This window comes from Erythrobacter sp. AP23 (genome assembly GCF_001542855.1).
Classification (GTDB): domain Bacteria; phylum Pseudomonadota; class Alphaproteobacteria; order Sphingomonadales; family Sphingomonadaceae; genus Qipengyuania.
The window spans coordinates 1-209,287 of the sequence record NZ_LNBY01000020.1 but is presented as its reverse complement, the minus strand read 5'-3'; the positions used below and the strand labels follow the sequence as shown (position 1 = coordinate 209,287).

The following is a 209,287-nucleotide window of genomic DNA, read 5'->3' as shown; positions in this document are numbered from 1 at the left end:
AATAGGGGACGTTGTCCTCCGAATATTCGGCAGACGAGCCGTCGGGTGCGACATAGGCGCGGTAGAAGGCGAAATCGCCCGTGTGGCGCGGCCACATCCAGTTATCGATATCGCCGCCGTATTTCCCGATGGCGTCGGCGGGCGCATAGACCAGCCGCACGTCCTTGACCTCGAGCCGCTTGATGAGCGTGTATTCCTTGCCGCCGTAGAAGCTCGCGACGAGGCAACGGAATCCCGCATCCTGCTCGCATTCGGCGGTGATGTCCTTCACCCGCTGGTCGACCGTATCGTAACGCTCGGTGGGCGAGAGCGCATCGATCCCGTCGCGCACACGCGCGGTGACGTCGGTGATCTCGGTCGTCACATAGACGCGCGATCCGGGTGCGGCGGGCAGTTCCTCGCCCTTGGTTTCGGCGAGGAAACCGTTGACGAGGTAATTGTTCTCGGCGGTCGAATTGAACTGCACCGATCCGCGTGCGCAGTGGTGGTTGGTGACCACCAGGCCTTCATCCGAAACGAAGCTGCCCGAGCAACCCTGGAGTTGCACGATCGCGCCCATCGGGAAGCCGGTGAGATCGGAGAGCGCTTCGGGCGACACTTCGAGACCCGTTTCGCGCAAGTCTTCGGCGATTTCGGGAAGCTGGCCGGGGGTGAACATCCCCTCCTTGGCGGCGAGCGGTGCGGATGCGGCGCAGGCCATAAGCGCTGCGACAACGGCGGTTTTCTTCATTGGAATTCAGACCCCTTCCATCTGCGCAAAACGCGCAAGAATGGCTGCGAAGCTACCCCGCGCACACGCGCGCGGCAAGCATCTGCTCGGCCAGCGACATGACGGGTCGACTAGGGAAGCCGAGGTGGCCCTTATCGGGCGCCAATGGCGTCAGCCCAGCTTGTCCTTCAGGATCTGATTGACCACCGCCGGATTGGCCTTGCCCTGCATCGCCTTCATCGTCTGGCCGACGAAGAAGCCGAACAGCTTGTCCTTGCCGCCCTTATACTGCTCGACCTTGTCCTCGTTATTGGCGAGGATTTCGTCGATCGCAGCCTCGATCGCGCCGGTGTCGGAAACCTGCTTGAGGCCCTCGGTCTCGGCGATTTCCTCGGGATCGCGACCGGTCTTGAGCACGATCTCGAAAATTTCCTTGGCCTGCCCGCCGGAAATTTCACCCTTGGCCTGCATGTCGAGGATGCTGGCCTGCGCTTCTGCCGTGGCGTGGGCGGGATTGGCTTCCTCGCCCAGCGACTTGATCACGCCCGGCGCGACCGACAGCGCCCAGTTGGCGACCTGCGTCGCGACAGCCTTTTCGGGCTTGCCGATGCCGTTCGCGGTGGCCGCCAGCAGCGTTTCGAAACGAGCGAAGGTCTCGACCTCGGCGGTCAGCTCGCGGGCATTGTAGGGCGTGAGGCCCAGCTCTTCCTCGTACCGCTTGCGCTTGGCGTCGGGCAGTTCGGGCAGCGAGGCGCGGCATTCCTCGAGGAAGTCGTCCTCCAGCTCGAGCGGCAGCAGGTCGGGATCGGGGAAATAGCGATAATCGTGCGCGTCTTCCTTAGAACGCATGGTCCGCGTGGTTCCGGTGTTCGGGTCGAACAGGCGCGTTTCCTGATCGACCGTGCCGCCATTCTCCAGCACATCGACCTGGCGATTGGCTTCGTATTCGATGACCTGCATCACGAAGCGCACCGAATTGACGTTCTTCGTCTCGGTCCGCGTGCCGAATTCCTCGCCCGGCTTGCGCACCGAAACGTTGACGTCGGCGCGCATGGAGCCTTCTTCCATATTCCCATCGCACGATCCGACATAGCGTAGGATCGAGCGCAGCTTACGCACATATGCCCCGGCTTCCGCAGGCGAGCGCATGTCGGGCTTGGAGACGATCTCCATCAGCGCGACGCCGCTGCGGTTTAGGTCGACATAAGACATGGTCGGATGCTGGTCGTGCATCAGCTTGCCCGCATCCTGCTCGACATGGATGCGCTCGATGCCGATCACCTTGTCTTGCGGGATACCCGCCTTTTCATCGGCCTCGATATGCAGCGCCCCCTCGCCCACCAGCGGGTGGTAGAGCTGCGAAATCTGGTAGCCCTGCGGCAGGTCGGCATAGAAGTAGTTCTTGCGGTCGAACCGGCTCCACGCGTTGATCTCGGCCTCGATCGCCATGCCGGTGCGCACCGCCTGACGGATGCATTCGCGATTGGGCACGGGCAGCATGCCGGGCATGGCCGCATCGACGAGGGAGACCTGCGTATTCGGCTCCGCGCCGAATGCGGTGGAGGCGCCGGAAAACAACTTGGCGTTGGAGGTGACCTGCGCGTGGACTTCGAGGCCGATCACGACCTCCCACTCGCCGGTTGCGCCCTGGATGCGATAGGTACTCATTCGCTTGTGTCGTCCTGCTTGATCGTCACTTTCCGGTCCGCCTTGTCCTTGGCCTCCGGATCATACGGTGGCAGCTGGCCATCGGGCCCGAAGCGGGCCTCGCCATGATCGACATTGCGCGCCACGAACAGGGCGAAGAGCCCGGTCAGCAGCATCGCGCCGACGATGATCAGCATCATAGCCATTACCACCACTTCTCCGGCTGTGCTTCGAACCCGGCGCGTTGCTGGATCGCGAGGCCTGCATTGAGCACGCCCTGCTCGTCGAAGGGCTTGCCGACGATCTGCAGGCCCAGCGGTAGACCCTCGCCATTGAGCATGGCGGGCACGCTCATGGCGGGCAGGCCGGCAAGCGATGCGGGAACGGCGTAGACGTCGTTCAGATACATCGTCAGCGGGTCTTTATCGAGACTGCCCAAGGGGAAGCTCGCGGTCGGCGTGGTCGGCGCGAGGATCGCGTCGCACTCGCCCCAGGCCTGCTCGTAGTCCTGCGCCACCAGCGTGCGGATCTTCTGCGCCTGCGTGTAATAGGCGTCGTAGAAGCCCGCGGAAAGCACATAGGTGCCGATCAGGATGCGGCGCTTGACCTCGTCGCCGAAACCGGCGGCGCGGGTGGCAGCATACATGTCTTGCAGGCCCGCCCCGTCGGGCAGGTCGCGCAGGCCGTAACGCACGCCGTCATAGCGCGCGAGATTGCTTGAGGCTTCGGCGGGCGCGACGATGTAATAGGCGGGCAGCGCATATTTTGTGTGCGGCAGCGAGATATCGACGATCTCGGCGCCCGCATCGCGCAGCCATTCCTTGCCCTGCTCCCAGCTCTTGAGGATTTCCTCGTCGGTGCCGTCCATCCGGTATTCCTTCGGGATACCGATTGTCTTGCCCTTGAGGTCTGCCGAAAGGCCCGCTTCCCATGCGGGAACCTCCATCTTCAGGCTGGTCGCGTCCTTGGGATCGAACCCGGCCATGGCCTCGAGCATGATCGCACAATCCTCGACGCTGCGCGCCATCGGACCGGCCTGGTCGAGACTGGAGGCGAAGGCGACGACGCCCCAGCGGCTGCAACGGCCATAGGTCGGCTTGATCCCACAGATGCCGGTAAAGGCGGCGGGCTGGCGGATCGAGCCGCCGGTGTCGGTGCCGGTGGCAGCAGGCGCGATACGCGCGGCAACCGCGCTGGACGAACCGCCCGAAGAACCGCCCGGGCTCATCGCGGCATTGGTGCCCTGCTTCTTCCACGGCGAGGCGACATTGCCGAAATAGCTGGTCTCGTTGGAGGACCCCATCGCGAACTGGTCGAGATTGAGCTTGCCCAGCATCCCCGCGCCCGCATCCCACAGGTTCTGCGAGACGGTGCTTTCGTACTCGGGCGTGAAGCCTTCGAGGATGTGGCTTGCAGCGGTGGTCTGCACACCCCTGGTGGCGAAGAGGTCCTTCATGCCGATGGGCACGCCGCCCATTGTGCCGAGGTCCTCGCCCTTCGCGCGCTTCGCATCGGTCGCGTCGGCCGCGGCGAGCGCATGGTCGGGAGTGGTGACGATGAAGGCGTTGAGTTCGGCGGCTTCGGCAACGGCCGCGTTGAAGGCTTCGGCCACTTCGCGCGCGGTGAAGTCGCCGCCGGCCACGCCGTCGCGGATGGCCTTGACGCCGAGGTTGGTGAGTTCGGTCATATTACTGATCCCCTGCAAAGGCAGGGGCCTCGGGCCGCCCGCGCTCCGCCGGATTGATGGAGATCCCCGCCTGCGCGGGGATGATCGAATGCTTTCCCGCGAAAATCATTCGATCACCTTGGGCACGCCGAAGAAGCCGTGTTCGGCGGCGGGGGCATTGGCGAGCACATCCTCGCGCCGACCGCCACCCGTTTCGGGGATGGCATCGACCACATCGTCGCGCAGGCGCAGGCTGTTGGGGATGACCGCGGTCATCGGTTCGACGCCGCTGCAATCGACCTCGCCGAGCTGCTCGACCCATTCGAGGATATTGTTGAGTTCGGGGACCATCGTGTCGAGCTCGGCATCGCCCATCTTGATGCGGGCGAGCGAGGCGATCTTGGCCACTTCTTCGCGTGTGACTGACATGGGGAGCGCACTAGCCGCGAGGGGGCTGCGCTTCAAGCGGGATAGCGGGCCGAATTGCTATTCGAAGGGCTGGCCTACTGGCTTGCCATCGACAAAAACCTGATAGCCGGTGAAAGGGCGTAGTTCGACCTCGCCAGCCTTGTTCATCGGCTCACCTAACCCCTCATACTCGTGGATCAGTCTTCCGTTTACTACACGCTGAGAAATCGCCTTTGCTGTACCGGCTTCGACAAGTAACAGATGGGGGTTCTGACCATAGTCGGAGTTGGTCATGAGTCCGATAAGCTTCCCCCTTCCTGTTTCGCGAAGAAGTTGAACTCGGCACCCTTCCCTGCACAGGATAATTTCGTCGCGCAGATAGGCGCGCACCGCCTGCGCGGTTGCGTCATCTAACTGAGAAAGCTCGGCTTTCTCGGAGATTTCTCGACGGTCCGCCACGGACGTTGCGCCATAGGGGCGTACCTCCAATGCAGAGGCGTCGGCGGCGAGTTGAGCAATGCGCGGATTTTCACTGTCCTTCAAACGCGCCAGCGCCTCCCTCCCCGCATCGCCGAAATCCCAGCGCAGCGCGGCGAAGTCGAACTCGTCGACTGCGACCTTGCCGCTTTCCAGCCGCGCGATCTGGTTGCGCGCCGAGATTGCGCCGAAATCGAACAGCGGCAGTGCGAGGATGAAAGCGAGCACGCAGATCCCGGCGGCGAAATGCATGTTTGCGCGGCGCACGCGCTCCATCCAGCCGGTCAAACGCCCGCGGATCGGGGCGAGAAAATAGGCGAGGCCATAGGCGACTGCCACCGCCACCGCGATTACGCCCCAGATCCGTTCGGGACTGAGGCCGTATTGGGCGATCCGCGTGCCGGTCGACACTGCGGCGAGGAGCGCCAGCGGGAAGATCGCCAACGCTAGTACCAGAGCCGCCCAGCGCAGCACGCGGTTGCCGCTCGCCTCCTCGTCGTCGTTGCGGACGACGGCGTTGACCAGCACGAAGCTGGCGACCGCGACCGAGAGCAACAGCGGCGTCGGGCTTTCGGTAGCGTTCCACAGCACCGAAATGCCGCTCGCCAGCACGGCCAGCAGGAAGATTGCCAGCGCGATGGCCAGCGGGACCGCGATGATCGAGAAGACCAGCATCACCACCGATTGCAGCGTGCCGATAATCTTGAGCTGGTTGCGCAGCATCCCCAGCGCTGCGCCGAAGGCAACGCCCGAGAAGCTCCAGCCGAACCAGCCCCGCTCGATCAGAACCTCCAGCAGGTCGATGTCGATGGCTGAGAACAGCGCCGCGAGCAAGAACAGCAGCAGCCAGGAGACGCCGAGGAAGGCCAGCGCGCCCGCCACGCTGATCGAATCGGTCCAGACTTGGAAATGCGTCTCGTCGTAAGGCGTAGCCCAGCGACGCTTGTGGAAGCCCGCCTGGAACAAAGGCAGGGCGAGGGCGATCGAAACCACTCCCGCCGCAAACCAGAACGGTGCGTCCGCATAGCTTTCGCCCGCATTGGCCACCCGCCAGGCGATGCCCGCCATGACCAGCGCGACGATCGCGGCGAAGGCCAGCGGCGCTTGCCAGCGGTCGCGATCGAGCGTGAACGCGAAGGCCAGTGGGCCGAACGCCAGCGCGGCGGTCAGCGCCGCGCGCCACGGTGCCCACTCGTCCGAATTCCACTCGGCGGCGAAATGCACCCCGAGGCCCGCAAGGCCCAGCAGGACCGCAAGCAGCCAGGGCCGCAGCGGCCAGTCGCTATGGGGGTCGGGCGCGTGTGTCGTCGAAACTTCGCTCATGCGCCCTCCCCCGTGGCGTTTATTCGACCGGCGGTGCCCCTGCCTCGCCTTCGCCCTGCTGGCCCATCATCTGCTGGAGCGCGGCGGCGCGCGCCTGGAAGTCGTCGCGGCTCATGAAGTCGACAACATCGACCTCGAACACCAGATCGGCATTGGGCGGGATCGGCGAGCCCGGCGGCGGTTCGGCGCCATAGGCCTGTTCGGCGGGGATGGTCAGGACGTAGCTGCCGCCCTTCTGCATCTGCGTGAGGCCTTCGATAAAGCCATCGATGATCGCGCCTTCTTCCAGCAGCAGCGGATTGCCTTCGGGGAACAGGCCCGGCGGGACCGGCAGCGGCTGCGAACGGTCGAATTCGGTCCCGTCGGTCAGCTTGCCGACATATTGGACGAAGACCACGTCGCCGAGCTTGGGCGAATCGCCCGTGCCCGCGGTTACCGTCTCGACATCGAGGCCCTTGGGCACGGCTGCCCAGGCAAGGCCCGCGCCGAGCAACACGGCCACGACGACACCGAGCCACAGCTTGGTGAGCGAGCCTTTCTTGATCGGCTGGAGTGGAACGCGGGTAATCTCGGTCATGTGAATGTCTTCCCGAAAGGCATGGGCCGATACGCTAAGGGCGCGGATTTCTCCGCGCCCTCATGGCTTAGCTCAATTTGCGAGGCAAGGTGATTTGCTGCACCGGATCCCCGCCTGCGCGGGGATCGGGGATGACGCAGAGCCTGGGGCGCGGCGAGCCGCGCCGAGGGCTCCGTCACTTGACGCCGTCGCGCTCCATGCGCTTGCGCTCGAGCTTGCGGGCGCGGCGAACGGCGGCGGCCTTTTCACGGGCGCGCTTTTCGCTGGGTTTTTCATAGTGGCGGCGCAGCTTCATTTCGCGATACACGCCTTCACGCTGCAGCTTCTTCTTGAGCGCGCGCAGGGCCTGGTCGACATTGTTATCGCGAACGATGATCTGCATAAATTCAAACACCTCACTAAGCGGGCCAGAGCCCGCTGCGCGGGTTTGCCTCCTTGAAAACAGTTTCGCCAAGAGAACGAAAAACGCGCCGAATCCGTTCCGGACCGGCTCGAACGGGGGCGCACATACGGATTCTCCTGCCCAATGGCAAGCCCTTGCGGCAATCTCCAGCATCATGATGACGAACGGACATTTGACGGCTAAGGGCAGCGGCGATGTCCTCCTCTTTTCCTTTGATTGCCGCACTGCACGTCTTCATTGGCGGCGGTGCCGGCGCGGTGCTGCGCTGGCAGCTGGGCCGGGCGATGACCGGCTGGCTCGGTGCGCCCATGGTCACCGCTTTTCCCTTCGCCACGCTCGCCGCCAATGCCATCGGCAGCCTCGCGATGGGGTTCCTCGCCGGATGGTTCGCGCGCAGCGGCAGCGGCGACACCGAGCAATTGCGGCTGCTGCTGGGGGTCGGCCTGCTTGGCGGTTTCACCACCTTCAGCGCCTTCAGCCTCGAAATGGTGATGCTGTTGCAGCGCGGGCAGTATCTCTTCGCCCTGCTCTATGCGATCCTGTCGATCGCGCTGGGCATCAGCGGGTTGATGGTCGGGCTCAGCGTGATGAGGATGGTGGGATGAAGACTTCCGACGAAGTCCGCAGCTTTACCGTGGCGTCCGACGACGATGGGATTCGCGTCGACCGCTGGTTCAAGCGCCACCTGCCGCAGGTCGGCTTCGGCACGGTGAGCAAATGGACGCGCACCGGGCAGGTTCGGGTCGATGGCAAGCGGGTGAAGCCCGACGACCGGCTCGAGCAAGGCCAGCAGATCCGCGTTCCGCCGGGCGGCGATGCGCCGCACAGGAAAGCCAAGCCCAAGCGCGAGCTGAGCAAGGCCGAAATCGAACAGGCCGAGGCCATGGTCATCGAGCAGACCAAGGGGGCGCTAGTGCTGAACAAGCCGCCAGGTCTCGCGACGCAGGGCGGCACTAACACTTTCAACCACGTCGACGGATTGCTCGACGCCTTTGCTCCGGGCGAGGAGGACGTGCGCCCGCGCCTCGTCCACCGGCTCGACAAGGATACGTCGGGCGTTTTGCTCGTCGCCCGCACGCCGGGCAGCGCCGCCTTTTTCTCCAAGCGCTTTTCCGGCCGCAGCGCCAAGAAGATCTACTGGGCGCTGGTGATCGGCGTGCCCGACATCAAGGAGGGCGTGATCGAGGCCCCGCTCGCCAAGCAGCCGGGTTCGGGCGGCGAGAAGATGCATGTCGATCACGAGGGCGGCCAGCCTGCCAAGACCAAGTACCGCGTCGTCGATAGCGCGGGCAAGAAAGCCGCCTGGCTCGAACTCCAGCCGCTCACCGGGCGCACGCACCAGTTGCGCGTCCATTGCGCGGCCATGGGCCATCCGATCGTCGGCGATGGGAAATATGGCGGCAAGGATGCCTTCCTGACCGGCACGATCAGCCGCAAGATGCACCTTCACGCACGGCGCCTGATCATCGACAGTCCGGATGGCGGCAAGCTCGATGTGACGGCCGACCTGCCCGAACATTTCGCCGGTTCGATGGAGCAACTCGGCTTCGAAGAGACCCTCTCCGACGCGACTCCCATGCGCGACGATCCCCCGCCGAAGACGCGCGAGGAAAAGAAGCAGCAGGCGCGCCAGCACGCCAAGAATTTCCGCAAGTCGCAGCGTTCTCCGCGCCGCGCCCGGGGCGGTGCGGGCGGCAAGAGCAAGCCCAAGGGGCGCCGCAAGTGAGCCGCCTTGTCGTATTCGATTGCGACGGCACTCTGGTCGACGGGCAGGCGGCGATCTGCGAAACCATGGAGCAGGCCTTCGCCAGCGTCGGAATGGTCGCGCCCGACCGGCACCTCGTACGGCGGATGGTCGGACTGAGCCTGCCCTACGCCATGCGCGAGTTAGCCCCCGATGCCAGCGACGACGAGCGCCATGCGGTGGTCGAGGCTTATAAGATCGGTTTTCGCGACCTGCGCCTGTCGGGCGGCTTGCGCGAACCGCTGTTCGAGGGGATCGGTGCGCTGATCGACGAGCTCGACAAGGAAGGCTGGCTGCTGGCGGTCGCCACCGGCAAGAGCGATCGCGGGCTCCATGCCTGTCTCGACACGCACGGGATCAAACACCGCTTCGTCTCGCTGCAAACTGCGGACCGCCACCCGTCGAAGCCGCATCCCGCCATGCTCGAAGCGGCGCTGATCGATGCCGGCGTCGCGCCCGCCGAGGCAGTGATGATCGGCGACACCAGCTTCGACATCGAAATGGCGAAATCCGCAGGAGTTCGCGCGATTGGCGTGTCATGGGGCTATCACGAGCCGCAGGAACTGTTCGACGCCGGAGCCAGCGCGGTCGCCGATACTGCAGGACAATTGGGAGACATGATCCGTGGACCAGCGTGATCCCGCCCCTCACGATCCGACCCCTCACGATCCGGCCCCTCACGATCCGGCAAAGGCGCGGTTCTTCATGCTGCAGGCGGTCCGCCTGTCGGGCGTGGCGCTGGGCGGGCTGGGTGCGCTGATCCTGGGCGGCATTCTGCCCCTGCCCGAGCTCATCGGCTATCTCCTGCTGGCGTTCGGCGCATTCGACGTCTTCATCCTGCCGATCATCCTGGCCAAGCGCTGGAGCAGCAGCGAGTGAAGCGCTTCTACAAGGATGTGACCATCGAGAAGACGGAATTGGGGTATCACGTCGCGCTCGATGGCCGGCCGCTCAAGACGCAGGGCGGCAAGCCGCAAGTCGTCGAGTCGCAGAACCTCGCCGAGGCGCTCGCTGCCGAATGGGCCGAACAGGGAGAGACACTCGACGCAGCACGCTTCGCCTTGCGCGATATGGCGGATTACGCGCTCGACGTCGTTCCTGCCACGCGCGCCGAAATCGTCGCCAAGATGCTGCGCTACGTCGAAACCGATACGCTGTGTTACCGCGCCGGTCCCGACGAACCGTTCTGGCACCGCCAACGCGATGTCTGGGACCCGCTGGTCGAAGCGATGGAAACGCGCGAAGGCATCAAGCTGGAACGTGTGAGCGGCATCGTAGCCCGGCCGCATTCGCCCAAAATCATGAAGCGGCTCCGGGCGCGCCTCGAAGACCTGGATGATTTCGCTCTCGCCGCACTGGAACAGCTCGCCTCGCTCGCGGCATCGCTGTGCGTGGGGCTCGCCGCGCTCGAGGATGATGCCGATGGCGAAGCGCTGTGGGCAGCCGCCAATCTGGAAGAAGACTGGCAGGTCGAGCAGTGGGGGCAGGACGAGGAAGCCAATGCGCGCCGCGCAAGGCGGCTCGGCGAATTCCTCAAGGCAATGGAATTCGCGCGACTGGCGCGGGGCTGACCGCGATCAGCCTATCCAGTCGGCGATTTGCCCGGCGACATCGTTGGCGGCTTCGTTGAGCGCCGGACCGACAAAGGCGGTCTCCGCCGCGGCCACCGGCACGCGCGCCTCGAACCGGCGAGTGGTCACGTCCGAAGCGCTGCCATTGCGTACGGCATCGAAAGTTACCACCGCCTCGCGCGTGCGGGCATCGTAACCGAAGGCGCGCAGCGAGCCATGCAGCCGGTCGCTTGCCCCCACGCCAGGATCATCGCCATCGATGACCACGCGGTTCGACCGCGTGCGGATCGTTTCCGCCACCAGCCGCCGGAACAGGCGCGCGGGGCGTTCCACCCAGAAGGCGTCCTGCAAATAGGCAATCTGCGTATCGCTCATTTGCACCGGCACGCGCGTGACGTCGAGCGCCTTGGGCACCTCGAATTCGGCAATCGCCAGCGCGGTTTCCTGCGCGCCGCTGCCACCGGTTCCCGCCGGGGCCGAGGTGGTCGGCGTCAGCGTCAGCAGGCTGTCGGGGGCTTCGCCGCCGAAGCTCAGGCAGCCGCCCAGCAGCAGGACCGGGGCCAGTGCGGCAATCTTGATGGTGCTTCTCATGGCTATGCCCCTCACGGCTTGTAGTCGGGCAGCGGCTGACTGGAGAGCAGCGCGCCCGCGCCCTGCTCGTCGATCTTCTCGGTCACCGAGCGCAGCGCCTGGCTGGTTGCGCGCAGGTCCTTCAGCGTCGCCTCGGCGGCGGGCAGCGTGCTTTCGGTCAGTTGCCTGGTCGCGGGCCGCGCCTCGTTGAGCGTGTCCTCCAGCGCCTTGGCCGCACCGCTGGCCGAGGTCAGCGTCTGGCGCAATTGCACCGCCAGTTCCGCACCCTCTTCATTGATCAGCTTATCGGTCGACTGGGTGACCTTTTCGAAGGCGTCGAGCGCCTCGCTCGATTCGCGCAGCGTTACCTGAAGCTCGGCGAGCACCCGTTCGACCTGCGGTGTGGCCGCGGCAAGGTCGGCCGTCATCTTCTCGCTATTGGCAAGGATGCCCTCGAGCGATTCCTGGTTCTTGTCCGACAGCAGCATGGTCAGCCGCTCGGTCAGCGTTGCCAGCCGTTCGAGCAGCAGCGGGGCGTTGGCGAGCACCGCACCGAATCCGCCCCCGGCGGTCGGCGGAATGATCGGCACGCCTTCGGTGCACGCGGTCGTCTCGCAGGAAATCGGCGGGGCGCCGCTGCGCGCCCCGTCGAGCGTGATGGTCGAGACGCCGGTGAAGCTGCCCTGGATCGTGGCCGTGGTGCCGACCAGAATGGGCACGCTTTCTTTCACCTTGATCCGCACGCGGACGAATTCGGGGTCCTTGTCCCACAGCACGATCTCGTTCACCTGCCCCACCGGAACGCCGGCGAAATCGACCGAGCTGCCATTGGCGAGCCCGGCGACCGACTGCTTGAAGAAGATGTCGTATTCGTTCTGCGCCCCGCCGCCGAGCCGCGCGAGCCAGACGATGAACAGCGCGAGCGCGCCGAGAATCAGCAGCGTGATCGCCCCCACCCAAACGTGATTTGCCCGCGTTTCCATTGGTTTCGCCCTATGCCTTGCCCGCAGGCGGTTTGTCCAACGCTTTGACCGCATGCGCGGCGACCGGCTCGTCCATGTGCTTGCGCAGCTCGTCGAGCGCCTGCGCGGTCAGCGCGGCGCGCCCGCGCGGGCCGTTGAAATATTCCTGTATCCAGGGGTGATCGAGTTCCATCAGGTTCGGCACGGTATCGACCGCGATCACCTTCTTGTCGGCGATCACCGCCACCCGGTCGCAGATCTCGTGCAGCGTATCGAGATCGTGGGTGATCAGGAACACGGTCAGCCCCAGCGTTTCCTTGAGTTCCAGCGTCAGGTGATCGAACGCCGCCGCGCCGATCGGGTCGAGCCCGGCGGTGGGCTCGTCGAGAAACAGCAGTTCGGGATCGAGCGCCAGCGCGCGGGCGAGGCCGGCGCGTTTCTTCATCCCGCCCGACAATTCGGAGGGGTATTTGCTCACCGCCTCTTCGGGCAGGCCCGACAGCACCACCTTGTAGCGCGCGATCTCGTGCCGCAGCTCGGGTTCGATATCGGGATAGAACTGCTTGAGCGGGACCTCGACATTCTCGCCCACGGTCAGCGTCGAAAACAGCGCGCCGCCCTGGAATAGCACGCCCCAGCGGTTGCGGATGCCGATATCCTGCTGCGGGTCGCTCCCGGCGATCGAGCGCCCGAAAACGCACACCTCGCCTTCGGCAGGCGTCTGCAGACCGATGATCGCACGCATCAATACCGATTTGCCGGTTCCCGAACCGCCGACCACGCCGAGGATTTCGCCGCGCCTGACCTTGAGGTCGAGATCCTGGTGGACGACCTGCGGACCGAAAGCCGTCTTCAGCCCCTCGACCACGATCGGATATTCGCCGCGATAGCGTTCGTGGCGCCCCAGATCGCGCCCGGTTTCGTCCTGCGCCATCAGCCCCATCCGATTTCGGTGAAGAACACGGCGAAGAAGGCGTCGATCACGATCACCGCGAAGATGCCGGTGACCACCGCCATGGTGGTGCGCAGGCCGACCTCTTCCGAATTACCCTTGACCTTCATCCCGTGATAGCACCCCGCCAGCGCCACGATCAGGCCGAAGACGGGTGCCTTTATCAACCCGACCCACAGATCGTAGAGCGGGACGACGTCCTGGATGCGGGTGAGGAAGGTCCAGAACGGTATGCCGAGCATGAACTGGCCGACCACCGCGCCGCCGATAATCGCGACCCCGGCGGAATAGAAGCCCAGCAGCGGCATCATCAGCACCGCGGCGAGAATGCGCGGCACGACCAGCGCTTCCATCGGCGAAATGCCGATGGTCTGCATCGCATCGACCTCTTCGGTCAGCCGCATCGTCCCGATCTGCGCGGCAAAGGCGCTGCCCGATCGGCCCGCGACCATGATTGCGGTCATCAACACGCCCAGCTCGCGCAAGGTTATCCTCCCGACGAGGTTCACGGTCAGTGTTTCCGCGCCGAATTGCGCCAGCTGCACCGCGCCCTGCTGCGCGATGACGATCCCGATCAGGAAGCTCATCAGCCCGATGATGGGCAGGGCCGATACCCCGACCAGTTCGAGTTGCCGGACGAGTGCGAGCCAGCGGAAGCGCCGGGGATGGCGGATCAGGCTGGCGCAGGCGATCAGCAGGGCGCCGAGGAATCCGACCACGCCATAGACCCCGTGCCGCGCACCGAGCACCTTGTCTCCCATGGCCTGCGGCACGCGTTTCCACACGGGCAGGCGCGGCGCGGCGATCTCCTCCTCCGCGCGCGTCCCCTCGAGCGCGTCGATCAGCCGCTCGGCCCGATCGCTGGCGCCGGTTATCTCGGCTTGATGTTCATTAGACAGGCTGGTCGCGATCCATGCACCGACCGTGTCGATCTCGCTGACAGCGGAAAGGTCGATCCGGCTTATCGGACCTTCTAGCGCGCGCAAATCCTGGTCGATCGCGCCGATTGTGGACACGAGATAAGGGCCCGACAGGGTGAGCACATTGCCCCCGTCGTCCCCCTCGACCAGCTCGAATTCGGCGAAACCACCCATTGCGGCGCGGTATGCGGACAAATCAGGCGCTTGCCAAGCGGCTATCGCCCGCCGTCACCTGCGGCGTTGCATCGCAGCATGGGCGCTGGCATGGGATTTCGATCCAATCCTTCCGCGCCGGCCCTCTCCCCCGCCCGGCCACCCATAAATTACCGTGCCGTGGGTGGCCGGGCGGGGGAGAGGGCTGGCGCCGCACACGAGCGTCAGCACAAGATACATGACCACCGAGCTACCGAAGACTTTCGATCCCGCCGACATCGAGGCGCGCTGGTACAGGCATTGGGAAGAGAACGGCCTGTTCCGGCCCGAACGCCCGGACGCCGAGCCCTACACGATCGTCAACCCGCCGCCCAATGTGACGGGCAGCCTGCATATCGGCCACGCGCTCGACAACACGCTGCAGGACGTGATGATCCGCTACGAGCGGCTGCGCGGCAAGGATGCGCTGTGGGTGGTCGGCACCGACCATGCGGGCATCGCGACGCAGATGGTGGTCGAACGCCAGCTTGAGGCGAAACAGGACAAGCGCACCAATTACAGCCGCGAGGATTTCGTCGACAAGGTCTGGGAATGGAAAGAGGAAAGCGGCGGCACGATCACGCGCCAGCTGCGCCGCCTCGGCTGTTCAATGGACTGGCCGCGCGAACAGTTCACCATGGACGAGCATTTCTCGAGCGCCGTGCTCAAGACCTTCGTCGATCTCTACAATGACGGGCTGATCTACCGCGACAAGCGGCTGGTCAACTGGGACCCCAAGCTCAAGACCGCGATTTCCGACCTCGAAGTCGAGACGACCGATGTGAAGGGCCATTTCTGGCACTTCAAGTACCCGCTCGAAGAGGGCGTCACGCTCGACGACGGGCGCGACCATATCGTCGTCGCGACCACGCGCCCCGAAACCATGCTCGCCGATATGGCGGTGGCGGTGCACCCCGATGACGAACGCTACACATCGGTGATCGGCAAGCATGTCGTGCTGCCGATCACCGGTCGCCGCGTGCCGATCGTCGCCGACGAGCACGCCGATCCCGAACTGGGCAGCGGCGCGGTGAAGATCACACCCGGCCACGACTTCAACGATTTCGACGTGGGCAAACGCGCTGGCTTCGCTCCCGCCGACATGCTCAACATGCTCGATGCCGAAGCCAATGTCTGCCAGACCGCCGACGCTCTGGTGCCGGAGGAATTCCTCGGCCTGCACCGCTTCAAGCGCGACGGGGTCGATGGCGCGCGCGAACTGGTGGTGCAGCGGCTCAAGGAACAGGGCTATCTCATCCCGCACATCGCCAAGACCAAGAAGGGCGAGGAGCAGGAACTCGACGCCGAGCCGCGCACTATCGCAACGCCCTTCGGCGACCGTGGCGGCGTGGTGATCGAACCCTGGCTGACCGACCAGTGGTATGTCGACGCGGAAAAGCTCGCGGTGAAGCCGATCGAGGCGGTGAAGAGCGGCGCAATCGAGATCGTCCCGAAAAGCTGGGAGAAGACCTTCTTCAACTGGATGGAAAACATCCAGCCATGGTGCGTCAGCCGCCAGCTATGGTGGGGCCACCGAATTCCGGCGTGGTATGGGCCTGCTATAGGAGAAGGCCAAGTGGTTGGGATTGACCTGCCACACGCTCCGAAGCGCTTGAACGCATCGCTTGAAAAAGACGAGTGCTTTGTCGCCCTAGACAGTGCTGACGCAAAACAAAGGGCGTCGGCCTTTCTCGAGAAAGGCGGATTGGAACTAGAGATCCGTGAGTTCGTGGGGCGTCACGAAGTTATTGAAGCGATCTTCCGAAACCAACTCGATCTGACAAAGCACTACCCGATCTGGCGCGACGAAGACGTGCTCGACACTTGGTTCTCCTCCGCGCTGTGGCCCTTCGCCACGCTCGGCTGGCCGGACAAGACCGACCTCGTCGAAAAGCACTATCCCAACAATCTGCTCATCTCGGGCTTCGACATCCTGTTCTTCTGGGATGCGCGGATGATGATGATGGGGCAGTACAACACCGGCCAGAACCCCTGGCCCAAGCTCTATCTTCACGGCCTAGTGCGCGCGGCGGACGGGCAGAAGATGTCCAAGTCCAAGGGCAATGTCGTCGATCCGCTCGGCCTGATCGACCAGTACGGTGCCGATGCGCTGCGCTTCTTCATGGCGGCGATGGAAAGCCAGGGCCGCGACATCAAGATGGATGACAAGCGCATCGAGGGCTATCGCAACTTCGCGACCAAGCTGTGGAATGCGACGCGTTTCTGCCAGGCGAACGGGATCGGCGCGAGCACGAGCATCGCGGCGCCCAAGGCGAGCCATGCGGTCAATCGCTGGATCATCGGCGAGGTGGTCGAGACCAAGCAGGCGCTCGACGCCGCGCTGGCGGACCTGCGCTTCGATGCCGCCGCGAACACGATCTACCACTTCGTATGGGACCGCTTCTGCGACTGGTATATCGAATTGGTCAAAGGCAATTTCGATGCGGAAACCAAGGCGGTCGCCGGTTGGGCGCTCGACCAGATCCTCGTCATGCTGCACCCCTTCATGCCCTTCATTACCGAAGAGCTGTGGTCGAAGCAGGGGGATCGCGCGGACTATCCGCTGATCACCGCCCAATGGCCCGACCCGCAGGCGGACGTGGACGCGGAGGCCAAGGCGGAGATCGATTGGCTGATCGCGCTCACCAGCGCCACGCGTACGGCGAAGAACGAACTCGGCATTGCGCCGGGTGCGAAGCTGCAAGCCTATTGCGCATCGCCCAGCCCGCTGGCGAAATCGGTGGTCGAGGCGAATGCCGGGGCGATCGAACGGCTGGCGCGTCTCACCCCGGTGACGTTCGGCGAAGCGCCCTCGGGTGCGGCGATGCAGATCGCGGCAGGCGAGGACGAGTTCGTCATCCCGCTGGAAGGCGTGATCGATATCGAAGCCGAGAAGGCCCGCCTCGAAAAAGCGCTCGCGGCCAGTGCGAAGGAAGCCAAATCGCTCGAAGGCCGCCTGTCGAATGCGAACTTCGTCGAACGCGCCAAGCCCGAAGCGGTCGAAAAGGCCCGCGCCGACCATGCGCATCACGTGGCCGAAGTGGCCCGGCTCGAAGCCGCCCTGGCGCGGTTGGGCTGATAGTGCGCCTTTTTCCCTCCCCGTCACCTCGGACTTGACCCGGGGGGTGCTCCATTGCAACTCGAAGCAGCGAGTGGCTAGCTTACCCCTATGGTTCCGGCAACGGGGCAATCTTTGGAGCTGCAAGCGTTGGATCAAGAGCAATATCGAAAAGAGCTTGCTGACTTCGCAGAGCTGTTGAATTCGAATGATGTCGGACTTTTGCCTTAGCCAAGCTCAACTCCTCGATAAGGGGCATGCGCGGGGCATAACGCTTCCTCTGAACGCAACCCTGATAGGGGATGGATATGGTGCGCCGACCTTCACGAGCCGTTGAGCTTGAAGATATCATTTCATCCGAGATCATTGGTGACGATCCAGAGATTGTAAGCGCCGTATTGAACACTCACCTTGCACTAGAGGCAATTCTGATCGAGATGCTTGGCCTACTACAAGCAGGTGAAAAGAGGTTTGGTTCACCGTTCCCTGCAAAAACCAAATGGCTTCTAGAGCACGGCATTCTGTTGGATAGTGACAAAGTCGCGTTTGATAGATTCAACGAATTTAGAAATGATCTTGCCCACATTTTCGGACATAAGACCGAGCTTTTGGATGTGCTTAAGCTTGCCCGTGAGCTTGAATCGAACGGTATCGATTTTTCTGATTCTGTTGGCCATTGCAGCGAAATTGAAGCAACCAAATTCTATGGTGGAACTATTGGCGTTCTAGCCGAAATTGGTTGGTGCATCCTCTTTCATGCAGCCTACATTTTGCAGGACGCAGGTGGCCGGGATATCTTTTCCGCTGATGCCGCTACATGATGGTGCAACGAGCCACTCAAGCCACTAGACAAAATCGAGTGTGGTGAAATTCCCCTTGTTTCGCAGCTATCACTATACCCCCTCGGACTTGATCCGGGGTCCCGCTTTTCTTTGGGAACGGCACTACACCAAATAGGACGTGGGACCTCGGCTCTGGGGCCGGGGTGAGGGGAAGCGGGCCTCGCAGACTGGCCGATTTCCTACACGACCCATTTGTGTCATGAGCGCGGCAATGGCCCGGAACTACCTCCCTTCTGGCGGCACGCGCTTCCAATCATTCGGTTCGCTCGAACCGTGCGTCGCTAGGCGATCGGATTTTCGCCTCCGCCACCCTGTCCGTCCGGTCGACATTGGGACGGATATGCACTTGGTTCCAATAGAGAAATTGCTCATGAGCGAAGGTTACACCGTGTCACCTTCGTCACCCGCGGAGCGCAATCGATGCCGCTAGTCCTTGCCACCGACGATGACGGCGGGCCCGAGATCTTCGCCTCGGTACAGGGCGAAGGGCCGAGTGCGGGGATGCCCTGCACCTTCGTGCGCCTGTCGCGCTGCAACCTCGCCTGTGTGTGGTGCGACACGGCCTACACCTGGCATTTCGAGGGCGACGACCGTCCGCATCGCGACGGGATCGAATTCGAGCGCAAGGCCAACCAGGTGACGCTCGACGAGGACGAGGTCGCCGCGCGGATCACCGCGCTGGGCCAGAAACGGCTGGTCATAACCGGGGGCGAGCCGCTGCTGCAGGCGCCCGCGCTGGCCAAACTGCTCGACCTGCTGCCCGACGTCACGGTCGAGATCGAGACCAACGGCACCACCAAGGCTTCGGCCCCTCTCGACATCCGGATCGACCAGTTCAACGTCAGCCCCAAGCTGGCGCATAGCGGCAATCGGGCCGAACTCGCGCTGCTGCCCGAACGGCTCGACGCATATGCCACCGATCCGCGCGCCTGGTTCAAATTCGTGGTCGCCGAGCCGTCCGACATCGACGAGGTGCTCGCCCTGCGCGATCGCTATCGCTTCAGGCGGGACCATGTCTTCCTGATGCCCGAAGGCACCGACAGCGAAACGCTGCGGGGGCGCGAGAAATGGCTCGCGCCGCTATGCGTCGAACACGGCTTTAGGATGAGCGACCGGCTGCATATCCATCTGTTCGGGGATACCAGAGGAACCTGATCCCCCGCGAAGGCGGGGGTCTCAGGCGGATTGGCGCAAGATTGCCTGAGGTCTCCGCCTTCACGGGGACTCAATCAACCCTGGCTACGCCAGCGCTGGACGGTGCTCGAGACGATATCCTCTTCGCCGCCGGTCTTGTTCCACAGCTCGATGAAGCTCGGGTCCTCGGATGCGGGCCGCTTGGCTTCCTCCAGAGTGTCGAAACTGACGCGGATCGGGATCGCCACGCCCTCGCCGCAGATGATGCACTCGCGATTGCGCAGCGCGGGGATCGCGTCGAGGAATCCGCGCGCGCCCTCGGGCATCGCCGCGCGGACGAATTCCTGGTCGCGGTCGTTGTTGAGGCGCATCGAGATGATCGTGCCGCATTGCGACAGCACGCCCTCGGCGAGGTCGGAGGGGCGCTGGGTGATGAGGCCGAGGCTGATGCCGTACTTACGGCCTTCCTTGGCGATCCGGCTGAGGATCGTGCCGACCGAATTGCCATCGGCGTGTTTCTCGCTCGGGACATAGCGATGCGCCTCCTCGCACACCAGCAGGATCGGAGAAGTGCGCTCCTCGCGGCCCCAGATGGCGAAGTCGAACACCAGCCTGCTGAGAACGGCGACAACGGTCGCGGTAATGTCGGACGGGACGCCCGATACATCGATGATCGAGATCGGCTTGCCGTTCGAGGGCATCCGGAAGATCTTCGAGATGAAGTCGCTCATCGTGTCGGCGACCAGCATTCCCGAAAACAGGAACTGATAGCGCGGATCGCTCTTCATCTCGTCGAGCTTGTTCTTGAGCCGCATGTAAGGCGCGGAGTTCGTCGCCTTATCGAGCTTGCCCATCGCATCCTGAATCTCGTTCGAGAGATCCGACAACAAATAAGGGATCGGCGAATCGACCGTGATCTTGCCCATGGACTCGGCCAACCGGCTCTTCTGCCGCGCCTTGAGCAGGCACTTGGCAAGGATATCGGCATCGACCTGCCGTTCGTTGCCATTGCTGGTGAGCAGCACCTCGCAATGTTCCTCGAAGTTCATGATCCAGTACGGCATCTGCAGGTTCGAGACGTCGAGGATCACGCCGGTATTGCGGAAGGCCGCCGAATATTCGCCATGCGGGTCGATCATGACGATATGGCCTTCGGGCGCCGCTTCGCAAATCCGATGGAGGATCAGCGCGGCGCCGGTCGATTTGCCGGTACCGGTCGAACCGAGCAGCGCGAAATGCTTGCCCAGCATGGCATCGACATAGAGCCCGGCGCGGATGTCCCTGGTCGGGTAGACTTTGCCGATGGCGACCGAGCTGCGGCCGTCGCTGGCATAGACCTGGCGCAGGTCCTGCGTGGTCGCGGGATAGACCATTGCGCCCGGGACCGGATAACGCGTCACGCCCCGGCGGAAGCCGTGGAGCTTGCCGGTGAGCTTTTCCTCCATCCCTTCGCCGAGGAAATCGATATTGGCGAGGATCGAGCCTGCCTTGCGATCCTGGCGCTGGTTGCGGACGCTGGCGAGCAGCCAGCTGTTGCCGACCCGGATCTTGATTTGCGAGCCGACCTGGCCGGCCATGGCGATCGAAGGGTCGGCATCATCGGCGCATTCGCTCAGGCGCTGAAGGTCGATCGCGACCTGCGAACCGGAACCGGCGATTTCGAGAACCACGCCGATCGGCTGCATGGCGTTCTCGCACGTTTCCGCGGATTGGATGTCGTCGGAGGGCCTTGCATGCGGCGGCGCATCCTCCGTTTGCGGCTCGACTTGTGAGACTTGCGCCTTCGCGGAGGGCGGCTCGGAAGCCGGCGTTTCGGTCCGATCGATTTCCAATGGGGGATCGATTTCCGCCGAAGGTTGCTGGGCTTTGTGGACATAGCCGGAGCGCGACGCAGCGGGCGGCTCCTGTTCCCCGCTGCGCCGAATCCGGTCCCGCAACGAGTTGCTGCGCGGCTGCGGCGGCTCGGCGCCGTCTTCCTTGGCCGGATCGAATGTGCGGGAAATCGGATTACCCATGTCGTTCATTGGATTGGCTTTGCCCCAGGTTGGCCGCGCTAAGAGCGCACCCGACCTGCCTGCCCGAAAGTGCTTAAGATGTGGTCAACGCGCGCGGCTGCAATACGCTAGATGAGCGCGAAGAGGCGTCCGGCCGCCCAGCCCATCCCGACCGACAGGAACACGGCCAGCAATCCGTAGAGCAGGGCCAGATCCTGCGAATACTCCTCGACCTTGCGCTCGAAACCGACTTTCTGCACTTCGACTTCGGTCATAGCGGAAGCAATGACCCGCCCTCCCCGCACCGCGAACGTCTCGGCGGTATAGGTTCCGGTGGTCACGTTGGAAGGCAGCGTTATGCGTGCCTGGTACAGAACCTGTTCACTGATCTGCACACCGCCGAAATCCTGTTTGTAGAGCTGCTGGCGCGTCTTCAGATCGACCAGCCCATCCTTGAACCTCGCCTGTTCATCTGGATCGATCGCGCCGCTGGGCGAAAGCTGGATGTAATCGGTCCCGAATTCGTAAATCGCAGCGGTTTTTTCGTCGACGATTTCCGAAATGGGGCGTGAGGAGGCGACGGCGAAATAGGAGGGGACCGAGCGGAAATCGCTGCTTGCGGCATTGATCCAGACGCCGGCGAACCGCTCTTTCTCTCGCAGGCGGACCGGTTGCGAAGGGCCCTTGAGTACCACCACGATATCGTAATCGCTGCCCGCCGCCCGGCCCTGCGGATCGAGCACCGCGCCGAACAGCAGCAGTTCCGTGCCCGTGAAGCCCTGGCGCACCTGCACCTCGTGCTGGCTGACCTCGGGCACGAGGATGGGATCACGCTGGCCCATCAGCGCGAAGGCGAAGAGGAGGAGCAGGAGCACCCTCACAGCGGATACAGCGTGTAGATTTCCTCGGGCTGGTAAAACAATCCGAGGAACATGCGAAAGGCCACCAGCAGAACGGTCACAGCCAGGATCAGGCGCAGCAGTTCCGGCTTCGCCTTGACTGCTATCTGCGAACCGAGCTGCGCGCCGGTGACCGAGCCCAACAACAGGAGGAAGACCAACACGATATCGACTGCCTTGGTGGTCAGCGAGTGCATGATCGTGGTCGCCATCGTGACGAACAGGATATTGTAGAGCGAGGTCCCGACCACCACATTCGCGCTCATGCCGAGGATGTAGAGCATGGCGGGGACCAGGATGAAGCCACCGCCCACCCCCATCAGCATCGTCAGCACGCCCACCGCGATCCCCACGACAAGCGGGGCGAGCGGCGAGATGTAAAGACCCGAGCGATAGAAACGCCAGCGCATCGGTAGACTGGCGACCAGCGGATGGTGGCGCCGCCGCGCGGCCTGCACGCTACCCGTCCCGCGGATCGTCTGTACCGCCTCGCGCGCCATCAGCGTGCCGATCGTCCCAAGCAGGACAACGTAAAGCGCGCTGATGACCACGTCGATCTGGCCGATCGCTCGAAAGAAACGGAACAATAGAGCGCCGAAGCCCGAGCCGATCACCCCGCCCGCGACCATGACCATACCCATGCGGTAGTCGACGCCGCCACGCCCGCCATGCGCGAGCACGCCGGTTACGCTGGCTCCGGTGACCTGCGTCGACGCCGAAGCGGCAGCCACGGTTGGCGGGATACCGTAGAAGATCAGCAGCGGCGTGGTCAGGAACCCCCCGCCCACGCCGAACAAGCCCGAAAGCACGCCGGTCAGCGCCCCCAGCGCGACGATCCACAGCCCGTTCACGGACAGGTTCGCGATGGGGAGATAGACGTCCATGAAAGCGCCCTATCGCAGGGGCGTTACGGATAAAAGCTGAACAATGTCAGAAGCCGGTCGAAAGCGTCAAAACACCGCCATCGCCCGGCTCGGCATCGCCGGCCACGCGCCAGCGATAGTCGGCCTCGATCCGTGCGGGCGTGGTCCCCAGCCGCACATCCAGGGTCACGCTCGGGCCGAGATCGAGCCGTGCCGCGCCCTGCTGGGCGCCACCCCAGACGCCGCCGCCCAGCGAGACCCGGCCAAGGTCGAAGCTGGCGAGCTCTTTTTCGGCGACCATCGAGCCATCCGCGAAAGCAGTCGCGAAATCGCCGCCGACATAGCCCGCCTGGCCATAGCCGCGCGCTTCGAAGCCCGCTGGAAGGCGTAACCGGTCGAATCCTCCCGCTACGAATATCGAGGGCCGGATTTGCGCAGGACGACCAGGTCGTTCGGTTACGCGCGCCTCGGCATGAATGGCGAGCGGCGCACTGGCCACTGGCCGCAGCCGAAGGCCCAGGGCGCCCTCGGTTTCGCCACCCTCAATCAACGCATGGCTTGCGCGAGCATAGATCGAGGGTGCCGCCGTTGAGGTCGGCGCGAGCCGATAGGAGATCACAGCTCCGAGCTGGCTCGCGCCATAGCTGGCAGGACGAGCCCCTCCGTCGGAGAGGCGATTGCCTCCCTCACGCAAAACCACCCAGGCGTCGAACCGCCATGGGGAGATCGACCATGCGGGCGGGGAGGCCGCGCCCGTCGGCATCTTGCGGCTCTGGCGATCCAACATTTCGGCTACGCTGCGCGGCATCGGCAGGCTGGCCATCCCTGCCATGAACAGCAGATTGTGCCCGACCGCGCGCTGGTGCGTATCGAAGTGCTCGGAATAGGCCTGCGGCGTCGGAACGGCCGATAGGGGCACATCCACCGGTTCGAACGACAGCGGCACCTTCTCCCATGCGGAAAGGGAGGGTACCGGCCCTCCCCCTTTCGCCGCCGGACCGGTCGTGGGCGATACTTCCTCAATCCTCGATCCGCTCTTCGTCTGGCGAAATTCGGCGGTCGCAAGGCGAAGGCTTTCGGACAACGGTAGCGAGGAAGGCCAAGGGTTTTGCCACGTCACGATCCGGACCAGACACCAGCCGACCAGCAGCAGCCCCAGAAACAGGACGGGCTGCCCCTGGCGGCGAACGACCGGATCGCTCATGCCCTGCCTTTGCTTGGCAATAGGAGCGCCGGATGGTCGCGATGCTCGGTCTTGTCCCAGATAACCGGTGCGCCACGAAGCGTGCCGACATAGTTCAAGAGCGCGCGCCGCCCCGCCATGATCGCAATGACGTTCGAAACGATCGTGCGCGGGATGGCGAGCAGGCCCTGCCGCCAGCCATATTCCCGGGCCGTGAACGCCGCGCGCACCAGGAAGCGCAGCGACAGGCCTGCGAAATTGATCCACAGGAGTGCGGTCAGAAGCGGTGTCGCCATTGGCAGCTCGACCAACCCCAATTGCTGGAGAACCAGCCCAACGGCCCCGAATCCGAAGAGCAAATAGGCAATCACAAGCAGGATCGCGGCGAGCGGGCCGCGCCGGTCGCGCAATTGCATCCACAGCTCGACCGGCTCCGACCCCCAGCCGAGACGGTCCCAGCCCTGCAAGGCAATGCCGTGCATCCAGCGCGTTTTCTGCCGTACCGATTGGTTAAGACGCGAAGGGAAGAAGGCCCGTGTCGCGATAAGCCTCCCATCGGCTACGCGAACCCGCAGAAAACGTCCCCGACCGCCCGCCGCAGCGATCTTGAGGCCCAGCTCGTAATCCTCCGTGAGGGATTCTGCGGCAAAAGGCAGGCCGCCCTGCTTCTCGGCCAGCTGCTTCAGCGAACCTCGAGCGACTGCGCATCCGACTCCCGCCCCCGGGATCGCCGCTCCGAGGGCATCGCGCACAACCAGCGCTTTGCCATGGCTTTCCGCGAACTCGTCCGAGTAATGCGAGCCGATCCATGGCGAATGGCGTTGCGGTAGGGCGAGCACCGGCAGTTGGACGAAATGTGCGTGCCACAGCGCCCGGTCGAGTAGGTCCAGCGCCATCGGGTCGACCATGTCTTCGGCGTCGTGGAGTACGACCATACGCGTCTCGATACCCGAACGTCGCTCGTCCTCCGTCAGAGCGGCATGGAGACGGTTCAGGCAATCGGCCTTGGATGTCGGCCCATCCCTCTCGTGGACGATCAGTCGCACGCGGGGGTCGCCCCGTACGGCGGCTATGACCGAGGCCATGGTTGCAGCATCGTTGCGATAACAGCCGACATAAACTGTCAATTCGTCCTGCGGCCATGCATCGAGCATATGCACCAGAGTCGGCCCGAGGACGTTGGCCTCCTGCCATGCAGGTATGAAAACCGCCGCCCGCCCCGCCAGACCATCTATGTCATCGAAAATCGCTTCATCGACACGCTCGGTCTGGATCCGCCCCGTGACCCGGCACCAAAGGTAGGTGCAATCGAGCGCGAATTCATCGATCATGCCAAGCGCGAAGAAGGCCGCTGCGAACAGCAGCAACTCGTGCTGAACGAGCACGAACCATTCCGCGATCGTGAACGACCCTAGTACCAAGCGGCACCCCCCTGCCTTTCTGGATAACCGCGAGTTTCAAGACTTGCAACGTGGGCCGCTTTGCGAAAGAGAGCGTCGCCAAGATGACCGAACGTCCTTCAGCCTTCCGCCTCGTCTTTGCCCCCGTACGCGCACTCTTCGTCAGCGACGCTTCGGCCGGCATCCTCCTCATCCTAGTCGCGGCAGCAGCAATGCTGGCGGCCAATTCGCCGCTCGCGACCGAATACGAGCAATTGTTCTATGGCGAATTGCCGTGGACCCCGATCCCCAAGCTCTACGATCTGCACCTGTGGATCAACGACGGCCTGATGGCGATATTCTTCTTCGTTGTGGGCCTCGAAGTGAAACGCGAGTGGATCGAGGGACAGCTCTCGACTGCGCAATCGCGCCGCTTGCCGATTCTCGCGGCGGTGGCGGGGATGGCGATTCCCGCCCTGGTCTATGTCGGCGTGGTCGGCGGCGATGCCGAATTGCTGCGCGGCTGGGCCATTCCCGCCGCAACCGACATTGCCTTCGCAATGGGCGTGCTGGGCTTGCTCGGCAATCGCTGTCCGGCCTCGCTGCGGCTGTTCCTGCTGACCGTGGCGATCGTCGACGATATCGGCGCGGTGATGGTGATTGCGCTGTTCTATACCGCGAACATCAAACTGGGATGGCTGGCCGCAGCGGGCGGTGTCGTGGTGCTGATGATGGTGCTCAACCGGATGCGCGTCGCGTCCTATTGGCCGTTCGTCCTGCTGGCGCTGGTGCTGTGGTACTTCGTGCTCAACACCGGCATCCATGCGACAATCGCCGGTGTCGTGGCCGCGCTGTGTATCCCGATGGTAGGACCCGACGACCAGACCATGGTCGAACGCATGGAGCACGGCCTCGCTCCCTGGAGCGCCTATCTCGTGGTCCCGGTCTTCGGTTTCGCGAATGCCGGCGTGCCGCTAGCCGGGATGGGTCTCGAACAGCTGCTTGCGCCGCTGCCGCTGGGGATTGCCGCGGGCCTGTTCCTCGGCAAGCAGGTCGGCATTTTCGCCGCCATTTACGCTGCCGACAAGCTCGGTTTCGCCCCCCGCCCGGACCAGGCGAGCTGGCCCGAGATCTGGGGAATTTCCATTCTGTGCGGAATCGGCTTCACCATGTCGCTGTTCATCAGTGGGCTGGCATTCAGCGGCCAGCAATTGCTGATCAACGAGGCGAAGATCGGAATCCTGCTCGGGTCGCTGATCTCGGCAGTCGCCGGCTATGCGATCCTGCGCATGTCGGCGCCGCACCCCGAGGATGCGAAGTCGCCCTATATCGACTGACCCGGCTTACCAGCTGCCGGTATTCTCCATGCTCGCCCAGGGCTCCTGCGGGTCGAGATAGCCTTCCTGCAGCAACTCGATCGAGATGCCGTCGGGCGTCTTGACGAAGGCCATGTGTCCATCGCGCGGGGGCCGGTTGATCGTGTGCCCTGCATCCATGATCGCCTGGCAGGTGTCGTAGATGTTCTCGACCCGATAAGCGAGATGGCCGAAGTTTCGGCCACCGCCATATTCCTCGGGCGCGCTGCCATCTTCGGGCGGCCAGTTGTAGGTCAGCTCGACCTCGGCCACGCCTTCCTGGCCGGGTGCGGCGAGGAAGATGAGCGTGAAGCGGCCCTTCTCGTTGTCGAACCGGCGTGTCTCTTCGAGTCCGATTAGCTTGAAGAAAGCAACGGTCGCTTCGGGATCGGTGACCCGGATCATGCTGTGCAGGTATTTGGGCACGAGTAACTCCATTCATCGAGATTAAAGCACGGTTCATCGTCAAAATAGTATCGCGATCCTCGGGAGGCACAGGCCAGAGAGGACGAGATCATGAGCGACGAAACCGAAATCGACGACACTAGTGCCACGCCGCGGCAGGGCGATGCAACGCTCAAACGCTGGCTGGCGAGCGCGGGGATCGTGGCGATCGGACTGGTGCTCGGCGGATTTGTCCTGGGCGACGGCCTCGTGCGCATGAAGGCTGCCGAACGCAGCGTGACTGTGCGCGGCCTGGCCGAACGCGAAGTCACCGCCGACCTTGCGACATGGACGTTGTCCTTCGCTTCCACCGCCACCAGCCTCCAGACCGCGCAGGCCAGCACCGATCGCGACGCAACGGCGGTGCGCGAATTCTTCGAAGGCCTGGGCTTTCCCGAGAACGAGCTGACGCCGGCGGGCGTGAACGTCTCCAACTATACCGACGACGGCATTGTGTTCTACACCGTGCGCCAGCGAATCGTGCTGCGCACCAAGGACATCGAACGCGCCCAACGCGCGGTCCGCAGCCAGGCCGAACTCGTGCGTAGGGGTGTAGTGCTCGAGGACGGATCAGGCATCAGCTACACGTTCACCGGACTCAATGCGATCAAGCCCGAAATGGTCGCCGAAGCCACGAGGGATGCGCGCGCCGCAGCGGAGCAATTCGCCCTAGATAGCGGCGCGGATGTCGGCAGCATCCGCAAGGCGACGCAGGGCTATTTCTCGATCGGCGCGCGCGATGGTGAGGCCGGCGGCTGGGGCATCGGCGATACGCCGTTCAAGAAGGTGCGCGTGGTCACGACGGTCGATTTCGCTCTCGACTGACGAAAAGGGCGCACGCTCGATCGGCGCGCGCCCCTTTGCATTGACTGCCAGCGAAGAGTCAGAAACTGGCAGAAATCGTACCAACGATCGCATCGTCGGTGAACCCGTCGATCGACGGACCTTCGACCCCGATATAGGCGACGCCGACTTCGAAATTGCCTTGAGCCACGCTGGCGCCAATCGACCAGTCGAGGCCGGTATCGTCGGTCGTCCCGGCCAGCAGCGGCGGAGCGAGCGCGCCATCGGTATAGCCGAGGTGGCCGGTCAGGGTGAATGGCGTATCGGGAATGCCGACCCCGAGATCGGTATAGAGATACAGGTTGTCGTCGCCACCGAGCGAATCCTGCTCGGGTGCATAGGCCACCCCGAAGGTCGCTTCAGCCGGACCGAAGCTGGTGCTGATCGACGCGTAGGGTTCGATATAATCGGTATCGAGACCAAGCTCTTCGGTTGGATAGATATAGTAGAGCACGCCGATATCGACGCTGACCGCGTCGGTCAGATTGCCGCTCCATCCGGCATAGATGTCGAACTCGAGTTCGCCGAAGGAGGGGCCGCCATCGATCGAAGAGGCCCAGGTGCCGATGTAGAAGCCGCTGTCGTGGGCAACATCGAAGCCACCCTGCACAGCCGGGTCGCCGCCCGAGAGCGAGACGCCGCGAAAGCGGTAATCGGTCGTCAGGGCCGCATTGGCCGAGACGGAAAAGCCGCTGTCGTCTTCGGATTGGGCCATGGCCGGGGTTGCGATGGAAAGGCCCGCTGCAGCGAGCGAAACGGCCATGAGGCCGCGAAAGGACGTGAGCATTACAAACTCCTGTACGAGTGTCGCTTCGTCCCACCTGCGAATCCGCCGGGGCCAGTTTGTTAGGCTCCTCGTCCGGATACGGTCATAAACCTGCACAATCTGGCGCCTACACGCAAGATAGCTGTGGCAAGTTTTCGCTTATGCAGCAAAAGATGTGCCTTTTTCGCAACTGCACAAACCGCATTCCACGCGCGTTTATTGCCCCCGCGGCGGCTTCCGCCTATCTGGTCCGCAATCCTACCGAACCACAAGCAGGGCCGCACTTTCGCTCCATGATCAAGCTCGCGAAACTCTTCAAGAAAGGCGCCTGGGCTACGCATCGGCCAAGAGTGCCGGATGGGGAACGGTTTTATGTGATCGGGGATATCCACGGTCGCTGCGACCTGTTCGACGAACTGATCCTCGCTATCGAGCAGGACGACGCGAAGTCTGGCGATGCGCAAAGTACGGTGGTGCTGCTCGGCGACCTCGTCGACCGCGGCCCTGAAAGCGCACGGGTGATCGAAACCGCGCGCCAGTGGGGCAAGCGGCGCAAGGTCCGCTATATCGCCGGAAATCACGAGGAAATGTTCCTCGAGAGCTTCGAAGACAAGGAAATGCTGCGCCATTTTCTCAAGCATGGCGGCAAGGAAACCGTGCTCAGCTACGGGATCAAGAAGAAGCGCTACAACGAGCTGACCATGAAGGAACTGCAGGGCGAGCTGCACGAACTCGTGCCGAACAAGCACCGCAAGTTTATCGAGAAAATGGAAGATATCATCGTCGCGGGCGACTATGTTTTCGTCCACGCCGGGATCAATCCGAAGCGCACCCTCGAAGAGCAGAAGGCATCCGATTTGCGCTGGATCCGCGACCGATTCCTCAAGCATCGCGAGCCGACGAGCCATGTCGTGGTGCATGGCCATACGATTTTCGAGAAGATCGAACACACGCCCTACCGCATCGGGATCGATACGGGCGCCTTCCGCACCGGCAATCTGACCGCGCTTGTACTAGAGAGCGATCAGCGGCGCTTGATCCAGGCGCAGGAAAAAGACGGTACGATCAGCGTCGCTCACACCGATTTCGCCTGATCGCGAGCCACCGGCGACGGCGTGAATTGCCAGGGGGCCTGTAAGCCGGGTTCTGTCCTGCACGCGGTATGTTCGCACACCAGCCGCGCAGGGGCAGTCATTCGTCTAAGCCGCGGATCGCTCCGCGACTCCAGCAGCCAACCCGGACGGTCGATGCGAAACGCACCTGCCCGCTCGCGCGGGCGCGCCGCCCCTATTCGGCCTTGCTCCGGGTGGGGTTTGCCATGCGGGCCGCGTTGCCGAAGCCCCGGTGCGCTCTTACCGCACCCTTTCACCCTTGCCTGAACCTGCATGCAGGCCATCGGCGGTGTGCTCTCTGTGGCACTTTCCCTGAGCTTGCGCCCGGCGGGCGTTACCCGCCACCCTTGTTTCGTGGAGCCCGGACTTTCCTCGGTTTCCCGCGACTGCCCGGCCCCCTGGCCCGAACGCAGATAGCGATCAAGGCCCGGGTCGCCAAGTGGCCCGGGTACAACGGGTCAAAACAATTGCATTCCAAAAAGTCCCGACGGCAACGAAACGATCATGGCGTGGGTTGACTCGGTGTCGGTGCACTGTCTCTACGGCGAAGGGAGATGGATTTTTTGGAAACGTTACCACCCATCCCGTGGCGCGATAGGCTGGACGAGTTCCTGACGCGTTGCGAAGACATGCCGGTCCCGGCCCGCGAGGATGCGCACGCCATGGCGCAAAGCTTGTGTACGCTGCTCCGCCAAGCCCCGGATACGGTGAAGAAGCGTTTCCCCCTGCCCGAGGACGATACGCTTCGCGCCCTGGTGAAAAGCGGTTCGATCGAGCAAATACTTCTGATGATCACCAAGCCTGTGGGTATCATGACCTCCCGCGCACCGTCGGGATACGCGATTGCGACAATCGCGGTCCCGGAGCTCGAAATCGAAAACAGCTTTTCCAGCAGCAACTCTCTGGCTCACGCCATGACCGGCGCCATCGCGGGAGCCGCCATCGGGATCATTGCGGCCGAGGGCGAGCGGGGATCGACCGAAGGCTGAACCACCTCCCCTATCAAGTTAGCTGCGCCTGCCCGCCATGTTGGCTCGATGCAATTCGATCGAACGCAGGCTGATGCTCATTTCTTGGGCGATCCGATTGTTGGTGATCGTATGGGCGATCGACCGGCGAGCCGAGTCGAGGCTTCCCCCGATCGGGACCCGATGAAATTCTGCATCGCTTTCTCGACAAGCTGCCGCCCGCGTTTCGAAAGACACACGGGACGCGCACCGCCATCCTCTTGTTCTCCCTCCACAACAGTGATTCCTTCTTCGGCCATAGCATCGATGAAGCGTGAACCCGCGGCACGAGAGACCCCCCCGGCCCGGCATGAACTCGCGATGCTGGCAGTCCTGCCATTGGCATGCATGACGAACAGGCTGATGAGCATGTCCCATCCCGCGCCGCAGGGAAAGTCGGCTAGCATCAAAGACTGGCTTTCCCCGCTCTGCCCCATCTCATATTGCGCATCGCGGCAGCAACGATCCGCCTCGCATGGGTCATCCCAGGAATTGCGCCAGTCCGCGAAGGAAATCAGCTTCTCCTCTATGCCGCGCAATATGGCTTCCTCGGTGGGTGTCACATCAGCCCCCTTTCGCGCATGCTGACCACCTCGCGTCGACCCACGACAAGATGATCGTCGACCAGCACGCCCAGTCGCTCGGCCTGCGACACGAGATCCCTGGTTTGGGAAATGTCGGAAGCGCTGGGCTCGGCACTGCCCGACGGATGGTTGTGCGCGATCAGCATGCGGCGTGCGTCGAGCGAGAGCGCCCGCCCGAACAGAGCCCGCGGCGAGACCTGGATTTCACCCTCGCCGCCCTCTGCGACGATCTCTTCGGAGATGACGAAGCCTGCCCGATCGGCCATGATCGCGATCATGCGCTCGCGCCGCAGGCAACCCATCGTTTCCAGCAGGTAGCGCTCCATCCCCTTGCGGTCCTTGCCAAGCGGCGTGCGCAACACCTGTTCACGTATGCCGTCGCGAAGAAGCTGGCGAATCGCGAGGAAGACATCGACCCAACGCTCCCCAGGATGCGCGCATTGGCGCAACTCCGCTTCGCTGACGTCGATCAGCGCGCCGATCGATCCGAAACGCTCGAGCAGCCGTTCGGCAAGGTCTAATGGTTCGGCCGAGAGCGGAGCAAGCAATCCGGTCAGGTGGTGGAGCCGGTTCCCGACCGTCGATAGTGCACCAGCGTGCCGAGCCCGGTAATGACCAGAGCCAGCCAGACCGGCCACCGTTCCATTACGGCATAGACTATTGGCTCGAGAGGCATGCTGGCCGCGCGCAACAGGTGCGACACGACTGCGATCAATTGCGCCGAGCCTACCCAAAGCACCCACCAGCGATCATAGGCGAGTGCAACCGCGGTAACGCCAAGGAAGGCGCAGAGATCGACCGCGAAGCGGAAGGTCTGCAGCGAGGCGTAACCGGCCTCGCTCCAATGCCCGGTGACCAGCCAGCGGGCGATCCCCGAAAAGACCACCGCGAAATAGATTGTTGCGACATAGCGTTCAGGCTTTCCGCCTCTGCTCCAGGCAAAGGCGAGAACCGCAAGCGTCAGTGCCACCTGGATCAGGAACCGGGTCATCGCACACGCCCTTGGGCCCTCGCCGTTGCTAAGGCAAGTCAGGCTGCGATGGTGGTTACATGCTCGGCGGAGGTGAAGCCGTCGTCGGGGCAGGTCGGTTCCTCGCCCGCGCCGGTTTCGATAGCGATCTTCCGCAATTGGCCGTGGGCGCGGCTGGCTTCGCCGCGAACATCGATGAGGCCGCCTACGATTTTCTGAAGCCGCATGAGCGCGCGCTGGCTTTCGAGATCGGGAGCTCCTGCGACGTCGCGGCTGGCAAGCGCAGCGCTGTGCAGCAGTGCGGTGCTCTTCGCCAATGCGTCGGCGATGGCGAATTCGGAATCGCTCAATTCGCGAGCGATGCGGGCGGTTGCGGTAGGCAGATCAAGCGACATTCACATTCTCCTCTGGCGAGTGGGCCGAGGAGTAGCTTGAACCCTACAGCATCGTGGCCAACGCGTTCGCAAAAGCCATCGAAAGCACGGCAACGGCCATGATAGCCACCGCGCCCAGCGCGATCAGCAGCAATTTGCCGCTAATTCCCAGGTCCGAAGGTCTGATCCTCGGCTGCAACCAGTCAGAGGACCTGTCCCAGGGAGCCCTTGCATCGAATGCGAGGGAATCTTCGAAGACATAGGGTCGCTCTTGCGGCTGCGCGGTCGTAGATGCAGCGGAGGATAGAGGAGGGGTTAGTATGGTCGGATCATCTATGGTCCGATCATATGCTTCGGCCCAGGCGCGATAGTGCCGCAAGACCTCGACCCGCGGCATGTGGCCCAGCTTGGCGCGCACCGCATCGATGCGCTTGTCGATCGTGACCGGCGCAACACCCAGTTCCTGCGCAATTTGCTTCGAGGTCAGGTGCTGACAGGCCAGGCGCAAGGCCTCCTCCTGCTTCTCGGTAAGCGATGCGAATACGGAATGGATAGCGCCGTGATCCATCGGTCCTGTTTAAGCCATCGGGGCTGTGGGGGCAAACCGCGCGAACGGGCGGCGCGCCCGGGATGATACCGGCCTGACTTGGCAGGCAGGTTTCTCACATCCCTGCAAAGGCTTGGCAGCCCGCAGGGCTCGACCGCTCCGCATTCAGGCCATGCGAATCTCGGCATCGATTAGCTGTTTCAGCGCTGATTCGCGGCGATATGCGTGCCTAACGCGCGTTGCCCCGGTCACGGTCGAGCAAGAGCTGGAACAGGATCGCGCGCACCTCGCCGTCGATCTCGCCATTGATCTTTTCCGGGCGCCAGCGGCGCTGGAAGGCTTCGACCGCCTTGTGCCCGTCGGTGATATCGTAGCCGAATCGCTCCAGCGCGAGATAGAAACTCGCATCATTGTCGAATGGGTCGCCCCGCTCGAGCTTCTGGGGGCGTGGGAGGCAGAGGCCATACTCGGCCAGCCGGTCCCAGGGGAAAAGCTCGCCCGGGTCGATCTTTCGTGCCGGCGCGACGTCGGAATGGCCCACGACATTGGTTCGCGGGATATCGTAGCGTTTCACTATTCGCGCCAGCAGCGGCACGAGCGCCTCGAACTGCGCATCGTTGAACTCGCGATAACCATATTTATGGCCCGGGTGGTCGAGCTCGATCCCGATGCTCGCCGAATTCACGTCCTTGTGCCCGCGCCAATAGGACACGCCGGCATGCCAGGCACGCTTTTCCTCCGGTACCAGCCGCACGACCTCTCCTTGTTCGCCGATCAGATAATGCGCCGAAACCTTGGCCTCCGGATCGCACAGCCTTTCGATGGCGAAGCCTTTGTCCTCCATCTCGGTATAGTGGATCACCACCATTTCGATGGGCATCGAACGTTCGTCGTGATTGGGTGAGAGGACCTCGCGGTCGACGAGTTCGTCCTCGCTTACGGGCAGGCCTTGGCCAAGCTTGCCGAAATCCGAGCTCAACCGATCAGCCCTTCGCCTTGCGGCAAGACCGCGCCCAGCACCAGCGCATCCGCCCCCTTGTGGAACTGCAGCCCGCCGCCGCTCTCGGTGGCAAGCAGGTTGATCATATGCGCCGCCGCCGTGCGACTGGTCAGGTCGCTGCGATCGAGCGTGCCGTCGAGTGCCTTGCCGATGGTCTCGTCGAAGGCGATTTTCGGCCCCGCCGCACGGACCACGATTTCGCAGGACCCGTCGCGCACTTCCGCCCCGATATCGAGCGTGCCGCCGCGCACCAGCGCGTCGATGGCGATCTGCGCGAAGTTGAGCAGTACCTTGACCGCAGGCTTGCCGAGCGTCGGCTCGGCCAGTGCCCAGTTTATCGAGATGTTCGGCTTGTCGGCGACAAGCGCCTCGATCAATGCCTGCGGTTCGGCCACCTCGACACGTTCGCCGAAACCGCCCGCCGCACCGAAGGCGAGCCGGAAGAACTTGAGCTTATTGGTGCTGATATGCGCGCTCTGCTCGAGCAGTTGCATCACATTCGTGCGCATTTCCGGATCGGTTTCCACCGCCAGCAGCTCGAGCCCATTGGACAGCGCACCGACGGGGCTGAGCATGTCATGGCACAGGCGCGAGCACAGCATCGCGGCAAGATCGATCGATTGGCGGTCGTCCATTGGGGTCCCGAGTGGTGAATTATGCGGTAAGCGTCTTAGCGAGGGCGCGTTACATAGGGAAGCGCCTCGAACCCTGCATCCCCCGAACGCCAAAAGGTGATTCGCCCTGCCGCGATAATCGCCCAGATCGCCCCGTCGGGTGCCGCCATCGCGCGATCGGTGACCGATGGCTCGGCGAGGCCGTTGGGGTGCGAGTGGTAATAGCCGAGCACCTGAGCGCCACCGTTGCGAGCGGAGCGATGCGCGTCGATCAGCACTTGCGGGTCGATCTCGAAATGGCGGGACGGTTCGGGATGGACATTGCGCGCTGGCTGGATGGCGGTGATGGTCGAGCCCTCGCCCAGCAGCATGCCGCAGCACTCACGCGGGAACGCTTGCTCGGCTGCGGTCAAGAGCGCCGCTTCCAATTCTAAATCCAAGCCAACCACCCGTTCGCCCTGAGCTTGTCGAAGGGCCGCACTTCACTTAGGCGCGACCGATGCCGTTCTGGGCCTATATGTTACATTGTCGTGGCGGTGCCTACTACACCGGGCATACTGACGATCTCGAATTCCGGCTGGCGCAACATCAAGTTGGTACGTTGCCAGGTTTCACAAGTCAGCGCTTACCGGTGGAATTGGTCTGGTCGGAGGAGTTTCCGACCCGTGATGAAGCCTTGGAAGCGGAACGACGGATCAAGGGCTGGTCGCGCGCCAAAAAGATGGCTCTCATCCGCGGAGATTGGGAAAGGATTTCGAGCTTGGCGAAAAAGAAGGACGGCCCTTCGACAAGCTCAGGGCAAACGAAAGTCTTGGAAGGAACGCTCCTCAGCTCGGGTCGCCTCGACAAGGCATTGGCCGAGGCGAGCGGGCTCTCGCGCGAGCGGGTGAAGGGGCTGATCGCGGAAGGTGCAGTCGAGATCGGTGGGACCTCAGCCATAAGCGGGTCGGCGAAGGTCGAGACCGGAACCGCCTTCTCCATTGCCCTGCCTGCTCCCGAGCCGCTTGCCGCCGAGCCGCAGGATATCCCGCTCGACGTCGTGTTCGAAGACGAGCACCTGATCGTGGTCGACAAGCCCGCCGGAATGGTGGTGCACCCGGCTGCGGGCAATCCCGACGGTACGCTCGTCAATGCGCTGCTCCATCACTGCAAGGGACAGCTCTCGGGCATCAACGGCGTGGCGCGTCCGGGGATCGTCCACCGGATCGACAAGGACACCTCCGGCCTGCTGGTCGTCGCCAAGTCGGATGCCGCGCACGAAGGCTTGGCGAGGCAGTTTGCCGATCACTCGATCATTCGTCGTTACCTCGCAGTGTGTGCAGGACACCCCAACCCGCCTTCAGGCACGATTTCGAGCCGCATCGGGCGGTCGGACCGCGACCGCAAGAAGATGGCGGTGCTGCCCGACGATTCGTCGCGCGGGAAGCATGCGGTAACGCATTACGAAACCGTGCGCCGCCTGAATCATGCCGCGCTGGTCGAATGCCGGCTCGAAACCGGGCGCACGCATCAGGTCCGCGTTCACTGTGCGTCAATCGGTCATGCGCTATTGGGAGACCCTGTCTATGGACGCACTCCCAAGGCCCTCAGGGCCCTTCTCGACGAGCTCGATTTCCGGCGTCAGGCGCTCCACGCCGCACGTCTCGGATTTAGTCATCCTATCAGCGGTGAAAGCCTGGATTTCCGCGCCGAACTGCCTGCCGATATGCGGGAACTCATCGACCAAACCGCTCGTTGAAATCGACGAAACGCGTGTGCAATTTGGGCTGCGTTCGCTATAAGTAACCATGGTGGCCCGAAAGACGGATGCCCAGCAGGGGTCCGCCAACCGAGGTCGACGCAAGAAAGGTCAGGGTACAAGTGAGCAATACCAAAACTTTGAGCGTTCCGGCGCTCGGCGGTGAGCAGAGCCTCAACCGCTATCTTTCCGAAATCAAGAAATTCCCCGTGCTGACGCAAGAGCAGGAATATATGCTCGCCAAGCGCTACGAGGAACATGACGATCCTGAAGCTGCCGCGCAGCTCGTCACCTCGCACCTGCGGTTGGTGGCCAAGATCGCCATGGGATACCGCGGCTACGGCCTGCCGGTGTCCGACCTCATTTCCGAAGGCAATGTCGGCCTGATGCAGGGCGTTAAGAAGTTCGAGGCCGATCGCGGCTTCCGCCTCGCCACTTATGCGATGTGGTGGATCAAGGCGAGCATTCAGGAATATATCCTGCGTTCGTGGAGCCTCGTGAAGATGGGCACCACCGCTGCGCAGAAGAAGCTGTTCTTCAACCTGCGCCGGATGAAGAAGAACCTCGACGCCTACGAGGATACCGATCTCCATCCCGACGATGTGAACAAGATCGCAACCGACCTCGGCGTGCCCGAGCAGGAAGTGGTCAATATGAACCGCCGGATGATGATGGGTGGCGACGGTTCCCTGAACGTGCCGATGCGCAATGGCGAGGAAGGCTCGGGCGAATGGATGGACTGGCTCAAGGACGATGGTCCGCTGCAGGACGAGCTGGTCGCCGATGCGCAGGAATCCGAAGTGCGCCACGACATGCTGGTCGAGGCGATGGACAGCCTCAACGACCGCGAAAAGCACATTCTCACCGAGCGTCGCCTGACGGAGAATCCGCAGACGCTGGAGGAGCTGAGCCAGGTCTATGACGTCAGCCGCGAACGCATCCGCCAGATCGAGGTGCGCGCGTTCGAGAAGCTGCAGAAGGCGATGAAGGCGATCGCCGGCGAAAGGCTGCTGCCGGGCGTCGCCTGACCAGTCAGTTCTTTGGATTATCGATAGGGTCGGGAGCTTCGGTTTCCGGCCCTTCTTCTACGCCTTCTATCAGTTCCAAAGTCCCATAGTCAGGTTCGCGCAGCATTCGGCGGGCAAAGCGTAAGAGCTGGCGACGGTCGTTGATCTTGCAAGACCTCGTTTGCCAGACATCCGAATTGCGCGCTTTCAGCAGATTGGACTTCGGACAACGCGATTGGAGCACTCTGAAGGACCGGATAAGGTCGTCCTTACCTCCATTCCGGGCAAGAAGGGTGTATTCGCTTCCCGGGATCATGCCCTGCTGGAGGACCCAGATTTCGAACGTCCGGCCGTCCCGTCGACCTTCTCCGATCCGGGCGAAGAATCCCCGGGAGAAGGGACCCTCGTCAAGTTCGTCGCGTTTGGGAGCAGTTCGAATGTTGGTCGCACAATGGATGGCGCCGTAGTTCGACAGGCGATACCAGACAGGATCGTGGGGAAATTGATCTGCCGGATTTGGAGTGAATTGCCAGTCGCCAAAGGCGACGCGCGTTTCGCATCCAGCGATGATATCCTCGCCGACCATGCCCCTAGGCCAAAAGTCCTCACACTCGAAATCATACAAGGGCAGGTCCGAGTGGATGAGAGTGTACTCCCACTCGTATACCTTCTCATCCTCGCCACCCACGGCCGGAACTGCGGATAGCAAGAGCAGAGCCGCCAGCCCGAATACGATCTTGCGCATAGTCCCACCCTCGCGGCCACTCTTGGCCCAAGTCAATGGTAGGCATGCCCAGCCATGCGCGGCAAGCTGGCAGATTGCGCGGAGGCCATGGCACCGCTAGACGCGCTGGCATGCGCTGGCTGGTCCGCTTTCTGTTCAAGGCCCTGATCGGCTTCGTCGGCCTCAGCCTCCTGCTGGTGCTGCTGTTTCGATTCGTTCCCGTACCGGTCACTGCGACCATGCTGATGGACGCCAACGGCATCACCAAGGACTGGACCAGCCTCAACAATATCGACCGCAATATGGTCCGTGCCGTGATCGCGGCGGAGGACGGAAAGTTCTGCCTGCATGACGGGTTCGACCGCGAGGCAATCAACGGGGGCGATCGAGAGCAACGCCCGCGGTGGGCGCATTCGCGGCGGCTCGACGATCAGCCAGCAGACCGCGAAGAATGTCTTCCTGTGGCAGGGCGGCGGTTATGTCCGCAAAGGCTTCGAAGCCTGGTTCACCGTGCTGATCGAACAGATCTGGGGCAAGCGCCGGATCATGGAAGTCTATCTCAACGTGGCCGAGACGGGCATCGGCACCTATGGCGTGGAAGCCGGGGCGCGGCGCTATTTCGGTTCCTCCGCTGCTTCGCTCACTCCGCTGCAGGCAGCCCGGATGGCGGCGGCGCTGCCTTTGCCGAAAGAACGCTCGGTCAAGAACCCGCGCGGCTGGCTCGCGCGCCACGGCAACACCATTTCGGCGCGGATCGGCTCGGTTGCCCGTGACGGGCTCGATTCCTGCGTATATCAGTAGCTTTTATGGGATCGGGTCACAGCCATTCGCACGATCACGGGCACGGCCATGGCCATGCCCCGGCGGACTTCGGCAACGCATTCCTGATCGGGATCGTCCTCAATACAGGCTTCGTGATCGTCGAGGCGGTCTACGGCTGGATTTCGGGTTCCATGGCGCTGATCGCCGATGCCGGTCACAACCTGTCCGACGTCCTCGCGCTGCTGTTGGCATGGGCCGCAAGCGTCGCCGCCAGACGGCCACCGTCAGAGCGGTTCACCTATGGCTACAAGAGTTCGACCATACTGGCAGCGCTCGCCAATGCCGGCCTGCTGCTGGTCGCGATCGGCGCGATCCTCTTCGAAACGCTTCATCGGATCGCCGAACCCGCCCCCGTTCAGGGCGAAACGATGGTCGTGGTCGCCGGGATCGGTATACTAATCAATGCCGGCACCGCAGCGCTGTTCATGCGCGGCCAGCACGATATCAATATTCGCGGCGCCTTCCTGCATATGGCAGCCGATGCGCTGGTCAGTCTCGGCGTGGTCTTGGCCGGCCTCGCGATCATCTGGAGCGGCGAGCAGTGGATCGACCCTGCAGTCAGCCTGGCCATCGTGCTGGTGATCGCCTGGGGCACTTGGGGCCTGCTCAAGGACAGCGTGGCGATGAGTATGCTCGGCGTGCCCAAGGGCGTTTCGGAAGCCAGGGTGCGGGCCTATCTGGCGGGGCTGCCGGGCGTCGAGGCGGTTCACGACCTGCATATCTGGCCGATGAGCACCACCGAAACCGCGCTGACGGCGCATCTGGTGATGCCGGGCGGGCATCCCGGAGATGCCTTCCTGCGGGAACTTGCCGAAGGGCTTGAGCGGCACCACCGCATCGGCCATCCCACCGTGCAGATCGAAACCAGCCGCGCGGCCTGCGCAGCGGGGTGCTGATGCAACCGGCAAGCAAGCAAGCACGCGAAAAACTCAAGGCAGCCATGGTCCGGCTGGCGGGCGGCGATCGCGACGCTCTGGAAGAGGTTTACCGCGCCACCTCGGCGAAACTATTCGGCATCTGCTACCGTATCTTGGGCGACGAAAAAGAAGCCGAGGACGCATTGCAGGACGTCTATCTCACCCTCTGGCGCCGCGCCGACCGCTATGACGCGGACCGCGCGAGCCCGATATCGTGGCTGGCGACGTTCGCGCGCAACCGCGCGATCGACAGGCTGCGCACGGGCAAGGTGCGCCGCGGGGCAGTGCCCGAGGACGAGGCTGCACCGATAGCCGACGAAACGCCGCTCGCGGACACCATGATGATCGACGCAGAGCGCGAGGCGCGCGTCCACACCTGCCTCGAAACGCTCGACGAAACCCCGCGCGGCGCGATCCGCACGGCCTTTTTCGAAGGCCGGACCTATGCCGAACTTGCCGAGCGCATGGACGTCCCGCTGGGCACGATGAAAAGCTGGATCCGCCGCGGCCTCGCCAAGCTCAAGACCTGCATGGAGGCGGGCGAATGACGTCGGACGAAACCCTCGCTGCAGAATATGCGCTCGGCCTGCTCGAGGGCGAGGACCTGCTGGCCGCGCGCGCACGCGAGGTCCGCGATCCTGCATTCGCCGAGGAGGTCGCACGCTGGCAGGAACGCCTCGCCCCGCTCGCCGATGCCATCCACCCGCGCATGCCGCGCGAGGAAGTGTGGCAGCGCATCGAGGCAGAACTGGCCAGCGACGATGGCAGCGCAGACGTCGTATCGCTCCGCCGTAGCCTGCGCCGCTGGCAATGGGCGGGCGGACTGAGCGCCGCGGCGGCAGTTGCGTTGGCCTTCCTTGCCCTGCCGCAGCTCACGGGGCCGGGCGAGCCTGCCCCTGACATCGCGACGGCACCGGGCAGCGATGCCCCGCTCCTTGCAGCCAATATGCCGATCGAAGGCACGCCGCTCAGCCTCGATTTCACTTATCTGCCCGAGAAAGACAGCCTGCTGGTCGGAGCGGTCGGGCTGACTGCCGATGGCGTCCACGACCACGAAATCTGGTTCGTGCCCGAGGAAGGCGATCTCGTCTCGCTCGGCATCGTGACCCCGGGCAAGGTCGTCGCGCACACCGTGCCCGAAGACGTCGCGCGCGCGCTGGAGAACGGTTCGCAGCTGGTACTGACCCGCGAGCCGCTCGGCGGAAAGCCGGAAGGCGTGGATGCTGGACCGGTCGTAGCTGAGGCACGCTTCACCACTATTTGACGTTTTTTCGCGGCCGCTCTGCATCCGGCGGACAGGAGCCCTCGTAACTCGATGCACAGGCAGGACGGGGCCTTGTGCAAAGGAGAGTTACGAATGACGTTTTCCAGCAAGCTCAAAGCCGCGGCCCTCGCTTCGGCCGCCACTCTCGGGACTTTCGCGCTCGCCGCCGGTGCCCCCGCCTTGGCGCATGATCATGGCAAGAAGGCCGAGAAGAGCCAGCCCAATATCGTGGAAGCCGCGATGGGTACCGGCGTGCACGAGACGCTGGTCGCCGCAGTCAAGGCCGCCGGTCTTGTCGACACGCTGGCCTCGCCCGGCCCCTTTACCGTATTCGCGCCCACCGACGACGCCTTCGGAAAACTGCCGGCCGGGACGGTCGACACCCTGCTGCAACCGGACAACCGCGACGCTTTGCGCAATATCCTGACCTATCACGTCGTCCCGGGCAGCGTGACCGCAGCCGATCTGGTCGGGCTGATCGAACGGCATGGCGGGGCCGTGACGATTGAAACCGTCGCGGGCGAGGACCTGACCGCTTCGCGTTTCGGCGACACGATTGCAGTTACCGACGCGGCTGGCCGCACGACAGTCGTGGCGACTGCCGACGTCAAGGTGTCGAACGGCATCATCCATGTGACGGATGGCGTGTTTCTTCCGGGATAGATTGTTCCCCGCGGGTGCCGACCGGGCCACCCCATCGCGGCTCGGCACTCGTACCGTCCCCGCCCGGCGCTCACCAGAGGCCGGGCGGGGATTTCGCTTGGTCCGGATTCGAAACGCGCCGCGTGACCGATAATCACGCGGCGCGCTTGAGTGCTTATCTTGCGTTGCGGCGCAGTGTCAGGCCGCCTCTTCCTTGTCCTCGGCCTTTTTGCCACCATGGACCTGGATCGGCTCCTTCTTGCCGTCGACCACATCCTTGTCGATCACGATCTCGGATACGCCCTCCATATCGGGCAGGTCGAACATCGTATCGAGCAGGATCGCCTCGACGATCGAACGCAGGCCACGGGCCCCGGTCTTGCGCTTGATGGCCTTCTCGGCGATTTCCTTCAGCGCGTCGTCAGTGAAAGTCAGCTCGACATCCTCAAGCTCGAACAATTTGTGATACTGCTTGACGATCGCATTTTTCGGTTCCTGGAGGATAGTCACCAGCGCATCGACGTCGAGATCGTGAAGCGTGGCGATGACCGGCAGGCGGCCGACGAATTCGGGGATCAGGCCGAACTTGAGCAGGTCTTCCGGCTCGCTCTTTTCAAGCAGTTCGCCCACGCGGCGCTTGTCCGGGTCGGCAACATGCGCGCCGAAGCCGATCGAGCGCTTCTGCAGGCGATCGGCGATGATCTTGTCGAGGCCGGCAAAGGCACCGCCGCAGATGAACAGGATATTGGTCGTGTCGACCTGCAGGAATTCCTGCTGCGGATGCTTGCGTCCGCCCTGCGGCGGAACGGAAGCTGTCGTGCCTTCCATCAGCTTCAAGAGCGCTTGCTGCACGCCCTCGCCCGACACGTCGCGGGTGATCGATGGGTTTTCGGCCTTGCGGGTGATCTTGTCGATCTCGTCGATATAGACGATCCCGTGCTGCGCCTTCTCGACATTGTAGTCCGACGACTGAAGCAGTTTGAGGATGATGTTCTCGACATCTTCACCGACATAGCCCGCTTCAGTCAGCGTGGTGGCATCGGCCATTGTGAAGGGCACGTCGAATGTGCGCGCCAGCGTCTGGGCGAGCAGCGTCTTGCCCGAACCGGTCGGGCCGACGAGCAGGATGTTCGACTTGGCCAGTTCGACGTCGCCAGCCTTCGCGCCATGCTTGAGCCGCTTGTAATGGTTGTGCACCGCAACCGAGAGGACGCGCTTGGCGCGATCCTGTCCGATCACATAATCGGCCAGCGTGGCACAGATTTCGGCGGGCGAGGGTACGTCGCCTTCCTTCTTGCCGGTCAGCCCCGCCTTGGTCTCCTCGCGGATGATGTCGTTGCACAGCTCGACGCATTCATCGCAGATGAACACGGTCGGGCCCGCGATGAGCTTCCTCACCTCGTGCTGCGACTTGCCGCAGAAGCTGCAATACAGGGTCGATTTGCTGTCGGTACCGCTCAACTTGGTCATATCCTAACGTCTTTCCCGCGTCGCCGTCGGCAGATTACCAACTGTAGGGGCCACGGGGTATGGGTCAATATCCTAGATAACACGGGCTCCTTGCAACAAGCTGAAGCGGCAAGGTTGCCCAATTCCTACGACATTCTTGCAACAGTCCCGCTGGGGAACAGCTCCCGAGGCGGAACCCTGTGCCGATCTATTCCGGCGCGCCGCCCGATCCGTCGGCCTCGCCGCCTTCGGATTCGGGACGGGTCTCGAAGACTTTGTCGACGATGCCGAACTTCATGGCCTCGTCGGCCTCGAGGAAGGTGTCGCGATCCATCGCCTTCTCGATCTCTTCCAGGTTCTGGCCGGTGTATTTCACGTAGAGATCGTTCATGCGCTTCTTGATCCGCAGGATCTCGCGCGCCTGAATTTCGATGTCCGAAGCCATGCCGCGCGCACCGCCCGATGGCTGGTGGACCATTATGCGCGCGTTGGGCAATGCGATGCGCATACCTGGTTCACCCGCCGCGAGCAGGAACGAGCCCATCGAAGCCGCCTGCCCCATGCACACGGTCGAGACGCGCGGCTTGATGTATTGCATCGTATCGTGGATCGCCATGCCGGCCGTCACCACGCCGCCAGGCGAATTGATGTACATGCTGATCGGCTTGGAGGGGTTCTCGCTCTCGAGGAAGAGCAGCTGCGCCGTGATGAGCGACGCCATACCGTCTTCCACCTGGCCGGTGACGAACACGATGCGTTCGCGCAGCAGGCGGCTGAATATGTCGAAGCTGCGTTCGCCGCGGCTGGTCTGTTCCACGACGACCGGGACGAGCGCGCCGGTTTCGGGGTCGGTGGTGAACTGGCCCTGGGCGCCGTGGGCGTCGCTGCCGAACAGGTCGATCATGAATAGTCCTCTTGTCGGGTCAATTGGCCGCCTATGTCGCCATGCATTCCCGGATGTTCAAGGGGCTTAACCTTGGAAAGCGGAGGATATGTCGCAAGCACCCGGGATCGGACCGAATTCGCGTTCTATCGGGACCAGCACGTCGTCCGTCCCGACCCGGAATCCGTTTGTCGGATGACAAACGTCATCGGTCGAAGCAGGATTGGCCTTATCGGCTACAACCGTAAACGGAATGGCACGAAAACAACGAAAGATATAAATAACATGAACTTACGCTCTCTTGCCTATGCCGCTTCGTGTGTGGCACTTGTTGCGGGCGCGGTAGCTCCCGCCCATGCGCAGGGCGACGAGAGTGGGTCAAGTGCGAGCCAGCTCTCCGCAGCGACCGAGGGCGCACAGGTGTTCGAACCCGCCTACTTCGCCCAGTTCGCGCCGCGCAACGCGTTCGACATGGTTAGTCGCATTCCCGGCTTTTCGATCAGCGGCGGGAACGACCAGGGTCAGCGCGGCCTTGGCCAGGCGACGCAGAACGTGATCGTCAATGGCGAGCGGCTGTCGAGCAAATCGGAAAGCGTGCGCGATCAGCTACGTCGCATTCCCGCTGCGGACATCATTCGCGTCGAGATCCTCGACGGCAATGCCACCGGCATTCCCGGCCTCACCGGTCAGGTCGCCAATGTGGTCTATACCAGCAACGGTCCGTCGGGGCAGTTTCGCTGGACCACCGGGTTTCGTCCGCACAACACCGAGGCCCAGCTTTATGGTGGCGAAATCTCGCTCACCGGAAGCAGCGGCGCGCTCGACTACACGGTCTCGCTGACCAACAGGAACAACCGCTTCGGCGCCGATGGTCCCGTCATCATCACCGATGCCGACGGAGCTCTGATCGAATCGCAGGACACCAAGTTTTCGGGCAAGTTCGACGATCCCAAGCTCGCCACCATCTTTGCCTACGACTTTGGCGGCGGCGTGCTCGCAAACCTCAACCTCAGCTATCGCGAGGACTACTTCGTGCGCCGTGAACCCGAGATCGCGACGCCGGTCAGCGGGCCCATCCGCACCCGCGATGCGCGTCGAGAGGAAGACGGCCCCGAATACGAGATCGGCGCCGATATCCAGTTCCCCTTCGGTCCGGGCACTCTCAAGCTCATCGGCCTCGAACGGTTCGAACGCGACAATTTCGTGTCCAGCGTGGTCGACAGCTTCTCCGACGGCAGCCAGTCGAAAGGCTTCCGCTTCGAACAGGTCAATGAAGCGGGTGAGAGGATCGGACGGCTGGAGTACAATTGGAACCTGTGGGATGCCGATTGGCAACTGTCGGGCGAAGCGGCCTTCAACCGCCTCAACCGCGCCTCGAAGCTGTTCGAACTGGCTCCCGGCGGCGACTTCGTGGAGCTAGCCTTCCCGCAAGGCACCGGCGGCGTGACCGAGGATCGCTACGAAACCAGCCTCAGCTTCTCGCGCGGGCTTTCGAACACGCTTTCGGTCCAACTGATCGGGGCAATGGAGTTCTCCAAGATCGAGCAGACCGGTGCGGCCGCCAATACCCGCAGCTTCAAGCGGCCCAAGGGGTCGTTCGCGGCGACCTGGAAGCCCTCGGATGATTTCGATGTCTCGGTCACTGTGGCCCGCCGCGTTAGCCAGCTGTCCTTCGGCGACTTTCTCGCCAGCGTGAACCTCAACAATGAGAACGCGAATGGCGGCAACAACGAGCTCGTCCCCTACCAGAGCTGGAATGTCGAAATCGAAGCCAACAAGACACTGGGCCCCTGGGGTTCGATTCAGTTGCAGGCGCGCCAGGCCTGGTTCGAGGATTTCATCGACTGGTTCCCCCTCGCCAGCGGCGGCGAAGCACGCGGCAATATCGGCGATGCCGACCGTCTTCACCTGCAAGCCAATGCCACGATCAATCTCGACCCGATCGGGTTTGGAGGCGCCCGACTCGACATCGAAACGGTCAAGCGCTGGATGAGCGTGACCGACCCCTTTACCGGTCTCGACCGACCGTTCTCCTTCGATCAGGAGGGCAGCTTCGAAATCGACTTCCGGCACGATATTCCGTCGACCGACTGGGCATGGGGTGGCAGCCTCGAGCACTTCGACAACGCCCCCTACTCGCGCCGATTCGAGGAAGGTCGCGATTGGGAGGGGCCGGTGTGGGGATCGCTGTTTGTCGAGCACAAGGACGTGTTCGGTTTCACTATTCAGGCACGCGCCAACAACCTGCTCGGCGCACGCAATTTCTTCCGCCGCACCGTCTATGACGGCCCGCGTCCCGACAGCGAAATCCTGTTCCAGGAATACCAGGATCGCCGCATCGGCCCGATCTTCCGGCTCACGATCAGCGGAGATTTCTAGCCCCTTCGGACCTCCCCCGCGTCCTGCGCGTTGAGCGGGGCAAGGGAGAGGTCCTTGGAATTCGATCCACGCATCCTATTGTTCGTCATCTTCGGCATCGGACTGACACTCGCCGTCACGCTCGAACGCTGGCTCGCGCGGTATTGGCTGTCGCTGCCGATCCTCTATGTCGCGGCTGGTTTCGTCACCTGGTCGCTGCCGCTGGGCCTGCCGCATTTCAATCCGACGGTGGACGGTTTCGATGCGATCACGCTCGAATATGCTACCGAGTTCATCGTCATCGCCTCGCTGATGGCCGCAGGCATCGCGATCGACCGGCCGGTGAGCTGGGCCAACTGGCGCCAGATCTGGCCGCTGCTGGTCATCGCCATGCCGCTGACGATCACCGCGGTGGCGCTGCTCGGCTGGTGGGCGCTGGGGCTGGCCCCGGCAAGCGCGATGCTCCTGGGCGCGGCGCTCGCCCCGACCGATCCGGTGCTGGCGCGCAGTGTGCAGGTGGGTCCACCGGGGGAAGACCAGCGGCATGATGTGCGCTTCAGCCTGACGGTCGAGGCCGGGCTCAATGACGGGCTGGCCTTTCCCTTCACCTACCTTGCGATTGCCGCTGTGGGCATGACGGCCCTGGGTGGCTGGACGCTGGAATGGGCTGCCATGGACCTCGGCTGGCGGATCGTCGCGGGTTGCGCGGTTGGCTGGGCAGTGGGCAGGATCGGCGCCTGGTACGTCTTCGAACGCGTTGCCGACCCGCCTATGAAGGATGACGGCGAGGCGAGCGAAGATCACGGCCAACCGATCTATTCGACCAGTGAGGGCCTGATCGTGCTCGGCACGCTGCTTCTCGCCTATGGGCTGGCCGAACTCGTCGAGGGCTACGGATTCCTGGCGGTATTTGTCGGTGCGGTCACCGCTCGCCAGCGCGAGAACCGCAGTCGGTATCACAAGATCAGCCATCATTTCATCGACCAGATCGAGCAGATCGTGCTGGTCGCGGTGCTTTTCGGCTTTGGGGCGATGCTGGCGAGCGGCGTGCTCGCAGCGCTTACCTGGCCTGCCGCTTTGGTCGGTTTGGCGCTGGTTTTCGTGATTCGGCCGATTTCGGGATTGCTTGCGGAGTTGAACTGCGACCTGCCGATGGTCGGCAAGCTGGCGGTTGCTTTCCTCGGCGTGCGCGGAATGGGGTCGATCTACTATCTCGCCTATGGCCAGAACCATGCGGATTTCGCGCAGATCGACCTGCTATGGGCGACCGTCAGCTTCGCGATCCTCGTGTCGATCCTGGTCCATGGCGTGGTGTCCGGCCCCTTCATCCGCCATGTCGAAGACCGCCGCGCGCATGTCCATGCCGGGCAGGATACAAGTATGGCCTCGCTCTCTCCCGACGGCCCTGAGCTCGAGGTGGAACGGCCCGCCAAGCCCGAATAGCCCTGCCCCAACGACAAGGGGCGGCCGACCGCAGTCCGCCGCCCCTCGCGCGTCCTAATCGATAGGATTCACTTCTTGGCGTCGGTCTTCTTGGCCGCTGGCTTCTTGGCAGGAGCCTTTTTCGCAGCAGGCTTCTTGGCCGGAGCCTTGGCGTCGGCCTTTTTAGCCGCCGGTTTCTTGGCGGCAGCCTTCTTGGCCGGGGCCTTCTTCGCGGCCGGCTTGTCGTCCGCCTTCTTCGAATCCGCCTTCTTCTTCGCCGGAGCTTTCTTGGCAGGCGCCTTCTTCTTCGGCTTCTCGTCCGTGCTTTCTTCCGCCTCGATCGCGGCTTCGAGTTCCTCGCGCGTCACTTCGCGGTCGGTGATTTCGGCCTTGTCGAAGAGGAAGTCGACGACCTTGTCTTCATAGAGCGGCGCGCGCAGCTGTGCGGCGGCCATCGGTTCCGACTGGACGTACTGGACGAACCGTTCGCGGTCTTCGGCGCGATATTGCTGGGCCGCCTGCTGGATGAGCATGTTCATCTCGTTGGCATTGACCTCGACGCCGTTCTTCTGGCCGATCTCCGACAGCAGCAGGCCGAGGCGGACGCGACGTTCGGCGATCTTGCGATAGTCGTCCTTCTCGTCTTCCATTTCCTTGAGCATGGCTTCGGCATCGTCGGACTGCGCGGCTTCCTGCTGCAGCTGCGCCCAGATCTGGTCGAATTCGGCATCGACCATGCCCTGCGGGACGGCAAAGTCGTGACCGGCGGCGAGCGTGTCGAGCAGCTGGCGCTTCATCTGCGTGCGGGTGAGACCCGAGGTCTCCTGCTCTAGCTGTCCGCGCAGCAGTTCCTTGAGCTTGTCGAGACTGTCGAGGCCGAGGTTCTTGGCGAACTCGTCGTCGATTTCGGTCTCGGACGGGACCTTCACCTGCTGAACGGTGACATCGAATTCGGCTTCCTTGCCCTTGAGGTTTTCGGCCGGATAATCCTCGGGGAAGGTGACCGTGATGGTCTTCGTGTCGCCAGTCTTCGCGCCGGTGAGCTGTTCCTCGAAGCCGGGAATGAACTGGCCCGAGCCGATTACCAGCGGGGTGTTCTCGGCCTTCCCACCTTCGAACTCGGTGCCGTCGACGCGGCCGACGAAATCGATGATCAGCTGGTCGCCATCGGCCGCTTTCTTCGTCTTCGCGGCGTCCTTGTAGCTCTTGTTGTTCGACGCGATACGCTCGACCGCTTCGGCGACCTGCTCGTCGGTGACCGGAACGGTCAGCCGCTCGAGCTCGAGGCCATCGGTATCGGGCGCTTCGATGTCCGGCAGCACTTCGACTTCGACCGTGAGCGAGGCATCCTTGCCTTCCTCATAGCCTTCGTCGAGCTCGACCTTGGGCTGCATCGCCGGGCGCAGCTTGTTTTCCGCCATCACCTTGTCGACCGATTCGCGGATCATGTCGTTGACCGTCTGCGCGTGCAGCTGCTCGCCATGCATCTTGCGCACGAGATTGGCGGGCACCTTGCCCGGGCGGAAGCCGGGCATCTTCACCTGCGGGGCGATCTTCTTGACTTCGCTGTTGACCCGCTCGTCGATTTCCTTGGCCGGAATCGTGACGGTGTAGGCGCGCTTGAGGCCCTCGTTGGCGGTCTCTTTGATTTGCATGGGTTGAAACTCGTGACTTTCCAAATGCGACATGTGCGATGGGGTATCGCGCTGCGGCGGCACTGGTGCGGGCGAAGGGACTCGAACCCCCACATCTTTCGATACTGGTACCTAAAACCAGCGCGTCTACCAGTTCCGCCACGCCCGCAAACCCGAACGAAGCTGCGCGAAAGGCGCCAAGGTTCTCACCCGACCCTTCGCGTGTAGGCGCGTGCCTCTAGTAGAGAGCGAGGCATTGCGCAAGCGCGGCGGGCGCACCTCTCGTCCAATTGCTCTTGCGAGGCGCCGCGCCGCGGATTAGGGGCGCGCGCCATGAGCGACGAAACGAAGAGCCAGACCCCGCCCGACCGCCTTTCGGTCAATCCGAAGAGCGAGCATTTCCAGATGGAGGTACTCCAGCGCGGCGTGGGCATCCGCTTCAAGGGCAGGCAGCGCACCGACATCGAGGAATATTCGATTTCCGAAGGCTGGGTGCGCGTTCAGGCTGGCAAGACCGTCGATCGCCACGGCAATCCGCTGACGCTCAAGCTCAGCGGCCCGGTCGAGGCCTGGTTCGAGGACCTGGGCGACGATCCGCCCGTCGCCAAGGCGGAATGATTACTCGGCGTAGGCAGCAAAGGCGCTGAGGAAGCGCTTCGATGTCTGCTTGCGGGCGGGAGCCATGGCGTATTGCGCGCGCGACTGCGCATTGCGATCCGAATAGATAAAGCCTTCGACCGGCCAGGCGGTGGTGCCGACCTTGCCCAGGGGGGCATACCAGACCCGCACCTCGCTCCAATCGTTTGCCTGAGACACGTCGATAGCCAGCACATCCTTCTCGATCTGCCCGCGGCGCCCGTTGATCGGCGACCAATTGGCGTGGTCGAGCAGCACGCGGCGCGAATCGAGCACCCGGCTGACCGCGGCGACATGGCCCAGTTGCATGCTGCGATGCGGACGGAAGGCCATCACCGCGCCGGGACGCGGCGTGGTACCGGTTGCATAGCGCCCCTGGGCCTGTTCCCACCACGTGTGTGCATCGCCGTAGATCTGGATTCCCGACACCTCGCGGGCATAGGGTACACATTGCAGATAGGCTTCCAGCTCCGCATTCCGATCGGCAAAACCATCGAAGTCTTCTGCAAGCGCGGGTGAGGCGCAAGCGAGCAGGGCGAAAGCGGCAAGATTCTTCCTCATGGCGGCACGATTATGCCGCTTGTCCTTGCCGCGACCCTGCGGGTTACGGTTAACGCGAATTAACCCTGATGGCGCTGCCGCTTGCAAAGCGGCTCGCAAAGCGCCACTTGCCGCGCCATCATGGTGCCCTCCTCCTCCAAACCCACGGTAATCATCATCGGCCGACCGAACGTCGGAAAGTCGACGCTGTTCAATCGTCTCGTGGGCAAGCGCCTGGCTTTGGTCGACGACCAGCCCGGCGTCACGCGCGACCGCCGCTTCGGCGATGCCGAGATTGCCGGGCTCGAATTTCAGATCGTCGATACCGCGGGCTGGGAAGACGAGGATGCCCAATCCCTCCCGGGGCGCATGCGCAGGCAGACCGAAGTCAGCCTGGAAGACGCGGACGCCGCGCTATTCGTATTCGATTCGCGCGTTGGCCTGACCCCCCTCGACGAGGAAATCGCGCGTTGGTTGCGCGAACAGGAAGTCCCGGTCGTTCTCGTCGCCAACAAGGCCGAGGGCACGCAGGGCGATGCCGGCATACTCGAAAGCTTCTCGCTCGGTTTCGGAGAACCGGCTGCCATCAGCGCCGAACATGGCGAAGGCATCGCCGACCTCTTCCACAATCTGTGGCCGATCATCGGCGCCAAGGCGGAAGCCGCTGAGATCGAGGCCGACATCGACGAGGAGGACGAGGAAGCGCTGTTGGCAGGCCCGCTCAAACTGGCCATCGTCGGCCGGCCCAATGCCGGCAAGTCGACGCTGATCAACCGCCTGGTGGGCGAAGACCGCCTGCTTACGGGACCGGAAGCCGGGATCACGCGCGACTCGATCGCGGTCGACTGGGAATGGAGAGATCCCAAGAGCGGTGAGACGCGCGAGATCAGGCTGATCGACACCGCCGGCATGCGCAAGAAGGCGCAGGTCACCGACAAGCTGGAACGTCTATCGGTCGCCGATGCGCGGCGCGCGGTCGACTTTGCAGAGGTCGTCGTACTGTTGCTCGATGCGACGCGCGGGCTCGAATCGCAGGATCTCAAGATCGCCAATATGGTGCTCGAAGAAGGCCGCGCTTTGATGATCGCGATCAACAAATGGGACGTCGCCGAAGGAGCAAGCGCCTTGTTCAACGGCATCCGCAATGCGTTGAACGAAGGCCTCGCGCAGGTCCGCGGCGTGCCGCTGTTCGCGGTCAGTGCCAAAACCGGCAAAGGCCTCGACCAGATGCTCGGCGCCGCCTTCGAGCTGCGCGAGGCATGGAGCCGCCGCGTGCCCACCGCCGCGCTAAACCGGTGGTTCGACGATGCGCTAGAGGCCAATCCGCCCCCCGCTCCCGGCGGCCGTCGGATCAAGCTGCGGTATATCACCCAAGCCAGCATCCGCCCGCCGCGTTTCGTGGTTTTCGGCACGCGGCTCGATATGCTGCCCAAGAGTTACGAGCGCTATCTGGTCAACGGTATTCGCGACAAGCTGGGCTTTGAAGCGGTGCCCGTTCGCGTGGTGCTCAAGAGCCCGAAAAACCCCTACAATGCCAATAAGGGCGGTGGCGGCAATTACAGCGGGGAACGGTGATGCTGCTCGATATCCTGGCCCCTCTTCCCGGGATCGAGATCATCGAACGCACCAGTTCGACCCTTCGCGTTCAACAAGTCGTCCAGCTCAGCCTTGCTCCAGCCTTCCTGCTCGCGGGCATCGGTGCCGTTATGAACGTAATGACCAATCGGTTGATCTGGGTGGCCAACAAGATCGAACGCATCCTCAATGCCGGCGAGGAGGGCGACGTCGATGCACTGCGCGCCGAACTGCCGGCACTCGAAATGCGCCGCATCCACGCTCAGCGGGCGGTAATGTTCAGCACCGCCTCGGCGCTGGCCATCAGTGTGGTAATCGTCCTGCTGTTCGTCAGTGCCTTCGTGACCACACCGCTCGGGACGCTGGTGGCCGCGACCTGGGTAATCAGCATGGGCTTGCTGGTGGCGGGCCTTGGATCATTCCTGAGGGAAACGCGCACCGCCGCCCGACGCAATCGCGAGCGCATGCGCGAACGCCGCAATGCGGCGAATTCCCAGGGCGACTAGCCCTGCAGCGACACATGAAGTCATTTGCGCGACGAATGCCACGATCGTGTCGGCTGCGGTTCATCTAACTCTGTCATAAGCCGCTTTCGGGGCAAGGAGATGAGAGATGAACAAACTCCGCGTTTCGATTCACAAACAGGCAGGGCAAAATGACAAGCCCTTCGCGCTGGAAGCTCTCGACATCGCCACGGCATTGACCATCGCCGATATAAATGTCGGCAGGGGCGATGCGGAAATCTGGGACGGCGAGCAACGCCTCGCCCGCCTCTCCAAACATGGCGGTGTCCACGCGACATTCTGGCGCGTGAACTGAGAAAGGTCAGCCGTCCTCGCCCTCGCCGGCAGGCTTGCTGTTGAGCTGGACGTAGTTTTCCAGTCCCATGCGCGCGATCATGTCGAATTGCGTTTCGAGGAAGTCGACATGCTCTTCCTCGCTCTCGAGGATGCGTTCGAAGATTTCGCGCGTGGTATAATCGCGCACTTCTTCGCAATAGGCGATGGCGTCCTTGAGCAGCGGGATGGCTTCCATTTCCACCGCGAGGTCGGCCTTGAGGATTTCCTCGACCGTTTCCCCGACCTTGAGCTTGTGGATCGCCTGGAAGTTGGGGAGGCCATTGAGAAACAGGATGCGCTCGGCGAGCACATCGGCATGCTTCATCTCGTCGATCGATTCGTGGCGTTCGTATTCGGCGAGCTTGGTCACGCCCCAATCGGCCAGCACGCGGTAGTGAAGCCAGTACTGGTTGATCGCGGTCAGTTCGTTGGTGAGCGCCTTGTTGAGGAACTCGATGACCTTTTGATCGCCTTTCACGGCCCTGACTCCTTGGCTGCTGAACAGGGCGCCCCTATGCGCCCTCAAGCGGCTGCTTGGCAAGGGTCAAGACGGTAAAAAATGGCGGAAATCCGCCAGTTGCGAGCGATTTGCGTTAGCGACCGCTCAGGCCGCGGCGGGGACGAAACCGAGCTCGCGCTCTTCCTGCAGGATGCCGTCGGCCTCGTCGAGGCAGGTTCCGCAGCAGGCTGGCTTGCCCAGCGCCGCGTAGCACGCCTGCGCGTCGCCCGAAACGTGGCGCGCGGCGCGGCGCAGCTCGGTTTCCCTGATGGCGTTGCAGATACAAACGTACACTCGAAAACTCCTGCGACCGATTCGCAAGTGCAGGTTTAGTGAGAGTCGTTCTCAATAGCAAGCCCCGAATGTCATCGCCTCAGCGCGAAAAGCTTTCTGTAAGTGAGGCAGCGCCAAAGCCACTCCAGCGGGCCGAATCGATAACGTTCCAGCCAGGGCTTGGACCACAGCAGCATCAACACCCAGGTGGCCAGCATGACGAGATACAGCTCGCTACGGCCCAATTCGCCGAACAATCCGCCCGCCCAGCCATGGAATACCAACAACATCACGACCGACGTGCCCAGGTAATTGGTAAAGGCTGCGCGACCTGCGGCGGCGATGCGCTCGGCCAGCCAGCCGCCGGCGCTCTGCCCCCACAGGGCCAGCAGCGCGACGAGGCCGAGGATCACGAGCCCGCGCGGCAGCATCGAATAGCCGACCATGGCCGCCAGCGTGCCGTAATAGGTCAGCCCGCCATCCTTGGCCCACAGGGCCACCGGAACCGTCAGGGCCGTACCGATCACCAGCAGCCCCCAACCCCATCTGCGCTGGCGTCCGGGATCGACGCCGCCATCGAACAGGCCATAGCGATAGGCAGCCATGCCGATCAGCATCAGTGGCAAGGTCTCGAACCAGAAGAGAAAAAGAAAAAACGGCAAATCGCCGGCGTGTGCGGAAAAATTGTGCGATACCCAGCCAGCGTAGTCTCCACTCGAGATCAGCTCCGTTTCCAGTGCCCCATCGGCGAGGTCGGCTTGTTTCTCGGTCTCCAGATCCTCGGCCATTTGCGCATAGCCAGCACGCTCTCCGAGTTCGGTATCCGCAACAGCTGGAAGCAATCCGACGAATCCGCCATAAAGCAAGACACCGCCGAGATAACCGAGCAAGCCGATGACAAGCTGCTTGCGCCGGGACAGCCCGACGAACAGCAGTGCCGCCAGTCCGGCGCACCCATAAAGAAACAGGATATCGCCGCGCCAGATGAAGAAATAGTGCAACAGGCCGAACAGGCCGAGCCAGAACAGGCGCTGCGCCTGAAGCCAGCGGCCCTGCCCGCGCGCCCAGGCTTTCTCGAGGAACAGATACATCCCCGCGCCGAACAACAGTGAGAAGAGCCCCCGCATTTTCCCGTCGATCAGGACGAATTGCGCGACCCACATCCAGTCTTCCGCCTCGCTGTGCGGGACGGTGAAGGCATCGGGATACATGTAAGCCGTCATCGGCTGCCCGAAGGCCACGATATTCGCTGCCAGGATACCCATGACGGCGAGCCCGCGGATAAAATCGAGGCTGCCAATCCGACCGGTGCCCGATGCCGCAATCGGCGCAGCGGGTTTGGTATCCTTCATATCGGGCGTGATCGTGGCTTCAGCGCTCATGCGGACCTCCCTGCGTATCGCCGCACTAGCACAGCCAGTCACATTGCCAAGTGACTTGGCCTAACGAGTCACGATGCATTCCTGGCCACTGCGCTTGAGCGAAGCGCAGGCCGCGCTGGCCTCGTCGCGCGTGGCATAGCCGCCCGCAAGCAGCTTCGTCAGCCTGCCCGCCGGAACCAGCAGGCGCGTACGTCCGGCGATCTCGGCTCGATCCTCCAGCCGGCTCCACAGCCGCTGGGCATTGCCGGCAATACCGAAGGCGCCAAGCTGGACCTTCCACGGTCCCGTCGAAGCAGCAACGCGCGTTGCCGGTGCGGGCGCAGCGCTGACGGCGGGCGGCGAATTCGAAACCGCCACCGCCGCGCGCGAAAGCGCCTCCTCCTCACGCCGCGCTACGACCGTCGGGGCAGGCGTAGGGGTAGGGATGGTGAAGTCCGCCCCCGCAGTGCTCGCAGGCGGTGCATTGCCGGATACACGCGGCGTTCCCGCAGGCCGCGCCACGGGCGGCTGCTGCGGCGCAGTGACCACGGGCCCCGCCGGCGCGTCGGTGCCCAGCGCAAGGTCGACCGCGGCAAGCTGGCGCGCGCGCGCGGCTTCGGCTTCCGATTTGAGCGATGCGGCAAGCGGCTGGGCCGCCTGACGATCCTCGAGGGAAATATATTGGTCCATCTGTGCCAGCGCGCCGCGGGCCTGCGGCAGGCCCGCCGAATTGGCCAGTGTCAGCAAGGCATAGGCCCGTCGCCAGTCCTTCTCCACGAGATCGCCATTGAAATGCGCGATGCCGAGAAGATACTGCGCCCGCGGATCGCCGCGCGTGGCGGCTGCCGCAACATAAGGCATGGCTTCCTCGCGCGCGCCGCGCTGGAACAGCAGCAATCCGTAATTGTCGGCCGCCTTGACGTGCCCCTGTGCCGCTGCCCTGGCATAAAGTGCTTCGGCCTGTTCGAGATCCGTATCGACCCCGCGCCCGAGACGATAGGCCTGCGCCATGTTGAACTGCGCGTCGGGATCGCCTTGCGCGGCAGGCCCTGCCCATTCGCGCACCGCGGTCGCGAAATCGCCGCTTGTCCAGGCATCCACCCCTGCCTTGACGTCGGCCCGCGCCGGCGACGAGACAAGGCACAGTGACGCCATCGCGCCCGCCATCCATGCCGCTTTCGCCCATAGTCGCATTGCCATTCCTTCCCGTGCAGCGGCACGCCGGAGCGCGCCGGATTGGGTGCATCCTATAGTAAATCGGTCGTTAGCAAAGTGTTGCTGCCGTTCCGGCCCGATTCACACCGTCCCGGAGCCGCCGCGGATTAACCCTAAATTAGGGGTAGTCTGCGATTGCCATGGCAAGATCGCTGCATTCGCTTGCGGCGAAGATGAAATCGACTCCGGCGCAAACCAGGGGGACCAAGTCTTGCGTGTACTGGCATTGGCATCGCAGAAGGGTGGATCGGGCAAGACCACGCTCTCGGGACATCTGGCCGTCCAGGCGCAGCGCGCCGGCGCGGGGCCGGTCGTCCTGATCGACATCGATCCGCAGGGCTCGCTCGCCGACTGGTGGAACGAGCGCGAGGACGAGTATCCCGCTTTCGCCCAGACAACCGTCGCTCGCCTCGCCTCCGACCTTGCCATACTGCGCCAGCAAGGATTCAAGCTGGCCGTCATCGATACGCCGCCCGCCATCACGATGGCGATCCAGTCGGTCATCTCGGTTGCCGAGCTAATCGTCGTCCCCACGCGCCCCAGCCCCCATGATTTGCGCGCCGTCGGCGCCACGGTCGATTTGTGCGAGAGGGCCGGAAAGCCGCTGGTGTTCGTCGTCAACGCCGCGACGCCGAAGGCCAAGATCACCTCGGAAGCCGCAGTCGCGCTGTCTCAGCATGGCACGGTCGCCCCGATCACGCTCCACCATCGCACCGATTTCGCCGCCTCGATGATCGATGGCCGCACGGTGATGGAAGTCGACCCCGAAAGCCGAAGCGCCGCCGAAGTCACCGCGCTGTGGAAATATATCGCCGACCGTTTGGAAAAGAATTTCCGTCGCACGGTCTTCGCCGCGCCCCAATCGCAATCCGCGATGCCGGGCGTCCATCGTCCCGCCGGTGGCTTCGGTCGCCGCGTGGCGCAGTAGTAGTGGAAGGGCGGAGACTGCCGAATGTCTGACGCCAATTTCGCCTCGCTTTCCTCGACCCTGCTCGCGCGCAAGGGCGGCGCGAAGCCTGCCATGCGCCCGCAGTCGGGTATCGTCGGCCCGGTCGATGGCAAGGAAGCGGCCGCCAATCTCGAGGACCTCGGCTGGAACGACATGGGCGACGACGAGCAAGGATCGCCGAAGCCGTCCGAGGAGAAAGTCGTGGCGCTCGCGCCATCCGCAGCCAACGAGACCGCTGCACCCAACCAGGTGCGCGAATCTCTGACCAAGATCCAGGCACAACTCGAAAAGCCCGCCCAGTCGAAGCCGGTGGCGCGCAAGCCCGCTGCCGCGCAGGGCAAGCGGGCAGCCTTCACGCTGCGGCTCGATCAGGAACGCCATCTTATGCTGCGCCTCGCCTGTACCGTGCGCGGGCGCAGCGCACAGCAATTGGTGACCGACGCGCTGGACGCGCTGCTCGCCGAAATGCCGGAAATCGCCAGCCTCGCTGCCCAGGTCCAGCGCGGCAAGAACTAGACTTTAACGACGTGGGATCGCCTTCAAGGGGGTAAGAATGAGCACCGAGACGAAAGCAAGGAACAAGCGGTTCGTCCAGCTCGCCGTCACCACGGCGCTGGCGACCACCGCGCTTACCGCGTGCACCGGCAAGGTCGCGCCAAGCCATGCCTATTCGGCCGAGCATGCGGAGAAGGCGCTCGCCAAGGGCAAGGCGTCTAAGGCCGTGCAGCATGCCGAAGCAGCCGTGCTCGCCAACCCGCGGGATGCCTATACGCGCACGCTGCTGGGCAATGCCTATCTGGAGGATGGGCGCTTTGCTTCTGCCGCCACGACCTTCGCCGAAGCGATCGAACTGGGCGATACCGCGCCCCGAACCGTCATCAGCTATGCACTTGCGCAGATCGCGATCGGCGACCAACCCGGCGCTCTGGGCACGCTCGCAGAGTTCGAGACCGCGCTCGATCCGGCCGATTTCGGGCTCGCCATTGCCCTTGCCGGCCACCCCGACCGGGGCGTCCATGTCCTGAGCAATGCTCTTCGCGCAGGCCAGAACACCGCGAAAGTCCGCCAGAATCTCGCTTATGCCTACGCCCTGACGGGTAATTGGCGTGCCGCGCGCGTCATGGCGGCGGAAGACGTTCCGGCCGGCGAAGTCGGAGATCGCATGGCCGAATGGGCGGCGATGATCCGTCCGGAGGCTTTCACCAGACGCGTAGCCAGCCTCCTCGGCGTCATGCCGCAAGTCGATCCGGGCCAGCCGCAGATGCTCGCCCTGTCCAACCATCCCAGCGTCGATATGCTCGCCGCGCAGGAAATCGACGAACTTGCGCCGGTCGCCGAGGCGCGGATGACCGATTTCGCACTGGCGCAGGAGCTCCCGCCCGTGGCCACTGCCCCCGCCGCAGATGACAGCGCGGATGCGGCTCTGGCCGATGCGAGCATCGCCCCGGCCACCGACAGCGTGCGTTTCGTGTCGAACGAAGTGGTCCAGGAAACCCCCGCCAAGGCACGCGAGCCGGTTGCCCCGCGCGTGGTCGGTGCGGCGACGCCAGCCAACCGCGCTCGCGGCGGCGACTACAATGTCCAGTTGGGCTCGTTCTTTTCGATGTCGGACGCCCACGAAGCCTGGAAGACATTCCGGAAGCGGTATCCCGAACTCGGCGATGCCGAGCGCGTGATCACCAAGGCGCGCGTCAACGGCAAGATCTATTACCGTGTGGCCGCAGCCGGCTACGCCAAGTCGGACGCGCAATCGATGTGTCGCTCGGTCAAGGGCAAGGGAGGCGGCTGCATCGCGTATGCCTCGTCGCGCCCGCTGCCGGGCGCCATCGACGTAGTCAGAAACGACGTACGGGTCGCAGCGCGCTAACAGGCGCACCCAACCGTACCATCGAGCGACCCCGTCCGGACGATCCGGGTGGGGTCTTTCGCTTCGCTAGGGGTTGATGCGCATCCCGCCCTTGTAGAGCATCGTAACGCGGCCCTGGGTGGGCTGGCCGTCGAACGGCGTATTGCCGGCAGTCGCTTCCATCCTGGCGCTCTGGATGACCCAGGGCTTGTCGGGATCGACGATGGCGATGTCTGCTTCGAAGCCGCTGGCGATCGCACCCGCCTCGACTCCGAGAATGCGCGCCGGGGCCGTCGCCACCAGTTCGAAGGCGCGCTGCACGTCGATCAGCTCGTCGCGCACCAGCGACAGGACCATGGCAAGCAGCGTTTCCGCTCCTGCCATGCCCGGCTGGGCATCGGAGAACGGCAAGCGCTTGTCCTCCGGCCCGCGCGGATCGTGGCCACTGGCGACGACATCGATCGTCCCATCGGCGATCGCCTCGCGTACTGCCTGCCGGTCAGGCTCGCTGCGCAGCGGCGGAGACAGTCGCGCAAAGGTGCGGAAATCGACGGTAGCGAGATCGGACAGCATGAAATGCGCCGGGGTAATACCGCAGGTCACCTTCACGCCGCGCGCTTTTGCGCTCCGGACGATGTCCAGTCCCGCCCTCGTCGTTACCTGGCGAAAGTGAATGCGCGCCCCGGCCATTTCGGCAAGCGCGATATCGCGCGTCAGCGCGATCGCCTCGGCTTGGGCCGGGGCACTCGGCAGGCCCCTGCGCGTAGCAATCTCGCCCGCGGTCGCCACCGCACCGGCAACCAGCGTCGCGTCCTCCGCATGGGCGAAGACGACAAGATCGAGCATCGCTGCATATTGCAAAAGACGCAGCATGACGCCCGAATCCGCAATCCATTGCCGCCCGGTGGCGATCCCGCGCGCACCGGCCTCGCGCATCAAGGCCAGTTCGGCGATCTCGCGCCCTTGCAAACCGCGCGATGCGGCAGCCAGCGGATGGACCCAGAAATCGGGTTTGCCGCTTTTAGCGATATAGGACACGCGACTGGGCAGGTCCAAAGGCGGCGACTGGTCGGGCATCAGTGCCGCGCGTGTGATCCCGCCGAAATGGAAAGCAGGTTTGTCGATCGCGAATACGCCGAGATCGACGAGCCCCGGGGCGACAAGGTGGCCCTTGGCATCGACGATGTCATCGCCGTCCCGCGGTTCTTGCCCCAGAGCATCGATACGCCCGTCGACCAGCCGCAATGTCGCATCGCGCGGGCCGTCGGGCGTGATCAGTCTTCCGCCGGTAATCGCCAGGGGACGCTGCTGCTTCATGCCGCTGCTCCCCAGCCCTCGACACCGCGGGCGCGGCGAGTGAGGATATCGAGTGCCACCATGCGGATCGCCACTCCCATCTCGACCTGCCTCGTAATAATGGAACGGTCGATCATGTCGGCGACTTCGCTGTCGATCTCGACTCCGCGATTCATCGGGCCGGGGTGCATGACGAGCGCATCCTCGGCCGCTCTGTTCAGTCGCTTTTTCGTGAGGCCGTAGAGGTGGTGATATTCGCGCGCCGAGGGGATGAACTGTCCGCTCATACGCTCGGTCTGCAAGCGCAGCATCATAACCACATCCGCGCCGTCGAGCGCGGCGTCGAAATCGTGGAATACCTCGGCGCCCATGGCTTCGATCCCAATAGGCATGAGCGCGGGCGGCGCACACAAACGCACGGTAGCGCCGAGCGCCTGCAGGCACAGCAGGTTGGAACGCGCGACGCGGCTGTGCAGGATGTCGCCGCAGATCACGATTTTGAGGCCGGTAAAGTCCTCGGCCGCTTGCCCGCGATCGCGCAGGGCATGACGCAGCGCCAGCGCATCGAGCAACGCCTGCGTGGGGTGCTCGTGCTGGCCGTCGCCCGCATTGAGCACCGGGCAATCCACCTTGTCCGCGATCAGCTGCGTCGCGCCGCTCGACCCGTGCCGGATGACGATCGCATCGGCGCGCATGGCGTTGAGCGTGATCGCCGTGTCGATCAGCGTCTCGCCCTTCTTCACGCTCGATTGCGCGGCGTGCATGTTCACCACGTCCGCGCCCAGCCGCTTGCCCGCGATCTCGAAACTCAGCAGCGTGCGCGTCGAATTCTCGAAGAAGGCATTGATGACCGTAAGGCCGGAAAGCAGGTTCTCATGCTTGTCGGCCTGGCGATTCAGGGCGACCCATCGCTCCGCTTCGTCGAGCAGGAAGAGAATTTCATGCCGCTCGAGCTGGCCGATGCCGATCAGGTCGCGGTGCGGGAATGCGAGCGCACCCGCCGGATAACGGGCCGCATGGGGCGAGGATTCCGTCGATGTCATTGAGGCCACGCCCTTAGTCGACCCGGATGAGGCGCTCAAGCGCTTTCCAGTGGCAATGCGGTGCTTGCTTCCCTAACTCGGGAACAACAGGAGATTTGACGCATGAAATTCGCCGGGAAAGTGTGGCGCCTGCTCGTGGGCATCAAGGATGGGCTGGTGCTCGTCTTCATGCTGCTGTTCTTTGCCGCGCTATTCGCCGTGCTGACCGCGCGGCCGAGCCCGGCGGCAGTTCGCGACGGGGCACTGCTGCTCGAACTCGACGGCATCGTAGTCGAAGAGCGTACCGAGATCGATCCCATCGAGGCCCTGCTGTCGCGGCAGACGCCGATGGGCGAATACCAGGCGCGCGACCTCGTCCACGCGCTCGACGAGGCGGCGAAGGACGAGAGAATTTCCGCGGTGGTGCTCGACCTCGATCGCTTTCTCGGCGGCGGGCAGGTCCATATGCAGGAAATCGGCGAAGCGCTCGACCGCGTACGGGCTGCCGAAAAGCCGGTACTTGCCTATGCCACCGCCTATACCGACGATGGCATGCTGCTCGCCGTGCATGCAAGCGAGGTCTGGGTCAATCCCCTGGGCGGCGCGGTCGTCACAGGCCCTGGCGGTGAGCGGCTCTATTATGCCGGCCTGCTCGAGAAGCTTCAGGTCAATGCGCGCGTCTACAAGGTCGGCGAATACAAGAGCGCGGTCGAACCCTTCAGCCGCAGCGGCATGTCCGAAGCCGCGCGCGAAAACGCCCGTGCGCTCTACGACACGCTTTGGGAGGAGTATCGCGCGAACCTGAAGAAGGCCCGGCCCGCGGCGGATATCGAGCGTGTCACCACGCAACCGGTCGAGTGGGTTGCGGCTGCTCGCGGCGATCTTGCCAGCGCCGCCTTGCAAGCCGGGCTGGTCGACAAGCTGGGCAGCCGTGCCGATTTCGAAAAGCGCGTGGTCGAGCTGGTCGGCGAGGACGATTGGAGCGAGGGCCCCAACGCCTATCCGCACACCGAATTGGCCGCCTGGCTGGAAGACAAGCCGCTTCCGACCTCGGGCAAGCCGATCGGCGTCATCACCGTGGCGGGCGAAATCGTCGATGGCGATGCCGGTCCGGGCGTCGCCGGGGGTGATCGCATTGCCGAATTGCTGGACGAAGCGCTCGACGACGACCTGGCGGGGCTGGTCGTGCGAGTCGATTCTCCCGGCGGCTCGGTTCTGGCGAGCGAGCTGATCCGAGAGGCGATCCTGCGGCACAAGGCGCGCGATATCCCGGTAGCGGTCTCGATGGCCAATGTCGCGGCAAGCGGCGGCTATTGGGTGTCCACCCCCGCCGACCGCATCTTCGCCGAGCCCGAGACTATCACTGGTTCGATCGGCATTTTCGCAGTCATTCCGACGTTCGAGCAGACAGCCGCCATGGTGGGCGTGACCAGCGATGGCGTACGCACCACGCCGCTGTCGGGCCAGCCGGATCTCGTCGGTGGCTTGACCCCGGAAACCGACGCGCTGGTACAGGCTTTCATCGAGGACGGTTACGAGGATTTCCTCGTGCGCGTCGGCGCAGCGCGCGACATGACCCGCGCACAGGTCGATGCCGTAGCGCAGGGCCGCGTCTGGGATGGTGGCACCGCCCGCCAGCTGCGCCTGGTCGACGAATATGGCGGCATGGAAGAGGCACTCGCCTGGACCGCCGGACAGGCCGGGCTGGGCACCGATTGGCACATCCAATACCTTGGCACCCAGCCGTCGACTTACGATACGCTGCTGCGCCAATGGTTGATCGGCGATGGCGAGGAAGCCGGTTCCGGCGGCGATGTCATTGCGCATATGGCACGCGGGCAGTCTGCGGTGGTCGCGCAAATCGCGTCGGATGCGGAGCGCTTGCTCGACGCGAAGGGAGCGCAGGCCTATTGCCTCGCCTGCCCTTCGCCGACGCCCTCCCGAGGGCAGATGCCCGCACCGAATGGCTGGGTGGCCCGGATCGTCGCCCTGCTGTTCGGCTAGGGCGCTTGCCACGTCGCGATTCGCACAGTAAAGGCGCGCCCTGCCCTGCGGCTGCCTTGCAAGCCGCGGCACCGGGCGGGCGCGTAGCTCAGTGGTAGAGCACACCCTTCACACGGGTGGGGTCACAGGTTCAATCCCTGTCGCGCCCACCATGATTTCAATCACTTAGCCGACATCATGGTTCGAGTATGAAAAAAGTATGAAAAACGTTAGGCGAGCCCCCCTCCAATAGGGTGGCAAGCCAACTCCTGCTGAGTCCCAGGCAACTCAACAGAGCGCTTAGCTGCAAACTCCCTCATGAACCTTCCTCGGGTTCAACGATTCTGGCGCCTCCGTTCACCATGTGTTCTTTTCGCTTTCCTACACTTGCTGCGATTCGATATGCGGGCCTACCATCCTGGGGAGGCGTTCAATCCAGCCAGGGATTGCAGAGATGTCGAATTACGCAAAAAATGCTCGGTCGGAGATTCAAAATGATGAACAAACCTTAGTCACCCACAATCGCTTAATCCGGTTACCTGAAGTAATGAATCGTGTCGGATTGAAGCGGTCCACAATTTACCAGCGGATGAGAGATGGGCGATTCCCGCGTGCGCGTTCGTTAGGATTGAAGTGTGCCGTCTGGGTTGAGGCAGAGATCGAAGACTGGATTAGATCTGTAGAGGCGATGTAATGGCGCTAGATCGCGGTGAAGTCAGTCTTCCCATTTTGAAAGTCTGATTGCGCAAAAGCAGCGTCGTCAATCCTTGTCTGAGCTCGAAGTTTTAACAGTTACGAGTAGAGCCTTTGGCCGCGTGGTACCGCTACCCAACCTTTTACCACTCGGGTCCGGAGTTTCCGCAATCCCAGATCCAGTGGGCTGGTGTCACCCGCTGAGCTTGTAAGTATGACTATGGGAGCATTCCAGAACGCGCGGTGCGGTCGCTCTCGTTGTAATGAATACGCCAAGCCTCAAACTCTTCGCAAACATCTTGCAGCAACAGGAATCAGTGTAATTTCAGGGCGCCACTGCGCAAGTAACGCCCGATTGTCTCAAGTGTGGTGACAAGGTCGGGATTCCTGTTGAACTCACCGGCGGGGGGCCGACCCTCGGCGAACCAGGCTGCGCGGGCATTGGCGAAATCGAACGGGGCCTCTGCTATTGCGCTCTCGAACCGGCGCAGGTTGGTCTCGACATAGGAATCGATCACCGGCGCGACAGGGTGTCCATCGCAGGCATAGTTTACCGTCGGGACGAGCACATCCGACATCGAAAATTTGTCGAACCGCTCGTGCATGGGGCGCCAAGCATCAACCGTGCCGGGGACGGTCACCGGTAGCCCGCCGAGAGCCAGAATGCTGTCGCCATCGCCGATCTCGGCCTTGAGCTGCTCGGGAGTCTACCCAATCAGCGATAACCCCGAGCCGTGGATTCCGTATAGCTGACCGCTCTTCGGATCAGAAATGATTGTAAAGAAGTCGCTGCCGATCCCCGTTGCCGGTCGCTCCTTCAGTCCGAAGGCGACATATGCGGCAATAGCAGCGTCTACCTCCTTGCCTCCACTCTTGAGGAGGTCGAGCGCGACCTGCATGGCAAGTCGATGGGCGGTCGCCGCCATACCATTGGTCGCGTGCATTGGGCTTCGCGATCAAGAAGCTCCAACAGGCCGCCCTCCCGCTTGAATTTGAGCGCGACCATCTTGCGCGTTAGAATTGGCACCAACCGGTGAGACCAGAATTGCCGATGTCAAGAACACGAAAGCAATAGCAAAGGCCATACAAAGCCCCATTTTCTGTGACGCCCTGCGCTTGGGAAGGTCGGATATGTGTTGGCCCAACTTTGCTCCGCCGTCCCGCCACGCCATAGCTGTGCTATCTTCACGTGATCGAGCAGCCTAATATGACTGGCGGAGTAATGGCGCCTTTGCTGCTTCGAAACTAGCTCCGCAACCTCGCTTCGTCACATGGCGACATGATGGCTTTCATGGACGCTCCTGATCTCAGCGCAGCTGGCCGGGACTTGTTTGACATTCGATTCTCACAAACTGCAGCGATAAGTCCGTCCTCCGTTGACGAATTGCGGCGCGCTAATCAAACCGCGCAGGCAACAAGTGAAAGCCGATCAACGGCGACTACACCCGGCCCACCACAAGATTTGCGCCGTTTACGCCACTACTTTGGGGGGACGCAAGAAACAGCACACATTCTGCTACTTCCGAGGGTGTAACCCAATTGTCGCGGTCCGCGCCAGGAATCTCTGCGCGGTTCGTGGGTGTATCGATGATCGTCGGAGAAACCATATTGATCCGCACTCCGCGGTGGGAAACTTCCTCACTCAACGCCTCAGAGAACCGTGCCAAGGCAGACTTAGAGGAGGTGTATGGAGCCATGCCTGCAGCGGCCCTCATCGACGCAGCCGCACCAATGTTCACAATTGCGGCGCGGTCAGAGATGTAAGGAAGTAATGCTAGACTAGAATTCATTGCAGTAAAAAAATTTATACGCATCATGTCGATCCAGTCCACCTGTTCCGAACCTTCGATCGTCTTCCAAGCGAAGCCGCCAGCAATGTTAGCCAACGCAGAAACCTTACCGCCTAAACTTCTCACCTTTTCTTTTAGAAGTGACATATCGTCGAGGTTCAGAAGGTCGATCTCGCCGATATATTCGTCTCTACTGAAAGTGGACGTCGATGAGGGTGCCTTATCGATACCCAGAACTTTAATGCCTCGGCCTTTCGCGAGGTTCATCACCGACTGACCGACCGCGCCACTTGCTCCCGTAACAACTAACATTAGATCAGGCTCCTTCCACACTGACACGGCGGCAATTAATTGCCTTATCGATTTTTTTGGCTAGCCTGAGATCGAGTTCAGTCAAACCGCTTGCATCATGGGTGGTCAGGCTAAGATCAACCCTATTGTAAACATTAGCCCACTCCGGATGGTGATTGATTTTTTCTGCCTCAATTGCAATCTCGGTCATAAATCCCCATGCCTTCGCAAAATCTTCGAACCGCAATTTTGTGTGAATTTTCCTTTTGTCTTCGGATAGCTGCCAACCAGCATTCAAAAGCAAGATCTCGTCGAGCTGTGCTGAACTTAATTCTGGCATGTGGGTTATTCTCCTGAACATATTTCGCAGCCAATATCGCTTGAATACGGCTTGTTGTTTGTAAATGAAGTTTGATACGTAACTATCGGCGACCCCGAAGGCCGCTCAGGACGATCGAAACGATTTTGGCTGCCGATATGACACGCGAAGTTCGGCTCGCTCCCCTATGTTAGCCGAACAGGTTCCTCGTATCCTTGTCACAACATGGCACTGCTCTCTTCTTCTGGATCCAGCCACTCAAGGAGGCTGGCGAGGCAATCGCGCGCCAGCTGCTTGCAACGCTCGGGTGACCAAGGCTGCTTTGGCTCAGGATCAGCGGGATTATCCTTAAAAGGCATTTCAAGCGTCATCGCGACAGCTCCGTATCTTTCAGCCACCTGGTTCCCGCTGATTTTTAGATTGGCTTCACCTCGCTTGGCTTTGGCGTAGCCCTGCTCGGTCTGGAAGTCCGGCGTTCGGCGATCGAGAATCCTTTCGAATCTGTAGAAACCTTCGCCTTGTTCGTCGCTCCAGTGCGGAATGCCTTCGAACCCGGCGATGAATGCCACCGGTATCGCTTCGTCGCCGTGCACATCGATGGCGAAATGGACGCCAGTCTCGTCCATCCGGTTCCGGATGGCGAGGACCTCCGGACTTCTCTCCAGAGAGGGTTCGGCCCATTCGCGGTTTAGATTGATCCCTGCCGCATTGACACGCAAATTCCCACGACGCGATCCGTCGGGATTGCAGTTTGGCACGATAAAGAACCGGCACCGCTTCCGGAGCAATCGCCCAACGCTGTCTGCGGGATTGGTCAGCACTTCAAGTGCGCCTTCCATCCACCATTCTGCCTGCGTTTCCCCTGGATGCTGGCGCGCATAGAGCCACACGTTGAAATCGCCTTGGCCCATTTCGAGGCAGTCGATTGGCTGTCCGTCGAGCGTCGTACCGAGACAGCGATAATCTACGTCTTCGCTGACAGCAGCCTGGGCGACGAGATCGTGGTGCCGTTCCATCGAATAGGGTACGAAATAGGCAAACCACACCAAGTCACTAGCGGGAGTGTGGCGGATGGTGAGCGTGCCGCCATCCTCCTCCTTGCTGTAGCTGGAAGAGGCACGCAGCCAAGAATGCCGGTCTTCAGACACGCAGGCATCATAGCCGGGCCAGCCTCCGGGGTATGCGCTGGTCTCCAGATCGGTGATCTTCAACACCAGTTCGCGACCTGCGGCGCCGGCCACGCGGAAGTGAAACCACTGCTTGAACTCGCTCTTGGTATCGAGCGGGATTGCCAGCATCGCACTGGCGCCGGAAATCGACAATACTTCGATTTTGCCGCTGTCGAAGTCAGCATCGATTCGGATATCGCTCACTTGTAAACCCTTTTTTAAGTCACATTGTCGGTTGGATGTCGGTGTTTTGGCATCGTGCGCGAGGAAACGTGTGGAGGTGAAGATTTCGCTCGCGCTCTTTCGCGACGGTTAGGATTGAGGCCTAGGTGTGGGGGCAGACCTCGCTGAGGGATTGCACCAGGCGATAGATGTTCTGTTCAGTCAATCCGGCGAGGCTGATGCGACCAGATGGCGCTATATAGACAGCGTGATCATCCCTGAGAGACAAGATCTGCGCGCTCGAGAGCTCGAGCATGGCGAACATCCCATGGCCATTGGCGAGTGCGCCCAGTCCGATATTCGGGACCTGTTCGTCGGCCTTGGACAGAAGATATCTCATGCGTTGGAGGCGTTCTCGCATCGCCTCCAGCTCTTCCTTCCATTCTCGTCGCAGTTGCTCATCTTCCAGGACGATGCGCGCGGCGGCTGCCCCGTGATCGGGAGGCATCGACCAGCAAGCCCGCGCAAGTTCGTTGAGGTTGGAAAGGCATTTGGCTCGAGAGCCCTCGGCTTGAACAACAGCGAAGAGCGCCCCCACTCGATCGCGATAGAGCCCGAAGTTCTTGTCACAACTGTAAGCAACAAGCAGTTCCGGCATTCGAGCGGCAAGGATCCTGACCCCCTGCGCATCGTCTTCAAGACCGGAGCCAAGTCCCTGATAGGCAAAGTCGACGATCGGGAGAACGCCGTTTTCCAGCAGGGCGGAGGCGATCTCTTCCCACCGTTTGGTGGTGTAATCAATGCCGGTGGGATTATGGCAACAGGCATGCAAGATTACCGCGTCTCCAGGACTTGCATCTTCGATCGTCTGCAAGAGAGCGGCGAAATCGGCTTGTCCGCTTGCAGGATCCGCATGAACGAAGCCATTCACCGAAAGCCCGATATCATCAAATATCTGCGCGTGGTTGGGCCAGCTTGGCAGGCCCAGATGAATCCGCGTAACTCCGGCCCGCGCAACCAACGCGGCGGCCATGCGTACGGCGCCCGTGCCGCCCGGGGTCTGGAGCCTGAGCGTTTTCTCATGGATTTCTTGATCGGCACCGAAAACTATTGGCAAGAGCGCCTCTGCAAAACCCGCGTCGCCCTCGGGCCCCAGATACGACTTGCTCTCCTGGTTCTCCAAAAGGAACCGTTCGGCTTTTTTGATCGCGCTGAACACCGGGGTTTTTCCTTCGGCAGTGCGATAGACGCCGACACCCAAGTCGATCTTCTCAGACCGCGTATCATTCGCGTAGAGTTTGATCAGGCCCAGAAGCTTATCTGGTTCCTTATCTTCGAGATGCTCGAACACGCATATCTCCTTAGCTTTCGGTGCCTCTGGTCGCTGCGCGATTGTCGATTCAGATGGGCGCCCCGGGCGGAATTTGTGGCGGGCGATTGAGCCTGAGAAACTCTGCGCGACGGTCCTGATCACGGATTACCTCGGCCAGCATTTGCGCCCAATGACCGCCTCCGCGGCGTGACTCGAGTTCGCGCGCGGCTCTTTGGAGCCATTCTTCGGCAAGAATCCTTGCCGAAGGCGATGCTTTGGGATCGTGGGCTAGAGCCATCACATCGGCGATGGTCCTGCTCGCGATGCGCTGGGCGACCAGACTCTGCGAACCGCGCATCGCAACATCGTGCAATCCGTCGAAGAGTTGATCCACCAAGGGGGCCGATGAGTCGGCGTTCGCCTGGACCAACATCCGATCAAGTCGGCTCGGTTCGAGCAGTAGCCTCAAGACGATTTCTGCACCGATCTCGCTCGCCACAAAAGGATCGAATATGCTGGGCCCTGCGGTGGGCATGATCTCGACGTCGAACTGCCGGTTTGGAGAGCCATTTCTGCCAGCGGACAGGGCGGGAATCAGCGAGGCCGGAACGGTCAGAAAGTCGGGTTCCAGAGCCGACAGCAGGTTCTGAAGCGCCAGGCGCTGGCTCGACTCGTCAATCGCGGTCGTACCGTGGCCATAGCTTCCGGCAACCGAATACGAATAGTCATAGCCGCCGATAAGCTTGGCAGCGGCTTCGGCCTGATAGCGATGAAAGAGCCACAAAGGCACGAATCTGCGCCGCAACTCTGCGACCTCGCGCCCAAGCGCGATATTTGTTTGGCCAAACCGCGACAGGGCGCGCGCGCGCAGAGCATAAATGCGCTCCAATTCGGCGACGGGATCCGAACCGTCGTCCCACATGGCTCCAAAGGCATTGCCTGAAGATGGGGCACGGGCTTCGCCATCCTGTACGTATCGTATTCCCGACGCTGCTGCAGCCTGAGCCTTTCTTTCCGCGTCGCTGCCAGGTTGGGCACCATAGAGCCAGTCGATCGACATGAGGTCCCACGCCCCCAGTCCCACGCCGTAAGCATCACTGAGATCGAACTTGCCATCTACGAACCGAATGCGCGGTGCAGGATAGTCCATGACTGACGCTCGCCTGAAGCGGCTTGCAGCAAAGTTGTGGGCCAGGCCCAGAGTATGGCCGATTTCGTGCGCGGCAAGCTGCCTCAGTCTGGCCAACGCCGCTTGCGCAGGGTCGTTGCTCCCCCCACCGCCCGTAGCCCCGGCACCGACGAAGGCTTCCAACAAGAGAGTGTCTTGTCTCAACCGCAGTGAACCCAGAACAACCACGCCTCTCAGAATTTCGCCCGTCCGCGGGTCGACGACCGTTTGTCCATAGGACCAACCACGCGTCGCGCGATCGACCCAGGTGATTACGTTGTATCGGCCATCAGAGGGATCGACGCCTTCCGGAAGCAATTCTACCCGGAATGCATCGATAAAACCGGCCTTGTCGAACGCCTCCGTCCACCAGGAAGCGCCTTCGATTATCGCCGTGCGCATGGCATCGGGGGCATTGCGATCGACATAGAAAACGATCGGATTTTCGACCCTCGATCTGGGTGCATTGGGATCGGTCCGGACAAGGCGAAATCTGTTTGCTACGTCCTGCACGACATCGTCGCCCAGAGGCGCGCCGAAATCATAGGTCTGGGTAGAAAAGCCGCCAATCCTCGGATCGAATGGGCGTATCTCATAACCCGCATCGGGTAGGAGGGTGAAGCTATGGCGGATTCGGAATGAGGTGGAACTTGGATAGGGCGCAATGTTCCCGACCTCTGCGCCCGGTGTCTTCGAGGTGAATGTCTGGACCGCATCCAGTTCAATATTCTTGGGGAAACTCTGCAACGAGGCGGGATCGAACGCGCTGGCCTTGGCGTCAATCGAGAAGTCCGAGCCCGCACCCTGACCACCACTACCGGTGCCCAATGGATCTTCAGACTGGTTGAGCGACGCAACAATTCCGAGCAGATCGAGCGATGAGAGCCCATCCAGTTCTACGACGAGCGAACCATCTGCCTTCGTCTCGATCACTTCCAGCATGGCGATGATCGACGATGCAAAGTCCCTGCTTGTCGCGCCGCTCGCATCGCGAAAGCGGGGATTAGCATACTCGAGAGCCACCTTCTTGCCCAGCTGTCGAAATAAGAGCAATTGGGACGGGCTCAGCCGCCCGCGATCGAGAAGCGTTGGAGCAGACCCAAGCCCCGAACGCAGGACCATCGTGTGGATGACCTGGGCCGAAACGCCATCTGCGCCCGGCGGGGGGAGGGTTAGAATAAGCCTACCGTTTGCGAGATCACGTTGAATGGCGATCGGCATCGAGGACGAGACGGCGTCGGCAACGGGCGCAGCTTCCCGTGCAGCGGCCTGATCGATCATGAACTGCGGGCTTAACGCACTCGCCAGCAATATTGCGACAACACTGGTTCTCATCTGAGCCTCCCACTCCGCTTCTCGGCGCCAATCATTTTTTTGCCTTCAAGCTTGCACGACCTTTTGCTCGATCGTGCCAAAGATCGAGTGACCTTCGGCATCGCGCATTTCGACCCGCACGGTGTCGCCTGGTACCATGAATCGCGTCGAGGGCTCACCGTCGGCGATGGTCTCGATCATGCGGATTTCGGCGATGCAGCTGTAGCCAAGACCGCCTTCCCTGACCGGCTTGCCCGGATCGCCATCGGGCCCCTGGTTCGAGACGGTGCCTGAACCGATGATCGTCCCCGCTCCAAGACTGCGCGTCTTTGCCGCATGGGCAATGAGGTCGGCAAGGCTGAAGGTCGCATCGACACCGGCGTTTGCGCGGCCAAAGGGTTCCCCGTTGTAATCGACCATCAGCGGCAGGTGGATGACGCTGCCCTGCCACGCATCGCCGAGTTCGTCGGGCGTAACAGCGACCGGACTAAATGCACTGGCCGGCTTGGACTGGAAGAAGCCGAACCCCTTGGCGAGTTCGCCCGGTATCAGGCCGCGCAAGGACACGTCGTTCACCAGCATGACCAGTTTGATGTGATCAACCGCCTTTTCGCTGGATACGCCCATCGGCACATCGTCGGTGATGACTGCAATCTCGCCTTCCATGTCGCAGCCCCAACTCGTGTCCTTGAGCGGAATGTCGGCGCGCGGAGGCAGAAATCCATCGCTGCCGCCCTGGTACATCAATGGATCGTGATAGAAGCTCTCGGGGACCTCGGCGCCGCGAGCTTTGCGCACCAGTTCGACGTGGTTGATGTAGGCGCTGCCGTCGGCCCATTGGTAGGCGCGCGGCAAGGGGGAGTGTGCTTCGCGTTCATCGAAGGTCTGGCAGGGGACGGTTTCGTTCTCAACCCGAGTGTAGAGCGCCTCCAGCATCGGGGCGATTTCGTCCCAGTTGTCGAGCGCGGCCTGCAGCGTTGGTGCGATATTGTCGGCGGCACAGTGGCGGATGAGGTCTTTCGAGACAACAACCAGCTTGCCGTCGCGCGTCCCGTCTTTGAGTGTGGCGAGCTTCATTCTGTCTCTCCTTGCGGCCCCTTATAGTCGGGGCTGTCGATCTGGTTGTCGGGATAGGCGCGTGCAAAGGCCTCGTGAGAGAGGCAGGCGCTCTCGATCCGGGTGATGTGGGGGTGGTCCGAAAAGTCGAAATCGAAGCGGCGCGCGTTGTAGACCTGCGGCAGCAGCACGACTTCGAAGAGGCCCGGCGTGTGGAACAGGAAATCGCCGGTGCCAAGCTGGGCGAGCCGCTCTTCCACCGGATCGAAGGTCCGCTTCAACCAGTGACGGTACCAAGTGGCAATCTCGTCCTGCGAATGGCCGAGCCGATCGGCGAGGTATTTGAGCACCGGGAGGTTGTTCACCGCATGCGTTTCGGTGGCGATCGCATACGTGAGTTCGCGCGCGGTGAAGCGGTCCTCTGCACCCTTCGGCAGCAGAGCCGGTTCGGGATAGGCCTCGTCGAGCCATTCGAGCTGTGCCGTCGACTGCGCCCGGTCGCGCCCGTCGGCCTCAAGCAGCGGCACCGAACCGAAGGGATTGCGGCTGACATAGGCCTCGCCCTTCTGTTCGGCCTCCACGAGGTTCACAGGAACATAGTCGTAATCCAGCCCCTTGAGGTTGAGTGCGATGCGCAGGCGGTAGCTGGTCGATGAGCGGAAGTAGCCATACAGCTTCAAACCTCGTGCTCCTTCCGGGCGATCTCGTGCAGCCAGTCAGCATGGCGCGGAGCTTTCTTGGTCTGGCTCCATTCGTCGAGCATCAGCGGGGCGACGCGCTTAAGCTCTGCATATTGCTCGTCGGTGCCGATGTCGGCTGCGAGTTCGACCCGGTGACCGTTGGGATCAAAGAAGTATATCGACCTGAAAATGCCGTGATGCGTTGGGCCGAGCACGTCGATACCTTCGCCCTCGATATGCGCCTGGGCGGTCAGCAATTCCGCTTCGCTGCCGACCCGGAAGGCGAGGTGCTGGACCCAGCCGGGGGTGTTCGGGTCCTTGCCCATGTCGGACTGGTTGGGCAGCTCGAAAAAGGCGAGGATGTTGCCGTTCCCCGCATCGAGGAAGACGTGCATGTAGGGATCGTACTCGCCGGTCGAGGGCACGTGGTCCTCGGCGAAGGCAGTGGTGTAATCCATGCCGAGCACCCGACCGTACCACTCGACCGTTTCCTTTGCGTCCTTGCAGCGATAGGCGGCGTGGTGGACGCCGCCAAGCCTGACGGGATGAGTTACCATGTCGATCATTCCGCAGGCTCCGATTCCTCCGACTTCGCCTCATCGACGCTCAGCACGCCCCGACGGATCTGGTCGCGTTCCATCGAGTCGAACAACGCCTTGAAGTTGCCCTCGCCAAAGCCCTCGTCGCCCTTGCGCTGGATGAACTCGAAAAACACCGGCCCGACCTGCGCTTCGGCGAAGATCTGCAGCAGCAGTCGCGGCTGGCCGCCCTCGGTGGCGCCGTCGAGCAGGATACCGCGCCTCTTGAGTTCGTCGACAGGTTCACCGTGGCCGGGCAGACGATCGGGCAGCATCTCGTAATAGGTTTCGGGCGGCGCGCTCATGAAGGGCACGCCGAGGTCCTTGAGATTGTCCCAGCACTTCACAAGATCGTCACAGATCAGCGCGATGTGCTGAATGCCTTCCCCGTTGAACTCTTTGAGGAACTCTTCGATCTGGCCTTTGCCGCCTTCGCCCTCTTCGTTGAGCGGGATGCGGATCTTGCCGTCAGGCGCAGTGAGCGCCTTCGAGGTCAGGCCCGTGTATTCACCCTTGATGTCGAAGAAGCGGATTTCGCGGAAGTTGAAGAGCGTCTCGTAGTAATCGGCCCAGTACTTCATGCGACCGTTGTAGACGTTGTGGGTCAAGTGATCGATCACGTTGAAGCCGGCGCCGACCGGGTGCTTCTCGACACCCGGCAGATACTCGAAATCGATGTCGTAGATCGAGAGGCCGTTGCCTTGCGCATCCTCGTAGCGGTCGATCAGGTAAACGATCGCGCCGCCGATGCCGCGGATGGCGGGAATGTGCAGTTCCATCGGCCCGGTCTGGACCGCGACAGGCTCGGCGCCACGGGCCAGAAGTTCGGCATAAGCCTTTCGCGCGTCACGAACGCGGAAACCCATGCCGCAGGCCGAGGGTCCATGTTCGCGTGCGAAAAACCACGCCGCGCTTTTGGGTTCGTAGTTGAGGATAAGGTTTATCTGGCCCTGGCGCCACAAGTCGACATCCTTGGAACGGTGCTTGGCCACCAGAGTGAAGCCCATCGCCTGGAAAACCGGCTCGATGACACCCTTCTCGGGTGCGCAGAATTCGACGAATTCGAAGCCGTCGAGACCGATGGGATTGTCGAAAAGGTCGGTCATGATTTGCTCCTAGTATAATTTCAAAAATGAATCGTCTGAGCGCAGCTCAGCACTCGACGACATTGACGGCGAGGCCGCCGAGACTGGTTTCTTTGTACTGCCGGGACATGTCGACGCCGGTCTGGCGCATGGTTTCAATGACTGCATCGAGGGACACAATATGCGCGCCGTCACCGGAAAGGGCGAGATAGGCGGCGTTGATCGCCTTGATCGCGCCCATGGTGTTGCGTTCGATACAGGGGATCTGGACCAGGCCTCCGACCGGATCACAAGTCAGTCCAAGACAATGCTCCATGCCGATTTCAGCAGCATTTTCGACCTGCTCAGGCGTCCCCCCCAAGGCAGCAGCCAATCCGCCGGCGGCCATCGAACAAGCGACGCCGACCTCACCTTGGCATCCCATCTCGGCGGCCGAAATCGAGGCTTTGGTCTTGTAGAGGATGCCGATCGCAGAAGCCGTAAGAAGAAATTCGATTGCCAGATTGCTGTCGCTATCGACGAAGACTTCAAGATATTTGAGAACCGCGGGTAGTACGCCAGCAGCGCCGTTTGTAGGGGCAGTTACGACCTTCCCGCCCGCAGCGTTCTCTTCGTTTACGGCCAGTGCGTAAACGCTCACCCACTCAAAGACATCACCGCGCGCCGCGCATTCACGTTCCATGAGTCGTTTTGTCATCGCGCTCGCCCTGCGCCTGACTTTCAGGCCGCCGGGTAGAATACCCGTTGCGTTACAGCCCCGCTCAATTGAATCGAACATCGCCGCCTTGATCCGAGTGAGCAGAGCGATCGTATCATCCCGATCTCTCCAGGCGGTCTCGTTGGCGAGAACAATTTGGGCGATCGACATCTCGTTGGCCTTGCAAATATCGAGCAGGTCCTGTCCGGACTCGAAGGGGTAGGTCACCGCAACATTGACCGGATCCACCTTGTCCCCAGCTCGACGGATGGCCCCTCCACCGATCGAATAGTAGGTTTCAGAGATGAAGAGACCCGAAGCAAGCTCTGCCTGCAAAGTCAGACCGTTGGGATGATCGTCGAGAAACGTTTCCTTGTGGAACACAATGTCTGTTTCAGGATCGAATGGTACTTCCGCGCGCCCGTCGATCAATAGACGCTTTTGATCACCGACTGCCTCAACAGCGGATTCGATGATCGCGGGGTCGATGGTCTCACATTCGTGACCGGAAAGTCCGAGGATAATGGCCCGGTCGGTTGCGTGTCCGCGTCCGGTAAGCGCCAGCGATCCATAAAGATGCGCCCTGATCGTACTTATCGGGCCTTCAGAAGCGACCTGAGCAGCAAACTGTTTTGCCGCACGCATTGGTCCAACGGTGTGGGAACTCGAGGGTCCTATGCCGATCGTAAAGAGGTCGGAGACGCTTAGCGGCGCCGGACTTCCAGCGCGCTCCTGAAGAAGCTTGCTCACGGCGTAAGCTCCGGGCTTTCGCGATGAAGGGTCAGTTGTTCGTAGGCAAATGCGACGTCGAGGAGAGCTTTCTCTTGTTCGAACCGGCCGACAAATTGAATTCCGCCCGGGGCCCCTGACCCCAGAAAGCCCATGGGTACGGTTATGGCAGGCAATCCGGTGGGAGGAACCAAGACTTGCGAATTGTCGCCGGCGTAATCTTCGTTCCAACGCTTCCGGCTTGCCGGAGGCGAAGACCAGGTCGGATAGGCGATGAAATCCGCCCCGAGGCGGGTCATCATTGCCTCTATCGCGGAACGCGCAGTCTGGCGCGCTTTGTCCTGCTGATATGCCGGGCACTCTGCGATGCTTTCACTATCGAGAAAGAACTTGAACGGCGCTTCGAACTCCTTGGAATAAAGGCCCGATTGGTAAGCAAAGAGAGGATCGTAGTTGGCAAAGATGCCTCCGCGGGATTGGAAATATTTCCTCACATCCGCCCGGAAGGAGAAGCACGGCGAAAGATCTTCCAGCACCGAGCGAATGGCCGCAACATCGAGTTCAACGATGTTTGCGCCTGCACTCTTCAAGTCTTGCTGCGCGCGCTCGAAAAGCTTCGCGATCTCAGGGTGGGTCGGCGTGCCGGTGAGCGACGAAGGTACCACCGCCACGGTGATCCCGGCGAGGTCGCTCGAACCAAGATCGTCAGTGTACGTCCCGGGACTGGCGGTCAGTGTGTCGAGCATGATGGCGGCATCGCGTACGCTCGTGACCATGGGACCCACCACGTCTACTTGTGCGAGAAGAGGTACGATCCCATCGATGGGCACCAGTCCGATCGATGAACGCAGACCAACCAGCGCGTTGTGGGCGGAGGGTCCGCGTATCGAGTTACCCGTATCGGTACCAAGCGATATCGCGAAAAGCCCGGCGGCTTCGCCTGCGGCTGACCCCCCCGATGATCCTGCGGGGACTAGCGCAGGATCATACGGATTCACGGTTTCCCCAGCTATACTGCTGATCGTATGGCGCGGGCTGAAAGCCCATTCGGCCATATTTGTTCGTGCAACCACAATCGCGCCATCACTGCGCAGCCGGGCAACGACTGGCGCGTCGGCAGGGGCGATATTGCCGGCAAGAGCGATGGATCCTGCAGTCGTTGGCTGGCCCGCAACATCGATGTTGTCTTTGACGCCGAGAGTGACGCATTCGAGCGGACGCATCTCTTCACCGTCGCCAAGTCGCTGGTCGATGGCGGCCGCCTCGGCAAGCGCTTGCTCTCGTGGGACGAGTGTGACCGCGTTTATGCCATCGCTTCCGCCTTGTTCTGCGATCCTCGCAAGGGATTGTTCGACGATCGCCACACAAGTTTCGCCCTTCTCGAGCGCCTCGCGCGTTTCGAAGATCTGAGAGGGCGGCAGTTCGCCGGCCGACAATCCCGCCAGAGCTGCCATGGATAAGATCATTGACGACATTGTCATTCGCTCGAGAAGTGTAGAGCGCGCCCGTTCTCACGGTGGACAATGCCTCGCCTCATGACGAAGCTGACGTTTTCGAGCGCTCGAATGTTTTCCAGCGGGTTTTCAGCGATGGCGATGATATCTGCGTCCTTCCCTTGCTCGATCGAACCGATGCGATCGGAAATGCCGAGCAGGTCGGCGGCATTTACCGTCGCGGACTGGATCGCCTGCTCCGGTGACATTCCCAGCCTCACCATGATCGCAAACTCCTGGGCGTTGATTCCATGTGCCGACACTCCGCTGTCAGTGCCGAAGGCAATCTTGACGCCGGCGCGCAGCGCCGCGCCCAGATTGTCGTAGGATACCGCCGCCGCCTGTCTGATCTTTACTTCTGTAGCCGGCGACATCTTTCCGTCCTCGACAAGCTGGAGGACGGTAGTAGGTGCTAGGAGTGTCGGTACGAGATAGGCGCCGGATTGTCGGAACAGGCGAATGGATTCCGCGTCGGCAAATGTGCCGTGCTCGATCGAATCGACCCCGAGGCGGAGCGCCATATCGATACCCGACTTGCCGTGCGCATGCGCCGCTACCTTGCGCCCGAACATGTGAGCGGTCTCGATGATGGCGGACATCTCGTCTTCGAACATTTGCTGGCCCAGACCGCCCGCAACATTCGAGTTCACGCCGCCCGTAGCAGCGAATTTAATCACGTCGGCGCCCGCTCGTATCTGGCTGCGCACGGCACGGCGGCAATCATCTGCTCCGTCGCAAACGCTTTCCTGCTGGCTTGAAAAGAATGTTGTGATGTCCGGAGCATAGCCGTTTACATCGCCGTGGCCGGCGGTGATCGAGATCATCGATCCGGCATCGATAATGGTCGGCCCGGGCAAGCTGCCGTCGTTGATCGCATCCTTCAGTGCGCCGACTGGTTCGCCGCCCCCGAGATTTCGGATGGTCGTAAAGCCGGCCTGTAAGGTTCGTTCGGCATAGACAGCACCGCGAAGAGCGCGGTCGGCAACGGTTCTGTTTAGTGCATCGTCCTTTTCGCTTTCATCGCGCTGTGTGGTGATATGGACGTGGCTATCGACAAGCCCTGGAAGCACCCATGATCGCGAGAGGTCTATGATCTCGACACCGTCTGGAAGGGAGGCCGTGTCCGAAATTCCTCGGACCACGGAGGCGATCTGCCCATCGCGCACAGTAATCGTCGCCGGTCCAGCGAAGGATAGCCCGTCGGGGCGAAGGACATTTCCGGCCAGGATTATCGTTTGCTGTTCTGCTTGCCCTTCGTTGCCAGCCTCTTGGGCCATTGCTTTCGGCAAGCCGTGTAGAGATAGGGCAGCCAGCAAAATAGCTGCTAAGGATTTGAATTTCATCTTGCTATTCCGGTTTATTGTCGGGCCAGCGCTTCCGTTAGCCCGTCGATAAGATCTGCGCCTTCCTCGACCACGATGCTGGAGCCTTCCAGATCGTCTCCGAATGGCTCTGCTCGTCCGCCCAAACATTGTGCGAGAAACTGCTCGCTTGCTGCAAAGAAGCTGAGACGGTTTTCAGGACGAGCAAACCCGTGCCCTTCGTCGGGATAGACGATGTATGTCACAGGGATGCCGTTTGCTCTTGCCTTGGCAACAAGCTGATCGGGTTCGGCCTTTTTTACCCGCGGATCATTCGCGCCTTGACCCACGAGCAGAGGCTTGGTTATCGTATCGACCTTGGAAATCGGCGACGCGGCAAGCAGGTAGGGGACATCCTCGGGATTGTCCGGATCGCCGACGCGGTTCATCAGCTGCGCCCTGAAGGCAAGCCAGTAGGGCGGGGTCGACTGAAAGAGCGTGACGAGGTTCACCGGTCCCACGACGTCGACATTGCAGGCAAACCGATCAGGCGTGAAGGCTGCGGCTAGCAAGGCGGAATATCCGCCATAGGAAACGCCATACACCGATACTCGATCGGGATCGGCAATGCCCTGTGCTATTGCCCAGTCGACCCCATCCAACAGGTCGCGGTGCATCTTGCCAGCCCATTCCTTGTCACCGGCATTCTGAAACGCTTTCCCGAATCCCGTCGATCCGCGAAAATTGATACTGAGAACGGCGTATCCGCGATTGGCCAGCCACTGATGCTCGGGATCGAAGCCGGCCCGGTCGCGCGCATAGGGACCTCCGTGGACATCGAGCACGAGAGGAACTGGCGTGTCGGGCCTGCCATCTTCGTCAGCATCGCTTCCCGGCGGTATGGTCAGATAGCTGACAAGGGAAAGTCCGTCCTGCGACGGGATGACGACCGGTTTCGTTTCGGCAAGCACATAGTCATCGAGTTCGGGTTTGGCCGAGAACAGATGGTCGAGTGACCCACTGGCGCGATCATACAGATAGTAGGTACGTGGCTGGCGCGAATTGCGGACAGAAACGATCCATTTCTGAGCATCACGGTCGGTGGATGTAATATCGAATACCCCGTCGGCTTCTCGCGAGATCTTGTCGAAGTCGTCGGCAACCGCAGGATCGATCGCTGACCATGAACCTTCGTCATATTCTTCGAAAGCCGCCAGCGGACGGCCGTTCCCCGGTTCGGTCAAGATGTTCGAAAGATCCGCTTGCCGGGCGCGAACAAGGACCTTGCGATCTCCACCTCCAAGCGGAATCGCGACGAGATCGGCCAAATCACCGCCGCGGTTGTCGAGGAAAAGCAGGCGGTTCTGATCGTCGATGGAGAGCGGTGAAGCACCATAGGCCTGCTCGCGGCTAATGGTGATGAATGGGTCACTCTCGGGGAGCCCGTTGGTGACCCGGTAATGCTCAACACTGCCGTCGGCCTTCGGAAGGCTCGCCAAGCGTACGGTGAGATCGGCATCGGCGATGACGGACGCAAACTGACCGTCATTTCGGAACACCAGCGTTCGCGACCCGTCGGCCAAAGAGACACGGTAGATGTCGTGGTAGCGCGGGTCTCGATCATTCAGGCCAAGCAGTATTTTGCCGGGATGGTCATGCGAAATCTGGATGACCTGAGTGCGCACTCGGGGGTTGTCGGTAAGATTGACTGCCGTCCCCGGCCGGGCTCCCCGCACATCGACCGACATGAGCTGGAAATTTTCGTTCCCGCCGGCGTCCTGCAGATAGAGGAGATAGGATCCGTCTCCCGACCAATAGTACTGGCGGATGCCACGTTCGGTATCGTTTGTCACCGGGCGACCGGCATCAGGAGCCGAAATCGGTGCGACCCAGACGTTGAGCACTCCGTCGACGGGTTTGAGATACGCAAGGCGCTCGCCCGAAGGATCGATAGAAACGTTCCCGTAGTCCACATTCCCGAAAAGCACCTGCCTCGGAACGAGGGGAATGGCTGCCGACGTCGAGTGCACATCGGCAGCCACCCCTGCGCCGCCCCCGGTTGGAGAGTAAGACGTTGCGCAGGCCGCGAGGGTAGAGGCAGCCAGCACGATTACGGGTGCGGTAAGACTTTTCACGATTTGGGACATTAAAACCTGACTTTGGCCGAGACCGAGTAGCTGCGGCCGAGCAAGCCGGCGAAATAGGTGTTGATACCCGCACCACCACCGAGGCTCGAATAGAGCGGCGGAGCGGCGTCGAAGAGGTTGTCGACATTGAAGCGGAGCACGAACTGATTGCCAATGTCCTGGCTCAACGACAGGTTGAACAGCCACCAGTCGTCGATGCCGCTGACATCGCGCGTGGTCGGGCCGTCATCGTTGTTGAACACGGCATCGCTAAGATACTGGCCCTGCAGGAAGACCCCGAAACCATTGTTGCTCCGGAACTGCATATTGGCGAGAACACGGTGCTTGTTGTTGCCGATTTCGCCGTCATTCTTGTTGAAGTCCGTCCCGGTGACTGAGACTTCGAGCTTGTCGGTATATTGGTAGTTGGCGCTCAGGCTCATGTCTCCCAAGTCGCCAAGACCAAAGCGGTAAGCGAGATTGGCGGTAATCCCGGCAAAGTTGACGGAACCGGCGTTTACATACCCAGTGCGCAGATTGATGACCTGACCCTGCGCGTCACGACCGAAACTGTCGCAGACCGCGGCGTTCGGAAAGTCGGCGCTGTCGTAACAGGATTGCAGGATAGTGGTGGCACCGAGTGACTCGATGGCGTTCTCGAGCTTGATGTTCACGTAGTCGACCGATGCCGTGAACCCCGGCAGGAACCGCGGCCGAAGAACGCCTCCGAAGGTATAGGCCTTGGCAATTTCGTTTTCCAGATTGGGATTGCCAGACAGCGTCGCGCGCTGGCTTGCATTGACGATCAGCGAACCAAAGGGCTGGGTAATTCCGTCAGCGGCACAGTTTGCTGCGCGGCGGGCGGGGTTAGCACCCTGGGTGACAAAGCGTGAATCGCAAGGATCGTTCGCGAACACCACAATGTCCGCAGTCGGGAGGAAGAGCTCGGTAATGGCCGGATTGCGGATCGAACGGGTATAATTGCCCCTGAATTCGATGTCCTCGATTGGCCGGTAGCGTCCGCCTGCGGTCCAGGTGATATCGCCCCCCGCGATGGAGTTGTCGACGTAGCGGATGGCGCCTTCTAACTCGAGGCTGTCGATCAGCGGAATGCCCATCGAAGGCGAGACGATCGGTATGAGCGTTTCGCCGTAGATCTCCTTGGAGTTGAAGCTTCCGCTGACGGGCGTCAGCGGTGTGCCCGAAGCCAGCCCCGAGGCAAGGATGAAGTCTGGCGTAAATTCGGAGCTTTCCTCCCGGTATTCGGCGCCGACTGCGAAACCGATCGGTCCCGCTGGAAGACGGAAGAGTTTGCCCGCCAGGTTGGCAGAGACGAGGTGCTGCGTGAGTTTGGTCTGCGTCGTCGTGTCCACTCCGACGAAATCAACCGCGGCAGGGTCGGGACTGTTGGTGAAGATGTTAAGCGGCACACAGCCGTTGGAGGGATCGCGGCAGACGACCGTCCCATTCGGACCTGCGACCGCATCGACGGCCTGATTGAGGCGATCGGTCAGCAGCGTGCGGTTGGACGACTGGGTTACGACACGACCAAAGCCGTAAAAGATATCCCAGTTCCAGTTGTCACCACCGACTTCGAAATCGCCATCGAGCCCCGCGCTCGCGCGGTAGAGATCCTGCTTTGCTTGCGACGAGCTTCCGCCAAGCAGATCGACATTGCCCTTGTCGACATAGAAACCGAGGGTTTCGGGTGTGCCGTCGAGATCGATGTCGAGATTTGGACCAGCCAGATTGGCCGCGATGATGCCGCGCGCCTGATTTGTCAGGAACGCATTGTCCAGACGGACCACAAATGGACCGGTGACGAAGCGTGCATCGGTATCGCCTCCTGGCCCACGCGTGGTGAAGGCTTGTCCTTGATAGATCGGCTGATTGACGGTTTCGACTGCCTCGGTGCGTGCGTACCATCCCTGAAGAGAGAGGTTGATATTGTCGGTCAGCTCGTAGTTGGCAAAGATGTTGCCATAGTAACGGTCGGATTGGGTCAGCAGCGAAGCGGTTTCCGCCAGATTGATGCCATCGCCGCCCGAATAGAACACCGGGCTTCCGGTCGGCGTCCCCGGATCGAAAGTTACGAGGTCGCCCGAGGATGAGAACTGGACGAGGTTGCCCTGCGCATCGCGAATACCGCCGCCAAAAATATTGAATTGGCGGAAAGCCAGCGGCACGCCGTTGAAATTGCTGACAGCAACGCGCGAATCCGGAACGATTACATTGAGAAATGGCGAATTCGGATCTGCCGGCGCCTGGAAAGTGTATTGGCGCGCTGTTTCTTCGCGGTCTTGCTGGATGAGCGGTTCCTGCCGGTTCCACTCGACGTTGAACACGATATTGCCCCGGTCATCGTTGAAATTGAAGCCGTAGATCGCCTGCGCACGATACTTTGCCGCATCTCCGCGCTCGGTGATGCCGGCCAGGAGATTGGCTTCGAAACCCTCGAAGTCATCCTTCAGAATGATGTTGACGGTACCGGCAATAGCGTCCGATCCGTAAATCGGAGCGCCCCCTACAGCCACTGTCTCGACGCGATCGATCAGCGCTGTCGGAATCGTGTTGAGGTCAACCTGCAGGCCGGGCGCAGCCGGACCATTCACCGATGGCGTGTTGGCTGGAGGGAACCGGCGGCCATCGACAAGGGTTAGTGTTCGCTGCGATCCAAGCCCGAAGAAGTTGAGGAAGTTTTGTCCCACAGCGACGCCCGATTGGCCACCCGTGGGTGAGTTGCCGGGAACGCCGAAGGACGGAAGCTCGTTGATCGTGTCGGCAATGCTTGCCTGATCGCGGGCCTCGATCAGATCGCTGCCCACCACGGTTGTCGGCTGCAGCGTGTCGAACCCGCCGCGGCTGATGCGCGAGCCGGTAACAACAATAGTGTTGTCCTCCTCGACGATCTGTTCCTCCTCCTCGTCCGCTCCTGTTACGACCTGCGCATGCGCAGCGGTCGCCGCTGCGATCGCGAAAAGCGCAGTCGAGGAACGGATCAGGTTTCTGGAGAAATTAAATTTCGTCATGGCAGCTTGCCTCCCCTCAAATATTATCGATAAATGGATATCAAGCTTGCGCCCCTGTTCAATTTCTTATTTTGAATGGATTACATGAGTAAAATTGATCATTTAGCCGTTGACGCCGCGCTCCTGAAAACGCTGGTCATTCTCCACGAGGAGCAGTCCGTGTCCTTGGCTGCAGATCGGTTGGGACTCACGCAATCCGCGCTAAGCCACCGCCTCGCGCGTTTGAAAACGCTGTTCGGAGCAAACATCTTTGTCCGCAGCGGTCGGAAAATCGCTTCGACCCCGGAAGCCGAAGGTCTCGTCGCCGAGGCTCGCAACGTCCTCACCCAGATTGAACGGATGGTTAATCCACAACCGCTGATGCTCGAGGAGCTCACAGATCAATTTGTTATCGCCGCGACGGACTACGAAAGGCATCTTTTCCTGATCAATGCGTGCAAGGCGTTGCTGACCGAGGCTCCCCGGGTGAAGGTAGGTCTTGTCTGGGAGAAGTATGATAATCGCCAAGGACTAAGGGACGGAATGTTCGATATCGCTTGCGGCCCCCTACTGGGGCACACCGACCCCGACATTCATAGCGAGGTGCTACTGGAAGACCGTTTCCTCTGCTTCTTTGACGAGGAGCATGCGAAACGGCCAGAGACCGTCGATACCTACCGCCATGCACGTCATGCACGTGTGATCTTCTCGAGAGACGATTCCAGTTTTGTGGACAACGCACTTTCTGTGAACGGCTTCAGGCGTGACATCGCAATCGACATTCCAAGTCTGTCGGAGGTCCCTCAGGTAATAAGGGGTACTCCCCTTATCGTGACGGCTCCATCCCGGCTGGCAAATTCTTTGATGAATGATTTCGCGAGGTGCCCAGTGCCGTTCGCTTTGCCCGAACTGTCATTCGGAATGGAGTGGCATGAAAGGACCAACAGTTCGCCGCGCCACCTGTGGGTTCGTTCGACAATACGCGAATTTGCGAGAACAGGTTCATTAGATGGACACCGTTCAGAGGGCTGAGTTCACCAAATCTCCAACTATCAACCTGCTTAGGAAGCGCGTTCTCAGAGGAAGTTAACATATCAAAACGCCTAATTTGACGATTGAACAATTCTTGTTTGACGCCAACACAGTTGCCCTCGAAAGACAATGCTGCATCGTGGGAGAGCTCGACTGAAGGTCGGCGCCGAAGGAGCAACCGCCCCGGAAACTCTCAGGCAAAAGGACCGCGGTGCGTTTTCATTCTGGAGAGTGACGCTGATGCGTCCGCCGACGGGATAACGATCTCAGGCACAGTGACAGAAGGGGCATCTTGGCCACGAGCAGGCCTGAAAGGTGCTACCAATGTCGTGCAATTCTTTGCCAGTCAACTTCCACGCTAATCTGTGGCTGCTCTGCGCGACCAATCCTGTGCATGTGGTTCGTCAAATCATCCAGCATCGGATTCCGCGCTGTGTCGACAAAGTCAGCAGGTCAAGCGTTCGCCTCGCGCATCTGTCGGCGGTCGCCATTTAATCCTCGGGGATAGGAGCCTTTGCCATGAACAACTTCTTCACGCGCACCGTCGATAACGATAGAATAATAGCTGATGCTCTCCGCGACGAATGCCGTCGTCAGAATGAACAAATCGAATTGATCGCAAGCGAAAACATAGTTTCGCCTGCCGTGCTTCAGGCGCAGGGATCGGTTTTCACGAACAAATACGCCGAAGGCTATCCCGGACGACGGTATTATGGCGGGTGCGAATATGCTGACGTCATCGAGGCCGAGGCAATCGAACGCGCCAAGAAGCTGTTCGGATGCGATTTTGCAAATGTGCAGCCTCACTCGGGGGCTCAGGCGAATGCCGCTGTGTTTCTTGCGACTTTAAAGCCAGGAGACACCATATTGGGGATGAGCCTTGATGCCGGGGGGCACCTGACGCACGGTGCCCGCCCCACTATGTCCGGCAAATGGTTTAACGCGGTACAATATGGGGTGCGGGAAGAAGACTGCGCCGTTGATTTCGATCAGGTTGCTTCGCTTGCCCGCGAGCACAAGCCTGCGCTCATTATCGCTGGCGGGTCGGCCATTCCGCGGGTGATCGATTTCGCGCGATTTCGGGAAATCGCGGATGAAGTCGGAGCGCGACTTCTGGTAGACATGGCTCACATCGCCGGTCTGGTTGCAGGCGGGGCTCATCCTTCGCCGTTCCCCCATGCGCACATCGTAACCACGACAACACACAAGACCCTGCGAGGTCCGCGGGGGGGCCTGATACTCACCAACGATGAAGCTCTCGCGAAAAAGCTCAACTCTGCTGTATTTCCTGGCATGCAGGGCGGACCGCTGATGCATGTCATTGCCGCGAAAGCAGTAGCATTCGGAGAGGCGCTCAAACCAGATTTCCGGGAATACTCCCACCAGGTCGTTCGGAATGCCCGCGCCCTCTGCGAAACATTGATAAGTCGCGGCGTCGACATCGTGACGGGCGGCACGGACAATCACATCGCGCTGGTCGATCTGCGTTCGCAAGGTGTCACGGGCCGCGCAGCAGAGGTTAGCCTCGAGCGAGCCCGACTTACCTGCAACAAGAACGGCATACCATTTGACCCTCTGCCTCCTGCGCAAACCAGCGGCATCAGGCTTGGCACCCCGGCGGGCACTTCTCGCGGGTTTGGAGAGAGCGAGTTCCAGACCGTGGGCAATCTGATTGCCGATGTCATCGAGGGACTCTCTGCAAACCCTGAAGACAACTCGGCGGCCGAGCAGGCTGCGCGAGCGGAGGTGGCAAAACTCGTGGCCAGATTTCCTGTCTATGGAGAAGGGTTGCCATACATGGCCTTTGGTCAGGAGACTGATAAATGAGCCAGGCTTCCGATCTTCTCAAGACTCCGCTTTACGATTTGCATGTCAGAGCGGGGGGGCGGCTAGTCCCATTCGCGGGATATTCCCTTCCATCGCAATACGCCACCGGGGTGATCGAGGAGACACTCCACACGCGCAAGGCTGCCGGACTCTTCGATGTCTCGCATATGGGCCGGATCGACCTGACCCCGAACTCGGGGAAAATCGCGGATGCCGCGCTCGCTCTGGAGACAATTGTCCCATCGGACATTCTCGGTTTGAAGCAGGGTCGGCAACGCTACAGCGTGTTGACGAACGAGCGCGGCGGCATTCGTGATGATCTGATGATTGCCAATCTGGGCGATCGGCTGATGTTGATCGTCAACGCAGCCTGTAAGCAAAGCGATCTTGAGCATAATCACGGCGGCTTGATGACCAAGTCACAGATGGCGCAATGGCAAACCGACATGGGCGTCCCCCGGGGCCAGGAGTGGGAGCCATTTGCAGCGGTCGAGAATGTCGAGGCCTTAAAGGCATTTCTTGCCGGGGTCCCGTTTTTTTCGGAGGGAGTTCGCCGTCACATTGCACCAAAGCTGCCGGTGCCTTCCATCCAATTCCGACCGCGTCGGAATATCTCGACACAGGCCGCTTTTGGCAACATTCTCGACGAGTTGGCCAAAGGCGACAGCGAATTCGCCAAGCGGATTCTCACGACGTCGCCCGATGTTACGGGTACAACAGGCCTGGGTGCCTTTGTGAACCGTCGAAATCTCTTCGCACGCGACAACAAAGACGACGCGTTCATCGAGCATAGGATACCTTCAACCGCCAAATGGAATTTCATGCCCGAGGGACAGCATTTCGAGCTCGGCATCGCCGAAATGAATCTTTTTCTGCTCTTGGGTGCGGCAGGCTTGTCTCACAGCCTTTGGGGCAAACGCCTGATTCCGATTGGAACGGTTTATGATCCGTTTGTCCATCGCGGACTCGATGCGCTTAACTATGCTTGCTACCAAGACGCGCGTTTCTTGATTGTCGGCACTCCATCAGGTGTCTCGCTGGCACCCGAGGGAGGTGCTCATCAATCGATCGGAACACCGTTGAGCGGAATGGCGCAAAACGGCTTGTCGAGCTTCGAACCGGCTTTTGCTGATGAGCTTGCGCTGATAATGGAATGGGCGTTCGACTACATGCAGCGCGAGGGCCGGGCGGATCCAGACGAACGCACCTTGCTTTGCGATGAGGCTGGAGGGGCCGTGTATCTGCGGCTCACAACCAAGCCTTTAGAGCAGCCCAACCGGCAGACTAGCGCTACGTTGCGCGAAGGCGTGATCGCTGGAGCATACTGGCTTCGACCGCCGGGGCCCAACTGCTCGATCGTTATCGCCTATCAAGGCGCCGTGGCTGACGAAGCGATTGCCGCGGCTGGCCTTATAGGGGAGTACCGTTGCGATATTGGAGTCTTGGCGGTCACATCAGCCGATCGGCTCCACGCCGGCTGGACAGCGGCGCAGCGCGAAAGAGCGCGCGGCGATGCATCCGCACGGTCCCATATCGAGAAATTGATCAGCTCACTCCCCAGCTATTGCACGTTGGTGACGGTGCTTGACGGACATCCGGCAACGTTGTCCTGGCTTGGCGGAGTGGCCGGTCACCGACTTATCCCTCTCGGCGTCGGGGGTTTCGGCCAATCTGGCAGTATCGGTGATCTTGCCCGGCATTTTCGGATCGACCGCCACGCCATAGTCGGATCGATAAATGCATTGACAAGCGGCAGGCCATGCTGACTTGCTAGAGCAATTAGCTTTGTTTCAAGCCCATACTCCACCTGCGAAAAGAAATTCGGTTAATTCTTACAGAGATCGGCAGCTTGCCTGTTTGTACCGATGAATCGCTGTCCTCCAAACAGCTACGCATCATTCCTGTTAGGGGTCCCGGTTTACGTGCGCAGGCCTTGCTACCAAGATCGATCCTTAATCGGTATTCGATTTCAGGATTATACCATTGGACTGGCTGCGTCGCTACACGCTTTCGAGGTATAAAGGATCCTTCCGTTCGAGGTCCTTGATATTGTCAGACAATAATCGAGCCACACGGTGCGCCGATCCTTTCGCCCAGCGTGGCCGTACCTCCTGTAATCCGGACCCAAGCTCGCGGACCAATGCGACCGGAAGTGTAGTTAGAAATTCACCAAGAAAGGCACCGATGTTTGTTTCGGCCCACTCCAATGATTGTTGTGCATCAGTGAGAATGAAAATGACAAGTACCAGCTGCGGGTCGAAGTCGCAGGCCGCAAGTATGCTCGAGGCTTCTGCCAGGCTGGCGGACCGCTCTCCAGAGAGAATTCGGCGTAGTGCATCCCTGTGAATTTTTGCATCCTGCGCAATTGCCTTCCGTGTCCTGCCACTTCCCGAAGCAGCGGTCATCAACAGAATGGCGAGATCGCGGCGCACCTTTTGCTCCGCGAAGGCTTCTCTACATGCCATACTAAAGCTCCTGGTTGGCTCGCGAGGACTGGGCACTACCGAGACAAGCTACCTGTAGGAAAGCGAAAAGAACATATAAGGAACGAATAGGATATTGGAGCATCGTCGCACTACGTGATTCGCGCAGATTCCGGTCTCTCGATCTCAGAATGAGGTATGGGTGGCGCAATATTCGGTCATCTTGGTCGTAAAACCTGCACCGGTCGCGCAAATCCCGGTCAAAGCATCCAAAACCGACGATTTCTCTTGGACGAAACGGTGCGTACGGCAGTTTCCGTTTTCCTACACCCTGCCTTCCAATCGAGGAAAGAACATACAGCGAACACATCGCTGCCAATGTTCGAAACGGAGTTCCTCGATGACCAAGACACTCGTCCTTCCCCGCCGACCCGCCAAAGGCATACGTGCCCGCGACTATATTCTTCCTGCCGCGATCGCGCTGGCTTGCGCCGGTGCCGCCTATGCCGGTGCCGATACGACCTTCGACCCGGCGCTGCAGAAGTTCACCGATTTTCTCGAAGGCTCGGGCGGCAAGATAATCACCGTCCTCAGCCTTGCCGGCGGACTTATCGCTCTTGCCTCGGGCCGCTTCGCCCTCGGGCAGGTCGCGGTCCCGGTGGGTGTTGGGATCGGCGTCGGCACCGGCGTGCCGATCGTCACCTCGGTCGTCACCGCGGTCATCTGATCCGCGGCTAGCGACGGGAGGGCGGCATGGCCGACAGATACCTCGTTCCACGGCGGCTCGACGATCCGGAGCTCATCGGCTTCTGGACCATCGACGAGTTTGCGGGACTTCTCATCCCCTTCGCCTGGGGCATCCTTGCACAGCACATCATCATCGGCACAGCTCTGTCCGGGCTCACCTGGTTCGCCCTTCGAAAGGCCAAAGCTTCAGGTGCCGGGTCGAAACTGGTGCATGCTGCGTACTGGTACCTGCCTGGGAGTTTCCTCGGGTTGAAAGCCACGCCGCCCTCCCATTGCCGCCTGCTTGCAGGCTGAGGGAGGATCCCATGAGACACGAATTCGCCTACGAGGAAGCGCAGCGGCACTTGCGCCAGCGCAACCGCTTCGCCGCGCTCGCGGCAGTGCTTGGGCTTACCAGCCTGCTCGCTGTCGGCGCTGCGGCAACGCGCGAAGAGTCTGTGATCCTCGTCCCCGTCACTAGCGAGCGCGTGGCACTCAACAGCGGCACAACCGATGCGCACTACCTCGAGCTCGTCACCCGCGACACAGCGCTGATGCTGCTCAACCGTGCGCCCGAAAGCCTCGACTACTGGATGGAGCAGGTCCTCAAAGTGGCCGATCCGTCCGCTCACGGACGCCTTAAGGCCGAGCTCGTCGAGATCGTCGACGAACAACGCGGTTCGGACATCAGCCAGGCCTTCGTGATTTCGCGGATGGAGGTCGATCCACAGGCGCTCACCGCGATCGTCACCGGGACGCTCAAGACCTTCGTCGGAGCGCAGGTGATCGCGAGCCAGCAGCGCAGCTTCGAATTCAGCTGGAACCGCCGCGGCCTCAGCCTCGGCCTTACCGGCTTCCGTCAGCTTCCCAACGAGAACGAGGAGGAAGACCAATGAGTCTCCTTGCCCGCCCCTTCCCTGCCGCGCTGGCCGCCGTGGCGCTTGCCGCCGCAAGCTGCGCCTTTGCCACTGCCGCGCATGCCGACCAGTTCGTCGAGGCCGCCGACGGTGCAGCGATCGACTGCGTGCTAGCACGCGGCGCGCTGACCCGCATCGCGCTCGTCAACGACGGCTTCGCCAATGTCTCCAAGATGGCGAGCGGCTATCCCTACAACGATTTCGAGGTGACCCACGAGCCGGTCCGCGGCGACATCTATGTCTCGGTGCCGCTGCAATATGCGAGCGCCAAGGTCAGCTTCTTCGCCACCAGCAGCGCGGGCCATGTCTACAAGTTCGCCTGCAAGGTCGAAGGCGAGGAAGCGAGTCAGCTCTTTGTTACCAACCCCGCGCTTGCGAGGCCCGACGCCGCCGAATGGGAAGGCCAAGCCCCGACCCGCGACGAGGCTGCGATCCGCCTGATCGAGGCGATGGCAAGCGATGCGGTGCTGCCCGGTTTCCGGGCGCGCGCAGAGCTCTCGCGTCCGCGCCGGACCGACAGCCTCGAGGTCCAGCAGGTCGCCGAATACGAGGGCGCCGAGCTCACCGGCCAAGTCTTCACGCTGCGCAATCTTGGCCCTGCACCTATCGACCTCTCCCATGAACGCGACGCGCCCGCAGGCGCGCTCGCAGGCGCGCTCGCCTTTGCCTTTGGCCGCGACACGCTCGCTCCCGGCGAGACCACCCAGGCCTTCCTCGTCTTCGCCAAGGGAGGGCTCGAATAATGGCCGACACCGAAACCCGCACTACTGCCGCAGAGCAGCCGCGCGACGAATGCCGCTCCGAAGCCCGACGCGACCTGAACAAGACCGTCGCGCAGCGCCAGAAGCTGCTCCTCGCAGGCATCGGCGGCGTCGCGCTCATTGCCGGTTCGATGTTCATCTTCGGCGGAGACGACGCGGAGGATGGAGAAGGCGCGGGTTCGACCACGATCGAGACCGGCGCGCTGGTCAACCGCAACCTGTCGCAGCGCGAGTTCGTCGCCACCTACGGCAACCGGCTCGATGCGCAGGGCCGCGCGATCAAGGACCTCCAGGCGAGCCAGCTCCCCAAGGCCTCGATCGAGCAGGAACTCGAGACGCTGCGCGGCGAGAACGCGCGGATGCTGAGCGACGGCCAGGCGGCGATCGACGCGATCTCGGCCGAGAACGCGGCGCTGCGCTCCGAACTCGAGACCCAGCGCGCCAATCCCCCGATCGCGCCGGTCGCCCCGCTCGATCCCCGCGCACCGGGCGCCGCACCCGCCGCCCTCGATCCAAGCGCTGGCCCCATGGCCGAGCCAAAGGCGAGCCTGCTGAGCTTCACCGGCGAAAAGTCCGGCGCGGCAAGCAAGAAGGTCGACGCCAATGCGCCGCAGCTGCTGCTCGAGGCGAGCCGCGACTACCTGCCGCCCAACAGCTACGCGCCGGCAACCGTGATCGTCGGGGTCGATGCCTCGACCGGGGTTACCAGCCAGAGCGATCCGCTGCCCGTGGTGCTGCGCATCACCGGCCCCGCGCGCTCGGTGCTGAAGGGCAATCGCCTGCTTACGACCGATCTCACCGGCTGCCTCGTCAACGGCGCGGCACGCGGCGACCTCTCGGCCGAGAAGGTCTATGTCAAGCTGGTGCGGATGACCTGCGCGCAGCCCGGCGGGCGCTACGCGGTGAGCGAGGTCAAGGGGTTCATCGCCTTTGCCGGAAAGTCGGGCGTGCGCGGCCGCGTCGTCAGCCGTGAAGGCAGCCTCGTCAGCCAGGCGCTGCTCGCCGGGATCGTCGGCGGCTTCGGCCGCGGGTTCTCGGCCAACGCCAACGGTATCTTTGCCGGGCAGATCGGCAGTGACGGCAAGCGCGAGGCGCTTTCGCCGACCGACATCCTAGCGGGCGGCTTCGGCCAGGGCGCGGGCGAAGCCGCCGACACGGTCAGCAAATATCTCATCGAACGCGCAGAACAGTACCAACCCGTCGTCGAGATGCCGACCGGCATTTCGGTCGAGATCGTCTTCCTCGACGGCGTCCATGTCAGGAGCACAGACCAATGAATTTTTCCCACCACCGCCCGGGCCTGAAAGCCCGCGCCGCGCACATTTCGCTTGCTGCCGCCAGCGCAGCTGCACTCCTCACCAGCGGCGTCGCCGTGCTGACCGCCATGCCGGCGCAGGCCGCCATCGCCCGCGATGTCGTCCAGGCGCTCAAGCTCAGGCTCCCGAAAACTCCGATCGACGCGCTCGATTGCACAAGCTTCGCGCCGTGGTGCGAAGTCATCTCTGGCGAGACGCTGTTCTACACCGACGAAGCGGCGCGCTATCTCTTCGTCGGACGGCTCTATGATCTCGAAGAACGGCGCGACGTCACCGCGACGCGGCTGCTCGAGCTCAATCCCGACTTGCTCGCCGCCGGAGCCGCGCGCGCTTCGGGCCGCACCGAAGCCTCGGGCAGCGAGCCCGCGCCCGCACCGGGCAAGGCAAAGGTCGACCTCTCGCAGCTCCCTCGTGAGGGGGCGATCCGCTGGGGCAATCCCAAGGGTCCGCGGCTCGTGGTCTTCTCCGATTTCCAGTGCGGATATTGCAGGAAGCTCACCGGCGCACTCGAGCAGGCGGGCGTATTGGTCGAGGAGCGGCCGATCTCGATCTTCGGCGCGGCGAGCCGGCGCCTCTCGGAAAGCGTCCTGTGCGCCAGCGATCCGGTCGCGGCGCTGCACGCTGCCTATACCGGCAAGCACGTGCCGCGCCCCGCCCGCTGCAAGGCCATCCGTGCGCTCGACGCCAACGAGGCCTTTGCCGAGGCCAACGGCTTTGCCGGGACCCCGGTGATCGTGCGCGCAAGCGATGGCGCGGTGCTGCATGGCTACCGCGACGCCCAAATGCTCCACCGCTTCGCCAACCAGCGCCCCGGAGCAGGCCAATGAGCGCGCGTCACTTGAGGGCAATCGCGGCCGTAGGCCTTGCCGCGAGCATCGCCGGTTGCGCGACGCTCGGCGGCAATGTCAAAGGTGACTTCGAGTGCCGCGCGCCCGAAGGCAGCTGCGCGCCCACCACGCTCATCGACAGCGCGGCGATCGGCGAAGCTGGCACCGGCATGGCATCGCGTGCTGCAACCAGTCAGTCTCCCTCGTCTGCTGCTCCGCGCCATGCAGACGCCCGCTCGCTGCGGATCGTCATCGCGCCCTATCGCGACGCGGCGGGCCGGGACCACGAGGCGCGCGTCGTCCATATCGCGCTGCCCGATCATCCCGCCGAAAGCTGGCATGCCCCGCGCTCGACCGGCGAGGTGCTCCGCGCGCTCGGACGCGCGGGCGATAATGCGCGAACGCCGCCTCCACCGACAGGCCAGGATAGTGCGCCTGTCATCGATTCCGCCCCCCTGCAGGTGCCCGAGGTCCTGGTTATCCCCTCCCAGGCCCCGGAAGCGCAGCCCGGCGTTTCGGCGCCGGTCACCGGGGCACCTGGCCGTCCCCCCTCCCCCGGCCGGGTGCCCCACCCTGTTTCCCCTGGTGATCCCGAAGGAGAGAGCCGATGAACCTTTCGCTCGCTTCCGCGCGCGATGCGCTGCTCTCGGGCCTGTTCGGCGATGCACGGCAGGCCGACCATGCCCGGCCTTGCTTCGCGCTCGACATGCTCTCGGACTGGCTCCCCTACCGCGTCTACGACGAAGGGCCGGGCCTCTACCGCAACGCGCATTCGAAGGGCTTCGTCCTCGAAGTGACTCCGCTGATCGGGGCGGACGAGCGCACCGGCGAAATCCTCGGACAGTTCTTCTCCGAGAGCCTGCCGCAGGGAGCCTGTCTCCAGGTCCTGAACTTCGCTTCTCCGAGAATCGGAGCCATCGTCGGACCCTGGTTCGGCCCGCGCTACGAGCAGGGCGGGATCTACGAAGCCATCGCCAAGGCGCGGACCAATCGCCTCTACGATCTCGTCTGGCATTCGGGCTCGGCGCATGCGCCGTTCCATGCGCGCCATGTCCGCCTCGTTTTGTCGCTTGGCGTCCCCGTCCCCGGCAACGTCACCGACGCCGAACTCACCGAATGCCGCGACGGGATGGCAGGGATGCTGGGCTCGCTGGGTCTTGCCTCGAACCGGCTCGAACCGGCCGGCCTCCTCGCGCTGATCGACGAACTGACTTCGCCGACAACCGCGCGCGAGCCCGATCTTACGCACTGGAACCGCGAGGACACGCTCGACGTCCAGGCGATCCGCCGCGACATCGAACTCGAAGTCGAGGACGACCGGCTGATCTTGCGCACCGAGCGGTTCCGGGAGACCGGACGTAGCCGCGATGGCGTTCCCCAAATGGGCACCTGCTATCCTGACCGCTTCGATGTCCGCCACTATGGCGTACGCTCGACGCCCGAACGCTGGGCGCCGTGGGAATGCGCGCGCCTCATCGGCGACATGTTTACCGACAAGCTGCGCTTTCCCTGTCCCGCCGCGACAATGTTGTGCCTGCACTATCCCGACCAGGAGGCCGCCTCGGCGCGCGCCGGCTACAAGTTCATGCGCACCACCAGCCTTTCGGAAACGAAGAGCGCGCGCTTCCTCCCCAGGCTTGGCGAGCAATCGGCGGAGTGGAAGCACGTCCAGGCCGAGCTCCAGGCCGGCAAAAAGCTGGTCAAGCTGTTCTATGGCCTTACCACCATCTCGCCACTGGGCAATGGCGACGCGCACGAACGCACGGTCAAGGCGATCTACAAGGCAGCCGGATGGGATCTTGCCGATGAGCGTTTCCTTCAATTGCAGGGTCTCGTCGCCGCATTCCCCTTGAGCCTCGCCGACGGGCTCGTCCACGACATGGCGCGCCTCAAGCGCTTCCGCACCATGCTTTCGACGACGGCAGCGAACATCGCTCCGCTCCAGGGCGAGTATCTCGGCGGCGTGATCCCGCATCTCCTGCTCCTGGGACGACGCGGCCAGCCCTTCTTCTGGTCGCCGTTCGAGAACAAGGCCGGCAACCACAACATCGCGATCTGCGGCAAGTCGGGCTCGGGAAAGTCGGTGCTGCTGCAGGAGCTTTGCGCGGCGCTGCGCGGAGCGGGTGCCAAGGTTGTGGTGATCGACGACGGGCGCAGCTTCGAGCATTCGGTCAAACTGCAGGGCGGGCGCTTCGTCGAGTTCACGCTTGCCTCGGGTTTCTCGCTCAACCCCTTCTCGATGGTCGATGATGCAAGGGCGCACGAGGACGAGGACTACCGGCTCGACTGCTTCGCGATGATCAAGGCGATCGTCGGCCAGATGGCGCGGCCAAGCGCCGCCCCCTCGGACACCGAGCGCGGGCTCATCGACCGCGCGGTAACGCAAGTCTGGGAAGCGCTCGGCAGCGGCGGCGCGATCGACGACGTCGCGCATGCGCTCCATCAGAGCGACAACGAGGCGGGCAAGGATTTGGCGACCGCGATCGCGCCCTTCTGCCGCGGCGGCAGCTATGCCGGGTTCTTCTCGGGCAAGGCGAGCTTCGCGCTCGAAGACGATTTCACTGTCTTCGAGATGAGCGACCTTGCAAGTCGCGAGGAACTGCGAAGCGTCGTCCTTTCGGCGATCATGTTCATGACCGGCCAGGCGATGACGCGCTCGTCGCGTTCCACCAAGAAACTGCTGCTGATCGACGAGGCCTGGGCCATGCTCAAGGGTGGTTCGATGGGCGAGTTCGTCGAGACCTACGCCCGCACTGCGCGCAAATACGGCGGCGCGCTCGCCACCGCCACCCAGTCGCTCAATGACTATTACAAGTCCGATGGCGCGCGCGCCGCGCTCGAGAACAGCGACTGGATGCTGGTGCTCCAGCAGAAGCCCGAGACCATTGCCGATTTCCGCAAGGAAGCCCGGCTCGACATGGACGACCGCACCGAAACGCTGATCCGCAGCCTCAAGCGCTCGGGCACCGAATACAGCGAAATCTACCTGAAGGGGCCCGAAGTCGAAGCGGTCGGACGCCTGGTGCTCGATCCGTTGTCGGCGACGATCTTCTCCTCCGATCCCGACACCTATGCCGCGATCCGCCGCCATGTCGAATCCGGTATGCCGCTCGAACGCGCGGTCGCGCTGGTCGCGGGCGTGGAAGGAGGCGCATGATGGTGCTCGAGACCACCACGCTCGTCGACCGCGTGCCGCTTCCGTCAGTCAGACGAGCCCGCGACAAGCATCGGCAGACCGACTGGCTGGCACTGTTCCAGGGCACCAGCCTGGTGCTGATCGAAGCGGCAGGCTTCGCGGCAAGCACTCTGCTGTTGGTCCTCGGCCTGCCGCTGTTCGTGTTCCTGGCTGTAGCAGGCTGGGACCTCACGGCGCTGTTCGCGCAGCTCGGCAATCTCGCCGATCACTACCGCACCGCCGAACCGATCGCGCGCCGATTCTTCGCGCAGGACCTCCAGATCGCCTTCCTCATCGCTGCCGGCGGGCTCGCCTTGCTGCGCCTGCCGGCCTTCCTGCGCCGCCTCGATCGCCACCTTTCCGAAGGATCTCCCCGCCATGGATAGACTGAACCTCCCGCTGCGCCAGCTGGGCCCGAAACTCCTCGCCGTCGCGGTGATCGTTGCCGCGCTCCTTTGGGGCGCATGGCTTACCCAGCAGGTCACCAGCTCCCCCAAGCAGCGGATCGTCACGGTCCGGCTCGCCGAAACCATCGGCACATTCGTCGAGGAAGCCGCGCGCGCCAATGGCGATCCTGCGGTCGTCCAGGCGGCGAGTCTGTCCTATCTGAAGGCCGCAGAAAGCGCGGTTGCCGAGATGGGCCGCGACGGCCGCGTTGTGCTCGTCGCCGAGGCCGTGCTCGCAGGCGCTGCCGAAGACGCAACCCCCGAACTCGAGCGGCGCATCGCGGACAAGCTCGCCGCGGAGAAGCAGCCATGAGCGTGCCCCTCTCGCTGCGCCGTCCGCTGCTGCTCTCGGGTCTTGTCCTGCTGCCGCTCGCCTGGGCGCCGCTCGATGCCTTCAGCAAGGACCACGCTTTCCTCATCAATGCGAGCCCGAGCCTCCCCAACTGGGCGTTCTGGCTCGACAAGCACGCGCCGATCGTTCGCGGCAGCCTGATCTTCTTCGAGCCGCCGCAAAGCGAGCTGGTCGAAAGACATTTCGGAGAAGGGCCGCAGATGTTCGGCAAACGCGTGCTCGGCATGCCGGGCGATATCGTGCGCCACGAGGGCGATGCGGTCTTCATCAATGGCAGGAAGGTTGCAACCCTGCTCAAGGTCACCCGGCTCGGCGTTCCGCTCACGCGGGGCCCCGAAGGCGTCATCCCTGAAGGCTGCTACTACACCGGCACCAGCCATCCACGCGGGCTCGACAGCCGCTATGGCGAGATCGGGTTCGTGTGTCGCGGGCAGATCCTCGGCAGCGGGAGGGCGATCCTGTGATGCGCTCCTTCCTTCCGCTTGGCGCGCTTCTCCTCGCCGCGTTCCCGAGCGGTGTGCAGGCGCGCGACTACGGCCAGCGCGGCGCGGTGTTTCCGGTGATCGAGCGCGACCTGCTCGAGCAGATCCATTCGCGCCTCGCGCAGATGGAAAAGTCGGGCGAGACTGCGCGGCTCAACCAGGAATTGAAGCGCCGCACGATCGTGCGGGTCAATCGGCCCGATCCGGTTGCTGGTCTCATTCGCGCGCACGAAAGCCGCAGCTGGCAATTCGATCCGACGATCACGCTTGCCGCCGATATCCGCGGGGCCAAGGGCGAGCTGATCCATGCGGCCGGAACGCGGGTCAATCCGCTCGACAGCGTCAAGCTGCGTTCCGACCTCCTGTTCTTCGACGGCGATGATCCGGCGCAGATCCGTTGGGCGCTCAGGCAGGACGCCAATGCCAAGCTGATCCTCGTGAAAGGCGCGCCGCTCGAGCTGATGAACGCACGCCAGCGCCGCTTCTATTTCGACCAGGGCGGCAAGCTTACCGAGAAATTCGGCATCAAGGCCGTCCCCGCGCGGGTGCGCCAGAACGGGCGTCAGCTCGAGATAAGCGAGATCGCGCTTCCGCCCCGAAAGGCCCAGCCATGAGCAGCATCCGCGCTTTCCTGATCCTCGTTACAGCGGCATTGTCGCTCGCTCTTGCCTCACCCGCCTCAGCCGATGCCGGGCCGGGCAAATGCACCGGGCAGTTCGTCAATCCGATCACCGACATCTGCTGGTCGTGCCTGTTCCCGATCTCGGTCGGCGGGCTCGACATCTGGCCGAGCAATCGTCCCGATCCCGACAACCCCGATTTCCCGCTGTGCCTGTGCGGTCTTCGGCCCGGCATCGCCATGGGCTTCTGGGAGCCCGTGCGGCTCGCCGATGTCAGCATGAAGCCATGGTGCTTTGTCAACCTCGGCGGAATGAAGCTCGATCCCGGCTTCGATATCGGGTTCCGCTCGATCTCGGGTCCCTCGGCGGTGGGCGGCGCCAGCCAGTACTACTCGAGCTGGCACGTCCACTGGTACGCCTATCCGCTGATCTACTGGATGGAAATCGTCGCCGATTTCCTGTGCCTCGAGCCGGGATCGATCGACATCCTCTATATCTCCGAGATCGATCCGCTGTGGCAGGACAGCGAACTCACCGCGATCATCAACCCCGAAGCGGTGCTCTTCGCCAACCCGCTGGCATTGGCCGCCTGCGCGGCGGATTGCGCTGCATCGACCGCTAACCTGCCGCTCGACGAGATGTTCTGGTGCGCGGGCTGCCAGGGCTCGATGTACCCGATGAACGGCAATGTCTCGGCCAGCATAGGCCACGTCCAGGCCTCGCGGCTCGTGCTCTCGCGCTTCGCCTACAAGCTCCACCGCGAACTGGTCTCGTGGGGCACGATGGGCTCCAAGGGCCTGTGCGGCAAATACCTCATGCCGGTGATGAGGAAGCAGCAATACCGCTTCCAGGCCACCAACCCCAATCCAGCGACCAAGGGCCGCTACGCCTGCCCGCCCGTCGGTGCCTCGACCACCTTCCAGTCCCCCGGACAGGTCATCCCCGCCATCGGCGAAGACATGGGATACCTCGTCTGGCGCAAGAGGAATTGCTGCGCGCTATGAGAAACGCCTTCCCCCTCCTCGTCCTCATCAGCCTGGCAACTGCCGCTGCCTTCGCCGCCGCATCGGCGCAGGATGCTCCGCCCGAGCTTGACCTTGCCCAGGTCCGGGCGCGCGCGAGCGAGCATGCCCAGGATGCCGAAGCGCTCGCGACTTCGGTCAGGACCAGGGCCGACACGCTGGCCGAGGACGTACGCACCACGCAGCAGGCGGCACTCGAGAACCGCGCCGCCTATGCGAAGGAAGCGCAGGCGACTGCCGGCGCCAATCCGCTCGATCTCGACGGCATGATCCGTAAGCAAGCCGACGCCGAGGTCGCGGCGATGGGCGAGGCGCCGCGCTTCATCGCCTTCGCTTCGCTGTCGATGCCCGAACCTTCCTTGAAGGCGCTGGTCCGCGACGTCACCCGCGCCGGCGGGGTCACCGTGCTGCGCGGTTTTCCGCAGGGCGACAGCGCCGCCTTCAAGAAGCGGCTCGCCGCGATTTGGCGCGATGGCAGCGAGGCCGGCGCGCTCGGCATCGATCCGCGGCTGTTCCGCGCCTTCGATATCGCCGCCGCGCCGAGCTTCGTGATGGTCGCAAGCGACTTCAGCCCCTGCGACGGGTTCGACTGCAGCGACATCCTGCCGCCGCACGACCGGCTCGCGGGAAATGTCAGCGTCGAGGACGCGCTCGAAACCTTCGCCGATGGCGGCGGCCCGGGCGCGCAGCTTGCCCGCCTCCACCTTGCCCGTCTGAGGGAGCAGCGCCCATGAAACATCCGATCCAGCTCGCCGTGACCGTTTTCACGGCGCTCCTCCTCAGCGCGAGTGCGGCAGCCCAGCAGCAGGATGCGAAGGCCGACGGCAAGGCCTTTGCCGAGAGCCTGCGCGGCGAAGCCCAGCAGGCGGCGCAGCAACAGCCCAACGCTTCGACCATCCCCAATTACGATCGCAATGCGGTCCGAGGTCTCGAGACGCTCGCCCAGGACCCCGACCGGATCGAGAGCAATGCGGCGGCAGCGGCGAGCGGCCACCAGGGGTACCGCGCGATGCGGGACAGCGTGGCCAACCGCGCGCGGTTTGATCCGGGCGAGATCGAGGACGTCATAGCGCGCAGCCTTGCGATCAACGAGACCCCGCTCGACTACACCAGCGGCATGGCGATCTCGGGGGGCCAGGGAAGCTGCGTCCCGCTGCCTCCCGGTTCGGGCTCGGCCGGAACCTACACCGCGACCTGCAACACCGGAACGCGGATCGACCAGTCGGCGGGCCAGTGCACGGTGCCGCTGGTTACGACCGTCAGTCAGCTTCCGCAGTATCACTACCTCTGCAATCGGTTTGGCGATTTCAACGGTTCGGGCGAGCCCGAATGCATCGGCTTCGACGGCTATTCCTGCCGTGTCACGGGGTTCAGGGACACCTGCCTGCAATGGAGTTCTTCGGGCGGTCGACCGTGGTGTTCCGAGCCGGGCGACCCGATCACCGAATTGACCTGCGACGAGCAAGTGCCGGGGCAAACACCCTACATGGTCACCAACGCAACCAGGGTCACAGCAACGCCCGACGAAAGCCAGTGCTCAGGCTATGCCGACAATGGCGATTGCACGCTCGATACCGAGATCTGCACCGACGCCGATCCGCAGACCCGTATCGTGAACGGCGTCCCGGTCACCCGGCCATGCTGGGAATGGCAGCGCAGCTATACCTGCACCGCGCGCGAAGCGGCGACCGACTGCTCGGACATCGAAAGCCAGGGCACCTGCCGTTTCGTGCGCGAGGAATGCCTTACCGACGAAGACCCGTGCGAGACCTGGGAGCGCATCTACGAATGCCCGCTGCCCGAGACCGATAGCACCACGCAATATGTTTGCGATGGCGATGTCTATTGCATCGATGGCAGCTGCGAGACGATCGAACGCACCGCGAACGACGAGTTCAAGGATGCCGCGGTCGCCTTGCATGCGATGGACGAAGCGCGCGGCCAATTCGATCCCAATACGCTCACACTGTTTCGCGGCACGCGCAATACCTGCTCGTCCAAGGTCTTCGGCGTGCTCAATTGCTGCAAGGGCAAGGGCTTCCCGCTCATTCCAGGCATCAGCCTGCTGGTCGCGCTCGGCTGCGACCGCGAGGAAGTGCTGCTCCACCAGCGCGATGCGCAGGGGCTGTGCGCCTATGTCGGGACCTACTGCTCGGACAAGTTCCTCGGCGTCTGCCTGACCAAGAAGAAGGTCTACTGCTGCTTCGAGAGCAAGCTCTCGCGCATCCTGCAGGAACAGGGCCGCAAGCAGCTTCCCAAGCCCTGGGACAAACCCAAGGAAGAGCGGTGCGAGGGCTTCACTCTCGAAGAGTTCGCCCGGCTTGATTTGAGCCGGATGGATTTCAGCGAGGTCTATGCCGAGTTCACCGATGCCGCGCGGCTGCCCGACGAGCTCGAGACCTCCATCCTCATCCAGCAGAAGATCGACGACTATTACGCAAGGGGCGGCCAATGACCCATCTCTACCACCTCACGGCGCTTGCGCTCGGACTCGCCGCTCTCCCCACAACCTTGGCGCAGGCCCAAGAGCGACAGGAAGCTCGATCGGCCACCACGGCCGACGCACTCTACTGCGAAGAGCGCAGGCTCGGCTACTGGTTCTACTGCGTCAAACCTGTGCCCGCGGAGGAACCGCAAGCCCCTGAAATCGAGCCGGTCGCGGCGACTCAGGAAATCGACGCGATCACCTCCGAGCTGCGCGAATTGAAGGCGCGCGCGATTCTCTATCCCACCGAAGCCAATGTCGCGGCCTATATCCGCTTCCAGCGCGCGCAGCTCGACCGGGCCTCGCTCTTCTCCGATGTCTGGCAACGCGCGATCTGGCAGGACCCCGAACTCGACTACACGCTCGAGCGACCTGTCGGCGCGCTCGCCAAGAAGCAATGGCAGGATGCCCGCAGCGCCGAGCGCGACAGTGTCATGGCACGGCTGTCGCAGCGCTACGGCCTGTTCTATTTCTACAGCTCGACCTGCGCACCCTGCGAAGTGATGAGCCCGATTGTCAAGGGCGTCGCCGAGCGCTGGCGCATCACCGTGCGCGCGATCTCGACCGACGGCGGACCCTCGCGCCATTTCCCGGACTACAAGGTCGAGACCAATCAGCGCGCCAGGCTCGGTCTTGAAGGCAAGGCCACCCCGGCGCTGGTGCTGTGGGACAGCGTGACCAAGCGCCCGATCCCGATCGGTTACGGCGTACTCTCGGCCGACGAACTCCAGGACCGCATCTACCTCCTCACCTCGAAGGAAGCCGGACATGATTACTAGCATTCGCAATGCGGCGCTGACGCTCGCCGCAGCCAGCATGGTCGCGTCACCGGTTGCTGCCAATGTCGGCGACAGCATGGACCGCTTCATGGACGACATGGGCGCGGCGGCGAACGTAACAGGCCCGACCGCCTTCGAGGGCCAGTCGGCGGGGTATTACAGCCTCGGCAATGTCTGGACGCGCTTCCCGCAGAAGACCACCAACGTGGCTAATCTCCAGCTGCCGCGGGCCCGCGCTGGCTGCGGCGGGATCGACATCTTCGCCGGGTCCTTTTCCTTCATCAACGCAAGCGAGATGGTCGCGCTCCTCAAGGCAGTCGCCAACAACGCCGTCGGGTTCGCCTTCAGCCTAGCGATCGATACCGTCTGCCCCGAGTGCAACAAGATCATGCAGGAGTTTTCGCAGAAGGCTCAACTCATGAACAATCTCTCGATCAACTCCTGCGAGATGGCGCAGGGACTGGTCGGGGGCCTGTGGCCCAAGGGCGATCTCGCGGACAAGGCGATCTGCGAAGCGATCGGCAACTCGGAAGGCATCTTCACCGACTATGCCGCCGCGAAGCACGGCTGCGGCACGCGCGGGCAGCGCGCCTCGACCAACGGAGGCGCCGGGGCCGATTACGCCGACATCAATCCGGGCGTGGCGCGCAACTACACCTGGCACGTTCTCAAGAAGAGCGCCTTCTTCAAACCCGGCGGGACCTTCGACCGCGAGCTTGCCGAATACGCCATGACGCTGATCGGCACGGTGATCTACGTGCCGCCCAAGGACGATGAAGCAGGCAAGTTCGTGCCTTTCGCAGGCGATGCGTCCTCGACGCTGGTGAGCGCGCTGCTCGACGGGACGCAGGGCCAGACGGTGCGCGTGTTTCGCTGCGACGAGACCGATCTCTGCCTCAATCCCACCTTCGAGCAGATGAGCCTTTCCAACGCCAAGGCGATCCGCCCGCGCGTCGCGCTCCTCATTGGCAACATGGTCGACGCGATCCGCACCGACACCGCAATCGGCAATGCCGAGAAGGAGCTGCTCCAGGTCGCCTCGGTCCCCTTGTACAAGATCCTCACCGTCCAGGCCGCCTATGGGCGCGGCATGCCGACCGACGACCGTGACACGCTCGCTGAGATCGCCAGCATCGACTTTCTCTATGCCATCCTCGACCGGATCGTCTCGGAAGCGGGGCGATCGATGGCAAGTTTCATCGCCGCCGATGAAGCCAAGCTTGCGATCTGGCGCGGCCAGGTCGCCGAGGTGCGCTCCGGTCTTGTCCAGCGGCAGGCCACCGGGCAGGCCAAGGTCTCGGCGATCATGCAGATCATAGAGAAGACCGCGATGATCGAGAACGCGCTCGCCGCCTCGATGTCCCCTTCTATGTCCGCCGCGCTCGACTGGTCGCGCGGGCTCCAGTCGCGCTCGATCGTCCCCTGAGGCGCGCACATGGTCGAAATCTTCACCACCGGCGGCGGCGAATACATCGTCAATGTCCTCAACGCCGTTGCCGCATGGACCGGTGCGGGCGGCTACAAGAGCCTGATCCAGGTCGCGCTGGTGATGGGGTTCGCGCTCGCGGTGATCGTGGTCGCGTTCAACCAGGACTGGCGCGCCTGGCTCAACTGGTTCCTCGGTGCGACGCTCATCTACATGTGCCTGATGGTGCCGCGGATGGACGTGCAGATTACCGACCGCGTCAATCCGAGCCTCGCTCCGGCGACCGTCGCGAACGTTCCGCTCGGGCTCGCACTGATGGCGAGCTTCACCAGCCAGGCGGGCGACTATCTGACGCGATCGGCCGAGACCGTCTTCGGCCTTCCCGACGATCTCAACTATTCGAAGAACGGCATGATCTACGGCGCGCGGCTGCTCGAGGCGACACGCTCCTTGCGCATTGCCGATCCCGAGTTTGCCGCCAATTTCGACGAGCATGTGCGGCAATGCGTGTTCTACGACCTGCTCCTCGGTCGCTATTCGATGAAGGAATTGTCCGAGAGCAACGACATCTGGGCGACCATTGCGCCCGGGAGCGCGGCGCGTGCGCAGAAGTTCCTCACCCGTGAAGCCGATGACAGTGTCACGGCATCGATCGTCACCTGCCGCGAAGCCTACACCGCGCTTTCGAACCAGTGGGCGGGCATGATTGACGCAATGACGCTAGTTGCCGGACGCCAGCTCTATCCCAAGCAGACCGAAGCGCTCGCCAAGGCCAAGCTCATCGCCGACCTGCCCATAGCCTACCAGTATCTCACCGGAGTTTCGAAGGACGCGAGCAGCATCTTTCGCCAGGTGCTGACCATCAACGCGATGAACCAGGCGATGCACGGGTTTGCCGGAGCGAGCGGCGCCTCTAGCGTCGATGTGTTCGCGCAGACCCGCGCCGATATCCAGACCGAGCGAACCTATTCCTCGATCGCGCACAATGCGATGAAGTGGGTGCCGATCCTCAACGTCGTGCTGACGGTGGTTTTCTACGCCCTTTTCCCGGTGCTCTTCCCGCTGTTCATGATGCCGCGGACCGGGCCGATCGCGCTAAGAGGTTATGTCACGGGGTTCTTCTATCTCGCCGCCTGGGGGCCGCTCTTCGTCATCCTCCACATGATCCTGATGCTGAAAGGCGCTGGTGATGTTGCGGCAGCTGGCGGTGCGAGCGGCCTCACGCTTGCGACCTTCTCAGGGATGACCGACGTCAACAACGATATCGGTATCCTTGCCGGCTACCTTGTCGCCTCGATCCCCTTCCTTGCAGGCGGGGTCGCTCGCGGAGCCATGGCGATCTCGGGCCAGGCCACGAGCTACCTTAATCCGAGCCAGAACGCGGCCGAGGAAGCGGCGCGCGAGGCGAGCACGGGCAATCTCTCGTTCGGCAACACCAGTTTGGAGAACTCGAATGTGTTCTCGCGCCAGTTTGCACAGGCGAGCCTTGCGCCAAACATAGCCTATGGCGCAGCACAATCGCGCGGCTTTGCCGACAACGGCACGCAGACCACGTACTTCCCGCAGGCCGAGTTCGCGACCGTGCCGACCTCGAGCTATCCCTTCACGCCCACGCTCGGCCAGGACTTCTCGAGCAGGCTCGCGAGCATGGCGAGCCAGAGCCGCGGCCAGAGCGAGACCTTCTCCAACCTCGCCCAGCAATCGACCAGCTCGGCGGTCACCCGGTTCAGCGAACTGCGCGATGCCTACACGCGTTCGCGTTCGAACGAGAGTGTCAGCGGCACCTCGACCAGCGACAGCATCGGCAGCGCGTTCAGCGAAGTCGACAACGCCTCGAAGACGCTGCAGCAGCAGTTCGGGCTGTCGCGCCGTGCCGCCGACGACATCACCGTTTCGTGGTTCTTGAACGGGGATGCAGGTCTCGGGGTCAAAGGAGAACGAGACTCGGTCAAGGGCACCCTTGGTTTGAAGGGTGGTCGGAACCAGACCTGGACTGACAGCGATATCGGGATCGCCTCCGAGGACCGCTCGCGCATAATGGGCGCGCTCCGCCAGATCTCGGACAGTCGCAGCTGGTCAAGCACGCGCGAGGGTTTTCTGCGCGAGACAAGCTCGAGTTCCGAAGCGCTGGTTTCGAGCAGCTCGGCCGGCATCACCACGTCCATCACCGAAGCGCAGAGCTATACCCGCGAAGCACGCCGCGCCGAGGAAATCGCCAGCCGCCTCGAGAACCAGGCAAGCTGGTACGAGAGCGCCAATGCCGCAGGCACGCTCAACCTCAGCCAGGCCTATCGCGAATGGGGCATGGCCGAGATCGACGCCAATCGGGACTATTATGGGCCAGTGCGCTTCGACGACATCGACTTCCAGATGAGTGCGCGAGGCCAGCAGCTGCAGGCGCGGTTCGTCGAAAGCTACGCGGACCGGCTCAATGCCGATATCGCGGACGACCTGATTCTGCCGCCCTTTGCGCCCGTCGCTCGACCCCCGGTGAGCAGCGCCGACGGTGTTCGGGGATCAGTACGGCTTGGCGGGGTACCAGGAAGCCTTGGCGATCCTTCAAGCGATCGCGAGGACATCGCCCTCGATGTCGATCGGGTCCAGCAACAAGGGGAAAGGCGGATCGATACCGTGAAAGGATACCTCGACGGCAAGACCCGCGATGCCAAGGGAGCCTCGGCCGAAGCGGCCGATGACGTGAAGGAATGGTAGCTCAGATCAATCCGTCGTAGATGACCACGTAGATCACAAAGGCGAAGAACAGGATGCCGAACAGGATCAATCCAAGCTTGCCCCATGGGTCTGCCCAAGTCTTTTTCCAAGTGTAGGAAGTAAGGCGGTTCTCGGCGATTGCCCGGTCGACTTCGCGAAAGCCTTCCCAATCCTGCTTGCCGCCGGCGGGAGTGTTGTCTGGATCGCTCATCGCTCATTCTCCTTCGGGAGCAAACATGCACCCTCCCCTCTGGGCCGCCCCTCGCGTTGCCGAGAAAATAGCTGAAAATCATCGGGAAAGCGAGCACGGTGTCTTGGCGCGGAGGACAGGAAATGAAAGAAGGTGGAATGACCAAAAGACCACCCCGCGATAATGTCCTCGAATTCCGGACCGGAGGTGACCCGGGCAAGAGAGCCAGAAGAAGAAGCCTCACTCTTCTTGTAGCTGGAGGTCTGCTCGTCGGCATTCTTGGAGGTCTGGTCGGTATCTATTGGCCATTTGGTTCGGCGAGCGCCGAAGCGCGAACCACGCACAGCTTTGCGGTGTGCGGCATGGTCAGACGGACTTGCGTTGTCGATGGCGATACCATCTGGCTCGAAGGCGTGAAGATCAGGATCGCGGATATCGACACACCGGAAATCTCGCAGCCCAAGTGCGACTACGAGTACGACCTCGGCATCAAGGCCCGCGACCGGCTGGTTGTCCTGCTCAACCAGGGCGAGTTCGATGCGGTGACGATTGGCAGCAGGGACGAAGACCAATACGGTCGCAAGTTGCGGGTCCTTCAGCGCAATGGACGCTCGATTGGCGACCAACTGGTTGCAGAAGGCCTTGCGCGAACCTGGTCCGGGCGCAGGGAGCCATGGTGCTGATGCGCGACTGGCCCGACAGCGACGATCTCTTGCCGGGCAACGAGCGGGAATGGAAATTGAAGCTCGAAGCATGGCTGCTGGGTATTCCGATCGTTCTCATGCTTGTTGTCGGCATCGGATCGCTCTTTTGACGCTCACCCGTGATCAGGAGCTTTGGGGCATGGCGCTTTGGGTCGAGAAGCACCACGGCGATGCCGGGCATGAATTCATTGCGTCGAAGATCGATCAGCTGACCCGGGCCGGTGAGGTGAACGGGGCAAAACTCTGGCAGGACGTTGCGCAACGCTATGAGCGGCTTGGCGAGCGCACATCCCACTCCTCATGATGCGATCAGGAGCGGTAGCCTCGACTGAAGTCAGGTAGGCTTCGAGCCGTTCGATGGTTCTGCGGCGCGGTCTGCGTCCCATCCTGAGGTCGAGCACGAATCGCGGATCGCCGACTGCGCGTCGTCCGAAGCGTGTTGCCGAAATATGATGGTCTTTCAGATGCTTTTCGATCCGTTCCAGCAAGGTCATGTCCCTTTCGCTCCGACTCGCAAATCCCTTGTGTTCTTGTTATGTTCTTAGTAGGATCGCATCCGCGAGTCTAGGAAAATTCCTACGTTCAAGATTCGAAGGACAGACGAATGGAACATGTGAGGGAAGAGCTCGACCGGCTGATCCTCAAGGGCGGATATGGCTACGCGTCGATATCGCGGCTGCTCGGCCGCAACCCCGCCTATGTGCAGCAGTTCATCAAGCGCGGTTCACCGAGGAAGCTCGATGACGAGGATCGAAAGACGCTCGCCTGTTTCTTCGGCGTCGATGAGCAAGTGCTCGGCGGTCCCGCCAATCCGGTCACCGACGGCATGATCGAAATACCCGTCCTCGATGTCGAAGCATCTGCCGGTTTCGGTGCAGTTGCAGCCAGCGAGACTGCACATACTCGGTTTGGGTTCGACGAGCGATGGCTTCGACACCTGACGTCGGCCAAGAGCGCAAGCCTGTCGATCGTTGGGGTCAAAGGGGACTCTATGGAGCCTACCCTGAGCGATGGCGATGAGGTGCTGGTCGATTCGTCAGATCACGGCTCGCGGCTGCGCGACGGGATCTACGTCCTTCGATCTGACGACACCCTCGTCGTGAAGCGCATCGCCATAAAGCCAGGCGGTCGGCAGATCACTATTGCCAGCGACAATCCGGCTTACCCCACATGGCATGACATGGACCGCGCAGAGGTTCACGTTGTCGGTCGGGTCATCTGGTTTGGCCGGACCCTGTAGGAACAGGTGTTGGGCCGGTTATGGACTGGCCGCGTTTAAAGACAGAAGCCGGAGAAGCTGACGCTAGTTAGAGCCGCTGCGAACATACGTTGCCGCCGACATAGCAGTCATTGGTTCCATGATTTGCGGCTTCTGTTGGGGGACGTTTGTTCATGGGATTACATGGCTTTCAGACCTCCCTTCGACTATACGTTTGTGTTACAGTGGCTTGATGCCTGGAAGTACGACGCGAGCACGATTTACGTGATATCGAATGCGGAGGCACTTGATGGACGAACAAACACTGAATCGCTTGAACGCCGATAGATTGCAATCTCGGCAGGTCGACGAGCTGATCGGCCTGGCCCGAGGCCTCATTGCGGACGGTTCGATAAACCATGCTGAGGTCGAGTTTCTCGAAAAATGGTTGGTGACAAATCTTTCGGTCAGCCAGCAGCCACTAATTGCAACGCTCTATAATCGGGTCGGCACCATTTTAGCGGACGGTGTTGCCGATTTAGAGGAATGCGATGATCTGTTCGCTGCGCTGAGTGCATTCACTGCAGGCGATGCCACTTTGGGCGAAGCGGCCAAATCGACGTCGCTCCCGCTCTGTCAGCCAGCGCCGCCGATCATTTTTGATGGAAAAACTTTTTGTTTCACTGGCACCTTCAGTTTCGGACAGCGGAAGCATTGTGAAGAAGCGGTATAATCGAGAGGCGGCAGTGGAGGTAGCCTTACGAAGGCGACCAACTATCTGGTGATCGGCTCCTACGCCACTGAGTCGTGGAAGCATTCTTCATTTGGCAACAAGATTCTCAAAGCTACCGAGATGCGGCGCGCCGGCATCCCCATTTCGATTGTCGCTGAGGAACACTGGGCAAGGCATCTCTAACATTCGCCGATTTTGTGGCTCGCCTACTTCCGCAAACAAAGCGGTCGTTGAGCTGGCCAGATTGCACTGTTCGGGATCGTCATGAGTTCAGGGGCAACTGACAATGGCAACGAAACCGATTGCCATCCGGCTGCTCTAGCGCGTCACGACAGCTTCATCAGATCGAGTAGCGATTGAGACGCACACGTACTTCGGCTGCCGGCAATCGGCAGCGCGGATGCGTCGAGAGCCTGGTCAGCCCCTCATTCAGCTGCGCTTTGCCAAGCACTTCATGCTCCTCGAAGCGGTCGCATAGCCAGAGCACGCCATGCGTTTCAATTCCGCTATCGACCGCAAGGCGCCTCAGAGCTCCATCTCCGGTCAGCAATGTCCAGTGCCGCTGCTCAGCAATTGCGAAGGCAAATGTATCCGGCGTTGAGAGAACTGCGCGCTCGCGGCGCACGACGATTGCACGTGCGAGCTCCCCAGCATCGAGCTCCTCGACAACAAGTCCGAGCGCTACAAGCCGTTCGCCGAGCTCACCTTGCAACTCCTCGTGAAATAGCAGGTCTGGCACGGCAAATTCGTAGGGCAGACGGAAGAGGTCTTCGAGAAACCCGCCCCGTTCCAGATCGATTATTACTGAGGTATCTGAAACTAGGACGGGCAAAAGCTACACCATATTCTGATCCAGTCGCGCATCAAGCTCGCGCACGGATATACCGAGCAGTTCAGCTGCTCGAGCCTCACCAATTACTTGCTCTGCCAATGCTCTATAGCATAGCCGTTCGAACCGGCGAGGCTCCTCTTCTTCAGGTTCCATCCGCGCAGGCTCCTCATAAGGGGGCGAGCGCCAACCACGCTCGGCGAATATGCGGAACAGTTTTCCCAGCGACGCCTGGCTCAAGATACCCAAGTCCTTGCAGCGATAAGCCAGCGCCTGGATGCTCACGCCAAATCGTTCCTTGAGAGCAACAAGTTCACCAATGCTGATTGACGATCGATGAGCGCCGACCTCTGAACGCAGCACATCGGCCGGCATCAGAAAGGCACCGGCAAAGCGATGCGCTGCCTTTTCTTCGTCGATCCCGCCTTCGGGCGCCAGAACCATATGGCCAAGTTCATGTGCAAGATTGAACCTCTTGCGCTCGGACCACGAACTCTTTTTGATGACGATCACTCGTGAGGCAGCCCGGTCCTTGCGTCGAACCTTGGCGGCCAGCCCGTCTATGTCGTCGAGATCGAGCGACATCACCTTTATCCCGCGCTCTTCCAGCAGTTCCGACAGCTTGGGAATGGGATCATTGCCCAGTCCCCAGTCCTCGCGCACCGAGCGCGCTGCGTCTTCCGCATCCCGCAAATCTGCAACCGGATGCGGCGCACTGCGCGGCTGTTCCCAATCCACGCTGCGCAAGTTGAGCATATCCTCGACTGCCAGATAGCGTTCCAGCATATGGATCGTGCGCGCTTCGAGCTGGGCCTCCTCGCGCGCCGAAGCAATCGCCTTCTTGCGAAAGTCGACCCCTTCGAGCTCGAGTTCCTCCGCGCTCAGCAGATAGTCGACTGACACGCCCAATGCGTCGGCAAGCGCAATCAGCACACCCGAACCCGGCATAGCCTCATCTCGCTCATATTTCCCGATGGCCTGGGCGGATACGCGGCCTTCAATCGCCTCGGCGAGCCCGCGCAGCGACAGGCCGGCGGCCGAGCGCGCTACCTTGAGCTTGCGTCCTATCATGTCGACCTCCTGCGATGCAGTTTACAAACTGCCATATAGAAATATTTTTGTAAACCAAAACCCCTTGAAACGGGTTAATGCCTTCCTACATGCGCGATTACGAGATCCGAAGATATCGGGTTTGTAAACCAAAGCGCGATGAAGCGCCCCGCGGCCGGGACCCAATACCGGCGCAAACGGCGAGCCAGCGCGCGAATGTTCAGGGAGTGCCCAAGATGGCATTGAGCAATACCGCGCTACGCTATTACGACAACAATGTGCTTCGCCTGCCGGCGGACAAACGCAAGGAATATCACGAGCAGGTCGACCGCCTGGTCACGGAATTGTGCAAGTCGCTGCGCAACCGGACCGAGGTAAAGATCACCAAGGTCGTCAAGGCCGGTTCCTTCGCCAAATACACCATCCTGCGCAAGACTTCGGTCGACCCGGTTGATGTGGATGTCGTGGTGTATATCGCCGACAAGAATGCGGACCAGGAAACCCTGCAAAGCCTCAACGACACGATCTACGAACTGCTGATCAAGCAATATCCGACAAAGTCGGTTGAAGACTTTGAAATCCAGCGCAAGGCAGCAACCGTCACTTTCGCTGGCACCGGCCTCAGCGTTGACATCGTGCCGGTAATCGAAGATCCTGAACGGCCCGGCTATGGCTCGCAATTCGACCTTCAAACCGGCGATCCGGTCGAGACCTGCGCACCTGGCCAGATCAAGTTCGTGCGTGACCGCAAGGATGCGGACGGCGACTTTCGCACGCTCGTGCGCATGGCCAAGAAATGGCGCAACCACCACGGCATCACCAAGCTCAAATCCTTTACCATCGAACTGATCATGGCCCATGTGCTCGATAAGCAGGGCACTGGCGGCAGCATCGACCAGCGCTTCCGCAATTTCCTGCTCTACGTCGCCCAGTCGGGTCTCCTGGACGAGATCAGTTTTCCTGAAAACACCCTCCCGCTCGGCGAGTTCAACGACCCGGTGGTGATCCTTGATCCGGTGTCCAGTCAGAACAATGTAGCCAGCCGCCTGTCCGAGCAGGAACGGCGCGACATCGTCGCGGCGGCGAACGAGGCTTGGGAGACTGCCAGCTTCGCCTCGGCGGAAAACGACAATGAGGTCTGGAAAGAGATTTTCGGCCCGCGCTTCAAGACGGAGGACTAAGCCATGAGCCTGACCGCAACCAGGACCAGCACTTACACCACGGCCGATATCGAGAAGGTCGTCACCCGAGTGCGCGCCGACCTGATGATGATCGGTGATAGTACGGGCGCATGGACCCCCGAAAAGGCGCGCCAATATGCGCACGACATCGAGCTGCTCGCCAAGGAAGGCTATCTCAAATCCGTCGATGTCACCCTCTTCACCGGCGACACCGAAATCTGCGCCACGCGCTTCGAGGTCAATACTGACGCTTCAAGCTGGACGTCGAGCCGCCCCGGCGGGGTTTTGTGGCCCCGTATCGCCAATTCCTACCTTCGCATCATCCTCTCCTATACGAGTGACTACGACGACGCAGCGCGCGCCAGAATGAAGTCCAAGCTCGACATCAACTGGGTTAAGTCGACAGACGATACCAGCCACTGGATGCTGACCAACAAGGGTGGGCGCGACTATGCCAGCAACAGCTATGGCGTACAGCGCAAGGACTGGGCAGCATGAGCGAACCAAGTCCCTTCGAGAATGAGACGGCGCTCCCCGACGAACTGCTGTTCGCGCGGGAGAAGACCCTGCTGGGCTTCAAGCCCCGCTTCGATAAAATTCATGACCAGCTGCGCCTGTTGCTCAACAGCGGCGAACTTCAGGCGTGGAACAAGAAGCATCACAAAGGCAAGCTTGCCGTGGCCGAGCTTGTCGCCGAACAATATCCGCTTGTGATATTCCATGGCGATATCGGCACCGGGAAGACCGCTATGGCTGAATGTATCGCCAATCGCCTTGTTGCCGAGTCCCGCAGCGAGGATTCGATCCTCTTCAAGCTCAGCAACCGCGTTCGTGGTGGCGGCCTCGTCGGTGAAATGGGCACGCTCTTGGCCGATGCCTTCCACAAGGTCGCTCAATCGGCCGGCAAGCATCGCCGCGCCATTCTGATCATCGACGAGGGCGACAGTCTTGGTGCCTCCCGCGCCCAGGAGCACAGCCACCATGAAGACAAGGTGGCAGTTAATACGCTCATACAAGGCGTTGATCGTCTGCGCGACTATGGCGGCCGTGTTGTGATCTTCCTCTGCACCAACCGCCTCTCGGTCCTCGACCCCGCCCTGCAGCGCCGCGCAGCGATTATAGAGGAATTTCGCCGACCGGACGCAGAGCAACGCAAGGCGCTGTTCGAAATGGACCTCGGCGCGCTCGACCTCGACGCAAAGCAGCTAGAGGCACTTGTTGAGGTGACGGGCGAGCAGAATGATAACCCCACATGGACCTATTCGGACATTCGCACCCGCCTCTATCCCCGCGCCTTGTCCATGGCCTTTCCGGCGCAGGCGCTAAAATTCCATCACCTGATCGAGGCAGCGCACAGCCTGAAGGCCTCACCGATCATGGAGGATCGCTGATGCCCCGCTTGCCGCTCGCCGGACGACGCATTCACATTGCCGGAAGCATCAGCGCCGATCCGGAGATTGCGGCCAAGACCGATGTCGAAACCGCACGGCAGCTGGTCGAAGATCTTGTCAAGACGTTGATCAAGCGCGGCGCCAACTTTGTCATTCCCATTGACGTCGACAAGCGCCGCGAAGCAGACAGCATGCCCGTCTGTTTCGATTGGCTTGTCTGGCAAACGCTTCATGCCAATCTCGATCAGCGCCCAGCCGACATTCCCGGCCCGCTCGCGATCGCGGTCCAGCACTACAAGACCGAGGACCAGATCCCCGAGGATCAGGCCGAGCTGTGGGATCGGTTGCGCGATAGCCCGCTGGTCGAGATCGAAAACGCCGCGCAATGGAACATGAACAGCAAGCGGATGGAAATCCAGGCGCGATCAGGCGATATCTTGATCACGCTCGGCGGCGGTGAGGGAGTGCTCTATCTCGCCAATCTCTATCATGCTGTGGGCAAGCCAGTGATACCGCTCGATCTTCCTCTCACCGCAGACTATGAAGGGGCCCGCCAGCTCTATCGGTTCGGGCTGCAGCCCGCTCAAGCAGAACGTCTGTTCCGCACAAATGACGACCAAAATTCGCATGCCTGGCTTAATCGCATCCGCTTTCCGGCACGGCAGAAAGTCGACGAGCGAGTTAATCAGCTTATCGATCTGCTCGAAGCATTGGATCCGCCACGGGCCTTCGCTGTCCGGCTACTCAATGACAAGCACCCGGACTATCGCCCGGTCGAAGACCATTTTGAGACCGTCGTTCGCCCAATCATTGAGGGCGAATTGGGCTATCGTCTTGTCGTGATCGATGGCGAACAGGCCTTCGACTATTCTCGCGTCGACCAGGAGATTTTCGAAAAGCTTCATCGTAGCAGAGTGGTACTGGCCGACATCACCGGCGGGCGCCCCAATTGCTTTCTTGAACTCGGCTATGCTTTCGGGCGCGCGCTACCGACGATGGTAATGGGGCGTGCTGGCACGGACTTGCCTTTCGACATCACGACCTTTTCCGGCCTACTTTGGGATGACAGTTTATCGCTGAAGGAGCGTCGGGATGCATTTCGAACCCACTGGCAGGCGATTCGTAATCGTCCGCCCCTGGTTTCCCCAGAGCCTTTGATCTGATGATTGCGTCCGAGGAGATATTCATCTCGGTCGATGTTGAGACATCGGGGCCGATCCCCGGTGAATTCAGTCTACTGTCGATTGGTGCATGCGCCGTCGATAGACCCGATCAGCATTTCGAATGCCTACTGAAGCCGATCACAGATCGGGCCGATCCCAAGGCGCTTGAGGTCAGTGGCTTGTCGCTCGAGATCCTGCAACACACCGGGCTCGAACCCGTCCAAGCTATGGAGCGCTTCGAGATCTGGGTTGGCCAGATGGCCGGAGAGACTGGCACCCCCATATTTGTCGGTTTCAACGCGCCCTTCGACTGGTCCTTCGTGAACTACTATTTTCACCGTTTTCTTCGCCGAAATCCGTTCGGCTTCACCGCTCTCGACATCAAGGCCTACTACATGGGATCTGCCGGAACGAGCTGGGAGGCGACGCGCTCAAGCAAAATGCGCAAGCAGTTGGGTGCAGCCCTGGAAGGCGATCACGATCCGCTCAACGATGCGCTCGCACAGGCGGAACTCTTCCGTTTGGCGCGCACGAAGAGGTGACACAACGAGATGTCATTGCGGGTGATACGAACGTGCGTGGTCAGGAGTAGCTCTGCGAACAGAAAATCAGCGTGACCTCTCATCCGCAAAATGGCAGGCAGTAAGGATGTCGATTGTCTGGAAAATCATCCGCATTATCGGGCTTTACGTCGTCTCTTTCTTTGTTTGCGTAATAATCGCGGCAATTGCATTGGACAGTCTACCCGATGCGCTTGAAGCATTGTTCGCACTCCTCGCGCCGATTGCTTTCATCTGGTGGTACGAAAAGCGTCGCGCAACCAAAATCTCAGAGCGAGAGATACTCGCAAATAGCCCTGTCCCGCTGGGGAGAGAAGACGAACAACTGAGCCAACTCGGAGCATACCAGCCAAGGCAGAACAATGCCGAGCTTATCCGGGCTGGGCAGCAAGCGAGAGCCGAACTTGAAGCAGCGGCGGAACGAAGAGCAGCTGAAAAACTGGCGCGGCAAAGCCAGTCGAACCAATTTCTAAATCAGCATTCGCAGTCAAAAAAGCCGAAGGAAAAGCCACTGCCAAGGTCGCAAGGTTGGGTGCGCAAAGGGCAATCCGTCACCATTGCAGATCGCACGATCGATGGGATGGTCTACGTCGGCAAACCACCACGTATTGGCTCATCTTACTATGGCGAGAGCTGTCGGGCCTACATCGACCCATCGTTATCCGTCGCGCGGTCCGGGTCTGACAAGATTGGCGATAACATGCCATATTGGCCGGGGTACTCGAGCATTCCTGCCGTGTGCAGGGCCACCTATCTCGACTGGCTGGCTGGTGGCCGCCAAGATGGGACGATCAACCCAGGCTACATGTTCCTGTTCTTCTATGGTCTGGAGCGCAGGTTTCTGATCGACCAACCACCCGACGATGAGAAGCAGGAAATCGTTGCAGAGGTGGAACGTCTGAAGGCTCTTTTCGCCCACAATTACTCCGCCCAAAGGTATCTCGGTGAGTTTCTCGACATCGCGCGTATCATGGCGATGGGCGGCATCTCCTTGGATGATGCGACACTTAAGCAGACGATCCTTGAGAACCGTAGCTGGGATTTGCCATTTTCGCTGAAGTTCGCGCTCGGCGGCATGATAGCCGAAGGCAAAGCCTTTGATGCCGAATGGCTGCATCTCTGGCTGCATTGCCACCCAGAGCGACGCCTTCGCACTCCAGCCGAGCGTTGCGGCAACGAATTCAAGGCACTTTTCAAATTGAAGTTCGACGCGCTTTATCCTGATGGCTTGAAAGTTCGAACGCCTCGCAAGCTTCTGAAAATTGACTATCGTGCTGCATCCAGCGAGTTCAATTGCTCGGTCAATCTCACGGCAGGAGATGGCGGAGATGTGACGATTCCCGACGTTACTGATTTGCGGTCGCCGGTACAGACAGCACAAAAAATCGCAGATGAGGCGATGGATGAACTCGATAAGTTCAGCCGGTATCTTGGACGAAATCCAGATGGCCGCGGGAGCATTGAAGCACAGGCGCTCCTACCTGCTGAGCTGTGGCGTCTGTTCCCGTCGGACGAGTTGGAAGAACTCAAGGATTGGGCGCGCGAGCAAGTAGCGACGGGCGGGCTGGTCCCAGCACTTGATGTGATCTCGCGCCTGGAAGGAGAAACGCCGAAGAAGCTCGGCAAGCGGAACCTGACTGGCGCAGCGGATGCACTCGCCCGTATCGGGTTCGGTATGGCTCCAGACCCAAGATTCTCGCTGCGCGGACCGAAGATCGACGAACCCGTTGTGATCTTCGAACTCGGCGAGCCGGTCGAACAGCTTGAAGACGTCTCCCCGGCCTATCGAACCGAATTGTTTGAACTAGCGCTGGCGACCTTCGTCGCACATGCCGACAGCAAAATTGTGGAAGCCGAACGCAGAGCACTCCGTGAAAAGATCGACGCTGTTAGCGGCCTGACCGAGCTTGAAAGAAAGCGTCTCCACGCCAACCTCGAATGGTATCTCGATATTCCGCCAGACATGTCATGGCTGCGCAGCAAGCTGAAAGATGCGGACGCTGAGCATCATCTGGCCCTGCGCGCGGCAGTTGTCGCGATAGCCCACGCTGACAGCGTGATTCAGTCCGAAGAAGTGGCTTGCATCGAGAAGATCTACAAGGCTCTGGGGATCGATGCTGGCCTCGTTTACGCCGACCTCCATGCTGGCGACGTGCCAGACGGCCCGGTTCGCGTCAAAGCCGCTGAAGCGGAAGCACCAGGCGAACAAATACCGGACGAGCCGAAAGCCAAAGCCGCTTCGCTCGATGCAGCGCGTATTGCCGCTATTCGAAATGACACCAGGCGCGTTTCAAGCGTACTGGGCGAGATTTTTTCGACCGACGAAGACGTGAGCGACGAGGTCACCGCAGCACATGCTCTTCCATCATCAATGGCTGGCCTCGACCCTAAGCACGCGTTGCTTGTGGAGCAGATAATCCAGCGCGAACACTGGACCGACGAAGAGTTTAACGAGATCGTCGGCAAGCAAGGCCTCATGCCGTCTGGCGCGCTTGAGGTAGTAAACGAATGGGCTTTCGAGAAGTTCGATGAGGCCTTGCTCGATGAATATGACGGATATGACGTATCGCCGGACATAGCCGATACGTTGAGGGCCGAGATGGCGAAGGGGGATTAATTCATGTCGAGACTGAAGCCGCGCGAGCGCGACGCCATCGTTCAGGCGCTACGCGCCGGTGTTGTTCCCAAGTTGGGGCTTCGGCACATCCAGGTTGGACGAGCACGTGAGATCGAGGAACTCGTGAAGGACATGGACCGGATCGCCGATGGCGGTTCAGCCATTCGTTTCATCATCGGCGAGTATGGCTCCGGCAAGACCTTTTTCATGAACCTGATCCGGCTTGTGGCGCTCGAAAAGGGACTGGTCGTCATGTTTGCCGACCTTGCCCCGGATCGACGCATCCACGCGACCGGCGGGCAAGCACGGGGCCTCTACGCGGAGATGGCGCGAAATCTTGCCACCCGGACCAAGCCAGATGGTGGTGCATTGTCGAATGTTGTCGAACGCTTTGTCAGCCAGGCCCAGCACGATGCCGAGGCGCAAGAACAATCGACAGATGACATCATTCGCCAGCGCCTTGCCCATTTCGAGGAGCTGACAGGAGGCTTCGACTTCGCGCAGGTGATCCGCCGGTATTGGGAGGGACATGAAACCGGCGATGAAGAGCTCAAATCGGCAGCGATCCGATGGCTGCGCGGCGAATTTGCTACGAAGACCGATGCTCGCAAGGCTCTGGGTGTTCGCACAATCGTCAATGACGCCAGCGTCTACGATCACCTCAAACTGATGTCGGCATTTGTTTGTGAAGCGGGCTACAAGGGCCTGCTCGTTGGCCTTGACGAGATGGTCAACCTTTACAAGCTGACTTCATCGCAGGCCCGCAATGCCAACTATGAGCAAATCCTGCGCATCCTGAACGACGTTCTGCAAGGAAGCGCGGAGAACCTTGGGTTCCTCATGGGAGGAACGCCGGAATTCCTCATGAATACGCGGCGCGGCCTCTACAGCTATGACGCCCTCCAGTCTCGCCTCGCAGAGAACACCTTTGCGCGTGACGGACTGGTCGATCTCTCCGGGCCGGTCATTCGACTAGCTAGCCTTACACCTGAAGACCTGTTCGTGCTCCTAGCCAACATTCGCGCCGTCATGCAGGGCGATGAAACAATCCTGCCAGACAACGCCTTGGAAGCGTTCATGGCACACTGCTCGGACAGGATCGGGGAAGCTTATTTCAGAACCCCCCGCAACACGGTCACAGCTTTCGTGAATCTTCTGGCCGTGCTCGAACAAAACCCCGGCGTTGAATGGTCGGACCTCATCGAAGAACTCGACGTGGCAGAGGATTCTGGTGACGACATGAGCGACGTGGATGAGAGCGTTGGCGCTGTTCCCGAGAGCGACGAGCTAGCCAGCTTCCGACTGTGAGCACGGCATTCGACAAGCTGGCTCGACCAATCCAGAAATGGATACGTCAGCAAGGCTGGAAGGAATTGCGCGATATTCAGGCGCGCGCAACGCACGTGCTAATGGACGGCAATCATGACCTGATTGTCGCTGCCAGCACCGCCGGAGGCAAGACTGAAGCCGCGTTTCTCTCGCTACTGTCCCAAGTGCTCGATAAACCCAGTGAGGACTCCGGATTTGATGTTCTGTATGTCGCGCCGCTGAAGGCGCTCATCACCGATCAGGCGCGCCGACTTGAAGACATTTGTCGCGATACAGATTTGCCTATCACGCCGTGGCATGGCGACGTTTCGTCATCGGTGAAGGCTAAGGCTACCAAGCGACCGAGGGGCGTGCTGCTAATTACCCCGGAATCCCTTGAAGCGCTATTCATTCGACGCGGATTGGAGATTCCGAAGCTGTTTGGCGCAACGCGCGCAGTCATTCTCGATGAATTGCATTCGGTCCTCGACAGTGAGCGCGGCATCCAGATGCGTTCGCTTCTCACGCGCCTCGAAATTGCTCTAAAGAGACCTATTCGCCGGGTCGGTTTGTCGGCCACACTCGGAGATATGGAGCTGGCGAAGGCTTATCTTCGTCCTGACAGCCCTGATGAAGTCGAACAGGTCATTGCCGAGGGCGGATCAGCCGAATTGCAGCTTCAGCTCCGTGGCTACGTTGCTGGCGACAAGGACGATGAAAGCCCTTCAGCGACGGATGCCATTTCGCAGCACCTATTCGAACATCTGAGAGGCAGCGACAATCTTGTCTTTGGCGGTGCGCGTCAGGCCGTTGAAATCTACTCAGATCGGTTGCGCGCACTTTGCGAAAAGGAATACCTGCCGCAGGAATTTTACCCTCACCACGCCAGCCTATCGCGCGAGCATCGAGACTTCGTCGAACGTCGCCTGAAAGATGGTACTGCGCCGACAACTGCCATCTGCACTTCCACGCTGGAACTGGGAATCGATATTGGCGATGTGACCTGTGTCGGCCAGATTGGCGCACCGTTCAGCGTCGCATCGCTCAGGCAAAGGCTTGGCCGATCAGGGCGGCGACCGGGCAAGCCAGCCATCCTTCGACAATACGCAGTCGAGGCGAAGCTTACGCCGACGAGCAATTTCTCGGACCGACTTCGCCTTGGGATGGTGCGGGCCATAGCGATGATCGAATTGCTTTTGGAAGGCTGGTGCGAACCGCCGCAACGCGAGGCCCTTCACCTTTCGACCCTCGTTCACCAAATCCTCTCAGTGATCGCCGAGCGAGGCGGAATACGTGCGCAGCAACTCTACGGGATTCTCTGCCAGATCGGACCATTCCGTCAGGTCGATACCCAGCTGTTCCTGGATGTTTTGCGAGCACTCGGGCAACCGGAGGTCGCGCTCATTGAGCAAGCCAGCGATGGCCTTCTGTTGCTCGGTGCCAATGGCGAGAAGCTGGTCGAGCACTATAGCTTCTACGCAGTATTTCAGACACCCGAGGAATACCGGCTGATTTCCGGCGGTAAGGAGCTTGGAACGCTCCCCATCGACAACATGATTGCGCCCGGAATGCTTCTCATTTTTTCGGGCAGGCGCTGGCTGGTGCAGGAAGTTCTCGACCGGGATCGTGTCATCCTGGTTGCACCGGCGAAAGCGGGAGTGCCGCCCATCTTTGGGGGCGACCCTGGTAACATCCATGACCGGGTGATCGAGCGAATGTTCGATGTTCTAGAAGGCCAAAAGCGCTCGATCTATCTTGATGCGACTGCGCTGGAGCTACTCGACGAGGCACGCAGCAATTACACCGAACTGCAATTTGTCCCCGGAAGGATTGCGCAGCTCAGCGACAACGCTGCTGTCATAGCGACCAAAACAGGTTCCGTTCGGACAACGACCTTGGCACTCGCCCTTCGCGCCAACGGCTTCACCGTGCAGACACACGACGGGTTTCTGGAAGTGTTTGGGAAGGACGAAAGTCCGGAGTTGATCGACGCACTTTCAGCTCTGGCAGATGGCAAAGAGGTGGACCTATTTGCTCATTCACCGAACCTGTTGTTCGAGAAGTTCCATCCCCACCTGACTGAAGACTTACTTCGACGCGATGCCCTTTCCTCAAGGCTTGATGCCGGGTGTCTATCGAATTTGGCAGCGTCAATTCTTGGAGATCAGTCTTGAAAGTCGTCGGAAATCAGCTTCGCTTCAGCGCAACCGATTTGGTCGGCTACCTCAATTGTCGGCACCTGATTGGTCTTGAACACGCCGTTGCCAAGGGTGAGCTGGCGAAACCCAAATACTACGATCCTCTGCTCGAAGCTCTGTGGGAACGCGGGGCTAAACATGAGCAGGACTATGTCGAGCACTTGGCCTCCCTCGGGCTGCACGTCGTGCGTATCGACGGTGTTGAGATTAAGGATGAAGCTGTTGCGGCGACGCACAAGGCCATGCGCGCAGGCGTTGACGTCATCGTGCAGGGCGCTCTGCGTTCGGGCGCATGGGTCGGTCGCGCTGACATCCTCCGGAAGGTCGATACGCCGAGCGATCTCGGCGGTTGGTCCTATGAAGCTGTCGACACCAAGCTGGCCCGCGAAACCAAAGGCGGGACGGTTCTCCAGCTTTGCCTCTATTCCGAGCTTATCGGCGAGGTTCAGGGCCGTATGCCGGAGTTTGCGCACGTCGTTCCGCCCTGGACCAATTTTGTGCCCGAGCGCTATCGCGTCTCCGATTTCGGGGCATACTACCGCCAGGTAAAGGGAGGAATGGCGGCCAATTTCGCTTGCGGGGATCCGAAGGAGTCATATCCGGAACCGGCCGCGCATTGCGATATCTGCGTGTGGAGCACCCGCTGCGACAAGCAACGGCGCGACGATGACCATCTTTGTCTTGTGGCAGGGATCTCGAGCCTTCAGATCGCCGAACTCAAGGAGCACGGGGTCACCACGGGTGCGCAGCTTGCCGAACTCGCCATGCCTTTGTCCTGGAAGCCAGAACGCGGCTCGCTCGAAAGCTTGACGCGCGTTCGCGAGCAGGCCCGCGTTCAGCTGGAAAGCCGTCTTGCAGGAGAACTGAAATTCGAGCGCCTTGCACCAGCCCCCGGATTTGGCTTGGCTTGCCTGCCCGAGCCCGATGAAGGAGATATCTTCCTCGATTTCGAGGGTGATCCCTTTGTTGGAGAGCACGGTCTCGAATACCTCCATGGCTTTCATTACATCGACGGCGGTGAGAAGCGCTATCAGGGGCTCTGGGCGCTCGATCGCGAGGCAGAAAAGGCAGCATTCGAAACCTTCATCGATTTCGTTATCGCGCGGCTGGAAACTTATCCCAATCTGCATGTCTATCACTACGGGGGATACGAGCCGGGAGCGCTCAAGCGCCTCATGGGCCGCTATGCCACCCGCGAGGATAAACTCGATCGGCTGTTGCGCGGCAAGGTTCTGGTCGACCTTCTCAGCGTCGTGCGGCACGCAATTCGCGCTGGCGTCGAAAGCTATTCGATAAAAAAGCTCGAGCCTCTCTTCGGCTATGAACGCGATGCCAAACTGCCCGACGCGAACCAGGCTCTGACGCGGCTTCAGCTGTGCCTCGAAGCGAACGATCCCGCAGGGATCGAGGCCGAGGATCGCGCGACCGTCGAAGCTTACAACCGCGATGACTGCGTTGCGACGCGATACTTGCGCGATTGGCTGGAAGTGCAGCGGCAGAAATTGGTCGAACAGGGAGCCGACATTGCACGTCCCGAGATCGCCGATGGCGCACCAAGCGAAAACCTCTCCGAATGGCTCGAGCTGATCACGCCGTTGATCGAGCAACTTACTGATGGAGTGCAGGTTGATCCGGCCGATCAGTCGGCCGAGGAGCATGGTCGTTGGCTGTTGGCGAACCTGCTCGAATGGCATCGCCGCGAGGAGAAGGCAGGCTGGTGGGAATACTTCCGCCTGTGCGACCTTTCTGCAGAAGATCTGCTGGATGAGCGCGCGGGCCTCTCGGGTCTGCAGTACATCGAGACGGTGGGTGGAACGGCAAAATGTCCGATCGACCGCTACAGCTTTCCAGCTCAGGAAGCCGACATTCGCCCGGGCAAGGGAATTAAGGTCCAGGGCGGCCAATCGGTCGGTTCTGTCGAGGACATTTCCCGCAGCCTCCGGACTGTCGACATCAAGAAGACCTCCGCCATGGCGAGCGAGCATCCCGAAGCAATCTTCGTCCACGAGCATGTTTCATCGAAGCCCATGCAGGAATCGCTTATTCGACTGGCACGCTATGTATGCGAGCATGGCATGTTCGACGGCGATGCCTACCGGCCTGCCCGAGACATGCTCATGCGCGTGGCCCCGCAAGCCGGAGGCGATGCGCCCATCAGGATGGACGGCGAAACGCCGCTGGCCGCCGGCGTGCGGATTGCACCGCTAGTTGCGTCAGGCGTGTTGCCGATCCAAGGACCACCCGGAACTGGCAAGACGCATACTGGCGGGCACATGATCTGCGAGCTGGTGAAGCAAGGCAAAAAGGTAGGGATCGTGGCCAATGGCCACGATGTGATCCGCAACCTTCTCGACAAGGTTATTGAGGTTGCTGAGGAAACCTCCACGCCGCTTGTGTGCATTCAAAAGCCGAAAGGGGGTTCAAAGGAAGAGGCCACCGACCGCCTTCGCTTTGCCAAAAAGAGTAACGGTGAGGTGTTCTCCGCTTTGTATGGCGATTGCCAGGTTGCGGGCGGAACAGCGTGGCTGTGGTCGACCGAAGACGCGTTTGAATGTCTTGACGTTCTTTTCGTCGATGAGGCTGCGCAGATGTCCCTCGCAAATGTGCTCGCGGTCTCGCAGGCAGCCAAAACGCTGGTCTTGCTTGGTGATCCTCAGCAGCTCGACCAACCAATGCAGGGAAGCCATCCGGACGGCACTGGATGTTCGGGTCTGGACCATCTCTTGTCGGGGAAACAGACGATAGCAACTGACGAAGGACTGTTCCTCGACGTTACCTGGCGACTGCATCCCGATATCTCCGGATTCACCTCAGAACTCTTCTATGAGGGCAAGCTTGATTCGAAGGAGGAGACGGCTGGGCAACGCGTCAATGCCAACGGCATCGCTGGGGGCACGGGGCTACGCTTCTTGCCCGTCGAACACAAAGGCAATCAGAACTGCTCTCCCGAGGAAGCCGATGTTATCGCAGCCTTGGTAGACGACATCCTCCAGCAAGGAGCGACCTGGGTTGACCGGAATGGGGAAGAGCATCCCGTCGGACGCGATGACATTCTGATCATCGCGCCGTACAATGCCCAGGTCTTCGAAATTCAGCAGCGCTTGCCGCAAGCACGTGTCGGAACCGTCGACAAGTTTCAGGGGCAGGAAGCGCCGATTTCGATCTACTCGCTCGCCAGCTCTTCGCATGCGGACGCTCCGAGAGGCATTGAGTTTCTTTACAGTCTCAATCGCCTCAACGTTGCGACATCCCGCGCAAAATGCGTGACGATCCTGGTTGGCTCTCCGCAAGTCTTCGAAGCCGAGTGCCGCACGCCGAGACAAATGCAACTTGCAAATGCGTTCTGCCGATATCGTGAGTTTGCCGATAAACCTTGAATTCGCTGAACCGGCTGAAACTCATATCCCGAAATCCAGCGTCTTGCTCTTGCTCCGGGTCAGCTCTTTCTCGGCCTTGTTAGCCTCCACCGATTTCGGCTGATCGACTCCGCTATCTTTCGTGGCAGTAGGCTTCACGCTTCCCGTGACCTCGATGGCCGATGCCTTCTCGCCTTTGTTTCTGGCAACGGCCGCTCCGAGCTTGTCCGCACTGTCGACCACCAGCGTCAGGTGATCGCGCAACCTCGTAACCGTCACCAGGAAGGTCTTCTGGTTCGACAGGTTGCGCTCGCGGCTGTCCATCACCGCGATACCGCGATCCGATGTCAGGCCCTGCGCCATGTGGACGTTGAGTGCATAGGCGAGGTCGATCCGCTTGAGCATCGGGTCGTCCTTCTTGAGCTCGACCAGGTCACCCTTGGATGTCTCGAAGGTGACCTTGCCGTTCGCAATTTCGACAACCCTCGCCTGGTCGGCATTGAACAGACCCCGTCGGTGATCGTTTCGCGTCCAGCGGATCCGGTCGCCTTCGTGGATTTCGAGCTTGCGCGGCTCGAGCAGGGTGAGATTGTCGTCACCCTTCCCTGCCCTGATCCGTGCCGGATCGAACCGGAATCGCTTGCCACGCTTGTCTTCTACCTCGACCAGCTTCCCTTTCCGGTCCTGCCCAATGACACGGTACTCGCCAACGAAAAGGCCCAGCGCCTGCTGCTTCCTGGAGACCTCCAGCACGCGTCCCGCCCGATAGGCCGGGAGATGGCGAAGTTCTTCCCGGGTGGTGTTCACGCGGTCGAGGACCTCCAGCTTCATCTTGGCAGGACCGATCTCGCGACTGGCGAGAAGGCCTTGCTGGACCGCCGCGTTGACCGCTGAACGAATTGCGCGTCCCGAAGCGTAGATTGAAGTCCGCGCGCGGGTTTCCTTGTCGAGCGCGAGCCAGGTTTCAGCGGCGACCTGCGCGCCATCGCCCCTGGCCTCGACGGTGTGCGACTTCAGATGGCGAAGTGCCTTGCGCACGTCGCCTGCCTGCGCCGCCGCCTGCGCTTCGCGCACGACCGGGTCTCGGGCGCGCAGGTTCGTAGCCATCTCTGCCCGCGCAATCCCTGCCCGCTGAAGCAGCGCGAACGGCTTGCCCGCGTCGACCGCACCCAGCTGTTTACGGTCTCCAATAAGGACTAGTCGATGAACGCCTGCGAGATTGGCGAGGCGAACGAGCTTCTCCTTGTCTTCGTTCGAGACCATCGATGCTTCGTCTAACACCAGTACATGATCCTTGAGGCTCGCCTGCGCTTCTGCGCGCAATGCGACGTTGCCCGGATCGTCGAGCAGCTTGTTCCAGCCACCAAGAAAGCGTGCCAGCGTCTGCGAGCCGATCCCGGTGTCGCGTTCGAGCATCTGGACGAGGGTATTCTGGATCGCGAGCCCGATGACCGGGTGCCCTTCATCGCGCAGTACCTCGGCGACGGGCTTCAACACGCTGCTCTTGCCGGTCCCCGCGATGCCCTGGACCGCGATCGTGCGATCCTTCGATATGAGGATCAAGCGCGCCGCCGCCAATTGCCCCTCGTTGAGCCGGAACCCCTGCCCCGTGAGCGCAGCCGCCTGGACAGATGCGGCAGCTTTCTGGGGGGTGATCGCAGGCGAGCTGTCGCCCTTCCCGGCAGCAACTTCGGAAAGGATCCGTTGTTCGGTCACGACCGCATCGCGCGATGCAAGCCAGCCCTTGTGCTCGCCCTTGCCCGCAATCAGGTCACCTGAACGCACCAAAGCCCGTGTCCGCTTCTCGACATCGGCAATCGTAGTCGGCAGCCCGAAATCGAGCGCGGCCTTGTAGAGCGCTGTCCGTTCGAACGCCGCTTCGCGCTGCGAGAGATGGCGCACCGCCGAGGCGACAGCCTGCGCTGCGGCGATGGTCTGACGGTCCTGCTTCAGCACCGATGGCGGCACCAGGGGATCGGCGGGATCGCCCCTGACATGCGCGGCAAAGCGGCTGAGCCACGCCCGCCCGCGCTCGACCAGCGAACCGATCCGCGTGGCTTCCATGCCCTGCCCAAGCGCCTTGGTCCGCGCGCGATCGACCAGCGGCTTCAAGTCGAGCCCGATCGATTGCGCAGCCTCGCTCCATTGCTTACTCAGGGTCGCTCGGTCTTCAATCCCTTCCTTGCTTGCGCGGGTGTCGAGCGCGGCGATGCGGCCGGCGTCGAGACCCGGACCGCGCCGCGCCTCGAGCACTTCCTTGCGGCGGGTCGAGAACGCCATGACCTGCTCGCGCGATATCCCGCGCGCCTCGAAATTACCGTGCTTCAGTACCGGACCCGGCTCGTAACCGAGCTTCTCGACTGCGACCCGAAAGCGCGCCATCGCTATCGAATTGAGCGTGGTATTGAGCTGCCAGAGCCGATCGTTCTTGAGCGTTCGCCACTTGCCGTCCTTGCCTTGCGTGACGTTGGCGATGACCGCGTGGAAGTGAAGGTTGGGTTCCTGATTGCGGTTGGTGTCGTGCTGGAACAGGCCGATGGCGAGATTGCCGGTCGCCTGCGTCACCACCATGCCCTTCTCGACGACCCGGGTTTCTGCCGCGTTCTTTTCGGCCCAGTGCAACGCCTCGACGACAGCTTCGCGGTAGGCGGCAATAATCCGTTCGTCCTTCCCGACGAGTGCCAACAGCGACCAGCTCTTGGGGACCGAAAAGGTGAGATCGGTCCCAGGCCGGTGTGCCTGGCCGGGATTGCCGACGCTGCTCCCGTCGGGCAGCTCGCCGCGCAGCAGCGCGTCGAACGCCCTGGCCTCGACCTTCCCCTCTAGACCGAGGCGTTTCGCGCCGTCACCGATCCATTGACCCGAACGATCGGCATCGGCGCTGGCGTAGTAATTGTCCGAGGCAAAGTAGCTTGCCGCCGCCGAAGGCGAGCGGACATTGGCGACGGAAAGCATGGGGCGGAATTACCTTTCGCGAGCCCTCGTCCCTCCCCTATTCCTCTTCAAATATCGGGATCGTAGTCTCCCAGATCGTGGTCGTGGTCATGGCCGTCGTCGGCGCCCCTTCCCTGCTTCGCAGCGCCGCCCAGGAGCGATTTCTGCTGCTCTTCCTGCATCTTCTGGTCGGCCTTGCCGCGAGCGTCCTGTGCTCGCTGTTGGGCCGCAGGATCGGGAACGTCGGACCGCCGCGACTGTGCAGTCTCCTGCTCCTTGTCACGATCCTCTTCGGCCTTGCCGGACAAGGGAAGCTCGGACTGCGCTGGCCGAGGTTGGGCAGGAAGCGCGCTCCTTTGTCCTCGATCGCGAGGGTTACGCGCCTTAGTTCGTTCCGGCCGTGCCTGCTCGGTCTTTGTGGACTGGCGAACCCGGCCACGTTCCTTGTGCTGGTCCTTGCGGGGCCTCTTTGCAGGGCGAGCGGAGGGATCGTTTTTGTCCTTCATCCGGCGCGGATCACCGTCATTGTCGCTCGTTTCCGAAGCTCCGGTCGGCTCTGAACCGTTTCCCGCTTCGCCGCCTGCGGACGCCGCCTTCTTGGTCGTATTGGGGATCTCCCGGGCGATAAATCCTTCCGCTACCCGGGGCCAATTGCGCGGGCGGAGGGCGACTGGCGCTGCGGGAAATCCTTCCGGAAACTTGATGAACCCGTGAAGGTTCTTGAGCCTCATCAGCTCGTCCGGGAGCAGCAGCGGGACCACCTGCCGCCGCGGCGTCAGGCTGACCGCGTCGCGGGCGTTGTTGTAGCCGTAGCTGTAGCCTTCCTCCATCTCGCGAACCTCGCGGTGACCGATGACATCGGAACACCAGGTGGCGGTCTCGCGGTCGGCGGTGCCGAGGATCAGCTTGGTGCGGGCAAGCGAGGACAGCGTCATCGCCATGTTCTCGCCGTAGACGTCCTTGAGCTTGGCAAAGGCATGGATGCCGGTGACGATCGCGCCCCCGAAATTGCGCGCGGTCTGGAGGCCCTTTTCAAGCGAAGGCAGGCGATGCAGCGCACCCAGCTCGTCGATCAGAAACCACAGCCTGAGGTCGCGCGAACGCTCGCCCGCCATCAGCGTGTTGATCGAGGTGTCGAGCCACAGGGTGAGCAACTGCGAGAGCACGCTCATGTCGATGTAGCGCGCCGAGAGGAACAGGATCGAGCCCGGTTTGCCTGCCCCGTTGACCCATTCGCGGACCGAGAACGGAGTGCCATCTTCGGGCAACATCTGCAATGCCTTCGCGTTGACGTTGAACACTGCGCGGACCGACTCCGCCATGCGCGCCGCGCTCGGCGTGCTGATCGGTCCCGCCATCGTGTCTTCGAGAAGCTGGTGAAGGTCGGAGAGATCGGCATTCATCAATTCGTGCGCGAGCGCGGCATTGGTCCCCCGTCCCGCCTCGGCGAGCTTGAGGCAGGTCTCGACGAACAGGGTGCGCGCGGCGAGCACCCAGAACTGTTCGGCGCCGCCACCGTCATGAGGAACCAAGGACTCCGCAGCCGCATGGAATTCTACGCGGGTTGTGCAGTCGTTGAACACGCTCCAGGCCGGACAACGCGCGTCGAGCGGGTTCAGGATGATGTCGCGTTCGGGCTCGTAAAAGGTCTCGATGAAGGCCCCGGTGAGGTCGAAGATGACCGCGCGCTCGCCCCGCTGCCGGATCTCGCTTGCCAGCTCGGTGAGCACCACAGTCTTTCCCGTACCGGTCGTGCCGACCAGCATCGCATGGCTCTGTTCGAGCCGCCACGGCCAGCTCACCCGGGCAAGATGCGCGGGAGCATAGAAGCCTGCACCGCGAAGGTAGGTGGACCCGGCAAGCCGCCATTTCCAGCCCATGGTTTCGCCATATTCGCGCGAACGGGCAGCGCAGTTGTGACGATCGATCTCGCGCTTCAGTTCGGGGAGGGTTGCAAGCTCTGCGCCGCGCACGTGCTTCTTCTGTTTCGAGTGCTCACCGAAGCGCTCGGCGACCCACCAGAAGAGCAGGAAGAGGGGGGCAAGGATGAGTGCGGCAAGCCAGAGCGCGCCGACAGCTGTCGACCGGAAAAGCGCAACTGCCTCGCGCATTGGCGGATAGTCCGTGACCACCGAAATCGGAAAAGCGACCATGCTGCCATCGGCCAGCTTGAGGTTCACGAGCTTGTCAGGATCGAACTCCATGAAGCCATAGGCCGACGCATAGACATGCATCCACAGGAGGTAGACCTGGTGGTCGTCGAGCGCGCCGCTCACTTCCCAGTAGAGGAGGCCGATGGCGACCAGAATTGTGACGATAAGCGGCCCCTTGAGACCAGCCGCGAACATGAAACCGAAGTGGCCGAGGAGCTGGCTTCCACGGGTGAAGTTGACGAGATTATGCTTCATCGTCGCCCCCCTGCGGACGGGGTGCAACGATCCCGAGACGCTCCAACCTGCGCTGGTAGGCAGCGACCGTCTTCTCGCGCAGAGACGGATCGGAATGGTGCGTGAGCAGCGCATCGAGCGCGACCGTAATGAAGATATTCTGGCGCACCGGATCGGTCGCCGGGGTCCTCAGATCGGCTTCGGTCGCGCGGTGCCACGCATCGAAGATGCAGTCGCCAATGACGATGCTCGCGCTGACCCTGCGCTCGTCGGATTGTTTCCTGATCCATTCGGCGATCAGGGGCGTGACATAGGTCACGAACCGGTGGTGTCTTTGCATTTTTCCAAGTTCCTCGTGTTCAAAGAACCTGGCTCACCCTTCGAAAGGCAAGTGCCACTCTAGGCCGCCGCCGGGGGTGTAGGAAAACGGAAAATTCGCATAGCTTTTCAGCAGGCTAGATGGATCTGTACCGACTCGGCACGGACGGGCAAACAACTGGACCGCATCCGGCACAGAAGATGCCACAAGCGAATTGCCGTGAATTCGCGAGGCAATTCAGCGCCTTCCCTTGCAGCACCCGCTGCGTACGGTGTGCTGTCAAGTTCCAATGTGAGCGGGCGTTTCCGGTAACTTGGAGCAATCGTTCAATGCGCTGAATTCTCTGCCTTATTCTTGGAGCGGGAGCAGGTGGGCTTTTCGGGCCAGAGCGAGACTTTAGGCGCAAACAGCTCTGGGCTACCAACTGGCCTTAGTTTGGTAACAAATGGCCAGCTACGGGGACGTTTTTCATGAGGCATATTTGTTCGCGCCGCTTGCCGAATATCGGCTTTCGACCACTGTTCGCATGTGCCAGAAAGAGGCTATCGACATGCTTGACAGTCGAATTGATGTGCACAGGCTCGCGCCGCCTTTCTGGATGGAACAACTGCCCAGACTCACCCGACCAATAGACGAGCGAGGGCCAGCCCGTTCGCTGAGCAGGAGGTCGACCGCTTACCACCGCGAACATGAAAAAAGGGCAGGAACCGTTCCCAGTCCCTGCCCTGTTTGTGCGGTCAAAACTCGTCTGACATTGCCCCATGCACTGTATGCACTACGCGCACCGCAAGGTGCGCCGGAAGTGCGCTGTAGTCACCCTCGTCCAGGGCAAAATATCCAAGGCGTCTGTCCTCGACGATGTGCTGATCGAAGAAGCTGTGTAGCGCGCGGCGCTCCGCCACAGCCAGCGCGGCAAAGTAGCGTTCCGAGTTTGAATTGTGCTGAGCAATTCAATTCATTGTATCCTCCTGATGTCTGCCGATGACGGAAGGAGCAGGACGGATGGGCGTGCGGCCGGCGGGTCAGGGATCGCCCGTATGGGCGACCGCGAAGCGGCGGTAGGGGTAACGATTTTGTCGGACCGTAGTGAAGCGAAGGGGAGGCAAAATGGTGGGTCCCTGCCGTCCTTGATGCGCCGGTTGCACGGCCATCAGAATGGGACAACCGTGAGCTAGACCCCCTCCCCACCAGAGAGTATAGACAACACAATTAGGGGCGCTGTCCGGTCCGGACAGCGCCCCTCTGAGCGGGATCGATGATGTTGGATGTCAGTCGATTTCGGGAGCATCGGTGTTGTCGTTGTCGTCGCTCGTACCACTACCGCGGGAGAGGAAGTCGACCTTATCAGCGAGGATCTCGGTGCCGTAGCGGGTGACCCCGTCCTTGTCCTCCCACTGGGTGTAGTGGATGCGGCCCTGGACCGATACCAGCTGACCCTTGGAGCAGTACTGACCGACGGTCTTGGCGAGGCCGTTGAAGCAGGTCACACGGTGGAACTCGCTTTCCTTGGCGGTGTAGCCGTTCTCGTCCTTGTAGGTCTTGCCGTCCTTGTCGCGTGCGGGACGATCGGTGACGACGGTGATCCCGGTGACATTGGTGCCGCCCTTGGTCTCGCGGGTTTCCGGATCGCGGGCGATGCGTCCGGTGAGGATTGCGATATTGGTCATGGTGTAATTCCTTCGGTTCCTCAAACCGGAGACCATCTCCGGCTTGCGAACTTGCCAAAGAAGCAGGGCATGGGAGGACTGCACCGCAGGAGCGAAGCTCCAAGGGAAACCTGTTCATGACGGGTGGTGCGGGCAGGCGCGCGAAGCGCGACCACACGGCCGGAAAGGAACGGGTTGCTGTCCTCAGCTGACCTGGTTCAGGACTGTTCGCGAAGAAAGCCGGATGGGTATCGGGTGCGGGCCTAAAGGTGCCAAGACCCTGCTGCAATCAGCTTGCCTCATCGCCCTCCGATGCCACCAGGAGATCCATGAGGTTGCGGGCTGCCTCCCGGTCTTCCTCGTTCTCGAACGCCACATCGAGATCGGGGGCGGACCCGAACATGTGCAGGAACGACCACAGTGCAAAGCGCTTGCCCCGGTCCAATTCTGCCTCGGCTAGCGTCGACTTTGCGCCCTAATCCAAGACGTACGCGTCCAGTTCCTTAAGTCCTGAAAGCGGACGTTATACCCGGCGATCTTAGCCTGGAAGGACGGCAATATCGGGCCTTTCTACGAATTGCGGCAGGCGGCGCGCTGAGGTCAATGCCAAGCGACATGCCGGCAGTCTCGCTTCCCCCCTCCTCTTGAAAGCGGGATGTCAACGCGAATATGAGATCCACAGAATGTTCGTAAATATCGCAAGACCGATGACAAGGGCTTCTCTTGCAGCTACTTTCATTTTACGGGAGTAATCGGGCGGAAAGTGAAGAGTATCCGTGTCTAACGCGAAACAGATCGCTGCAATGTTGCGCAGTCAGGCAGAGGGCGACGAGGAGCAGTTCCTCTCGATCGCGCTGCAGGTGGCGGCTGCCGAAGCACGGCGCGGTCGACGCGAGGCGGCCAACGAGATTCGCGCCGCCGTCGATGCCGCACGCGAAGGCCGCGGCGTTCGGCCGAGCATCCCTATCGCCTTTTCGCGGCCCAAGGGGGATCTTGAAGGCCTGCTTGACCTGCGCGAGGCGCGCATTCGCCTGTCCGATGTCGTTCTGCCGAAGGCGATAGAGCAGCGACTCAAAAATGTCCTGCTCCAGCAGCGCAAGCGTGAGTGGCTGCGCGAACACGGGAAGGTGCCCAGCCATCGACTGTTGTTCGTAGGCCCTCCCGGGTCGGGCAAGACCATGACCGCCGAAGCGGTAGCCGGCGAATTAAGGCTGCCCCTGTTCGTGATCCGTCTCGACACGCTGATTACCCGCTATATGGGCGAGACCGCCGCCAAGCTCAGGCTCGTCTTTGATGAAACTTTGCGGCGGCGCGCGGTCTATCTGTTCGACGAGTTCGACGCGGTCGGAGGGCGGCGCAGCGCGTCGAATGACGTTGCCGAGATGCGTCGTGTTCTCAATAGCTTCCTCCAATTCATGGAGGAGGAAAGCGCGACCGACAGCCCGATCGTCGCAGCCACCAACCATCCCGAACTTCTTGACCGCGCGCTCCTCAGGCGTTTCGACGAGGTGCTCGAATTCGCCCTGCCGAGCGCAGAGCAGGTTCGCGCGGTTATCAAGGCAAACCTGCGCGGAATGAAATATCCGCGGATCGACTGGGGCAATGTCGAGGAGGCGGCCAGCGGGCTGAGCCAGGCCGAAATCGCGCGCGCCGCGAACGAAGCGGTCAAGAACGCCATCCTCGCGCAGCGCAAGGCGATCTCGACCAAGCAGCTGACGGACAAGCTCGCTGAACGTCAGGCGATGCGCACGGTGTTTTCAGTCCAACCGTAACACGTGAGCGACTACGACAAGCCCCATCTCGATATCTCCGCGCTTGTCGCGCGCGGCGAATATAAGTCCCCTTCATCCAATGCGAGGGGCACCGCGGTCCAGCGCATCCGCGCCGATCACGGGCAGCGGCTCGCCACCGAGCTGCACGAGGCGTTCGCGCGCGCCGACGCCGAACAAGCCGCGCCGATCGCCGAGATCGAGGGCCTCGAGCCTGCTGGCGGGGTCTTTCTCGAAGTCGAGCTGGCCCCCGGCAGTGGCGCGATCATGGTCGAGCGCAAGACCGAAGGAACAAAACAGAGCGCCGAAAAGATCCTCGAGAATGGCGCGCGCTCGCTGGCTTTGTTCGTCCCGGAGGACGCGCGCGACAAGATCGAAGCGGTCCTCGAAGATTATCGCCAAGGCGAGATAACATCGACCCGCGGCACCCCGCCCAAAGCCAGTCGCGTCGAACCGATCGAACATTTCCGCGAGGCGCGGCTCAGAACCTTCTGGCGCGACGATCAAGACGCGCTCCCGACCGACCCGCAAGCGAGCATCTGGTGGGGAGCATGGTGTTTCGCCGACGCCGTCGAACGTGTGGTTGAGGCAGCCGGCACGCTTGGCATGCAGGTCGGCGAAGCGGATACTTGGCTGCGCTTTCCCGAGACGGTCGTGGTTCCGGTTTTCGGGCGGGTCAGCGCGGTTGAACTCCTTCTCTTCGCGAGCGGCGGGATCGCCGAATTGCGCCGTGCAAGCGATAATCCAGCGGTGTTCACGCAGAATCTGCGAGACGAGATTCCCGCGCTGATTGAGGATCTCGCGGCACGCATCACCTGGCCCGGAGCCGAGGCCCCGGCGGTGTGCTTGCTCGACACCGGCGTCAACCGTGCGCACCCCTTGATCGAACCGGCGCTCTCCGAAGAAGACACGCTTGCGGTCAATCCGGCCTGGGGCGGCGATGATCACGAAACCGGCCCAGGGCATGGGACGGGGATGGCAGGCCTCAGCCTGCACGGAGATCTCGTCGCACCGCTTGCCGACCAGTCTCAGCCGACGCTTGCCCACCGGCTCGAATCCGTCAAAATCCTGCCTCCGACCGGCTTTCCCGCCAACGATCCGCACGCCTATGGGCCGATCACCCATTCGGCGATCGCGCTTGCTGAAGTGCAGAACCCGGAGCGAGACCGGATCTTCTGCATGGCGGTGACCAACACTCTTCGTTCGGGCGCTGAGGCGAGCGCATGGAGTGCAGCCATCGACCAGTCTGCCGCTGGAGCCGAGCACAGCGATGAGGAGACCGAGGCGCCGAAGCGGCTTGTGTTCCTTGCTGCGGGTAACGTGCCCGATAACGCGGTGGCGGCCGAGATCGCAGATGTCGACGCCTTCCCGGCACAGGACCCCGCCCAGGCCTGGAACGCGCTTTCGATAGGCGGCTTCACGCAAAAGACCGCGATTGCGGATGCGGGGTACGAGGATTGGTCGCCGGCGGTCGATGTCGGTGAGCCCAGCCCCTACAGCCGGACCTCGTATCTCTGGGATAGTGCGAAATCACCTTTCAAACCCGAGCTTGTTTTTGAAGCGGGCAACCGCGCGCTCAGTCCCTCTGGCGAAGAGGCGGTCGCAGGGCTCGATTCGCTGTCGCTCCTGACGACTTCGAGGAACGTCGATGCCGACCCGCTGACGCCGTTTTGGGCGACGAGCGCTGCAACCGCGCAAGGCGCGCGCATGGCGGCAGAACTCGCCGCCGCTTTCCCGCACTATTGGCCTGAAACGCTGCGGGCGCTCATGGTGCACAGCGCCCGATGGACACCGCCCATGCTAGCAGCCATCGAGAATTGCGCTGGCAAAAGCGAACGCTCGGATTGTTTGCGGCGGTTCGGCTACGGGGTACCAGATCTGGGCCGGGCGACCGCTTCAGCCCAAGACGATCTCGCACTCGTCGCGCAAAACACCATTCAACCCTTTCGCAAGGATGGTTCGGTTCGCTTCAACGAAGCGCATGTTTATCCGCTGCCCTGGCCGCGCAACGTGCTGGAAGCGCTCGACAATACGAGAGTGCGGCTCAAAGTGACGCTCTCCTATTTCGTCGAGCCCAATCCAAGCTTTGCAAGCGCGATCGATCCGGCGCGCTACCAGTCTTTTGGCCTTCGCTTCGATCTCAAGCGTAGCCGCGAGAGCGCCGCCAATTTTCATAAGCGCAACAACGCCGAGATGGCGGCAGAAGGCGCGGCCGCCGCGAGCGATCCTGATGCGGGATGGCTGTTCGGACCGCGCTCGATCTCGGCCGGCTCTCTGCATGTCGATATCTGGGAGGGGGCCGCGGTCGAGCTCGCCGCGCGTAATCTCCTTTACGTGAAACCCATCACGGGATGGTGGCGCGAGCGGGTCGGATTGGGCCGTTTCAACGCGAAGGCGCGCTATGCGCTCGTTGTTAGCATTGAGACGCCCGAGACGGAGGTTGATCTGTACACACCGATCGCGGCCACGATCCCGACAATTGTCGAGGTCGAAACCGGCTGAGCGAACTGATCCGATCGCGATCAGCACTTTCACCGCCAACGTGTACCTTCGCCCAGAGCGGAATTTCGACGCTCGGGCATACGATCAGGCATTAGACGGAGTTGAAAACCCAACGTCGGCTTTCTGCTGTAGCTCAGCCAAGACCGGACCTTCAGCAAACGGCCCAGCTTCTGCCATTCAGAGTGCGACGAATTAGCCGCTCAATACGGGCCCGCTCGGTCAATCGCACCATTGCAACGAGTTGGCGGACACCTCGGTAGGTGGGGGTATTCTGACCGCCGGGTTCCGATTTTTAGAGGGCATTCTTATTGTTAAATGTTCGTTATATGTCCCTCCTCCGCTACCAGGAATCAGCGTCCGCATAGGATCGCTTGAGTTCGCATGCGTCCGCATTTTTTGGATCAACTCACCGATTTCAATAGCCCATGTGCTACCACGCCAATCCGCTTGGAAACGTATGCGTCCTCTTGTGTTCGCCTGAAGCCGAGGCTTTTTGGGGTTTCGGTAGGGGTATTCTCGGCGTCGGTGAAATGGGGTGATACTCCCAACTGCGCGCTCAGCCAAAGGGCGAGTTTTTCTGGCTTTCGCAACGGTTTATGAAAGATTAATAAGGCGACCTAGTCCGTAAAGGTCTCGGTTTTTCTGTCTGTCTTCGAGTCCTATGTGGCATTCGGACACCAGCAAGCGTGCAGAGGCAGGGGGAGGGCGTCAGTTGTTCGTTCGGAATGACCGCATTGCGTCCTACGTCGCAATTCGCCAGTTCAGGAGGCAACCCCAGAAGCCACCAGACCGTGGTCTGCAGCTAGCGGAAGAATATGTTCGCAGCTATTCCACTGCGCCTTTCGCCGAAGTTATTTTTGACGACTCGAGCGCTTCGCTAATTGGTGCGCATCTCGTGGACCAGGTTGCCGACGCTGCAGATCACCGCGTTCTCAGCGATGCTGAGGTCATCGGTTCTTGCCGAAATTTCGGCAACTATCCGCTGCTTGCCGATGTCGGTCGTCGCGAAAAGCACCGAGACAAGCGCGGCGTCCGGCAGTGTCTCGATCGATCCCTTGATCACCCTTTCGATTTCCTCCCTCCGCGAATAGACATTGGTGTGCGCTTCGAAAATCATTTCTATTCTATGGACTGGTCTGTTTTCGCGTGCGGGCAGCACACGGACTGGCGAGGTGAACAGCATGCTGTGAGGCAGGTTCACTTCCGCCCCTGAGAATATCATAGAGCCCTCGGGGTTTTCAAATTCGCGCAGGCGTGTCACCAACAAGTCGTAATCGAGAACCTCTCCCCTGAAAGTACCAATTTCAACGATGTCGCCAACAACATAGGCCCGCGTAAACGCGCGCAGCATCGAACCCGAAAGACACAGAAGAATCTCTTTGGTGGCGATCACCAAAGCCACTGCCACAGCCGTCAGAGACAGAGCAAAGGTGCGCAACTGCGGGGCCCAAATCATGATAAGGCCCACCAGGCCAATCAGGATCAGCGCGTTCCGCGAACTTGACACCCATCGCCTTCTGACTTGGTCGGGCATGGTTTCGCGCTGCCTAAAAGCCCGTGCTATCAAGAGCTGCATCAGAACAAGGCTCAGGACCAACGCGATCGATGCCACTGTATCCGAAGACAGCTTGTAGAGTATGTCCTGCACGTCCGATCCTCTCAGCAAGCTCACGAGCCGTGCCGTAGACGTTCGTAAAGGATGCGGGTCTCGAGCAAATTGCCAATGCGCAGGGCCACCTCGATGACGTCGAAAGGTTTCGACACGAAGTCCTTGGCCCCGAGCGATAAAGCGCGGCGGCGGGCCTGCAATGTGGAGTCGGCCGTCAGCACCAGCACCGGGCGGAACTCTTCGGGCGTATCATGGCGTGCGAACGCTTCGAGCAATTGGAAACCGTCAATCGCGGGCATCATCAGATCGAGCAGAACCAGATCCGGTTCCAGATCGATGTAAGCCTTCAACGCCTGCGTGGGATCAGTCAGGCAATGGGTGTCGGCGTACCCTTCGCGCTCGAGCAGGCTGCGCAAGAGCAAGACGTTGGCGTCCTCATCGTCCACCACGAGGATGCGACGGGACAGGATATCTTTGGGCTGAACGAGTTTGTTAGTCATCTTCGGTCAATGTGCCTTTGTCATGTGACTCGCTCGCTTCTTGGGCATTTCCCATCGCAGGAAGGGCAAACCAGAATATCGATCCAAACCTCTCCCTATCGTAGCCAATCGTGCCTCCCATCGATCCGACAAGGCTCTTGGAGAGCGCCAGCCCAAGCCCGGTTCCTTCTACAGTCGATCGCTCGTTCTGCCCGAGGCGGTCGAAAGCGGTAAACAATCGCGGGATATCCTTCGTTGCGATGCCCGGACCGTCGTCTGCTATCTCGATCCGCACAAGGTCTTTGTCCATCCGGCCAGACAAGCGAACGAATTCACCGTTAAGATTGTATTTCGCTGCATTGGCAATGAGATTCAGACAGACTTGTAGCGTTCGACGCTTGTCTACCATCATCTCGATTCGGTTGTCGGCCGCCTCGATCTGGAATTGGAGATCTGCGGCCCTTACTAGTGGGGCCCCCATCGAATGCGCTTCGCGAAGCAGATCGTTAAGATTGACCGGCTCAAGCTGAAGGTCCTCGGCGCCAGCCTCGATGCTTGAAATGTCGAGCAAGTCGTTGATGACCGACAGAAGATGCCTTCCAGCTTTCATGATTTGCTGGACTGCCGATCGATGATGGTCGGCGAAGCTGTCTTCCTCCATTTCCAACAATTGCCCGAAGCCTAGTATGGCATTCATCGGGGTGCGCAATTCATGGCTGGTGCGAGACAGAAAGGCGGTCTTCGCCTGATCCGCTGCAATCGCCTCTTCGCGCGCGGCCAGCAAGGCTTCTTCGGTACGGCGCCGCTCTGACATATCGCGCGTGACTTTCGCGAAGCCTCGCAAGGTGCCATCCGCATCGCGCAAGGCGGTTATGACGACATTTGCCCAAAAGCGCGATCCATCCTTGCGCATGCGCCAACCCTCATCCTCCGCTGCACCCTCCTTGCGCGCCTTCTGAAGCATGATAGCCGGTAATCGATCACGGGTCTCCTGTGGGTAGAAAGTGCTGAAATGCCGACCGAGAATCTCTTCCGCGCGCCAGCCCTTGATGCGTTCCGCGCCAAGGTTCCAAGTCGCGACAGTGCCGTCAGGTTCGAGTGCAAAGATTCCGTAATCGCGGACCCTGTCTATAACGAGGCGGAAACGCTCCTCGCTCTCGCTTAGGTCTTTTTCACGCGCGCGCAGGAGATCGCTGGCGCGGGCAAGTTTCTCCCCCAAGCGGCCTATTTCGTCTGCTTCTTCCGGAAGTTCCAAGAGGCGCTCCCCTCGTGCAAGCAGCCCTGCATTGTTCTCCAAGATACGCACTCGCCGCACGATACCGGTCGAGAAAAGATAAACTGCCGCGAGGCTACCGAGCAATCCGAAAAGCGCGCTGATGGCGGTGAGGGCAAAGTAGCGCTCCCTCACGTTGTCGACTGTTGCACGGCGCCTTTCGAGCAGTTCCGCCTCGGCTCGCTGCATCGAGTCCACGCGGTCGCCAAGCTCGTCGAGCACTGCGCTGCTGGCAGCGAGTTCGGCGCGAATCAAAGCGCCTTCCGGTCCCGGCTGATTGGCGGTAGCCAGCCCAACAAGACGCGCCTGGGAGGCAGATTTATCTTCTACCAGCGCCGACAGGGCTTCAAACTCGGAGCGAACACCCGCGTCCTCGATGGCCTGATCAAGACTTTCCATTATCGGCGGCAGTTCCTGCCGCGCCTTGTCATATGGCGCGAGCAAGCTTCGATCACGTGTGAGGACATAGCTCCTCACCGCGGCTGCCGCTTCGGATAGAAGCGCGTGTACTTGATAGGTGTCACGCTGGATCTCGAAAGCTCGGCGGACATCGTCTTCTGCCCGGGCTTCGGCGCTGCTGGCAAGATAGAGCGATCCGAGTGCTCCGAACAGGACAGCCAGCGGAATCCCGACCAAGAGCACACCCTTGTAGGCAAGGGGGCGATTTGCCCAGATGCGCCCAGCCGACCGTTTCGTGCGGTTTGCGTGTCTCATGTAGAGCCGTGTTGCCCGATCTGGGTAACCAATACCGCCGCTTGAGTCCGATCGCTGACCCCCAACTTGCTGATAATCCGTTCGACGTGCACCTTGACCGTTGCAGGGCTGATCTGGAGCTGACGTGCGATCTCCTTATTGGTCAATCCATTCGCGACCAGTCCCACCACATCGCGTTCGCGCGCAGTCAGTAATCCCGTTATATCGACCTTGCCGCCGCGCAAAGGAGCTGCTCGCATCGCCGCGTTGACGAGGTCCAGCGGGATAGCCGATTGTCCCGCCAACACTTGGCCGATGGCCGCGCGCAGGGCGTCGATCGCGGCATCCTTCAAAACGAACCCCGACGCGCCTGCATCAAGAGCCTCCCGGACATAAGACGGCATGTCGTGGAGCGTCAGCATCAAAACCTTTACCCCGATATCCATCGATACGATTTGTCGCGTTGCTTCCAGCCCGTCGATCCCGTCACCAAGGCGGATGTCCATGAGAACCAGATCAGGCCTGTGTCGATTGGCAAGTTCGACCGCGTCTTCGCCAGTGGCGGCCAAGGCGACTATTTGGATATCTTTTCCATCTAGGACAGCCTTCAGGCCTTCCCGTGCCAATTGATGGTCATCAACGATCAGGATACGCGTCGGATTCAAACTGAAACGCCCTCCGGAACGAAAGCGGTCACGGTAACGCCGCCCTTGGGACCGGAAGACCAGTCGAGCCGACCTCCGATGGCGGTCATCCGCTCCTTCATCACGTCGATGCCGATATGATTGCCGCTATCTTCACCGGACAAGACCGGATTCACAAGCCCGACACCGGTGTCTCGAATTCTGAGAAATCGCTTCATCCCATTATCAGCGTTTGCCCCGTCAAGTCTGAGATCAATGAAAACGCTGCATGGTCCGCCACAATGCTTGCGAATGTTGGAAATTGCTTCCTGGGCTACGCGAAACAAGGCGTTCTCGACATTGGGCTCCATGTGCGCATCTACGCACGAACTGTCGAAACTGACAGTGAAACCGTCCTTTTCAAGCCCCTGAGCCAGCGATCCAATCGCAGCCTCAACTCCGAGATCGTCGAGCAAGGTGGGACGCAAACCGCTAATTACTCCTCGTAATTCGGTGACGAGTTCACGCGCGATCTCCGCCAGCCGTTTGCGCTCGGCAGCTGGCATGTCCGGAGAATCGGCCCCGCCCGGGCCCTCGATCATTCGTGCCAAAGCAGTGGCCGTTTGAGCGACACCGTCATGCAATTCCTGAGAGACGCGGCGTCGCTCATCTTCCTGAGCGGTAAAGATGCGTCCCACGATGTCTTCTAAGCGCTTTTCTCGATCCCGGAGGGCATCGAGGAGGCGACCCCGCTCTGTTTCACGATTGGCGCGGTCGATCGTGGCACCCATCCATTCCAGATAAATGCGGAGTGTCTCCCGATCCTCTTCGTCGGGAATGTCCGTCTCGCTAGCGAGACCCTCGACCGTAATTCTGCCCACGGGGCCCTCCACCCCTGGCGCGCAAATGGGGATACCATCGCCTTGCGCACCTAAGGTCACGATGGCTGACCGAGAGCCAACGAAGAATGCCAAACGTTCTGCGCACTGTTCGAGAATTTCGCCGATTGTATCCTGTGTAGCCTCGGACAAGCGTTTGCCAACATCCGACAATAGCCGCATTCGCGCAGCGCGCGCCTCAGCCGCACGATAAAGTTCGCGCAATTCTGCGATCGTTTCCAGCCTCGGCGGAGTTGGGGGCATGCTGCTATGCATACCGCTGATCTAAAGGATTCTGTCGAAAACACATAGGCCATTCGGCCTACGCCGAGCAGCTAGCCACTCGGCAGATTTGCGCGAATTCCAGCTCCCCTATTTCAACTTTCGATAGCAACACGGCTGTCTCAGACAACTTGGCGTGAACCCTTCCGCCGCAAACACATAGGTGAACTGAAATGAAAAAGATCAACTTCAAGGCTCTCATCGCCGCTACCGCCATTCCCGCTGCGGGTCTCGGCCTCTTCATCGCACCGGCGTCGGCTGCGGATTACAATGCCAAGGCCGCATCCAGCGCAATGGTTGCACCGACTTATTCTCCGATCACCGCTGCCGAAGTTGAGGCAGCACAGGTGGCTTGGGGTAATGCTCTTGTCGCAATCGCGACCGAGTACGACACCAACGGCCACGCAGCTGCCAAAAAGCTCGCGGGTGAAATCATCGACAGTGCTTATGGCTACAACATGGGCCCGGTGCTGTTTAAGCCAACCTTGGCGAATGGCGAACAAACCTTCCGCACGACCCGCGATGGTGCGCTTTCGTACTTCGTCGGCGGTGACGCTGACTTCGCGCAGGACGGAGGTTTCGCGCTCAAGGGCTGGCGCAGCTTCGAGATCGACAACGCCGGCATCCTCATCAAGGGCAACTCCGCCACATCGATGGGCCATGTGACGGTGATCGATGCTGACGGCAACCGCACCACGGTCGACAAGACCTGGGGCTACGTCCGCGGCCCCGACGGCGCGCTGCGCATCGTGCTTCACCACTCGTCGCTGCCTTACGCCAGCTAACTAAGCGTCCAGGCCTTGTTCGGACCCGCTTACCTCCCCTGTCTGCGGGTCCGGAATTGGCCGGACCACATCCATCCGATAAATTCACAAGGTTCGGTACAATGAGATTTCAGGATAAATTAAAGATCGCCGGCGCAATCGCGCTCTTCGGCATAGCACTTCCGGCACCAGCAGCAGCGCAAGATGATCGGGCTGGCTCAATTCAGGTCAAAGGCTTCGTAACCGGAGTTTTGCCCGACGGAGAGATCACCGAGGTGACGATTGATGAGATCGGACTTCCCGCCGGTTCTCAGACCGAGGCGTCGGATTCGGTCGTTCCAACGGTTGCGGTCGAGTATTTCTTGACCAACAATTTTTCGATCGAGACGATTTGTTGCGTCACCCCGCATGACGTGAACGGCACGGGTGCTGTGGCTGGAGCCGAGTTGGTAGACGATGCGATCATTTTGCCGGCCACGATACTTGCTAAGTATCATTTCGATCTCAGCGACAGCATCAAACCGTATCTCGGTGCAGGACCGGCCTACTTCTTTATCTTCGGCGAAGATGTCGGGGCAGATGCCGCTACGCTGGGTGCAACCAATGTCGACTTGTCCGACGAACTTGGGTTTGCCTTGCAAGCTGGTGTCGATGTGGCGTTGAACGATCGCGGTCTGGGCCTCTCGCTCGATGCGAAGCGCTACTTCATCGGAACGACCGCAACATTCAACGCAGGCGATACGGTCGCATTGCAGACAGAGCACGATCTCGATCCTTGGGTCGTGAGCGCCGGCCTGTCCTATCGCTTCTGAACAGCAGTGGTCCAGGAGCGAGCTTATTAGGCGCGCTCCTGGATTATGCGCATCTTAAAACCAAGAAAACCGGCGAGACTTCCCATGCACAGAATATCCACGAGCTTCTTAGCCATAGTCGCGCTGTGCTTTCCCGCAGCAGCGCAAGCAACAGACGACGATTTCGAGCTTTGGGTAAATCCGTCGATCAGTTTCGATCTCGACGAGGATACGGGAATGGAGATCGAGACCGCGCAGCGCTTCCGCGACGGCGGTAATGGCCGGGAAGATACCTATTTCGCGCGACTTTGGCTCAATCAGCAGCTGAACGACACGGTAACAATCGCTGGTGCTTTCGAACGCCGTATCAACGATGGCGGTGCGAACGAGACCCGGCTGATACAGCAGATGTCCACGCGTCATGGGATATTGCGCACACGTCTGCGCCTCGAGCAGCGTTTCGTAGACGACGCGGACCGGATGGGTCTGCGCGTCCGCCCGAGAGTGGGCGTCGCCATTCCGCTTGACGAAGCAGAACGTTGGACGTTCGATGCTGACGCGGAGCTTTTTGTGACACTGCGCAGTAACAATGTCGGCGGCGATGATGGTTTGACCGGGATGCGCACGCAGATCGGGCTGAGCTACGAGTTGAACGAGAGGCTGTCGCTCAGCGCCGCCTATTTGCGAGATCAAGACTTCGAAGATGGCCGACCGGATACCGTCGGTCACGCCCCGATTATCGGCGTCGAGTACAGCTTCTAGAGCAGGATAGAACAAACAAAATTCTGCCGACTTTGAGAAACATGTCCGGCTGCGAAGACATTCTTCGAACCAACACCTGAATGGAGTTTTTGACGATGAGCGCGACTAAATTGCTAAGTCAGTTTCTAGGAGGGAACTCTGCGCTCGCAGCGCCGGAAAGGGGGCGTGAAAACGATCTGATGCTCATGCTGCAGCAGCAACTCGGTCCCGGCGGGTTGGAGCGTTTGCTGGGCGGAAACGCTTCCACTGCGTCATCGCCGACGTCCCCTCTTGGCAGCCTTTTGACCGGCGGTGTCGGTAAGGCCGCCGTCGCCGGCGGCATCCTCGGCGTGCTGCTGAAAGGCGGCAAGAAGCCTAAGAAAATGATGAAATCGGCCGCCAAGATGGGTGGGCTGGGGCTTGTAGCCGGATTGGCTTGGCGCGCCTATCAGCAACACCAGCAGATGTCTTCCTCCGGCGGCACCGTGGCCGCGACAGCCTTGTTGTCCGGTCCCGATAGTTTCGCAGCCCCGGAAGGAAGCGCCTTTCTCGCTGCAAGCGACGAGGGAAAACAGGCGCAGTCCCGAGCCATACTCACGGCGATGATCGCGGCAGCCAAGGCCGACGGGCACGTGGACGACGCCGAGCGGGAACGCCTTAATCAGGCGGTCGACACGCTCGATCTCGATGCCGAGGACAAGGCGTTCATCTTCGACGAACTGCGAGCGACGCTTGATATTCAGGCTATTGCGCGTGAGGCCACTTCGCCTGAAATGGCGAGCGAACTGTATGTCGCGTCATTGCTGATGGTCGATGAAACGGGTGCGAAGGAACGCGCATATCTCGACGCGCTGGCCACGGCGCTCTCTCTGGACCCATCGCTGGCGAGACAGATCGAAACGGAAGTTAGGGCTATCGCGAATTGAAGCCGCCCTCATACTGAAAGAGACAGGAAATGAATGAGAACACCTTCAGAGCTCGGCGTCCCATCCTCCTCGCAACCGACCTTACCAGTCGGTGCGACCGCGCTTTCGACCGTGCGGTGCTGTTGGCGCGCGAATGGAACGTGCCCCTGTTCATTCTGCACGTGGTCGAACGCGTTACGGGCGAACGTCGCTGGCGGAGAGAGGAATTGCTGGAAACGATTCGCCGCGACCTGTCGCTTGATGTGCGCGAGAGAGACGTTGAGTTGAACATCGCCATAAAGGATGGGGATGTTGCCAAGGCGACGCTCGACTTCGCTGGAGAGAAAGATTGCGGCCTGATCGTAACGGGAACCGCCCGCTACGACGGAATGATGGAGACCAATCTGGGTTCTGCGGTGGAAGCTATGGTGCCACGATCGCCAATTCCGGTATTGATTGTGAAACGTCGACCGCGAGGCGAATATCTTCGCATCGTGATTGGGAGCGACTTCTCCGATCCTTCTGCGCGCGCCGTGCTGGCGGCGGCGGAACTGTTCCAGCCCGCAGCGATGACCGTTCTAAATGCTTTTTCGGAGCCCGGATCGAAATGGATCGACAGCGAAAGCGCGCGCGACCAGGTCGAGGAACTGCGAAAGAAACTGGCGCGAGAGTTCGAGGAAGCAATTGCCACAGCCAGTACTGCGCCCGGGCGGCGAGAATATGTCATCGAGCATGGCAAGCCTGCCGATGTGGTCTGCGATTTCATAGCCGACCGGGACATCGACCTGGCCGTTCTCGGAACGCACGGTCGCACCGGCCTTCACAAAGCGCTTATCGGTAGCGTTGCGGAAAGTCTCATGCGCTGCGTCGATTGCGACGTGCTCATGGTTGGCAGTCCTTCCGGGCGAGGCGGATGAGTTCGCCCAGCGCCAGATCGAGACCTACGGTCCTGCAGCGCGGCACTCTGGTTTGTCTGGCGCTTGTGGCGCTTTGGGCGACCTTCAATTGGAGCGATCCAATGTCCTGGATCGTCGGCGTGGTTTTTGTTGCGCTAGGCACCTTCGCCGCACTCTTGCTGCCTCCCGGCGACAGTCTCCCACTTCGCCTCGGTCCGATCGTCCGGTTTGCCGGTTTCTTTCTCGCCGAGAGCGCGCGCGGCGGACTGCAGGTGGCGAGTCGCGCGCTTTCCCTGCGCTTTGCCGCCAAGCCGGGGTTTTATCGTCACGCGCCGAACCTGCCGTGCCAGGCTGCACGCACCTTGTTCAAAGACGCGCTGACGCTTACTCCCGGCACGATTTTCGTCGACAAAGAGGGCGATATGCTGGTCATTCATTGCCTCGATCCGCCGCAGGAAAACGCTGACGACATCGCCGATCTCGAGCGCCGCGTCGGCCGTATCTTCGACAAAAATGACCACGGGAGGATGCCATGATCGGCGCGATCGCTTCAGCGTGCGCCGCTTTTGTGCTGCTCGCCATCGGTGTCGGCGTAATCCATGCGGCCAATCAGGTTGACCGGACCGATCACGTCTTGGCACTGCAGCTTCTCGGAACAGGTTCTGCCGCGGTGCTTGTCTTGTTGTCCATCGCACTCGATACGCCGCGACTGCTCGATATTGCGCTCGTTATTGCCGCGCTCGCGGCCATAACAGCGCTGGTCTTCATGTCGCCCTCGCAGCGCGATACGGCCCATCGACGCGGTGATGGATCATGAGCGCAGCAGAAATCCTGGCTAGCCTTTTGCTCATTGCGGGAACGTTGTGCTTTCTTGCCGGTACGGCGGGTCTCTTGCGATTTCCCGACATTTTCACGCGGCTTCACGCGCTGACAAAGGTGGATAATCTGGGCCTTGGCCTGATGGCGCTCGGCGCGCTCTTGCTGGCTAGCTCGATGGATGTGGCTATAAAGATCGTACTCGTCTGGGTTCTCGCAATGGTGGCCAGCGCCACGACCGGCCACCTCATCGCTCGCCATGCCTTCCGCGGCAGCGACAATACCGATGACTGAACAATGACGATCGAGGGGGCGGCATATCTCGCATTCGATCTGGTCGCGGGCGTCCTTGCCCTCGCGCTTGCTTGGCTGTGCCTGACGGCGCGCGAAGGTTCGCGGATGATCACACTCTTCATTTCGTTCGGAGTGTTTGTCAGCCTGATCTGGGTTCGCCTTCGCGCTCCGGACATAGCCTTGGCGGAAGCGGCGCTTGGCGGGGCGCTGACTGGCGCCCTGCTGCTGCGATCGCGTGCCCTTTTCGAAGGCCGGCGGTTCGCTCGGCCTGCGACGATTGTCAGACTGGTCGCAGGTTCTGTCGCCAGCCTCTTCGCAATTGGCATGAGTTGGGTCTGGGTCACGCTCCCGCCTACCGCGCCGGTCAATCTCGGCGCGCTGGCAGCCGACAATATCGAAGCCAGCGGCGTCAGCCATCCGGTTACAGCCGTCCTTCTGAACTTTCGGGCGTTCGACACGATGATGGAAATGCCGGTCGTGCTTCTGGCGGCGATCGGATGCTGGATGCTTGGTGAGGCTCGGCCTGCGTCGAGCCCGGTGCGCGACAATCCGCTTTTCCAGTCGCTTGCCCGGATCGTCGTGCCGGTGCTGTGCGTGCTTTCCGGATATCTGCTTTGGTTGGGTTCGTCAGCCCCTGGCGGCGCGTTCCAGGGCGGGGCAGTGCTGGCCGGAGCATTCATCCTGCTGCTCATGGCCGGGATCGAGCGCAAGCTGTTCAGCTCCGGCGCGCAGACCTGGGTCCGGGCGGGGCTGGCTGCAGGCCTTGCGGTATTCGTCGCGGTGGCGTGGGGCCTGGGTTTCGGCGAACGCGCTATGCTCGAATATCCACCCGGTGACGCCAAGGCCTTCATCCTGCTCATCGAGGTCACGCTGACCATTTCGATCGGACTGACCCTCGCCGCGCTCTTTCTGGGCGGCCGCCCACGGTACGGGAACGACACAAAGTGAGCGCCCCTATCTTCTTCGGCCTGATCGGCATCGCTATCGCATCGCTGGCCGTCTACGCACTGCTGACTGCACGAGAATGGATCCGCCGCATTCTGGCAATCAACGTCATCGGCGTCGGTCTATTTATGATGTTCGTCGCGCGTGCCTATCGCGGACCCGATATCGCTCCGGATCCCGTACCGCATGCGCTGGTCCTAACCGGAATCGTCGTAGCCGCGGCTGCAACCGGATTCGCGCTGGCTCTCGCCCGCAGATTGCACGAATCTGCTCGGGACGATGAGGAGGGCGGCAAATGACCTTCGATCCCGCCATTCTCGTGCTGGGACCGATCGTCGCCGGGTTGGCCGCCTTCGTATTCCCACGCATCGCGTCTTGGGCCGCCTTGCTCGCAGCACTCGGCGTATCATGGGCGGCGATCACCTTGGCGGGCGATGTCGTGCAGTTCGGGACACTATCCGTAGCAATTGGCGGATGGGCCGCGCCTCTAGGCATCGTACTACGCGCAGATGGTCTCGCCGCGACGATGATTGCGATGACTGCGCTGGTCGGATTGGCCGTCACGGTCCAAGCGGCGCTTGCGACGAAAAAACAGGCAGCCAAACAGGCAGCTTCGTTCTGGCCACTATGGTTGATGCTGTGGTCGGGTCTCAACACACTCTTTCTCTCGACCGACCTCTTCAATCTTTTCGTGATGCTGGAAATTATCGGCCTCGCTGCAGCAGGCCTGGCGGCGCTCTCTGGCAAGCGTGCTGCGCTCGAAGCAGCGCTGCGATACCTGCTGCTAGGTCTGTTTGCTTCGTTACTCTACCTGTTTGGGGTGGCCTTGCTTTACGTGGCCTATGGCACGCTGGAGATCGGCCAGCTCGCGCGCATGATAGGCGGCGAGCCAGCAGCGCTTATTGCAATGGCTCTGATGTTTGCAGGTCTAGCATTCAAGGCAGCGCTGTTTCCCTTGCATGGATGGTTGCCGCCAGCCCACGGCAACGCGCCTGGCGCGGCGAGCGCAATCCTTTCGGCGCTCGTGGTCAAGGGTGCATTCTACCTGATGCTACGCCTGTGGATTGATCTCTATGGGCCTGGGGGAGTCGCCGGTGACGCCGCTGCAATCGTGCTGGGCATTGCCGGTGCCGGCGCGATCCTGTGGGGCGGTCGGCAGGCCTTGCGCGCCGAGCGCCTGAAGCTGCTCGTCGCTTATTCGACAGTAGCGCAAATCGGATATTTGTTTCTTGCATTTCCGCTGCTTGCCGATGCCGGAAGCGCGGCATGGCGCGCCGCGCTTTACCTCGCGCTCGCCCATGCCTTGGCCAAGGCGGGATTGTTCCTTGCTTGTGACCGCGTAATCTCGATGCAAGGAAATGATCGGATCGACTTTCTTTCGAGCACGCAGCCCGGCGCGCGGATCATCCAGCTTACGATCGCGCTCGCGGCCGTCAGCCTGATCGGCTTACCGCCGAGCGGCGGTTTCATCGGCAAGTGGCTGCTGATTGAGGCAGCATTTCAAGGTTCGAACCGCATTTGGGTGACCGTCGTTGTCGTTTGCGGCACCCTGCTGTCCGCTGCCGCAATGTTCCGTTTGCTCGCGCGCTTTTTCACCTCCAGTGAAACAACGCCGAACTCTCGTCCTCAAGCAGTCGCCACACGATCGGACCTCGTTCCTTTTGTCCTTGTCGTGGCCGCGATCGCACTGGGTTTTGCAGCACCGCCGCTTCTCGCGTTGATGCAAGTAGGAGCCGCAGCGTGAGCGAGAACGGCTGGCTTCCTCTTGCAGTGCTGCTGACGTCGCTGCTTATCGTACCGGTGATCTTCGTGATCCCCGAAGACCGCCGCAGATTGCGCACCGTAATCAATCTCGCGGCCGCATTGCTCAAGCTCGGCCTCGTCGCCTGGCTGGCTTGGCAAGTGGCTGCGGGCGAGACGTTTCGTTTTGTGGTTCCGCTTCTGCCGGGGATCGACTTCGTCCTTCAGGCCGATCCGCTATCGCTCATCTTCGTCACGCTCTCGACCGGCCTGTGGCTCGTGACGACAATTTACGCGATCGGATATCTGGAGGGCTCGCCCAATCGCAGCCGGTTCTTCGGTTTTTTCAGCCTTTGCGTGGCCGCCACAATGGGCATCGGAATGGCAGGCAACCTGCTGACCTTCGTGATCTTTTACGAACTCTTGACGCTCGCCACCTATCCGCTGGTGGTGCACCGGCAGACCGAGAAGGCGATGCGCGGCGGACGCATCTATCTCGCTTACACGCTAACTGGCGGGCTGGCGCTGTTCGTGGGCACAGCATGGTTCTATAGCCTCACCGGAAGCGGAGACTTCGTATCTGGCGGTGCAATTCCCGGCGAATTGCTCGCCAGCAGCGGCGGCGCTCTGGTGGCGATATTCGTTCTCATGATGATCGGCCTTGGCGTGAAGGCGGCGCTCTTGCCGCTTCATGGATGGCTACCGCAGGCTATGGTTGCGCCTGCACCGGTGAGCGCGCTTCTGCACGCAGTCGCCGTGGTAAAAGCCGGTGCCTTTGGCATTGTGCGGGTGACACAGGAAATTTACGGGCCTGATGCGATGAACGCGCTCGAGCTTGCGCTGCCGCTCGCGATCCTCGCATCAATCACCATCGTTTACGGATCGTGGAAAGCCGTATTTCAGGACGATCTCAAGCGCCGCCTCGCCTATTCGACCGTCAGCCAGGTGTCCTACATCGTGCTCGGAGCAAGCCTGCTTCATCCGGTCGCATTGGTCGGAGGATTGATGCACCTCATCCACCAGGGCGTAATGAAGATCACGCTTTTCATGTGCGCCGGCAACTTCGCCGAGACATTGGGCCTCTACCGCGTCAGCCAGCTCAACGGTATCGGCAAGCGAATGCCGTGGACCACGGGCGCTTTCACCGTGGCAGCGCTCGGCATGATCGGTATTCCTCCGCTGATGGGCTTTGTCAGCAAATGGTATCTGGCCGGCGGTGGCATCGAAGCCTGCCAGCCTTGGGTCTTGGCTGTGCTCGTTGCCAGCAGTGCGCTCAATGCCATCTATTTCCTGCCGATCATTCATGCCGCGTGGTTCCGCGCACCCAATGGCCCTTGGGACGAGAAGTTGCCAAAAACCCGCTTTGAAACGCACTGGATGCTACTCGCCCCGCCGGTGGCGACCGCCGCTGTCGTGATTTTGGCAGGCCTTCTTGCTGCGGCCCCGTTCAGCCCCCTGGGGTGGGTTCGCTTCATGGCTGCCACCGAATTCCTGAGTGTGGGAGGCCTGTAATGGGCGTGTCGGTCGGTTTCCTGCTTGCCTGCGTATGCCTCTTCCCGTTCCTTTGTGCTGGAACGGCGATCTGGCCGCGCCTGCGCGTCGCACTGCCTGCGCTTGCCATTGCCGCTCCAATTCCGGCGCTTCTGGCCGCTCTATTTGGTGCAAGCGGTAGCATCGAACTGGACTGGTTGCTTCTTGGCACGGAATTGGCGCTCGATTCCACGGCGCGCGTCTTTCTTGTTCTTGCCGCTGCGCTTTGGCTCGCAGCTGCAGTTTACAGCTGGCGCTCGACTGAAATCGCCTGCCATCGCACCGGCTATTACGTGTTCTTCCTCTTTGCGATGACCGGCAACTTCCTGCTCCCACTGGCGCAGGATGCAGTCACGTTCTATCTGGCCTTTTCCCTGATGGGGCTGGCCAGCTATGGGCTCGTCACTCAAAGCCGGGATGACGCCGCAATCCGTGCGGGACGCTGGTATATGGCGCTTACATTGATCGGCGAGCTTGCACTATTCTGCGGCGTAGTGATTTGCGTGCTGACGATCGGTCCGGAAATGCCGGGCATCTCGGGTGCCGTTCCACCCGCGAGCGGAATGGCACTAATCGGCGTCGGGCTGGCTATTAAGGCCGGCGTCCTGCCGTTCCACGTATGGATGCCGCTAGCCTACGGTTCCGCTCCCTATCCGGCGGCGGCGGTGATGAGCGGGGCGATGAGCAAGGCGGCGGCGCTTGGCGCGCTGCGCTTCCTCCCCGCCGAAACGCTCTCCTTCGTCGATTCAGGTCACATCGTAATGGCTCTCGGCGCGGGCGGCGCGGTTTATGGGGTTCTGGCCGGACTTTGCCAGCGCCAGGCGAAAACGGCGCTGGCATATTCCAGCGTCAGCCAGATGGGCCTGCTGACTTTGGCAGTGGGGTTTTACATGACGACCCCGTCACAGGCCACGTCTCTCGCGATATTGCTCTTCGTGTTGCATCACGGATTTGCAAAGGCTGCGCTGTTTCTCGGCCTCGGGCTGAGGCCACGCGGAGTGCGCGGCGAGGCGCTTTTATTGCTCGGCCTCGCCATTCCCGGCGCAGCGCTGGCAGGTCTGCCGCTGACCAGTGGCGCGGTTGCGAAAGGCGCACTCAAATATCTCGCGAGCGAGAGTTGGGCTCTCTATTTTATCAGCGCGAGCAGCATCGCAACGACACTTTTGATGCTCCGCATCTTGTGGCTGCAAAAAGACCGTTCGTCAGCGGGGGATGATGCACCCTCGCACCCGGCGCTGCTTGCGAGCTGGCTTGCCGTCACACTGTGCTCGGCAATCTGGCCGTTCGTGTGGAGCCGGGCAGATGCGCCGCTGTCCTATAGCCTGACAGCGAATACCGCATTCGAGGCGCTATGGCCGGTCGTGGCGGGCGTCGGGATCGCGGCGCTCGCGACGGTGGCGTTCCGCAAAAGCGGGATGGCAGCACCAGGGATTCCAGCGGGAGACATCGCGTCATTCATGCGTGTTCCTTCGATCCGTTCGGCCGATGAATTGGCTAAACCCGTCGCGCCGACCAGAGCGCGTTCAAATGCCATCGACTGGGCGCCGACTATCGAGCGTAGGCTGGGCCAATGGTCGTTCATTACCATTGCCGGGACGTTAGTGGCGACAGCGCTCTTCTTCACCCTTCTCTAGCGCCAAACCAGCCAGTCGATAGCGACACAGGTAGCCAGGCCGACGACGATATTCATCGGCACGCCGATCTTGAGAAAGTCGGCGAAGCGATAGTTGCCTGCGGCATAGACGATGGTGTTCGTCTGGTATCCGATCGGCGTCGCGAAACTGGCCGACGCCGCAAACATGACGGCGAACAACAACGGGCGCGGGTCGATCCCGAGGTTTTCGGCCACGCTCAGGACGATCGCCGTCATGATGACGGCAACGGCATTGTTTGTGACTGTTTCGGTCAAGAGCGAAGTGAGCGTGTAGATCGCGATCAGAAGGAATAGCGGTGACAACATTGCGATATACGGCATTGCCGCTCCCACGATCAGGTCCACCGTCCCTGCTTGTTGCAACCCGACGCCGAAGGCGAGCATTCCAAAGATAAGGACGATGACGTTCCCGTCGATACTTCGCCAGGCTTCCTCTGGATCGATACAACGTGCGAGCAGCACCACAGCCACGCCGGTGATTGCGAGCATCTCGATCGACCATACGCCGATAGAGGCGAGACCAATTATCCCGAGCATGGTGAGAATGGCGATCGGGGCTTTCAGCCGTCGAAACGGCCGTGCTTCCGGTTCTGCGATATCGATCAGGTTAACGTTGCTCTCGATGGCGCGTATGCAATCGGGGCCACCCTGTATCAGCAGGTGATCGGCTGCCCTTAGTTTCACATCGCTGAGCGTCGGTCCAGCCAGGTGGCGCGATCGCGACACACCCAGGATGCGGGCGCGGGTCTTGGCGAGAAACGGTATCTCGGACAGCCGGCGACCTAGTGCCGGGTGGGTGGGCGCAATGGAAGCCTGAACGATGCGCAATTGCTCTTTGGGAAGGTGCGACGGCGCATTCGCGACCCCTATTGCATCTCCAAGAGTGTCTGCCAGCGAGAACAATTCTGTCTGGTCAGCGGCGAGAAGGATCCGGTCGCCGGCGGCAATCAGCGCATCGTCGGCGATCTTGCGATGGATCGCATGGCCGCGCCGAAGCCCTGTGAGACTTATTCCTGCGCGCGACAGCAAAGGCAACTCGGCGTAGCGAGTCCCGATCAGCGGGCTCCGCGCCTCGACGAGCAGCTCCGTCAAATAGCGTTTCTCTAGCGGCGAAGCGTCTTCGCTGTCAGACTCGCCGTTCGTCTCGACCGGAAGCATATATCGCCCTGCAATCAGCAAGAACGCTATGCCCGCCGCCGCTGCGATGAGGCCCACCTGCGTAAGCTCGAAGATGCCAAATGCTGGCTCGCCTTCACGCTGCGCGATACCGTCGACCAGCAGATTCGTCGAAGTACCTATTAGCGTCAGTGTTCCGCCCATGATCGACAGGTATGAAAGAGGGATAAGTAGGAACTTCGCAGAAACGCGCGCTACGCGAGCGATCTGACGGATGACCGGTATCAGAATGATCACCACCGGAGTGTTGTTGACGAGTGCCGAGGCAAAGAAGGTTCCGCTGAAAATCTCCACGATCGAAAGCCGCGGAAAACGCTTGGTCCGGCGCGATGCCGCGCTGGCCACAGCTTCCACCACGCCAGTGCGCACCAAAGCTCCCGATAGAATAAACATCGCGGCAATAGTAATCGGTGCCGGGTTGGCGAAGACTTGCTCCATGTCTTCACGCGGAAGGTATCCCAAAATCAGCGTAAGTGCTGCCGAGGCGACCGCGACTATGACTGGCGGAAATTTCTCAAGCGCAAAGAGCGTGATCAGACCGATGAGAAGGCCAAGCCCGATCCATGCAGAGTTCACCGTCAAAAAGTTGGAAATGAGTTCCATTCATCACCTTGGTTGCTTGCCGGCAAAGACTTGAACATGAAAATGGAGCCTCTCCGGAATGATGCGAATAAGGTGGTGTTCGATCAGTAGCAACGCTGACTAGTAGCGAACCATTTCATTCGATCGCAATCGAAGGGACGCTGACGCGCTTGATGGGCACGACTACGGCAGATTTGCGCCCCAACGTCGGACATTTGAGCCGGTTCAACGCCGCCTTAATAGCGGACCTTCCTGCGGCCCAAAAATTCGCTGGTGCTATTCCCTTGTCATGCGCTTCTCGCCCCGCGTGAAAAGTGAAATGGAGCGCTGCGGGGTTGAAAGCCGCAGCGCTCCATAGTCGCAGGTCTGCTATTGTCAGAACGAGAAAGAAACAGTCGCAGTCAGCCCCGTGGCATCGAAGCGATCTTCTCCGATTCCATCCAGAAAACCTGACAGACCCAGCCTGATATTTTCGGGGGTTACCGTGTCGATCCCAAGTGATGCCCGTGCACGAACTCCGTTGTCGATTGGGGAGAAGGCATTGGCACCAAAGGTGAACAACCCTTCGACTTCCCCGAACGGCGCAATCGTCCAGCCGCTTTCGGTCGTCATGCGATAGTCGAGCCGCGGACTGAAGGTCACTTCGCCTTGGTCGATCCTGGCATCAGGGATGGCGACGCCGAGGCTGTCGGTGTAGCCGCTGACGTTCTCGCGGATATAGCGCACCCCGAGTTCGGGCCAGAGCGTGAGCCCTTCACCAAGGGCGAACTCACCGATTACCGAACCGCTACCGAACAGCCGATCGGTTTCGAACCCGTCGATAGAGGTGCCGAGAGACGACACGCGATTGTCCGACTGGCCGAATGCGATGCGTCCATCGAGATAGAGCTGGGGAGCAATCCTTGCAGTGACATAGGGGCCTGCCATCCAGCCGTCGCCTTCTGCCATGCCTGCACCAAACGTCTCGAGTGCGCTGTTGAAGCGGTCGTACTGGACCAGTGCCCCGATCAACAGATTATCATCGAGGCGATAGTCGACCCCCGCGTAGCCGATAGTGAACGTGCCCTCGTTTCGCCCGAAAGTCACATCGGCGATCGAACCTTCGAACCACACATCGAGCCGGTTGTCATACTTGCTACGCCCTGCAGCGGATCGGGCCGTCGACAAGCTGCTGGAGATGCTGCTGACCGAATTTCCGATCGTCATGTTCACCGGGAGCTTGCCGCTACCCGGAACCGCCATACCGTTGACCGAAGCAGTTCCTCCGCCTGCGCTTTCGCCGCGCAAGCGTGCCAGACGACGCTGGAGGTTGGGCTGGTTGGCAAGCAACATGGCGTTGCGTCCACCCAGATATTCTCCGATCGCCTGCTGTGCTGCAGTCCGGGTGTCGGAAAGCTCGATGGTGCAAACCAGCTTCTCGCTGGGCGACAGGGCAATGTCGATATCGCGATCTGCCAGCGAGACTGTGCTGTCTGTATCATTGCAGGAAAGGGCAGTCAGGGCATAACCGCGGCCGCGTAGGTCATCCACGGAGAAACTGTAGCTACCCGCCGCGACATTGGTCGCTCTGATTGTCCCCGTGCCTCCGCTCGTGGTCACGCTCTGGGCGAGGCCCGGAACGTTGGAGTTGAAGGAAACGGTCTCGTCTGCGCCCACCACATTGGTAATGATGGTGACCGTGCCAAGCGCCTGGACAATGACGCGAACGGTGTCGGTGCTCAGAATTGTTCCGTCTGACACCTGAAGCCTGAATTCGAGCGTCTCTGTGCCATTCACGAGCGGAGCGGTGAAGCTGGGCGAAGCAACATTGATATTGCTCAGCGTGACACTGGTACCAGCAGTCTGGATCCATCGGTAGGTAATGGTATCGCCATCGGGATCGCTTGACGCGCTACCATCCAAGGTCACTGTCTGCCCGCTTTCGATGGGGCCGATGTCCGCGCCGGCATCAGCTATCGGAGCGCTGTTGGGTAGCACTTCGATGATGACCGTATCCGTGCTCGTCGAAACGCCATCGTCGACCGTGAGCTCGAAGGTGAGTTGGGTAGACGATGCGAGACCGGTCGGAGCGGTAAACACCGGGCGGGCTAGCGTAGCATCGCTCAACGTAACGCCCTGTCCCCCGGTCTGAACCCAGCTATAGCTAAGCGTGTCGTTTTCCGGGTCGGACGAGGCCGAGCCATCGAGGCCAACTACTTCGCCGCCGGTCGTCGTCTGGTCGGGCCCTGCATTGGCGACTGGTGCATCGTTTGCATCCACCGTGATGGTCACAGTATCGGTCGAGCTTATATTGCCGTCGCTTACGGTCAGCTCGAACGTGAGAACCTGATCGGTTGGCGTGCCGGCCGGCGTGGTGAAGGTCGCCTGATCGTCCATGATGTTGCGCAGCGTGACCGAGGGGCCTCCGGTTTGCACCCAGTTATAGGTCAGGGTGTCACCTTCCGGATCGGAACTGCCCGTGCCATCGAGCACCACATAGGTGTCACCTTCGACACGCCGGTCTGTCCCGGCATCGGCAATCGGCCCCTGATTGGCGGCGATCGTGTAGGTCACGGTGTCGGTGCTGGTGGTCGTTCCATCGCTCACCGCCACTTCGAATGACAGCGTCTGGACGGCGTTTGTCCGCGCAGGTGCGACAAAGCTGGCCTGCGCGCTGCTAGCATCGGAGATGGCCGCGCTCGGACCAGAAACCTGCGTCCAGCTATAGGTCAGCGGATCGCCGTCCGGATCGCTTGAGCCACTCGCATCGAGGGTCACCGTCGCCCCGGGCGTGATCGAACCATCGCTTCCCGCGTCGGCAATCGGGGCGCTAGAGACCATTGCCGGCACCGTAATTCTCACTGTATCGATCTGGATTACGGCGCCTCCGCCATTCGGCACACCATCATCAACCGTGAGAGTATATTCGAAAATCTGGTCGGTCGCCGTAGCCGCCGGGGCGACGAAAGTGGGGTTGACGCTGTTGGGGTTGGTGAGTGCAGGGGCATTCGTTCCCCACCCCCAGCTATAGGTCAGGCTGTCGCCATCGGGGTCAGTCGAACCGGAGGCGTCTAGCGTCACCGTGCTACCGCCTTGAACGGTCCGGTCCATCCCTGCACGTGGAGTGGGGGCTGCATTTGTGGGTACGGTTATGTCGACCGTGGCCACGTCGCTTGCCCCGCTTTGATCGGTCACTGTAAGCTCAAAGGACAGGATCGAGCCGGCACGGTTGACATTAGGTACGGTGAAAGTCGGCGAAAGTGCGCTCGCGTCACTCAAGCTAACGCTGACACCACCCGTCTGCTGCCATGAATAGGTCAGCGCATCACCATCGGGATCGGTCGATCCGGCGCCGCTCAGGGTCACCAGATCACCGCGAGAGACAGTGCGATCGGGACCGGTGACGGCGTCCGGTGCGCTGTTCGCGACTTGGGCGGCGACGGTAATTGCCACGGTATCGGTCGACGTCGCACCGCTTGGGTCTGTCACAGTCACTTCGAAAGTCAGGACCTGCGCCGAGGGCGTAGCGAGGGGCGCAGCAAAAGCGGGCGTAGCGGAATTTGCGCTCGCAAGCGTCACCAGCGGTCCGCCGGTCTGGACCCAGCGATATGTTAACGGATCGCCATCCGGATCGGTGGAGGTAGACGCGTCAAGCCGCACCGTCGCGCCGCCTGCAACCGTCCGGTCCGCTCCGGCATCGGCCACCGGAGCGCCGTTCCCAGCCGCCACCACGTTGATACGAACGATCGATTCTTGTGACGCCTGAAGGGGCGCTCCGGTGTAGCGGTCCTGCACCTCTACGCGGAAGCGGATTTCCTGGGGCACCGTAGCATTCGCGGGGATGGTGAAGGATGGCGTTGCCGAATTGGCATTGGTCAAGGTGACCGGATCGCCCGCTTCCTGAATCCAGCTATAGGTGAGCGGATCGTTTTCTGCATCGGTCGATCCGCCCGCATTCAGCTGGATAGTATCACCCGGATTAGCCGAACGATCCGCACCCGCATCGGCGACCGGGGCAGTATTGGCGGGCACCCTCACAGTGACAGAGTCCACCCCGTCACGGTTGGCGTTATCGGAAACCACCAGATTGAAAATATACGTCTGAGCCGAACGGTCAGTAGCCGCAACGACAAAGGACGGCGCTGCGACAGACCGGCTGGGCGAGAAAGTGGCGGCGGGCCCGTTGATCTGGTTCCACCTGTAAGTGATCGGATCGCCATCGGGGTCGAAGGAGCCCGTTCCATCGAGCTGCACGGTCAAGCCGCCAGAAGACGTCTGATCGGGTCCGGCGTCTGACACCGGAGGATTGTTTGGTGGAGTATAGCCGGCGGCCTGTGCGATGACCTGACAAGGCTGTCCTCCTGCGTAGAGCGCCGCAAGGTCTATCTGTGTCTGCGCCAGCGTAGCCACGCGGGTGGCCGAAGCATCGGTATCGAACACCGTCAGCGTCAGCGGACCGGCCCCTGACGGCAGGTTGGCGAAGCTCTGCATGAAAACGGCACGGTTGACACTGCGCGTAGTGCCGACGGCCACCGTTTCATTGAGGGAGACGCCCACGGTATTGCCGTTCACGTCGATCACCGCGAATTGCACGCGATCACCGCCTGTCACATCGGCCGTCTGACCAGTGAAGCTGACGTCGAATATGACGTCGCAAGCGGTATTGACGCCGGAATAGCTCAGATTGGTGGGAGCGGTTGCGGTTGCCGCTTGGGCAGAAGTTGCGATTGCGATGGTTGAGACAGTGCCGAGCACGAGCGCACGGCGGAGATTGTTTGAAAGCATTTGCGAGACCCCTGAGGTGGAAAAAGTCCCGCGCTCCGTGTCACCGGCGCTTGCATTTGGGCATATCCCATTTGGGATAATGACAAGCTCTTATGCTTCGGAAAGAAGGCGCGCGACGGTCTCGGGTGCGTCCATCAGCAAGAAGCTGCCCGCATCATCAAGGAATTGTGCTTCCGGCAGATCGAGGCGCTTCGCGAGAGTCTCGATCAAGGGTCGCGGCATATTCGCATCCTTGCTTCCATAGACCAGCGTTAACGGGACCTTGAGTTCGCGAAACAGAGCCGACCAGTCGCTGGCCCAAGTTTGCATCGTGTCGATCGGCCCGTCGATCCCCTCTGCAAGCACATAGCTTGCGGAACGGCGGAATACGCTCGTCAGCTCCGGGTGTCGGACGGCGGCGAGTTCAAGGGCGTGACCGTCGTAGAAATTTTCGACAAAGCGATGAAAGGATCCACTTCCGATGGAGGCCAGCATCCCGCGCTGATACATGCGCGCAAAGGCAGGCGCCGTTCTTACGGCGGTGATGGAGAGGCGGTGGCTCCTTGGGATCATGGCGAACTCTTGCGCCGATTGAACAGGCAGGAAGGCGCCGAAGCCGAAAGCCTGCCTGAACACGCCGGGCCGCGCCTTTGCCAGGCAACCGATCATATACGGTGCGCCCGCTTGGGTAGCGAAGGCTATCGCCTCATCAATCGCGAGGTGATCGAGCAATGCCGATACATCCTTGGCGAACTGGGCGATAGCATCCAGACCGAAGCCAATCCCCGCGGTGGCGCCGTGATGTGGTCTCCACGGCGCAATGATGCGCAGACCGGCCTGTCGCATTTCGCGCTCGGCGGAATTGGGCAGGATCGCGCCTTCGAGTGGATGGAAGAATACAACTGGCTTGCCATCGGGATCGCCCATCTCTTCCCATGCGATGGTCGAACTGTCGGTTCGCAGCAGGTTCCGGCACCGATGCGCAGGCTGTGAGGCATTGGCCGCTGCGTCTTCCAGCGTGCTGGCGAAGCCCGCATAAAGCAGCAGGACTTCTTCCTTGGACCGCACAGCCAGCTTGCGTTGCAGCACCTTCATCTGGTTGCGCACGGTACCGATGGACCGCCCGCGCCTTTCAGCAAAGCTGCGGAGCGTGCCCCCGCGGACCAGGTGGCGCAGCAGCATCGCCTCGACATCGGACAGGCCGAGCGCCTCCTGAAAGCTCAGCCCGTGCGCCTCGTCCCATTGCATCCGCAAGGCGAAGAACAGGAAGCGGCTGCCATCGTCGCCATCCTCCCGCCGCACCATGAACCAGCTGCCGGTCTCGTCTTCTTCGCTGCAGTACAGGCGCACGAGGCCAGGTTTCGCATCGCGCGGCAACCTGTCCCTTTCCGATCCGCCCCGCTCGACACTATCCAACGCCCATTCGGGTAGTTGCTCTCCGACGGCAAAGGATGTGTCGGTCAAGGTGGAGCGGGTGACATGCTCGACCCGAAAATGCCCGTCCATGACGAGATCGCAGTCGGGTCCGGTCTCCGTTCGCGGATCCAGCGCCCCCAGATCCTGCGGGCTGAGCGGGTACATCTGGTCGAGAATCTGCGCGGCGTTGTACAGATGGTTGTCCACCCGCACCGAACTCCCGGCGTCGGCAAGGTCCAGACCGGCCACAGGCGCGAGCAGTTCGATGACGGATTCGGGCCGCGCGATTGCCGAATAGGCTTGCGCGACGATATCCTCAATCAGGGCCGGGGTGACACGGTTTTTCATGAAGTCTGGCGATCCGCACGACAATCGTGACAGCGCGATTGGCTAGCGGGTTGGAATGTCGACGCAAATGTCCCAAATGGTACATACGTGCTGCATGACCAGCTACTAAGCAGGGTTCCGATCCGCATGGCGCTGGATGCCGATACCGGTTGAGGCGAAGCCACGATGCAGGCCCGGTCTAAGGGCGACCCCGAAACAGCCGGACTAGTGGGCTGGGGGCAAACGGAGGGGGAACAGCGTGGACGCTCAGGATCGCGATTACCTGATTTCGCAAATTTACCAGGTTGCCGCCAATCCATCGCGACTTCTGACCCTGCGCCCATTGCTCGCGCGACTGGCCGACGAAGGACGGTTGGATGGCGGCGAGTCCGATCTCTCATACCATTTCCAGCAGGCCGAGCGCATGTTGGCTACTTCTGATGATCCAGCAATGGACAATCGAAAGGCCTCACGGGACGGCACACTCCTTCTTAACGAGCGCCTGCATGTCCACGAAGCCAGTGCGCTCATGGCGCGAGCGGAGCCGGATCGGCCCTTGCCCGACTGGGCCTGGCTACCGGATCGACAAGCCAAAGACCGCGAGATACTGAAGGAAATTGCGACTAACGATCGCGAGCAGGCCATCATCCAACTGTTGGCGGGCGAGGAAAGCGAAACTCCGTCGCCTTTTCTGGCGAGGCGAAGGAACGCGGCGGTTCCCTTGATAGAATTGCAGCCGGTCGCGCTTCGGTGGGACGAGAGCTGTGGCGCCGAGTTCGCACGCGACTTCGCGCTTACCGGCGCGGAACAGGCAATCTTGCGCGAAATTCTCATGCGGGGAAACTTGCGGCAACTCGCAGAAGACCGTGGAACGTCCATCGGCACAGTGCGCAACCAGTTGAAGCGCCTGCTGGCGAAGCTCGCGATTGGCTCTCAGGGCGAATTGATTGCTCTGTATGGCGGGTATCAGGATTTGCATGCTGTTCGAACAGGAGCAGATCCAGCTGGCGCCGATCAAGCTGCTCGCCGAGGCGAGATGATCGACGGCGTCGAGCTCAGGGTGCAATTCTTCGGTCCCAAAAGCGGGCGGCCGGTTCTCTACTTCCATCCGCTGTTCGGCGGTCCGTTCCTGCCGCGCGGGTTCGAGGAGAAATTGCTTGAAAGGGAGATTCGACTGATAGCGCCCTGGCGCCCCTATTGCGGACGAAATTTCGAGGAGGAAACGGGACAGCAAATGGTCGAAGGGTTCGCGGACCGCATTGCCGAATTGCTCGACCGGCTTGAAATCGAAGAGGCGGACATTCTCGCCGCATCGGGCGGCACAACCTTCGCGCTGTCTTTTGCGCAGCGGCACGGCGCGCGGTGTCGACAGGTTGTTGTCGCAGGGCCAGTGATCCCCATTGCGACTTCCGAAGAACTGAAGCTGCTCGGGATCGGGCATCGCCTCCCACTCCAACTCGCGCGGTTGATGCCGGCGGCCATGCGAATGTACGTCCGCGCGGTGCTCGCCAAGGTGCACAGAGAACAAGACGCAAGTTACCTCGAAAGCTTCTTCCGAGATGCACCAGCGGACCTCGCTTTCATCCGCGAGCCCGGGAATCAGCTCTTCCTCAAGAAGTCAATCCTGGCGCTCTTCTCCGAAGGCTATCGCTGCGGGACGGAAGAGCTCGCATTGCATTCCTCAGATTGGGCAGCCTTGGCACGCGGCATTTCGGCGCCGGTGACCATCTTGCACGGCGATCAGGATCGGCTCGCGACGCAATCGCTCGTAAATTCTTTCGCATCGCGAAATGGTTTTAAGATGGAAGGCCCAGTAGCTGACACTGGTAGCTTTCTGCTATTTCAGCGACCGCAACTGGTCCTCGACCATCTTGCGCCCCACAATCAAGCTATGACTTGATGCATTACTTGCCGGAAGCCTTGAAGCCGGTCGGGCACGCGCCCCTGCGGACTTCCGCATATGCGTTGACATGGGCTGCCGAAGCTTTGGGCGATGCGATACGCATGCTCTTGATCGATGCGGGCTATCATGCTTCGGCCCATCTAAAGGTTTCAGCGCTTCCGTCTGTATCGCTAAACCTGATCGGCACGCGACAAGTCTCGCAGTATGGCAAGCTGCCTGGATGAAACTTGAGTTGAAGCGAGACAAGGCTTCTTCGCCGTCCGCAATTTGCGGTTGGTTCTCTGAAACCCGCCAGTCCGCTTACGGCCCACTTTCTGCCGCATCGTGATGGATTGCGATCGGCAGCTTTCAGTTTTGCAGCATGAAGCGTGCAATGTCTGACTTTGGGTGGAAAGCGGCGGTTAAATTTGATCTACCGTGCCGGAATGCGAACCAGCATGCAGCAGCCATCCTCTACCTTATCGTGCACTTCGATGTAGCCGTCGTGAAGGTTTGCGATGCGTTGACTGATCGTAAGCCCGAGGCCTAGCTTTCCACCATCCTCGCCCTTGAAGAATTGGCTGAATATCTGATCTCGCCTTTCCGGTGCAATACCGGGGCCATTGTCCCCAACGAAAAACAGATGTTCTCCTTCCTCTTCACGATGATGGATCGTCACCACAGGTCGTTTGCCGCCCGCATGGCATATCGAATTCTCAATGAGGTTCTGGAACAGTTGGCGAAAGAGATTCGGTTCGACTGTCGCATCGGGTAGCCGCGTAACGTGGAGACTCATATTGGCCTCCTGGATCGCCGCCGAAAGATTGAACCGCACTTCTTCCAACAGAAGGTTCAAGTCGTATTTCTGGAACTGCAGATCTTCGCTTTCGCTGATTGCGGCTTTCAGGGTCGAATTGATCATGCCTGCCATTCCGCTGGCGCTGTCTTTAAGCGCCGAGACGACCATTTCGCTCCGCTCACTCAATTGCGAGTTCTTGTCGCGCTGCAGGAGATTTAGCCCGCTGATGAAGCTGGAGACCGGATTTTTGAGATCGTGGGCAATCGAATGGGAATACAGTTTCAGCTGCGCATTGAGCCTGACAACCCTTCGCTCGCGGGCTGCGAGGTCAGTGATGTCCGTCGCGATGCAGACAAGCCGTTTGGCGCCATCGGCGGTATGGAAGACCATCTTTCGCGTTAGGAATGTGCGACGCTCGGCTTTCCAATCGGTGATCTCCTCGACAATTTCCGAAAACCCTTCGCGCAGTGCGCGTCGATCTTCGCTGAGGAAAAGTTCCGCTTCTTCGGGTTCGAAGCTTTCCACCGTGGTGGTGCCTAGAACTCCCGAGCGCATATCGGGAGCGTACAGCCCCAGAAACGCAGCATTGGCGTAAACTAGCTTACTCTTCTCATCCTTGATGAAGATGAGGTTCGGGCCGTTATCTAGGACAAACGCCAAAAGATCGTCATTATCGGCGATTGTGGGCGCATCGACACCCTTTAAATGGGAAAATGGCATTTCCGCGCCCCTCTCTCGGATTGACGCTAGATAGAAAAGTAATTCCCTTCAAGGCCTTGTCCGCTTTCGGGTCGAGTGCAGAATGTCCGATTTTTCCCATCTCACACGTAGAAACGGTCGTTCAATATCGCATGTTCGGCTACATCCGCGCGAACATTATCGCCTAGCGCAGCGTTCGATCTCCGCGCCAATCACGACCGAAGCCGTGAGAATACTTGCATCATCTAGATGTGAATATCGAGCGGTTGTTCGAACATGTCTGTGTCCCAGCAGGTTTCCAATCATCGGAAGCGTCTCGGACGATCGAGCGGCAAGGCTCGCATAATTGTGCCGCAGGTCGTGCAACCTCACATCCTCGATGCCCGCTTCGACCCTGAGCATGCGCCAGAACCCTTCGATTGCAGAGATGGGCAGCATATCGAAGCGGAAAACCCGCTCGTGTTTCTTCGCGCGAGGGAAACCATCAAGGACTTCCCTTGCCTTCTGACCCAGCCAGACGATGCGCGGCCCGGTTTTGGAATCGGTCAGCTTTAGTTTGCGCCCCTGAACTTCGCCCCACGTGAGGTTGAGGATTTCGCCACGCCGGCATCCTGTCAAAGCGAGAAGCGAAACTACCGCGACCTCGTTCGGTTTGGCGGCGCGATGGCGCGCAAGCGCGGCTCCGAGACGGGCCATTTCGGCTTGGCTCAGGAAGCGTTCAATTTTTCGCCCTTTGTTGCGCTTCACGCCACGAAAGGGATTGGAGTGCTCGGGGAGATAGCCCCATGCTTCTGCCTTTGCGAACATGGCTTTCAGGATTTCCAGGGCGCGGTTGGCCGCGCCCGGTCCTGCCGAGCGCGATAGCGTCGCATGCCAGCGTACAGCATCAGCATGGCCGATCTCATCGATGAACTTTCCGGCGAACGCATGTTCCAAATGCGTTCGCCGGTAGATATCATGTATCTCAACAGTGGATGGCTTCCAGGTTGGAGCCGCCACCTCCCAATAGTGCCGAAGAAAGGAAGCATAGGTCGGCGTCTTCTTCCCGCGTTGTTTCTTGTCCGCAGGATTCTGGCCCAGTTCGATCCTCAAGATTAGGCGGCGAGCAACATCCTTGGCGATCCGCTCGGTCAGGATGGCAGCATCGCCGATTGTGATGAGTCTCTGCTTGCCGCCCATCGTGCGCTGCAGGACGTAACTCTTCCTGCCGGACGAATGGATACGCTCGCCAAAACCAGGAAGGACGTAGTCGAACTTCGTGCGACGCTTTCCAGCATCGCCCGGAACGATGCGCGCTAGCTCCTCGGCAAGAATACGCTTGAGGTAATAGCTGGTCATGCGGTCATCCTCATTGAGTTTGCGAGGATAGAACAGATGCGGTCGGCGCTTTCCGAAATCACTTCGTCGGCGAGATGCGCGTATCGGGCCGTCGTTTCAGGAAGCGCATGGCCGAGCAGCTTGCCAATGGTCGCAAGCGGAATGCCTTTCGCTATGGCCACTGAGGCGAAGCTGTGCCGCAAGTCGTGCAGGCGCACATCGGGCAAGGCTGCCTTGCGCCTGATCTTCTCCCAATGCTGGCCCAAATTGATCGGCACCTCGCGATACATTGCCGGGAATACGAGTTGATCGTCTCCGCGCCGTTGCAGCCCGTTGAGCACATTGACTGCCTGCGGGTTGAGGTAGATCGTTTTCGGCCCGGTCTTGCTGTCAGGCAATGCGAGGCGGGGTATCTGCACGTAGCGCCAGAGCAATGTCGCAATCTCTGAAACCCGTGCGCCGGTATAGATCAGCATCAGGAGAGCTGGCACCACGAACGCATTGGCACCGTCGTGCTCTGCCAGCACCCTACCGAGCCGTCGATATTCATCGGCTGACAGATAGCGTTCCGGCAAGTCCCGCTTGAAGCGAGAAACGCCGCGACAGGGGTTGGTGTTCTTCTCACGATAGCCGAGTTTTTCGGCATATTGCATCATCACCGACATAATCGGGATGCTGCGATTGAAGGCTCCTCCCGCATCAGCCATGCTGTCTCGCCAACGGTTGATGTCAGCCCGTTCAATCGCATCGACGGAAAGCTCACCAAACCGTGGAATAAGCCGCCTGTCCATGTAGGCCCGAGATGCATCGCGCGTCGAAGGCTTCCAATGCGGCGAATAGTCGAGCCAGAACTCCTCAGCGTACTCCGCGAAGAGTGGAGCATTTTGCTTCTCCGGAGCGGTAGGAAGATCGGCAAGCGTCGCCTTAATGAGCAACCTGCGCGCGGAAGCGCGCGCGGCGGGTGCGCCAAGCGCTCCTGCCGCCACTCCCGCGCTTCCCAGCGTCACCATTCGCTGCACGCCTCGCGGCCTGTGCTTCACAATCCAGGTGAAGTGTCCCGATTTGCGCTTGCGAAGTCCGAAGCCGGGTAGCTCGGTATCCCAAGTGATGCCTATAGGAAGCGACTTTCGCCGGGCAATATGGCCGGTCAATCTAAGGCGATGGGACTGCCTTCGGCGGGATACTCCTGTGCCTTGGCTACCACCTAATTGCTCGGCCCTTCGAACAAGCAACACCTCTGTTTCTTCGCGCTTTTTTGCCATCCCATGCAGCTACCGCTGCGTACGGTGTGCCAATTTTGTTCCCCATTGCGCCGCGGAATCCAGAGATCTTCGTCGTTCTGCTCTCGAAGGCATTTTCCAACGGAGCCCTTGGCGGCGCGAGCATCCAGTTCGCGGCCGTAATCGAGCCTGATCTGCAACTGAATGAATAATACGCACAAGGACCGCACCCCCGCAAAGGCAGCGGCAAAGGAGCGCGTGCGGGGCCCGGGACCGGGGTATGTCGGTCCCTGCGGCGCTGCGCCGGTCCGACCCGCTGTCGTTCGGGCGTGCTTGCGGGGCCCAGAACAAAAATGGCCGCGCCCGCAGGAGCGCCGCCGAAGGCGGGGCGGGACCGAGCGCGACCCCAGCCCCGCTCCGCTTTTCGCCCCGCTCCAGCACAAGCGAACACAAAAAAGGGCAGGAACCGTCACCGGCTCCTGCCCTCGTATGGTCGTCAGTATTCGTCGAGCATGGCCCCATGGACCGTGTGCACCACGCGGCTGGCGAGATGTGCAGGAAGTGCGTTGTAGTCACCCTCGTCGAGGGCGAAGTAGCCCAGGTCTTCATCTTCCACCACGTGCTGGTCGAAGAAACTGTGCAGGGCGCGCCTTTCGGCAACTGCAAGCGCTTCGAAATAGCTGTGCGCGTTCATGTCCAAGGTGCTGAGTGCAGTCATGATATCCTCCTGAAACCTGTCGCTGAGACGACAGGAAACAGGCGGAGGGGCATGGGGCCGGCGGGTCAGGGATCGCCGCAATGGCGACCGCGAAGCGGCGGTGGGGGCAACGATTTTGTCGGACCGGAGCAAAGCGCAGGGGAGACAAAATGGTGGGGCCCCGCCGTCCTTGACGCGCCGACCACATGCCCATCACCCTTGGAATTCGGTGAGCCAGACCCCCCCCCCGCTCCGTTATGAGCGCAAGGGATGACCCGCGCGATGGGACTTTCCTACAGGCCGTGCCCGGGTGCATGTTGATCGAAGGGAGGAACCACCGAGGGGTGCAGGAAAGGAACCCCGGTGCCAACGAAACGAAGCGCTGTCGCAGCACTCCGAAAACTCGAGGCCGACCGGCTGGCACTCGCCGAGCGCCAGAAGCAACTTGAGGAGCAAGCCGCCCTTGAACTGGGCCGCATCATCTTGGGAACAGGACTTGAGACCTTCACGAAGAAGGCGCTCGAAAGAGTTGCTGGAGAGCTTGGAAAGCTCGGCGAAGAGGCGGCTCTGCAGAAGCTGCTTCCACCGGCTCGCTCGTCTTCTCGCACCGAACAGCCATCGGGAGAGTAGGAACAGCAAGAAGGGGCCCTGTCCGGTTGGACAGGACCCCCTCGGGAGGGAGATCGACGGGAGAGTTCAGTCGATCTCGGGAGCGTCGGTGTTGTCGTTTTCGTCACCCGAGCCGTTGCCGCGGGAGAGAAAGTCGACCTTGTCGGCGAGGATCTCGGTACCGTAGCGCGTGACCCCGTCCTTGTCTTCCCACTGGGTGTAGTGGATGCGGCCCTGGACCGATACCAGCTGGCCCTTGGAGCAGTACTGGCCGACGGTCTTGGCGAGGCCGTTGAAGCAGGTCACACGGTGGAACTCGCTTTCCTTGGCGGTGTAGCCGTTCTCGTCCTTGTAGGACTTGCCGTCCTTGTCGCGTGCGGGGCGATCGGTGACGACGGTGATCCCGGTGACATTGGTGCCGCCCTTGGTCTCGCGGGTGTCGGGTTCGCGGGCGATGCGGCCGGTGAGGATTGCGATATTGGTCATGGGTGTATTCCTTCAGTTCCTCAAACCGGAGACCATCTCCGGCTTGCGAACTTGCCTAAGAAGCAGGGCATGGGAGGACTGCACCGCAGGAGCGAAGCTCCAAGGGAAACCTGTTCATGACGGGTGGTGCGGGCAGGCGCGCGAAGCGCGACAACACGGCCGGAAAGGAATGGGTTGCCGTCCTCAGCTGACCTGGTTCAGGACTGTTCGCGAAGAAAGCCGGATGGGTATCGGGTGCGGGTCTGAAGGCTCGCGTGTTCCCAATGCAATCAGCTTTACCCATCGTCTTCCGATGCCGCCAAGAGATCCATGAAGTTGCGCGCAGCTTCCCGGTCTTCCTCGTTCTTGAACGCCGCAGCGAGATCGGGGGCGGACCCGAACATGTGCAGGAACGACCACAGTGCAAAGCGCTTGCCCCGGTCCTCCTCAAGGCCGAGATCGACCCGGCAGTGCTCAATGCCGGCTGCAAGAGTATCGGGGGCAACCCCGGAGAGGTCGGTGGTGGCAAAGTAGCGCTGCAGGAAGTCGTCAAGTTGCATAGCGACCCTGTAGCCCGGAATACCTGGCGCGAGAACGCAAAGCTCGGGTTCAACTCTCTGATAAGCATCTTCGCCTCAGAGGTGGCGACCTAGCTGGCCATCGCTATAGGGGGCTCGCGCAACGAAGCTGTTCGAAACCGTACCTATTCGGGCCTGTCGCAACCCTACAATCGACTGAACCATCATTGATGGTAATATGATCTCGCGACCCGAAGGGCTCGGAGCAGCAATGCAATGAGTTCTCTCCTTAAGGGCGGCCTCGGAAGGGCCGCCCTTTTTTCGGCAGAGAGAGCCGATAAGAAACCCGAAGAAAGTCCAACCTTTTGCGCGACGCTCGTTCCGAGCGGATTCCGACGATTGAGGGCGGCTATCCGATATGCACTACGCTTACACGTCGCTCGGAAAAGCGATGACCTAGCGAGGATTGAGGACAAGCATCAGTTCGTTGCGCTTGAACCTGGTGCGCGCGCCACAGTGACGACAAGACGAATAGAACTGCAATTGGTCAGGGCGTAGGATCGCCATCACTTGCGCAATTCGCGGGCTTCGCTGTCTAACAGATCGATCAGTGCTCAGGCGCCTTCCATCCACCACTCGTCTTGCTATTCGTCGGAGTGTTAGTGCTCATAAAGCGATACCTTAACCTTGCCTCCCCCAATATCGGGACAGTCGAGCGGCTGGTGGACGTCCATCGTCGTGCCCAGATGAACGTGGACGAAGCCATGCGTCTCTGCAGCATCGGCAACCAGATCGTGGTGTCGTTCTATTGATTAAGGTGTGAAAGACGCCACGCACGCAATGTCACTGACTGGAGGCTAGCGGATGGTCAGAGTGCCGACGTCTTCAGACTTATCATTGATGTAAGCCTCGCACCGCCATTAATCGCTGTCCTAGGTAACGCTGCCACAATAACCGGGCCAACGACCCTGAAAGACGTAGTTTTTCAGGGCCGTGATCTTCAACTGCAATGCTCGGCCCGGCACGCTGTTGACACGAAAGTGGAAACACCAAACGAACTCGCTGCTCGCATCGATCCGGATTCCGAGCTTTGCCATAATGCCACTGTCGGACAGCACCTCGATATTGCCACAGTCAAACCCAGCATCGATCCGGCTGTTGCTCAACTCGGAGCCTCAGTCTCCCTTGTTTGGTCTATGGTGCTGGAAATGTGTGCTTCAGCGCGGCGGCAAATCGCAATTGTACCGCCTAGGACTGCGCAAGAAACCCAGAGATGCGGTTGTTGTCCAAACGGCCATCGGTATCAGCTTCACGACCTATCGAGGTTCGTAAATTCTCGCTGCCTCTGACTGTAGTCGAACCTAGCCCCATAGCGCTGGATCCGGTAGGCTCATCAATCCACCACGGCCAAACTCGATCGCCTTGTCTATATCGTGCGCGAGAAGCAATGGGCCATCCAGATCCACGAACTTGCAGAATTGTCCCACGACATAACCGGGAGCCATTGCAAGTGAGCTGCCTGACATGTTGCCGACCATCAGATCGATATCAGCATCCTGCGCGGCTTTGACCAGTTTAAGTGCTTCCGTGAGACCGCCGCATTTGTCCAACTTGATATTGATAATCGCATAGCGCTTGGATGCTGCGGCAAATTCGGACATGTCGAGGCAGGATTCGTCTGCCGCCAAGGGTATGGGCGAGACATAGCCCTCGAGCGCGTGATCATCTCCTCGCGGCAGAGGCTGCTCAATCATGTCGACGCCGAGACGCACTAATTCGGGAGTGAAATCCCGCAATGCGTCTATGGTCCAACCCTGGTTCACATCGATTATCAACGATACTTCTGGCCTCGCTGCACGCACGGCCTCCACACGAGCGACGGGGTCCTCGATTCCCAGTTTGAGCTTGATTCGGGAAAATCCGGTTGCCGCAGCCGCCGCATTGGCCATGGCCTCGGGTGTGTCGATGCCAAGCGTGTACACCGTGCGAAGAGGCTGCCAACAGGTTCCAGCTAATTCCCAGACGCGCTTACTGCAGGCTTTCGCGTGGTAATCCCACAGCGCACAGTCCAGTGCATTTCGCGGACCGCCTGACGGCAACCAATCTTGTATATCTGCCGCGGTCGGCAGGTGACGTGCCTTATTCAGCTCTGCGACGATTGGCCTGAGCTGTTCAAACATACTCTCCGCAGTATCGTCAAGGTAATACACACCCGCCGCTTCAGAGCGCCCCCTCACTTCATTCAATTCGAGCGTAAGCTTAATGGTATCTACATGGTCAAAGACATACCCGCTGATCGAGAACGGGGCTTTTAAGGGATGGGTAACGATCTCAACTACCGCGCTCATACTGCGTCTTCCTGGGTGGCAGTCGGCGATACTTGGGCGCTCTGTCCCCGGCGGAATATCCGCCAAACGCCCATGGTGACGACCGGCAACGCAAACAACAGAAGAAACGCATAGGTGAGCGTTCCATACCCGTTCGCAATTAGCTCGATCAATCCAGCATAGAGCGTAATGAGTTTTGCGATCCCGAGTACAACAACACCAACAGCTGCGCGCCCCAACTGACCCAGAGCGCTGTAACCCGACCGTTTAAAAGCGCCGTCCACGCGCTCGTTGATAGAATTAAGGAATCCGATGGCAGTTTGGAAGAAGGTTCCTAGGATTATGATTTCCATGATCAGGGCGAACGTGGGTGACCCAATCTTTTCCAGCATTAAGGTGAGCGGAATGGGCTCGCTAAGGATTGCAGGGTAATGGAGCGCCATTGCGAAGAACAGCAACACAGCCGGTATCATAGCGATAGGGCCCGCCAATAACCCTGATAAGATTGCCTGTCGGCGCCGGGTCTGATGTCCGAGAACAAACAACACAGCAGGGATGGCCGCCAGATTATAACCAGCATATTTAATCCCGCTGAAGATGCTGTTCGCGCTAATCGATGTGCCATCGGCAGGAATGCCCTTATTCCCGAATAGCGAGAAGGTCGCGACAAACAGGGCAATGTAGCCGCAGTATATGAGGACCGACCAAAACGAAAAGGCGCTCTCCAGCGCGCTCCTCTTCAAGAGCAGTAGGCCAAGAACTAAAACCGGGAAGATGAGCGCGGCCGAAGTCGGGTCAAGCAAGAGACGATCTGCAAAGATAATTGCCGCCGCGCTCGAGACAACGGCCAGCACCAGCAGGATTATTAGCAAATAGGCAATTTCAAACAACGGCCAAGCCGGGCCGAGAACGAGCTTCACCATACCCAAATAGTCGTAGACACGCTCAGCTCGGGCGAGCTCGAACGTGGCCGCCATGACGATACTGAAAACAAACATGGCGCCGAGTAGCGCGGCCAACCCTCCAATGATGCCTTGCGAAAGGAAAAATTCGACCAGCTCCCTTCCAGTCGCATACCCGCCAGCAATGACGACGCCCTGGAATACAAAACCAGGTAAGAGATAGTGGCGCCAGAAACTGAGAATTTGACCGCTCCTTCTGATTCGAAATTATTGGTTAATTGAAAAATACCTTGGAGACGAACTCCGATACGCCGGTCCGGACTGGATCGAAGCACGGCATACCTAATCTGTTGCGCGTCTCTTCAATAATTCGATGCGCTTCAACTTCCCCCATCTGCGATGTGTTCAAGCTTATGCCGGCTATCTTCGCATTAGGATTGGTCAATCGCGCTGCTTCTTCGTAGCGTTCGATGCACTGCTCGAGCGATGGCTGTTTGAAATTCTCGAAATAGCGCAAATGCGTCAGCGAGGGATTACCGCACAAAACCATGAGATCCGGCTGGCTGCCGTGAACAAGCCCAAGCGTCACTCCGGCAAAGGCCGGATGAAACAGCGAACCTTGCCCTTCGATAATGTCCCAATGATCGGGGTCATTTGCTGGAGCAAGCCACGCGGTTGCCGATGAAATGAAATCGGAAACCACTGCGTCAATGGATATGCCGCTTCCTTCTATGAGGATACCAGTTTGACCTGTTGCTCTGAACGTAGTCTTGAGACCTTGCGCCTTCATCTCCCTCTCGATTGCGAGCGAAGTGAACATCTTTCCGACTGCGCAATCAGTTCCAACAGTGAGGAGACGCTTTCCAGGCCGGAACTCGAATGAAGGGATTGCAAAATCTTGTGTTGGATGCCGTACGTCATGGATGCGGCGTCCATTTGCCCTCGCGATTTCGCGCAATCGTGGAATATCCTGCAACTTGAGATGCAGCCCGCTTGCGAGGTCGAGGCCAGCTTCAAGTGCCTCAGCAAGGACATCGATCCACGTTTCAGGAACATGGCCACCGATAGTTGCCACTCCAACAATAAGGGTGCCTACCCCTGCGTTGGCCGCTGCAGCGATACCAAGCTCCTCGAGACCGAGATCCGCAGCCTGGCCAGAGAGGCGCATTTGGCCAATACAAATGTCTGGGCGCCAGTAATGAACTCCGGTCGCCGTTTTGATGTCGCCACCATCGCCTAGGAATAACAGATAAGGCTCGCGGATGCTTTTGGCGCTCAGACCCACTAAGTCTTGCGAGTCAATTTTCGAGAGGTTTGGCTCTGCCGTTTGTAGTTGGTTCTGCGACATGGTAAGTCCTTGGGAGAATTTAAAGTTCAAAATTGCGGTTTAGCATGTTTAGGCTGCAAATCGGTTATCCCGTTTATTTAGCGATTAGGTTTGACCCATTCGCCCGGGGTTTGTCCGGTGACTTGCTCATTGCGCAGTACGAATTTGCCATTGACGATAACGTGCACGACGCCTTCGGAATACGCGCCTGGGTCCGTCCAAGTAGATTTGTCTATGATGCGATTCTTGTCGAAGACCGTAATGTCGGCCGCAAAGCCAGGCGACAGAACTCCTCGATCGGACAGTCCGAGGAAAGATGCCGGAAATGAGGTCATCTTACGCACGGCCTCTTCAAGGGTGAGCACCTTTTCTTCTCGCACATAATAGCCAAGAACGCGCGGAAAACTGCCTGTTGATCGCGGATGCTTGAACTCCTGATAAATGGCGTCGGCATATGCGCCATCGCTACTAATCATGTTCCAAGGTTGCACCAAAAGTTCCCGTACGTCCTGTTCTTCTATGGCACCGAGGGTAAGGAGCACCGGATTTTCATTTTCGCGGATTAGCGAAACAACCAACTCGAAAGGCGATTGGCCACGCTCCTGGCTGAGTAGAAATAGATTCTTGCCCACAAGCGATGGATCATCGGGTGCATCGACAATGCGCATGCTGCCATATCCCACGGCCTTGATCCAACTGAAGCCTCCACCGATGCCCTTCTCGCTCGCCTCGCGAACCGCGGCGAAGGAATTGCTTGCAATCCCACCATCGGACAAGGCTTGCAAAACCGCTTCGCGCGAGGCCGCACCCACGCCCGTCTCGGGCAGAATGATCAGGTCAGTCAGATTCGCGGTTGCCGCTCCGTCATAGGGATACTGGTCAGAGACAACCTGCTGACCCAGGCGATTGCTGGCTTCTACCAATTGAATCACATCGCCAATCTTGCCCCTGTTAATAAGACCAACGGCTTTGAGATGCGCCAGCTTTGCGGGCACACCGGCACGACGCCCCACTTCAATTGCCTCGGACTCCGAAGCCATCATCTCGAAGACTGGATTGCGTGTATGGGAATCGTAAACACCGTTGAACGGCGCAACCTCTTTTGTCAGCTCGACCACCTCATCGATGCCGCTGAACATACCTGGTTCGTACATGAGGCCGGTTGAGAAGCCGACTGCGCCCATTTCCATCCCATCGCGAACCATGTCGCGCATCTGGTCAAGCTCTGTCGGCGTCGGACGCCGCTGCGCACCCCCCATGACTTCCCTGCGAATCCCGTTGTGGCCGACATAGAACGCATAGTTGAGTGCCGAACCGTACTGGTTCACCGCCGTATCAAGAGTTCTCATGAATTTCGGTGAGAAGTACCCGTCGGGTCCACTCACGAGGGTAGTCACGCCCTGCCGAAGATAACCTTCGTTGATAAGAGGGCCCGGCGTACGATTTTCTCGAACAATTTCTTCGAGAGCGTGAGTGTGCGGATCGACGAAACCTGGTGCGACAACTAGGCCGGAAACGTCGAGTTCATTGACCGCGTTTCGCCCTTTCGCATCGCCCACAAAAACAATCTTGTTACCCCGGACGCCAACATCGGTCACCCGTGAAGGTCGACCGGTTCCATCGACGACTTCTCCACCACGAAGAAGCAGATCGAAGGACTCTCCTTGAGGAACAGTCGCACAAGCTGCCAGAATTGGGCTGAGCATAATGGAGGCAATTGTTGCCAGTCTCGAATTGATTTTCATAGTTACGCCTCTTGCCACGTCTGTTCTGTTAAGTTTGGAGGGGCCCGCAACATAGATGCGGTCCCCTCCGCACCGTCTAGAACGAGACACGTGCTCCTACGAAGAAGCGCCGACCGATTACGTCGTGCAGTCCAGGCACGGTCGCATAGGCATTCTGGAAGTCGCGATCGACCGTCCTGGCAGGATCATTATCGAAGAGGTTGTTGATGCCCCCGTAGAGCCGTAATTCACGATCGCCCATGGCGACATCGTAAAACGCCGATAGATTAACGTAAGTCTCGCTATTGACGTCGTTCAGGTCGAGATCCTCAACGTCGAAGTTGACGTCAAATTTACTCGAGCCGATGAAGTTAACTCGCGATGTGATGCCCCAGTTATCAGCGGTGTAGCCCAGATCCAAATTCATGCGGAGCTTTGGTTGATCAGCACCGCCCGCACCTTCAATCACGACGATACCATCGGTCGAGGTTTCGTCGCGGAACAGGTAACTGCCGATAACCCTAAAATTGAAGTCGCCGGCTGCTCCGCCAAATACTGCATCTCCGGGCACTCTGACGGACAATTCTCCATCGACCCCGCTGATACGACGCGATGCGATATTGAGCGCCGTAAGATTGACAGATTGGATCGAAGAATCGGGGCCGCGCGTGATGGCATCACACAGCGCCTGGTTTCCATCTTCATAACAGCCCTCAAGAATGCGTGCGAGCGGCAGAGTGCCGATTGCGTCAGCAAGCTTGATGTCGAAGTAATCAAATGACAAGTTGACGCGCGGAGCCCAAGATGGAGAGTAGACAAAACCAGCAGTCAAAGTCTTAGCGCTCTCTTCCTGAAGGTCAGGATTGCCCCCGATCGGTGTCGTAATCGTGCCGCCATTAGGTACAGTTGGCGGGACGCCTTCGGCAGTACAATTCGCATCGATTGCCGGGCTTCCGGCTCGTCCAAGAGCGGAGCAGGGATCGACGCCGACATTGTTGAACACAAGGGCTTGCGCGGTGAAAAGTTCAGCCAGGTTAGGCGCTCTGATATCCGATGAATATGTCGCCCTGAGACGAAGATCCTCGAATGGGCGCCATGACCCACCAACCTTCCACGTCACCAGGTCGCCGATTGTGGTGTAGTCGGTGTATCGCACGGCACCATTGAGTTCGAGCAAGTCGAAGAATGGCTTGTCCGCGAGAATTGGCACCAGCACTTCTGCGAATGCCTCCTTGACCTTGTAACTACCCGCTAGATCTCCTCCAGTTAGGAGAAATACCTCATTGCGCTTGCCAAGCTCATCATTGCGAAAGTCGGTCGACTCACTTCGGTACTCGCCGCCGAAAGCGGTCTTCACCGCACCTGCCGGCAACTGAAGCAAATCGCCTCTAATTGTCAGAGCAGCCACCTCTTGAGACCGGTCACTAAGTTGACGAGTAGTGGCATGTACGTAGTCGATCGCTTCGGCACTTGGAGAACCGAAACCGAAAAGGTTCAAGGGAACGCAGGCTGGATTGCCTGAACGGCAAACGATGTTCCCGCTGCCCGGGTCGACGATCGCATCCGCAGCCTCGAAGAAGTTGGCCGTTATGCGATTGTTTTCAAGTTCGTTCTGGAATGAGTTTTCACCATACTGGTAATAAAAATCCCAATTCCAGTTTTGATCAAGGTCACCTCGGAGACCACCAACAAACCGTGTCGTAACATTGCGCGTCGTGGAGTTGATGAATCCCATGTCGTTGTTGACCCGGCCCAGAGAAAATTGTGTGATTCCCTGAGTGACCATTGCCGCTCTTACAGACGCAGGCAGGAAAGCGTTATCTATCCTGATTGGCACGACACCGACCACACCACCTGGCGCGAAGTTGAAGTTCTGCACCACGCCTGATTCCGCTTCTGCCTGGGTGTATGACCCCTCGAAGTAGAACTCGATGTCGTCCGTGATTTCGTGCTCGAAAACAGCGAACAACGCTTTGCGCGAGTTGGGGATTATTAGGTCGGTATCTTGAGAGAAGTTCGTCCCATCACCACCGATTGTCCAGAGGAAGGACGTGTTTGTACCTCTGTTGAAGGGTTGCGTTCCGACGCCAGGCGCGAATTGCAGGTTCGCCAATGGACCAGTCTGGAAAGGGGCCAACGTGTTCGGATTGAGAATTACCCCGTTCAATGAGGAATTGGCTGTGCGGACGTTAGAGGCAAGGAGGTTGCGCGGAATGCCGTCATTCTCACCAGTGTTAGCGGTGTTTGGGATGATCTGCAGTTCGTCCCGCCCCCAGTCACGGTCCCGCTGAGCGGTAATGCCCTCGGTCTTGTAGTATTCTGCGGCGATCATAAAACGACCACGGTCTCCGATCGGTGCACCGTACGTGGCGGAGAGACGATACTCTTCGTTATCGCCACGCTGAGAGATCCCCACCTGACCGTCCAGCTCAAGGCCATCGACATCGGTGCGGTAGAGGATGTTGACGACCCCGCTCACTGCGTCGGACCCCCATGCAGCTGACGCGCCGCCGGTGACGACTTCGATCTGGCCGATCATGGATGAAGGAATGAGACTCGTGTTGACGGTGCCGCTTGTACCAGTCGGGACGTGACGCCGGCCATTGACCAGAACAAGTGTGCGTCCAGCCCCAAGATTGCGCAGATTAACACTGGCGTTTGCGTTTCCGCTCGAGTTGATTCCCGTATTCTGCGGAGACTCATTGTTAACGAATGCCGGGATCGTGCTAAGGAACTCCGCAACCGTTGGGGTCCCTGCCTGCGTCAGATCCTCCGCGTCAAAGGTTGTTACCGGCGTGGGCGCGGTAAACCCTGTGGCGTCCAATCGAGATCCAGTTACGGTGATGACATTGTCATCGTCTCCTTCGCCGTCCTCCGTCTCTGCAGGCGGCGCGGACTGCGCCGAAACTGCCGGCGCAAATCCCCCAATCGCAAGTGGGGCGACGCAGGCAAACATGATGGCTTTTAGACTTACCGTCGTCTTCGTGATTCGCATTTTTCCCTCCACAAACCTAGTTCGCATTTCTCTGTAACGGGAAAATTTCCGGAATGGAAATGTTTTTCCAAATCAGGTGGGGAAAGGTGCTGATAGGTACGGATTGTCATCGAGCGCATCATCGTCCATTGATGGGCTGATAGGTCGGCAATCAGACGATTGTCAGAGCACAGTGAAAATGCGGAGACGGTAAGAAGGTGAGCAGAGATAACAGCCCAGGCAGCCTGTTGAAGCGAATACGAAACGAGCGACGAGAGACCCTGGCGGTTGTAGGAAGGCGTGCGGGAATTCCCACCTCTACCTTGTCGAAGATCGAGAATGGCCAGATCTCGCCGACCTACGATCACTTGATCCGTCTGAGTGACGCACTCGAAATCGATCTTGCCGAATTATTCGATCAGAAGGCAAATGGAGGTGCTGTTACCCCATCAGGGAGACGGAGTATCAATCGGCGTGGCGAAGGCAAGGTCATCAGCGATAGCGCAAACGAATTGCATTACCTCAGTACCGACCTACTCAAGAAGGGTTTCATCCCCATTTTTGCTCATGTTAATGCTAAAACAATCGAGGAATATGGTCCCATGCTGCAGCATAGCGGGGAAGAGTTCATCTTTGTTGTTGAGGGCACGCTGGAATTCCACTCGGATCACTATGCGCCAGTCACGCTGCATGAGGGCGATTCAATGTTTTTCGATAGCATGACTGCCCACGCCTACGTGGCAAAAGGCGACCTGCCGTGCCGGATTTTGTCCATCTGCTCGCCGCATAGGCATTCGGCGGGATCGCCTGAAGACAATAATGTCGACACTGGCACTTGACGGGAGGAGCTTCTCTGTTCAGAGATTTTTTTCTGCACAGGGCCTGAGTTTCTTCAGGCAGCCTTGCTTGGGGGAGCGTCAAAATGAGGAAGATGTCACGTTACTTTCGCCTCGCCGTAGGGTCTGGCTTAACGTTTGCACTGTGGAGCGTTGCGACGCCTGTGCACGCGCAATCCGAGGATGCGCTCCAACCGCCCGAGCAGTTTCAAGAGGTACTTGTTGACAGCTTTGCTCAATCGGATCCTGGCGCCGCAGCCATCGTTTTGCGGGAAGGGAAGGTCATTTTTCGGCAGGCGGTCGGCAGCGCCGATATCGAGCTGGGCGTGCGACTTGAACCAGAGCACGTCTTCCGCATTGCATCGTTAACCAAGCAATTTACCGCCGCCGCGATAATGCTCCTGCAGGAACGTGGTGAACTTTCTGTCGAAGACGATATTCTCAGATTCCTTCCCGAATACCCAACGCATGGACACACCATCCGTATAAAGGATCTGATGTCACACACTTCTGGCATATTTAACTATACGAATGCCCCTGGTTTTTTTGAATCAACCGCCTCTCAGGAAACATCAGTCGAACAAATGATTGAGAGTTTCAAATCGCGGCCGATGGACTTTGCGCCCGAGACGGGACTGAACTATTCCAATTCTGGTTATGTTCTTCTGGGAGCGATTATCGAACAGGTATCTGGTCAGTCCTACGCTGAGTTCATGGAAGAGAACATACTCCGGCCGCTGTCTCTTGATCATACCCGTCTTGGTGATCGTAGCCTGACAAAAGGAAGAGTGGCCGGCTACGAAGCTTTGCCGAGCGGGGATTACATCAACGCACGGCCGATCGATATGACGCAAGCCTATGCAGCGGGCGCCCTTCTTTCAACAGTAGACGATCTGGCCAAGTGGAACGCCGCTTTGACGAATGGTGAACTAATCTCCGAGCAATCCTATCGGGAGATGACCACTCCCTTTGTGTTGAAGAACGGCGAATCTGTTCCCTTCGGATATGGTTTCAGAATCGAGACGCTGCGTGGGAAAAAGGCTATCCACCACAGCGGCAGCATCAACGGATTTTCCGCTCATATGGTATGGCTACCTGAAGAGGAGGTCTACGTGGCGGTTCTGAAGAACAGCATTGGTGGCGATCCGACGCCCATGACTATCGCCTTTAAACTGGCGGGCCTTGCCATCGGGGACCCTTTCCCTGATTTTCAACGGTCTCCTGTCGGAAGGGGCACTCTTGACCGCTTCGCTGGGCGCTACTGTTCGGCACCGAACCGCCAATACACTTTGACTCCAGATGAGACCGGTGGTCTGAACCTGACCCAAGGGAATAACGAACTTCTCTTTGAGCCCGCAGGCGGTATGCGCTTCTTCCGGCCGCAATCCCTGACCTACATTGAACTGAAAGCGGCGACATCCGGAAGCGCTGACGGCTTCGAACTATATCTCAATGGAGCCGATCAACCAATTTCGACTTCTCGGTGCTGACTTGACCGGCCATTCAGTCTTGCTAGCAAAACCAAGGGTATGTCGCCGCCATAGCTCCTGAAGAGGATGAGATCGGCACGTGTAAAGGGATGGCGAGGGCTTCTTCAGTTGCAGGAACTGTTCGCGACCTTCCCTCGCGGTTCTCACAAGTTCATCGCCAACGTCTGCTTCCAGCTTGCCCTTGAGTTGATTTCGCACAGGTCGCTGGAGTCATAATCAAACAAGCATTGGCGTTGCGTCGGATGGTCAGCGACGCACTCGCGTTCTGCGCAGAAGCGTTAGTGTCGGCAATCATGCGAAGTGCGATGCTCCGTACGGCTTTTTCTGCATGATTGTCGAGAGCAAGCTTGCATGGGCACCGGAACAGTTAGTGAACCCTAGGCCTCTGCCAGATCTCGGAGGCTTGGGCCAACGGTCGCTCCAACCAGTCAGGCGAGAGTTGCAGCCTCAGTACGAACCCGGCGCAGATTTCGCTCACGGTCAAATGATCATTTAGCGCTGCTCCGCCGGGCAGCATGACCTCTCCATATTGATGCGTTTTGCCTACACCCGTTTCCCGCATTTCCGAAATTACCGTTTCCAGCGATAAGAGCTGCAACTATCGCCCGACAGTGCGAGGCAACCCGCGTTGATAGCGTTGATCGCACCAAACGGTATGTCGATATGCAGAGTTGCACGAGGCCTCTTGCAAGATCGCAGGTCAGCCCGAAACATTGCCCCATGCCAATTTCTGCCGCCTTTATTGGTCCGCGCATTTATGCCGCTCATCGCAGCGGCAGATCGGCGGCAAACCGTAACATGTGCAGCAACAACGACGATACAAAACGCTCGGCCCGATCTTGCACAATGCCGAGGTCGACCTGGCGATGCTCGCTGCCGACTGCGAAGGTGTCTGAAGCACTCTGGAGAGATCGGTGATGGGAAAGTAGCGCTGCAGCAGATCGCCAACTTGCATGAGCGGCCCATAGCCGGGTCGGCGCCGAACGCACATCCGGGTAATGTAGTTGCAGATTGTGAAGGCCCCCTCAGGACCCTGGAGAGGTGCCCAAGAGGCCGCGACGATCGACCACGGTGATCCGGCGCGCCTTGGCATCGATCACCAGCCGTTCGGTCACACCATTTCCCGGAAAGGCGACAACATAACGCGGATTAAGCGAGAGCATCTGCTCGTTGCGCTTGAAGCCGGCGCGGGCACCAAGCCGACGATCGAGCGAATAGGTGAGTTGCTGAACCTCGCGGCGCTCAGCCCAGCTCGCTGCTAGACGATCGGCACCCTTGCCGTCGCCCCCATGGACCAAGAAGAGATCGGGAACCACATTGCGAACCTTGTCCAGCGTCGCCCAGATATTATCGGCATAGGTGCGCGCGTCCTCGGCGCTCTCGAAGCTCTGGCGACCACCGGCAAAAAGGACCGGAGTGCCTTCGGGAATCAGGGCATGACGCCGGTTCTCGGCGCGAATGCGAAGGAAATCGCGGGCATCGATCACGGCCGAGGTAAGGTGGCGCGAATGGCTGGTCCGCGAGCCCGAAACGGGCTTCCACGAGGAACCGGTCTCGTCGCGGTAGAGTGCTGCCGCAGCCTCGCGCATCTGCTCGAAGGCCATCATGCTGGCTTCGGCAGCCTGCGCGCGCTCGACCTGCTCTTCAAGATTGCTCGAATGCACTTCGGAGCCATCGGCGGATGCAATGAGAACCCGGATCTCGTCGCTGGCCCGGTCAAGTTGAGCCGACTTGCGGCTGGCGGCGCGGTGGAAAAGGTTGACCATACCCCAAGCAATATCCTCGGCATCTGCTTCCAAGGCGGTGTCGGAAAACATCGCGAAAAGGTCGGACCATATGGCGCCAAGCGTCTGGTCGATCGCGTCTTCGCAGGGAAAGTCGGTCTCTTTGAATGGGGCTGACCTGATGCTGAGGCCTGAAAGGTCAAGGCCGCTCAACTGGTCGATGAAGCTGTCGTACATGGGGTGTCTCCTGATCGCGGGGACACGGAGAGGAGGCACCATTGCCTCGGTCCTGTCCGCCGGAGCCCGATCAGGGCCGGGACAAGGGGCGTGACGCACCGCGCAGCGGGAAACCTGCGGCCCTAAGGCTGGCGCGGGCAACACGGGCCGACGGGCCGCAGGTTGCGGCGCGCCCCGACCGGCCCAAGGGCCTCTCCCGGCGGACAGGGACGAGGCAGGATCAGGGCCCGGTATCGCAGGTGGATCGCGAGCGCTCGAAGATCGCTTCACCATTCGAGAACCGCCCGACCAGGCGCAACTCACCGAACAGATCGATGAACCTTCCCGACACCTGGGCGAGCCAATGCCGTGCCCTTGCAGTTCGTGGGACGGAGAAGTCCGCCTCCCAGTAATGGGAATCATCGCGTTCGGCGAGCCAGATCGCCGCGAGCCCGCAATAGGTCGATATGCCGCAATCGGCGAAGGCATTGCGCAGGAGGATGCGGTCCTCGCGGCCGCGCCATCCATCGAAGCGCTCGAACGAAGGAAAGGCAGCTTTCGCTGTATCGACGATTTCGTCCACGAGGCACTCATAAGCCCAGTCGACATCGTCGTCTTCGCCTTCATCAAGCAGGCGAAAGGCCACCACGGAGCCGGTCGGATAGCTGACGGAACGTCCCATCTACAGTCTCCTGCTCAAGCCGCATCAGAGAGGTCGACATCGGTCTCGCTCTTGCTGGATTGGTGACCTCCAAGGTCGAGCAACAGGCTGGCCGCTTCCTCGGCCTTGGCCGCAGCGGTCAGGATCGCACGCTCGTCCGATTTGAGGATCTTGAGCCAGGACGCGATGTAGCTGGCGTGATGGTCAAGGTGGGTGACGGGAAGACCCAGTTCGGCCCCGAGAATGGCTGAGGACAGTTCGGCGATCAGTTCTTCGGCGGCATAGGCATCGCTGCCGAAGCGGTTCTTGAGATCGCGGTCGAGCCGCGAAGAATGCCCCGTCCAGTGCGACAGCTCGTGGGCGAGCGTTGCGTAGTAGTTGTCATAGGCTTCGAAGAGTTCGGCTGGCGGCATGGTGACCCGGTCACGCTGCGGCTCGTAATAGGCCTGGGCTCCATGATGCCGCAGGTCAGCGCCGATCTCGGCGAAAAAGGTATCAAGCCGCTCTTCGCGTCCTTCGGGCTCGAGCGCGGCAATGAGTGGCTTGGGATGATAGAACTCGGGGAGGCCGTCGCACTGGTCGGCATTGAATACGGCATAAGCCTTGAGGACGCGCCGGTTCTCGGTGTCAGCTTCGCCTTCGGCGTTCTCGACCTCCTTGGTGTAGCTCTTGTAGAGAATCGCGATGGTCGATTTCTCACCCTTGCGGACCTGTCCGCCGAGCTTCTGGCACTGACGATAGGTCATCCAGTAGGGAGAGGCGTAGCCACAGCCATCGGCTACCATCCACAACCAGAAAGTGTTCATACCGCGGTACGGTGTCCCACAACTCCGCAAGGGCCGGGAAACTGGCACACCGCGCCACGGCTTGACCCAAGGCTTTGTGCCTTGCTCTAGCTTCTCGATGATTGCGGCAGTGATGCGCTCGGCTGGCGATGTCGAAACGGCGCGGCGAGACTTGGTCATGGGAGTTCTCCTGATGACCGGGACCGACATGTCCCGGCTCAGGAAGAGCAAAGCTGCCTCCTCTCTCCTTCAATGATGACCGTTATGCGCCCTCATTGCGGTCATTTGAGTGGTCACGACCACTACCCAAAAGCTGTCATCTGTTCAGCATACTGCCGGCCATATTTTTTTGGCTGAAAGTTTTGCTTCTTTTGTTAAATACCGAAAGGAAGGGAGAATTGGGTGATGAGAGCGCGTCTGGTGAAGGGAATCGGACAGTTTTAAAAAAATCGTCAAACGAAGGCGATTTTGGAAGTTTAAGTGCTCTTCAAGCCCCAATAGAGCCTCAAACTTGCGGGCTGCGTGCCTTCGACGTGAACGATCTGCGAACCCCCGTAGTTCACTGGAGGTGAAATGATGGCGGATCGGTCATGCCGTTCGTTCGTGGAAGAAGCCGCTGGGGCCTACCTATGTACCCGCTGCTTCATGATCAGATCGACCAGGCCGCAACGGTTTCGATTTCCGGCTTGTGCACCTGGGGATCGGAAGACCACAAGCAAGCCCCGCCCGACGGTACTGGCGCGCTGCTGGCGGCGATTACTCGCCGCTCGTCTTGCAGTTCTGGGTCCAGATGAGGCTGAAACTTCTCGGAGTCGAGAACAGAGCGACGAGCAGGCGGTGTTCGACGAGTTCGACGGCGTCGAGATTTTGCCTCATGGCACCACTTTCAGAGACGAGGGTCGCCGGGTCAAGCTGCCGCTTCTCAGGGAAAGTGCAGCGAGATTGACCCATCCCTTCGAAAATTCAGGTCTACGAAGCGCAGCACGTCCCAGCCGATGATGACGTCGTAGTCGACTAGGGTCTCGTCGATCGCAAGAACGTCCGTGACGCTGTAGGTGTATGGGGCCGCCGGGAGCATCGCGCGTGTTCCCCTAAACACCACAACGCTAGCGTGAGTCTGGCAGGCCATCTGTGCCCCGCCGACCACGGTGTGCTGGATGGTACCCACCGCAGGCAAACCGAGCTGCGCCACAAATCCGGAGTTTACCACGACGTTAGTCGCCCCGGTATCGATAAGCGCATGTACGGGAGCCAGCGGTGGGTCGCCAGGGCCGCTCCATTGACCTATAGGCAAAGACAGATCGCAGTCGATGATCGGCAATTCGCCACCCAGTGTATGGCCAATAAATCCCGGCATCAGGCCCACGTCTCCGTCCCACCCTCATTGACCCGCGCCAGCGGTTCAAACCCCTGCGATTCGCCGCTCATGGGCTCGTAGGGGTTGATCTTCGCGGCACCTAGCAACGCGCGCCAGATTTGCTCAACGTCATCGTACGCCCGGCATCCATTGTATACTTCGAGGGGGTCGAGGCCACGAAACGATGCGCTTCCTCAAGAAGTAGATGAACCGGGAACCGGTTACGTGGTTCGGCTCGCCTCGGCTGTCGAAAAATCATTCGCGCAGTCACCGCACTAACGAGCTCGACAACTTCATCTTCGACGGCGTTCATGTCGATCAGGATAATTTGAGCAGCCTTCGTGTGGCCGATTCCCATAGCCTCCAAACCCAAAAGGCCTGCGTCCTGCGCTTGCTCGGCCTCTGCCCGAGGCGTAAATCTGTCGGCGTAGCAGACGGTCGTGCCCCTCTCCCCATTGCGGACATGGCCGCCTGCTGCCACTGCTTGGCGGTAGTTCAGCCAGCGCTGCGAGGCATAGCCGCCCTCGATCACGGCGACCCACAGGCTCAGGACATTGATTCCTGAATACCGCCGACCGCTAATCGGGTTCACCGACATGGCGCACCCGCATACTGCGCATCCCACGGCTGCACCCATAGCAGCCGTCCGTCTTCCAGGTCCGCAATCACCCGCTCGTCGGCGGCCCCTTCGCAGCAGTGGCGACGCCGAACGTGGTCACGTTCGACAGGCTTGCCGTGATAGTGCGAAGAGCGCGGTGCAGTGAATGGCTTCGACAGCTGGAGCGTAGGGCCGACGCCATTTAAGGACTGGCAGATAGAAGACCACATGGCAGCCTTCGATGAGGCCAAATTTCATCATTGGCGAGCCCCTTTCAGCAGATTTCGGGAGTCTGGCAGGTCGGTCACAATGAACTGAGATCCGTCACTTACCGCTCTTGTTAGGCGGTGCGTCATCCGAGCCGATGTTAGTGCCTGAACGTGTCTATCAGCCATAGCCAACGGCTATAGGTCGGCCAACGATGTTCGCTTGTTCCGGTGCCGACAACCTGCTTTTTTCCTGAGCACCAACCCAACGATCCGGACCGGCGGGCATGCATCCCGGCCGCCCTCGGGCGAGTAATGCAGCCGTCCAGCGAGTTCGTCCGGAGTCAATACGAGCAAGGGGAGTGACTTTCGTGATCCATCGCAATTGTGGGCGTTCAGGTCTGAAGCTGGCGCTATTAGCAACGGCAAGCACGGCCATCGTCGTCGCTAGTCCCGCCTTTGGCCAAACGGCGGCTCCAGCATCGACCAATGAAGGCACGGCGGAGCCGGCGGACGAGATGCCTGTAACTGAAATCATCGTTACCGGTTCGCGTGTCGCTCGCACGGGTTTCAATGCGCCGACGCCAACGACCGTGCTCGGGACGGATGAATTCGAGAAAGTCGCAGCACCCAACCTGGCCGACGTCGTCAATCAGATACCGGCGGTACGCCCGTCTCTGACCCCTTCGAGCTCGACCAACAACTCGCAATATGCTGGCGGCAACTTTCTCGATCTGCGCGGTCTCGGCTTTAATCGCACTCTTGTACTGGTTGACGGCAAACGCTTCGTCTCAACCCAGATTCAAGGCCCTGTTGATATTAACGCAATCCCGCAGGCGTTGATCGGCAGCATTGATATCGTCACGGGCGGCGCGTCGGCTGCGTGGGGTTCAGACGCAGTAGCAGGTGTCATCAACTTCAAGTTCGATCACGGGCTTGAAGGATTCAAGGGTAATGTGCAGGCCGGAATCACCGATCATAACGACCATAGAAACTATCTAGCCTCTATAGCCTACGGCAAAAGCTTTGCGGACGGCCGTGGCAGAATTCTCCTGGCCGGCGAGATTGCCCAGAATAGTGGCATTGCCCGCCAAGGTGACCGTGATTGGGGCGCGCAAGACTGGGGCATTATTGCCAATCCAGCGTACACGCCGACCAACGACGAACCGCGAAGCCTACTGGTCCGCGATGCACGTTCCGCGAACCTGTCTTACGGCGGCGTGATCAATTCGGGGCCTCTTGCCGGCAACCAGTTCGCGCCCGATGGTAGTTTGATCCCGTTCCGCTATGGCGATCTTCGCACCGCAACCGGCATGGTGGGCGGCGACGGCGCTAGCGGCCGGGATGATCTTGTCCTCGAAGTGCCACTGAAGCGCCGCAGCGCTTATGGTCGCCTTTCCTATGAACTGAGTAACGCGATCACGGGATATGTCGAGGCTTCGTGGGCCAAGTCGAAAACCGACCATCCCGGGCTTACCCGGACCGACAACGCGATCACGATACAGATCGACAATCCGTTCTTGGTGCAGTCCGTGCGAGACGCGATGGAATCTGACGATATTACCAGCTTCACTATGGGGCGCTACAACCGCGATTATGGTCGCGGAATGAACCACATAAGGGCGGAGACCAACCGCTTCGTCGTTGGCTTCGAAGGGGACCTGGGCGACGGCTGGAACTGGGACGCCTACTATACATATGGGCAGACCAAAAATCGCCACCGGGGCTCAAACGCTCGCATCACTCGCAACTACAATTTCGCAGTCGACGCAGTGCTCGACCCGACCACCGGAGCTGCGGTATGCCGCGACACCGGGGCTCGCGGCGAGGGGTGCGTGCCCATCAACCTGTTCGGCGATGGTGCCCCTTCCCCCCAAGCAATCGATTACGTAACCGGAGAGACTTGGCGGCTGTGGGACATCACCCAGAATGCGGCAGCCGCGACCCTACGCGGACAACCATTCTCCACTTGGGCCGGTCCCGTCTCGTTCGCGACGGGCTTAGAATGGCGCCGCGAAACCGCAGATGTCACATCCGACGCGCTTTCGGCTGCCGGATCTTTTACCACGGGGAACACCGTGCCCTGGGACGGAGCCGTCAACGTCACCGAGATATTCGGCGAACTCGTGATTCCGCTGGCTGCGGACCAGAGCTGGGCTGACGCCCTAGATCTTAACGTAGCCGGCCGCATAACCGATTACAGCACCTCCGGCACGGTCGAGACCTGGAAGGTAGGTGCGACCTGGGATGTTAACGATGATGTCCGTTTTCGCTTCACCCGGTCGCGTGACATACGAGCGCCAAGCTTAGCCGAGCTATTCTCCGGCGCCACGACGGCACAGTTCAGCCCCTTTGATCCGGTTATCAACGAGTCCTATAGCGTCCAAACTCAATCCCGCGGCAATGCCGGTCTAGACCCGGAAAAGGCTGATACGCTAACTGCTGGTGTTGTGCTCAGCCCGACTTTCGTGCCAAATCTGCGCCTCTCCGTCGATTATTATAATATCAAATTGGAAGACGCGATCCTCGCCCTTTCGGCGGCCGCAATCGTCGACCGCTGTTATCGCGATCAACCGCAGTTGTGCGGTCTGATCACCCGCGGCCCAGACAACCGGATTTCGCAAGTCGAATCTTCGCCGCAGAACCTGCAGTCGGTTCACACCCGCGGCGTCGATTTTGAACTTGCCTACCGCACTTCAGTGGGCCGAGGCGACCTCTCGCTGCGCGGCTTGGTGACCTATGTCGACAAAATGACGATGGACGACGGACAGACAGTCACCGAACTAGCCGGCAGCACGGACCAGCCAACCATCGCGAGTATTGGTGGCCAGCCGCACTGGCGCTTCAACCTGAATACGGCCTACGAAGCCGGCCCGAGCACGGTGAGCCTGACCGCCCGCTATGTGGGCGGCGGAAACATCGACAACACCTATACGAGCAAGGATCTCGATGTCCTTGAGCATGAGGGCAGACTCTACTTTGACCTGTCGACTGCATACGACATCATCGAAAACGGCGATCGTAATGTGACTCTGTTCGCCGCCGTGAGGAACTTGCTCGATCAAGACCCGCCGATCACCGGAACGGGAGGCTTTGCCACAGTCCGCTCTCTCTATGATGTGGTTGGCCGCACCTACACAGCGGGAATTCGCTTCCGCTTCTGATCACGAAATGCGGCGGCGTCTGTCGGATGCAAGTTCCCCCCATCCGGCTGGCGTCGTGGCACCTGAATAGTGTTACGCACTGCGGAGACTTTGACGATGATATTAAATGGCCTCTTGCTTGCTTCGGCTCTTGCCTCCGCCACAGCACCTGCGGACGATATTCAGGCGGTGAAGCAGGTTGTTTCCGATCCTGATGGTCGGCAGGTGGCGCCAGGATGCGCAGTTGGGGCGTTCCGAGAGGGAAAGACCTTGTTCATTACCGCAGCGGGCTATGCTGATCTCGAGGCGAAGGAGCCGCTCGACGGCGACACGCTCTTTTACGCCGCTTCGGTATCCAAACAGTTCACCGCGCTTGCGGCGGCGAAACTGGTTGAGCAAGGCGAGATTTCTTTGGACGACGATGTCCGCAAATACCTACCTGAACTTCCTCCATATACCGCACCAGTCACGGTCCGCATGCTAATGCTGCACACATCGGGTGTTCGCGACTCTCTTGAGCTAGTGCGCCTTGCCGGGTTCGACAGCGCCGCGGATACCGATAAGAATACGGCACTCCAGCTACTCTTCCGACAGAAAAGCACCAATTTCACTCCCGGTACTGCCTACACTTATTCCAATGGCGGCTATCTGCTTCTCGCCGAAGTGGTCGAGCGAGTCGCCGGCGTTCCCTTTGCGGACTATGCCCAAGAGGCGATCCTTCAGCCCTTAGGCATGACCCGTAGCTTCTTCATGAATGATGCCGAGCCGTCTGGATCCAACATTGCCCATGGTTACGTTCCGGTCGGCGAGGGGTTCGAAATTCGTGACACCTATCCGACCTTCAGCGGCTCGGGTGGGCTTATGGTCTCGATCAATGAACTAGCCCGCTTCGAACATGACATTGCAGTTGGGCACAAGGTCTGGACCCCCGAAGTTCTGAAGATCATGACCACGCCAGGCACCTTCACGAACGGCGAACCTGCACTCGATGAGCGCGCTGGCCTCGTTTATGGTGGCGGCCTTATGATCGGCCGCCGCAACGGCCAGCATTTCGTGCAGCACGGCGGCGGCGCCGAAGGCTTCAAGAACATGTATGCCCGTCTTCCGGCGCGCGACCTTGCCGTTGCAGTGTTCTGCAATCGCGGCGATTTCGTGTCGCAGGATAAGGCCGACGCGATCATCGAAGTTATCGAGGGTGACATCCTGACGAGTGAACGGTCCGAGTTCGACGGGCGCTACGTCTCGGACGAGCTGGAGGCGGTCTATAACGTCACGGTTGCGTCTAACCGAGTCACTGCCACGATCTCGTCGAAATTTGCCGGAGGAGCTGGTTCCACGCTGGAGTTCAGGCGCAATCCTGACGGTTCCTTCAGTTCTTTTGGAACACGCCTTGTCTTCGACGATGACGGTCAAGGCTTCACAATAAAATCGAGCCGCGTCCATGCTATCCGATTCCAGCGCGAGGGCTGATCCAAGACCATCAGTCAGGAGGCTAAATCTGTGAACCACTCAATTTGCTACAGACACAAGCGCCTACGTATATTGGGCGGCACACTGAGCCTCGTGGCTATGGCCCTAACCTCCTGTGCGCACGCGGAACGCGAAACCGTCGACCTCGTGATCCGGGGTGGCACCATCTACGATGGATCGTCGGCCGAACCGGCCGTCGGCGACATTGCGGTTTCAGGCGAGAAGATCGTTTACGTCGGTCGAAGCGCAGACAATCCGTACGAAGGCGAGCGCATCATTGAGGCCCAAGGCATGATCGTGGCGCCCGGCTTCATCGATCCGCACACCCACGCCGATGCATTTCTTACCGGAGAAGATCGCACAACGCGCCTCAACCTTCCATGGATGATGCAGGGCGTCACGACGATTTTCACGGGGGTCGATGGCCACGGTCAGCCAGGCGGCGAGGTCGATGTCGCCGGATTCTTTGATAATATCGAGCAACAGAAGTTCGGGATCAACGCCGCGGCCTATGTAGGGTTCGGTGCGGTGCGACGGGCAGTCATCGGCGATGACGATCGGGCTCCGACGACCAGCGAGCTCGAGACAATGAAAAACTTGGTGGCCAAAGGCATGTGCGAAGGCGCCCTCGGCCTCTCGACCGGCCTCTTCTACGCGCCACAGAGCTTCTCCACGACTGACGAGGTCATCGCAGTTGCGAAGGAAGCGGCACGGCGGGGCGGCGTGTATGACAGCCATCAACGCGATGAATCGTCCTACAGCATTGGTGTGGTGGCTTCGACACAGGAGGCGATCGAGATCGGCCGCACCGCGGGGATGCCGGTCCACTTCGCCCACTTCAAGGCGTTAGGCGTAGACGTTCACGGGAAGGCGCCGGAGCTTATTGCGACCATCGAGAAGGCACGGGCGGAAGGTCTTAGAGTCACTGCTGATCAATATCCATGGGAAGCGTCTGGTTCCGGTCTGGAAGCCTCGCTGCTTCCGCGCTGGGCGGTGGATGGCGGCCGCGAGGCGATGCTGGGGCGGTTTGATGATCCTGCCACGCTTGAGAGGATCAAGATCGAGATGCGGGAGAATCTTCGGCGCCGCGGAGGGCCAGACTCGCTGTTGCTAACGGCAACTGGCCACTCCTGGACAGCAAAGCGCCTTGGCCAAGTTGCGGAGGAATGGGGAGTTGAAGCGATCGAGGCGGCACTGCGCATCATCCGCGAGACCGACCGCGGTGGCTCAGTTGTCTCTTTCAACATGGCGCAGGAAGATATTAAGCTTCTGATGCAGCAATCCTGGGTAATGACGGGTTCGGATGGGTCTCACGGGCATCCACGCATGTACTCGACCTACCCCGAGAAATACGCGAAATATGCCCTTGAAGAGCAGACGATCTCAATCGCAGACTTTATCAATAGCAGCACCGGGCGTGTAGCCGATGCCTTCCAGCTCGACGCCCGCGGGCATCTACGGAAGGGCTACTTCGCGGATATCGTCGTATTTAATCCTGACCACTACCGGCCGAAGGCAACCTATGTGGACCCGACCCTATTTGCGAGCGGCGTCAGCACGCTGCTAGTCAATGGAGCCCCGGCCATTGAAAACGGCCAGCCCACCGGCGTTGCAGCTGGTCGCGGGATCAAAAACGTGCCGCCTCCGGGCACATGTTCCGACAGTCGTTGAGGTGTAGCCCCCGCGACCACCGACGATAGCGGTTACGAATTGATGACGTTGCCCGAAGGGCGACCGCTTCGTCGGCGGCCGTCAACGCTCGCCATAACGTTCAGATACACCGACTCTAACGGTTCGCTCTTGCCGCCCGCCGGCTTCAAGGCTTTGTCATACTGATCAAAAGCCAGCTCTCAGGAAAGCGTTGTTGGCTGCGGCCACCTTAAATGGATCAATGATCGTCATACGGCGGCATCGATGCGAACATCAGTCCCGCCCAATTAAACGGCACTGTCCGCAGGCGTGCGTCGGCAACTGACACATGGAGGGGAAGAGTGAGCGATGCGACTGATGTCGCCGTTATCGGCGCCGGTGTTGTTGGCATAGCTACTGCTTGGGCTCTTGCCCGACGCGGATATTCTGTGACGGTCCTCGACCGGGACGACGGACCGGCGCGCAGCACTTCATTCGCGAACGGAGCGCAGCTCAGCTATGCATATTCGGATGCGCTTGGTAGCCCGGCGCTCTTGAGAAGCCTTCCCTGGCTCGTGCTCGGCACGGATCCTTCGTTTCGAATCGCCAAACCACTCTCTCCACGGTTCTGGGCCTGGGGAATGGATTTCCTTCGGAACTGTTCTCGCAAACGCTTCTCCGCGAACACGATTGCTGCTCTCGGGCTTGCGGCGGAATCGCGCCTAGCCATGCATGCATTGCTCGAGCGCCACCCGCTTGAATTCAGCTACAAGGCCGCGGGAAAAATGCACTTGTATTATGGAGAAGCGAGTTTTCCCACGGCGCTCAAAGTGATGGATTTGAAGAGATCTCACGGCGTCCACCAGGAGGCGCTGACGCCGGTCGAAGCCGAACGGATAGAACCCGCGCTCGGCTCGGTAGGCGACCTTGCAGGCGTAATCTATTCTCCTGAAGACGAGGTTGGAGATCCCCATCGTTTCGCGGTGGGCCTGCTCGACCTACTCCGCAGCGAGTATGGCATCCGGTCGCGCTTCGGCTTTGATGTCGTGAGACTTAGTTTGATAAAAGGAGGCGTGGAGCTTGTGAGCAACCACCTTGGGAGCGTGCGTGCCAGACATGTTGTCGTGTGTGCCGGAGTTGGTGCCTCAACTCTTATTCGCAGCGCTCGCTTGCGAGCGCCGATCTGTCCGATGAAAGGTTACTCCTTCACGGCTCCCCCGGGAGTTGCCGCGCCTCACGTGAGCATCACCGATACCGAGCGGAAGCTGGTATTCTGTAGGCTTGGAGACCAAATGCGTGTTGCCGGACTGGCCGAGCTTGGCGCCTGGGACACCGCTGTCGATCCCGAACGGCTGCGATCCTTGGTGGAGCTGGCCCAAAGCTCGCTTCCCGATGCAGCCGATTACAGGAACGCGGGGTTCGGGTGGGCTGGGCTTCGGCCGATGGCGCCTTCCTCGGTCCCATGCATTACGCGCGCCCGCCCGGAGATCATCTTAAACATTGGCCATGGCATGCTTGGCTGGACCTTCGCAATGGGTTCCGGCGAGCGTGCGGCCGCTCTGCTTCAATGATGCCGATCAAGGTTGAAGACACATGTCTATGCCTCTACTAAGCGGGATCCGGGGATCGAACGCTGTGAGAGCCTGAACAGACGGTGCGAGATTACCGCTGTTGCGGCGCAGAATACGCCCCGCGCACCCAGCAGCTCGCGTCTCTTGTCGAGGAAATCCGTCCGTCGGTAGGCTGCTTCCACCTTGTTTGAGAACAAATGCGCGAGCGCTGCCTCGGCCACGTCGCCCGGATAGTCAGTCTGTTCCGCCACCCAGTCGCGGAATGCTGAGCGGAACCCGTGCACGGTCACGCCCAGGCCCTGATCACGCAGGATCTTGAGCAACCTCATATCCGAAAGCGGCTTCTTCCGAGCCTAGCGAAGGAGCGAATGGCGAAGCAGGAAGTTTTTATAAGTTAAACTTATATGTTTTAAATGATTAGTAAAATACTTGTCTAAAAAACTGGCTCCGCTATCATCTCTGTGCGTCGGAAAACACCATTCAGACATTTTCAATTCTATGCAAATGATATTATAATGTTGCCGATGCTTTTTTAGCAATGCTTCAGATGCCGGGAGTGTTGCCGTCTTATCGTAAAGGGCTGCCGAGTGGCCTCATCGAGAGCGACGGCTATGTCGGCGAAGCGCGAAGCCAGCGACGCGCCGGGAGATGGCGAAGAAGATCGGGCTTGGGCGGAAATCAGGCGCGACCCTGCCGAACTCAAAGCGCCGCACGGCCAAGAGTCGTGGCCGCAAATCAGCATAAGTGTGCCTTAGCTGTAGGAGCCGCTGAGGCTCCTCCGCAATTTCCTTCGGAACATGGCGCTCTAGCCAATCAAACGTCGTCTGCTGACCGAAACTCGTCCACGTTGATTTCGTTGGCCATTCGTCCGACAGCAACGGCAACAGTGGCGTCGCCCGTAACATTGGTCATCGTCCGCATCATATCCAGCAGGTGATTTATGCCTGCCACGAACGCAATCGTTTCGAGCGGGACACCAATCGAGGTGAGCACCAAACTCATCATCACAAGGCCGGAACCAGGCACGCCAGCGGCTCCGATAGCACCCAACGTCGAGGTCAGACCGATCAGTAGATAACTCGTCCAATGGAGGTCGATGCCGAAGGCCTGCGCACCGAACAAGGCGATCACGCCCAGATACATTGCCGTACCGTTCATGTTGATCGTCGCGCCCAAGGCCACCGTAAAGCTGGCGATCGAGTTCGAAACGCCGAGATTTCGCTCGACGCATCGCAGCGTTACCGGCAGCGCTGCGTTTGAAGATGCGGTAGAAAATGCGACGGCCTGCGCATCGACAATGCCCCGGAAGAAATCGACCACAGGCAACTTCGCGATCAGTTTGAGAATCGCGGGATAAACGAAAAGAAGGATTATCCCACATCCCAGGAAGTTCAGGAGAACGAGCTCGCTCAACGGCGCGAGCGCCGCAAAACCGAAGGTCCCCGCAACCCAGGCGATCAGCGCGAACACGCCGAACGGCGTGAGTTCCATCACCAGCATAGTCATCTGCTGCATGACTATGGAGCCTGCCTCCATCGCGCGAACTAGTGGCGCACCTTCCTTCCCCGACAGCAGGATCGAGATACCGAACAGGACTGCGAAGACGATCAGCGGCAGAATGCTCCCCTGGGCCATCGCCATTATCGGGTTGTCCGGCACCAAGCCCACGATCAAATCGATCAAGGACTGGTCCGGCGGCGGCGCTACGGCGGTGCCCGCGGGCAGAGTGATCGTGAGGCCGTCACCCGGGCGTACGATTGATGCGAGCGCCATCCCCAGAGAGACAGATATCACCGCAGTCGCGAAGAACAGCGCGAGTGCTCGGCCGCCCACTTGGCCCAACCGCCCGACGTCCCCGACAGCCGTGATGCCGGAGACGAGCGAAAAGAAGATGAGGGGGACCACGAGCATCTTGATCGCCCGGATAAAGAGGTCGCCAATCCAGCGCAGGGATTGCGCCTGCTCGCCGAGCAGCACTCCGGCCACCACGCCCAGAACCAATGCTAGCAGGACTCTCTTCCAGAGAGGGATCGAAAACCAAGTGCGCAACATCGGGTGCCTTCCTGCGATACGTGACGTGCCGCATTGAGTTCTACCGCGCATAGCAAAGGAAGAAGTTCTGGCGACGTCGATCTGTATGCACCACCATAACCTGCACTTATGGACACCCAAGCGGAAGATACTTGTTCGCGTCGGCGGTCCGGGTATCCGTTGGTAGCCCGGTGCCGGGCGGGAGGATAATATGATCACAGTTCGCGCCGCCGCGCTTATCGCCACCGCCGCCCTTTCGACGAGTTCGTATGCTGCCACTGGCAACTTCGTATGCTGCCACTGGCAACGACGCCCCGGGCACGGTCGATCTGCTAATCCGCGGAGGCACCGTTTACGATGGGAGCGACAGGCCACCTTTCGTGGGCGACGTAGCAATCACGGGGGATCGGATCGTTGCCGTAGGCCCTTCCCTCGATATCGCGGCCGCCAAGGTCGAAGATGCGCGCGGGATGATCGTCTCTCCCGGTTTCATCGACGCGCATACCCATCCCGACAGCTATATTCGCTCCAGCAACCCAACTGAGCGGCTGAATGTTCCGTGGCTCGCACAAGGCGTTTCGACGATCGTAATCGGAGTGGATGGATCCGGCGACTTCAATGTTGCCGACGATCTTGCTGCCCTGGAAGCTAGTGGCATTGGCACCAATGTCGCTGCCCTGGTCGGGTTCGGCGCCATCCGCGCCGAGGTGATTGGAGAGATCGATCGAGCACCAACGCCGGCCGAGCTCGAGAAAGAGAAGGCAGTGGTGGCCAAAGCCATGTGCGAGGGAGCGTTCGGGTTTTCTACCGGCCTCTTTTATGCCCCGCAAAGCTACTCGCAGACCGACGAGGTCGTGGCGCTGGCCAGGGAGGCGGCCGCCCGCGGCGGAATCTATGATACTCACCAGCGCGATGAATCGAGCTATACGATCGGCCTGGTTGCCTCGGTCGAGGAAGCAATCGATATTGGACGCCAAGCCGGCCTCCCGGTCCATTTCGCGCACATCAAGGCGTTAGGTGTGGATGTCCACGAACAGTCGGCGGCAGTGATCGCGCACATCGAACGCGCGCGTGCGGAGGGTATCGACGTCACCGCGGACCAGTATCCTTGGACCGCATCTGGCTCAAACTTACAGGCCGCGCTCGTCCCCCGTTGGGCCGTCGATGGCGGATACGACGCCATGCTCGAGCGCTTCGGCGATCCCGCCACGCTGGCCCGAATCAAGGTCGAGATGGAAGAGAATCTTCGTCGGCGTGGTGGGCGGGACTCGCTCCTGCTTACAGCGACAGGTGTGCCCTGGACCGGCAAGACCTTGGGCAAGATGGCCACTCAATGGAATCTTAGCCCCGTGGATGCGGCTATTCGCATCCTCTCGAGCAACGTCGAATTCGACGACAACCGGAGCCGGGGCTCGCTCAGCCGCAGTCAACTCGCGCAGACCGCTTCGTTCAACATGGCCGAAGCCGATGTTGAAGCTTTCATGAAGCAGCCTTGGGTCGTTACCGGGTCTGACGGATCGGACGGCCACCCTCGTCAGTATGCGAGCTTCCCGCGCAAGTACCAAACTTACGTAAAAGAGCGGGCCGTGATCTCGCTCCGCGATTTTATTCATCAGTCGACGGGCGCGACGGCGGATATCTATGGAATGACCGAACGCGGGTATCTGAGGCCCGGTTACTACGCCGATGTTCTGATCTTGGATCCTGACGAATATGCTCCGCGCGCGGACTACGTGAACGCTCGAGTGCCGTCCGTTGGAGTAAGATCACTTGTCGTGAATGGAACCGAAGTGCTGCGTGACGGCAAACCAACTGGTGCAGCGCCTGGTCACGGTATTCGACATGTTCCTCCCGACGGCAGCTGTTCTTAGCGACAGCAGATTGGTAGCCATGGCCCGTCTTGCTAAGGCCGAGTGATGAAGCTTCGCCACATCGAGATATTCCACGCGGTCTATCTAAATCGTACTGTCAGCGCGGCAGCCCGTGCTCTCAACGTATCTCAGCCAGCTGTGACGAAGACGCTCAAGCACGCCGAGCAGCTGCTCGGTTTTCCGCTTTTCGATCGACGCAGCGGAAGGCTGGTGCCAACCGAAGATGCGCACACGATCTTCGCTGAAGTGGCTCAAATCCAATCGCAGGTTGCGTCCCTGCGTCAGGCCACTCGGAATCTGCGCCATGGCACTGGCTCTCTGCGAGTATCGGTTTTGCCCTCGCTAGCGCTCGGCATCCTGCCCCGCGCCGTTGCCATGTTTTCGCGCCGACATCCCGAAGTCTTCTTCGATCTGCAGACCGTACACCACGATGGGATCGCTCGGGTCCTCTACGAGCACGACGCCGATATCGTCGTCGCGTTCGAAAAGCCCGTAGGCCTCCCACTGATTTCCGAGTGGCTGGGTGAAGGTGAATTGGGCCTGCTCTATCGGCGGGAAGATTTCACCGATGCACCGCCACGCATTCCTATGAAGATGGTGCAGGATCACCGTTTCATAAGCCTCGTGGAGAGCGGCCCGATCGGCGATTTGCTGAGAGCAGAACTGGGCCGCACGAAGATCGAATTGGACGAGGCAGCGTCAGCCCGAACCTTCTACATCGGGTCGGCTCTGGTGCGCGAAGGGCTGGGGATGGCGGTGCTTGACAATTTCACAGCGCAAGCGGCTGTGAACGAAGATGTCGAGTTTCGCCCGCTGCAGCCGGCGCTCACTTTCGACGTCTTCGCTATGACACTGGAAAGCCGGCCGTTTTCCCACAGCGCAATGGAGTTTTTGGAAGTTTTCAAGACCTGCCTCGACGCGGCATAATATTGGCTACTCGTTCAAAAAAATGGGAGCAGCCGGGGCCGCTCCCATAGGCAGGGTGAAAGCAGAGCTTGTCAGAACGAGACCTTCGCCCGCACTCGGAAGGTTCGGCCGAGAAGATCGTAGAGCGACTGGTTGGTGGCCGGCGTCGCATAGGCGCTGTCGGCGGGTCCCGAAGCCACGCGAGAGCGCGATTGCCGCCCCAACGCCCGCCAAGCTCATGAAACTCCTCCTCGTGCCTGCCCTTCTGTTGTTTGTTGCACCATTATTACGAAGTCGATCGGCACGGAGAATGGCAATAGCAATCATATGTTGACCACCCACCATAACGAGAAGTTAAGGAGAGCCCCAGAATCCCTGTGCCGCCGGCGTCATCACGCCTTCGACTTCCTTTACCCCATGCGGTCGATCCGCCGCGAGCCAAGTGGGTCCATCGAGATCGATGAACGCGCATCGCTGCGCGAGCACGAGTGCCGGCGCGATGGAAAGTGAGCTGGAAACCATGCAACCCACCATCAATTGTAGCCCCGCCTGCTGTGCCGCGGTTGAGACCTCAAACGCGGTCGTAAGCCCGCCAGTCTTGTCCAACTTGATATTGATGACTTGATAGCGACGCGCAATCTGGGGAATGTCGTCCCAGACGTGACCCGATTCATCGGCAGCGAGCGGGACTAGCGGTGCAAATCCCTCCAATTCGGCATCTTCGCCCGCCGGAAGCGGCTGCTCCAGCAAGTCCACCTTGAGACCCGCCAGCGCAGCCTGTCGATCGGCGAGCCCCTGCATGGACCAGCTCTCGTTGGGATCGACGATCAACCTAGGCGTGGGCGCGACCTCTCTGACGGCGCGGAGCGCTGCCAGCGGGTCATCGTCGTCTACCTTCACTTTCAAAAGCGGGACATTATGAAGTACAAGGGCCGCAGCCGCCATATTAGCCGGTGTGTCAATCCCCACCGTCATGGCAGTGGCGACCGGGGCCGGTTCAGGCCAGCCCACCAATTCAGAGACACTCTTGCCCGCAAGCTTTGCCTCGAGATCCCAAAGGGCGCAATCGACGGCATTCCGCCCCGCTCCGGCGGGCATCAGGTCAAGCAGCCCTCGGCGATCGACGCCGGCCTCGATCGCAATACGCGCTCTCTCGATTTCCTGTAGGGCGCTATCAAGCGTCTCATCGTAGCGGGCGTAAGGTACTCCCTCACCACGCCCGATGACGCCGCCCTGCGTGATCTCAACCGTGACCACATCGGCCGCAGTCTTTGTTCCGCGTGATATGCGGAAGGGACGATTCAGGCGGAAGGAGGTTTGACCTGCTGAGATTTGCCGAAGCATTGTTCTATCCGATCGATGATTTCCTCGACACCGAAGGCGACGGGATCGGTGGTGGGCAAACCGGTCTCCTCCGCGGTGCGACAACACACATCCTGCGCCTCTTCCCGTGTCAGACTGGATGTGTTGAGCGCGATTCCAAGGGCGACAGCATCCGGACTGGTCAACCGAGCGACTCGCAGGTTCGCCTCGATCGTGTCGGACAGCAAGGGCATCGCGTAGTGTGGCAGCCCTCGCATGTGGGGCCGCGTAGGATCGTGGCAAATTACGATTCCGTCAGCCTGCGCCCCATGCAACAAACCAGTCGATACGCCTGCAAACGAAGGGTGAAACAAGGACCCCTGACCCTCGATCAAGTCCCACCCGTTGTCGTCGCGTGCAGGCGAAAGCTGCTCGATCGCCCCAGAGATGAAGTCGGCGACAACGGCATCAAGCGGCACGCCCGATCCGGCAATCAAAATGCCGGTCTGACCGGTCGCGCGAAAATCGGCCGCGATGCCTCGCGCCCTCATGGCGCGCTCCAGATGAAGCGTAGTCACCATCTTTCCCACCGAACAGTCGGTGCCGACAGTGAGTAAGCGCCTGCCGCCACGCGGAAGGCCATTGCCGACAGGCAGGTCGGAGCTGGCATCACGGACATCGAAGAGACACCGTCCCTGGCGCTTGGCCGCAGCAACAAGGCGGGGTTCGTCGCGGAGGCGACGGTGCAGGCCCGACGCGATGTCGAGACCTGCATCGAGAGCTGCCTCGCAATCATCGATCAATTCATTGCTCAGCGTTCCGCCGGCGTTGGCGATACCAAGGATGAGCGTCTTGGCGCCTGCCGCCGCGGCTTCGGCGAAGCTCATCCGGGGAAGGCCAAGCGAAAGAGCCCCTGCCCCGTGCACGAATTCACCGATCGAGTCCTCCGCCCGAAACATCGCGATGCCGCGAGAGGTCTTGATGGCCATCGGATCGACGGTCGAACCCAAGTATAGCAGGTAGGGTGTTTTTATCATGATCCACAGCGTCTCTATGAGTGCCCCCGTCCTGACAGCCATCTTCACAGAATGCGTATCAAATTGATCGGGCAGACTATAACCTAAGGGAATATTTTTGGTTGCCGCAGTCTTGCTGGACCGATTCAGCCCGGTGCGCTGATGTATCGGTGTTGCACGCAGTTCGAATAGATCAGCCCTTTGCGAAGTCGAGTGGACGCAGCGAAGCCCATGGAGTCCTGGCAAAGAGCGATAGGCAGCCAGCAAGCTCCCGCGGCGCCGAAACGCCGCGGGTGCAGGCGGTCAATCCGCCGGGCTTTAGAAGATGGCGAACCGGTCGCCACGCTTCTCGCCCGCAGCGGGGACGAGATTGGCGTAGAGTCGGAGCGGTCCGAACTCAGGGGCGGTAAAGCTGAGCGACACATAGTCGCGGCCGCTTGCCTCGGACCAGCGGTTCCAGCCGGCGCCGATCTCGACGTCGCCGAAATAGACCCGGTAGTCGAGTTGAATCTCGCTGGTCTTGCGAGGGTTAGCGGCGATTGTGATGTCCTCGCGAAGACTAATGGTCGTCAGCTGATGCTGTGGACGGCTCTCCACCCTCAGCGGAATCGGGATATTGAACCGCGCCGGGTCTGCCGGAGGCTCCAACTCCTGAGAAGGTGGAGCCTGTATGAGCAAGACAACGAACAAGTTTGCGCCTGAAGTTCGCGAACGCGCGGTACGGATGGTTTTCGACCACGAGCGGGATCATCCCTCGCGATGGATAGCGGTGGTGTCGATCGCGGAGAAGATCGGCTGCGTGCCGCAGACGCTGCGTGAGTGGGTGAAGAAGGCCGAGGTCGAGAGCGGCAAGCGGGCGGGTGTCCCGACCGAAGTTGCCGACAAGATGAAGGCGCTGGAACGCGAGCTGCGCGAGTTGCGACAGGCCAACGAGATCCTTCATAAGGCTTCCGCATATTTTGCTCAGGCGGAGCTCGACCGCCCGTTCCGGCGATGATCGCTTTTATTGACGATCACCGCGATGCCTATGGGGTCGAGCCGATCTGCCGCGTCCTGCCGATCGTCCCATCGACATATCACGAGCGCGTCGCGCAGCGTCGCGATCCGGCACGCCTGTCGGCGGGGGCGCAACGGGATCAGCCGCTCAAGCCTGAGATTGCCCGCGTGTTCGCCGAGAACTTTGCGGTTTACGGTGTCCGCAAGGTCTGGTGGCAAATGATGCGGGAGGGCTTTCCGATCGCCCGCTGTACCGTTGCGCGGCTGATGCGTGAGATGGGCCTGGCAGGAGCGATCCGTGGCAAACCGATACGCACGACCATCAGTGACAAGGCTGCACCGTGCCTACTGGATCACGTCAACCGCCAGTTTTACGCGCCCGCGCCGAACATGCTGTGGGTGTCGGACTTTACCTACGTCGCGACCTGGGCGGGGTTCGTTTACGTCGCCTTCGTCATCGACACCTATGCCAGGCGGATCGTTGGCTGGCGGGCCAGCAGGACGGCGCATGCCAGCTTCGTCCTTGATGCCCTGGAACAGGCGCTTCACGATCGCCGGCCGACCCACCGGGGCGGCCTCATCCATCATAGCGACCGCGGGTCGCAATACGTGTACCGAGCGCCTCGCGGAAGCCGGGATCGAGCCCTCGGTCGGCAGCGTCGGCGACAGCTGTGACAATGCTTTGGCTGAGACCATCAATGGCCTCTACAAGGCCGAGGTGATCCATAGGCGTGGGCCGTGGCGGAGCTTCGAAGCGGTGGAATACGCGACCCTCGAATGGGTCGACTGGTTCAACCATCGCCGACTGCTGGAGCCCATCGGCAACATCCCGCCCGCGGAAGCCGAAGATCAATATTATGCTGCCGCGGACAACATCGATATGGCAGCGTGACTCACAACCCAAAGCCTCCGGCAGACCCGGCGCGGTTCACCGTGCCGAATTTGTCTTATCGATTTTGTCTTATCGATGTTAAAAAATTCAGAGTTGGGTGCGGTAGTTGGTGACTTCAACTACGAGGTGCGCCAAATTACTTAAATAATCCAGAGAAATCAATATTATTGGTGCCCAGAAGAGGACGAAGATGGGCACTCAAATCATTGGCAAATTCTCGCCTCTCTTCCCTAGTCGTGTTCACTTTGCGCCATATTTTGGGCATCCGATTGTACGCCACGCGATCCCGAAATCTGCCATTGGTTTATATAGGATCTGACGGCAACTTCGAGCCCCTCTCCGGCCGCAAACCTCGGCGACTCCCCACCCGGAAGGCGGCTGGAGAACAGGCGCCATTTTAGTCAGTAGGGCAAAGAGAAGGCAGTCAACGGGCCAACATGCCTCGACGACGTGTGACCGGGGCTCTTACTTGGTCAGTTCTGAGTTGGAGGCCCCACGGACTGCTGCCTGAAATTCTTGGATGCGAGGAAGGCGGTTGGAAAAAGATGGAGGCACCATAGCAAAGAACGCCTCTTGCGCTACAAATGTGGCACCCAGATTGGGCAATGCGCCTTTTGCAACGAGCGATGCCTCCTTTTCATGGATATGCTGCACGAGTGCGCGCCCTCTAGAGGTTAGCGGGGCAACGAAATGCGGCTGCATCTGCCGGTCAACCCAGTCGATGAGGCACGTGGCAAAATCGATATGGGCCAAGTTTTGTGAAAGAAGGAACTTGACGAAGGCAAATAGAAATTCGTGCTCCTTTTCGCCTACGCCTACCCCTACATCCGCGCCGGAAGCGCGTAGGTTTGTCTCTGCGACCATGAGCGGCACATCCATGCCAAAATATATAGATCGCGCTATGTTAGTCAGTCCGTGGGTGAAGAGATCAAAGTATGAAACTGGAAAGCAACCATTGTCACTTCTTGTTTCGACCATTTTTATGCAGAGTTCCTCAAGATCCTGAATGAAGGGGCTCTCATCTAGTCCCGAAGTTTCAAAGAGCGATATTGCCGAAGCTGCCTGCAGGACCTGATTCTTCGGGATTAGCAACGCCTTTTTCGGCGCCTCCCCGCGCAATTGTTGTCGTACGTCGGCCCAATACGATTGTTGTGAGTCCGGATGATGCAGCACTAGGATCACCGGCAGGGGGTGTTGCTCCCAATAAATGCGATGCTTATCTTCGGGGTAGAAGCGATAGGCTTCGCCGGACTCGTTGCCGAAGTAGGAGATGCCGGACTTCACTTGGACGCTCACCAGACGTCCGGTCGCTTGCCCCTTTCCGTTCACATGCTCGATCTGGGCGTCGATTCCGACGTCGCCGGTAGGCGTCTCGCGCCAGATACAACCTAGGCTTGCGATCGCGGTCGCAACCGCATTGATGCCTAGACGCTCTTTCTGATAATTTGCGGGCGTTTCCAAGAAGTCAGCAAAATACCCGGAACCGGACGATAGGTTGTTTAGACCACCGAGCTGCCGCGTCCCTGCGAATCTGCCGGGGCAACCGCCGTGTACATCCACCTTGTCGCTGATCGCGCAGCCAGGGCGTCGACGGATATCAAAATAAAGCTTTAGCGATCAAATCGAGGTCCATTGGAGCGACTTCAGAGCCGAAGCGGCCGCGGTAGAAGCGACGAATTCGGGCCCGTCGCTTGACTGGACTTGCGCTCTCGGGAGGGAGGCTAAGAAGCGCGCGCTCGCCGGAACTCTGTAAGCGGAGCGCGTGCTGCACCAAGTCGGCCCCAGTCAACTGCGCAAGCCGGCATAGGTCCGTCGCAAGGTACTTCACAATTCGGGTCAGCAGGAGAAAGTCGTCGAAACTTAGGTTATCCGGCTCGCTCGGCGCAGGCAGACCGTAGGCGCCACGGATCATTGGGTCGAGCGATGTGAGCGTGGCATGAGAGGCCGCAAGCGACGCTCGACTCTTGCGCGGGTGGTTCAGGTGGTTCCGGACCAGGCGGTAGTAGTCGAGGATCAGATACCGTTCGATCCAGATGCGATGCTTGTTCAAGGTGAAGCCGCCAGGAAGAGCATCGAGCACCCAGTCCAGCGGAGCCTCACCATTCACTCGGGTCCGAACTGGCGCACCGACAAGAGTGCCAAATTCATCGGCGAAATCATACAGAAAGCCCTCCAGCTGCTGATAGGCTCCGACTAGAAACAGAGCCGCTGATCGGTTCGGTAGATTAGCGAGATCCAATTCTTGGACGGCTATGCCTTGTGCGGACGCCCGAGCGTGGAGGTAAGCGTCTGGATTGCCAGACGCTTGCGCAGCATCCAAAAAATCTCGGACACCGACTTCGATGACCTCGTCCATACCATCATTGTGGCCCAGGGTATCCAGCAACGTCCGATAAGAGGCGAACCGCCAATTAATGCTGCTGGAGCCGCGAGTAACCGCCGGTAGACGGGCGCAATGGCGCAACCCAGCCTGAAGCTTGGCCGGTACTGGTTTTATCGCCATTCTTACCCCCATTTTTCTTGCGCCGCCTCGCGGACCGAGCGGCGAACCAGCAGGTACCCGTTAGCTGTCCAGTGGACAATCGACGCTTTATTGCATTGTCTTGGCGCACGCTCACAAATGCGGCATGGAGCAATCAGCAAGGAGGGGTTGCGTGGATCCGACAAATGTTCAGGAGTTTCTCGATGAGGTATCTGCGCACTTACCTGGCAGTGGCGAGGTAATTGTCTATCGTGGTCACGAAGACAGAGGCTTTTATCTTGTGCCTGCCGTCTTCCGAGACGGGTATGCATCCCAAGAGCATCTTCTGCTTAGCGAATTAATATCGGCACACCCGTTGGAGTTTCGCGACGACACTAGTGCTTTGGAGCGCTTAGTCCGAGTCCAACACTACGACTTGCCCAGCCGGCTGCTGGACGTGAGCTGGAATCCGTTAGTAGCTCTTTATTTTGCTACTGCGCCCAGGAAAGGGCGCCGCCCCGCTCCGGCTGGTGCACGGGCAAAAACAGAACAGTACGAGAAGGATGGCCAGGTTATCGTATTCAAGGTCAACGAAAATCTCGTAAAATATTACGATAGCGATACAGTCTCATGCCTCGCAAATCTGTCGCGCCTGAAACCGGAACATAAACGTCAGCTAAAACGCGCGATAAAGGGCCCCGGTGACGTCTACGAGCAGACCTCGATGAAGCGACTAATGCACTTCATCCGATCTGAAAAACCTGCCTTTTTGGAAGAGATAGTGTTGCCTGAACTTGTGAGCGCCTTCCTTGTGAAGCCTAAGCAAAATAACCGTCGGATAACGGCACAGTCGGGCGCTTTCTTTCTTCTTGGTCTTACAGAGAAGCTGCCAGAAGGAGGAATGGGCGGTATCACGATTGAGCGCATCACGATCCCAGGCGACAGTAAGTCGGCAATAAGAACTCAACTAGCTCAGTTGGCGATCAATGAAAAATCCATGTTTCCAGAACTCGATCGCGCTGCCCGATAATACTGTCAAAAAGCGGCCCCATGATGTGACTTCGTAAAGCAGATGTTCGACTCTTCTCACGAACGATTGTTCGTTCTAGCGGCGCTTTGCCGTCCGTAATTCGGTCGCTAGCCGAACGGCAGCTTACCACCATTAACCGCTGGAAACGGACAGTCCGCAACT

At 60.7% G+C, this 209,287-nt stretch carries 182 protein-coding genes, 2 tRNA genes, 1 other RNA gene, 5 pseudogenes, 1 riboswitch and 1 other annotated feature; of the genes and pseudogenes, 95 read left to right on the top strand and 95 right to left on the bottom strand.

What is annotated here, in order from left to right; translation table 11 throughout:
- The 8 genes from ASS64_RS16280 to rpsU form a co-directional block, all read right to left on the bottom strand.
- Nucleotides 1-730 (bottom strand): S46 family peptidase (locus ASS64_RS16280; RefSeq protein WP_198147748.1); only part of this gene is annotated, 730 nt, incomplete at its 3' end.
- Nucleotides 731-880: 150 nt separating this feature from the next.
- The gene (gatB, locus tag ASS64_RS16275; RefSeq protein ID WP_067696826.1) at nucleotides 881-2,377 is read right to left on the bottom strand and encodes an Asp-tRNA(Asn)/Glu-tRNA(Gln) amidotransferase subunit GatB; all 1,497 of its coding nucleotides are present in this window, start codon (nucleotides 2,375-2,377) and stop codon (nucleotides 881-883) included.
- Nucleotides 2,374-2,562 carry a hypothetical protein gene (locus ASS64_RS16270; RefSeq protein ID WP_067696823.1) on the bottom strand — a complete coding sequence of 63 codons (189 nt, stop codon included), beginning with the start codon at nucleotides 2,560-2,562 and terminating at the stop codon, nucleotides 2,374-2,376. Before ASS64_RS16270 ends, gatB begins: the two co-directional genes overlap by 4 nt.
- On the bottom strand, nucleotides 2,562-4,043 hold the full coding sequence (gatA, locus tag ASS64_RS16265; protein ID WP_067696820.1) for an Asp-tRNA(Asn)/Glu-tRNA(Gln) amidotransferase subunit GatA: 1,482 nt from the start codon (nucleotides 4,041-4,043) through the stop codon (nucleotides 2,562-2,564). The genes ASS64_RS16270 and gatA overlap by 1 nt, the downstream gene beginning before the upstream one ends.
- Before the next feature lie 105 nt (nucleotides 4,044-4,148).
- Nucleotides 4,149-4,451: an Asp-tRNA(Asn)/Glu-tRNA(Gln) amidotransferase subunit GatC gene (gene gatC / locus ASS64_RS16260; RefSeq protein ID WP_067696817.1), complete on the bottom strand. Its 303-nt coding sequence runs from the start codon at nucleotides 4,449-4,451 to the stop codon at nucleotides 4,149-4,151.
- A gap of 57 nt (nucleotides 4,452-4,508) precedes the next feature.
- Nucleotides 4,509-6,230 carry a DUF4153 domain-containing protein gene (locus tag ASS64_RS16255; RefSeq protein WP_067696814.1) on the bottom strand — a complete coding sequence of 574 codons (1,722 nt, stop codon included), beginning with the start codon at nucleotides 6,228-6,230 and terminating at the stop codon, nucleotides 4,509-4,511.
- 19 nt (nucleotides 6,231-6,249) lie between these two features.
- Complete coding sequence (locus tag ASS64_RS16250) at nucleotides 6,250-6,807, bottom strand: FKBP-type peptidyl-prolyl cis-trans isomerase (RefSeq protein ID WP_067696811.1); 558 nt, start codon at nucleotides 6,805-6,807, stop codon at nucleotides 6,250-6,252.
- A 175-nt stretch (nucleotides 6,808-6,982) separates the two neighbouring features.
- Nucleotides 6,983-7,189 carry a 30S ribosomal protein S21 gene (gene rpsU / locus ASS64_RS16245; protein ID WP_066772550.1) on the bottom strand — a complete coding sequence of 69 codons (207 nt, stop codon included), beginning with the start codon at nucleotides 7,187-7,189 and terminating at the stop codon, nucleotides 6,983-6,985.
- 215 nt (nucleotides 7,190-7,404) lie between these two features.
- On the opposite strand from rpsU, the gene crcB reads away from it, so the two are divergent.
- Genes crcB through ASS64_RS16220 form a run of 5 tightly spaced genes read left to right on the top strand, consistent with a single transcriptional unit; the run spans nucleotide 7,405 to nucleotide 10,525 of the window.
- Nucleotides 7,405-7,815, top strand: coding sequence for a fluoride efflux transporter CrcB (gene crcB / locus ASS64_RS16240; RefSeq protein ID WP_067696808.1), 411 nt, complete (start codon nucleotides 7,405-7,407; stop codon nucleotides 7,813-7,815).
- A complete protein-coding gene (locus ASS64_RS16235) occupies nucleotides 7,812-8,936 on the top strand; it encodes an RluA family pseudouridine synthase (protein WP_067696805.1) in 1,125 nt (374 codons plus the stop codon). Before crcB ends, ASS64_RS16235 begins: the two co-directional genes overlap by 4 nt.
- Entirely contained in the window at nucleotides 8,933-9,592 is a 660-nt protein-coding gene (locus ASS64_RS16230; protein ID WP_067696802.1) for an HAD-IA family hydrolase, read from the top strand. Before ASS64_RS16235 ends, ASS64_RS16230 begins: the two co-directional genes overlap by 4 nt.
- Nucleotides 9,579-9,833, top strand: a complete 255-nt coding sequence (locus tag ASS64_RS16225) for a hypothetical protein (protein WP_067696798.1) — start codon at nucleotides 9,579-9,581, stop codon at nucleotides 9,831-9,833. Before ASS64_RS16230 ends, ASS64_RS16225 begins: the two co-directional genes overlap by 14 nt.
- Nucleotides 9,830-10,525, top strand: a complete 696-nt coding sequence (locus ASS64_RS16220) for an ATP12 family chaperone protein (RefSeq protein ID WP_067696796.1) — start codon at nucleotides 9,830-9,832, stop codon at nucleotides 10,523-10,525. Before ASS64_RS16225 ends, ASS64_RS16220 begins: the two co-directional genes overlap by 4 nt.
- Before the next feature lie 6 nt (nucleotides 10,526-10,531).
- Here ASS64_RS16220 and ASS64_RS16215 read toward each other — a convergent pair whose 3' ends face one another.
- The 4 genes from ASS64_RS16215 to ASS64_RS16200 are packed head-to-tail and all read right to left on the bottom strand — an operon-like array spanning nucleotide 10,532 to nucleotide 14,103.
- Complete coding sequence (locus tag ASS64_RS16215) at nucleotides 10,532-11,116, bottom strand: ABC-type transport auxiliary lipoprotein family protein (protein WP_067696794.1); 585 nt, start codon at nucleotides 11,114-11,116, stop codon at nucleotides 10,532-10,534.
- 11 nt (nucleotides 11,117-11,127) lie between these two features.
- Nucleotides 11,128-12,078, bottom strand: a complete 951-nt coding sequence (locus ASS64_RS16210; protein ID WP_067696792.1) for an MlaD family protein — start codon at nucleotides 12,076-12,078, stop codon at nucleotides 11,128-11,130.
- A 10-nt stretch (nucleotides 12,079-12,088) separates the two neighbouring features.
- Nucleotides 12,089-12,991, bottom strand: a complete 903-nt coding sequence (locus tag ASS64_RS16205; protein ID WP_067696878.1) for an ABC transporter ATP-binding protein — start codon at nucleotides 12,989-12,991, stop codon at nucleotides 12,089-12,091.
- The gene (locus ASS64_RS16200; RefSeq protein WP_067696790.1) at nucleotides 12,991-14,103 is read right to left on the bottom strand and encodes an ABC transporter permease; all 1,113 of its coding nucleotides are present in this window, start codon (nucleotides 14,101-14,103) and stop codon (nucleotides 12,991-12,993) included. The genes ASS64_RS16205 and ASS64_RS16200 overlap by 1 nt, the downstream gene beginning before the upstream one ends.
- A 217-nt stretch (nucleotides 14,104-14,320) precedes the next feature.
- On the opposite strand from ASS64_RS16200, the gene ASS64_RS16195 reads away from it, so the two are divergent.
- The 3 genes from ASS64_RS16195 (at nucleotide 14,321) to ASS64_RS16190 (ending at nucleotide 19,176) form a co-directional block, all read left to right on the top strand.
- Nucleotides 14,321-17,200: a valine--tRNA ligase gene (locus tag ASS64_RS16195; protein WP_067696788.1), complete on the top strand. Its 2,880-nt coding sequence runs from the start codon at nucleotides 14,321-14,323 to the stop codon at nucleotides 17,198-17,200.
- 281 nt (nucleotides 17,201-17,481) lie between these two features.
- Complete coding sequence (locus ASS64_RS16770) at nucleotides 17,482-18,000, top strand: hypothetical protein (protein ID WP_157075231.1); 519 nt, start codon at nucleotides 17,482-17,484, stop codon at nucleotides 17,998-18,000.
- Nucleotides 18,001-18,441: 441 nt separating this feature from the next.
- Entirely contained in the window at nucleotides 18,442-19,176 is a 735-nt protein-coding gene (locus ASS64_RS16190; RefSeq protein WP_067696785.1) for a 7-carboxy-7-deazaguanine synthase QueE, read from the top strand.
- 74 nt (nucleotides 19,177-19,250) lie between these two features.
- Here ASS64_RS16190 and ASS64_RS16185 read toward each other — a convergent pair whose 3' ends face one another.
- The 5 genes from ASS64_RS16185 to ASS64_RS16165 all read right to left on the bottom strand — a co-directional run bounded on the left by ASS64_RS16185 (nucleotide 19,251) and on the right by ASS64_RS16165 (nucleotide 25,515).
- Nucleotides 19,251-21,179 carry an ATP-binding protein gene (locus tag ASS64_RS16185; protein ID WP_234002425.1) on the bottom strand — a complete coding sequence of 643 codons (1,929 nt, stop codon included), beginning with the start codon at nucleotides 21,177-21,179 and terminating at the stop codon, nucleotides 19,251-19,253.
- 98 nt (nucleotides 21,180-21,277) lie between these two features.
- A complete protein-coding gene (locus tag ASS64_RS16180) occupies nucleotides 21,278-22,030 on the bottom strand; it encodes a TIGR02186 family protein (RefSeq protein ID WP_369815384.1) in 753 nt (250 codons plus the stop codon).
- A complete protein-coding gene (locus tag ASS64_RS16175; RefSeq protein WP_067696783.1) occupies nucleotides 22,027-22,932 on the bottom strand; it encodes a sulfite exporter TauE/SafE family protein in 906 nt (301 codons plus the stop codon). Before ASS64_RS16175 ends, ASS64_RS16180 begins: the two co-directional genes overlap by 4 nt.
- 46 nt (nucleotides 22,933-22,978) lie before the next feature.
- Complete coding sequence (locus tag ASS64_RS16170) at nucleotides 22,979-24,115, bottom strand: hypothetical protein (protein WP_067696781.1); 1,137 nt, start codon at nucleotides 24,113-24,115, stop codon at nucleotides 22,979-22,981.
- Nucleotides 24,112-25,515 (bottom strand): glycosyl transferase family protein, encoded by a 1,404-nt coding sequence (locus tag ASS64_RS16165; protein WP_067696779.1) that lies wholly within the window; start codon nucleotides 25,513-25,515, stop codon nucleotides 24,112-24,114. Before ASS64_RS16165 ends, ASS64_RS16170 begins: the two co-directional genes overlap by 4 nt.
- A gap of 83 nt (nucleotides 25,516-25,598) precedes the next feature.
- Between ASS64_RS16165 and nhaA the strand changes: the two genes are divergently transcribed.
- Nucleotides 25,599-26,810, top strand: a complete 1,212-nt coding sequence (nhaA, locus tag ASS64_RS16160) for a Na+/H+ antiporter NhaA (RefSeq protein ID WP_067696869.1) — start codon at nucleotides 25,599-25,601, stop codon at nucleotides 26,808-26,810.
- A 6-nt stretch (nucleotides 26,811-26,816) separates the two neighbouring features.
- Here nhaA and ASS64_RS16155 read toward each other — a convergent pair whose 3' ends face one another.
- Complete coding sequence (locus tag ASS64_RS16155) at nucleotides 26,817-27,254, bottom strand: VOC family protein (protein WP_067696866.1); 438 nt, start codon at nucleotides 27,252-27,254, stop codon at nucleotides 26,817-26,819.
- A 90-nt stretch (nucleotides 27,255-27,344) separates the two neighbouring features.
- Between ASS64_RS16155 and ASS64_RS16150 the strand changes: the two genes are divergently transcribed.
- Nucleotides 27,345-28,097, top strand: coding sequence for an SIMPL domain-containing protein (locus ASS64_RS16150; protein ID WP_067696777.1), 753 nt, complete (start codon nucleotides 27,345-27,347; stop codon nucleotides 28,095-28,097).
- Nucleotides 28,098-28,155: 58 nt separating this feature from the next.
- Here the strand turns inward: ASS64_RS16150 and ASS64_RS16145 are convergent, their stop codons facing one another.
- A complete protein-coding gene (locus tag ASS64_RS16145; RefSeq protein ID WP_067696775.1) occupies nucleotides 28,156-28,902 on the bottom strand; it encodes a TorF family putative porin in 747 nt (248 codons plus the stop codon).
- A 353-nt stretch (nucleotides 28,903-29,255) separates the two neighbouring features.
- Here ASS64_RS16145 and ASS64_RS16140 point away from each other — a divergent pair, with 353 nt between their 5' ends.
- Nucleotides 29,256-29,975, top strand: a complete 720-nt coding sequence (locus tag ASS64_RS16140; protein ID WP_369815383.1) for a metallophosphoesterase — start codon at nucleotides 29,256-29,258, stop codon at nucleotides 29,973-29,975.
- 25 nt (nucleotides 29,976-30,000) lie between these two features.
- On the opposite strand, the gene rnpB is transcribed toward ASS64_RS16140, so the two are convergent.
- An RNA gene (gene rnpB, locus ASS64_RS16135) (RNase P RNA component class A) lies at nucleotides 30,001-30,395 on the bottom strand.
- Nucleotides 30,396-30,547: 152 nt separating this feature from the next.
- Between rnpB and ASS64_RS16130 the strand changes: the two genes are divergently transcribed.
- The gene (locus ASS64_RS16130) at nucleotides 30,548-30,982 is read left to right on the top strand and encodes a hypothetical protein (protein ID WP_157075230.1); all 435 of its coding nucleotides are present in this window, start codon (nucleotides 30,548-30,550) and stop codon (nucleotides 30,980-30,982) included.
- Between the two features lie 577 nt (nucleotides 30,983-31,559).
- On the opposite strand, the gene ASS64_RS16120 is transcribed toward ASS64_RS16130, so the two are convergent.
- The 7 genes from ASS64_RS16120 to ASS64_RS16090 all read right to left on the bottom strand — a co-directional run bounded on the left by ASS64_RS16120 (nucleotide 31,560) and on the right by ASS64_RS16090 (nucleotide 35,538).
- Nucleotides 31,560-32,132, bottom strand: a complete 573-nt coding sequence (locus ASS64_RS16120) for a JAB domain-containing protein (RefSeq protein ID WP_067696767.1) — start codon at nucleotides 32,130-32,132, stop codon at nucleotides 31,560-31,562.
- Between the two features lie 5 nt (nucleotides 32,133-32,137).
- On the bottom strand, nucleotides 32,138-32,575 hold the full coding sequence (locus ASS64_RS16115) for a hypothetical protein (RefSeq protein ID WP_067696764.1): 438 nt from the start codon (nucleotides 32,573-32,575) through the stop codon (nucleotides 32,138-32,140).
- 38 nt (nucleotides 32,576-32,613) lie between these two features.
- Entirely contained in the window at nucleotides 32,614-32,949 is a 336-nt protein-coding gene (locus ASS64_RS16110) for a hypothetical protein (RefSeq protein WP_067696761.1), read from the bottom strand.
- A gap of 43 nt (nucleotides 32,950-32,992) precedes the next feature.
- Complete coding sequence (locus tag ASS64_RS16105; RefSeq protein WP_067696758.1) at nucleotides 32,993-33,496, bottom strand: sigma factor-like helix-turn-helix DNA-binding protein; 504 nt, start codon at nucleotides 33,494-33,496, stop codon at nucleotides 32,993-32,995.
- Nucleotides 33,497-33,704: 208 nt separating this feature from the next.
- Nucleotides 33,705-34,355: an N-acetylmuramoyl-L-alanine amidase gene (locus tag ASS64_RS16100; protein ID WP_067696863.1), complete on the bottom strand. Its 651-nt coding sequence runs from the start codon at nucleotides 34,353-34,355 to the stop codon at nucleotides 33,705-33,707.
- A gap of 95 nt (nucleotides 34,356-34,450) precedes the next feature.
- Nucleotides 34,451-35,110, bottom strand: coding sequence for a histidine phosphotransferase family protein (locus tag ASS64_RS16095; RefSeq protein WP_067696755.1), 660 nt, complete (start codon nucleotides 35,108-35,110; stop codon nucleotides 34,451-34,453).
- 35 nt (nucleotides 35,111-35,145) lie between these two features.
- Nucleotides 35,146-35,538, bottom strand: coding sequence for a M67 family metallopeptidase (locus ASS64_RS16090; RefSeq protein ID WP_067696753.1), 393 nt, complete (start codon nucleotides 35,536-35,538; stop codon nucleotides 35,146-35,148).
- Between the two features lie 50 nt (nucleotides 35,539-35,588).
- On the opposite strand from ASS64_RS16090, the pseudogene ASS64_RS17030 reads away from it, so the two are divergent.
- From ASS64_RS17030 to rpoH, 3 genes and pseudogenes are all read left to right on the top strand, one after another.
- Nucleotides 35,589-35,750 (top strand): annotated as a pseudogene (locus tag ASS64_RS17030) (GIY-YIG nuclease family protein); the annotation flags it as partial.
- Between the two features lie 150 nt (nucleotides 35,751-35,900).
- On the top strand, nucleotides 35,901-36,827 hold the full coding sequence (locus ASS64_RS16085; protein ID WP_234002429.1) for an RluA family pseudouridine synthase: 927 nt from the start codon (nucleotides 35,901-35,903) through the stop codon (nucleotides 36,825-36,827).
- Between the two features lie 122 nt (nucleotides 36,828-36,949).
- Complete coding sequence (rpoH, locus tag ASS64_RS16080; protein ID WP_198147747.1) at nucleotides 36,950-37,855, top strand: RNA polymerase sigma factor RpoH; 906 nt, start codon at nucleotides 36,950-36,952, stop codon at nucleotides 37,853-37,855.
- Nucleotides 37,856-37,859: 4 nt separating this feature from the next.
- Here rpoH and ASS64_RS16075 read toward each other — a convergent pair whose 3' ends face one another.
- Nucleotides 37,860-38,579: a hypothetical protein gene (locus ASS64_RS16075; protein WP_067696750.1), complete on the bottom strand. Its 720-nt coding sequence runs from the start codon at nucleotides 38,577-38,579 to the stop codon at nucleotides 37,860-37,862.
- A 110-nt stretch (nucleotides 38,580-38,689) separates the two neighbouring features.
- Here ASS64_RS16075 and mtgA point away from each other — a divergent pair.
- From mtgA to ASS64_RS16050, 5 genes and pseudogenes are all read left to right on the top strand, one after another.
- Nucleotides 38,690-39,359: pseudogene (gene mtgA / locus ASS64_RS16070) on the top strand (monofunctional biosynthetic peptidoglycan transglycosylase).
- A gap of 5 nt (nucleotides 39,360-39,364) precedes the next feature.
- Nucleotides 39,365-40,276, top strand: coding sequence for a cation diffusion facilitator family transporter (locus ASS64_RS16065; RefSeq protein ID WP_067696748.1), 912 nt, complete (start codon nucleotides 39,365-39,367; stop codon nucleotides 40,274-40,276).
- On the top strand, nucleotides 40,276-40,845 hold the full coding sequence (locus ASS64_RS16060) for a sigma-70 family RNA polymerase sigma factor (protein WP_067696744.1): 570 nt from the start codon (nucleotides 40,276-40,278) through the stop codon (nucleotides 40,843-40,845). Before ASS64_RS16065 ends, ASS64_RS16060 begins: the two co-directional genes overlap by 1 nt.
- Complete coding sequence (locus ASS64_RS16055) at nucleotides 40,842-41,561, top strand: anti-sigma factor domain-containing protein (RefSeq protein WP_067696741.1); 720 nt, start codon at nucleotides 40,842-40,844, stop codon at nucleotides 41,559-41,561. The genes ASS64_RS16060 and ASS64_RS16055 overlap by 4 nt, the downstream gene beginning before the upstream one ends.
- A 93-nt stretch (nucleotides 41,562-41,654) precedes the next feature.
- Nucleotides 41,655-42,224, top strand: a complete 570-nt coding sequence (locus ASS64_RS16050; protein ID WP_067696738.1) for a fasciclin domain-containing protein — start codon at nucleotides 41,655-41,657, stop codon at nucleotides 42,222-42,224.
- Nucleotides 42,225-42,401: 177 nt separating this feature from the next.
- On the opposite strand, the gene clpX is transcribed toward ASS64_RS16050, so the two are convergent.
- Both clpX and ASS64_RS16040 read right to left on the bottom strand, forming a co-directional pair.
- Nucleotides 42,402-43,673 (bottom strand): ATP-dependent Clp protease ATP-binding subunit ClpX, encoded by a 1,272-nt coding sequence (gene clpX, locus ASS64_RS16045; protein WP_067696735.1) that lies wholly within the window; start codon nucleotides 43,671-43,673, stop codon nucleotides 42,402-42,404.
- Between the two features lie 187 nt (nucleotides 43,674-43,860).
- Entirely contained in the window at nucleotides 43,861-44,556 is a 696-nt protein-coding gene (locus ASS64_RS16040; RefSeq protein ID WP_067696732.1) for an ATP-dependent Clp protease proteolytic subunit, read from the bottom strand.
- 264 nt (nucleotides 44,557-44,820) lie between these two features.
- On the opposite strand from ASS64_RS16040, the gene ASS64_RS16035 reads away from it, so the two are divergent.
- Both ASS64_RS16035 and ASS64_RS16030 read left to right on the top strand, forming a co-directional pair.
- Nucleotides 44,821-46,914 carry a TonB-dependent siderophore receptor gene (locus tag ASS64_RS16035; RefSeq protein WP_067696728.1) on the top strand — a complete coding sequence of 698 codons (2,094 nt, stop codon included), beginning with the start codon at nucleotides 44,821-44,823 and terminating at the stop codon, nucleotides 46,912-46,914.
- A 54-nt stretch (nucleotides 46,915-46,968) separates the two neighbouring features.
- A complete protein-coding gene (locus ASS64_RS16030) occupies nucleotides 46,969-48,336 on the top strand; it encodes a sodium:proton antiporter (protein WP_067696725.1) in 1,368 nt (455 codons plus the stop codon).
- A 68-nt stretch (nucleotides 48,337-48,404) separates the two neighbouring features.
- Here ASS64_RS16030 and tig read toward each other — a convergent pair whose 3' ends face one another.
- Both tig and ASS64_RS16020 read right to left on the bottom strand, forming a co-directional pair.
- The gene (gene tig / locus ASS64_RS16025; RefSeq protein WP_067696723.1) at nucleotides 48,405-49,970 is read right to left on the bottom strand and encodes a trigger factor; all 1,566 of its coding nucleotides are present in this window, start codon (nucleotides 49,968-49,970) and stop codon (nucleotides 48,405-48,407) included.
- Nucleotides 49,971-50,033: 63 nt separating this feature from the next.
- Nucleotides 50,034-50,118, bottom strand: a tRNA-Leu gene (locus ASS64_RS16020).
- A gap of 164 nt (nucleotides 50,119-50,282) precedes the next feature.
- On the opposite strand from ASS64_RS16020, the gene ASS64_RS16015 reads away from it, so the two are divergent.
- A complete protein-coding gene (locus ASS64_RS16015; protein WP_067696721.1) occupies nucleotides 50,283-50,567 on the top strand; it encodes a DUF3297 family protein in 285 nt (94 codons plus the stop codon).
- Here the strand turns inward: ASS64_RS16015 and ASS64_RS16010 are convergent, their stop codons facing one another.
- Nucleotides 50,568-51,146, bottom strand: coding sequence for a CHAP domain-containing protein (locus ASS64_RS16010; protein WP_083508430.1), 579 nt, complete (start codon nucleotides 51,144-51,146; stop codon nucleotides 50,568-50,570).
- A gap of 120 nt (nucleotides 51,147-51,266) precedes the next feature.
- Here ASS64_RS16010 and der point away from each other — a divergent pair, with 120 nt between their 5' ends.
- From der to ASS64_RS15995, 3 genes are all read left to right on the top strand, one after another.
- Complete coding sequence (gene der, locus ASS64_RS16005) at nucleotides 51,267-52,700, top strand: ribosome biogenesis GTPase Der (RefSeq protein ID WP_067696718.1); 1,434 nt, start codon at nucleotides 51,267-51,269, stop codon at nucleotides 52,698-52,700.
- Nucleotides 52,700-53,206 (top strand): DUF2721 domain-containing protein, encoded by a 507-nt coding sequence (locus ASS64_RS16000; RefSeq protein ID WP_067696715.1) that lies wholly within the window; start codon nucleotides 52,700-52,702, stop codon nucleotides 53,204-53,206. The genes der and ASS64_RS16000 overlap by 1 nt, the downstream gene beginning before the upstream one ends.
- A 106-nt stretch (nucleotides 53,207-53,312) precedes the next feature.
- Entirely contained in the window at nucleotides 53,313-53,519 is a 207-nt protein-coding gene (locus ASS64_RS15995; RefSeq protein WP_067696713.1) for a hypothetical protein, read from the top strand.
- 6 nt (nucleotides 53,520-53,525) lie between these two features.
- Here the strand turns inward: ASS64_RS15995 and bfr are convergent, their stop codons facing one another.
- The 4 genes from bfr to ASS64_RS15975 all read right to left on the bottom strand — a co-directional run bounded on the left by bfr (nucleotide 53,526) and on the right by ASS64_RS15975 (nucleotide 56,866).
- The gene (gene bfr / locus ASS64_RS15990; protein ID WP_067696711.1) at nucleotides 53,526-54,017 is read right to left on the bottom strand and encodes a bacterioferritin; all 492 of its coding nucleotides are present in this window, start codon (nucleotides 54,015-54,017) and stop codon (nucleotides 53,526-53,528) included.
- A gap of 126 nt (nucleotides 54,018-54,143) precedes the next feature.
- Nucleotides 54,144-54,332, bottom strand: coding sequence for a bacterioferritin-associated ferredoxin (locus ASS64_RS15985; RefSeq protein WP_067696708.1), 189 nt, complete (start codon nucleotides 54,330-54,332; stop codon nucleotides 54,144-54,146).
- A gap of 71 nt (nucleotides 54,333-54,403) precedes the next feature.
- Nucleotides 54,404-55,693 (bottom strand): DUF418 domain-containing protein, encoded by a 1,290-nt coding sequence (locus tag ASS64_RS15980; RefSeq protein WP_067696705.1) that lies wholly within the window; start codon nucleotides 55,691-55,693, stop codon nucleotides 54,404-54,406.
- A gap of 60 nt (nucleotides 55,694-55,753) precedes the next feature.
- Entirely contained in the window at nucleotides 55,754-56,866 is a 1,113-nt protein-coding gene (locus ASS64_RS15975; protein ID WP_234002423.1) for an SPOR domain-containing protein, read from the bottom strand.
- 232 nt (nucleotides 56,867-57,098) lie between these two features.
- Here ASS64_RS15975 and ASS64_RS15970 point away from each other — a divergent pair, with 232 nt between their 5' ends.
- Genes ASS64_RS15970 through ASS64_RS15960 form a run of 3 tightly spaced genes read left to right on the top strand, consistent with a single transcriptional unit; the run spans nucleotide 57,099 to nucleotide 59,703 of the window.
- Entirely contained in the window at nucleotides 57,099-57,815 is a 717-nt protein-coding gene (locus tag ASS64_RS15970) for a ParA family protein (RefSeq protein ID WP_067696699.1), read from the top strand.
- 24 nt (nucleotides 57,816-57,839) lie between these two features.
- Nucleotides 57,840-58,352, top strand: coding sequence for a hypothetical protein (locus tag ASS64_RS15965; protein WP_067696696.1), 513 nt, complete (start codon nucleotides 57,840-57,842; stop codon nucleotides 58,350-58,352).
- A gap of 37 nt (nucleotides 58,353-58,389) precedes the next feature.
- On the top strand, nucleotides 58,390-59,703 hold the full coding sequence (locus ASS64_RS15960; RefSeq protein ID WP_067696695.1) for an SPOR domain-containing protein: 1,314 nt from the start codon (nucleotides 58,390-58,392) through the stop codon (nucleotides 59,701-59,703).
- Nucleotides 59,704-59,769: 66 nt separating this feature from the next.
- Here the strand turns inward: ASS64_RS15960 and ASS64_RS15955 are convergent, their stop codons facing one another.
- Together ASS64_RS15955 and ASS64_RS15950 are read right to left on the bottom strand one after the other, a co-directional pair.
- Nucleotides 59,770-60,999 carry a dihydroorotase family protein gene (locus ASS64_RS15955; protein ID WP_067696693.1) on the bottom strand — a complete coding sequence of 410 codons (1,230 nt, stop codon included), beginning with the start codon at nucleotides 60,997-60,999 and terminating at the stop codon, nucleotides 59,770-59,772.
- The gene (locus ASS64_RS15950; protein WP_067696692.1) at nucleotides 60,996-62,021 is read right to left on the bottom strand and encodes an aspartate carbamoyltransferase catalytic subunit; all 1,026 of its coding nucleotides are present in this window, start codon (nucleotides 62,019-62,021) and stop codon (nucleotides 60,996-60,998) included. Before ASS64_RS15950 ends, ASS64_RS15955 begins: the two co-directional genes overlap by 4 nt.
- 102 nt (nucleotides 62,022-62,123) lie before the next feature.
- Here ASS64_RS15950 and sppA point away from each other — a divergent pair, with 102 nt between their 5' ends.
- From sppA to ASS64_RS16555, 3 genes are all read left to right on the top strand, one after another.
- A complete protein-coding gene (sppA, locus tag ASS64_RS15945; protein WP_067696689.1) occupies nucleotides 62,124-64,004 on the top strand; it encodes a signal peptide peptidase SppA in 1,881 nt (626 codons plus the stop codon).
- Between the two features lie 77 nt (nucleotides 64,005-64,081).
- Nucleotides 64,082-64,156, top strand: a tRNA-Val gene (locus tag ASS64_RS15940).
- Between the two features lie 281 nt (nucleotides 64,157-64,437).
- Nucleotides 64,438-64,677, top strand: a complete 240-nt coding sequence (locus tag ASS64_RS16555) for an AlpA family transcriptional regulator (protein ID WP_083508429.1) — start codon at nucleotides 64,438-64,440, stop codon at nucleotides 64,675-64,677.
- A 313-nt stretch (nucleotides 64,678-64,990) separates the two neighbouring features.
- Here ASS64_RS16555 and ASS64_RS17025 read toward each other — a convergent pair.
- The 15 genes and pseudogenes from ASS64_RS17025 to ASS64_RS15855 form a co-directional block, all read right to left on the bottom strand.
- A pseudogene (locus ASS64_RS17025) lies at nucleotides 64,991-65,575 on the bottom strand (gamma-glutamyltransferase).
- Nucleotides 65,576-66,115: 540 nt separating this feature from the next.
- Nucleotides 66,116-66,778 carry an SDR family oxidoreductase gene (locus ASS64_RS15925; protein ID WP_067696681.1) on the bottom strand — a complete coding sequence of 221 codons (663 nt, stop codon included), beginning with the start codon at nucleotides 66,776-66,778 and terminating at the stop codon, nucleotides 66,116-66,118.
- Between the two features lie 4 nt (nucleotides 66,779-66,782).
- Complete coding sequence (locus ASS64_RS15920) at nucleotides 66,783-67,097, bottom strand: 4a-hydroxytetrahydrobiopterin dehydratase (protein WP_067696854.1); 315 nt, start codon at nucleotides 67,095-67,097, stop codon at nucleotides 66,783-66,785.
- 197 nt (nucleotides 67,098-67,294) lie between these two features.
- Nucleotides 67,295-68,449 (bottom strand): M14-type cytosolic carboxypeptidase, encoded by a 1,155-nt coding sequence (locus ASS64_RS15915; protein WP_067696678.1) that lies wholly within the window; start codon nucleotides 68,447-68,449, stop codon nucleotides 67,295-67,297.
- A 121-nt stretch (nucleotides 68,450-68,570) separates the two neighbouring features.
- A complete protein-coding gene (locus ASS64_RS15910; protein ID WP_067696675.1) occupies nucleotides 68,571-69,758 on the bottom strand; it encodes an aromatic amino acid transaminase in 1,188 nt (395 codons plus the stop codon).
- A 49-nt stretch (nucleotides 69,759-69,807) separates the two neighbouring features.
- Entirely contained in the window at nucleotides 69,808-72,168 is a 2,361-nt protein-coding gene (locus ASS64_RS15905) for a zinc-dependent metalloprotease (RefSeq protein ID WP_067696672.1), read from the bottom strand.
- Between the two features lie 99 nt (nucleotides 72,169-72,267).
- Complete coding sequence (locus tag ASS64_RS15900; protein ID WP_067696669.1) at nucleotides 72,268-73,278, bottom strand: fumarylacetoacetate hydrolase family protein; 1,011 nt, start codon at nucleotides 73,276-73,278, stop codon at nucleotides 72,268-72,270.
- On the bottom strand, nucleotides 73,275-73,937 hold the full coding sequence (gene maiA, locus ASS64_RS15895; protein WP_067696665.1) for a maleylacetoacetate isomerase: 663 nt from the start codon (nucleotides 73,935-73,937) through the stop codon (nucleotides 73,275-73,277). The genes ASS64_RS15900 and maiA overlap by 4 nt, the downstream gene beginning before the upstream one ends.
- Entirely contained in the window at nucleotides 73,934-74,503 is a 570-nt protein-coding gene (locus ASS64_RS15890) for a VOC family protein (protein WP_067696662.1), read from the bottom strand. Before ASS64_RS15890 ends, maiA begins: the two co-directional genes overlap by 4 nt.
- Complete coding sequence (hppD, locus tag ASS64_RS15885; protein ID WP_067696659.1) at nucleotides 74,500-75,621, bottom strand: 4-hydroxyphenylpyruvate dioxygenase; 1,122 nt, start codon at nucleotides 75,619-75,621, stop codon at nucleotides 74,500-74,502. The genes ASS64_RS15890 and hppD overlap by 4 nt, the downstream gene beginning before the upstream one ends.
- A gap of 46 nt (nucleotides 75,622-75,667) precedes the next feature.
- Complete coding sequence (locus ASS64_RS15880) at nucleotides 75,668-77,047, bottom strand: L-serine ammonia-lyase (protein ID WP_083508426.1); 1,380 nt, start codon at nucleotides 77,045-77,047, stop codon at nucleotides 75,668-75,670.
- A complete protein-coding gene (locus ASS64_RS16550; RefSeq protein WP_198147746.1) occupies nucleotides 77,044-78,480 on the bottom strand; it encodes an amidase in 1,437 nt (478 codons plus the stop codon). Before ASS64_RS16550 ends, ASS64_RS15880 begins: the two co-directional genes overlap by 4 nt.
- A gap of 23 nt (nucleotides 78,481-78,503) precedes the next feature.
- Complete coding sequence (locus tag ASS64_RS15865; RefSeq protein WP_067696648.1) at nucleotides 78,504-79,862, bottom strand: amidohydrolase family protein; 1,359 nt, start codon at nucleotides 79,860-79,862, stop codon at nucleotides 78,504-78,506.
- Between the two features lie 14 nt (nucleotides 79,863-79,876).
- The gene (locus tag ASS64_RS15860) at nucleotides 79,877-81,955 is read right to left on the bottom strand and encodes a S9 family peptidase (protein ID WP_198147745.1); all 2,079 of its coding nucleotides are present in this window, start codon (nucleotides 81,953-81,955) and stop codon (nucleotides 79,877-79,879) included.
- Between the two features lie 11 nt (nucleotides 81,956-81,966).
- On the bottom strand, nucleotides 81,967-84,975 hold the full coding sequence (locus tag ASS64_RS15855) for a TonB-dependent receptor domain-containing protein (RefSeq protein WP_067696642.1): 3,009 nt from the start codon (nucleotides 84,973-84,975) through the stop codon (nucleotides 81,967-81,969).
- A gap of 84 nt (nucleotides 84,976-85,059) precedes the next feature.
- On the opposite strand from ASS64_RS15855, the gene ASS64_RS15850 reads away from it, so the two are divergent.
- From ASS64_RS15850 to ASS64_RS15840, 3 genes are all read left to right on the top strand, one after another.
- On the top strand, nucleotides 85,060-85,986 hold the full coding sequence (locus ASS64_RS15850; RefSeq protein ID WP_198147744.1) for a LysR family transcriptional regulator: 927 nt from the start codon (nucleotides 85,060-85,062) through the stop codon (nucleotides 85,984-85,986).
- Nucleotides 85,987-86,116: 130 nt separating this feature from the next.
- Nucleotides 86,117-86,205: riboswitch (glycine riboswitch) on the top strand.
- A gap of 300 nt (nucleotides 86,206-86,505) precedes the next feature.
- Nucleotides 86,506-87,813, top strand: coding sequence for a serine hydroxymethyltransferase (gene glyA / locus ASS64_RS15845; RefSeq protein ID WP_067696636.1), 1,308 nt, complete (start codon nucleotides 86,506-86,508; stop codon nucleotides 87,811-87,813).
- The gene (locus tag ASS64_RS15840; protein ID WP_083508423.1) at nucleotides 87,810-89,579 is read left to right on the top strand and encodes a hypothetical protein; all 1,770 of its coding nucleotides are present in this window, start codon (nucleotides 87,810-87,812) and stop codon (nucleotides 89,577-89,579) included. The genes glyA and ASS64_RS15840 overlap by 4 nt, the downstream gene beginning before the upstream one ends.
- Nucleotides 89,580-89,813: 234 nt before the next feature.
- On the opposite strand, the gene ASS64_RS15835 is transcribed toward ASS64_RS15840, so the two are convergent.
- Nucleotides 89,814-90,278 (bottom strand): hypothetical protein, encoded by a 465-nt coding sequence (locus tag ASS64_RS15835; protein ID WP_067696852.1) that lies wholly within the window; start codon nucleotides 90,276-90,278, stop codon nucleotides 89,814-89,816.
- 358 nt (nucleotides 90,279-90,636) lie between these two features.
- Here ASS64_RS15835 and ASS64_RS15830 point away from each other — a divergent pair, with 358 nt between their 5' ends.
- Genes ASS64_RS15830 through ASS64_RS15745 form a run of 18 tightly spaced genes read left to right on the top strand, consistent with a single transcriptional unit; the run spans nucleotide 90,637 to nucleotide 108,282 of the window.
- Nucleotides 90,637-90,963, top strand: coding sequence for a hypothetical protein (locus ASS64_RS15830; RefSeq protein WP_067696633.1), 327 nt, complete (start codon nucleotides 90,637-90,639; stop codon nucleotides 90,961-90,963).
- 26 nt (nucleotides 90,964-90,989) lie between these two features.
- Nucleotides 90,990-91,277, top strand: a complete 288-nt coding sequence (gene traL / locus ASS64_RS15825) for a type IV conjugative transfer system protein TraL (RefSeq protein WP_010237026.1) — start codon at nucleotides 90,990-90,992, stop codon at nucleotides 91,275-91,277.
- An 11-nt stretch (nucleotides 91,278-91,288) separates the two neighbouring features.
- Nucleotides 91,289-91,858, top strand: a complete 570-nt coding sequence (locus ASS64_RS15820; protein ID WP_067696630.1) for a type IV conjugative transfer system protein TraE — start codon at nucleotides 91,289-91,291, stop codon at nucleotides 91,856-91,858.
- Nucleotides 91,855-92,622 (top strand): type-F conjugative transfer system secretin TraK, encoded by a 768-nt coding sequence (locus ASS64_RS15815; protein ID WP_067696627.1) that lies wholly within the window; start codon nucleotides 91,855-91,857, stop codon nucleotides 92,620-92,622. The genes ASS64_RS15820 and ASS64_RS15815 overlap by 4 nt, the downstream gene beginning before the upstream one ends.
- Nucleotides 92,622-93,917 (top strand): TraB/VirB10 family protein, encoded by a 1,296-nt coding sequence (locus ASS64_RS15810; protein ID WP_067696624.1) that lies wholly within the window; start codon nucleotides 92,622-92,624, stop codon nucleotides 93,915-93,917. The genes ASS64_RS15815 and ASS64_RS15810 overlap by 1 nt, the downstream gene beginning before the upstream one ends.
- Nucleotides 93,914-94,783 carry a DsbC family protein gene (locus tag ASS64_RS15805; protein WP_067696621.1) on the top strand — a complete coding sequence of 290 codons (870 nt, stop codon included), beginning with the start codon at nucleotides 93,914-93,916 and terminating at the stop codon, nucleotides 94,781-94,783. Before ASS64_RS15810 ends, ASS64_RS15805 begins: the two co-directional genes overlap by 4 nt.
- Complete coding sequence (locus ASS64_RS15800) at nucleotides 94,780-95,394, top strand: hypothetical protein (RefSeq protein WP_067696619.1); 615 nt, start codon at nucleotides 94,780-94,782, stop codon at nucleotides 95,392-95,394. The genes ASS64_RS15805 and ASS64_RS15800 overlap by 4 nt, the downstream gene beginning before the upstream one ends.
- Entirely contained in the window at nucleotides 95,391-97,940 is a 2,550-nt protein-coding gene (gene traC / locus ASS64_RS15795; RefSeq protein WP_067696616.1) for a type IV secretion system protein TraC, read from the top strand. Before ASS64_RS15800 ends, traC begins: the two co-directional genes overlap by 4 nt.
- Nucleotides 97,937-98,344, top strand: coding sequence for a hypothetical protein (locus ASS64_RS15790; RefSeq protein WP_198147743.1), 408 nt, complete (start codon nucleotides 97,937-97,939; stop codon nucleotides 98,342-98,344). The genes traC and ASS64_RS15790 overlap by 4 nt, the downstream gene beginning before the upstream one ends.
- Nucleotides 98,337-98,717: a type-F conjugative transfer system protein TrbI gene (locus tag ASS64_RS15785; protein ID WP_067696612.1), complete on the top strand. Its 381-nt coding sequence runs from the start codon at nucleotides 98,337-98,339 to the stop codon at nucleotides 98,715-98,717. The genes ASS64_RS15790 and ASS64_RS15785 overlap by 8 nt, the downstream gene beginning before the upstream one ends.
- Nucleotides 98,714-99,220: a S26 family signal peptidase gene (locus tag ASS64_RS15780; RefSeq protein WP_067696611.1), complete on the top strand. Its 507-nt coding sequence runs from the start codon at nucleotides 98,714-98,716 to the stop codon at nucleotides 99,218-99,220. The genes ASS64_RS15785 and ASS64_RS15780 overlap by 4 nt, the downstream gene beginning before the upstream one ends.
- On the top strand, nucleotides 99,220-99,852 hold the full coding sequence (traW, locus tag ASS64_RS15775; RefSeq protein WP_067696605.1) for a type-F conjugative transfer system protein TraW: 633 nt from the start codon (nucleotides 99,220-99,222) through the stop codon (nucleotides 99,850-99,852). The genes ASS64_RS15780 and traW overlap by 1 nt, the downstream gene beginning before the upstream one ends.
- Nucleotides 99,849-100,862 (top strand): conjugal transfer pilus assembly protein TraU, encoded by a 1,014-nt coding sequence (traU, locus tag ASS64_RS15770; protein WP_067696601.1) that lies wholly within the window; start codon nucleotides 99,849-99,851, stop codon nucleotides 100,860-100,862. The genes traW and traU overlap by 4 nt, the downstream gene beginning before the upstream one ends.
- On the top strand, nucleotides 100,859-101,614 hold the full coding sequence (gene trbC / locus ASS64_RS15765) for a type-F conjugative transfer system pilin assembly protein TrbC (RefSeq protein WP_067696598.1): 756 nt from the start codon (nucleotides 100,859-100,861) through the stop codon (nucleotides 101,612-101,614). Before traU ends, trbC begins: the two co-directional genes overlap by 4 nt.
- A complete protein-coding gene (locus tag ASS64_RS15760) occupies nucleotides 101,611-103,335 on the top strand; it encodes a conjugal transfer protein TraN (protein ID WP_067696595.1) in 1,725 nt (574 codons plus the stop codon). The genes trbC and ASS64_RS15760 overlap by 4 nt, the downstream gene beginning before the upstream one ends.
- The gene (locus ASS64_RS15755; protein ID WP_067696592.1) at nucleotides 103,332-104,144 is read left to right on the top strand and encodes a conjugal transfer protein TraF; all 813 of its coding nucleotides are present in this window, start codon (nucleotides 103,332-103,334) and stop codon (nucleotides 104,142-104,144) included. The genes ASS64_RS15760 and ASS64_RS15755 overlap by 4 nt, the downstream gene beginning before the upstream one ends.
- Nucleotides 104,134-105,570, top strand: coding sequence for a conjugal transfer protein TraH (locus ASS64_RS15750; RefSeq protein ID WP_067696589.1), 1,437 nt, complete (start codon nucleotides 104,134-104,136; stop codon nucleotides 105,568-105,570). Before ASS64_RS15755 ends, ASS64_RS15750 begins: the two co-directional genes overlap by 11 nt.
- 9 nt (nucleotides 105,571-105,579) lie before the next feature.
- On the top strand, nucleotides 105,580-108,282 hold the full coding sequence (locus ASS64_RS15745; RefSeq protein WP_067696586.1) for a conjugal transfer protein TraG N-terminal domain-containing protein: 2,703 nt from the start codon (nucleotides 105,580-105,582) through the stop codon (nucleotides 108,280-108,282).
- A 1-nt stretch (nucleotide 108,283) separates the two neighbouring features.
- Here ASS64_RS15745 and ASS64_RS15740 read toward each other — a convergent pair whose 3' ends face one another.
- Nucleotides 108,284-108,493 carry a hypothetical protein gene (locus tag ASS64_RS15740; protein ID WP_010236988.1) on the bottom strand — a complete coding sequence of 70 codons (210 nt, stop codon included), beginning with the start codon at nucleotides 108,491-108,493 and terminating at the stop codon, nucleotides 108,284-108,286.
- 122 nt (nucleotides 108,494-108,615) lie between these two features.
- Here ASS64_RS15740 and ASS64_RS17020 point away from each other — a divergent pair, with 122 nt between their 5' ends.
- The 5 genes from ASS64_RS17020 (at nucleotide 108,616) to ASS64_RS15725 (ending at nucleotide 111,107) form a co-directional block, all read left to right on the top strand.
- Nucleotides 108,616-109,155 (top strand): thermonuclease family protein, encoded by a 540-nt coding sequence (locus ASS64_RS17020; RefSeq protein ID WP_231680732.1) that lies wholly within the window; start codon nucleotides 108,616-108,618, stop codon nucleotides 109,153-109,155.
- Nucleotides 109,146-109,286 (top strand): hypothetical protein, encoded by a 141-nt coding sequence (locus tag ASS64_RS16895; protein WP_010236984.1) that lies wholly within the window; start codon nucleotides 109,146-109,148, stop codon nucleotides 109,284-109,286. Before ASS64_RS17020 ends, ASS64_RS16895 begins: the two co-directional genes overlap by 10 nt.
- Nucleotides 109,287-109,315: 29 nt before the next feature.
- A complete protein-coding gene (locus ASS64_RS16890) occupies nucleotides 109,316-109,480 on the top strand; it encodes a hypothetical protein (protein WP_198147742.1) in 165 nt (54 codons plus the stop codon).
- Between the two features lie 300 nt (nucleotides 109,481-109,780).
- On the top strand, nucleotides 109,781-110,416 hold the full coding sequence (locus ASS64_RS15730; RefSeq protein WP_010236979.1) for a S24 family peptidase: 636 nt from the start codon (nucleotides 109,781-109,783) through the stop codon (nucleotides 110,414-110,416).
- Between the two features lie 268 nt (nucleotides 110,417-110,684).
- The gene (locus ASS64_RS15725) at nucleotides 110,685-111,107 is read left to right on the top strand and encodes a hypothetical protein (protein WP_197273848.1); all 423 of its coding nucleotides are present in this window, start codon (nucleotides 110,685-110,687) and stop codon (nucleotides 111,105-111,107) included.
- 340 nt (nucleotides 111,108-111,447) lie between these two features.
- Here the strand turns inward: ASS64_RS15725 and ASS64_RS15720 are convergent, their stop codons facing one another.
- Both ASS64_RS15720 and ASS64_RS15715 read right to left on the bottom strand, forming a co-directional pair.
- Nucleotides 111,448-111,939, bottom strand: a complete 492-nt coding sequence (locus ASS64_RS15720; protein ID WP_010236974.1) for a hypothetical protein — start codon at nucleotides 111,937-111,939, stop codon at nucleotides 111,448-111,450.
- 3 nt (nucleotides 111,940-111,942) lie between these two features.
- On the bottom strand, nucleotides 111,943-113,007 hold the full coding sequence (locus tag ASS64_RS15715; protein WP_010236972.1) for an XRE family transcriptional regulator: 1,065 nt from the start codon (nucleotides 113,005-113,007) through the stop codon (nucleotides 111,943-111,945).
- A 215-nt stretch (nucleotides 113,008-113,222) separates the two neighbouring features.
- On the opposite strand from ASS64_RS15715, the gene ASS64_RS15710 reads away from it, so the two are divergent.
- From ASS64_RS15710 to ASS64_RS15670, 9 genes are all read left to right on the top strand, one after another.
- Entirely contained in the window at nucleotides 113,223-114,167 is a 945-nt protein-coding gene (locus ASS64_RS15710; protein ID WP_067696583.1) for a CBASS oligonucleotide cyclase, read from the top strand.
- Nucleotides 114,168-114,170: 3 nt separating this feature from the next.
- Nucleotides 114,171-114,665, top strand: a complete 495-nt coding sequence (locus ASS64_RS15705; protein ID WP_010236968.1) for a hypothetical protein — start codon at nucleotides 114,171-114,173, stop codon at nucleotides 114,663-114,665.
- Entirely contained in the window at nucleotides 114,662-115,558 is an 897-nt protein-coding gene (locus tag ASS64_RS15700) for an ATP-binding protein (RefSeq protein WP_010236966.1), read from the top strand. The genes ASS64_RS15705 and ASS64_RS15700 overlap by 4 nt, the downstream gene beginning before the upstream one ends.
- Nucleotides 115,558-116,721 (top strand): hypothetical protein, encoded by a 1,164-nt coding sequence (locus ASS64_RS15695; protein WP_067696580.1) that lies wholly within the window; start codon nucleotides 115,558-115,560, stop codon nucleotides 116,719-116,721. Before ASS64_RS15700 ends, ASS64_RS15695 begins: the two co-directional genes overlap by 1 nt.
- Nucleotides 116,721-117,263 carry a 3'-5' exonuclease gene (locus tag ASS64_RS15690; protein WP_010236961.1) on the top strand — a complete coding sequence of 181 codons (543 nt, stop codon included), beginning with the start codon at nucleotides 116,721-116,723 and terminating at the stop codon, nucleotides 117,261-117,263. Before ASS64_RS15695 ends, ASS64_RS15690 begins: the two co-directional genes overlap by 1 nt.
- Nucleotides 117,264-117,369: 106 nt before the next feature.
- Nucleotides 117,370-119,898 (top strand): TerB N-terminal domain-containing protein, encoded by a 2,529-nt coding sequence (locus ASS64_RS15685; protein ID WP_083508422.1) that lies wholly within the window; start codon nucleotides 117,370-117,372, stop codon nucleotides 119,896-119,898.
- A gap of 3 nt (nucleotides 119,899-119,901) precedes the next feature.
- A complete protein-coding gene (locus tag ASS64_RS15680) occupies nucleotides 119,902-121,206 on the top strand; it encodes an ATP-binding protein (RefSeq protein ID WP_067696577.1) in 1,305 nt (434 codons plus the stop codon).
- Nucleotides 121,203-123,380, top strand: coding sequence for a DEAD/DEAH box helicase (locus ASS64_RS15675; protein ID WP_010236953.1), 2,178 nt, complete (start codon nucleotides 121,203-121,205; stop codon nucleotides 123,378-123,380). The genes ASS64_RS15680 and ASS64_RS15675 overlap by 4 nt, the downstream gene beginning before the upstream one ends.
- Entirely contained in the window at nucleotides 123,377-126,781 is a 3,405-nt protein-coding gene (locus ASS64_RS15670; protein WP_067696572.1) for a TM0106 family RecB-like putative nuclease, read from the top strand. The genes ASS64_RS15675 and ASS64_RS15670 overlap by 4 nt, the downstream gene beginning before the upstream one ends.
- Nucleotides 126,782-126,802: 21 nt before the next feature.
- Here ASS64_RS15670 and mobF read toward each other — a convergent pair whose 3' ends face one another.
- From mobF to ASS64_RS15645, 5 genes are all read right to left on the bottom strand, one after another.
- Nucleotides 126,803-129,715: a MobF family relaxase gene (gene mobF / locus ASS64_RS15665; protein ID WP_067696569.1), complete on the bottom strand. Its 2,913-nt coding sequence runs from the start codon at nucleotides 129,713-129,715 to the stop codon at nucleotides 126,803-126,805.
- Between the two features lie 47 nt (nucleotides 129,716-129,762).
- Nucleotides 129,763-132,102 (bottom strand): type IV secretion system DNA-binding domain-containing protein, encoded by a 2,340-nt coding sequence (locus ASS64_RS15660; protein WP_067696567.1) that lies wholly within the window; start codon nucleotides 132,100-132,102, stop codon nucleotides 129,763-129,765.
- Complete coding sequence (locus tag ASS64_RS15655) at nucleotides 132,092-132,421, bottom strand: hypothetical protein (RefSeq protein WP_067696565.1); 330 nt, start codon at nucleotides 132,419-132,421, stop codon at nucleotides 132,092-132,094. Before ASS64_RS15655 ends, ASS64_RS15660 begins: the two co-directional genes overlap by 11 nt.
- Nucleotides 132,422-133,137: 716 nt before the next feature.
- A complete protein-coding gene (locus ASS64_RS17015; RefSeq protein WP_067696562.1) occupies nucleotides 133,138-133,350 on the bottom strand; it encodes a hypothetical protein in 213 nt (70 codons plus the stop codon).
- Between the two features lie 318 nt (nucleotides 133,351-133,668).
- Nucleotides 133,669-134,067 carry a single-stranded DNA-binding protein gene (locus ASS64_RS15645; protein WP_067696557.1) on the bottom strand — a complete coding sequence of 133 codons (399 nt, stop codon included), beginning with the start codon at nucleotides 134,065-134,067 and terminating at the stop codon, nucleotides 133,669-133,671.
- Nucleotides 134,068-134,822: 755 nt separating this feature from the next.
- Between ASS64_RS15645 and ASS64_RS15640 the strand changes: the two genes are divergently transcribed.
- Both ASS64_RS15640 and ASS64_RS15635 read left to right on the top strand, forming a co-directional pair.
- On the top strand, nucleotides 134,823-135,818 hold the full coding sequence (locus ASS64_RS15640) for an AAA family ATPase (RefSeq protein WP_067696555.1): 996 nt from the start codon (nucleotides 134,823-134,825) through the stop codon (nucleotides 135,816-135,818).
- Between the two features lie 3 nt (nucleotides 135,819-135,821).
- The gene (locus ASS64_RS15635; RefSeq protein WP_067696553.1) at nucleotides 135,822-138,317 is read left to right on the top strand and encodes a S8 family peptidase; all 2,496 of its coding nucleotides are present in this window, start codon (nucleotides 135,822-135,824) and stop codon (nucleotides 138,315-138,317) included.
- Between the two features lie 877 nt (nucleotides 138,318-139,194).
- Here ASS64_RS15635 and ASS64_RS15630 read toward each other — a convergent pair.
- From ASS64_RS15630 to ASS64_RS15610, 5 genes are all read right to left on the bottom strand, one after another.
- The gene (locus ASS64_RS15630; RefSeq protein ID WP_067696549.1) at nucleotides 139,195-139,965 is read right to left on the bottom strand and encodes a mechanosensitive ion channel family protein; all 771 of its coding nucleotides are present in this window, start codon (nucleotides 139,963-139,965) and stop codon (nucleotides 139,195-139,197) included.
- 20 nt (nucleotides 139,966-139,985) lie between these two features.
- Nucleotides 139,986-140,426 carry a response regulator gene (locus ASS64_RS15625; protein WP_067696546.1) on the bottom strand — a complete coding sequence of 147 codons (441 nt, stop codon included), beginning with the start codon at nucleotides 140,424-140,426 and terminating at the stop codon, nucleotides 139,986-139,988.
- Nucleotides 140,419-142,320: a PAS domain S-box protein gene (locus tag ASS64_RS15620; RefSeq protein ID WP_234002426.1), complete on the bottom strand. Its 1,902-nt coding sequence runs from the start codon at nucleotides 142,318-142,320 to the stop codon at nucleotides 140,419-140,421. The genes ASS64_RS15625 and ASS64_RS15620 overlap by 8 nt, the downstream gene beginning before the upstream one ends.
- Nucleotides 142,321-142,388: 68 nt before the next feature.
- Nucleotides 142,389-143,036 carry a response regulator transcription factor gene (locus ASS64_RS15615; RefSeq protein ID WP_067696538.1) on the bottom strand — a complete coding sequence of 216 codons (648 nt, stop codon included), beginning with the start codon at nucleotides 143,034-143,036 and terminating at the stop codon, nucleotides 142,389-142,391.
- Nucleotides 143,033-144,136 carry a sensor histidine kinase gene (locus ASS64_RS15610; protein ID WP_198147741.1) on the bottom strand — a complete coding sequence of 368 codons (1,104 nt, stop codon included), beginning with the start codon at nucleotides 144,134-144,136 and terminating at the stop codon, nucleotides 143,033-143,035. The genes ASS64_RS15615 and ASS64_RS15610 overlap by 4 nt, the downstream gene beginning before the upstream one ends.
- Nucleotides 144,137-144,327: 191 nt before the next feature.
- Here ASS64_RS15610 and ASS64_RS15605 point away from each other — a divergent pair, with 191 nt between their 5' ends.
- The 13 genes from ASS64_RS15605 (at nucleotide 144,328) to ASS64_RS15545 (ending at nucleotide 155,210) form a co-directional block, all read left to right on the top strand.
- The gene (locus tag ASS64_RS15605; RefSeq protein ID WP_067696532.1) at nucleotides 144,328-144,939 is read left to right on the top strand and encodes a phosphoribosyl-AMP cyclohydrolase; all 612 of its coding nucleotides are present in this window, start codon (nucleotides 144,328-144,330) and stop codon (nucleotides 144,937-144,939) included.
- 101 nt (nucleotides 144,940-145,040) lie between these two features.
- On the top strand, nucleotides 145,041-145,730 hold the full coding sequence (locus tag ASS64_RS15600; protein ID WP_067696529.1) for an OmpW family protein: 690 nt from the start codon (nucleotides 145,041-145,043) through the stop codon (nucleotides 145,728-145,730).
- 84 nt (nucleotides 145,731-145,814) lie between these two features.
- Complete coding sequence (locus tag ASS64_RS15595) at nucleotides 145,815-146,471, top strand: DUF2490 domain-containing protein (protein WP_067696526.1); 657 nt, start codon at nucleotides 145,815-145,817, stop codon at nucleotides 146,469-146,471.
- A 95-nt stretch (nucleotides 146,472-146,566) separates the two neighbouring features.
- Nucleotides 146,567-147,376: a tellurite resistance TerB family protein gene (locus ASS64_RS15590; protein WP_198147740.1), complete on the top strand. Its 810-nt coding sequence runs from the start codon at nucleotides 146,567-146,569 to the stop codon at nucleotides 147,374-147,376.
- A gap of 29 nt (nucleotides 147,377-147,405) precedes the next feature.
- A complete protein-coding gene (locus tag ASS64_RS15585) occupies nucleotides 147,406-148,272 on the top strand; it encodes a universal stress protein (protein WP_067696520.1) in 867 nt (288 codons plus the stop codon).
- Nucleotides 148,269-148,787: a Na+/H+ antiporter subunit E gene (locus ASS64_RS15580; RefSeq protein WP_083508421.1), complete on the top strand. Its 519-nt coding sequence runs from the start codon at nucleotides 148,269-148,271 to the stop codon at nucleotides 148,785-148,787. Before ASS64_RS15585 ends, ASS64_RS15580 begins: the two co-directional genes overlap by 4 nt.
- Nucleotides 148,784-149,068 (top strand): monovalent cation/H+ antiporter complex subunit F, encoded by a 285-nt coding sequence (locus ASS64_RS16540; RefSeq protein ID WP_083508420.1) that lies wholly within the window; start codon nucleotides 148,784-148,786, stop codon nucleotides 149,066-149,068. Before ASS64_RS15580 ends, ASS64_RS16540 begins: the two co-directional genes overlap by 4 nt.
- Nucleotides 149,065-149,361: a monovalent cation/H(+) antiporter subunit G gene (locus ASS64_RS15570; RefSeq protein WP_067696510.1), complete on the top strand. Its 297-nt coding sequence runs from the start codon at nucleotides 149,065-149,067 to the stop codon at nucleotides 149,359-149,361. Before ASS64_RS16540 ends, ASS64_RS15570 begins: the two co-directional genes overlap by 4 nt.
- 3 nt (nucleotides 149,362-149,364) lie before the next feature.
- The gene (locus ASS64_RS15565) at nucleotides 149,365-150,309 is read left to right on the top strand and encodes an MnhB domain-containing protein (protein WP_067696507.1); all 945 of its coding nucleotides are present in this window, start codon (nucleotides 149,365-149,367) and stop codon (nucleotides 150,307-150,309) included.
- Nucleotides 150,306-150,605 (top strand): NADH-quinone oxidoreductase subunit K, encoded by a 300-nt coding sequence (locus ASS64_RS15560; RefSeq protein WP_067696504.1) that lies wholly within the window; start codon nucleotides 150,306-150,308, stop codon nucleotides 150,603-150,605. Before ASS64_RS15565 ends, ASS64_RS15560 begins: the two co-directional genes overlap by 4 nt.
- A gap of 125 nt (nucleotides 150,606-150,730) precedes the next feature.
- Nucleotides 150,731-152,050, top strand: a complete 1,320-nt coding sequence (locus ASS64_RS15555; RefSeq protein WP_198147739.1) for a complex I subunit 5 family protein — start codon at nucleotides 150,731-150,733, stop codon at nucleotides 152,048-152,050.
- Nucleotides 152,047-153,558 carry a complex I subunit 5 family protein gene (locus tag ASS64_RS15550; protein WP_067696497.1) on the top strand — a complete coding sequence of 504 codons (1,512 nt, stop codon included), beginning with the start codon at nucleotides 152,047-152,049 and terminating at the stop codon, nucleotides 153,556-153,558. Before ASS64_RS15555 ends, ASS64_RS15550 begins: the two co-directional genes overlap by 4 nt.
- On the top strand, nucleotides 153,558-155,210 hold the full coding sequence (locus ASS64_RS15545) for a complex I subunit 5 family protein (RefSeq protein WP_067696494.1): 1,653 nt from the start codon (nucleotides 153,558-153,560) through the stop codon (nucleotides 155,208-155,210). The genes ASS64_RS15550 and ASS64_RS15545 overlap by 1 nt, the downstream gene beginning before the upstream one ends.
- Here ASS64_RS15545 and ASS64_RS15540 read toward each other — a convergent pair.
- The 3 genes from ASS64_RS15540 to ASS64_RS15530 form a co-directional block, all read right to left on the bottom strand.
- Nucleotides 155,207-157,009, bottom strand: coding sequence for an SLC13 family permease (locus ASS64_RS15540; RefSeq protein WP_067696491.1), 1,803 nt, complete (start codon nucleotides 157,007-157,009; stop codon nucleotides 155,207-155,209). The two genes, ASS64_RS15545 and ASS64_RS15540, sit on opposite strands and share 4 nt — an antisense overlap.
- 354 nt (nucleotides 157,010-157,363) lie before the next feature.
- Nucleotides 157,364-161,752: a PKD domain-containing protein gene (locus tag ASS64_RS15535; RefSeq protein ID WP_067696488.1), complete on the bottom strand. Its 4,389-nt coding sequence runs from the start codon at nucleotides 161,750-161,752 to the stop codon at nucleotides 157,364-157,366.
- A 90-nt stretch (nucleotides 161,753-161,842) separates the two neighbouring features.
- Nucleotides 161,843-163,495, bottom strand: coding sequence for an alpha/beta hydrolase (locus ASS64_RS15530; protein ID WP_067696485.1), 1,653 nt, complete (start codon nucleotides 163,493-163,495; stop codon nucleotides 161,843-161,845).
- A 238-nt stretch (nucleotides 163,496-163,733) separates the two neighbouring features.
- On the opposite strand from ASS64_RS15530, the gene ASS64_RS15525 reads away from it, so the two are divergent.
- Entirely contained in the window at nucleotides 163,734-165,374 is a 1,641-nt protein-coding gene (locus tag ASS64_RS15525) for an alpha/beta hydrolase (protein ID WP_067696482.1), read from the top strand.
- 415 nt (nucleotides 165,375-165,789) lie between these two features.
- Here ASS64_RS15525 and ASS64_RS15515 read toward each other — a convergent pair whose 3' ends face one another.
- The 4 genes from ASS64_RS15515 to ASS64_RS15500 form a co-directional block, all read right to left on the bottom strand.
- On the bottom strand, nucleotides 165,790-166,875 hold the full coding sequence (locus ASS64_RS15515; protein WP_067696475.1) for an ATP-binding protein: 1,086 nt from the start codon (nucleotides 166,873-166,875) through the stop codon (nucleotides 165,790-165,792).
- Nucleotides 166,876-167,031: 156 nt separating this feature from the next.
- On the bottom strand, nucleotides 167,032-168,192 hold the full coding sequence (locus ASS64_RS15510) for a site-specific integrase (RefSeq protein WP_067696472.1): 1,161 nt from the start codon (nucleotides 168,190-168,192) through the stop codon (nucleotides 167,032-167,034).
- On the bottom strand, nucleotides 168,189-169,181 hold the full coding sequence (locus tag ASS64_RS15505; RefSeq protein WP_067696469.1) for a site-specific integrase: 993 nt from the start codon (nucleotides 169,179-169,181) through the stop codon (nucleotides 168,189-168,191). The genes ASS64_RS15510 and ASS64_RS15505 overlap by 4 nt, the downstream gene beginning before the upstream one ends.
- A 706-nt stretch (nucleotides 169,182-169,887) precedes the next feature.
- The gene (locus ASS64_RS15500) at nucleotides 169,888-170,109 is read right to left on the bottom strand and encodes a hypothetical protein (protein ID WP_067696465.1); all 222 of its coding nucleotides are present in this window, start codon (nucleotides 170,107-170,109) and stop codon (nucleotides 169,888-169,890) included.
- 342 nt (nucleotides 170,110-170,451) lie between these two features.
- Here ASS64_RS15500 and ASS64_RS15495 point away from each other — a divergent pair, with 342 nt between their 5' ends.
- Nucleotides 170,452-170,718, top strand: a complete 267-nt coding sequence (locus ASS64_RS15495) for a DUF6437 family protein (protein WP_067696462.1) — start codon at nucleotides 170,452-170,454, stop codon at nucleotides 170,716-170,718.
- Between the two features lie 66 nt (nucleotides 170,719-170,784).
- On the opposite strand, the gene ASS64_RS15490 is transcribed toward ASS64_RS15495, so the two are convergent.
- Complete coding sequence (locus ASS64_RS15490) at nucleotides 170,785-171,183, bottom strand: single-stranded DNA-binding protein (protein WP_067696459.1); 399 nt, start codon at nucleotides 171,181-171,183, stop codon at nucleotides 170,785-170,787.
- Nucleotides 171,184-171,458: 275 nt separating this feature from the next.
- Nucleotides 171,459-171,722, bottom strand: a complete 264-nt coding sequence (locus ASS64_RS15485) for a hypothetical protein (protein WP_067696456.1) — start codon at nucleotides 171,720-171,722, stop codon at nucleotides 171,459-171,461.
- Between the two features lie 620 nt (nucleotides 171,723-172,342).
- Between ASS64_RS15485 and ASS64_RS16765 the strand changes: the two genes are divergently transcribed.
- A complete protein-coding gene (locus tag ASS64_RS16765; protein WP_157075226.1) occupies nucleotides 172,343-172,492 on the top strand; it encodes a hypothetical protein in 150 nt (49 codons plus the stop codon).
- Between the two features lie 120 nt (nucleotides 172,493-172,612).
- Here ASS64_RS16765 and ASS64_RS16760 read toward each other — a convergent pair whose 3' ends face one another.
- The 6 genes from ASS64_RS16760 to ASS64_RS15460 all read right to left on the bottom strand — a co-directional run bounded on the left by ASS64_RS16760 (nucleotide 172,613) and on the right by ASS64_RS15460 (nucleotide 180,955).
- Nucleotides 172,613-172,846 (bottom strand): M14-type cytosolic carboxypeptidase, encoded by a 234-nt coding sequence (locus ASS64_RS16760; RefSeq protein WP_157075225.1) that lies wholly within the window; start codon nucleotides 172,844-172,846, stop codon nucleotides 172,613-172,615.
- Between the two features lie 195 nt (nucleotides 172,847-173,041).
- Nucleotides 173,042-174,028, bottom strand: coding sequence for a dipeptide epimerase (locus ASS64_RS15480; RefSeq protein WP_067696454.1), 987 nt, complete (start codon nucleotides 174,026-174,028; stop codon nucleotides 173,042-173,044).
- Nucleotides 174,025-175,026: a hypothetical protein gene (locus tag ASS64_RS15475; protein ID WP_067696451.1), complete on the bottom strand. Its 1,002-nt coding sequence runs from the start codon at nucleotides 175,024-175,026 to the stop codon at nucleotides 174,025-174,027. The genes ASS64_RS15480 and ASS64_RS15475 overlap by 4 nt, the downstream gene beginning before the upstream one ends.
- A 157-nt stretch (nucleotides 175,027-175,183) precedes the next feature.
- The gene (locus tag ASS64_RS15470; protein WP_083508419.1) at nucleotides 175,184-176,257 is read right to left on the bottom strand and encodes a DUF1611 domain-containing protein; all 1,074 of its coding nucleotides are present in this window, start codon (nucleotides 176,255-176,257) and stop codon (nucleotides 175,184-175,186) included.
- A gap of 77 nt (nucleotides 176,258-176,334) precedes the next feature.
- A complete protein-coding gene (locus ASS64_RS15465) occupies nucleotides 176,335-177,981 on the bottom strand; it encodes an amidohydrolase family protein (protein ID WP_083508418.1) in 1,647 nt (548 codons plus the stop codon).
- Nucleotides 177,982-178,057: 76 nt separating this feature from the next.
- Nucleotides 178,058-180,955: a TonB-dependent siderophore receptor gene (locus ASS64_RS15460; RefSeq protein ID WP_198147738.1), complete on the bottom strand. Its 2,898-nt coding sequence runs from the start codon at nucleotides 180,953-180,955 to the stop codon at nucleotides 178,058-178,060.
- A gap of 197 nt (nucleotides 180,956-181,152) precedes the next feature.
- On the opposite strand from ASS64_RS15460, the gene ASS64_RS15455 reads away from it, so the two are divergent.
- A complete protein-coding gene (locus ASS64_RS15455) occupies nucleotides 181,153-181,773 on the top strand; it encodes a helix-turn-helix domain-containing protein (RefSeq protein ID WP_083508417.1) in 621 nt (206 codons plus the stop codon).
- A gap of 83 nt (nucleotides 181,774-181,856) precedes the next feature.
- A complete protein-coding gene (locus tag ASS64_RS15450) occupies nucleotides 181,857-183,260 on the top strand; it encodes a serine hydrolase (protein ID WP_067696440.1) in 1,404 nt (467 codons plus the stop codon).
- 1,025 nt (nucleotides 183,261-184,285) lie between these two features.
- On the opposite strand, the gene ASS64_RS15440 is transcribed toward ASS64_RS15450, so the two are convergent.
- From ASS64_RS15440 to ASS64_RS17135, 5 genes are all read right to left on the bottom strand, one after another.
- Nucleotides 184,286-185,221: a DUF2493 domain-containing protein gene (locus ASS64_RS15440; RefSeq protein ID WP_067696434.1), complete on the bottom strand. Its 936-nt coding sequence runs from the start codon at nucleotides 185,219-185,221 to the stop codon at nucleotides 184,286-184,288.
- 220 nt (nucleotides 185,222-185,441) lie between these two features.
- On the bottom strand, nucleotides 185,442-185,882 hold the full coding sequence (locus ASS64_RS15435; RefSeq protein WP_067696431.1) for a hypothetical protein: 441 nt from the start codon (nucleotides 185,880-185,882) through the stop codon (nucleotides 185,442-185,444).
- Nucleotides 185,883-185,896: 14 nt separating this feature from the next.
- On the bottom strand, nucleotides 185,897-186,826 hold the full coding sequence (locus ASS64_RS15430) for an ArdC family protein (RefSeq protein WP_067696428.1): 930 nt from the start codon (nucleotides 186,824-186,826) through the stop codon (nucleotides 185,897-185,899).
- A gap of 742 nt (nucleotides 186,827-187,568) precedes the next feature.
- The gene (locus tag ASS64_RS15425; protein ID WP_067696425.1) at nucleotides 187,569-188,003 is read right to left on the bottom strand and encodes an aspartyl protease family protein; all 435 of its coding nucleotides are present in this window, start codon (nucleotides 188,001-188,003) and stop codon (nucleotides 187,569-187,571) included.
- 100 nt (nucleotides 188,004-188,103) lie between these two features.
- Nucleotides 188,104-188,601 carry an ArdC-like ssDNA-binding domain-containing protein gene (locus ASS64_RS17135; protein WP_067696422.1) on the bottom strand — a complete coding sequence of 166 codons (498 nt, stop codon included), beginning with the start codon at nucleotides 188,599-188,601 and terminating at the stop codon, nucleotides 188,104-188,106.
- A gap of 577 nt (nucleotides 188,602-189,178) precedes the next feature.
- Between ASS64_RS17135 and ASS64_RS15415 the strand changes: the two genes are divergently transcribed.
- The 4 genes from ASS64_RS15415 (at nucleotide 189,179) to ASS64_RS15400 (ending at nucleotide 196,620) form a co-directional block, all read left to right on the top strand.
- The gene (locus tag ASS64_RS15415; RefSeq protein WP_198147737.1) at nucleotides 189,179-191,971 is read left to right on the top strand and encodes a TonB-dependent receptor; all 2,793 of its coding nucleotides are present in this window, start codon (nucleotides 189,179-189,181) and stop codon (nucleotides 191,969-191,971) included.
- A gap of 96 nt (nucleotides 191,972-192,067) precedes the next feature.
- A complete protein-coding gene (locus tag ASS64_RS15410) occupies nucleotides 192,068-193,420 on the top strand; it encodes a serine hydrolase (protein WP_083508415.1) in 1,353 nt (450 codons plus the stop codon).
- A 72-nt stretch (nucleotides 193,421-193,492) separates the two neighbouring features.
- Entirely contained in the window at nucleotides 193,493-195,091 is a 1,599-nt protein-coding gene (locus ASS64_RS15405; protein WP_234002422.1) for an amidohydrolase family protein, read from the top strand.
- Between the two features lie 320 nt (nucleotides 195,092-195,411).
- Nucleotides 195,412-196,620: an FAD-dependent oxidoreductase gene (locus ASS64_RS15400; protein ID WP_234002421.1), complete on the top strand. Its 1,209-nt coding sequence runs from the start codon at nucleotides 195,412-195,414 to the stop codon at nucleotides 196,618-196,620.
- A gap of 26 nt (nucleotides 196,621-196,646) precedes the next feature.
- On the opposite strand, the pseudogene ASS64_RS17005 reads toward ASS64_RS15400, so the two are convergent.
- Nucleotides 196,647-196,967 (bottom strand): annotated as a pseudogene (locus tag ASS64_RS17005) (hypothetical protein); the annotation flags it as partial.
- Nucleotides 196,968-197,433: 466 nt separating this feature from the next.
- Complete coding sequence (locus ASS64_RS15390; protein ID WP_067696404.1) at nucleotides 197,434-198,672, bottom strand: dicarboxylate/amino acid:cation symporter; 1,239 nt, start codon at nucleotides 198,670-198,672, stop codon at nucleotides 197,434-197,436.
- Between the two features lie 359 nt (nucleotides 198,673-199,031).
- Between ASS64_RS15390 and ASS64_RS15385 the strand changes: the two genes are divergently transcribed.
- Entirely contained in the window at nucleotides 199,032-200,522 is a 1,491-nt protein-coding gene (locus ASS64_RS15385; RefSeq protein ID WP_369815382.1) for an amidohydrolase family protein, read from the top strand.
- Nucleotides 200,523-200,567: 45 nt separating this feature from the next.
- On the top strand, nucleotides 200,568-201,449 hold the full coding sequence (locus ASS64_RS15380; protein WP_067696397.1) for a LysR family transcriptional regulator: 882 nt from the start codon (nucleotides 200,568-200,570) through the stop codon (nucleotides 201,447-201,449).
- A gap of 333 nt (nucleotides 201,450-201,782) precedes the next feature.
- Here ASS64_RS15380 and dgcA read toward each other — a convergent pair whose 3' ends face one another.
- From dgcA to ASS64_RS15365, 3 genes are all read right to left on the bottom strand, one after another.
- Entirely contained in the window at nucleotides 201,783-202,772 is a 990-nt protein-coding gene (gene dgcA / locus ASS64_RS15375) for an N-acetyl-D-Glu racemase DgcA (protein ID WP_067696394.1), read from the bottom strand.
- On the bottom strand, nucleotides 202,730-203,767 hold the full coding sequence (gene dgcN / locus ASS64_RS15370) for an N-acetyltransferase DgcN (RefSeq protein WP_198147749.1): 1,038 nt from the start codon (nucleotides 203,765-203,767) through the stop codon (nucleotides 202,730-202,732). The genes dgcA and dgcN overlap by 43 nt, the downstream gene beginning before the upstream one ends.
- Nucleotides 203,768-204,064: 297 nt before the next feature.
- Nucleotides 204,065-204,394: a DUF736 family protein gene (locus ASS64_RS15365; protein WP_234002420.1), complete on the bottom strand. Its 330-nt coding sequence runs from the start codon at nucleotides 204,392-204,394 to the stop codon at nucleotides 204,065-204,067.
- A gap of 22 nt (nucleotides 204,395-204,416) precedes the next feature.
- On the opposite strand from ASS64_RS15365, the pseudogene ASS64_RS16530 reads away from it, so the two are divergent.
- A pseudogene (locus ASS64_RS16530) lies at nucleotides 204,417-205,634 on the top strand (IS3 family transposase).
- Nucleotides 204,698-204,814: a sequence feature (AL1L pseudoknot), on the top strand. Its footprint overlaps the pseudogene before it by 117 nt.
- A gap of 465 nt (nucleotides 205,635-206,099) precedes the next feature.
- On the opposite strand, the gene ASS64_RS15350 reads toward ASS64_RS16530, so the two are convergent.
- On the bottom strand, nucleotides 206,100-207,095 hold the full coding sequence (locus tag ASS64_RS15350) for a DUF4365 domain-containing protein (RefSeq protein ID WP_067696829.1): 996 nt from the start codon (nucleotides 207,093-207,095) through the stop codon (nucleotides 206,100-206,102).
- Between the two features lie 136 nt (nucleotides 207,096-207,231).
- A complete protein-coding gene (locus ASS64_RS15345; protein ID WP_157075222.1) occupies nucleotides 207,232-208,137 on the bottom strand; it encodes a hypothetical protein in 906 nt (301 codons plus the stop codon).
- A gap of 151 nt (nucleotides 208,138-208,288) precedes the next feature.
- Here ASS64_RS15345 and ASS64_RS15340 point away from each other — a divergent pair, with 151 nt between their 5' ends.
- Entirely contained in the window at nucleotides 208,289-209,125 is an 837-nt protein-coding gene (locus ASS64_RS15340; protein ID WP_198147736.1) for an FRG domain-containing protein, read from the top strand.
- Nucleotides 209,126-209,287: the final 162 nt, after the last annotated feature.

Excerpts from the sequence above, each read along its gene's own strand:
- ASS64_RS16060 (WP_067696744.1), top strand. The coding sequence starts at position 40,276 with ATGCAACCGGCAAGCAAGCAAGCACGCGAAAAACTCAAGGCAGCCATG.
- traW (WP_067696605.1), top strand. The coding sequence starts at position 99,220 with ATGCGCTCCTTCCTTCCGCTTGGCGCGCTTCTCCTCGCCGCGTTCCCG.
- ASS64_RS16105 (WP_067696758.1), bottom strand. The coding sequence starts at position 33,496 with ATGGATCACGGCGCTATCCATTCCGTATTCGCATCGCTTACCGAGAAG.
- ASS64_RS16255 (WP_067696814.1), bottom strand. The coding sequence starts at position 6,230 with ATGAGCGAAGTTTCGACGACACACGCGCCCGACCCCCATAGCGACTGG.
- ASS64_RS15980 (WP_067696705.1), bottom strand. The coding sequence starts at position 55,693 with ATGAGCGCTGAAGCCACGATCACGCCCGATATGAAGGATACCAAACCC.
- ASS64_RS15490 (WP_067696459.1), bottom strand. The coding sequence starts at position 171,183 with ATGACCAATATCGCAATCCTCACCGGCCGCATCGCCCGCGAACCCGAC.
- traL (WP_010237026.1), top strand. The coding sequence starts at position 90,990 with ATGGCCGACAGATACCTCGTTCCACGGCGGCTCGACGATCCGGAGCTC.
- traU (WP_067696601.1), top strand. The coding sequence starts at position 99,849 with ATGAGCAGCATCCGCGCTTTCCTGATCCTCGTTACAGCGGCATTGTCG.
- ASS64_RS15500 (WP_067696465.1), bottom strand. The coding sequence starts at position 170,109 with ATGACTGCACTCAGCACCTTGGACATGAACGCGCACAGCTATTTCGAA.
- ASS64_RS15485 (WP_067696456.1), bottom strand. The coding sequence starts at position 171,722 with ATGCAACTTGACGACTTCCTGCAGCGCTACTTTGCCACCACCGACCTC.
- ASS64_RS15850 (WP_198147744.1), top strand. The coding sequence starts at position 85,060 with ATGAGTAAAATTGATCATTTAGCCGTTGACGCCGCGCTCCTGAAAACG.
- ASS64_RS16050 (WP_067696738.1), top strand. The coding sequence starts at position 41,655 with ATGACGTTTTCCAGCAAGCTCAAAGCCGCGGCCCTCGCTTCGGCCGCC.
- sppA (WP_067696689.1), top strand. The coding sequence starts at position 62,124 with ATGAAATTCGCCGGGAAAGTGTGGCGCCTGCTCGTGGGCATCAAGGAT.
- ASS64_RS15725 (WP_197273848.1), top strand. The coding sequence starts at position 110,685 with ATGGACGAACAAACACTGAATCGCTTGAACGCCGATAGATTGCAATCT.
- ASS64_RS15820 (WP_067696630.1), top strand. The coding sequence starts at position 91,289 with ATGAGACACGAATTCGCCTACGAGGAAGCGCAGCGGCACTTGCGCCAG.
- clpX (WP_067696735.1), bottom strand. The coding sequence starts at position 43,673 with ATGACCAAGTTGAGCGGTACCGACAGCAAATCGACCCTGTATTGCAGC.
- tig (WP_067696723.1), bottom strand. The coding sequence starts at position 49,970 with ATGCAAATCAAAGAGACCGCCAACGAGGGCCTCAAGCGCGCCTACACC.
- ASS64_RS16540 (WP_083508420.1), top strand. The coding sequence starts at position 148,784 with ATGATCGGCGCGATCGCTTCAGCGTGCGCCGCTTTTGTGCTGCTCGCC.
- ASS64_RS15950 (WP_067696692.1), bottom strand. The coding sequence starts at position 62,021 with ATGACATCGACGGAATCCTCGCCCCATGCGGCCCGTTATCCGGCGGGT.
- gatC (WP_067696817.1), bottom strand. The coding sequence starts at position 4,451 with ATGTCAGTCACACGCGAAGAAGTGGCCAAGATCGCCTCGCTCGCCCGC.
- ASS64_RS15715 (WP_010236972.1), bottom strand. The coding sequence starts at position 113,007 with ATGATAGGACGCAAGCTCAAGGTAGCGCGCTCGGCCGCCGGCCTGTCG.
- ASS64_RS15540 (WP_067696491.1), bottom strand. The coding sequence starts at position 157,009 with ATGGAACTCATTTCCAACTTTTTGACGGTGAACTCTGCATGGATCGGG.
- ASS64_RS16095 (WP_067696755.1), bottom strand. The coding sequence starts at position 35,110 with ATGGACGACCGCCAATCGATCGATCTTGCCGCGATGCTGTGCTCGCGC.
- ASS64_RS16895 (WP_010236984.1), top strand. The coding sequence starts at position 109,146 with ATGGTGCTGATGCGCGACTGGCCCGACAGCGACGATCTCTTGCCGGGC.
- gatB (WP_067696826.1), bottom strand. The coding sequence starts at position 2,377 with ATGAGTACCTATCGCATCCAGGGCGCAACCGGCGAGTGGGAGGTCGTG.
- ASS64_RS15480 (WP_067696454.1), bottom strand. The coding sequence starts at position 174,028 with ATGAGCGCGGTAGTTGAGATCGTTACCCATCCCTTAAAAGCCCCGTTC.
- ASS64_RS15510 (WP_067696472.1), bottom strand. The coding sequence starts at position 168,192 with ATGACCAGCTATTACCTCAAGCGTATTCTTGCCGAGGAGCTAGCGCGC.
- ASS64_RS15565 (WP_067696507.1), top strand. The coding sequence starts at position 149,365 with ATGACGATCGAGGGGGCGGCATATCTCGCATTCGATCTGGTCGCGGGC.
- ASS64_RS15920 (WP_067696854.1), bottom strand. The coding sequence starts at position 67,097 with ATGCCAGAATTAAGTTCAGCACAGCTCGACGAGATCTTGCTTTTGAAT.
- ASS64_RS15805 (WP_067696621.1), top strand. The coding sequence starts at position 93,914 with ATGAATTTTTCCCACCACCGCCCGGGCCTGAAAGCCCGCGCCGCGCAC.
- ASS64_RS15390 (WP_067696404.1), bottom strand. The coding sequence starts at position 198,672 with ATGTTGCGCACTTGGTTTTCGATCCCTCTCTGGAAGAGAGTCCTGCTA.
- ASS64_RS16040 (WP_067696732.1), bottom strand. The coding sequence starts at position 44,556 with ATGATCGACCTGTTCGGCAGCGACGCCCACGGCGCCCAGGGCCAGTTC.
- ASS64_RS16065 (WP_067696748.1), top strand. The coding sequence starts at position 39,365 with ATGGGATCGGGTCACAGCCATTCGCACGATCACGGGCACGGCCATGGC.
- ASS64_RS15595 (WP_067696526.1), top strand. The coding sequence starts at position 145,815 with ATGCACAGAATATCCACGAGCTTCTTAGCCATAGTCGCGCTGTGCTTT.
- ASS64_RS15760 (WP_067696595.1), top strand. The coding sequence starts at position 101,611 with ATGAAACATCCGATCCAGCTCGCCGTGACCGTTTTCACGGCGCTCCTC.
- ASS64_RS15800 (WP_067696619.1), top strand. The coding sequence starts at position 94,780 with ATGAGCGCGCGTCACTTGAGGGCAATCGCGGCCGTAGGCCTTGCCGCG.
- ASS64_RS15535 (WP_067696488.1), bottom strand. The coding sequence starts at position 161,752 with ATGCTTTCAAACAATCTCCGCCGTGCGCTCGTGCTCGGCACTGTCTCA.
- ASS64_RS15840 (WP_083508423.1), top strand. The coding sequence starts at position 87,810 with ATGAGCCAGGCTTCCGATCTTCTCAAGACTCCGCTTTACGATTTGCAT.
- ASS64_RS15435 (WP_067696431.1), bottom strand. The coding sequence starts at position 185,882 with ATGGGACGTTCCGTCAGCTATCCGACCGGCTCCGTGGTGGCCTTTCGC.
- ASS64_RS15710 (WP_067696583.1), top strand. The coding sequence starts at position 113,223 with ATGGCATTGAGCAATACCGCGCTACGCTATTACGACAACAATGTGCTT.
- ASS64_RS16195 (WP_067696788.1), top strand. The coding sequence starts at position 14,321 with ATGACCACCGAGCTACCGAAGACTTTCGATCCCGCCGACATCGAGGCG.
- ASS64_RS15410 (WP_083508415.1), top strand. The coding sequence starts at position 192,068 with ATGATATTAAATGGCCTCTTGCTTGCTTCGGCTCTTGCCTCCGCCACA.
- ASS64_RS15610 (WP_198147741.1), bottom strand. The coding sequence starts at position 144,136 with ATGCCCCCAACTCCGCCGAGGCTGGAAACGATCGCAGAATTGCGCGAA.
- ASS64_RS16185 (WP_234002425.1), bottom strand. The coding sequence starts at position 21,179 with ATGAACGACATGGGTAATCCGATTTCCCGCACATTCGATCCGGCCAAG.
- ASS64_RS16190 (WP_067696785.1), top strand. The coding sequence starts at position 18,442 with ATGCCGCTAGTCCTTGCCACCGACGATGACGGCGGGCCCGAGATCTTC.
- ASS64_RS15515 (WP_067696475.1), bottom strand. The coding sequence starts at position 166,875 with ATGCCATTTTCCCATTTAAAGGGTGTCGATGCGCCCACAATCGCCGAT.
- ASS64_RS15865 (WP_067696648.1), bottom strand. The coding sequence starts at position 79,862 with ATGAAATTCAAATCCTTAGCAGCTATTTTGCTGGCTGCCCTATCTCTA.
- traC (WP_067696616.1), top strand. The coding sequence starts at position 95,391 with ATGAACCTTTCGCTCGCTTCCGCGCGCGATGCGCTGCTCTCGGGCCTG.
- ASS64_RS15750 (WP_067696589.1), top strand. The coding sequence starts at position 104,134 with ATGATTACTAGCATTCGCAATGCGGCGCTGACGCTCGCCGCAGCCAGC.
- ASS64_RS16210 (WP_067696792.1), bottom strand. The coding sequence starts at position 12,078 with ATGGAAACGCGGGCAAATCACGTTTGGGTGGGGGCGATCACGCTGCTG.
- ASS64_RS15380 (WP_067696397.1), top strand. The coding sequence starts at position 200,568 with ATGAAGCTTCGCCACATCGAGATATTCCACGCGGTCTATCTAAATCGT.
- ASS64_RS16200 (WP_067696790.1), bottom strand. The coding sequence starts at position 14,103 with ATGGGTGGTTTCGCCGAATTCGAGCTGGTCGAGGGGGACGACGGGGGC.
- ASS64_RS15600 (WP_067696529.1), top strand. The coding sequence starts at position 145,041 with ATGAGATTTCAGGATAAATTAAAGATCGCCGGCGCAATCGCGCTCTTC.
- ASS64_RS15580 (WP_083508421.1), top strand. The coding sequence starts at position 148,269 with ATGAGTTCGCCCAGCGCCAGATCGAGACCTACGGTCCTGCAGCGCGGC.
- ASS64_RS15705 (WP_010236968.1), top strand. The coding sequence starts at position 114,171 with ATGAGCCTGACCGCAACCAGGACCAGCACTTACACCACGGCCGATATC.
- ASS64_RS15625 (WP_067696546.1), bottom strand. The coding sequence starts at position 140,426 with ATGACTAACAAACTCGTTCAGCCCAAAGATATCCTGTCCCGTCGCATC.
- ASS64_RS16235 (WP_067696805.1), top strand. The coding sequence starts at position 7,812 with ATGAAGACTTCCGACGAAGTCCGCAGCTTTACCGTGGCGTCCGACGAC.
- ASS64_RS15470 (WP_083508419.1), bottom strand. The coding sequence starts at position 176,257 with ATGTCGCAGAACCAACTACAAACGGCAGAGCCAAACCTCTCGAAAATT.
- ASS64_RS15810 (WP_067696624.1), top strand. The coding sequence starts at position 92,622 with ATGGCCGACACCGAAACCCGCACTACTGCCGCAGAGCAGCCGCGCGAC.
- ASS64_RS15755 (WP_067696592.1), top strand. The coding sequence starts at position 103,332 with ATGACCCATCTCTACCACCTCACGGCGCTTGCGCTCGGACTCGCCGCT.
- trbC (WP_067696598.1), top strand. The coding sequence starts at position 100,859 with ATGAGAAACGCCTTCCCCCTCCTCGTCCTCATCAGCCTGGCAACTGCC.
- ASS64_RS15955 (WP_067696693.1), bottom strand. The coding sequence starts at position 60,999 with ATGAAGCAGCAGCGTCCCCTGGCGATTACCGGCGGAAGACTGATCACG.
- mobF (WP_067696569.1), bottom strand. The coding sequence starts at position 129,715 with ATGCTTTCCGTCGCCAATGTCCGCTCGCCTTCGGCGGCGGCAAGCTAC.
- dgcN (WP_198147749.1), bottom strand. The coding sequence starts at position 203,767 with ATGATAAAAACACCCTACCTGCTATACTTGGGTTCGACCGTCGATCCG.
- ASS64_RS15965 (WP_067696696.1), top strand. The coding sequence starts at position 57,840 with ATGTCTGACGCCAATTTCGCCTCGCTTTCCTCGACCCTGCTCGCGCGC.
- ASS64_RS15695 (WP_067696580.1), top strand. The coding sequence starts at position 115,558 with ATGCCCCGCTTGCCGCTCGCCGGACGACGCATTCACATTGCCGGAAGC.
- ASS64_RS15690 (WP_010236961.1), top strand. The coding sequence starts at position 116,721 with ATGATTGCGTCCGAGGAGATATTCATCTCGGTCGATGTTGAGACATCG.
- ASS64_RS15780 (WP_067696611.1), top strand. The coding sequence starts at position 98,714 with ATGAGCGTGCCCCTCTCGCTGCGCCGTCCGCTGCTGCTCTCGGGTCTT.
- ASS64_RS17135 (WP_067696422.1), bottom strand. The coding sequence starts at position 188,601 with ATGTCGGTGAACCCGATTAGCGGTCGGCGGTATTCAGGAATCAATGTC.
- ASS64_RS16110 (WP_067696761.1), bottom strand. The coding sequence starts at position 32,949 with ATGTCGCTTGATCTGCCTACCGCAACCGCCCGCATCGCTCGCGAATTG.
- ASS64_RS15745 (WP_067696586.1), top strand. The coding sequence starts at position 105,580 with ATGGTCGAAATCTTCACCACCGGCGGCGGCGAATACATCGTCAATGTC.
- ASS64_RS15680 (WP_067696577.1), top strand. The coding sequence starts at position 119,902 with ATGTCGAGACTGAAGCCGCGCGAGCGCGACGCCATCGTTCAGGCGCTA.
- ASS64_RS16890 (WP_198147742.1), top strand. The coding sequence starts at position 109,316 with ATGGCGCTTTGGGTCGAGAAGCACCACGGCGATGCCGGGCATGAATTC.
- ASS64_RS15905 (WP_067696672.1), bottom strand. The coding sequence starts at position 72,168 with ATGATCGATCAGGCCGCTGCACGGGAAGCTGCGCCCGTTGCCGACGCC.
- ASS64_RS16170 (WP_067696781.1), bottom strand. The coding sequence starts at position 24,115 with ATGAGCGATCCGGTCGTTCGCCGCCAGGGGCAGCCCGTCCTGTTTCTG.
- ASS64_RS16250 (WP_067696811.1), bottom strand. The coding sequence starts at position 6,807 with ATGACCGAGATTACCCGCGTTCCACTCCAGCCGATCAAGAAAGGCTCG.
- ASS64_RS15570 (WP_067696510.1), top strand. The coding sequence starts at position 149,065 with ATGAGCGCAGCAGAAATCCTGGCTAGCCTTTTGCTCATTGCGGGAACG.
- ASS64_RS15425 (WP_067696425.1), bottom strand. The coding sequence starts at position 188,003 with ATGCCGGGATTTATTGGCCATACACTGGGTGGCGAATTGCCGATCATC.
- ASS64_RS16010 (WP_083508430.1), bottom strand. The coding sequence starts at position 51,146 with ATGAGGAAGAATCTTGCCGCTTTCGCCCTGCTCGCTTGCGCCTCACCC.
- ASS64_RS15530 (WP_067696485.1), bottom strand. The coding sequence starts at position 163,495 with ATGAAAAACCGTGTCACCCCGGCCCTGATTGAGGATATCGTCGCGCAA.
- ASS64_RS16550 (WP_198147746.1), bottom strand. The coding sequence starts at position 78,480 with ATGGCAGCTCTGGCGGGATTGTCGGCCGGCGAACTGCCGCCCTCTCAG.
- ASS64_RS15900 (WP_067696669.1), bottom strand. The coding sequence starts at position 73,278 with ATGAAGCTCGCCACACTCAAAGACGGGACGCGCGACGGCAAGCTGGTT.
- ASS64_RS16130 (WP_157075230.1), top strand. The coding sequence starts at position 30,548 with ATGGATTTTTTGGAAACGTTACCACCCATCCCGTGGCGCGATAGGCTG.
- ASS64_RS15890 (WP_067696662.1), bottom strand. The coding sequence starts at position 74,503 with ATGATCGACATGGTAACTCATCCCGTCAGGCTTGGCGGCGTCCACCAC.
- ASS64_RS15830 (WP_067696633.1), top strand. The coding sequence starts at position 90,637 with ATGACCAAGACACTCGTCCTTCCCCGCCGACCCGCCAAAGGCATACGT.
- ASS64_RS16035 (WP_067696728.1), top strand. The coding sequence starts at position 44,821 with ATGAACTTACGCTCTCTTGCCTATGCCGCTTCGTGTGTGGCACTTGTT.
- glyA (WP_067696636.1), top strand. The coding sequence starts at position 86,506 with ATGAACAACTTCTTCACGCGCACCGTCGATAACGATAGAATAATAGCT.
- ASS64_RS16215 (WP_067696794.1), bottom strand. The coding sequence starts at position 11,116 with ATGAGAAGCACCATCAAGATTGCCGCACTGGCCCCGGTCCTGCTGCTG.
- ASS64_RS15975 (WP_234002423.1), bottom strand. The coding sequence starts at position 56,866 with ATGCGACTATGGGCGAAAGCGGCATGGATGGCGGGCGCGATGGCGTCA.
- hppD (WP_067696659.1), bottom strand. The coding sequence starts at position 75,621 with ATGACCGACCTTTTCGACAATCCCATCGGTCTCGACGGCTTCGAATTC.
- ASS64_RS15960 (WP_067696695.1), top strand. The coding sequence starts at position 58,390 with ATGAGCACCGAGACGAAAGCAAGGAACAAGCGGTTCGTCCAGCTCGCC.
- ASS64_RS16770 (WP_157075231.1), top strand. The coding sequence starts at position 17,482 with ATGGATATGGTGCGCCGACCTTCACGAGCCGTTGAGCTTGAAGATATC.
- ASS64_RS15790 (WP_198147743.1), top strand. The coding sequence starts at position 97,937 with ATGATGGTGCTCGAGACCACCACGCTCGTCGACCGCGTGCCGCTTCCG.
- ASS64_RS15995 (WP_067696713.1), top strand. The coding sequence starts at position 53,313 with ATGAACAAACTCCGCGTTTCGATTCACAAACAGGCAGGGCAAAATGAC.
- ASS64_RS15730 (WP_010236979.1), top strand. The coding sequence starts at position 109,781 with ATGGAACATGTGAGGGAAGAGCTCGACCGGCTGATCCTCAAGGGCGGA.
- ASS64_RS15740 (WP_010236988.1), bottom strand. The coding sequence starts at position 108,493 with ATGAGCGATCCAGACAACACTCCCGCCGGCGGCAAGCAGGATTGGGAA.
- ASS64_RS15465 (WP_083508418.1), bottom strand. The coding sequence starts at position 177,981 with ATGAAAATCAATTCGAGACTGGCAACAATTGCCTCCATTATGCTCAGC.
- ASS64_RS15460 (WP_198147738.1), bottom strand. The coding sequence starts at position 180,955 with ATGCGAATCACGAAGACGACGGTAAGTCTAAAAGCCATCATGTTTGCC.
- ASS64_RS15505 (WP_067696469.1), bottom strand. The coding sequence starts at position 169,181 with ATGGTGACGCTGGGAAGCGCGGGAGTGGCGGCAGGAGCGCTTGGCGCA.
- ASS64_RS15645 (WP_067696557.1), bottom strand. The coding sequence starts at position 134,067 with ATGACCAATATCGCAATCCTCACCGGACGCATCGCCCGCGATCCGGAA.
- ASS64_RS15815 (WP_067696627.1), top strand. The coding sequence starts at position 91,855 with ATGAGTCTCCTTGCCCGCCCCTTCCCTGCCGCGCTGGCCGCCGTGGCG.
- crcB (WP_067696808.1), top strand. The coding sequence starts at position 7,405 with ATGTCCTCCTCTTTTCCTTTGATTGCCGCACTGCACGTCTTCATTGGC.
- ASS64_RS16205 (WP_067696878.1), bottom strand. The coding sequence starts at position 12,991 with ATGGCGCAGGACGAAACCGGGCGCGATCTGGGGCGCCACGAACGCTAT.
- ASS64_RS15450 (WP_067696440.1), top strand. The coding sequence starts at position 181,857 with ATGAGGAAGATGTCACGTTACTTTCGCCTCGCCGTAGGGTCTGGCTTA.
- ASS64_RS16145 (WP_067696775.1), bottom strand. The coding sequence starts at position 28,902 with ATGCTCACGTCCTTTCGCGGCCTCATGGCCGTTTCGCTCGCTGCAGCG.
- ASS64_RS16075 (WP_067696750.1), bottom strand. The coding sequence starts at position 38,579 with ATGCGCAAGATCGTATTCGGGCTGGCGGCTCTGCTCTTGCTATCCGCA.
- ASS64_RS15345 (WP_157075222.1), bottom strand. The coding sequence starts at position 208,137 with ATGGCGATAAAACCAGTACCGGCCAAGCTTCAGGCTGGGTTGCGCCAT.
- dgcA (WP_067696394.1), bottom strand. The coding sequence starts at position 202,772 with ATGCTTCGGCAAATCTCAGCAGGTCAAACCTCCTTCCGCCTGAATCGT.
- gatA (WP_067696820.1), bottom strand. The coding sequence starts at position 4,043 with ATGACCGAACTCACCAACCTCGGCGTCAAGGCCATCCGCGACGGCGTG.
- ASS64_RS15585 (WP_067696520.1), top strand. The coding sequence starts at position 147,406 with ATGAATGAGAACACCTTCAGAGCTCGGCGTCCCATCCTCCTCGCAACC.
- ASS64_RS15545 (WP_067696494.1), top strand. The coding sequence starts at position 153,558 with ATGGGCGTGTCGGTCGGTTTCCTGCTTGCCTGCGTATGCCTCTTCCCG.
- ASS64_RS15440 (WP_067696434.1), bottom strand. The coding sequence starts at position 185,221 with ATGTACGACAGCTTCATCGACCAGTTGAGCGGCCTTGACCTTTCAGGC.
- ASS64_RS15590 (WP_198147740.1), top strand. The coding sequence starts at position 146,567 with ATGAGCGCGACTAAATTGCTAAGTCAGTTTCTAGGAGGGAACTCTGCG.
- ASS64_RS15835 (WP_067696852.1), bottom strand. The coding sequence starts at position 90,278 with ATGGCATGTAGAGAAGCCTTCGCGGAGCAAAAGGTGCGCCGCGATCTC.
- ASS64_RS17020 (WP_231680732.1), top strand. The coding sequence starts at position 108,616 with ATGAAAGAAGGTGGAATGACCAAAAGACCACCCCGCGATAATGTCCTC.
- ASS64_RS15655 (WP_067696565.1), bottom strand. The coding sequence starts at position 132,421 with ATGCAAAGACACCACCGGTTCGTGACCTATGTCACGCCCCTGATCGCC.
- ASS64_RS15855 (WP_067696642.1), bottom strand. The coding sequence starts at position 84,975 with ATGACGAAATTTAATTTCTCCAGAAACCTGATCCGTTCCTCGACTGCG.
- ASS64_RS16000 (WP_067696715.1), top strand. The coding sequence starts at position 52,700 with ATGCTGCTCGATATCCTGGCCCCTCTTCCCGGGATCGAGATCATCGAA.
- der (WP_067696718.1), top strand. The coding sequence starts at position 51,267 with ATGGTGCCCTCCTCCTCCAAACCCACGGTAATCATCATCGGCCGACCG.
- ASS64_RS16555 (WP_083508429.1), top strand. The coding sequence starts at position 64,438 with ATGTCGAATTACGCAAAAAATGCTCGGTCGGAGATTCAAAATGATGAA.
- ASS64_RS16055 (WP_067696741.1), top strand. The coding sequence starts at position 40,842 with ATGACGTCGGACGAAACCCTCGCTGCAGAATATGCGCTCGGCCTGCTC.
- ASS64_RS16270 (WP_067696823.1), bottom strand. The coding sequence starts at position 2,562 with ATGGCTATGATGCTGATCATCGTCGGCGCGATGCTGCTGACCGGGCTC.
- ASS64_RS16175 (WP_067696783.1), bottom strand. The coding sequence starts at position 22,932 with ATGGACGTCTATCTCCCCATCGCGAACCTGTCCGTGAACGGGCTGTGG.
- ASS64_RS15685 (WP_083508422.1), top strand. The coding sequence starts at position 117,370 with ATGTCGATTGTCTGGAAAATCATCCGCATTATCGGGCTTTACGTCGTC.
- ASS64_RS16115 (WP_067696764.1), bottom strand. The coding sequence starts at position 32,575 with ATGACCCGGTTCCTGATCCAGGTGGCACTGACGCTTGCGGTTCTCGCC.
- ASS64_RS15700 (WP_010236966.1), top strand. The coding sequence starts at position 114,662 with ATGAGCGAACCAAGTCCCTTCGAGAATGAGACGGCGCTCCCCGACGAA.
- ASS64_RS16100 (WP_067696863.1), bottom strand. The coding sequence starts at position 34,355 with ATGCCCATCGAAATGGTGGTGATCCACTATACCGAGATGGAGGACAAA.
- ASS64_RS15660 (WP_067696567.1), bottom strand. The coding sequence starts at position 132,102 with ATGAAGCATAATCTCGTCAACTTCACCCGTGGAAGCCAGCTCCTCGGC.
- ASS64_RS16150 (WP_067696777.1), top strand. The coding sequence starts at position 27,345 with ATGAGCGACGAAACCGAAATCGACGACACTAGTGCCACGCCGCGGCAG.
- ASS64_RS15430 (WP_067696428.1), bottom strand. The coding sequence starts at position 186,826 with ATGACCAAGTCTCGCCGCGCCGTTTCGACATCGCCAGCCGAGCGCATC.
- rpsU (WP_066772550.1), bottom strand. The coding sequence starts at position 7,189 with ATGCAGATCATCGTTCGCGATAACAATGTCGACCAGGCCCTGCGCGCG.
- ASS64_RS15785 (WP_067696612.1), top strand. The coding sequence starts at position 98,337 with ATGGATAGACTGAACCTCCCGCTGCGCCAGCTGGGCCCGAAACTCCTC.
- ASS64_RS15925 (WP_067696681.1), bottom strand. The coding sequence starts at position 66,778 with ATGTTAGTTGTTACGGGAGCAAGTGGCGCGGTCGGTCAGTCGGTGATG.
- nhaA (WP_067696869.1), top strand. The coding sequence starts at position 25,599 with ATGACCGAACGTCCTTCAGCCTTCCGCCTCGTCTTTGCCCCCGTACGC.
- ASS64_RS16015 (WP_067696721.1), top strand. The coding sequence starts at position 50,283 with ATGAGCGACGAAACGAAGAGCCAGACCCCGCCCGACCGCCTTTCGGTC.
- ASS64_RS15605 (WP_067696532.1), top strand. The coding sequence starts at position 144,328 with ATGAAAAAGATCAACTTCAAGGCTCTCATCGCCGCTACCGCCATTCCC.